Genomic DNA, 225,770 nt, shown 5'->3' on the forward strand with positions numbered 1-225,770 from the left:
GCGCCGGCCGAGGCTGGCGCGCCGGCAGGCCCGGCCGTCGCCGCGCCAATGCCTGCGCCCGCAGCACCGGTCGAGGCCGCGGTTGCCGCCGCGCCTGCCGCGCGCGAGCGCAGCCTGGGTAACGCCACGGTGGAACCCGTGACGGCTCAAGTGACCATGAAGGCCATGGTGATAGATGTGGTGATGGTGCTGGCCTGGGGCGCGATCATTCCTGGCCTGATGTGGCTGGGCGCGGCCGCCGGATTCTGAACCGTCGGATGCCCGGCGGTAGCCGGCAGGCAAGGCGTAACCGGTACGCGCCAGCCCCGCCAGCCGGAACTGCCCGGAGCAGGGTTCGTCAGCTTGAACCCAGCAGAACGACGCCCGCCAGGATGGCCAGGCAGCCAGCCAACCGGCCCGGTCCGACTTTTTCGCGCAGCAGGAACATGCCGGCCAGGGTGCCCAGCATCATGGACATTTCCCGGGCAGGGGCTACCAGGCTCAGCGGCGCGCCGTTGCGCAGCGCGTACAGCACCAGGATGTAGCCTAGCGGCGACAAGAGGCCCACGGCCAGCGCCAGATGCCAGTGCCCGCGCATGGCCTCCCAGGACTGGGGGCGGCGGCGCAGCATGTGGGGGGCCATCATGGTCGTGCGGGTCACGCAGGTAAACCAGTCGAACAGCACGGGGCTGATCAGCAGCACCTTCACGCCGTAGGCGTCGACGACGGTATAGGCCGCGATGAACAGGCCGATCACCACGCCCCAACGCACGCCCACCCAGGCCTGGGCCTGCTTGAAAATGGCCAGGCGGCCCTGGGTTGCGATCAGCAGCACCCCGCCCACTACGCAAAGCATGCCGATGATGCCGGTGCTGGTGGCGGGTTCGCCCAGCAGCAGAAAGGCGCCGGTGGTGGACAGCAGCGGCCCGGTGCCCCGTGCGATGGGGTAGACCACAGACAGGTCGGCCACCTGGTACCCGCGTTGCAGGCACAGGCTGTAGCCCAGATGCAACAGGCTGGAAGTCAGGATGGCGCCGACCACGGGCCAGGTCCAGGTCATGCCGTCGTGCAACAGCACCCAGATGACCCACGGCGCATACAGTACCGAGGCGCACAGGCCATAGGCGAAGACGAAGGGAGCGCCCACCATGGCCGCGCGCTTGGCGAGCAGATTCCACGTGGCGTGGGCCATTGCCGCCAGGACGACCAATATCAGGGACGAATACGACATGAAGGAACAGCGCCAGATGACGTGTTTGTTACAGAGGACGGAAGGGTACTCCAAACCGCGAGAACCGGGGCCATGTTACCTGATGCCCGGAGCGATTTTTGGTGTAGAATCATTGGTTTGCCAAATCTCATCCTCTGCTTGCGGCACATGCAACGGGAGCTGGCCTTAGCGTCAGTTGGCCGTGCAACACGCGATGGATGCGGGCTTGTGCTTATAGCGCAATCCTGCAGAAGCCGCGTGAACAACATCGAACGGCAAAAGTTTTAGTCCGCAAAGACATGATGATCTAGGAGTTCTCATGAACCTTATCGCTATCCTGGAACAGGAAGAAATTGCCCGCCTGACCGGCGGTCAAGCCAAGCCTGAATTTGCTCCTGGTGACACCGTCATCGTGAGCGTGAACGTCGTTGAAGGCACCCGCAAGCGCGTGCAGGCTTTCGAAGGCGTCGTGATCGCCAAGCGCAACCGCGGCCTGAACTCCGCGTTCACCGTGCGCAAGATTTCGTCGGGTGAAGCCGTGGAACGTACGTTCCAGCTGTACTCGCCGCAAATCGCCGGCATCGAAGTCAAGCGCCGCGGCGACGTGCGCCGCGCCAAGCTGTACTACCTGCGCAACCGCTCGGGCAAGTCGGCGCGTATCAAGGAAAAGCTGGTCAGCAAGCAAGCCTCGGCGGCTTGATCGCTTATCGGCACACGGCCCTACCAGTGTCGGACGCTCACGCCATCCAGCGTTTTCGTTCGGCACGGGTTTCCGGGTTAAAAAGGCACCTGCGAGGGTGCCTTTTTCTTTTTGCAGAGTCTTTTGCAGAGACGTATGTCTGATTCCTCGTCTTCCCCGCGGCCCCGGCGGCCGCTGGCGCGTCCCGGCTTCGATCCGGCGACGCAACCCTGGGTGGTGGCCAACGCGTCCTTGCCGGCCGTGCCCGCCAGCCTGTTGACCCCGGATTCGTTGCGGGGCACGCTCAGCCAGCCGTCCACCTGGACGCTGGAGCTGTCGCGCGACACCGACCTGCGTTATCCGGGCCGCGAAGGCGTGCCCGTGCCTGCGGCGGTGCTGATTCCGCTGGTAACGCGCGACAATGGCGTGCACATCATGCTGACGCAGCGCGCCGCCCACCTGCATGACCATGCCGGCCAGATCAGCTTTCCGGGCGGGCGCATCGAAACCAGCGACTCCACGCCGGAGGCCGCGGCCTTGCGCGAAGCGCAGGAAGAAACCGGGCTGCCCGCCAACCACGTCGAAGTGCTGGGCAGCATGCCGCCGTATCTGACGGCGACGGGGTTCTCCATCATTCCGGTGGTGTCGCTGGTGCGTCCAGGCTTTGACCTGGCGCCCGACGCCTTCGAGGTGGCGGAAGTATTCGAAGTGCCGTTGTCCTTCCTGATGGATCCCGCCAATCACCGGCTCTATGAGGCCCGCCTGGACGACGGCCGGGTGCGCCAGTACTACGGCATGCCGTACGGCAAGCATTTCATCTGGGGCGCGACAGCCGGCATGTTGCGCAACCTCTACCATCTGCTGCGCCACGGCTTCACGTCCCGTTGATCCCCGCCGCAAGCCGGCCTTGGTTTCCGGCTCTTTCGCTGCCAATGAATACGGCCCCGTACAGGGGCCGTATTCATTACGGGACGTCCAGGGGAGTGTGTGTCGGACTCCGCAGCAAGTTCCCATTGGACGACACGCTAGTAGCGCTGCTGTCCCGCCAGGTTTTCTTCCAGGATGCGCTGGTACAAGGCGTAGCGCGCCGGATCGATTGCGCCCGCCTGCAAGGCCGCGACCACGCCGCAGCCGGGTTCCTGGCGGTGGGTGCAATTGTAGAAACGGCACTCCTCGATGGGCTTGGTGAACTCCGGGAAGCCGCGGATGATGTCCTCACGGCTCAGATGCTGCAGGCCAAAGGCCTGGAAGCCCGGCGAGTCGATCAGGTCGCCGCCCGGCGCGGGCAGGTGATAGAGCCGCGTGCTGGTGGTGGTGTGCTTGCCCATGTCCAGCGCGGTGGAGTGCTCGCGGGTGGGAGCGGCCGCGTCGGGCACCAGGGCGTTGAGCAGCGTGGACTTGCCCATGCCGCTCTGACCCAGCAGCAGGCTGGTGTGTCCGGCCAGGCGCGGCGCCAGCAGCGTATGCACCTTTTCGGGTTCCAGCGCGCTGAGTTCGATCACGTCCACGCCCAGCGCGGCGATCGGCGCCAGCCGCGCGCGCGCCGCCGGCAGTTCGTCCGCCAGGTCGGTCTTGTTGAGGATGATGATGGGCGCGATATCCGCGCTCCAGGCGCCGGCCAGGGCGCGGCCGGTCAGGTCGTCCGAAAACGTGGGCTGCACGGCGACCACGATCAGCAACTGGTCGACGTTGGAGGCGAACTGCTTGGAACGCATTTCGTCCGAGCGGTACAGCAGATTGCGCCGCGGCAGGATGGCGTCGATGGCGCCTTCGTCCTTGCCCTGGGGGGTGATGCGCACGCGGTCGCCGACGGCGGCGCCTGCCTTCTTGCCGCGCGGGAAGCACTTGCGCAGCGTACCGTCGGCGAGCTCCACCGTGTAGTGGCGCCCGTGGGCGGCGATGATGCGGCCTTCGTTGGACGGCGCGGTCATGCAGCGGCCGCCGTCAGGTGGCGGATGCGCACGGCGGCGGGGGGATGGCTGTCGTAGAAGGCGGAGTGCACGGGGTCGGGAGTCAAGGTGGCGGCGTTGTCGTCGTAGAGTTTGACCAGCGCGGACACCAGGCGTTCCGGCGAGCTCTGTTCGGCCGCGTAGCGGTCCGCTTCGAACTCGTCGCGGCGCGAGTACCAGCTGGCCACGGGCGTGAGCATGAAAGTGAAGACGGGGATCACCAGGAAGAACAGCAGCAGCGCCATGGCGTCGTTGCGTCCGCCCAGTTGCGGCATGACGCCCAGTCCCACGTAGAACCAGGGCTGTTGCGAGATCCAGCCCAGGATGGCGAAGAACACCAGCGCGGCGGCGAAGCTGAAGACGATGCGCTTGACGATGTGGCGCTTGGCGAAATGGCCCAGCTCGTGCGCCAGCACGGCTTCGATCTCGTCGCCGTTCAGGCGCGCCAGCAGGGTGTCGAAGAACACGATGCGGCGCGAGCGGCCGAAGCCCGTGAAGTAGGCATTGCCGTGGGCGGAGCGGCGCGAGCCGTCCATCACGAACAGCCCGTTGAGCGCAAAGCCGCAGCGCTGGGCCAGGCGCTGGATGCGGCCGGCCAGCTCCGGGTCGGACAGCGGCGTGAATTTATTGAAGAGCGGGGCGATGAACATCGGGTAGACGATCAATAGCGCCAGGTTGAACGCGGTCCACAGCGCCCAGGCCCACACCCACCAGTAGGCGCCCGCGCTGCCCATCAGCCACAGCACCGCGGCCGCCAGCGGCAGGCCCAGCACCGCCGCGACCAGCAGGCCCTTGGCGGCGTCCGCGATGAACAGGCCGGGCGTCATGCGGTTGAAGCCGAAGCGCGCTTCCAGCTTGAACTGCCGCCACAACGTGAAGGGCAGGCCCAGCACGCCCAGCAACAGCGCCACCACGACCAGCAGCAGCATCTGGCGCAGGAAGTCGTTGCTGGTAATCTGGGCCACCATCAGGTCGATGAGCTGCAGTCCGCCCAGCAGGGTCAGGCACACCAGCAGGATGGCGTCGTAGGTGCGTTCCAGCATGCCCAGCTTGACCCGCGCCACGGTGTAGTCCGCCGCCCGCTGGTGGCTGGCCAGCCCGATACGGTGAGAGAATTCGGACGGCACCTGGTCGCGGTTGCGCGCGACATGGCGGATCTGGCGCGTAGCCAGCCACAGGCGCACGGCGATATCGGTCAGCAGGAAGGCAACGAACAGCAATGTGAACATGGGCGATGCGGCGTGCTCAAGTGTGGGTATGTGCGAAAATCGAACGTTTTATAGGCAAATTATATGGCTGTGAACGAAAACCGCCTGGTTTGGCTGGACATGGAAATGACCGGCCTGGACCCCGAGAAAGAACGCATCATCGAAGTCGCCGTGGTGGTGACGGAACCCGACCTGACCGTCGTGGCCGAGGGCCCCGTGCTGGTGGTGCACCAGCCCGACAGCCTGCTCGACGCCATGGACAGCTGGAACAAGTCCACGCACGGCAAGAGCGGCCTGATCGACAAGGTCAAGGCGTCCACGATTTCCGAGGCGCAGGCCGAGGATACGCTGCTGGCGTTTCTGGCGCAGCATGTGCCGGCGGGCAAGTCGCCGCTGTGCGGCAACACCATCAGCCAGGACCGCCGTTTCATGTTTGCTTACATGCCGCGCCTGGAGCAGTTTTTCCACTATCGCAACCTGGACGTGAGCACGCTGAAGGAACTGGCCCGCCGCTGGGCGCCGGCCGTCTACAAGGGATTCGAGAAGAAGAGCCGCCACGAAGCGCTGGCCGACATCTACGAATCGATCGACGAGCTCAAGTACTACCGCGAACACTTCCTGAAGGTATAAGCGGCCCCCGCCCATGCCTGCCGCCCCGTCCGCCTGCGAGCCGCTCATCGGGGATCACCCGTCGATGGCGGCGCTGCGCGATCTGGTCGGCCGGGTCGCCCGCAGTAAGGCCAGCATCGTCCTCATCTACGGCGAAACCGGCACCGGCAAGGGGCTGGTCGCCCGCAACCTGCATGCGCAGTCGGCGCGCGCGGCCAAGGGCTATACCGAGATCAACTGCGCCGCCATCCCGGGCAACCTGCTCGAGTCCGAATTGTTCGGCCATGAACGCGGCGCGTTCACCGGGGCGGTGGCGCGCAAGACCGGCCTGCTCGAAGCCGCCAATGGCGGCAGCGTGTTCCTGGACGAAATCCGCGAGCTGGATCCGGTCATGCAGGCCAAGATCCTGACCTTGCTGGACAGCCGGCGCTTCCGGCGCATCGGTTCCGTCCAGGAGGTTTCAGTCGATGCGCGCTTCATCGCCGCCACCAACAAGATCCTGTTGGGGGAGGTGCAGGCCGGGCGCTTTCGCGACGACCTGTATTACCGCCTGCAGGTGGTGTCGATCAACCTGCCGCCGTTGCGCGAGCGCGGCGATGACGTGATCGTGCTGGCGCAGCGCTTCCTGGAACGCTACAACGCCACCCACGGCAGCCGTTTCACCGTCATCGATCCCGAGGTGCGGCGCATTTTCAAGGCCTACGCCTGGCCGGGCAATGTGCGCGAACTGAGCAATCTGCTGGAGCGCATCTGCATCCTGGAAGACGGCGACACGGTACTGGCGCGACACCTGCCGCAGCGCATCCTGCGCGAAGCGGGCAAGCCCGCGCCGGCGGCCTCGTCTGCCGCCGCCGGCACCTACGCCGAACTGTCCGCGCAGTTCCAGCGCGGCCTGATCCGGGCGGCCTTGCAGGCCCAGGACGGCAACCTGGGGCGCGCCGCCGAGTCCCTGGGGCTCACGCGGCACGCCCTGCGCCACCAGATGCTCAAGCTGGGGCTGGAAGGCTGAGGCCTATTCCGCGCTGATGTTGTGCTTGCGCGCAATGCCTTGCCACAGGGCCAGTTCCTCGCGCACGCGCGTGCCGAATTCGGCGCTGTCCATGCGCGACGGCACGGTGCCGTCCAGGTCCAGCAATGCCTTCATTTCGGGCGAAGCCGAGATCTCGACGAGCGCGGCGTTGAGCTTGTCGATATAAGGCTGCGGCGTGCCCGCCGGCGCGAACACACCCACCCAGATCTGCACCGAATATCCCGGCAGCGCCTGCGCGGCCGGCGGCAGGTCGGGGAACGCCGCGGAGGGCGATTGCGCGGTGGTAGCCAGCAGCTTGACCTTCTTGCCCTGCACCACGGGGGCCAGCGTGCTGTAGTTGGACAGCATGACATGGATCAGTCCGCCGGCCAGGTCGGAGGCGGCGTTGGCCGCGCCCTTGTAGGGCACGTGGGTCATCTCCGTGCCGGCTGCGTCGTCCAGCATGACGGTGGCCAGATGCGCCAGCGAACCGACGCCGGCGCTGCCGTAGTTCAGGGCGCCCGGCTTGCTGCGCGCCGCTTCCAGCAACTGCTTCAACGAGGTATAGGGCGTCTGCGCCGAGGCGGCGATGACCAGCGGCCCCTGTCCTATCATCGCCACCGGCGCGAACTGCTTCAGCGGGTCGTAGGGCAGGTGAGGCTGCGTGGCGGCGGTGGTCAGGAAGGTCGACGAGGTCAGGAGCAGCACCGAGCCGTCCTTGGCCGAGCGGGCCACGTACTCGGAACCGATCGCGCCGGCCGCGCCGCCGCGGTTTTCCACGATCACCGTATTGCCGAAGCGGGCCGCAAGCTGCGGCGCGATCGCGCGGGCGATCGCGTCATTGCTGGCGCCGGCGGTGAACGGCACCACGATCTTGACCTGCTTGGGCACTTCCGTCTGGGCCGCTGCCGCGCCGGCCAGCAAGGATGCCGCCAGGAACAACGTTGTTTGCATTAGCGCTTTCATGATCGATTCTCTAGGAGAGCGGGGGTTGGAGCGGGCGCCGGGTGCGGCGCCCGCGGCGTTCAGTCCGGCATGGGGACGGCGACGTCCAGCAGCGGCGCATATTGCTGCGCGCCGAAGATGTCGCCATCGCCCGCGGACCCGCTGGGAGCCAGCCGGTAGATCGTGAACTTGATGGCCAGGCCGGGATCGTAATGCACGAAGTCCGATATGCGGCTGTCGTCGATGCGGTACAGGGCCGCCATGCTGGCGCGCGTCAGCGCGCCGGAGCGCTTGACCGCCTCGTAGGTCGCCGGCTCGCGGAAGATGATGTCGAAGGTGATCTTGTTCACGCCCGCGTTCTTGCTGCGGATGGTCTTGGCCAGGGTGCTGAGTTTCTGGGTGCTCATGGTCTTGCCGGCTCAGGCGCCAGCCTCGGTGAGGTGGGTCGGGAAGAGTTCGCCGGCGTCTTCCACCGGCAGCGTGTGGTTCAGGGTCCAGCGGTAGGCGGCGCTGGTGCGCACCACCTCGTCCAGCGGGAACGACACCGAACCGGCCGTGCCTTTCACGTCGGGCAGGCGGGCGTAGAACATCTGGCGCAGGCCCGTAAGCGTCAGTTCCTCGGCCATTTCGGCGGTCGGCGCCACGCCCTGGACCATGACGCACAGCTCATGGCCCGGCTGGTCGCGCAGCGGCTCCAGGTCGCCCATGACGCCGTCGCGCCCGTAGACCTTGTAGTGCAGCTCATAGCCCGAGTCGCCGAAGCGTTCGCGCACCTTGTCTCGCGCCCAGGCGATGACGCGGTCGACGTTGGCGATGGTGTAGGGATCGCGTATGCCGCAAAGTCCCATGTAGCGCTCGCCGACCTTGCCGGAGCCTTCCAGCTTTACGCGCACCTGGGCGGCGGGTTCGAAGCGCGAGCCGGTGATGCGGGTGGTCTTTTCGCTCAACTGCTCGTAGCGGCAATCGGCCATGTCCAGCCGGCCGCCTGCGAAGAATTCTTCGTAGGGATTGGAGCGCTCGTACATCGCGTGGCCCGCGACCGACGCGATGGTGCAGCGCTGGTCGGGATGCATGGCCGTGACGCGCACGTCCTCCGCCGAGATCTCGCCCATCACGGTTTCCTTGCCGCCATAGGGTTCGGCGCAGAACGAAGCGCACTCCAGCACCTTGCCCAGGTAATAGGCGCGGTCGGCGTCGTAGCCCCGGTGCAGGGCAGGGGCGGCGAACACGGCGGCATCCGAGCTGCGGCCGCCGATGATCACGTCCGCGCCAGCTTCCAGCAGCTTGATGTAGGGATGCACGCCGGCCACCGCCACGATGCGGTCGCTGGCATCCAGCTCGGCTTCGGTCAGGTCAGCGTAGCCGTCCAGGCCGGCCACCTGCTGGCCGGCGCGCAGCGCGCGGCGCACGCGTTCCTTGTCGACTTCGGAATAGAAGTAGCCGACCTTGAACGGCGCCAGCTTGTGCTCGGCGGCGATCTCCTTGATCAGGCGCACGTACAGGTCGACCCGGCTGTTGGAGCCGGTGTCGCCGGCCGAGCCGATGACCATGGGCACGCCCAGCTTGCGCGCGGCCAGCAGCATCTGTTCCAGGTCGTGGCGCTGCCAGGCTTGCGGGCTGGTGGAGGTATCGGAGCCCAGCGGCACGGGACCCACGTCGTCGCTGCCCGAGTCGGCGGCGATGCAGTCCGGCCCGGCGGCCACGCCGAGCTGGAAGCTCTCGGTGCGCAAGGGGGCGAATCCTAAGTGCCCGTTCGGGCAGATGATGCTCATGGAACGCATGGGTGTAGTCTCTTCAGTTGAGTCGTCCGGTCTCGCTCGTACCGGCAATGACTACAACGCAAGATGCGTGCCAACTGGCGGGAAGCGTAAATCCCGCGAATTTGCGGGCTTGTCGGCGCGATCTCTTTAAATTTGCGGGTAAATTTTCACGCAATGCGTGAATTTCACACATATAAAGCGATGCCATCTTCATACCCGGTCGCCCGGATTCGCGACGCCGAACGCCAGGCCTTGGCCGCCGGCAGAAACTTGATGCCCCTGGCGGGGGCCGCTGCGGCCCGTTACGCGGCGGCGCGGCTCGGGCCGGGGGCGAGGGTGCTGGCACTGGCGGGGCCTGGGAACAATGGCGGCGATGCGCTGGAAGCTGCGGCCGGCCTGCGCGCCATGGGACATGACGTGCGGGTGCTGTTGCCGGCGGGGGCGCAGCGCCTGCCGCCGGATGCCGCCCGCGCCTATGCCGGCTGGCTGGCCGCGGGCGGTGAAACCTGGTCGGAACTGGAACCGGGCTTCGTGCCGGAATTGGTCATAGACGGCCTGTTCGGCATCGGCTTGAATCGCCCGCTGGGCGCGGATTGGCAGGCGCTGGTGGACACGGTCAACGCCTGGAGCGTGCCGGTGCTGGCGCTGGACGTGCCCAGCGGCATAGACGCGGACAGCGGCGAGGCCCTGGGGCGGCCCATCCGGGCGCGCTGGACGCTGTCTTTCATCGGCCGGGCCAGGGGGCTGGAACGGCCAGGCCCGGGACGCGACGCCTGCGGCGTGTCGGAAGTGGACACGCTGGGCGTGACCATCGAGCCGGCGGCCTGATCCGAAAGGCAGGTCTTGGCGTCTTGGCCTAGGCGGGCTTGCCGCCGAAGCGCGAGGCGATGTCGGCCGCCAGCGGCGCGTAGCGCTCGTTGTCGCGGCCGGCCAGTGCATCCAGATGCGCTTCCGACGCGTCGAACACCTGCCAGTAGATGCGGCCGCAGATCTCGCGGGCGGCATGGCCGGGCCAGTCGTCAGGGAGCATGGGGCCCGGCAGTTGCGGATCGTGTAGCACGATCCGGCGCCAGCTGTGCAGCAGCATGACCCGCACGATGAACGCATCGGCGGGGGCGGGCGGGGTTTCCAGCAGCTTTTCCAGCGGGCCGAAATTCTTCGCGAACTGGCGGTACTGCTCGGCCAGCTCGTCCAGGTTCCAGCATTGCGAGGCCAGGCTGGCTATCGGCAGACCGCCTGCGCCGGCCAGGTCGCGCGCCGACAGTACCAGCGCGCGGTCGGGGATGCCCAGCTTTTCCAGGATGTCGTGCGCGGCGCTTGCCTCGGTGTGCGGATGCGCGAACAGCCCGGGCGCGATCATGCCGAAGCCTTCCCAGACCAGTTCCCGGCGCAACTCGGCGCGCTCGGCCAGTCCGTTGCCGGTGCGCGGCAGGGCGACCAGCGTCCATTCGCCGTTCCATTCCAGGGGCGGACCGACATAGATGCGCTGCGAGGCGTGCGCGGTGTGGCGCAGGCCCTGCTCGGAGATCAGGTAGAGGCTGCGCCGTCCGTGGCGTTCGGATTGCAGCCAGTTCTGGGCCACCAGGCGGAACACGCTGGTGCGCAGCAGCCGTTCATTGATGCCCAGCGGGGCCAGCAGCTCGATCAGATCGCCCAGCCAGATGGCGCCGCCGTGCGGCGCCAATGCGTCCCCGAGCAGGCTGACGCAGAGCGATTTCGCGCGCGGCGGATCGTTCTTGATCAGGCGTGACAGAAAGCGGTCCAGGGGCGACTGAGGGTTTGCCATTAGAGGGGGCCAGAGTGGCCGATATCGGGATCCGCAATATGATACATAAATCCAATGTGATACAGATTTGAGTTTGACAATGAATTTTTTGTATTAAATAATCCGCCTATGACATGACGGCACTGCGGAACGTTTGCTTTGCGTTTTCGCAAACCGTCTTCAAGGAGACAGACATGTACGCTCAACTCGTCGAAACCGGCGTCAAGCAGGTCAAGACCGCGGACCAGCTCGAAGGCCGGGAACAGACGTTCCAGCGCCGGATCGACGACGGCGTCCGCATCGAGGCCAAGGACTGGATGCCGGACGCCTACCGCAAGACGCTCGTGCGCCAGATTTCCCAGCACGCGCACTCGGAAATCGTGGGCATGCTGCCCGAAGGCAACTGGATCACCCGCGCGCCTTCGCTCAAGCGCAAGGCCATCCTGCTGGCCAAGGTCCAGGACGAAGCCGGCCACGGCCTCTACCTGTACAGCGCCGCGGAAACCCTGGGCGTGTCACGCGACGACCTGATCGACGACCTGCATGCCGGCCGCGCCAAGTACTCCAGCATCTTCAATTACCCCACGCTCAGCTGGGCCGACATCGGCATGATCGGCTGGCTGGTCGACGGCTCGGCCATCATCAACCAGATCCCGCTGTGCCGCTGTTCCTACGGCCCCTATGCGCGGGCCATGGTGCGCGTCTGTAAGGAAGAGTCCTTCCACCAGCGCCAGGGCTACGACCTGCTGATGCAGATGTGCCTGCACGGCACGCCCGAGCAGAAGGCCATGGTGCAGGACTCCCTGAACCGCTGGTGGTGGCCCGCGCTGATGATGTTCGGTCCCTCGGATGCCGACTCGCCCAACAGCGCCCAGTCCATGGCCTGGAAGATCAAGCTCTTCTCCAACGACGAACTGCGCCAGAAGATGGTGGACCAGACCGTGCCGCAGGCCGAATACCTGGGCCTGAAGGTGCCGGATCCCGAGCTCAAGTGGAACGCCGAGCGCGGCCACTATGACTTCGGCGAGATCGACTGGTCCGAGTTCTACGCGGTGCTTAAGGGCAACGGCCCCTGCAACCGCGAACGCCTGGCCGCGCGCGTCAAGGCGCACGAGGACGGCGCCTGGGTGCGCGATGCGCTAGTCGCCTACGCCGACAAGCAGGCCGAGCGCAAGGTAGCTTGAGCCCGCGAGCGGGCTCCACTCTTCTTCACCACCATTGCAAACCGGAGCGCGCCGCGCGCGCCCGGCATTCAAGGACATCCATCATGAGCAAAGACTGGCCCCTGTGGGAAGTGTTCATCCGCAGCCAGCACGGCCTGGCGCACAAGCACGTCGGCAGCCTGCACGCGCCCGACGCCGAAATGGCGATCAACCACGCCCGTGACGTCTACACGCGCCGCAACGAAGGCCTGAGCATCTGGGTGGTGCGCGCCTCCGATATTTCGGCCAGCAGCCCCGGCGACAAGGATCCGCTGTTCGAACCGGCCAACAGCAAGGTCTACCGGCATCCCACGTTCTTCCCGATGCCCGAAGAAATCAAGCACATGTAAGACGGCGGGGGAGACATGGACAAGACTCTGTTTGAATACCTGCTGCGCCTGGGCGATTCCTCGCTCATCCTGTCGCAGCGGCTGGGTGCCTGGACCGGCCACGGCCCGATCCTGGAAGAAGACCTGGCGCTGACCAACACCGCGCTCGACCTGCTGGGCCAGGCCCGCATGTGGCTGACGCTGGCCGGCGAAGTCGAAGGCGCCGGCCGCGATGAAGACGCGCTGGCCTATTTGCGCGATGCGCACCAGTTCCATAACGCGCTGCTGGTCGAACGCCCCAACGGCAACTACGCCGACACCATGGCGCGCCAGTTCCTGTTCGACGTCTGGCACTATTTCCTGCTGCAGCGCCTGGAAAAGTCCAGCGACGAACGCGTCGCCGGCATTGCGGCCAAGGCCATCAAGGAAGTGACCTACCACGTGCGGCGTTCGTCGGACATGGTGGTGCGCCTGGGCGACGGCACGGCGGAAAGCCATGCCAAGATGCAGGCCGCCATCGATGATGCCTGGCGTTTCACCGGTGAGTTGTTCGCCGACGACGCCGTCGACCTGGACGTCGCCGCCCGCGGCATCGGCTGTGAACTGTCGGCCCTGCGCCAGCCCTGGCTAGCCCATGTGCGCGAAGTCCTGGAAGAAGCCACCCTGACGGTGCCCGACGAAGCCGCCGCCAGCCATCTGGCATACCGTGGCGGACGCCAGGGCAAGCACACCGAGGAACTGGGCTACGTGCTCGCCGAAATGCAGTTCCTGCCGCGCGCCTACCCGGGAGCCACCTGGTGAACGCGCTGGCGCCCGTTTCCGCCGACCAGGTCTACGCCTGGCTGCAGGAGGTCCCCGACCCGGAGATCCCCGTGCTGTCCGTGGTGGATCTGGGCGTGGTGCGGGACGTGTCCTGGGACGGCGAGGCCTGTGTCGTGGTCATCACGCCCACATACTCCGGCTGTCCGGCCATGCGCGAGATCACGCAGGATATCCAGCAGACGCTGGCCCGCCACGGCGTCGCCGAGGTCCGCGTGGAAACCCGCCTGGCGCCGGCCTGGACCACCGACTGGATGAGCGAGAAGGGACGCGAGGCGCTCAAGGGCTACGGCATCGCCGCGCCCGCCGAACGCGCCGTCGACATCTCGGGCATCAGCCGGCGCGCGGCCGGCCCCGCCATCGCCTGCCCGCGCTGCGGCTCGAAAGACACGCGCCTGGTCAGCAACTTCGGGTCCACGTCGTGCAAGGCGCTGTATCGCTGCGTGTCTTGCCGCGAGCCCTTCGATTATTTCAAGACTCACTGAGAGCGGTTTCGCAATGAGCCAGAACCAATTCCATTCCTTGACGGTGGCTTCGGTGGCGCGCAACACGCGCGACGCCGTGGTCGTGACCTTCGACCTGCCCGAGACGCTGGCGCAAGAGTTCGCCTTCCTGCCGGGCCAGTACCTGACGCTGCGCACCGAGCTCAACGGCCAGGAGCAGCGCCGCTCCTATTCCATCTGTTCCGCGCCCCACGACAAGCTGCTGCGCGTGGCCATCAAGAAGGTGGACGAGGGCGTTTTCTCTAGCTGGGCCAACCATGAACTGCAGCCCGGCCAGACCCTGGAAGTCATGGCGCCGGCCGGCAACTTCACCGTCGATTTTTCCCCCGAGAACAAGCGCCACTATGTGGCGTTTGCCGTAGGCAGCGGCATCACGCCGGTGTTCTCCCTGGTCAAGACCGCGCTGTCGACCGAGCCCGACAGCAAGTTCACGCTGTTCTTCGGCAACCGCGCTTCGTCCGCGGTGCTGTTCCGCGAAGAGATCGAGGACCTGAAGAACCTCTATATGGAGCGTTTCTCGCTGGTCTACATCATGAGCCGCGAGACCCAGGACATCGAACTCTTCAACGGCCGCCTGGACGGCGACAAGGTCGACCAGCTGATGTCGGCCTGGATGAGCCCCGAGGATATCGATTACGCTTTTGTCTGTGGTCCGCAGACCATGACCGAAAGCGTGGTCGAGCGGCTGCAGGCCCGCGGCATTCCGAAGTCGAACATCAAGTTCGAACTCTTCGGCGCGCCCAAGGGGCCGCGCGCATTGCGCACCGGCCAGGACGCCCGCCAGGCGCCCGGCAAGGGCCAGTGCGAGGTGACCGTGGTGCAGGACGGCCACAGCCGTATGTTCGTGATTGAAAAGAATAAAGACAGCGTGCTGGATTCGGCGCTGGCGCAAGGTATCGAACTGCCGTATTCGTGCAAGGGCGGGGTGTGTTCCACCTGCCGCTGCAAGGTCATCGAAGGCGAGGTGGACATGGACGCCAACTTCGCCCTGGAAGACTACGAAGTGGCGCGCGGATTCATCCTGAGCTGCCAGAGCTTTCCGGTCAGCGACCGCCTGGTCATCGACTTCGACCAGGAAACCTGACCCGGCCCGCGCCAGGCAGATAAAACCATATCCATTTGGAGAGACGCAGTGTCCCAACAATTCTTCGAACGTCATCAGCCCCTGCTGGAACAAGCCATGGCCGCCGCCTCCCTGCGCGGCTACTGGAGCCCCTTTGCCGAGTCGCCCAGCCCCCGCAACTATGGCGAAACCGCCAACGACGACGGCCGCGCGGCTTTTGAAGCGCTGCAAGGCAAGCCTTTCCCGCTGAACCTGCACGACGCCGACGGTACCGTCGGCGGCGAAAAATCGCCGTTCGGCTTCGACTTGGGCATCACCTATCCGCACGTGCCCGCCGACAAGCTGATCGCCGCCTCCAAGCGCGCGCTGGAAGACTGGCGCCGCGCCGGCCCGCGTGCCTGGGTGGGCGTGTCGCTGGAAATCCTGGCGCGCCTGAACAAGCGCAGCTTCGAGATCGCCTACGCGGTCCAGCACACCACCGGCCAGGGCTTCATGATGGCCTTCCAGGCCGGCGGCCCGCACGCGCAGGACCGCGGCTTCGAAGCCGTGACCTACGCCTGGCAGGAAATGTCGCGCATCCCCGGCGTGGCCGTCTGGGAAAAGCCGCAAGGCAAGAATGACCCGATCCGCATGGAAAAGCAGTTCACCGTGGTGCCGCGAGGCGTGGCGCTGGTGATCGGCTGCTCCACCTTCCCGACCTGGAACGGCTACCCCGGCCTGTTCGCCAGCCTGGCTACCGGCAACACCGTCATCGTCAAGCCGCACCCCGGCGCGATCCTGCCCCTGGCCATCACCGTGAAGGTGGCGCGCGAAGTTCTGCAGGAAGCGGGCTTCGACCCGGACGTCGTCCTGCTGGCCGCGCACGCTGCCGGCGATGACACCGCGCAGAAGCTGGCGCTGGACCCGGCGGTCAAGATCGTCGACTTCACCGGCAGCACCGCCAACGGCGACTGGCTGGAGAACAACGCCCGCCAGGCGCTGGTCTACACCGAGAAGGCCGGCGTCAACCAGGTCATCATCGATTCCACCGACGACCTCAAGGGCGTGGCCCGCAACCTGGCGTTCTCGCTGGCCCTGTACTCGGGCCAGATGTGCACCGCGCCGCAGAACATCTACGTGCCGCGCGACGGCATCCAGACGCCGGAAGGCCGCGTCAGCTTCGACGAGGTCGCTGCTGCCCTGGGCGCCGCGGTCGAGAAGGTCGGCGCCGATGCGGCCAAGGCCGTCGAGCTGACCGGCGCGATCCAGAACGAAGGCATCGTCGAGCGCATCGAGAAGGCCCGCGCGCTGGGCCTGCCGGTGGTGGCCGACAGCAAGGCGCTGACGCACCCGCAGTTCGAGAACGCCCGCGTCCGCACGCCGCTGCTGCTGCGCACGGAAGCTGGCAACGCCGCCATCAGCCAGGAATGGTTCGGGCCGATCGCCTTCGTGGTGGCTACCGATTCCACCACCCACAGCATCCAGCTGGCGCGTGACAGCGTCATCAAGCATGGCGCGTTGTCGCTGTCGGCCTACACCACCAGCGACGCCGTCGCCGACCAGGTGCAGGACGCGGCTGAAGTCTCGGGCGTGTCGCTGTCGCTGAACCTGACGGGCGGCGTGTTCGTCAACCAGACCGCCGCTTTCAGCGACTTCCACGGCACCGGCGCCAACCCGGCCGCCAATGCCGCGCTGTCGGATTCGGCTTTCGTGTCCAACCGCTTCCGCGTGGTGCAAACCCGCCGTCATGTCTGAACGGGGGCGATGACATGAGCTACCAGGATATCCAATTCGACCTGTCCGGCGGCATCGCGCGCCTGACGCTGAACCGTCCCGACAAGCTGAACAGCTTCACCGCCAACATGCACGGCGAAGTGGCCGACGCGTTGACGCGCGTGGAGACCGAGGGCGCGCGTGTGCTGCTGCTGACGGGAGCCGGCCGCGGCTTCTGCGCCGGCCAGGACCTGAGCGAGCGCAAGCCCGCCGCCGACGGCACGCCGCCCGACCTCGGCGAAACCGTCGACAAGTTCTACGGGCCGCTGGTGCGCCGCGTCAACGCCTTGCCCATGCCCGTCGTGGTGGGCGTGAACGGCGTGGCGGCCGGCGCAGGCGCCAACCTGGCGTTTGCGGGCGACATCGTCATCGCCAAGGCTTCGGCAACGTTCATCCAGTCGTTCTGCCGCCTCGGGCTGATCCCCGACACGGGCGGCACCTTTGTGCTGCCGCGTCTGGTCGGCCGTGCCCGCGCCATGGGACTGGCCATGCTGGGCGACAAGCTCAGCGCCAAGCAGGCCGAAGAGTGGGGCCTGATCTGGCAATGCGTGGCGGACGAGGAATTCGATGCCACGCTGGAACGCCTGGCGCAGCACTTCGCCAAGGCGCCGACCAAGGGCCTGGCGTACACCAAGCGGGCCATGCAGGCCAGCCTGGGCAATGACCTGTCCACGCAGCTGGACCTTGAGCGCGACATGATGCGCGAACTCGGCCGCAGCGCAGACTACGCGGAAGGCGTGGCCGCCTTCCTCGGCAAGCGCGAACCGCAATTCAAGGGGCAATAAGAATGAACGCACACGTTCCCGCGGTCGAAGTGCCGGCCGATCCCCAGGAGCTGGCGCAGGCCGTCGGCACCGTCATGTTTGCGGGCGATGCGGCCTCGCAGGGCCTGGACATGAAAGTCGAGGAAATGGCGCCGGGCTACGCGCGGCTGACCATGCGCGTGCGCGCCGACATGCTGAACGGCCACAAGACCTGCCACGGCGGATTCATCTTCGCCCTGGCGGACAGCGCCTTCGCCTTTTCGTGCAATTCGCGCAACGTCAGCACCGTGGCCTCGGGCTGCACCATCGACTATCTGGCCCCGGGCTTCGAAGGCGATCTGCTGACCGCCGTGGCGCAGGAGCGTTCGCTGGCCGGCCGCACCGGCGTCTATGACGTCACCGTCACCAACCAGGAAGGACGCAACGTGGCGCTGTTCCGCGGCCGCTCCTACCGCATCAAGGGCCAGATCGTCGGCGTCCCCGCGGACGCTTGAGGCAGCCAGCCAACCAAAGCTATACGGCCGCGGGCCGCGCCGCGAGCGGGCAGGGCATACGCCCGCCGCGATCCGGCCCCGCGCAGAGAGAATTTCAGGAGAGAGATAACCATGTCCAACACCATGAGCAAGCCGGGGCTGGACCCCATCGAGCATGCCAGCCAGGATGAGCTGCGCGCGCTGCAGCTCGAGCGCCTGAAGTGGTCGCTCAAGCATGCCTACGACAATGTGCCGCACTACAAGAAGGCTTTCGATGAAGCCGGCGTGCATCCCGACGATCTGAAGCAGCTGTCCGATATCTCGAAGTTCCCCTTCACCACGAAGAAGGAACTGCGCGAGAACTATCCTTTCGGCATGTTCGCCGTGCCGCGCGAGCGCATCTCGCGCATCCACGCCTCCAGCGGCACCACCGGCAAGCCGACGGTCGTGGGCTACACCAAGGGCGACCTGGACAACTGGGCCAACCTGGTGGCGCGCTCGATCCGCGCGGCGGGCGGCAAGCCCGGCGACACGGTGCACGTGGCCTACGGCTACGGCCTGTTCACGGGCGGCCTGGGCGCGCATTACGGCGCGGAACGCCTGGGCTGCACGGTCATCCCGATGTCGGGCGGACAGACCGAAAAGCAGGTGCAGTTGATCAACGATTTCCGTCCGGACATCATCATGGTCACGCCCTCCTACTTCTGCAATATTCTGGAGGAACAGCGCCGCCAGGGGATTGATCCGCGTCAAAGTTCGCTGCGCATCGGCATCTTCGGCGCCGAACCCTGGACCGGGCAGATGCGCGCCGACATCGAGGCCGAAGCCGGCATCGACGCCGTGGACATCTACGGCCTGTCCGAAGTGATGGGGCCTGGCGTTGCCAGCGAATGCGTCGAGACCAAGGACGGTCCGGTGGTCTGGGAAGACCATTTCTACGCGGAAATCATCAATCCCGACACGGGCGAGCCCGTGGCCGACGGCGAGCCGGGCGAACTGGTGTTCACCTCGCTGACCAAGGAAGCGATGCCCATCATCCGCTACCGCACCCGCGACCTGACGCGCCTGCTGCCGCCCACCGCGCGCAGCATGCGGCGCATCGGCAAGATCACTGGCCGCAGCGACGATATGCTGATCGTGCGCGGCGTGAACATGTTCCCGACCCAGGTCGAGGAACTGGTCCTGAAGATCGCCCAGCTGGCGCCGCATTACCAGTTGGTGCTGTCGCGCACCGGCAATATGGACGAGCTGGAAATCCTGACCGAACTGCGCGCCGAATTTTCCACCCTGTCGGATGCCGAGCGCGCGAACCTGGGCAAGCAGCTCCAGCATGCCGTGAAGACGCACATCGGCGTGAGCGCGCGCATCCAGGTGTCGGATTCCGGGCACGTGGAACGCACGCTGACCGGCAAGGCTCGCCGCGTGATCGACAAGCGGCCGAAATAAGGTCCAAAAAAAGCAGCCGCAAGGCTGCTTTTTTTACTTGATCGTCCCGCGCACGATGCGCCGGTACCAATAGTGCAGCAAGGCCGCCGACAGTCCCAGGCCGACCATGGCCATCAGCCACATGCTGCCCGCGCCCTGGGGGGAGCCAGGGACCAGGATGGCGCGCACGCCGTCCAGGCCTCCGCGGCCCGGGCCGAAACCGAACCACCAGCCGCCGACCAGGCCCACGCCCGCCAGCGCCACCACCTGCAGCAGCAGCGGCACCACCGCGACCTTGTAGGCGCGCAGCAGGTAGGAGTTGATGCACTGCATCGAGTCGAACAGGTGGAAGAGGGGCAGGACGGCCAGCAGCGTGGTCGCCACCGCGGCCACCTCCGGATTGTCGGTATAGGCGGCCAGGATCAGCGGACGGCCGGCCAGCAGCACCGCCGCCGTCAGCAGGGCGCCCAGGATGCCCAGCGTCAGGCCGGCCATGCCGGTGCGATGCGCATGGGCGAGGTTGCCCGCGCCGATGGCCTGCGCGGTCAGGGCTGCCGTGGCGACGCCCAGCGCCATGGGCATCATGTAGCAGAGCGCGGCCAGGTTGGACATGATCTGATGGCCGCCGGTTACGTAAGTGCCTTCGCGCGCCACCAGCAGGGCCATGAAAGTGAAGGCCGACACTTCGACCAGGTAGGAACCGCCCATGGGGATGCCCAGGCGCAGCAGTTCCTTGAGCGTCTTCCAGTCGGGCTTGCCGACGTGCAGCTTGAAGCGGCGGTAGTAGCGGTCGTGGGTGATGACCCACAAGCCGAGGCCCAGGCTCATCCACGACACCACGGCGGTTGCCAGTCCGGCGCCGGTGGCGCCCATGGCGGGCAATCCCAGCTTGCCGTAGATGAACAGCCAGTTGAAGAAGGCCTTGAAGACTATGGCTGTCAGGTTGATCGCCATGACCAGCTTGGGCCGCGAAACCGACGTGCCCAGCGCGTAGATGGTGCGGAACACCAGCGCGGCGGGCAGGGCCAGCACCAGGGCCTGCAGATACGAGCCGATGCGTTCGCGCACGCCGGGAGCGACCTCGCCGGACATGGACAGCCACATGTTGGGGAACAGCATCAGCACGGCGCCCACCACGGACAATCCCAGCGCCAGCCAGACGCCCTGGCCCCAACTGCGGCCGACCTCAAGATTGTTGCCTGCGCCGAAGTGCTGGGCCAGGATGGGGATCAGGGCGTGCACCACGCCCATCAGTCCGACGAAGATGGTGATGTAGATCGACGCGGACAGCGCCATTGCCGCCAGGTCGGCGGCGCTGGAATGGCCGGTCATGGCGGTGTCGAGCACGCCGAAGGAGATGCCGGCCCATTGGCTGACCAGCACCGGCCAGGCCTGCCTGGCGATGCCGCGCAGGGTGGCGCCGAAACTCATCGGCGCGGCGGGCGCGGGCGTCATCGGGGGGCGCCGACTCGGAGCAGGCGGAAGACTTCCTGGCGGTCGGCGCGCCGGCCGCCTTGCCACAGCACCTCGGCGCCGTCGCTGTAGGCGGCGGTGTTGTCCCGCAAGCTCTGGTTGCTGGTCTGCTGCAGCACCAGCGTGCACTTGGAGTCGAACGTGAACGTGAGGTTATTGAAGATCAGGAACGAGGCGCGCTGCCCGCTGCCCAGGCTAAGCCCGCGCACGCACTCGCCGGGGCGCACGTTCTGCTGCAGCGCCTGGGCCAACTGGCCCGACACGGTGCGGTAGCTGCGGGCGTAGTCCACGGCGGGTTGCCACAGCAGCACCAGCAGGATCCAGGTCACCGTCAGGCCGCCGGCCGACAGCACCGTGCCGCGCCACAGCGCCTGCGGCCGCACCCGCAGCCGCCACACCACCAGCGCGATCCAGCCCACGGTGAAACCCACGGCCAGCGCGAACGCGACCCAGGAGATCTCGGGTTGGTAGCCGGTGGTCTGGCGGGCGATATTGCGGGAAATCTGCGCCGGCCAACCGAAGTGCAGGGCAACCCAGCCCAGCCAGACCGTGATGGCCGTCAGCGAAAAGCACATGACGGCGAACCAGTCCAGCGTGTTGACCACGCCGCGGCGCAGCGTGGGCAGCGAGAACGCGCCCAGCACCGCGCAGGGCACGGCCAGCAGCACGTACTCGGAATCCGAGGCTTCTTCCAGGCCGAACAGCACGACCGCCGAGCACACCAGCAGGACCAGCGGCAGCCAGATGTGCGGCGCGTAGAGCCAGGCGCGCCAGCGCCAGATGGCCAGCAGGGCCAGCGGCCAGGTCGGCCACAGGTACCAGGGCAGGTCGCGCAGGGTGCGCCCGATGTCATGCCAGGGCGGCACGGCGAAGGACGACAGGTTCCAGGTCTTCCAGTTGCGGATCCAGTATTCGCTGCTGTGGCTGGCGGGTATCCACCAAGCCAGAATCAGGACGGCGGCCAGCAGCGCGGCCCACGGCAGCCAGCGCCGGCATTTCCACAGTCGGCTGCGGGGGTAGAACGCCAGGGCCGCGCCCACCATGATGGGGATGGCGCCGACCCAGCCGCGGGTCAGGAAACTGGCCGCCAGTGCGATGCCCAGGGTGGTGCTGCCGGTGAATGGCCGGTCTATGCTGCGCGCCAGCGAATAGAAGGCAAGCGCCTGCCAAGCCATGATGGCGGGCACCACGGTGGTTTCGTGGGTGCGCTGCAGGATGCCGACCGTGGCCAGCAGCAACAACAGCGCGGCGTCCGCCAGCATGCGTCCGTAGTCGCGCGGTTCGGGTTCGCCGCCGAAGGGCAGGGCCAGCGGTTGCGCCTCGGCGCGGCGGCCCAGCAGATAGGTGCCGTACCAGACGCTGGTGGCGGTGATGCCGAACCACAGCAGATTGGGCAGGCGGCCGGCGGTGATGTCGCCGATGTAGGGGCCGAACAGCCAGATGCAGATCGCGCCCACCCAGGTGATCAGGGGACCTTCCTCGGCGTGCGCCAGGTGTCCCACCTGCGGCAGCAACCAGGTGATGCCGCCTTCGCGGATCGCCGTGATCATGGTCGCCAGTCCCACGGCGTCGTCTGTTTTCCACGGGTCGCGCATGAACAGGCCGGCCACGATATAGGCCAGCGACAAGCCCAGCAGAATCAGTCTGGGCAGTTTCGCGGTAGCCACGGACGTGAGCCGGGCTGGAGTGGAAATGGAAAGTGGGGACACGGGCGTTAATGTAACCGAGTGGTCTGGTTGCGCTAGTACCCAGCGTCAGAATCGGACGGCCAGGGAGAAAAAAAAGCAGCCCGGAGGCTGCCTTTTCGCTGCGGCTCCCGGGGGAGCGACAGATCAGGAAGCGGACTTGACCGTGCCTGCGGTGCGGGCGAAGCGGGCGCGGAACTTTTCCACGCGGCCGGTTTCGACGATGCGCGTCTGGGCGCCCGTGTAGAACGGATGCGATTCGGAGGTCACGTCGCACTTGAAGAGCGGGTACGTCTTGCCATCCAGTTCGATGCTTTCGCGCGTCTGGACGGTCGAACGGGTGATGAACTTGTTGCCCGTTTGCAGGTCGGCGAAGACGACTTCGCGGTATTCGGGGTGAATGCCTTCTTTCATGGTGCTTTCCTAGGGCTCTGTCGAGCCTTGCAAGTTGTTAGGGTCGCCAGCCGGGTGTCCGGTGTCCCGCCTGCCTGGCGAACCCGCCGATATGCGGATCGGGTTTGCCCAGCGGCCGGATACTCGTTGACTGCTCCAGCCACGTATCCAAAAAGTAACCCCAAATTCTAGCATGGGAATTTTGGCCAGGCCAAGAGGAAAGGAGGCCCCGCTCAGGGGCTCCCCTTGGCCAAAAATTGGGGCCAGATAAATTCGGCGCTTAAAGATCCGTGCGCAGCTTCCAGATCTCGGGGAACAGCACCACTTCCAGCATGCGCCGCAGGTAGTCCACGCCCGACGTGCCCCCGGTGCCGCGCTTGAAGCCGATGACCCGTTCGACCGTCGTGACGTGGCGGAAGCGCCACAGGCGGAACGCGTCTTCCAGGTCGGTCAGCTTTTCTCCCAACTGGTACAGGTCCCAGTAGCGGTCGGGCTGGCGGTAGACCGTCAGCCAGGCAGCTTCCACGCCAGCCGACGATTGGTAGGGTTGGGTCCAGTCGCGTTCGAGGTGATCGGCCGGCACGTCCAGGCCGTGGCGCGCCAGCAGCCGCAGCGCCTCGTCGTACAGCGACGGGGCTTCGTAGGCGCTGCGCACCTGGGCCAGCAGGTCCTCGCGGTGCGCATGCGGCTTTAGCATGGCCGCGTTCTTGTTGCCGAGCAGGAATTCGACCTGGCGGTACTGATAACTCTGGAATCCGCTGGAACGCGCCAGATAGGGACGCAGCGCCGAATACTCGGGCGGCGTCATGGTCGCCAGCACGTCCCAGGCATGGACCAGCTGTTCCATGATCTTGCTGACGCGGGCCAGCATCTTGAAGGCGGGCTGCAAGCGGTCGGCTGCCACATTGGCGATGGCGGCGCGCAGTTCATGCAGCATCAGCTTCATCCAGAGTTCGCTGGTCTGGTGCTGGATGATGAAGAGCATCTCGTTGTGCTCGGGCGACAGCGGATGCTGCGCGCCCAGCAGTTCGTCCAGATGCAGGTAATCGCCGTAGGTCATGTCGCGCGTGAAATCCAGCTGCGCTTTTTCCTGGCGGACGATGTCTTCGGGGCGTTCGGAGTGGCTCATGCGCGGCCTCCCTTGCAGGGCGGGGCGGCGCGGCGCGCCGAGGCGGGCAGGGCGCGCCACGAGGGCGCGTGGGGGCGGGCGCAGGCAAGCGCCGCATGCAAATCGGAATGGTCTTTCATGGTCGTGCTTCCAGAACCGGCGGCCGACTTCGGATCGGCCGCCATGGCCAGCGGACCAGCCTACAGTTCGCGCAGGACGGCGCGAACCGGGCTGGCATCGGCCTGGACCAGCGCCAACGGCAGTGCGATCAACTCGTAATCGCCTTCCGGCACATCGTCGAGCACCAGGTTCTCCAGTACCCGCATGTCGTGCCGCAAGATCGTGTGGTGGCTGTCCAGGGTCTTGCTGGATGCGGGGTCGATGCTGGCCGTATCCAGGCCGATCAGCATGACGCCGCGTTCGGCCAGCCATTCGATGGTCTGGGGCGCGTAGGCGGAGAAATCGTCGGTCCACCAGTCCTGCGCGGCATGCTTGGCGGTGCGGACCAGCACGCGCGGCGGCAGGTTCAGGGCCGCATGGGCCAGGTGGTCCACCGTGATGAGGGGGCCGCAATCGATGGCGTGGATGACGCGACAGGGACCCAGGAATGGTTCCAGTGATACGGCCCCGATGGCTGCGGCGCCGTTCTGGTAGTGCAGGGGAGCGTCAGCGTGCGCGCCGATATGCGGCGACATGGTGATTTCGCTGACATTCACCGGACAGCCGGGCGCAAGCGACCATTTCCATTGCTGGCGGTACGGCGTGTCGCCAGGAAAGACTGGCGATGCGGTGGACACGGGAGGGGAAATGTCCCACAAGCGTTTCATGTCAGGCGGGGGGGTCGAGAGATGCGTTAAGCCTAAAGCAATTGCGGGCGCTAGTCTAACGAATTCCGGCGCGGGCCGCAGCCCCTACAGGCCGCCGAGTTCGGCCATGGACACGACCGTGCCGGCAGCCACGATCAGGTGGTCCACCAGCCGGATGTCCACCAGCGCGAGCGCCTGCTTCAGGTGCTGGGTGAATATGCGGTCCGCGGCGCTGGGCTCGGCCAGGCCGGACGGATGGTTGTGGGCGATGATCAGGGCGGCCGCGTGATGGCGCAGGGCTTCGCGCACGACCTCGCGGGGATAGACCGATGCTTGCGACAGGGTGCCGCGCGCCAGCTCGCCCGTGGCGATCAGGCGCAGGCGGTTGTCCAGGTAGAGCGCAATGCAATGTTCCACCTGCCGGTGCCCCAGCGCCATCTTGCAATATTGTTTTACCGGCAGCGGGTGATCCAGATTGCTGTTGCGGGCCAGGTCTTCCTCGATGGCGCGGCGGGCCAGTTCCAGCAGGGCGGCCAGCATGCACGCCTTGGAAACCCCCAGGCCGGGAACCGCGGTCAGTTCCTCGGGCGTCGCGCCCAGCAGGCCTCGCAGGCCGCCAAATCGGGTCAGGAGCCGGCTGCCCAGTTCAACCACGTCCAGGCCGGGAATACCGGTGCGCAGGGCGATGGCGAGCAGTTCCGAGTCCTGGAGCGCAGCGGCGCCGTGGCGCAGCAACCGCTCCCTGGGGCGCTCGTGTTTGGGCAGCCGGTCGGACAATTTCATAAGAGGCTCTAAAATCAAGGTTTACTCAATTGCATATACGGTGGCAGATCTTGAGCATCGCCTCTAATGAAGTGAACGTTTTGGTCCGTCCGGATTCCTACCTGACGCTGCACTATCGCATCACGCTGGCCTCGGGCCCGGGCAAGGATTCCGTGTTCGCCGACACCTTCGATGGCCGTCCCGGCACGCTGCAGATGGGCGGCGGCCAATGGGCGCCTGGCCTGGAAGCGGCGCTGGTCGGCCGCGCCGAAGGCGAGCGCTTCAGCGTCACGGTCGAACCCGCCGACGCCTACGGCGAACGCAACCCCGAACTGATCCAGCGCGTCACGCGCGCCATGCTGGCCGAGCATGCGGGCGCCGACGCCACCTTCGAACCCGGCGACCTGGTGGAATTCACCGCGCCCAACGGCGGCCGCTATTCGGGCGTCCTGAAGGAAATCAACGACGAATCGGCCCTGTTCGATTTCAACCACCCGCTCGCGGGCATCAGCTTGCGGGTCGACGTGGCGCTCTTGGGAGTCCTCTGATGAGCCAGGTTGTCACCGCCACCGACGCCGAAGTCCTGCTGGCGCAGCCGCGCGGCTTCTGTGCCGGTGTGGATCGCGCCATCGACATCGTCGAGCGCGCGCTTGAATTGCATGGCGCGCCCATCTATGTGCGCCACGAAATCGTCCATAACCGCTACGTGGTGGAAGACCTGCGCGCCAAGGGCGCCATCTTCATCGATGAACTGGACGACGCGCCCGCCGGCGCCATCGTGGTGTTCTCGGCGCACGGCGTGTCCAAGGCGGTGCGGGCCGAAGCCGACGCCCGTGGGCTGCGCGTGTTCGACGCCACCTGCCCGCTGGTCACCAAGGTCCACATCGAGGTGGCCCGCATGCGCGCGGCCGGCCGCGAGATCATCATGATCGGCCACAAGGGCCATCCCGAGGTCGAGGGCACGCTGGGCCAGGCCCAGGGCGGCATGTACCTGGTCGAGACCGTCGAGGACGTCGCCGGCCTGCAGGTCACCGATCCCGAGAACCTGGCCTACGTCACGCAGACCACCCTGTCGGTGGACGACGCGGCGGCCGTGTCGCGGGCGTTGAAAGAACGCTTTCCCAACATCGTCGAGCCCAAGAAAAGCGATATCTGCTACGCCACCCAGAACCGCCAGGACGCGGTCAAGGTGATGGCGCCGGATTGCGACCTGGTGCTGGTGGTGGGCAGTCCCAACAGTTCCAACTCCAACCGGCTGCGCGAAGTGGCCGAGCGCAAGGGCGTCGCGTCCTATCTGATCGACGGTGCGCAATCGATCGATCCGGCCTGGCTGGTGGGCCGCAAGCGCATCGGCGTGACCGCGGGCGCTTCCGCGCCGGAGATCCTGGTGCAGCAGGTGATCGATCGGGTCAAGGAATTGGGCGCGGTGTCGGTACGCACCATGCCCGGCCTGGAAGAGAATGTGGCGTTCCCGCTGCCCAAGGGTCTGTCCCGCAAGTCGGCGCAGACGGAATCGCTGGAATAAGCAGGCGGGCGCCGCGCGCATGCGCGGCGCCGCAACAGAAAATCAAGGAGACTTCATGCAGTTGTACAGCTACTTTCGCAGCTCGGCCGCGTACCGCGTGCGCATCGCCCTCAACCTGAAGGGCTTGCCCTACGAATACCTGCCCGTGCATCTGCTGAAGGACGGCGGCCAGCAACTGTCGGCGGATTATCGCAAGGTGAATCCGACCGCGCTGGTGCCCACGCTGGTCGATGGCGACGCCGTCATCGGCCAATCGCTGGCCATCATCGAATACCTGGAAGAAACGCATCCTGAAGTGCCGTTGCTGCCGGCGGACGCGGTAGGCCGCGCGCGGGTGCGCGACCTGGCTCTGGGCATCGCCTGCGACACGCATCCCCTGAACAACCTGCGCGTGCTGAAGTACCTGAAGCACACCCTGGGCGTGGACGAGGCGGCCAAGACCGCCTGGTACAAGCACTGGGTGCATCAGGGCCTGGAAGCCCTGGAGGCGCAATTGGCCGGTTCTTCCGCCACCGGCCTCTTCTGCCACGGCGATACACCCACCATTGCCGATCTGTGCCTGGTGCCCCAGGTGGCGAACGCCCAGCGTTTCGACTGCGACCTGTCGGCCATGCCCAACGTCGTGCGCATCGATGCCGCCTGCCGTGCATTGCCGGCGTTCGACGCGGCCGCGCCGGGCAAGCAGCCCGACGCGGAGTAGCGCCTATCCGGGTGCAGACCGGCTCAGCCGATCTGCACCGGCACGAAGATCTTGTCTTCGCCGCGCTGTACCAGCAGGGCGACCGTCTTGCCCGCCTTGGACAGCGCGTCCTTCACCTGAGCGACGTTGCGCACCGGTACGCCGTTCAGCGACAGCAGCACATCTCCCGGTTCGATCCCGGCCTTGGCGGCCGGTCCGATCGAGCGTTCGATCAGCAGCCCCTCGGCGCCAGCCGCCTGCTGCTCCTGCGGGCTCAGCGGACGCAGTGCCAGGCCGAGTTGGCCGCGCTGAACCTCCTGGTCGCCAGCCGAGGCCTGCGTCTTGTCCTTGGGCACGCCGCCCAGGGTGGCGACCAGCTCCTTCTGCGAGCCGTTGCGCCAGACGTCCAGCTTGATCTTTTCGCCCGGAGTCGCCAGCGTGATGGTGGAGGCCAGGTCGCCCGAGGACACGATGGTCTTGCCGTCGATCTTGCGCACCACGTCGCCAGGCTGCAGGCCGGCCTTGTCGGCGGCGCTGCCTTTCTCCACGCTGGAAACCAGCGCGCCCGAGGGGGTATCCAGCTTGAAGGAGTTGGCCAGGTCCTGGTTCACTTCCTGCACCGTCACGCCCAGCCTGGCGTGCTGCACCTTGCCGTGTTCGAGGATCTGGTCCTTGATCTTGTAGGCCACGTCGATCGGGATCGAGAACGACAGGCCCTGGAATCCGCCGGTGCGGCTGTAGATCTGCGAATTGATGCCCACGACTTCGCCGCGGTCGTTGAACAGCGGGCCGCCCGAGTTGCCGGGGTTGACCGCCACGTCCGTCTGGATGAAGGGCACCGAGGTGTCGTCGGGCAGCGACCGGCCCTTGGCGCTGACGATGCCGGCGGTGGCCGTGTTCTCCAGGCCGTAGGGCGAGCCGATGGCCAGCACCCATTCGCCCACCTGCAGCTGGTTGACGTCGCCCACCTTCACCACCGGCAGGTTCTTGGCGTCGATCTTGAGGACGGCCACGTCGGTCTGCGGATCCGAGCCCAGCACGCGGGCCTTGTATTCGCGGCGGTCGGTCAGCTTGACCGTGACTTCCTTGGCGTCCTGCACCACGTGCGCATTGGTCAGGATGATGCCGTCGGCGCTGACGATGAAGCCGGAGCCTTCGCCGCGCATGGGCACTTCACGCGCGGGCCGCTGGCCGCGCGCGCCGGGAATCTGGCCGAAGAATTGGGCGAACGGATCGCCTTCGTCGGCGGACACCTTGCGGGTGCCGCTGACGCTGATGTTCACCACGGCCGGACCGAAGTCGCGCGTGATCTGCGCAAAGTTGGGCGGGCTGGACGTGCCCGGCGCCTGGAAGGAGGAAGCGATGGCCGGCGCGGTGGCCGCCATCGAAACGCCGCCGGTGAAGGCGGTTGCGCCCGCGCCGCCTATGGCGCCGGCTGCCAGCAGCGCCAGCACCAGGCGCGAGGGTTTCATTTGGGTGGTCTTCATGTCGGCTCCTGCGTTCATGTTGAAGGACATGGCGCTATCTTCGGGCCTGACACTTAGGCGAGTCTTAAGTCGGAAAAACCACCTTCACGCGCAGGCCTGCGCCCACCGGCGTGTCCTGCAGTTCTATGGTGGCGCCGTGCTGGTCGGCGATGCTGCGCGCGATCGCCAGCCCCAGGCCGCTGCCGTGCTGCGAATTGCCTTCGACGCGGTAGAAACGGTCGAACACGCGCTCGCGCTCGTCCGGCGCAATGCCGGGGCCCTCGTCGTCGATCAGCAGGGTCGTCTCGCCGGGAGCCTGTTCCAGATGGAGGTGGACGCGCTTGCCGGCGGGCGTGTACTTGATTGCGTTGTCCAGCAGGTTGCGTGCCAGCAGCGTCAGCGCGTCGCGATGTCCCTGCACCGATGCTTGCGGCGCGCCGTCCAGGTCGATGCTGATCGATTTCGCGTTGGCCTGGGGCAGCATTTCAGAGAGCGCCTGGCGCAGCACGTCGGCCAGGTCCACGGTTTCGGCGGGTGCCTGTCCGGCCGCGCTTTCATGGCGCGCCATGGATAGCAGCTGTTCGACCAGGCGTGTCGCGCGGTCGATGCCGGCTGCCAGCCGCTGTTCGGCCAGCCGGCGCGCATCCGTGTCGCCCGCGCGTTGCAGGGCCTGCAATTGCAGGCGTAGCGCAGTCAGGGGCGAACGCAGTTCGTGCGCCGCATCGCCGACGAACTGCTTTTGCTGCGCGAAGGCGCCGCGCATGCGCTCCAGCAGCAGGTTCAGTTCCAGCACCAGCGGCCGGATCTCATCGGGCAGGCCCTCCACGCTGACGGGCGACAGATCTTCCGGCTGGCGCGCCGCAACCTGGGCGCGCGCCCGCTTCACAGGCCGTAGCGACCAGCTGACCACGCACCAGACGATCAGCATGAGCAGGGGAGCGGCGGCGGCGATGGGGGCGATGGTGCGCAGCGCCAGCGCGCGCGCCATGCTGGTGCGCACGGTCATGTCCTGCGCCACCTGGATGACCTGGAAGGGCGTGGCCAGCGAATATACGCGGTAGGTGCTGCCCTCCATCTTCGCGTCGGAGAAGCCGAGGATGATCTGGTCCGGCAGCGGCCGGCGGGATCGGGAATTGAAGACGCGCACGCCGTCGGGCGTCCAGATCTGGATGATCAGGTCGTCCGCCACGGGCGAACCCGCGCCGCGCGCGTGCGCCGGACCTGTGCTGAGCAGTCCGTCGCCGGTGCCCAGCGACAGGGCGGTGCGCTGCAGCAGCGAGTCGAAGATATCGTCGGCCTGCGCCAAAGTGCTGCGGTAAGCGATGGCGCCTTGCACCAGCGCGCCGACCACGATGGCGGCCAACAGGAAGAAAAGCAGCCTGGCTCTCAGTGAGTAGCTAAGCGGAATGCTCATGTTTTGGGGATGACATAGCCGACGCCTCTGACGTTCTGGATCAGGTTCGGACCCAGCTTCTTGCGCAGGCCATGAATATAAACCTCAACAGCGTTGCTGCTGATGCCGTCTTTCCAGCTGTACAGCTTTTCTTCCAGCTGGGCGCGCGAAAAAATCATGCCCGGGCGAGCGATCAGCGGTTCGAGCACCGCCCATTCGCGCGCGGTCAGCGTGACCGGAGCGCCGTCCACCATGGCGGCGTGCGACTGGGGATCGATGGTGATGCCCTCATGCTCGAACACCGGTTCCGCGCGGCCTGCGCTGCGGCGGATCAGGGCGCGCATGCGGGCCAGCAATTCATCCACGTCGTAGGGTTTGACCACATAGTCGTCGGCGCCGGCGTCCAGTCCCGCGATCCGGTCGCTCACGGCATCGCGGGCGGTGGCTATCAGCACCGGCGTGCGGTCCTTGCGCGTGCGCAGGTCGCGTAGGAGCGACAGGCCGTCGCGCTTGGGCAGCCCCAGATCCAGAAGTATGAGGTCGTACGTATCGGTGCGCAGCGCGAGCTCCGCGGCATTGCCGTCCTTGACCCAGTCTACGGCGTAGTGTTCGGCGCGCAGGCAGTCCAGCACGCTCTCGCCTATCATGAGGTCATCTTCGACTAGAAGGATGCGCATGGTCGTGTCCGCAGGATGGTCCAGCAGATTGGACGCGTGGCGGCGGACGGGAGTTCCCGGGTGAGGGTTCGGCGCGCGAACCGGCGCGGAAATGAAAAAAGCAGCCCGAGCGGGCTGCTTTTTGGAATCTGGTGCCGGCAATAGGAGTCGAACCTACGACCTTCGCATTACGAATGCGCTGCTCTACCAACTGAGCTATGCCGGCAAGACCATTTGCTCCGCTCCTGTAAGAGCCGCAAGCAAAACATCTTCGTTTTTTCCGGTCCGTCACCCTGTTTATGGGGTCCGATCTGGAAAGACCGAGATCATATCAGAGTTTTTTTGCGATGGGAAACCAAGCGGGCCAAACAGGCGAAAAAATCAGCGATTTGCACACTTCAAATTTTTAGTTCATAATCTCGTTTCTTAGCAGTTCCCCGATAGCTCAGTCGGTAGAGCGACGGACTGTTAATCCGCAGGTCGCTGGTTCGAGCCCAGCTCGGGGAGCCAAAGAATTCAGGGCCATTCACGCAAGTGAATGGCCCTTTTGGTTTTCTCCATCAGGGCGGCGAGCATGGAAGATCGGGTATGGACGACAAACGCATAGGCGTGACGGTGATTTCCGGCTTCCTGGGTAGCGGCAAGACGTCGCTGCTCAATCGCCTGCTGAGGGATCCGGCATACGCTGATGCTGTCGTCATCGTCAATGAGTACGGTGAGATCGGTGTGGACCATCACCTGGTGCGCCAGGCCCGCGACAACATTGTCCTGGTTGAGGGCGGCTGCCTGTGTTGCGTCGTCAGCGGCGCGGTAGTCGACGCTTTACGCGAATTATTCATGTTGGCGCTCAGCCGCAAGATCAAGCCCTTTCGTCGCGTGGTCATCGAAACCAGCGGATTGGCCGATCCCGCGCCCATCCTGTTCACCCTCAAACACGACCGCTTCCTCGCCGAGCGCTATGCGTACCGGGGCGCGATCGTCCTGGCGGACGCCCGCAATGGGTTGGACCAATTGGAGCGGCAGCCCGAAGCCCCGCGGCAACTGGCCCTGGCGGATGTCGTGGTGTTCAGCAAGCCGGACCTGGCGGACGCCGCGAGTCTGGATCTTCTGGATCAGGCCGTCGCCGCCATTAATCCGGGGGCGCAGCGCTGCGTGCAATGGCCTGATGCGCCGCTTGCGGATCCGCTGCGCACGGGTCTCGACCTGCGGGCCAGGCGCGATGGCGTGACCCTTGCGAACTGGTTGCGGCCCTTCGCGCAGTCGAGAGCCGCCGTTCATGGAGATGTGGGCAGTTTCTCGCTGGTATTGGCTGCTCCTGTCGGACGGGCGGCGTTTCTTGCGGGCATGTCGCGGGTTCTGGAACGCTTTGGGCAGGGCTTGCTGCGCATGAAGGGGCTGGTGTGCTTTGAGGGTGAGGCGCTGCCGTGCGAGGTGCATGGCGTGCATGGCGAGCTCTATCCGATCAATCAGCTGGAGCAGTGGCCGGACGAGGAGCGGGCGTCACGGCTGGTCTGCATCCTGCGGGGGTTGGATGTCAATGAGGTCCGTGCCGCCTTGGGCGTTGCGCTCGGGCAGCCGGCTCCTTGATCGTCTGCGTCTGAGCGTCTGGTCTGGTCAGGGCTTGCGGGTGGCCGTCTCGATTATGGTGTCGATGTTGCGCCGAAATACGGTATAACCGGAGCGGTCTGGTGCAAGAATCGAGACAATCATGGATCGTTTGAAAGCCATGCAGGTATTCGTGGAAGTCGCTGACAGGGGCAGCCTGTCGGCGGCGGCGATCCATCTGGACATGTCGCGCGCCATGGTGTCGCGCTATCTCGCGGAAATGGAGCAATGGGTGGGGGTGCGCCTGCTGCACCGCACGACGCGGCGCCTGAGCCTGACGCCGGCCGGCGCCGAAACGCTGCCGCGCTGCCGCCAGATGCTGGACATGGTGGGAGACCTGCGCAATGCGGTATCGACCCCGGACGACACGCCCCGCGGGCTGCTGCGCATTACCACCAGCATGTCGTTTGGCTCCCGCCATCTGGCCAGCGCCATTACCGACTACGTCAAGCTGCATCCGGGCACCTCGGTTGACCTGATGCTGGTCGACCGCGCCGTCAATCTGGTGGAAGAGCGCGTGGATCTGGCGGTGCGTATCACCAATGACCTGGATCCCAACCTGATCGCCCGCAAGCTGGCGGTCTGCCGTTCGGTGGTGTGCGCCTCGCCCGAGTACCTGCAGCGCGAAGGCGTGCCGGCGCGCATCGAGGACCTGTCCTTGCGCAACTGTCTGACTCATTCGTATTTCGGCAAGAGCCTGTGGCGCTTCGAGCGCGACGGCGAGCCGGTGGATGTGCCGGTCAGTGGCAATATCAGCGCGAACGAGGTGTCGGTGTTGTCGCGCGCGGCGCTGGAGGGTGCGGGTATTGCGATGCTGCCGACCTACTATGCCGCGGACTACATCGCATCGGGCCGCCTGCGGGCCATCCTGACGCAAAGCAAGCCGCAGGAGCTGGGTATTTATGGTGTTTATGTCTCGCGCCGCCAGATGCCTCTGATCTTGAGGTCCATGCTGGATTTTCTGGTGGACCGCCTGGAATCCACGCCGTGGGACAAGCCTGCTCCGTAGTTTTTGCGCCGCGCAAGGCGCTGTGCGGGCTTGAGGGTGGGGTATATGGCGGTATAATGAAACAACTGCTTGAATATGTTGGACGCGGCGGGCGGATGCCGGCCTTGTCTGGTTAGAAAACATCCAAGAATCGTGGTTGCGGCTTATGTGGGCCGCGGGCATTGCGGAACTGGTTTTTCGCGTGCGCCAGGGGAAACGTATCGGGTTTGTGGGTTGTGGCGGTCTGTCCGTGGCGCCCGAACCTTGATGATTCAGGTCCTTGATATCGATTGCCGCGGGAAGGCGGCGCCGGGTTGCCGGCGTGCTCCGCGGGCTGGCTGGCGATTTGTGCCGGCTTTTCCAGAATTTGCTTGAGTGTTTGCTGCGCGGGGCGCGGCAGGCATCCCGCTCAATCCCGATTGGCGCGGTCGTTTCGGCACATGTCCGGGGTATCTCTATCCGGGGCGCATGGCGGTAAACACAGGAATCCAGTGAGAACTACGCAAACCCATGCAGTCTGTTGCTGGCGAGCCGCTGAGGCTGCCGGTGCGGCGGCGGGTGCCTGTGCTGCCGTGCTGCGCACGTCGGTGCAGCCGGGTTTGCTGGATCTGCGGATTTTTTCCGGCGCCGCAAATGAAAAAGGCCCGGCGAAATCGCCAGGCCTGAATCAATTTGGTTGCGGGGGCAGGATTTGAACCTACGACCTTCGGGTTATGAGCCCGACGAGCTGCCAGACTGCTCCACCCCGCGTCTGAGAAATGAATAGTAGCCTTATTTTCAACCTAGCGCAAGTTAGCCCTTTTTGAATTTGAATGTCGATGAACGATAGCGAGGCAATACTCGTGTTGGAAACCGCGCTGCTTTGCGCGGCGCAGCCGATGCAACTGTCCGATATGCGCAAGCTATTCGGGGACGATGAACAATTCGACAACAGCGCATTGCGCACGCTTCTGGAAACGTTGCAGGCCAATTGGGCCGATGGCGGGCTGGAGCTGGTGCAGTTGGCCACCGGATGGCGCTTTCAGAGCCGTCCGCGCATGCAGCGCTACCTTGAGCGCCTCAATCCGGAAAAGCCGCCCAAGTATTCGCGCGCCGTGATGGAAACGCTGGCCATCGTGGCCTGGCGCCAGCCGGTGACGCGGGGCGACATCGAGGATATCCGCGGCGTCACCGTGTCTTCGCAGATCGTGAAGGCGCTGGAGGACCGCGGTTGGATCGAGGTCATCGGCCACCGCGACGCGCCGGGCCGTCCGGCGCTGTTCGGCACGACGCGCCAGTTTCTCGATGACCTGGGCCTGCGCGCCCTGGACGAATTGCCGGCGCTGGAATCCGCGCAGGCCGCGGCCGCGCTCGCCGGGCTGGATCTGGGTGAAGTGCAGCAGGTGCTGGGCGGCGAAGCGCCCGCCGCCGAGGATGCGCCCACCGAGGACGCCGACGCTGCCGGTCAGGCGGTTGCCGAGGCTGCGGAAGGCGTCGAGGGTGAGGTGAGCGCCGAGGGCGGGGTTGGCGGCGAAGCCGAGGCTCGTCCTGACGGCGAACCTGCGGCTACGGCAGGCGAGGGTGAGGCGTCCGAAGTCAGTATTCCGGTTGCGGAATTGTCTGTTTCGGAACAGGATGTACCCATCGCTCCCGTCGATAGCGTAGAATCCATGCTTTCGCGCACAGAAGAAGGCGCGGATCCCGCCGACGAATCCACCGTCCGGGAGCAAGCCGAAGGCTTGTCCAATACGTCAGCCACGTCCGGTTTTCCCGACGATGCGGCTGACAACGACATTTCCGATATGGCCGCCGATGCCCCAGAAGCCGGCGCTGCAAAGGAAAGCGTCGAGAACGCAAAACACGCGGAACCGACCGACCCGATTGACGAGACCGATACCGCGGCGCCTGACGCCGCCGGGCATGAGCCCGCTTCCGGTCTTGCCGATCCTGTTCGGCCTGGCCCGGATGCCGCCTCTCCGGAATCGGACGAGGCAGGCGTCGAGCGGCCCGAGGCCGACCGACAGCCGGCGTCCCCAGATGATGACGAGCCTGCCGCAGGCAGGCCCACCCAAGTTTGAAATTCGGAGCTGTCCCAGTGACAACGAATACAGCAATGCAGGACGACAATCCCCGTTCGGATGATGCCGCTTCCAATGGCCAGCCGGAATCCGCCGCGCGTGAGCCGGCGGCTGAAGGCGAGACGGGAGCCCGCGGCAGGGGCCGCAAGCTGAGAACGCCGTTCCGCCGTCGCCGCGGCGATACCGCCGCCGAGCAGGCGCCGGCCGGCGAAGCGCAGCCCGCGGCGGCTGCCGCCCCTCAGGCCGAGCCGCAGGAGTCGCGCGGCACCGAGCAGGAAGCCGAGCAGGCGTTGTCGTACCTGGAAACCGCTGACCGCATGGAGCAGCGTCTGGGCAAGTACCTGAACAGCGATTCGGTCATGCCCAAGCTGCACAAGGTCCTGGCGGACGCCGGCATCGGTTCGCGCCGCGAAATGGAAGAACTGATCGTTGCGGGCCGCGTGTCGGTCAACGGCGAGCCGGCCCATATCGGCCAGCGCGTGGCGCCCAATGACCAGGTGCGCGTCAACGGCAAGCCCATCATGCGCGTCAATACGAAAAAGCCGCCGCGCGTGATCCTGTATCACAAGCCCGCTGGCGAGATCGTCAGCCATGACGACCCGGGCGGCCGCGCAAGCGTTTTTGCCCGCCTGCCGAAGCTGCGCACGGGCAAGTGGTTGTCGGTCGGCCGTCTGGATCTGAACACGGAAGGCCTGTTGATCTTCACGACCTCCGGCGACATGGCCAACCGCATCATGCATCCGCGCTACGGCACGGAACGCGAGTACGCGGTGCGTGTGCTGGGAGAAATGGACGAGGCTCAGCGCCAATCGCTGGTCGACGGCATCGAGCTGGACGACGGCATGGCTGCCTTCGGCGCCCTGGACTACCTGGGCGGCGACGGCAGCAACCGCTGGTACCGCGTCACCCTGCAGGAAGGCCGCAACCGCGAAGTCCGCCGCATGTTCGAGGCCGTGGGCGTCACGGTCAGCCGGCTGATCCGCACCCGTTTCGGCGACGTGGTCCTGCCGCGTACGCTGCGCCGCGGCCGCTGGGAAGAGCTGGATTCTTCCCTGGTCACGGCCTTGATGGTCCAGTTGGGCCTGGTACGCGACGACGATGAATCCGGCGGCAACCGTCGCCGCTCCAAGCAGCCGCAGTCGCATGACAGCGCGCTGCCCCCGGGTTTCGGCACCATGGACCGCAACGGCATGAACGGCGCGCGCATCGGCCGCCGCGGCAAGCTGCAAGGCGGCCGCTTGGGCAGCGCAGGCCAGGCGGCCGCGTGTCCGTCGGATCCTTTTGGCACGGGCCTGATGATTGCCGGTGGTTATGCCAACGGCCATCCCCTGTCGGGAGAGGGCGCTGGGGGCAACCGCAAGGGCGGCAAGCCTGGCGGCGGCCGTTCCGCAGCGGGGGCGGGCGGCAAGGCCGGCGGCAAGCAGGGCGGGGGCAAGCCTGGTGGCAAGTCCGGCGGCAAGCCGCGCGGTCCGCGCGCGGCTGCGGCGGGCGGCCAGCCTGGCAATGCCGTGTCGGTCGAGGCTGGCGGCGGCAACGTCGCGGAAGCGCCGGCTGGCGGTCGTCGCTCGGCTGGCGGCAAGCCTGCCGGTGCGCGTGGCAATAGCGGTCGCGGCGGCAAGCCGGCAGGCGCCGGTGGCGGCCGTAGCGGTAACAAGTCGGGCGGCGCCGGCGGCAATAAGGGGCCGAACGCTGGCGGCAAGCCGCGCGCACCCCGTAATGCCTCGTCGTCCCCGCGCGGCGATGACTGGCAGCCGCGCGGCGCCTCGGCGCACGAATCCCGTTTGGGCGTGATGGGCGGGCGCGGTCGTCAGGGTCGCTGAAGGCCTGCGGGCGGCGCGCCGGACGCGCCGCTGCGCGGGATATGTCCCGCATAAACGTAAGCCCGCGACGAATCAGGCGTTTTTCCAGTTTATCTGGTAAAATCAATGGTTTTCATGGCTTCGCGCCGTCGCCTTTTGCGTGCCCGCAAGGAAAAGCACGCAAATACAGGGGCGGCAAGAGCTGGCAGTTTGCATCGGACTTTGCGCCTGGTGCTGCCTGGCCCGGGTTGCGGGTTGGGGCGGCGGGTCTTAATGGCCTGGGGCGGCGCAAGCCAAATTTAGGTCGCAATATAGGGCACTGCCCAGCATTGCTCCTTACGTGCAGTAGGGTGGCGGCTGGGCGCTGTGCAATACGGTGGGCTGGGCGTGCAGCCCATTTTTTTTGAGTATATGGCTGATTTATTCGCATTGACCAAAGAGGCTCTGGCCGGCATGGACGTCGAACTCGTGGACGTCGAGCGTGCCGCCCTGGGCCTTTTGCGCGTCACGATCGATCGGGTCGGCGGTGTGCGCATCGAAGACTGTGAACAGGTGTCCCGCCAGTTGTCGCGGGTGTTCGAAGTCGAGAACGTCGACTACAAGCGGCTGGAAGTCGGTTCGCCGGGCGTCGACCGCCCGCTGCGCAACGAGGCCGACTTCCGCCGGTTCGCAGGCGAGCGCATCGAAATCAAGCTGCGCGAGGCATTGGACGGCCGCAAGGTCTTTGCCGGCACCCTGACGGTGCCCGAAGACGACGCCGCAGCCTCCGACGCGGCTGCTGGAATGCAAAAGACCGTGTTCGGTCTCGAATTTGAGGCAAAAAAGAACGACGTCCAGGTATTGAATTTCACGGTCGACGATATCGAACGTGCAAAACTGGATCCCGTTCTGGATTTCAAGGGCAAAAAGCGATGAGTCGCGAAATTCTTCTGTTGGTCGATGCCTTGGCGCGTGAAAAGAACGTCACGCGCGACGTCGTGTTCGGAGCGCTGGAAAGCGCGCTGGCCTCGGCGATGAAAAAGCGCTTCAAGGATGATGCGGATATCCGTGTCGCCATCGATAGGGACACGGGCGATCACGAAGGCTTCCGCCGCTGGCTGGTCGTGCCCGACGAGGCTGGCCTGCAAGAGCCCGACAAGCAGGAAATGCTGTCGGACGCGCAGGAAATCGTCCCCGGCATCAAGGAAGGCGAGTACATCGAAGAGCCGCTCGAACCCATCGAGTTCGGCCGCATCGGCGCGCAGGCCGCCAAGCAGGCCATTCTGCAGAAGATCCGCGACGCCGAGCGCGAGCAGGTGCTGAACGACTTCCTGGACCGTGGCGAGACCATCGTGTCCGGCACGATCAAGCGCATGGACAAGGGCGACGCCATCGTCGAAACCGGCAAGATCGAAGCGCGCCTGCCGCGTTCCGAAATGATCCCGAAGGAAAACCTCCGGGTGGCCGACCGCGTCCGCGCCTTTGTGTTGCGCGTAGACCACGCCGCGCGCGGCCAGCAGGTGATCCTGTCGCGCACCGCGCCGGAATTCATCCGCCAGCTGTTCGAGAATGAAGTCCCCGAAATCGAGCAGGGCCTGCTGGAGATCAAGGCCGCGGCCCGCGACGCCGGCGTGCGTGCGAAGATCGCCGTGGTGGCATACGATAAGCGCATCGACCCGATCGGCACCTGCGTGGGCATGCGCGGTTCGCGCGTGACCGCCGTGCGCAACGAGCTGGGCGGCGAACAGGTCGATATCGTGCTGTGGTCGGAAGACCCCGCGCAGTTTGTCATCGGCGCCCTGGCGCCGGCCAACGTCGAGTCCATCGTCGTTGATGAAGACAAGCACGCGATGGACGTCGTGGTGGACGAGGAAAACCTGCCCAAGGCCATCGGCGCCAAGGGTCAGAACGTTCGCCTGGCTTCCGAGCTGACCGGCTGGCAGATCAACATCATGACGCCGGAAGAAAGCCTGAACCGCCAGGAAGTCGAGCGTTCGGGCCTGCGCGCCACGTTCATGAGCAAGCTGGACGTCGACGAGGAAGTCGCTGACATCCTGATCGACGAAGGTTTTACCGGTATCGAGGAAATCGCCTACGTGCCCATGCAGGAACTGCTGGAAATCGAGGCCTTTGACGAAGACACCATCAATGAGTTGCGCGCCCGTGCCCGCAATGCGCTGCTGACCGAGGCGATCGCCCAGGAAGAGCGCCTTGAGACCGCGCAGGATTTGCTCGAACTCGAAGGCATGACGCCCGAACTGGCTGCCAAGCTGGCCGAGCGCCAAGTGCATACGCGTGATGATCTGGCCGAACTGGCGACGGACGAACTGGCGGAAATCGCCGGTCTGACCGAGCAGGAAGCCAGCGATCTCATCATGCGTGCCCGCGCCCATTGGTTCGACGAGGAATAACCAAAAGGACACGGGTCCGCGGCGGACGGAATATCCGCCGCCGCGAGTTCACGTTGTTTGTAATAGCTGCATATAGGGAAGAGAGAGCCTAATGTCGAGTAATACCGTCGCGCAGTTCGCTACCGAGCTGAAAATGCCTGCCAATGTGCTGCTGGATCAGCTGCGCTCGGCTGGCGTTGACCTCAAATCGGTCGACGATTCCGTCACCGACAGCGACAAGGCGAAATTGCTCGAATCGCTGCGTCGCGCCCACGGCGCGACCGAAGGCAAGAAGATCACCTTGACGCGCCGCCAGACGTCCGAGATCCGCCAGGCGGATGCCACCGGCCGTTCGCGCACGATCCAGGTCGAAGTGCGCAAGAAGCGCGTGTTCGTCAAGCGTGATCCCTCCGAAATCGCCCTGGAACAGGCCGCGTCCGCGCGTGCCGAAGATGAGGCAGCCGCCGAAGCGGCGCCGCAGGAAGTGTCGGCGCCCGTCGCACCCGAAGCTGCCGCTCCTCGCGAGACCGCTCCCGTCCAGGCTGAGGCTATTGCCCCGGCCAAGGCGGAAGAGCCCGTTGCTGCAGAAGCGCCCGCGCCGGTCGAAGCGCCCGCGCCTGTTGAATCCGTCGCGGCCGAAGCGCCCGCTCCCGTCGAGGCGAAAGCCGCCGAAGTCCAGGCCCAGCCTGAACCCGAACCGACGCCGGCGCCTGCTCCTGCCGAGCCCGTGGCCGAAGAGGCCAAGCCCGAAGTCAAGACTGAATCCACCGAGCCCAAGGCTGAAGAAGCCAAGCCGGAACCCGTTGTGCTAGCCAATAAGTCCGAACCATCTTCCTCCCAGGCCGCCGCGCCTGTCGCCCAGGCTCAGCCTGCCGCGAAGTCCGAACCCGTCAAAACCGCCGCGAAGCCCGAGCCCGCCGCGCCCGCCGTCAAGGTTGGCAACCGTGCGGACAACCGCCGCGCCGGCCCGCCTCTCGCGGCTTCCGCCGCGCCGGCGGCCCGCGACGAGGCCCGCCGCAAGGCCGAGGCTGAAGCCGCCGCTCTGCGCGAGATGCTGAACCGTCCGCGCAAGGTGCTGCGCGCTCCCGAACCGGAAGCGCCCGCCGCTGCCGCGCCGATCTCCGGCACGCTGCACAAGCCGGCTGGCAAGCCGGGCGCCGCTCCCGGCGCCAAGAAGGACGCCAAGCCCGCCGCTCCCGGCGCGAAGAAGACCATCAAGACCGCCGAAGTCGCTTCGACCTGGTCCGATGACGCTTCGCGCAAGAAGCCCGCGGACAAGCCGGCAGCCCCGGCCAGCCGCGACGGCTGGCGCGCTGGCGGCAAGGGCGGCGGCAAGGGCGGCCGAGGCGGCCGCAACCAGCAGAACGATCGCCGCAACGAGCCGGCGCCGCAGGAATTCATCGCGCGTGAAGTTCACGTGCCGGAAACCATCAGCGTGGCCGACCTGGCCCACAAGATGTCCGTCAAGGCCGCAGAAGTCATCAAGCAATTGATGAAGCTGGGCCAGATGGTCACCATCAACCAGGTGCTGGACCAGGAAACCGCCATGATCGTGGTCGAGGAACTGGGCCACGTGGCAATCGCCGCCAAGCTGGACGACCCGGAAGCCTTCCTGGACGAAACCGCCAGCGTGTCGGAAGCCGAACAGCTGCCGCGCGCGCCGGTTGTCACCGTCATGGGCCACGTCGACCACGGCAAGACCTCGCTGCTGGACTACATCCGCCGCGCCAAGGTTGCCGCGGGCGAAGCCGGCGGCATTACTCAGCACATCGGCGCCTACCACGTTCAGACCGAACGCGGCATGGTGACCTTCCTTGACACCCCGGGCCACGAGGCGTTTACCGCCATGCGTGCCCGCGGCGCCAAGGCGACCGACATCGTCATCCTGGTCTGCGCGGCCGACGACGGCGTGATGCCGCAGACCCGCGAAGCCATCCACCACGCGAAGGCCGCAGGCGTTCCGATGGTCGTGGCCATGACCAAGATCGACAAGCCCTCCGCCAACCCCGACCGCGTCAAGCAGGAACTGGTTGCCGAGGAAGTGGTGCCGGAAGAATACGGCGGCGACGTGCCGTTCGTGTCCGTGTCGGCCAAGACCGGCGAAGGCATCGACGATCTGCTGGAAAACCTGCTGCTGCAGGCCGAAGTGCTGGAACTGAAGGCTCCCGTCGACGCGCCCGCCAAGGGCCTGGTGATCGAAGCTCGTCTCGACAAGGGCCGCGGCCCGGTCGCGACCATCCTGGTGCAAAGCGGCACCCTGCACCGTGGCGACGTGGTGCTGGCCGGCGCAAGCTTTGGCCGCGTGCGCGCCATGCTGGACGAAAACGGCAAGCCTATCCAGGAAGCCGGTCCGTCGATCCCCGTGGAAATCCAGGGCCTGACCGAAGTGCCGGCCGCTGGCGACGAGCTGATGGTGCTGTCCGACGAGCGCAAGGCGCGCGAAATCGCGCTGTTCCGCCAGGGCAAGTTCCGCGACGTCAAGCTGGCCCGCCAACAGGCCGCCAAGCTCGAGTCCATGTTCGACAACCTGGGCGAGGGCACGCAGACCCTGGCCCTGATCGTGAAGACCGACGTCCAGGGTTCGCAGGAAGCGCTGGTGCAGTCCCTGGTCAAGCTGTCGACAGACGAAGTGCGCGTGCAGGTCGTGCACGCCGCCGTGGGCGGCATCTCGGAAAGCGACATCAACCTGGCCATCGCCTCGAACGCCGTCGTCATCGGCTTCAACGTCCGCGCCGAAGCCAGCGCCAAGAAGCTGGCCGAGAACAACGGCATCGACGTGCGCTACTACAACATCATCTACGACGCCGTGGATGAAGTGAAGGCAGCCATGTCGGGCATGTTGGCGCCCGAGAAAAAGGAAGAAGTCATCGGCTTGGTCGAGATCCGCGAGGTTTACAGCATTTCCCGCATCGGCAACATCGCCGGTTGTATGGTGCTGGACGGCCTGGTGCGTCGCGATTCGCAAGTCCGCCTGCTGCGCAACAACGTGGTCCAGTGGACCGGCCAGCTCGATTCGCTGCGCCGCTTCAAGGACGACGTCAAGGAAGTCAAGTCGGGCTTCGACTGCGGCCTTACGCTGCGCGGCAACAACGACATCCAGGTGGGCGACCAGCTGGAAGTCTTTGAAATCAAGGAAATCGCGCGTACGCTGTAAGGCGACCGCGAGGCATTTTTTCTAATGAGCCGTCACAAGTCCAAAGCCATCCCCGGCCGCAATCTGCGGCTGGCCGACCAGATCCAGAAGGATCTGGCCGGGATCATCCAGCGCGAGATCGACACGAGCCGCGCTGGACTGATCACGCTCTCTGGTGTGGAATTGTCGACCGACTACGCGCATGCCAAGGTGTATTTCACGGTTCTGGGCGCCGAGCCCGAAGCCGCGACCGCCTTGCTGAACGAGAAAGCCGGTTGGCTGCATTCCCAGCTGTACAAGCTGCTGCACATACATACTGTCCCCACTTTGCGCTTCTTCCACGACGAGCAGATCGCCCGTGGCATCGAAATGTCGATCCTCATCGACCGCGCAAACCGGCCCGGCCCGCATTCGGGCGTGCCCGACGAACCTGAAGACCAGTCCTGATCGGGCTGTCGTCACTGCTTTAAACCGGATTCCGACGATGGCTAAACGACGCGGGCTTACGCTCGACGGTGTGCTGTTGCTCGACAAACCCGTGGGTTTGTCGAGCAACCACGCCCTGCAACGCGCCAAACGCGCCATGGACGCGGCAAAAGCCGGCCACACTGGCACGCTGGATCCCTTCGCCACCGGTCTGCTGGTGTGCTGCATGGGACGCGCAACCAAGATTTCCGGCGCGATGCTCAACGCCGACAAGGCATATCGCGCTACGCTGCAATTTGGCTCCGAAACCGACTCCGGCGACCTGACCGGCAACGTCGTGTCCACCGCCGAGCCGGGCTTTACCGTGGATGAGCAGGCGCTGCGCGACGCGCTGTCACGTTTCTCGGGCACGATCGAGCAGATTCCGCCCATGTATTCGGCGCTCAAGCGCGACGGCAAGCCCTTGTACGAGTACGCGCGCGCCGGCATCGAGCTGGAACGGCCGCCGCGCCAGATCACGATTTACCGCATCGAACTGCTGTCCCTGAACGGAACCGAGGCAGAGATCGATGTGGCATGCAGTAAAGGCACATACATCCGGACGCTGGCCCAGGACATCGGGCGCGTGCTGGGCTGTTACGCCCACCTGACGGCGCTGCGGCGCACGCACGTCGGGCCGTTTTCCCTGGAACGCGCCGTTGCGCTGGATGCCTTGCAGGCCATGCCAGACCCCAAGCAGGCATTGCTTGCATTGAACGAATTGCCGGAGGGCTTGCTGCCCTCCACCCTGACCTTAAAGGACTCGCTATGACTCGCGCCTTGCGCAACGTCGCCATCATCGCCCACGTGGACCACGGTAAAACCACCCTGGTCGACCAGCTGCTGCGCCAATCCGGCACCTTCCGCGAAAACCAGGCGCTGACCGAACGGGTCATGGACTCGAACGACCTGGAAAAAGAACGCGGCATTACGATTCTGGCCAAGAACTGTGCCGTCGAATACGAAGGCACGCACATCAACATCATCGACACCCCGGGACACGCGGACTTCGGCGGCGAAGTCGAGCGCGTGCTGTCCATGGTCGACGGCGTGCTGCTGCTGGTGGATGCGGTTGAAGGCCCCATGCCCCAGACCATCTTCGTGACCCGCAAGGCGCTGGCCCTGGGCCTGAAGCCCATCGTCGTGGTCAACAAGGTCGACCGTCCGGGCGCCCGCACCGATTTCGTCATCAACGCCACCTTCGACCTGTTCGACAAGCTGGGCGCCACCGACGAGCAGCTGGACTTCCCGGTGATCTACGCCTCGGGCCTGTCGGGCTACGCCGGCCTGAATCCTGAAGTGCGCGAAGGCAACATGCGCCCGCTGTTCGAAGCCATCCTCGAACACGTGCCGCAGCGCGACGACGATCCCAATGGTCCGCTGCAGATGCAGATCATCTCGCTGGACTACAACAGCTACGTCGGCAAGATCGGCGTGGGCCGCATCAACCGCGGCCGCATGCGTCCCGGCATGGAAGTGGCTTACAAGTTCGGTCCTGAAGGCCAGGGCGGCCGCGGCCGCATCAACCAGGTGCTGAAGTTCCACGGCCTGGAGCGCATCGTCGTGGACGAAGCCGAAGCCGGCGACATCGTGCTGATCAACGGCATCGAAGAGCTGGGCATCGGCTGCACGGTGACCGACACCGCCAATCAGGACGTGTTCCCGATGCTGCGCATCGACGAGCCCACCCTGACCATGAACTTCATGGTGAACACCTCGCCCTTGGCCGGCCGCGAAGGCAAGTTCGTGACCAGCCGCCAGCTGCGCGACCGCCTGGACCGCGAACTGAAGTCGAACGTGGCGCTGCGCGTGCGCGACACGGGCGACGACACGGTGTTCGAGGTGTCGGGCCGCGGTGAACTGCACCTGACCATTCTGCTGGAAACGATGCGCCGCGAAGGCTACGAGCTGGCCGTGTCGCGTCCGCGCGTGGTGTTCAAGGATATCGACGGTGTGAAGTGCGAGCCGTTCGAATCGCTGACCGTCGACGTCGAAGACGCCCACCAGGGCGGCGTGATGGAAGAGCTGGGCCGCCGCAAGGGCGACCTGCAGGACATGCAGCCGGACGGCCGCGGCCGTACCCGCCTGGAATACCTGATCCCGGCTCGCGGCCTGATCGGTTTCCAGAACGAGTTCCTGACGCTGACGCGCGGCACCGGCCTGATGAGCCACATCTTCCACGAATACGCGCCCATCAAGGAAGGCTCGATCGGCGAGCGCCGCAATGGCGTGCTGATCAGCCAGGATCACGGCGACGCCGTGGCCTACGCCCTGTGGAAGCTGCAGGATCGCGGCCGCATGTTCGTGAGCCCGGGCGATGCGCTGTACGAAGGCATGATCATCGGCATCCACAGCCGCGACAACGACCTGGTCGTGAACCCCATCAAGGGCAAGCAGCTGACCAACGTGCGCGCCTCGGGCACCGACGAAGCCGTGCGCCTGGTTCCGCCGATCCAGATGTCGCTGGAATACGCCGTGGAATTCATCGACGACGACGAACTCGTGGAAATTACGCCCAAGTCGATCCGTCTGCGCAAGCGCTTCCTGCTGGAAAACGAGCGCAAGCGCGCCGCGCGCGAATCCGCCGTCTGATGGCATGGCGCGCAGCTTGGCTGCGCTGCTACAAAGAAACGCAGCCTTCGGGCTGCGTTTTTTTTGGGGGCCGCAGTGTCAGGGGCGGTTCGCGCTTGCCGCGCCAGGCAGGCGCTGCACCGCGTCCAGCAGCCGGGCGGCGAACTCCTGGGCGGCGCGGCTGCGCGAGGCTTCCTTGCGCCACAGGATGGCCGCGCGGCGGATGGTGGTGGGGTCGGTCAGCGCGATGCTCTTCAACCCCGATCCGGCCGCGCCTGCCGCATGCTCGGCGGCGATGGTCGCCAGTTCGCCCTGCCGGCACAGGTGGATCAAGGCGTCCACCGACTCCATTTCGACCCGCACGTCGGGCGTCAGCCCTGCCTGGGCGCAGGCCGCGTCTATCATGCGGCGCGTGGCGAAACTGCGCGGCAGCAGCGCCAGCGGCACACCCGCGAGATCGCGCATGCGCAGGCTGCGCCGCGAGGCCAGCGGGTGGTTTTTGCCAACCACGACCTGCAGGCGTTCGTCGAACAGGGGTTGCGCCTCGATTTCGTCGCGCAGCGCCGGATGGAATGAAATGCCCAGGTCCAGCTGGCCGCTGACCAGCAGGTCTTCAATGGGGCCAGCCCGCAGATCGCGCACCTGGATCTGGACCTTGGGAAAGGCCAGGCTGAATCCGGCCACCGCGTCCGGCACGAAATGGGTCAGGAAGGTGGGGATGACGCCTATGGTCAGGGACCCCGCCTGCAGGCCGGCCAGATCCGCCAGCGCCATCTTGCCGGCTTCGATTTCCTGTAGCGCCCGGCTGGCGTGGTCGCGCAGCACCCGGCCCGCCTGCGACAGGCGCAGCCCCCGGCCGATGCGGTCGAACAAGGGCATGCCCAGCTCTTCTTCCAGCTGGCGCAGGCCATGCGACAGGGTGGATTGGGTGACGTGCAGGGCGTCGGCCGAGCGGGTCAGGTGCTCGGTGTCGGCGACGCTGAGAAAGTAGCGCAGCTGGCGCAATTCCATCGAGGGGCTCCTGGCGCTATGCCGGTCTGGGCGGTCGATGATTGTAAGTGTATCGTTCGACCATATCGAATGATAAATGCAATATAAATCATTGGATGCAAAACCGGCCGAGCCCTAACCTTGCCGCATCACTCACGCAGGGCTTCAGGCTTTATGACATCCGTTTCGACCCCGGCTCCGATCACGGCAGACGATGCCACCTGGCGCATCGAGCGCATCCACGCAAGAATCGTCGACATCCCGACGATCCGGCCGCACAAGTTTTCGTTCGGCGCCATCAACCGGCAAAGCCCGGTGATCGTGCAGCTCTGGCTAGCCAACGGCGCCTGCGGTTTTGGCGAAGCGGCCACGATAGGCGGCCCGTCGTGGAACGAGGAATCGCCGGAAACCATCCTGCATGCGATCCAGAACTACCTGGCTCCCGCCGTGGCCGGCGCGGATGCGCGCAGATTCGCCGAACACCTCAACCGCTTCGATGCGGTCTGCAAGGGCAATACCTTCGCCAAGAGCGCGGTCGAGATGGCGCTGCTGGACGCCGTGGCGCGCAGCCTGGGCGTGCCGGCCTGGCAATTGCTGGGCGGCAAGCGCATCGAACGCCTGCCGCTGGCCTGGACGCTGGCCAGCGGCGATTCGCAACGCGATCTGGAGGAGGCCGAGCAGATGATGCAGGCGCGCCGCCATCGCCTCTTCAAGCTCAAGATCGGCGCGCGCAGTCCGGCGGACGACGTGGCGCACGTGACGCGCATTGCGCGCGGCCTGGACGGCCGCGCCGACATGACGGTGGACGTCAATCAGGCCTGGGACGGCAACACCGCCCGCCGCTATCTGCCGCAACTGGTGGAGGCCGGCGTGACCCTGATCGAACAGCCCGTGGCGAAGTGGGACGTGCAGGCGCTGCGCGAAGCGACGCAGTCGCTGGGTTCGGCCGCGCTGATCATGGCGGATGAAACCGTGTGCTCCGCGCAGGACGCCTACATGCTGGCCGCGCAGCGCGCCTGCCATGTGTTTTCCCTGAAGGTCGCCAAGCACGGCGGGTTGCTGCGCACGCGCGAGGTCGCGGCCGTGGCGCAAGCGGCCGGCATCGGCTGGTACGGCGGCACCATGCTGGAAACCTCGCTGGGAAGCGCGGCGTCGGCGCACGTGTTCGCCACGCTGTCCGACCAGCACCACGGTTGCGAACTGTTCGGCCCGCAATTGCTGGTCGACGACATCGTCGAGCAGCCCATGACCGTGCGCGACTTCGAACTCCACCTTCCCGACGGCCCCGGCTTTGGCGTCGTCGTCGACGAAAAACGGCTGGAACGTTTTGACCGCGCAAGGGCGGGCCTGACGCCCGCCACGGTCGACTTCGGCCGCCGCGGCGAGGCCGCTGCGACCTGACCCATCACTTTCCCGATCATTCCAAAAAGCAGGAGACGCATCATGGCTGAATATACCCAGCAACAACTACTGGACCTGGTCAACAGCTCCCAGGTCAATCCGGGCAACGACCGCGTGCGGCAGATCACGCAGCGCATCGTGTCGGACCTGTTCCGCGCGATCGACGATCTCGACATCAAGCCCGATGAATTCTGGGCGGGCGTGGACTGGCTTGCGCGCCTGGGCGGCAGCGGCCAACTGGGGTTGATCACGGCAGGCCTGGGCTTTGACCGCCTGATCGACATCCGCGAGGAAGAGGCCGACGAGGCCGCCGGCCGTGCCGCCGGCACGCCGCGCGCGATCGAGGGACCGCTCTACATCGCGGGCGCGCCCTTGTCCGACGGCGAAGCCCGCCTGGACGAGGATCCCGCAGCCGGCACGGTGCTGGTGATGGAAGGGCAGGTGCGTGACGTGGACGGCAATCCCGTCGCCGGCGCGCTGGTGGACGTGTGGCACGCCAACGAGCTGGGGCGTTATTCGCACTTCGATCCCGACCAGGCGGACTACCACCTGCGCCGCAAGATCAAGACCGACGCGCAAGGCCGCTACCGCTTTCGCAGCTTCATCCCGCCGGGCTACGCGATTCCGCCGAACAGCCCCACGTCCGAACTGTTCGGGGCGCTGGGCCGCCATGGCAACCGGCCGGCCCACATCCACTTACTGGTGGCGGCCGACGGGCAGCGCACCTTGACCACGCAGGTCAACATCCCGGGCGACACCTTCCTGGACGATGACTTCGCCTTCGCCACGCGCGACGGCCTGGTGGTCGAACTGCAGCCCAATACGCCGGCCGCCGGCTATGAGAGCCTGGGCGTGAACGCGCCGTTCACGCGCGTCTGTTTCGACTTTGTGCTGCAGCCGGCGCTGGACGCCGACGAGGCCCGTCCGCAAGCCCGCATGGACCGCGCCACCGCCTGACCGATGCCCGGGCGGCGCCCGCAAGCGGCGCCGCCATTTTTTCCCCCAAATCACCTAGAACAACCCGCAGGCGCGAGGCCGGGTTCGGCCGCGCCATGGAGACAACCATCATGACCGCGACTTCCAGCTGGTCGATTCCGACGCTGATCGACCAGGAACGACTGGGCGCCTTTCAATGGCGCGTGTTGATCCTGTGCTTTCTGATCGCGCTGTTCGACGGCTTCGACACACAGGCGATCGCCTTCACCGGGCCGGCGATCCTGGCCGCCTTCGATCTGAAGGCGGGCGCGCTGGCGCCCATCCTGACCGCTGGCATCGTCGGCATGACGGTGGGCGCCATGACCCTGGGCCTGATCGGCGACCGCATCGGCCGCCGTCCGGCCATCATGCTGGGGCTGGCCCTGTTCGGCCTGTCCACGCTCGCGACGGCCTGGGCCACCGACACCACCCATATCCTGGTGCTGCGCTTCATCGCCGGCCTGGGCATGGGCGGCTGCACGCCGGTGCTGCTGGCGCTGGCCGCCGAGTACGGTCCGGCCCGTTTGCGCGGCGCCATCATGACCGGCGTGCTGCTGGGCCTGCCGGCCGGCGCCATGCTGGGCGGCCTGTTGGCCGCCCGCATGCTGCCCGTCATCGGCTGGGAAGGCATCTTCATCGTGGGCGGCCTGGCGCCGCTGGTCCTGCTTGCCGTCGCCTTTCTGATGCTGCCCGAGTCGCTGTACTTCAAGGCCACGCGCCGCGATCCGGAAAGCCAGCGCTACATCGCGCGCGTCTTGTCGGCCATCTCGCGCCGCAAGCTGGACGCCGACACGCAGTTCACCGTGCCGGAGGAATCCGTCGCGCGCGCCGGCGTCGGCGCCTTGTTCTCGGATGGCCACGGCGCCAAGACCGTGGCGATCTGGGCGGTGTACCTGCTGAACTGGGTGGCGTGGTTCATGCTGCTGTCGTGGCTGCCCACGGTGCTGAAGGCCGCGGGCCTGCCCGCCGAGCAGGCGCCCATGGGCACGGTCATCGTCAACGCCGTCTTCATCATCTGCGCGATTCCGCTGTCCTTCGTGCTGCCGCGCGTCAACACGAGGAGGCTGCTTGGCGGCATGTTCGCGCTGGGCATCGTGGTGGCCGTCGGCCTGAGCCAGGCCGGCGACAACTGGACGCTGGTCTTCATCCTGGTCGGCGCGGCCGGCTTCGGCATCGGTGGTCAGCAGATTGCACTGAACTACCTGGTCGTGGGCGCTTACCCCACCGCCTTGCGCGCCACCGCCACCGGCTGGGCTATCGGCATGGGCCGCGCGGGCGCGATCGCGGGTTCGGCCATCGGCGGCAGCTTCCTGGCCTGGGGCGGACCGTCGGGATTCTTCATCGCGTTGGCGATACCCCTGGCGGTCGCGGCCCTGGCGGTGCTGAGCCTCAAGCTCAAGCACGCGCGGCCGGACGGCGCGCTTTCGGCGGCCCATTGATATAGCAAAGGACGATACAAGCATGAGCACACATCTACGCTTCGAGGGCCTGGTGGCCCTGGTCACCGGCGCCGCCCAGGGCGTGGGCCGGGCAACGGCCCGGCGCCTGGCGGCTGAAGGCGCGCACGTGGTCGTGGTGGACCGGGCGGAGGAGCAGGGCGCCGCCGTGGCCGAGGAGATCCGCGCCGCGGGCGGACGTGCGAGCTTCGCACAGGCCGATCTGGAAACCCATGAGGGCGCGCAGTCCATGGTGCGCGCCGCGTTGGAGATCAACGGCCGCATCGACGTGTCGGTGCATAACGTGGGCGGCACGATCTGGACCCGGCCGTTCTGGGAATACACGCCGGAGCAGATGCAGCGCGAGGTCAACCGTTCGTTGTGGCCCACGCTGTGGTCCTGCCGTGAAGTCATACCGGTGATGCGGGCGCAGGGCGCGGGCGCCATCGTCAACGTGGGTTCCAACGCCACGCGCGGCATCTACCGGGTGCCGTATTCGGCCTCCAAGGGCGGCGTGCACGCCGCCACCGTCTGCATGGCGCTGGAGCTGGCGAAGTCGGGTGTGCGTGTCAATTGCGTGTCGCCGGGCGCGCTGGACAACGGCGTGCGCGCGATTCCGCGCAATCACGAGACGCCATCCGCGCAGGAAGCCGCCTGGGTCAGCGAGATGTATGCCTCCTGCCTGCGCGACACGCCGCAGGACCGCCTGGGCCAGGCCGAGGAAGTCGCCGCGGCGATCTGCTTCATGGCGGCGCCCGAGGCGTCCTACATCACCGGGCAGATCATGTATGTGGCGGGCGGCGACATAGGCTGAAGACCTGGCTGGCTCAGCTGGCCTTGCGCCCGGCCGCCAGCCAGTCCAGGAAATCGCGGCCCGGTCCCTGGTCGCGCACGATCGCGCCGATGGGCTGGAATGAACCGGGCGATTCGATGCGCACGCGCTGGAAATGTCCGTGCTGCATGTACCAGTTGCCCAGGGTCTGCGGCACCATGGCCAAGGCCTTCTGCGCCTGCATGACGGCGATGAGCAGCGGCATGGGCGGGGCGGCGCTGCTCAGCCGGCACAGCCGCGGCACCACGCCGGCGCGTTCGAAGAAGGCCTTGAAGACCGCATGGATGGCCAATTCCGGGCGAGGTTCTATCCATAGTTGGGATGCCACCTGCGCCAGCGTGGGGGCGTCATCCGGATCCAGCAGCGGGTGGCCGGCAGCGGCTACGATCACCGCCGCGTCTTCCTGCAGCGGCACGAATTCCAGGCCGGCGGGCACGGCCTCCGGACGCCGGCACAGCAACATGTCCAGGCTGCCGCTGGCGGCTTGCGGCAGTAGTTGCTCGCGGCTGCCTTCCACCACCTCTACTTGCAGTCCGGGCCGCGCGTTCATGTAGGCGGGCAGGCGCTCGGCCAGCAGGCCGCCCGTGGCTGCCGGGATGGCGCCCAGGCGCAGATTGCCCGTGGCGCCCTGGCGCAGGGCCGCCACCGAATCGGTGGAAGCGCGCAGCGTCGTCAGCATGCTGCGGGCGCACTCCGCCATGAGCTGGCCGCTGCGCGTGGTGCGCATGCCGCGGGCATGGCGCTCGAACAGTTGCACGCCCAGCAGATCTTCGATGTCGGCCAGCGCATGGGTGGCCGCGGGTTGGCTCAGGCCGATATGGCTGGCCGCCTGCTGAATGCTGCCGAGGTCGGCGATGCTGGCCAGCAATTGCAGGTGGCGCAGGCGGCCTTTGGCGAGCAGGCGGGACAGCAGGGTGGCGGGAGCGACGTCCATGGCTCGGGGAGGGAAGCTATTCAAAATACGAATATATCCACGCATTAATGTATTTGAAATAAGGATATGCCCTGGACACAATGCAGCGATCCCTTACATCGCTTCCCGTTCCCCAGGAGTGGCTGGTCCATGAAGTCCCGTCTGCTGCACGCGCTGGTTTGCGCCGTAACTTTCAGTGTTTCGTCCCTGGCCGCCGCCCAGGATGCCTATCCCTCCCAGCCCTTGCGGCTGATCGTGCCGTTCGCGCCCGGCGGGTCCACGGACGCGCTGGCCCGCGCGGTGGCCGAGGGCCTGCGCAAGGAACTGGGCCAGAGCGTGGTGGTGGAGAACCGCGCCGGCGCGGGCGGCCTGCTCGGCACCGAGGCGGTGGCCCGGGCCGAACCCGACGGCTACACGCTGGGCATGGCCACGGTCAGCACCATGGCCGTCAATCCGCTGCTGTACGGCACCAAGCGGGTCAACCCCGAAACGCAGCTCAAACCAGTGGCCTCGGTGGCGACGGTGCCGGTCGTGTGGATGGTGAATCCGGCGTTTCCGGCGCAGGATTTTGCGCAGTTCCTGGCTGAGCTGCGGGCTCATCCGGGCAAGTATTCCTATGGTTCGCCCGGCGTCGGTTCACTTGGCCACCTGAATCTGGCGGCGATGAATGCCGATCTGAAGGTCGATGTGCTGCACGTGCCGTACCGCGGCATGGGGCCGGCGCTGACCGCCGCGGTGGGCGGCGAGGTGCAGGTGCAGCAGGACCAGTACGCGTCCGCGCAATCGCTGGTCAAGGCCGGCAAGCTGCGCGCCATCGCCGTGTCGGCGCCCGCGCGGATGCCTGACATGCCGGACCTGCCGACCATGACGGAACTGGGTTATCCGCAGCTGAACGCGCTGGGCCAGACCTGGTTCGGCCTGGTCGTGCCCGCCGGTACGCCCGATGCCGTGGTGCAGCGCCTGAATCAGGCCGCAGTGCGTGCGCTGGCCGAGCCCGGGTTGGTGCAGCGCCTGGCGGGCATGGGCGCGCAGCCCGACGCCGGCACGCCGCAGGCCTTTGCCGAGCGCATCGCGCAGACGCTGGCCGCCAACCGCAAAATCATTGAAACTGCCGGCATCAAGCTCGACGAGTGACCTGACCGGTTTTTTCCCCGCCATTACAGCCACAGGAGAAACAATGGGTGCCATCGATAAACTTGCGCCGTTCATCGACGCGCGCAGCGAGCGCTACGCGGAACTGAGCGACCGCATCTGGAGCCTGGCCGAACTGCGCTACGACGAACACAAGTCCGCCGAGCTGCACATCGCGATGCTGGAAGTAGCGGGTTTCCGCGTCACGCGCGACGCCGCCGGCATTCCCACCGCCTTCGTGGCCGAGGCCGGCAACGGCGGCCCGGTGATCGGCATCCTGGGCGAGTACGACGCGCTGTCGGGCCTGAGCCAGGAGAGCGGCGCCTACGCCTGCCAGCCTTCGCCGGAAACGCCGAACGGCAACGGCCACGGCTGCGGCCATCATCTGCTGGGCACGGCCGCGCATTTTGCGGCGGTGGCGGTGAAGGAATTCCTGGAGGCCAACGGCCTGCCCGGCACCATCCGCTTCTACGGCTGTCCGGCCGAAGAGGGCGGCTCGGGCAAGACCTTCATGGCGCGCGCGGGCCTGTTCGACGACGTGGATGCGGCGCTGACCTGGCATCCCGCATCGCACACCGGGATCTTCCACCAGTCCTCGCTTGCCAACATCCAGGCCTATTTCCGGTTTCGCGGCGTTGCCGCGCACGCGGCCAATTCGCCGCACCTGGGCCGCAGCGCGCTGGACGCGGTCGAGCTGATGAACGTGGGCGTGAACTACCTGCGCGAGCACATGGTGCCGGATGCGCGCGTGCATTACGCCGTGACCAACAGCGGCGGCATTTCACCGAACGTGGTGCAGGCCCGCGCCGAAGTGTTGTACCTGGTGCGCGCACCGATCAATTCGCAGGCGTCCGAACTATACGAGCGCGTGCAGAACGTGGCGCGTGGCGCGGCGCTGATGACGGGTTGCGAACTGGAAATCGTGTTCGACAAAGCCTGCTCGAACTACATTCCCAACGGCGTGTTGAACCAGATCATGTACGCCAACATGCTGGCCTTGCAGGGGCCCGATTACACCGCGGGCGAGCAGCAGGCCGCTCGCCGCATGTGGGATGCGATCTCTACGGACGACATCGACAACGCCGGCAAGAACCTGGGCGCGGTGCTGCGCAATCCCACGCCGCTGTTTGCCGGCGTGGCGCCCTACGAGCCCGGCAAGGCTGAGATCACCTACGGTTCCACCGACGTGGGCGACGTGAGCTGGGTCGCGCCCACCGCGCAATGCTGGGGCGCTTGCTACGCCTACGGCACGCCGTTCCATTCCTGGCAGATGGTGGCGCAGGGCAAGATGTCCATGGCGCACAAGGGCATGGTGCACGCGGCCAAGATCATCGCGGCGACCGCCGCCGATCTGTACACGCAGCCCGAGGCGCTGGCGCGCGCCAAGGAGGAACTGATGGAGACGCGCCGCGGGCAACCTTACGTCTGCCCGATTCCGCCGGACGTGCTGCCCTCGTTCATGCGCAAATAACAGGGAAAGGGCCCCCACGCTGCGCACGCTTCGCGCGCTTGCTGCCCCTCCGAGGGGGCGGCAAGCGGGCCTTGAGCTACATGCGATTTCAGGCCGGCAGGGACGGCGCGTATTGCGCGTCCGAATTGACCTTGGCGTGGAATTCCACCACCTTGCGCACCACCTTGACGGGATCGTCTTCGATGATGAAGAGATCCAGGTCATGCGCGCCTATCATGCCATTGGCCAGCACCTGGCCGCCCAGCCATTCGACCAGTCCGGACCAGTACTCGCTGCCCACCAGCACGATGGGAGCGGGCGGGACCTTGCCCGTCTGGATGAGCGTCAGCGCTTCGAAGAGTTCATCCAGGGTGCCGAAACCGCCAGGCATCGCCACATAGGCGAAGCTGTGCATGAAGAAGGTTGCCTTGCGCGAGAAAAAATACTCGAATGACAGGCTGATGGTTTGGTATTCGTTGTTGTGCGCTTCGTGGGGCAGGCTGATGTTCAGACCGATGCTGGTGCCGCCTGCTTCGAACGCGCCCTTGTTGGCTGCCTCCATGATGCCGGGACCGCCGCCGGCGATCACCGCGAAACCCGCATCCGCCAGGGCGGCGGAAATTGCGACGGTGGTTTCATAGTGGGGGGAATTACGGCTGACTCGCGCACTGCCGAAGACGCTGACAGCAGGCCCGATGTTCGCGAGCTTGTCTGCCGCCGTCCGTATCTCTGACATAATCAGCGGAATTTGTTTGTTGGCGGGTGTTTCCGCAGCTATTGCCATATCTGCCTTTGTAACCATGAAAAAAACCTTATTACTGGTCGACGGTTCAAGTTACTTGTACCGCGCTTTCCACGCTATGCCTGATTTGCGCAACGCGCAAGGCGAACCCACGGGGGCGCTCTACGGCGTGGTGAATATGCTGCGCAAACTTGTCTCTGATCATAAGGCAGAGTATGCCGCATGTATTTTCGATGCCCGCGGCAAGACCTTCCGTGACGATATCTATCCGGAATACAAGTCGCATCGCCCGCCCATGCCGGAAGACCTGGCCGCGCAGATCGAGCCCATCCACCGCGCCGTGCGCGCGCTGGGCTGGCCGGTGCTGGCCATCGAGGGCGTCGAGGCCGACGATGTGATCGGCACCCTGGCCAAGCGCGCCGCCGAGCATGACGTGCACACCATCGTGTCCACCGGCGACAAGGATCTGGCGCAGTTGGTCAACAGCCACGTCACCCTGGTCAACACCATGACGGGCGAAGTGCTGGACGAGGCCGGCGTGGTCAACAAGTTCGGCGTGCCGCCCGACCGCATCGTGGATTACCTGATGCTGGTGGGTGACGCCGTGGACAACGTCCCCGGCGTCACCAAGGTGGGCCCGAAGACGGCGGTCAAATGGCTTACGGAATTCGGCTCGATAGACAAGCTGATTGAAGGCGCGGAAGGCGTCAAGGGCGTGGCGGGCAGCAACCTGCGCGAGGCCATTCCCAACTTCCCGCTGACGCGCCAATTGCTCACCGTGAAGTACGACTGCGACCTGGCCGGCCACGTGGACAACGTGGATGACCTGACGCCGCGTCCGCGCGACGATGCGACGCTGACCGAACTCTATGAACGCTACGGTTTCCGCACCTGGCTGCGCGACCTGACCGGCGACGCCGAACGCGTGCCCACGGGCGACGCCCGCGTTGCGCACGAGGCGCCCGCCGCGCCCGTGGAGCTGGATTATCAGATCATTTCCGATTGGGCCGCGTTCGACGCCTGGATGGAAAAGCTGAAGGACGCGCCCCTGGTCGCGGTGGACACCGAGACCACCTCGCTGGACGAAATGCAGGCCAGGATGGTGGGCATGTCGCTGGCGGTGGCGCCGGGCGTGGCGTGCTACATCCCGGTCGCGCATCGCGGTCCGGACAATGCGCCGCAGCTGCCCAAGGCCGAGGTGCTGGCGCGCCTGAAGCCCTGGCTGGAAGACGCGTCCCGCGCCAAGCTGCTGCACCACGCCAAGTACGACGCGCACGTGTTCGCCAATGAAGGCATCAAGCTGGCCGGCATCGCCGAAGACACGATGCTGCAGGCCTATGTGCTGGAATCGCACCGCGGCGTGGGCCTGAACGACCTGGCCCAGCGCTATCTGGGCCGCAGCGGCGTGTCCTACGAGGACCTCTGCGGCAAGGGCGCCAAGCAGATCGGCTTTGACGAAGTGGCGGTGGACAAGGCCGGCCATTACGCGGCCGAAGACTCGGACTTCACCTTGCAGCTGCACCAGGTGCTGCGCCCCATGGTGGCGGCCGATGCGGGACTGAACCGTATCTACCTGCTGGAAATGCAGGTGTCCTCGGTGCTGACCACGGTCGAGCGCAACGGCGTCAAGGTAGACGCCGCGGAGCTTGGCCGCCAGAGCCACAAGCTGGGCCAGGAGATGCTGCAGCTGGAACAGAAGGCCTATGAACTGGCCGGCCAGCCCTTCAACCTGAATTCCCCCAAGCAGCTGGGCGAGATCCTGTTCGGCCGTATGCAGCTGCCGGTGGTGCGCAAGACCGCCAGCGGCGCGCCGTCCACCGACGAAGAGGTGCTGAGCAAGCTGGCCCAGGACTATCCGCTGCCGCAGGTGCTGCTGGAGTACCGCGGCCTGTCCAAGCTGAAGTCCACCTATACGGACAAGCTGCCGCGCATGATCAACCCGGATACCGGGCGGGTGCACACGCATTATTCGCAGGCCGCGGTGATTACCGGCCGCCTGGCTTCGTCCGATCCCAATCTGCAGAACATCCCCGTGCGCACCGAGGCCGGCCGGCGCGTACGCGAGGCGTTCATCGCCGAGCAGGGCATGCTGCTGTCGGCGGACTATTCCCAGATCGAGCTGCGCATCATGGCGCACGTGTCGGACGACGCCAACCTGCAGCGCGCCTTCGCAGCGGGCGAGGACATCCACCGCGCCACCGCTTCGGAAGTGTTCGGCGTGTCGCTGGCCGACGTCTCCACCGACCAGCGCCGCGCTGCCAAGGCCATCAACTTCGGCCTGATCTACGGCATGGGGGTGTTCGGCCTGGCGTCCAACCTGGGTATCACGCGCGATGCCGCGCAGGCCTACATCGACCGCTATTTCGCCCGCTATCCCGGCGTGGCCATGTACATGGACGACACCCGCCGCCGCGCGCGCGAGCAGGGCTACGTGGAAACCGTCTTCGGACGCCGCCTGCAGTTGCCGGAAATCCGCGGCGCCTCGGGTCCGCGCCGCCAGGCGGCCGAACGCGCGGCCATCAACGCGCCCATGCAGGGCACGGCGGCCGACCTGATCAAGATGGCCATGGTGGCGGTGCAGGACTGGCTGGAAGCCGAAAAGCTGCAGACGCGCATGATCATGCAGGTGCACGACGAACTGGTGCTGGAAGCGCCCGACGCCGAGCTGGAACTGGTCAAGGAAGCGCTGCCGCGCCTCATGTGCAACGTGGCGGAACTGCGCGTGCCGCTGGTGGCGGAAGTCGGCATGGGCAAGAACTGGGAGCAGGCCCACTAGGGCCGGAAGCACCCGGTTCCAGGACACATGGGCCGCCTGCGGGCGGCCCATTTCCGTTTTTGGTATTGAAACAATATAATGTTTCGCTTCCCTCCGCCTTAAAGCGTCCCCCCCAAAAATGTTGCTGCTCTGGATTTTGCTCGCCACCGTCACCGGCGGGCTTATCGCCGTCCTTGTCGCCAGTTGGCTGGCCTACAAGGTTTTCGCGCAATACCTGCACCACATGGTCAGCCTGTCGGTGGGGGTGCTGCTGTCGGTGGCGCTGCTGCACCTGCTGCCCGAGGCCTTCGAGACGGGGGTGGGCGATGCCCACGTGCTGTTCGGCCTGATGCTGGCATCGCTGATCGGCTTTTTCGTGCTGGAGAAGATTGCGCTGCTGCGCCACAGCCATCACCACGAGGGCGACGGCCATCACCACCACAAGGGGCATGACCGCCACGAGGCGGGCCGCGGCGGCGTGCTGATCCTGATCGGCAGCTCGCTGCACAACCTGTGCGACGGGGTGCTGGTGGCGGCGGCTTTCCTGACCGATCCGCTGCTGGGCGTGCTGACCGCGGCGTCCATCATCATCCATGAGGTGCCGCACAAGCTGGGTGACTTCGTGGTGTTGCTCAACGCGGGCCTGGCGCGCCGCCGCGCGTTCTCCCTGATCCTGTTCACCAGCTTGTGTTCAGCCGTGGGCGGCATAATAGGGTACTTCGTGCTGCAGCAGGCGCAGCAATGGGTGCCGTATGTCCTGGTGGTTGCAGCCAGCAGCTTCCTCTACATTTCGGTGGCCGACCTGATGCCGCAGATGCACGAACGGGTATCCCTGGCCGATGCCGTCCCGCAATTGCTGCTGGTCGGCGTGGGCGTGGTGCTGATCTACAGCGTCACCACGGTGATGCACCATGGGCACGACCACGAGGCCGAAGCCGGCCAGGCCGCGCCGCAAGTGGAGCATGGCCACCGGCACTAGGACAGGCGCGGGGCCGTGCAGGCGCTGACGGGATATCCGGCTTGGTTGATCATCCCTACACAGGAGTTCTTCATGAGTTTTTCCGCCGCAGCCGGCAACGTCGCGCCCACGGTGATCCACACGGACACCCAGGGCCTGGTCCACGGGGATTTCAAACTGCCCGTGGCCGACGGCACGATCGCCGCCTATTACGCCGCGCCCGAAGGCAAGCGCGACCTGCCCATCGTGCTGGTTGTGCAGGAGATCTTCGGCGTGCACGAGCACATCAAGGACCTGTGCCGCCGGGTCGCCAAGGCCGGCTACCTTGCCGTCGCCGCCAATCTGTACGAACGCCAGGGAGATGCCTCGGTCTACACCGACATCCCGAAACTCATTGCCGAGCTGGTCAGCAAGGTGCCGGACGAACAGGTGTTCGCCGACCTGGACGCCAGCGTGGCCTGGGCGGCCGCGCACGGCGGCGATCCCAAGCGCGTGGCGGTGACTGGCTTTTGCTGGGGCGGTCGCCTGACCTGGATGTACGCCGCGCACAATCCCGACGTGAAGGCGGGCGTGGCCTGGTACGGCAAGCTCAGCGTGGGCCATGGCCCGCTGATCAAGCGCGTTGCCTTCGACGTGGTCAACGAACTGCACGCCCCGGTGCTGGGCCTGTATGGCGGCAAGGACGCCAGCATTCCGCTGGCCGACGTCGAAACCATGAAATCCAAGCTGGCCGCCGGCAACGACAACGCCCGGCGCTCGGAATTCGTGGTGTATCCCGAGGCCGACCACGCCTTCCTGGCGGACTACCGCGCCAGCTACAAGGCCGAGGCCGCGCAGGATGGCTGGAAGCGCATGCTGGAGTGGTTCAAGCGCTATTTGTAGGATGCGGGGCAGCGAAAGCTGCCCAAGAGCGCGGTGAAAAAAGCCGACCACATAAGGTCGGCTTTTTCGTTCTGCTCAGTTCCCAGCCTCGCGCAAGCGGCTGGGCAGCAGTTCGCCGTGCCGCGCCAGCAGCGGATAGGCCGCCGCGCCGACCAGATGGGAATTGATGCCCTTCATGTCGCGCAGGATGTCCAGGTAGAGCGCGCCCACCTCGGCGGCGTCGACCTCGCCGCCCTTGATTTTCTGCAGGTGCGTGTCCGCGGCATGGGTTTCGATCGAGCGGAAGCGCGCCTTTTCACCCGCCAGCGCACGGGCCTGGCGCAGGTCGTCGTTGACGAATAGGGCGGCGGCGGTGCGCTGGTTGGCGATGAGCTGGCCCAGCGTGTCGTCCAGGCTGGCGCGCTGTTCGGGCGAAAAGATCCAGCCCTGCTTGCGCAGCTTGGCGACGTGGCTGAGCAGGCCGTGGTGGGCGATGTCGCCGGCATGGCCGATATTGCTGGTGAAGGCCAGGATGTCGTCCAGGCGCTGGATGTCCTCGCGCGTCATGTTCTCCTGGTCCAGGGTGGCCAGGTAGGTGGTGATGGCGTTTTCCAGCTTGTCCAGCGCGGCGTCCAGCTGGCGCGCCTGCACCATGCGGTGGCGGTTGTCGCGCTTGAAGCCGGCGCGGGCGTAGAGCAGCAGCGTCTGCAGCATGTCGGCCATGCGCAGGGCCTCGCGCGCGGCGTTGCCCAAGGCCACGGCGGGCACGTCATGAGCCCATTCATCCAGGTACTGCGGGCGCGACGGGTCGTTCGGATCCGCGCGCTTGGGAAGCCAGCGCGTCAGCAGGGCGGCGTAGGGCGTCAACAGCGGCAGGAACACCAGGGCGATGACGGCGTTGAACAGGGTGTGGAAGTTGGCCACGGCGCGGGCTGGGTCGGAGGCCAGATCGCTCATCATCGGCTGCAGGTAGGGCAGCAGTATCAGCCCGATCAGCACGCCCAGCACCCGGGTCAGCAGGTTGCCCAGGGGCAGGCGGCGCGCGGCGGGGTCGTCTCCGGTCACGCCTTCGATCATGGGGTTGATGGCGGTGCCCAGGTTGGCGCCCAGCACCAGCGCGAAGGCTACGTGCGGGGCCACCATGTGGTGGCTGGCCAGCGACATGACCAGCACCACCACGGCCACGCTGGAATGCGCCGCCCAGGTGAAGGCGGCCGCCAGCAGTACCGTGGCCACGGGCTGGGTCGCCAGCGCGTCCAGGATCATGCCCAGCATGGGCGCGGTCTGGAAGGGCTGGAACAGTTCGACCAGTTGGTGCAGCGACAGCAACAGCAGGCCCAGGCCGATGAAGACGCGTCCCAGGTCGCGCGTGCGGCCCGGCGGGTAGCGGCGGAACATCCATACGCCCGCGAGGATCAGGATGGGGGCGAGCGAGGTCAGGTCGAAGGACAGCAGCTGGACGATGAGCGTGGTGCCGACGTTGGCGCCCAGCATGGCGGCCAGGGCCGGCGCCAGGCCGACGACGCCGCCGGCCGCGAAGCCGGTGATCATCAGGCCCGTGGCGGTGCTGCTCTGCAACGCGGCGGTAATGCCCAGTCCGGCGGCGAATGCCCGCAGCCGGGTTCCCAAGGCCTTGCCCAACGCCGCGCCCAGGGCGGCCCCGAAGGCGCGCTGCACGCCTGTTTGGACCATATGCACGCCCCAGAGGAGCAGGGCGACGTAGCCGGCGAAGTCAAGCAGGGTAATGAGTCCGGACATCCTGGCGTATTTCCATTCTTTTATGACAAGTAATAATTCTGTAATGATCGCATGCGCGGCGCTGCCGGGGGAACCTGTCCCCGCAATACAGCATACGCCTGCGGGCGCATCTACGGGGCAGGACGCTAGCTGCGCGTGGGCTGGCCTACGCGTATCATTGCCTCATCAATCGCAGATGCAATGGAGTTTTGCGTGGCTGTTTCCGTATTCGACCTGTTCAAGATAGGCATAGGCCCGTCTAGCTCCCATACGGTGGGCCCCATGCGGGCCGCCCTGTTGTTCGCGCAAGGCCTGGAGCGCGACGGCCTGATGCCCAATGTGGCCACGGTGCGCGCCGAGCTTTACGGCTCGCTGGGCGCCACGGGCAAGGGCCACGGCACCGACAAGGGCGTGCTGCTGGGCCTGATGGGCGAAGCCCCCGACACCGTCGACCCCGCCGCCATCGCCGGCATGATCGCGTCGGTGCGGGCCAGCCGCCAATTGCCGCTGCTGGGACGCTATCCGGTTCCTTTCGTCGAAAAGGAACACATGATGTTCTACCGCCGCGAAGCCATGGCGGAACATCCTAACGGCATGAAGTTTCACGCCTTTGACGCCAATGGCGAATCCCTGCGCGAGGCCCGCTACCTGTCGGTGGGGGGCGGTTTCGTGGTGACGGCCGGCGCGTCCAACAGCCAGGTCATCGCCGCGCACGACCAGTTGCCGTACCCGTTCCGCATGGGTCGCGAACTGATGGGCATGTGCAGCGAGAGCGGCCTGTCGGTGGCGCAGCTGATGATGAAGAACGAGCTGACCTGGCGCGACGAGGCCGAGGTGCACGCCGGGCTGGACCGCATCTGGCAGGTCATGCAGGACTGCGTGTCGCGCGGCTGCGGCATCAACTATCCGGAAGCGGACGGTGAACTGCCCGGCCCCCTGCGCGTGCGCCGCCGCGCGCCCGAGCTTTACCGCAACCTGACCCAGCGCGCCGAGCGCACCCTGTCCGATCCCCTGTCCGTGATGGACTGGGTCAATCTGTACGCCATGGCGGTCAACGAAGAGAACGCCGCGGGCGGGCGCGTCGTGACGGCGCCGACCAATGGCGCGGCCGGCATCATCCCGGCAGTGCTGCATTACTACGACCGCTTCGTGCCTGGTTCCAACCGCGAGGGCGTGCGCGACTTCCTGCTGACCGCGGCGGCCGTGGGCCTGCTGTACAAGTACAACGCCTCGTTGTCGGGCGCCGAAGTCGGCTGCCAGGGCGAGGTCGGCGTGGCCTGCTCGATGGCGGCGGGCGGCCTGGCCGCGGCCCTGGGCGGCACGGTCGAACAGGTCGAGAACGCGGCCGAGATCGGCATGGAGCACAACCTGGGCCTGACCTGCGACCCCGTGGGCGGCCTGGTGCAGATCCCCTGTATCGAGCGCAACGCCATGGCCTCCATCAAGGCCGTGAACGCTGCCCGCATGGCGCTGCGCGGCGACGGCCAGCACTATGTGTCGCTGGACTCCGTCATCAAGACCATGCGCGAGACCGGCGCCGACATGAAGACCAAGTACAAGGAAACCGCGCGCGGCGGGCTGGCGGTGAACATCGTCGAGTGCTGAGGGCACGGGGTGACGACGATGCGGGAGGGCGAGCGGCTGTCATGGCCTCGGGGTTCCTTCCCGAAGCAAGGGAAGAACGCAGGCCGGGGAGGAAATGGCAAACGGCACGCCTGCAGCCTGCAGCTGGCCGCTGTCCGGGTCGATGCGCAGGCAGGAAATGCGGTGCTCGTCCTGGCTGGCGACCAGCAGGAAGCTGCCGTCCGGGGTGATGGCGGCGTCCCGCGGGGTGCGCCCGCCGGCGGGCCACAAGCCTATCGGCTCAAGCCAAGGGGCGGATTCCAATAGCCGAAATCCTGCGATGCTGTCGTGGCCGCGGTTGGTCGCGTAGAGCCAGCGTCCGCTCGGATGCAGGCAAAGCGCGGACGCGGAGTTGGCGTTTTGCCAATCTGCCGGCAGCGTGCCGATCCGGGCGAGCGCGTGTGCATGGGGATCGCGTGCCGTGGGCAGTTGAACGACGCTCACGCTATTGGACAGTTCGTTGAGCACGAAGGCGTGGGTACCGGCCGGATTCAGCCGCAGGTGGCGCGGCCCGGAACCTGGTCCTATCTGCACCTGCAGGTCCGGGAGCAGATCCAGCGCGGCGCCCCGCAAGGCATGGCGGGCGACGCTGTCGGTACCCAAGTCACACAGGTAGACCGCATCGCCGGACGGGGTCGGCTGGGCGCAATGCACATGGGGGCTCGCCTGGCGGTCGCTGCGCGGACCGCTGCCATGGCGCACGATGATGTCGGGCGGGGCGCTGGGCAACCCCTGCCCGTCGAGCCGGTAGCTCAGGAGTTCGCCGCTGCCATAGTTGGATACGAAGAGGCGGTCCGCCGCAGGCGTCAGGCTGATGTGGCAAGGGCTGGCGCCAGGCGTAGGCACATTGAGCAAATGCCGCAGCGTGGCCGCGTCGTCGACCGCGTAGACGTCGATGCTGGCGCCTACTTCCTGCTCGCTCACGCCGTACAGCAGGTCGAGGGACGCGGAATGGCACAGGTAAGAGGGATTGACGCCATGGCTGTCCACCTGCAATTCACGCAGCGTGGCCGTCCCGGCGTCGAACCTCAGCAAGTGGATGCCGCGCCCTATGCCGTGCACATGCGGCATCGGCCGCGTATACGTGCCCACGGCAACCAGCCAGCTGCCCGTTCCGCGGGCCGGGGAGTGCGTACTCGATTCAGCCACGGTCTGCCCTCGACATCACGTCTATCCATACGGCCAGGACCAGCGCCAGGCCCCTGAAATTATGCGCCCACCCCATTGAAGCAGGAATGTCTGATGTTGGTCGTCTTCGGGGTCTGCCTCGCATCCTGGGGGCCTTTTTTGGCCGGAGCCGGAAAAGACGATGGCCCGCGCAAGCGGGCCATCGAGTCAGGGCTGCAGGGCGCGAGGCCCGTCTGAGCGAAAGGCTTAGATCACGCGCGCATTCTGCAGCGCGGCGATACGGGCCGGAATCGGCGGATGCGAGGCGAACATCGCGGCCAGGCCGCCCTTGCCGGTGATGCCCGAGGCCTCGAAGGACTTGGGCAGCTCGCCCGGTTCCAGGCCGCCCAGGCGGGCCAGGGCGCGGATCATGGGTTCGCGGGCGCCCATCAGGTGGGCCGAGCCGGCGTCGGCGCGGTACTCGCGCTGGCGCGAGAACCAGGCCACGATGATCGAGGCCAGCACGCCGAAGATGATTTCACAGACCAGCACGGTGATGTAGTAGCCCGGGCCGATGCCGCGTTCGTTCTTGAACACCACGCGGTCGATGAAGTAGCCGACCACGCGGGCCAGGAACACGACGAAGGTGTTCACCACGCCCTGGATCAGCGTCAGCGTGACCATGTCGCCGTTGGCGATGTGCGCGACTTCGTGCGCCAGCACGGCGGCGACTTCTTCCTCGCTCATGCTTTCCAGGAGACCGGTGGACACCGCGACCAGCGAGTCGTTCTTGAAGGCGCCGGTGGCGAAGGCGTTGGGGGCGCCTTCATAGATGGCGACTTCCGGGCGGCCGATGCCGGCGCGGTCGGCCAGCTGGTGCACGGTGTCGACCAGCCAGGCTTCGCGCTGGTTGCGGGGCGAATTCGGGTCGAGCACCTGGGCGCCGGTGCTCCACTTGGCCATGGGCTTGCTGATCAGGAGCGAGATGATCGCGCCGGTGAAACCGACCACCACCGAGAAAATCAGCAGGGCGTTCAGGTTCAGGCCGTTGGCGGTGATGTAGCGGTCCACGCCCAGGATGCGCAGCGTGGCCGACAGCACCAGCATGACAGCCAGGTTGGTCAGGACGAACAGGACAATGCGTTTCATGTTTTTTGTGTTCCTCTGCGAGCAGGATATGCCGGGATTCGACACTGCTGCGGGCCGCCAGTTCCCCGACTCGCGGCGCCGCTTCCGGTGACGGAGAGTATAGTATCGCTTTCCCTTATTCCTCCTCACTTTTCCCTTAGCGTAGACCCCCATGCAGGCACTCTGGATGTTGCTGGCGTCCGCCATGTTCGCCATCATGGGTTCGTTCGTGAAGCTCGGCACCGAACACGGCGCCTCGCTGCCGCAAGTCGTTCTATTTCGCGGATTGCCGTCGGTCATCCTGCTGCTGATCTGGGCCCGCGCCGGCCGCCAGTCCATCATCCCCGTCAGCTGGAAACTCCACCTGTGGCGCAACCTGTCCGGCGTCACCTCGATGTGGCTGGGCTTTTTCGCCATCGCCCATCTGCCCCTGGCCACCGCCACCAGCCTGAACTACACCGCGCCGCTGTTCATCGCCTGCTGGATGCTGGGCTGGGGCGGCGCGCAGCGCGACCCCGTGCGCATCGTGGCGGTGGCGCTGGGGTTCCTGGGCGTGATCGCGGTGCTGCGGCCCAGCATCAACGAGGACCAGTGGCTGGCTGCCCTGCTGGGGATGACCGCCGGCGCCATGTCGGCCATCGCCATGATGCAGATCCGCCAGTTGGGCCGGGTCGGCGAACCCGAATGGCGCACGGTGCTGTTCTTCTCCGTGGCCGTTTGCGTGTCCAGCCTGGCCGGACTGTTGTTCGAGGGCTGGGGCCACGCCGACTGGACCGGCTACCTGTCGCTGCTGGGCGTGGGCGTGACGGGCCTGTTCGGCCAGTTGGCCATGACCCGCGCCTTCGGCCTGGGGTCGGCGCTGCTGACGGCGGCGCTGCAGTACAGCACCATCATCTTCGCGGCCCTGCTTGGCATGGGTTTCTGGGGCGAACAGCTGGACGCTCTGGCCTGGGCCGGCATGGGCTTGATCATTTTCGCGGGCCTGTTGTCGATCTGGCGCACCATGCGCGATCCCAAGCCGGCCTGAGCCGCGGTCGCCCAACACCCTTACAGGAGCACACCGAATGACGATGACCCTGATTTCCGCCGCCGACCTGGCCGCGCGCCTGGATGCGCCGGACGTGCGCGTGTTCGACGTGCGCCACGACCTGACCAACCATGCGGCGGGCCGTCAGGCCTATGACGCGGGCCACATCCCCGGCGCGCGCTACCTGGACCACGAAACCGAACTGGCCGCGGCCCGCACCGGCAAGAACGGCCGTCATCCGCTGCCGTCGCGCGCCGCGTTCGGTGCGCTCATGGCCGCCCACGGCGTGACGCCCAAGACCCTGGTGGTGGCCTATGACGCCAGCGGCGGCATGTACGCTGCGCACCTGTGGTGGATGCTGCGCTGGCTGGGGCATGACCAGGTGGCAGTGCTGGACGGCGGCTGGCAGGCCTGGACGGCGGCCGGTTTGCCGACCACGACCGAAGCGGGCGCCGCCGTGCGCACGGGCCAGCCCGTCGAGCCGGGCGCCTCGCTGGCGGGTTCGGTGGATGCGCAGGCGGTGCTGGACAATATTTCCCGCCAGGCCTTCACCGTGATCGACGCGCGCGCGGCCAACCGCTACCGCGGCGAGGTCGAGCCCATGGACCCGGTCGCCGGCCACATTCCGGGCGCGCTGAACCGCCCCAACGGCGAGAACCTCCAGGCCGACGGCCGTTTCAAGCCGGCCGCGCAGTTGCGCGAGGAATTCGCCACGCTGCTGGACGGCCGCGATCCGGCTGCCATCGTGCACCAGTGCGGCTCGGGCATCACGGCTTGCCACAACCTGCTGTCCATGGAGATCGCGGGCCTGTCCGGTTCGCGCCTGTACCCGGGCTCCTGGAGCGAGTGGTGCAGCGATCCGTCCCGCCCGGTGGCTACGGGCGCTCAGTGACCCGAGGCCTGGGCCTGACGCCCGGGCCTGGACGCCCGGGCGTCGGCAAAGACCCGGGAACCCAGAAAGTCCACTAGCGCCCGGACCTTCGGCGACGGGTGCTTGCTGGCGGGCCACAGGATGTGGAAGACGTTGGTCCGCTCCGATTTTCCTTTCAGGACCTGCACCAGGCGGCCGTCCGCCAGGGGTTCGCGGATGGCGAAGTCCGGCAGGTAGGCAATCCCCAATCCTTGCAGCGTGAAGCAGGCGCGCGTCTCGATGTTGTTGCAGATCATCGAGACGGGCAACTGCAGTTCAGGCTCGTCGTCGGCTTGCCGCAGGGCCCAGGTCTCCAGCTTGCCGCTGCTGGGAAAGCGGTAGTGCAGGCAGCTGTGGCGCAGCAGGTCGGCCGGCGTTTTGGGCGTGCCGCGGCTGGCCAGGTAGGCGGGGGAGGCGACCAGCAGGATCTGGAAGGCGCCCAGGCGGCGCGCCGACAGGCGTGAGTCGGCCGGCTCGCCCGTGCGCACCACGGCATCGAAGCCTTCTTCGATCACGTCCACCATCCGGTCGGTGAAATCCAGGTCGAGTTCGATCTCGGGATACTCGCGCATGAACTCGCCCAGCACCGGCAGCACCAGCCCGCTGACCAGCGGCAGGCTGACGCGAAGGCGTCCGCGCGGCGCGGCGGCGGCCTGCGACAGCTCCAGTTCGGCCGCTTCGATCTCGGCCAGGATGCGGCGGCTGCGTTCCAGGAACAGCGCCCCCTCGGCCGTCAAGGTGACGCTGCGCGTGCTGCGGTGGAACAGGCGCACGCCCAGTTTTTCTTCCAGTCGCGCCACGCTTTTGCCGATGGCGGATGCCGACACGCCCAGCAGCCGGCCGGCGGCGACGAAGCTGCGCGTTTCGGCGACCTGCACGAATACGACAAAGCCATTGAGGCTATCCATCTGTTTCCTCGATTGCGGACATATAGTTCCGCATAAGAAGGAAATGTAGCCTACTTTTTCTTTAATCCGGGGGACTCTATCGTCTCGGCACCAAGCTTCAACCAAGGTGCCTGAGATGAAAAAAACCACGAATTCCCCGCGTCCGCGTACTGCGCCCACGCATCCCCCCGCCGGTCGCGACCGCCTGCCGCTGGGCGCCTTGCTGGCGCTGGCGATGGCCGGCTTCATCACCATCCTGACCGAGGCGCTGCCGGCCGGGCTGCTGCCGCAGATGGCGCAGGGCCTGGCCGTGTCCCAGGCCAGCATCGGCCAGACCGTCACCATCTACGCGATCGGGTCGTTGGTGGCGGCGATCCCGCTGGTCGCCGCGACCCAGGGCGTGCGGCGGCGTCCGCTGCTGCTGGCGGCGATCGCCGGGTTCGTGCTGGCCAACACGGTGACCGCGCTGTCATCCGGCTATGTGCTGACCCTGGCCGCGCGCTTCCTGGCCGGCGTGTCGGCGGGACTGTTGTGGGCGCTGCTGGCAGGTTACGCCGCGCGCATGGTGCCCGCACATCAGCAAGGGCGCGCGATCGCGGTGGCGATGCTGGGTGCGCCGCTGGCGCTGTCGCTGGGCGTTCCGGCCGGCACGTTCCTGGGCGCGCTGTGGGGCTGGCGCGCAGGCTTTGGCATCATGAGCGGGCTGGCCTTGGTCCTGATGGTCTGGGTGCGTTTGCGGGTGCCGGACTTTGCGGGACAGGCCCGGGGCCGGCAACTGCCGCTGCGGCGCGTATTCCTGCTGCCCGGCGTGCGCCCGGTGCTGTTCGCGGTGTTGGCGTTCGTCCTGGCGCACAACATTCTCTACATCTATATCGCGCCGTTCCTGGCATCGCTGGGCATGGCTGCAAACACCGAGCTGGTGCTGCTGGTGTTCGGACTCAGCTCCCTGGCCGGCATCTGGCTGATCGGGACGTTGATCGACCGTCATCTGCGGGCGCTGACTTTGGCCTGCATCGCCCTGTTCGGCCTGGCCGCGCTGGCGCTGGGTATCGCGGGCGGCATGCCGGCCATGCTTTATCTGTCGGTGGGGGCTTGGGGCGTGGCGTTCGGCGGCTCGCCGACGCTGTTCCAGACCGCGCTGGCCAAGACGTCGGGCGATGCCGCGGACGTGGCGCAGTCCATGCTGGTGACCGCGTGGAACACGGCGATTGCCGCAGGCGGGATCGTAGGCGGCGCGTTGCTCGAACGCCTGGGCGTGGCCGCGTTCGTACCGGTGCTGCTGGCGCTGTTGGCGGCGACGTTGGCGGTGGTCTGGGCCGCCAGGACGCACGGCTTTCCGGCCAGCCCTACCAGATGGCAGCCAGCTTGACCCGGCCCGAGATGCTCTCGGCGATTTCCAGGAAGTGGTCCAGGGGCGGCGTTGCCAGCCCCGGAACCTTGGCCATGTCGTCCCAGCGCCTCAGGCGGATCGCATCCGGCGCGCCCGGCATGCTCGCGAATTCCACCGCCTGGCTCGCATCGAAACTGCCCCCCTGCAGCGCCAGGCTGCGTTTCGAATCCTCCGAGAGCGACGCTTCATATTGCGGTTCCACATAGCAGAGGTAGCGCTTGGCTTCCACGTGCAGCCGGATCGGGTCCAGCACCGCCGAGCTGAACAGGCCGCGCAGGAAGGGCAGGACGAAGTACTGGTGCTTGTCGTCGATGCCGCGCAGCGTCGGCGTGCCAGGCCGGTCGGCGATGAGATGGCCCAGGTCGTGCAGCAGGCTGGCGGTGATCAGGTGGGCGCCGGCGCCGTTGCGCTCGGCCAGCGCCGCGGTCTGCAGCGCATGCCGCAGGTGGCTGACGGATTCGCCGTCATAGGAGCGGTGCCCGCGCTCCAGGAAAATCTGCTCGATATCTTGCAAGGTCAAGGCCATGGTTGTCTCCTGGGTGGCCGCATAGGGGAGGGCGGCGCTCAGCCGGCGGCTGGCGCCATCTCCAGAAAGCGCGCGATCAGCTGCACCGGTTGGCGCTCGCGCAGGCAGTACAGGTATTCGTGCATCACGATGTCTGCGCCCTCGATGTCCAGGGCCGCCAGATCGGGATGGGACGGGATTTCGCGCGATGGGATCAGGCTGATCCCCAGGCCGCACAGGATGGCCTGGCGGATGGACTCGCGGCTGCCGATTTCCAGCGTGCGGCTTACCGTGACGCCGGCCGCCTGCAAGGCGTCCTCCGTCAGCTGCCGCGTCATGGAGCCGGGTTCGCGCAGCAGCAGCGCGTGTTCGGCCAGGTCGGCCAGACGGACGTGGCCGTGGCGCGCCAAGGGATGGTCGCGATGCGCCACCACCCGGATGGGGTCGGCCGCGATCATGCGGCGGTACAGGTGCTTGTCATCCATCAGAAACGACGACGTGGCAATCTCGATGCGATAGTCATGCAGCGCCTGCAGCATGCTTTGCGAATTGCCGATAGCCAGCGTCAGGTCTATGCCCGGATAACGCTGGTTATAGGCGCGCACCGTGTCCATGATGTAGTAGGGGCCGGTGGCGCCGATGCGCAGATTGCCTTCGCGCAGGTCGCTGGCGTCGCGCAGCCGGAAGTCGATCTCGGTTTCCTGCTGGACCAGCTTTTCCACCATGGGCATCAGGCTGTGGCCGGCGTCCGACAGGCGCATGCCGCGCCCCTGGCGGTGGAACAGTTCGACGCCGTAACGCGACTCCAGCTGGCGCAATTGCCCCGTCACCGTGGGCTGGCTGACGCCCAACTGGGCGGCGGCCTTGGTGACGGTGCCGCAGCGGGCCACGGCGTAGAAGGATTTGAGTTCGGCGACAAGCACGGTGCAGGGGGCGGAATAGGGGCGCAATGCGCAAGACCGCCAGTACACCAAAATAATTTGATGTTTTTATTACTGCATTTGCGCGAAGTGTCATAAACACTCAATACGCGTCTTCCATACTGCCTTCGTTCCCAAACCGGAGGCCCCATGGCCGAACGCGATACCGCATTTCTCTCTGTCAGGCATCTGGTGAAGCGCTTTGGCAGCCACACCGCGCTGTCGGACGTCTCGCTCGACATCCGCGCCGGGGAGTTGGTGTGCCTGCTGGGCCCCTCGGGCTGCGGCAAGACTACCTTGCTGCGCGCCATCGCCGGCCTCGAGCGCCAGGACAGCGGCACCATCGTGCTGTCCGGGCGCGACATCTCGCACGCCGAACCGCAGGCGCGCGACTACGGCATCCTGTTCCAGTCGTACGCGCTGTTTCCCAACCTGACGGTGGCCCAGAACGTGGCCTACGGCCTGAGCGGCAAGCGCGCCCACCGCAACCACGTCGCCAACCGCGTCGAGGAAATGCTGACGCTGGTCGGCCTGGCGGGCGCGGCGGATAAATATCCGGGACAGATTTCCGGCGGACAGCAGCAGCGCGTGGCCCTGGCGCGCGCGCTGGCGCCATCGCCGTCCCTGCTGCTGCTGGACGAGCCCATGTCGGCGCTGGACGCCCGCGTGCGCGAGCATCTGCGCATCGAGCTGCGGGCCCTGCAGAAGCGCCTGTCCATCACCACGCTGATGGTCACGCACGACCAGGAAGAGGCCATGGTGATGGCCGACCGCATCGCCGTAATGAATGGCGGCATCATCGAGCAGTACGGCACGCCGCGGGAACTCTACCGCCAGCCCGGCTCGGCCTTCATCGCCGATTTCGTGGGCGAGGCGAACTGGCTGCCGTTCGAACGCATGGACGCGCACCGCGCCCGCGTCGGACGCCAGGAGCTGGCCGTGGACGAGGCGCTGGACGCCGCCAGCGGCAAGCTGTTCGTGCGCCCGGAAGCGGTGCGCGTCAGCACCGCGCGCCCGGATCAGCCCAACGCCATGCTGGCCGATGTGCTGGACGGCGTGTTCCTTGGCCGCGGCTATCGCCTGGCCTTGCGCCTTGAGGGCGTGCCCGGCAGCACGGTGCATTCCATCGTGTCCCCCGAAATCGGAGACGCCCTGCTGGGCCCTCACGCCGCCAGCCGCTGCTGGGTGGAGCTGCCGCGCCATGCGATACGCGCCTACGCTTGATCCGGCCATGAACCGTTCCTCCAACGCCGCCGCGCCGGCTGCTGGAAATATCGCAGCGCCCATGCCGGCCCCGGCGCTGGGCCGCCGCCCGCTGCCGGCCTGGGTTGGCGCCTTCGGCCTGGCCACCGGGCAGGGCGCCCTGGCGCTGGGCCTGTTGCTGTTCCTGGCGCTGCCGCTGGCCGCCATCCTGCTCAAGTCGGTGACCGACAGCGATGGCGCCTGGGCCGGGTTATCGGTGCTTGCGGACATCATCGGCGGCGACGGCTTCATGGCCATGGTCGCGCGCAGCCTCGCGGTGGGCGTGGTGACGACCTTGCTGGTCGTGCCCTGCGCCTATGGATTCGCCTATGGCCTGACCCGCACGCGCCTGCCGGGCAAGGGCCTGCTGCGCACCGTCGCCTTGCTGCCGCTGCTGGCGCCGTCGCTGCTGCCGGGTATCGCGCTGGTGTACCTGCTAGGCAACCAGGGTCTGCTCAAGAGCCTGACGGGCGGCGCGACCATCTACGGTTTCTGGGGCATCGTCGTGGGCGAGGCTTTCTATACCTTCCCGCACGCGCTGATGATTCTGCTGACCGGCCTGGCCCTGGCCGACGGCCGTCTTTATGACGCCGCGCGCGCCATGGGCGCCGGCCCCTGGCGCACCTTCCTGACCGTGACCCTGCCCGGCACCCGCTACGCCGTGTTTTCGGCCTGCTGCGTGGTGTTCACGTTGACGGTGACCGACTTCGGCGTGCCCAAGGTCGTGGGCGGCGATTACAACGTGCTGGCGATGGAAGCCTACAAGGCCGTGGTCGGCCAGCAGAACTTTCCCAAGGGCGCGGCCATCGGCATCCTGCTGCTGCTTCCCGCGATCCTGACCTTCGCCCTGGACCGGCGGCTGCGCGCCCGACAAGGCGCTCAGCTGAGCGGCCGGGCCCAGCCCTATGCCGCGGGCGTCAACCGCCGCCGCGATGCCGCGTTCCTGGCGCTGGCCGGCGTGCTGGCGGCGTTCCTGCTGCTGATCATCGGCGTGGCGGTGTGGGCGTCCTTCGTGAAGATGTGGCCCTACAACCTGTCGATGTCGCTGCGTTCGTACGACTTCGACAACATGGACGGCGGCGGCTGGCTGGCCTGGCGCAACAGCCTGCAGCTGGCGTTCTGCACCGCCCTGGCCGGCACGGCCGTGGTCTTCACCGGCGCATGGATGATGGAGAAGGTGCCCGCCCGCGGCCAGCTTGCGCGCGGCCTGCGCGGCATGGTCGGCATGCTGGCGCTGATGCCCATGGCGGTGCCGGGCCTGGTGCTGGGCCTGGGCTACATCTTCTTCTTCAACAGCCTGTCGAACCCGCTGAACGTGCTGTACGGCACCATGCCGCTGCTGGTCCTGTGCACCATCGTCCACTTCTACACCAGCGCGCACCTCACGGCTGCCACCGCGCTCAATGCGCTGGACCCCGAATTCGAAGCGGCCTCCGCGTCGCTCAAGGTGCCGCGCCTGACGACCTTCCTGCGCGTGACGCTGCCGATGTGCCTGCCGGCCGCGCTGGACGTGGCCCGCTATCTGTTTGTTTCCGCCATGACCACGGTGTCCGCGGTCGTGTTTCTGTACAGCCCGTCGACGGTGCTGGCCGCGGTCGCGGTGCTGAACATGGACGACGCCGGCTTCATCGGTCCCGCCGCCGCCATGTGCACCGTGATCATGGCCAGTTCGGCCGTCGCTGCCCTGGTCCTGCACCTGGCCAGCCGCGCGCTGGTGGCGCGCAGCCAGGCCTGGCGCCGCCCCGCGGCCCATTGAACGATTTTTCAAGGATGACCCTCATGACTGTTTCGCCTTTGCCCGTCCGCCTGGAGGCGGTGATCTTCGACTGGGCCGGCACGCTGGTCGACTTCGGTTCCTTCGCGCCCACCAAGGTGTTCGTGGACGCGTTCTCGCAGTTCGGCGTGGAAATGTCGCTGGCGCAGGCCCGCGGCCCGATGGGCATGGGCAAGTGGGACCACATCCGCACGCTCTGCAATGAGCCGGTCATCGCCAGCCAGTACCAGGCCCAGTTCGGCCGCCTGCCCACCGATGACGACGTGACCGCCATCTACGAGCGCTTCCTGCCGATGCAGCTGGAGAAGGTTGCCCAGTATTCGGCGGCGATCCCCGGCGCGGCAGAACTGCTGCGCGCTCTGCGCCAGCACGGCCTGAAGATCGGCTCGTGCTCGGGCTACCCCGCCAGCGTCATGCGCCGCGTGGTCGAGCGCGCCGCCACCGAAGGCCTGGAGCCTGATTGCATCGTCGCCAGCGACGACGTGCCGCGCGCGCGCCCGGCGCCCGCGATGGCGCTGAAGAATGTGGTCGAACTCGGCCTGTCCGACGTGGCCGCCTGCGTCAAGGTCGACGACACCGCGCCCGGCATCGAAGAGGGACGCCGCGCCGGCATGTGGACCGTGGGCCTGCTGCTGTCGGGCAACGCCGCCGGCCTGACGCTGGAGGAATACCTGAGCCTGGACGACGCAGGCCGCCAGAAAGCGCGCACCGCCGCCAGCCTGGAGCTGTCGCCCGCCGCGCCGCACTACCTGATCGATACCGTCGCCGACCTGCCTGGCGTGATCTCCGATATCGAAGCCCGCTTGTCCGCAGGCCAGCGCCCCTAACCCTCTCACCTGTCTGCACCGCTTGCCGGGGCCGGTTCGCGCCAGCCCCGGGGGCCTCCCTCAGCCTTTTTCCGCCTACCCACGGAGTACTTCATGAATCGCTACAAGCTGCTTGCACTGGCCGCCGCCCTGACGGGCGTGATGGGCGCCGCCTCCGCCGAGACCACGCTGACGGTCTACACCGCGCTCGAAGCCGACCAGATCAAGGCCTACCAGGCCGCGTTCGAGAAGGCCAATCCCGACATCAAGATCCAGTGGGTGCGCGACTCCACCGGCATCATCACCGCCAAGCTGCTGGCCGAAAAGAACAACCCCAAGGCCGACGCCATCTGGGGCCTGGCCGGCACCTCGCTGGGCCTGATGGACAAGGAAGGCATGCTGCAGCCCTACGCCCCCAAGGGCCTGGACCAGATCGCCGCCAACATGCGCGACGCCAAGGCCGAGCCCAGCTGGGTCGGCATGGACGGCTTCGCCGCCGCCATCTGCTTCAACACCATCGAAGCCGAAAAGCAGAAGCTGCCCAAGCCCACTTCGTGGCAGGACCTGACCAAGCCGGTGTACGCCGGCAAGATCGTGATGCCGAACCCGGCTTCGTCGGGCACCGGCTTCCTGGACGTCAGCGCCTGGCTGCAGATCTTCGGTGAAGAGAAGGGCTGGGCCTACATGGACGCCCTGCACAAGAACATCGGTTCGTACACGCACTCGGGCTCCAAGCCCTGCAACATGGCTGCCGCCGGCGAATTCCCGATCGGCGTGTCGTTCGACTACCGCGCCGCCAAGCTGAAGGCCGACGGCGCGCCCGTCGAAGCCGTGTTCCCCTCGGAAGGCCTGGGCTGGGAAGTGGAAGCCACCGCCATCATGAAGGGCACCAAGAACCTGGAAGCCGCCCGCAAGCTGGCCGACTTCTCCGCCAGCCGCGAAGCCAACGAACTGTACAAGGCCAACTTCGCCGTGCTGGCCATCCCGTCGATCGCCACGTCCAATCCGAACCTGCCGGCCGACCTGATGCAACGCATGATCAAGAACGACTTCACCTGGGCCGCCACCAACCGCGACCGCATCATCGCCGAGTGGACCAAGCGCTACGACGGCAAGTCCGAGCCGAAGAAGAAGTAAGTCCGTTTGACCGCGGCGGCGCCGGACGCCGCCGCGCCCCGGGGGCGCCCGCCAGGGCGGCTCCCGCCGCATTTCCCTTTGCAATGTTCCACAGATGAAAAATTTCGACGTAGTCGTGGTGGGCGCCGGCATGTTGGGCATCGCCCACGCCTGGGCCGCCGCCAAGCGCGGCCTGTCGGTGGCCGTGATCGAGCGCAGCCGCCAGGCGCATGGCGCCACCATCCGCAATTTCGGCCAGGTCATCGTGACGGGCCAGGCCCCAGGCATGATGCTGTCGCACGCCCAGCAGGCGCGCGAACTGTGGCTGGAACTGGCGGACCGAGCGGGTTTCCATGTGCGCGCCAACGGCGCCCTGGTGCTGGCGCGCAATGCCGAAGAGGCGGACGTGCTGCAGGAATTCGCCGACACGCGCATGCGCCAGGAAGGCTATCGCGCCGACCTGCTGTCGGCCCGCGAGGTGGCCCGGTTGTACGGCGGCCAGCTCGCGCACCACTGCGCGGGTTTGCAAGGTCATGACGATCTGCAGATCTATTCGCGCGAGGCGCTGCCGGCCATCACGCGCTACCTCGCGGAATCGCTGGGTGTGCAGTTCATCACCGGCACGCTGGCGCGCGCGGTCGAGGGCGGGCTGGTGTGTACCTCGGCTGGCGAATTCAAGGGCGGACACGTGTTCGTCTGCCCCGGGCATGACTACCTGACCCTGCTGCCCGAGCGCTTTGCGCCGATGAACCTGGAGGTCACGCGCCTGCAGATGTTGCGCGCCGCGTTCGAGACTCATCCCATCGCGCTGGACCGCCCCTTGCTGACCGGCCTGTCCTGCGTGCATTACGGCGCATTCTCGGACCTGCCGTCGGCGCTGGCGTTGCGCGACGTGATCCAGGCGCGCACGCCCATGCTGCTGGAGAACGGCATCCACCTGCTGATCAGCCCCACGCCTTATGGCGAACTGATCATCGGCGATTCGCACCGCTACGGCCAGGACGCGCCGCCGTTCAACGACGAGGCGGTCGACAACGCGATGCTGGACCTGGCGACCCAGGCGCTGGGCGCGCGCCTGCGCGTGCTGGAGCGCTGGCAGGGCGTCTATGGCGCGCATGGCCCCGCGCCGTTCTCGGTCATGCCGGTGGACCCGGCCACGACGGTTGCGGTGATGCACTCGGGCGTGGGCATGACGGTGGGACTGGCCATTGGCGAGCGTACGGTGGCGGGTGTGCTGGGCCGCTGATCGCGGCAGCCGGAAAGAAGAAAGGCCTCGCATGTGCGAGGCCTTTTTGCATGGGACAGGCTCCGAAGCCAGGCTTCAGACCCGCTCCTGCATGATGCGGCGATACCATTCATGGAAGTGCTGCATGCCGTCTTCCATGGGCGACTGGTAGGGACCGGTTTCGTTCACGCCGCGCAGCATCAGCGCCTTGCGGCCCGCGTCCATGCGCTCGGCGATCTCGTCGTCCTCGATCGCCGTTTCCATGTAGGCGGCGCGCTGCGCCTCGACGAATTCGCGTTCGAAGGCGGCGATTTCCTCGGGGTAGTAGAACTCGACCACGTTCACAGTTTCCTGCGGGCCCTTCGGGTACAGCGTGGAGAGCACCAGCACATGCGGATACAGCTCGATCATGTGGGTCGGGAAGTACGTGACCCAGACCGCGCCGAAATCAGGCGCATCGCCTTCGCGGAACGCCAGCAGGCGGTCGTGCCATTGCTTGTACACGTCGGACCCCGGCTGCGCCAGGGCGTTGTGCACGCCGACCTTCTGCAGGCTGTACCAGTCGTTGAACTCCCAGCTCAGGTCGTCGCAGGTGACGAAGCGGCCCAGGCCCGGATGGAACGGACCGACGTGGTAGTCCTCGAGGTAGACCTCGATGAAGGTCTTCCAGTTGTAGTTGCACTGGTGCACTTCGACGTGGTCCAGCACGTAGTCGCCGAAGTCGAATTCCGGGCGCGAGAACAGCGGCGCCATGTCGGCGGCCGGATCACGCGGGCCTTCGAACAGCAGGCCATGGCAGTCGCGCAGGCGGAACTTCTGCAGGTTCATGCAGGGCGTGGTGGCGAACTGGGGCGCGCCCAACAACTCGCCCTGGTTGTTGTACGTCCAACGATGCAAGGGGCAGACGATATTGCCGCCGGTTGCCTTCAGATTGCCATGCGTATTGCAGTTGCCGGCCACATTGCCGGTTTCGCCGCCAAGCATCAGCGCCTGGCGGTGGCGGCAGACATTTGAGATGAGTTCGACGCCTTGCTGGTTGCGAACCAGCACGCGTCCTCCGTCTTCCTGGACCAACGTACGCCAATCCCCGATTTCGGGCACCACTTTCTGGTGGCCGACGTATTGTGAGGATTGCTTGAAAATGAGTTCTTGCTCGCGGGCAAAGAGGGCTTCGTCAAAATACGCGCTGACGGGTAGCTGGGTGCGAGCTGGCACTACATGTGCCATCCGACCGATGTCGGTCATGATTCCCCCCGCTCGGATAAAAAAGCCAGGACGGAGGGGCTTTTGCCTGGCGGCTTTGAAATCCGCAGGATGCGTTCCGTGCTGGCGCGAAGAAAAATCGGTGTCTGGCCGATCAAATAAGCCGTGAATTGTACCCCAAGCCCTTACCCCGCGCCCGTGAAGATCTGCGAAGCTTCGTGAAGTTATGCCGTAGCCGTCGTGCACGCGCTGCGCGAGGCATAACCCCTTGAAGATGTAGGCCTTTCAGACGAAGCGCCGGGTGGCCGGATGGCGTCTCATCAGCCAGCTGCTGGCCGCCGACAACATGAACACGGCCACCGCCAGCATGGGCAGCGTCCAGGCCTCGTTGCGCGCGCCCGTCAAGGCGCCGGCGCGATGCGCCACGTCCAGGAACAGTGGATGGATCAGGTAGACGCCGAAGGTCAAAGGCGCCAGCGAGGCCAGCCGCGGCAGGCGCGGCGACCCAACGATCCACTGGAATGCGGCCAGCGACATGAACGGCACCGTGAGACTGAAGTAGTCGTAGAAGTAGGTATCCAGCGCGCGGTTGCTCGACATCGTGTACACGCCCAGCGCGGTCGCGGCGACGCTGGCCGCCAGCATCAGGCCGGGACGCGGGATGCGCATCTGGCCGTCGAAGATCAGGCGGCCCGCCACGAAGTAGCCCAGATAGGGCAGGAACCAGGTCAGGAAGAAGCCCGCGGGCGCGCCCAGCGCGCGGCGGTACAGCGCGTCCAGGATCGCCACGCCCAGGATGCCGACGACCCACAAGGCGCGGGCGCGCGGCGTGCTGCGCGCATACAGGACGCGCACCGGCGGCGCGAACAGATACAGGCCCACGATCATGTACAGGTACCACAGGTGGTAGTACGGCTCGCCCTGCACCAGCTTGCGCGGCCAGAACGAAAAATCGATGCGGCCGTCGTCCCACCAATCCAGCGCCGTGCGCCAGGCCAGATAGAAGAACGTCCAGAACAAGAGCGGCGCGCAGATCCGCGCCATGCGCCGGCTGTAGAACTGGCGCGCGTCCTGCGGCTTGTCGGGATCCAGCAGCAGGGCGCCGCTGACCATGACGAACACGGGCACGCACCAGCGCGCCGCAGAGTCATACAGATTGGCCGCCAGCCACGCTCCCCCGCCGTACACCGCGGGGTTGCTTACCACCATGGCGGCGCTGTGCAGCAGCACGACGGCTACCGCCGCCAACCAGCGGGCGGCATCCAGGCGCGCATATTTCTCTTCGGCGTACGGCATCGGGCTCCCATGGCGGTGTCTACTTTTTCACCATAGCAGCGGGCAGCGTCCTGGTTCTGTATCCAGGAGTTAGAGGGCATATCGACGCGCATGAAAAACCGGCAGGGGCGCTGGAGCCCTCTGCCGGCGGACGCCGCGCGGCGCGGCGCATTCACGGGCGGGCGCGGGCCCGCCTACGTTTTGTCACGAAACCAGCCGCGCCATCATTGCAGGACGATATTGGCCTGCTTGATCAGTTGCGCCACGATCGGCTGTTCGGTTTTGATCTGCTTGTCCAGTTCGGCAGCCGTGCCCGAGCGCGGGTCGATGCCCATGTCCAGCATGCGCTTCTTGATGGTCTCGTCCTGCAGGGTCTCGGCCAGGGCCTGCTGCAGCTTTTCCATCACGGGGGCGGGGGTGCCCTTGGGCGCCACGAAGCTGAACCAGGCGGTCATGTCGAACGCGGGATAGCCTTGTTCGGCCAGCGTCGCCAGCTTGGGCTGCGTCGCCAGGCGGCCCGGGCTGGTGATGGCGAAGACCTTGACCTTGCCGGCATCGGCCTGCGGCATGCCGGTGGCCACCATGTCGAAGAACAGGTCCACGTCGCCGCTGACCAGGGCGGGCAGGGCCTGGGTCGCGCCCTTGAAGGGCACGTGCAGGATGTCGATGCCCGCGCGTTCCTTGAAGAGTTCGCCCGCCAGGTGCGAGGACGTGCCCGGGCCGAAGGTGGCGAAGGTCAGCTTGCCTGGATTCTGCTTGGCGTAGGCCACCACGTCCTGGGTGCTGTTGAACGGCCGCTTGGGGCTGGACAGCAGGACCAGCGGCCCGACGCCGACCATGCCGATGCGGGCGAAGCCATCGGGATCGTAGGGCAGTTCCTTGTACAGATAGCGGTTGGTGACCAGCGTGGAGTTGGTCGCCATCAGGATGGTGTAGCCGTCCGGCGCTTCGCGCGAAACAAAGGCCGCCCCGATCGAGGTGCCGGCGCCTGCCTTGTTCTCGACGATCATGGGCTGGCCCAGCGTCTTGGCCATGCGCTCGGCCAGGATGCGGGTCAGCACGTCGGTGGCGCCGCCGGCGGGGAAGGGCGAGACCACCTTGATCGGCCGGGCCGGATAGGTTTCGGCCTGGGCGCCCAGCGCGGCGGCGCTGAGCAGCAGGGTGGCCAGCAGTTTGAAGCTAGTGCGAATCATGTTTTTCCCCTTGAAATCGCGTGCATGAGTGGATGTTCGGGCCTGGCTTGGCGCTGCGGGTAGCGCTTGCCAAGTCTCCTTGGGTGCATTAAATTCCGTAAAATGGAATTTAATTTTGTTATTCGAAATAAACTATAAAAACGAAGCGAATAGAAATGCAATCTTTTTCTGACGCCAAGCGCATCGCCCATCCCGCCGCCAAACCGGACGGCAAGGTCGAACTCAGCCTGCCCGCGCGCCGCAAGCGCGCCGCCGGCGCGGGCGGGGGCGCCAACTCGCCTGATTTCATTACCGCACTGGCGCGCGGGCTGGATGTACTGCGCTGTTTTCGCCATGGCGTGACGGCCTTGGGCAATCTGGACCTGGCGCGCCTGACCGGTTTGCCCAAGCCCACCATCAGCCGCATCACCTACACCCTTACTGAATTGGGTTATCTGCGCTATCACCCGGACACCGGCAAATATTCGCCTGGCTATGGCGTGCTGGCGCTGGGCTTCGGCCTGCTGGCCGGGCTGGAGGTGCGCGAACTGGCCAAGGCCTCGATGACCGAGCTGGCGCGCGCCACCGGCGGCGCGGTGGCCCTGGGCGCCTTCGATGGCGATGCCATGACCTACGTCGAGGCCATCCATGGGTCTTCGGCGCTCTACCTGCGCCTGCCCGTCGGCTATCGCGCCAGCCTGGACAGCGCCATGGGCCGGGCCTACCTGGCCAGCCTGCCGCCCCAGGCCTGTGCCGACGCGTTGGCCCGGCTGGGCGAGACCGCGCCGGACGCGGCCGCCATGGAGCGCGCCCGCGCCGAACTGCGCGACACGGGCTGCTGCTACGCCATCGGCGAATGGCAGTCGGGGATCAATGCGGTCGCCGTGCCGTTTGCCTCCATCACGGGCGAGGGCGTCTTCGTCATGAGCTGCGGCGGGCCCGCCAGCCTCTTGCCCGAGGCGGACCTGCGTACGCGCGTGGCGCCGCTGCTGCAGGGCGCCATTGCGGGGCTGGCAGGCGCTGCGGCCTGAGACGCGCCGCGCGCGGCGGCAAGCCCGACGGCCTTGCGGGTATCTCGTACAATTCACGGATTGACCCACCCCTAGCGCCCTCGGAGACCCGTTTGGCCAAATCTTCACAAGCCGATCCGCAGATCGATGACCGTCCCTTGCCCCAGGATTTCGAAACGGCGCTGGCCGAACTCGAATCGCTGGTAGCGGCCATGGAAGACGGCTCGTTGCCGCTGGAGCAGTCGCTGGCCGCCTACCGGCGCGGCGTGGCGCTCACGCGGGTCTGCCAGGAACGCTTGGCGCAGGCCGAACAGCAGGTCAAGGTCCTGGAGGGCGACTTGCTGCGTCCGCTGGACCCGGCGGCGCTGGATGACGAATAAGAACCCGATGAAGCAAATTCAACTCGCCTTCCCGGAATGGTTGCAAGGCCGTGTCCAGCACGTCGAAGACGTCCTGGACGATCTGCTCCCCCCGGCGGACGCGTTGCCCGCGCGGCTGCATGAAGCCATGCGCTACGCCGTGCTTGGCGGCGGCAAGCGGGTGCGCGCCGCGCTGGTCTACGCGGCGGGGCAGGCCTGCCCCGTCAGCGGCAGCGTGCTGGCCGTGCAGGCCTCGCTGGACCGCGCCGCCGCGGCGGTGGAACTGATCCACGCCTATTCGCTGGTGCATGACGATCTGCCCTGCATGGATGACGACACGCTGCGCCGCGGCCGTCCCACCACCCACGTGAAGTTCGACGAAGCCACCGCCATGCTGGCGGGCGATGCGCTGCAACCGCTGGCCTTCGATCTGCTGGCTTCCATGCCGATCGCGCCCGCGCTGATCGTGCAGGCCACCCAGTCGCTGGCGCGCGCCGCCGGCAGCCAGGGCATGGCCGGCGGCCAGGCCATTGACCTGTTCAGCGTCGGCCGCGCGCTGTCGCGCGACGAACTGCAAACCATGCACAGCATGAAGACGGGCGCCATGCTGGCTTGCAGCGTGGCCCTGGGCGGCATCGTGGCGGGCGCCAGTTCGGCCTCGCGCCAGGCGCTGGACGCCTACGCGCAGGCGGTGGGCCTGGCCTTCCAGGTGGTCGACGACATCCTGGACGTGACCGCCGACAGCGCCAGCCTGGGCAAGACGCCGGGCAAGGACGCCGCCGAGAACAAGCCCACCTATGTATCGCTTCTGGGCCTGGACGGCGCGCGCGCGTTCGCCCAGGAACTGCGTGAGGACGCGCTGGCCGCCCTGGCTCCGCTGGGCGAGGCCGGATCGCGCCTGGCTGAACTGGCCGACTTCATCGTCCTACGAGACCGCTGAACCGGGACCAGCCCGGGCTGGAGGCAGACCGGGCCAACGAACCACATAAAAGCATGACGACAGATTTACTGGACCGCATTCAATCCCCGGCTGACCTCAAGCGCCTGGATCGCCGCGAGCTGAAGAAGCTGGCCGACGAGCTGCGCGGCTTCGTGCTGGAATCGGTGTCCAAAACGGGCGGGCACCTGTCGTCCAACCTGGGCACGGTCGAGCTCACCCTGGCCCTGCATCAGGTGTTCGACACGCCGCATGACCGCATCGTCTGGGACGTAGGCCACCAGTCCTACCCGCACAAGATCCTGACTGGCCGCCGCGCCGGCATGGCCAAGCTGCGCCAGCAGGGCGGGATTTCGGGTTTCCCCAAGCGCAGTGAATCCGAGTACGACGCCTTCGGCACCGCGCATTCGTCCACTTCCATCTCCGCGGCGCTGGGCATGGCGGTGGCCTCGCGCAACGCCGGCGTGCAGCGCCAGCACATCGCCATCATCGGCGACGGCGCGATGTCCGCCGGCATGGCCTTCGAAGCCATGAACAATGCCGGCGTCACGCCCAACATCAACCTGCTGGTGATCCTGAACGACAACGACATGTCGATCTCACCGCCAGTGGGGGCGCTGAACCGCTACCTGGCGCGCCTGATGTCGGGCCGCTTCTATGCGGCCGCCAAGAACGTCGGCCGCGCGGTGTTGCAACACGTGCCGCCGGTGCTGGAACTGGCGCGCCGCTTCGAAGAGCATGCCAAGGGCATGGTCACGCCGGCCACGCTGTTCGAGGAATTCGGCTTCAACTACGTCGGCCCGATCGACGGGCACGACCTGGACGCGCTGGTGCCCACGCTGCAGAACCTCAAGGCCCTGGAAGGCCTGCAGTTCCTGCACGTGGTCACCAAGAAGGGCCAGGGCTACAAGCTGGCCGAGGCCGACCCGGTGCTGTACCACGGTCCGGGCAAGTTCGATCCGGCCGTCGGCATCCAGCAATCGAAGGCGCCGGGCAAGCGCAGCTTCACGCAGGTGTTCGGCCAGTGGCTGTGCGACATGGCCGAACAGGATTCGCGCCTGGTCGCCATCACGCCCGCCATGCGCGAGGGCAGCGGGCTGGTGGAATTCGAAAAGCGCTTTCCGCAGCGCTACTTCGACGTGGGCATCGCCGAGCAGCACGCCGTGACGTTCGCCGCGGGCATCGCCTGCGAAGGCCAGAAGCCCGTGGTCGCGATCTACTCCACCTTCATGCAGCGCGGCTACGACCAGTTCATCCACGACGTGGCCCTGCAGAACCTGGACGTGACCTTCGCGCTGGACCGCGCCGGCCTGGTGGGCGCGGACGGCGCCACGCATGCGGGCAATTACGACATCGCCTTCCTGCGCTGCGTGCCCAACATGGTCGTGGCCACGCCCTCGGACGAAAACGAAACGCGGCTGCTGCTGTCGACCTGTTATCAGTATCCCGGCCCGGCGTCGGTGCGCTATCCGCGCGGCGCGGGCTGCGGCGCGGCTGAAGCGCCCGGCCTTGACACGGTCGAGCTCGGCCGCGGCGTGGTGCGCCGCGAGGGCCGCAAGATCGCCATCCTGGGATTCGGCATGCTACTTCAGGCCGCGTTGGGCGCGGCTGAAAAGCTCGATGCCACCGTGGCCGACATGCGCTTCGTCAAGCCGATCGACCGCGAACTGATCCTCGACCTGGCCAGCCGCCATGACGCCCTGGTTACGCTGGAAGACGCTTCCATCATGGGCGGCGCCGGCAGCGCGGTGCTGGAAACGCTGAGCGCGGCGGGGGTTGCGATCCCGGTCCTGCAACTGGGCCTGCCCGACGAGTTCATCGACCACGGCGAGCAGTCGGCGCTGTGGGCCGGCATCGGCCTGGACGCGGCGGGCATCGAAAGCGCGATCCGCGCCCGTTACGCCGATCTGCTGGGCTGAATCCGGCCCGATTCCGCGGGCAGGGGCCAGGCCACTGTCCGCGGCGATGAAACACACTGTTCCGGCCCCGCCAACCTACGGATAAAAGGGTTTTCCCTGGCGATCCGCGGACTATGGGCGATAATGGCCCCCTTCTCAAAGATTCCTAGGCCCGTGCGTTTTCACGACTGATTGCCTAGACAGGTAAGCCGAAATGAATTCTCCGATCGACCCCGCCATCGTGATGCCCGACGTCCAGAGTTCGGCGGACACCCGGCACATCCCGATTCAGCGCGTGGGCATCCGTGGCGTGCGCCACCCCATGTTGATTGAAAGCGGCGACGGCTCGCCCCAAGGCACCGTGGCCAACTGGACGCTCACGGTGGCGCTGCCGCCCGAAGAAAAAGGGACGCACATGTCCCGCTTCGTGGCCCTGCTGGAAAAGTACCGCAGCATCCCCATGACGCCGACCCTGTTCCGCGCCATGGCTGCCGACATGCTGCCGCTGCTGCATGCCGAGCGCGGCGACATCACCGCCGCCTTCCCGTACTTCATCAACAAGTCCGCCCCGATTTCCGGCGTGCAAAGCCTGTTGGACTACGAAGTGCAATGGATCGCCCGCGCCCAGGGCGACGAGGTCGAGTTCGAGTTGATCGTGCAGGTGCCCGTCACCAGCCTCTGTCCCTGCTCCAAGGCCATCTCCGAATACGGCGCGCACAACCAGCGCTCGCACGTCACGGTGTCGGCCATCCTGAATGCCGACATCGGCATGGACGGCGTCATCCGCCTGATCGAAGAAGAAGGCTCGTGCGAACTGTGGGGCCTGCTCAAGCGCCCGGACGAGAAGTACGTCACCGAGCGCGCCTACGACAATCCCAAGTTCGTCGAGGACCTGGTGCGCGACGTGGCTGCCCGCCTGAACGCGCATCCCGGCATCGCCCGCTACCGCGTGGAAGCCGAGAACTTCGAATCCATCCACAACCACTCGGCCTACGCCGTCGTGGAAGGCTGAGCTTTCCGTGAGCCATCCGGCGGCCAATGACTGGCCGCTCATCGCGGGGCTGCAGGAGTGGGAATCGCGGCTGGCCAGCAATCTGGCCGGCCGCGGCCGTTTTGGCGTGGCCCTTTACGAGTTCTTCCGCTTTGGCGTGAAGCAGGCCTGGGCCTGCCTGTTCGGCGGCCTGATGTGCGCGCTGCTGCTGGGCACGCACTGGTGGTATCCGAAAGACGCCGCGCTGGCCCGCTACGACTTCCTGACCCTGGCCGCGCTGGGCATCCAGGCGCTGCTGCTGGCGCTGCGCATGGAAACCTGGAGCGAAGCCCGCGTGATCCTGCTGTTCCATGTGGTGGGCACGGGCATGGAAGTGTTCAAGACCGCCGCGGGTTCGTGGATCTATCCCGAGGCCAGCGTGCTGCGCATCGGCGGCGTGCCGCTGTTCACGGGCTTCATGTACGCGGCGGTGGGCAGCTATCTCGCCCGCGTCTGGCGCCTGTTCGACTTCCGCTTCCGCGCGCATCCGCCGCTGGCGGCCTGCGTGGCGCTGTCGGTGCTGATCTACCTGAACTTCTTCGCGCACCACTACATCATGGATATCCGGTGGGCGCTGTTCGCGCTGACCGCCATCCTGTTCGCCCGCACCTGGGTGTATTTCCGCATTTGGCGGGTCTACCGCCGCATGCCGCTGCTGCTGGGTTTCGTGCTGGTGGCCCTGTTCATCTGGTTCGCCGAGAACATCGGCACCTTCGCCAACGCCTGGCGCTATCCAAACCAGTCGCAGGGCTGGCAACTCGTGTCCATCGCCAAGCTGGGCTCATGGTTCCTGCTGATGATCATCAGCTACGTGATGGTCGGCGTGGTCAACCGTCCCCATGAAATCGATGTTGCCGATTTGCCTCGGCGGGCGGGGCAGGGCGATGGAAATAGTCCGTCCCTTATTTCCTGACCTGCCTCTGGCTTGCGTCTGACCGCTCAATCGGTGATAATCGAGAGCTTTCTTGCTCGACCGCCCATGGTTTTTGGGTAGCGGGCTGCCCCTTGCGGGCCACTGTTCAAGATGCATATTGCGATCCGCCCCTGATGGAAAGCGGGGGCGCAGGACGGTCGGCCAGCGAGACATCCTCAAGGAGTTTTACTCATGCGTCACTACGAAGTGGTGTTTATCGTTCACCCCGACCAAAGCGAGCAAGTGCCCGCCATGGTCGAGCGTTACCAAGCGCTGGTCACGGGCCAAGGCGGCTCGGTTCACCGCCTGGAAGACTGGGGTCGCCGTCAACTGGCCTACCCGATCCAGAAGCTCGTCAAGGCTCACTACGTCTGCCTGAACATCGAGTGCGGCCAAGCCACGCTGGATGAGCTGGAACACTCGTTCCGCTACAACGACGCTGTTCTGCGCCACCTGGTCATCAAGACCAAGAAGGCTCAAGCCACGCCCTCGATCATGATGAAGTCGGTCGAACGCGAAGAAGCCCGCAAGGCTTCGGCTGAAGCAGCAGCGCCGGCTCAGGCCGAGTAAGCAGGGCTCACGCAGAGCTCATCCCATGAAGTCCCCTCGGTGCCTGGCAGGATGAACAAGCTGGAACTCAGCGCCCGCGTTCTCGAATGCGAGCCTTTGCGCCACACTCCCGCCGGTTTGCCCGCACTGGAAATGGTGCTGGCGCACGAGTCCGAAGTCATCGAAGCAGGCCACCCGCGCCGCGTCGAACTGACTATCGCGGCCGTGGCACTGGGCGATCTGGCGTTGCTGCTGAAGGACACCGCGCTAGGGTCCGAATTGCTGGTGCAGGGGTTTCTGGCTCCCACCCGCAAGGACTCGGTGAAGGTCAAGCTGCATTTGCAGCAGGCACGCAGGATCAGCGGCAGCGCAGGGCGCGATCCGCTGGTGGCTTGAAGGGAATTGGGCAAGAGGCGCGATGAGCGCCTTCTGATTACGGATAGGTTATGGGGGTTTGGGCCCGTTTTGGGTAGAACCCGGCCCCCTCAAACAAAGAGGCACATATCATGGCTTTCTTCGGAAAACGCAAGGAAAAACGCAAATTCACGCAGCAGAACCCGCTCTTCAAGCGTCGTAAGTTCTGCCGCTTCACCGCTGCCGGCGTGGAAGAGATCGACTACAAGGATCTGGACACCCTGCGCGACTTCGTGCAAGAAAACGGCAAGATCATCCCGGCTCGCCTGACCGGCACCAAGGCAATCTACCAGCGTCAGCTGGACACCGCCATCAAGCGCGCGCGCTTCCTGGCCCTGTTGCCTTACACCGACAACCACAACTAATCCGGGGCACTGAAATGCAAGTTATTCTGCTCGAAAAAGTCGTCAACCTGGGTAACCTCGGCGAAGTCGTCCGCGTGCGTGATGGCTATGCTCGCAACTTCCTGATCCCCCAGCGCAAGGCCCGTCGCGCAACCGACGCCGCCCTGAAGGAATTCGAAGCGCGCCGCGCCGAACTGGAAAAGGCCCAGGCTGAAAAGCTGGCCGCCGCCCAGGCTCTGGGCGAGCGCGTCGCCGGCTTCCAGCTGAAGATCGTCCAGAAGGCTGGCGTCGACGGCCGCCTGTTCGGCTCGGTCACCAACGCCGACATCGCTGAAGGCCTGCGCAAGGCCGGCTTCGAAGCCGTGGAAAAGGCGCAAATCCGCCTGCCCAACGGCCAACTGAAGTCGATCGGCGAGTTCCCGGCCCAGGTTGCCCTGCACGCCGACGTTCTGGTCGACGTGACGATCCTGGTCGAAGGCGAACTGTCCTAAGCCGGTACCCGCAGTAAAAAAGAAGCCGGCCCGCGCGCCGGCTTTTTTTCTTTTTGTCCATCGCGTATTGCGTGTAGTCTTCGGACTCCACGATCCAGGCCCCGCGCCGCATTCCTCAGAGGACGTCTTGACTCAGCCCCCCGTTCACCACAACGCGCCCCCCGGCCTGCGAGCCTGGTTGGATAGCGTGGATGCGTCGCGTGAACCTTCGGTGAGGGATGTGACGATAGATGGCGTGCGCTGCATCATCAAGCGCCGCCGTCCCGGCATCGGTCAGGGCGTGAGCTACGCGCTGCGCTATGTGCGCGCCCTGTTCCTGGGCGTGGGATGCAAGATTTTCCTCGGCGAGTTTCCACGTCCGGGCGTGTTGCTGCGCAACGGCCTGACGCACGAGTCGCAGCGCCTGGCGCAACTGCTCAAGGCCGGTTGCCGCGTGCCCGAGGTCTGGTGGCAGGAGCAAGGCCTGCTGGTGCTGGAATACGTGGGCGAAGACCTGGCCGACCTGATCCGCAACGAGGACACGACGTCCCGCTTGTGGCTGGCGCGCGCCGCGGCAGCAGATCTGGCCGCGTTCCATGCCCGCGGCATGTGGCATGGCGGCGCCCAGATCCGCAACATCACCCTGCAGGACGGCGAGCTGTGGCGCATCGATTTCGAAGAGAACATCGGTTCGACCCTGTCGCGCCCGCTGGCCCAGGCCTATGACCTGTTCCAGATGCTGGCCTCTCTGGTGTCTTTGCGTAAATTGCCGGACGACGTGGCCCGCACGCTGGGTAAACTGGCGTTCGAAGTCTATTTCGAAAGCAACCCCGACCCCGAGGTCCGAGCCCGCCTGACGCGCCTGGCGCGCGTGCTCTGCGGCATTGCCGCGCCCTTGCGCGTGGTGCTGGGCCGATTGCCCTCGCGCGATATCCAGGGATTCTTCCGCGTCGCGGACATCCTGCAGCCGTTACTATTGAAGTCATGAATACACCTGCCGACTCCCAGCTCGAATACCTGCGCGTTCCCCCCCATTCCATCGAGGCGGAACAGTCGGTTCTGGGCGGCCTGCTGCTGGACAACGCAGCCTGGGACCGCATCGCCGACGTGCTGGTCGAAGAGGATTTCTACCGGCACGACCACCGGCTTATCTGGCACCATATTGCCCGCCTGATCGGGCTGGCGCGCCCGGCGGACGTCATCACCGTCCACGAGTCGCTGGTCAGCGCCGGCAAGGCCGAGGACGCCGGCGGCCTGGCCTATTTGAACGCGCTGGCCCACAACACGCCGTCGGCCGCCAACATCCGCCGTTATGGCGAGATCGTGCGCGAGCGCGCCATGCTGCGCAAGCTGGTCGCGATCGCCGACGAGATCTCCGCGGCCGCCATGAGCCCGCAGGGCAAGGAAGCGCGCCAACTGCTGGACGAGGCCGAGTCCAAGGTGTTCCAGATCGCCCAGGAAGGCGCACGCGGCGCCGCGGGCTTCCAGGAAATCCAGCCGCTGCTGACGCAGGTGGTGGAGCGCATCGACGAGCTCTATCACCGCGAGAGCACCTCCGACGTGACCGGCGTGCCCACGGGCTTCACCGATCTGGACAAGATGACCTCGGGCATGCAGGGCGGCGACCTGATCATCGTGGCCGGCCGCCCGTCCATGGGCAAGACCTCGTTCTCGATGAACATCGGCGAACACGTCGCCATCGAGGAAGGGCTGCCGGTGGCGGTGTTCTCCATGGAAATGGGCGCGGTCCAGCTGGCCATGCGTATGCTGGGCTCCGTGGGCCTGCTGGACCAGCATCGCATGCGGACCGGCAAGCTGATCGCCGAGGACTGGCCACGCGTGACCCACGCAGTCCAGCTGATGCAGGACGCGCAGGTCTACATCGACGAATCGCCGGCGCTCAGCCCGATGGAAGTGCGGGCGCGCGCGCGCCGCCTGGCGCGCCAATGCGGCCAGCTCGGCCTGATCATCATCGACTACCTGCAGCTCATGTCGGGCAATGGCTCGGGCGAAAACCGGGCCACCGAAGTGTCGGAAATCAGCCGCTCGCTCAAGGGTCTGGCCAAGGAACTGAACTGCCCGCTGATCGCGCTGTCGCAGCTGAACCGAAGCCTGGAACAGCGTCCCAACAAGCGTCCCGTGATGAGCGACCTGCGCGAATCCGGCGCTATCGAACAGGACGCGGACGTGATCCTGTTCATCTACCGCGACGAGGTCTACAACCCCGATTCGCCGGACAAGGGCACCGCCGAGATCATCATCGGCAAGCAGCGTAACGGTCCCATTGGTTCCGTGCGTTTGACCTTCCAGGGCTCCAGCACGCGCTTCCTGAACTTCTCGGGCGCGCAGCCGCGCGACATGTACTGAACCTGTCCGCTCCAAGAAAAAACCGCGCCTCGGCGCGGTTTTTCATTGCAGCTGCGAACCCGCTTCAGGCTTGCGCCTCGGGACGCTTGCCGAAGCGCGCGGCCAGCACGCCGCACACCATCAGCTGGATCTGGTGGAACAGCATCAGCGGCAGCACGATCGCGCCCACGGCGTGGCCGGCGAACAGCACCTGCGCCATCGGAATGCCGCTGGCCAGGCTTTTCTTCGAGCCGCAGAACAGCAGCGTGATGCGGTCTTCGACATTGAAGCCGAATACGCGGCCGGCCAGGGCCGACAGACCCAGCGCCAGCGCCAGGATGACGGCGCAAGCCACCACCAGGCCGGCCAGCGCGGGGATCGGGGTCGAACTCCACAGGCCCTCGTTGATGGCTTCAGAAAACGCCGTGTAGACCACCAGCAGGATGGAGCCCTGGTCGACGAACTTCAGCATGGCCTTGCGCTTGTGCACCCAGGCGCCGATCCAGCGGCGGGCGAACTGGCCCAGCACGAAGGGCAACAGCAGTTGCAGCATGATCTTGCCGACGGCGTCGAACGAGATCGGCGCGCTGCCCGCGTTGGCGACCACCGTGCCCACCAGCAGCGGGGTGATGAAGATGCCGAGCAGGCTGGAGGCGGAGGCGCTGCACACGGCAGCCGGCACGTTGCCGCGCGCCATCGAGGTGAAGGCGATGGCCGATTGCACCGTGGCGGGCAGGCAGCACAGGAACAGGATGCCCAGATAGAGTTCGGGCGTGACCAGCGGTTCCAGCACCGGCTTGAGCGCCAGGCCCAGCAGCGGGAACATGAGGAAGGTCGCGGAGAAGATCGTGAGGTGCAGCTTCCAGTGCGTCAGGCCGGCGATGATGGCCTCGCGCGACAGGCGCGCGCCGTGCAGGAAGAACAGCAGGCCGACCGCGATGTTGGTGATCCAGCCGAACACCACCACGCCTTGCCCATGAGCGGGCACGATGCTGGCGATGATGACGGTGCAGATCAGATAGAGGGTGAAGCGATCGGGAAGAAGGCGGGCAAGGCGTGACATGAGGGATGGAAGGGGGAGGGCGGACGGAAAGCGCCGCGGGCGCCGTAAACGGGCAGTATTGTAGTCCCCGGGACGTCTTGCTTCCTGACAGCCAGTTGTCAGCGCTGCAGGTCGTGGCAGCGCCGCAGCGCGGCGCTCAGGGCGTCATGGCCAGCGCCAGGTCGAACGCCGCGACCAGCGAAGCATGGTCGGCCAGGCCCTTGCCCGCGATGTCGAAGGCAGTGCCGTGGTCCACGCTGGTGCGCACGAAAGGCAGGCCTACCGTCACGTTCACGCCGTGGTCCAGGCCCAGGTACTTGACCGGAATGAGTCCCTGGTCGTGGTACTGCGCCACCACGATATCGAACTCGCCGCGCCTGGCGCGCATGAAGATCGTGTCGCCGGGCCAGGGCCCGCTCGCGTCTATGCCTTGCGCGCGGGCAGCGGCGATTGCGGGCTCGATGATGTCGATGTCTTCGCGGCCGAACTTGCCGCCTTCGCCCGCGTGCGGATTCAGGCCCGCGACCGCGACGCGCGGCTGGGCGATGCCCATCTGGCGGCAGGCCTGGTCGGCCAGCCGCATGGCAGTCAGTTCCGCCTGCGGCGTGATGCGCGGGATCACGTCGGCCAGCGCCACGTGTATGGTCACCAGCAGCACGCGCAACTCGTCGTTGGCCAGCATCATCGCGAAGTCTTGCGTATCCGAGCGTTCCGCGAGGATCTCGGTGTGGCCGGGATAGTCGATGCCGGCGGCATGCATGGATTTCTTGTTCAGCGGCGCGGTGACGATGGCGCGGATGCGGCCGGCCTGCGCGTCGTCGATGGCGGCGCAGACATAATCGTAGGCGCCGCGTCCCGCGGCCGCGCTGATCTGCCCCAGGGGCAGGTCGGCGGGCAGGGCGGGGCTGCAGGCGATGACGTTGATGTGGTCCGCGCCCGGCGCTGCCTGGCCGACGTCGGCGACCTCGACGATCTCCAGCCTTGCGCCCAGCTGGGCGGCGGCGCGGCGCAGTGCGCCCGCATCGCCATACACCACGCAAGGCGCGTTCAGGCCTTGCGCGTAGGCCTTGACGACGATTTCGGGACCGATGCCGGCGGCATCGCCCATGGTGATGCCTACGGGCAGGGAGTTGTTCACGATGCGGGGACTGAGGTTGTGTTGCGGATCTGGGTGGGCCGCCGCCTTACTTCGAGGAATTCTTGGGCGGCTCGATGACGCCGCATTCGAAGGTCACGGTGGCGCGCTTGGGGCCCAGGCCGGTCGCGTGGTTGGAGGTGATCTTGGGCTTGACCAGCTTGCGGTCGATCGACTGGCAATACTGTTCGGCCCGCAGCAGGGCCTGGTTCTTGATTTCCACCCAGGTCATCATCTGCGAGCCGGAGCTGTGGGTGACGCTGTAGGTGTCCTTGCCGGCGGGCGTGACCTCGCTCATGCTGGAACAGGCGGTCAGCAGGGCAAGCAATACGGCGGCGGGGGCAAGGCGTGCAAACATGAGGCGTCCTGAAATGGCGATTACCTCAATTACACCATCATTTCATGGCGCGGCCACGGCGCTGCGGCGGTCGAGCTTGCGGCTCAGGACGATGGAAGTCTGGGTCTGCTTGACCCCGTCGATCAGGCCGATGCGGTCCAGCAGTTCGTCCAGCTGTTCGTGGGTTTCGCAGCGCAGGAAGATGAGGTAATCGTAGGGGCCGCTGACCGAGGAGACCTCCTCGACTTCGGGCATCTTCTCCAGTTCGCGTATTACCGCGGCGGGAGTCTTGGGCAGCACGCTGATGAAGCAATAGGCGCGCACCGCCGCTTCTTCCAGCAAGCGCCCCAGGCGCACGCCATAGCCCGCCACGATGTGCTCGCGTTCGAGCCGCGCAATGCGCGCCACCACCGTGGTACGGGCCAGGCCGAGCTTGCGCGCCAGGATGGCCGCGGGTTCGCGCGCATTGGCTTGCAGCAGGCTGAGCAGTTGCCGGTCGATGGCGTCGAGTCGTTCGTTCATACGGAAATGGGCGGCATGGAGCGAGAGGGCGCGAGTGCCGACGGTACAGGCCCGGGCCTGCCCGCGTCAATGCGCAGCCGGCCCTCGCACGCCAGCATGGCGCCAGGCGCTAGCCATCGGATTCGGGCGGAATGCCGCCTTGATAGATGCGCCCGTCGAACTCGAAGCGCGTGATGGTCTTGCGCGCGGCATCGAAGATGCGGTCGCGGCTGGCATCGTCCAGGCCGTCGTGGTCGGCGAAGCTGAAGCGGCACAGATCGATGTCGCTATCGTAGAAGGCCGAATGCACATAGCGGCTGACATCGGCCTCGTGCGCGAAATGCGCGAATTCGCGCAACTGCTCCATTTCGTGGAAGGAGCCGTTACGGCTGACCAGCAACATGCCGAACTTGCGCTCTTCGTCGGCGACGGGTTCCGGCGCGGGCAGGGCGTCGGGATGCCGGGTGTCCTGATAATCGAAACGCGCGCCCAGGTCATGCATGGCCGCCAGCACGCGTTGCCATTGCGCTTCGTCCAAGGTGAGGCGGGCCGCCACGTAGAACAGGCGCTGGCGGCCCAGCGAGCGCGGTTCGGGGCCGCCGATGAAACTGTGCCAGGGAATGGCTGCGTCGAGTCCGGCCAGCTCCGCCATGCGCGCGTCGCTGTATCCCAGCCGGTCCTGCAGGCGCCGCATGGACTGGGCGTCCGGCGCAACGTAGTTCTGGATCGTCTTCATCGGAGGCCTCCGGTTGCACCGGATGCTCGCGGGCGCGCAGCCCTGGAGACGGAGCCGGTGACGTGCGCCGCCGTGCCTCTGCGGCTACGCTTCATGCTAGCGCGGCGCGCAGGGCTTGCCTAGCATGGGCCGGCGTGGCGCCGTGCTAGGATTTGCGCCGACTTCAATGCCAGGAGGCTTACACATGGACATCCAGGAACAAATCGCCGTCATCGTGCATACCATTTCGCATCAAGGCGGCCGCATCGATGCGCTGAATTCGACCGTGCTGTCGATGCTGCATCTGGCCAAGGCTTCGCCCGGCCTGCGCGAGGCCATCGAAGCCCAGCTCGAACAGAACTATTCCAGCCTGCTGGCCCGCTCCGAGAATCCGCAGTACGTGGCCGGTTTCGAGAGCGTGCGCGACATGATTCTGGGCGCCTTGAAATAGGCTGGCTTGCGGGTCCAGGCTTGCGGGAGTTACCCACAACTTCTGTGGACAAGCCTTGGGATAGTGCGGGCATAGATGTTCATTTTCCTTTAATTACAAAGGCTTGCATGGGGCGGTCAAAGCTGGCTCCATTTGCTCGCTGCGGCAGCGCTTGCTGCACGCTGCCGCAGGTCACGCAAGCCGGGTAATATGCGGCCCCATGCGGAATCAGTATTCATTGGAATGCCGGGGCGGATCGATCGCGATGCGCGTCTCGGAAGCAGCAAAGCTGGCGGCGTTCGACCCCGGCAAACTTTCCCCCGAGGCGCGCCAGAGCTGGGAGCGCATGGGGCATGGCTTCAAGGCCTGGCACGACTTCGACCAGCGCCACCCCATCCTGCGCCGCCTGGCGCGCTTGCCCCTGGTGGGCCGCTGGTACCGCAACGCGCGGCGCCGTTATGTGCTGCGCGCCAGCGGCAAGCTGGTGGTCTGAGCGCAGTTATTTGCGGCGCCTGCCCAGCAGGTGATAAGCCAGCCAGATGAGCACGCCGATCGCGATGGCCACGGCCAGCTTGGTCTCGACGCCGTGCAGGCGTCCCAGCATGGATTCGATCGTCTGGCCGAACAGATAGCCCAGGGTGCTGAAGCACACCGCCCAGATGGCGGCGGCGATGGCGTTGAGCACCAGGAAGCGCAGCGGCGGCACATTCGACACGCCCAGCGCCACTGGCCCCACCGTGCGCAGGCCGTACAGGAAACGCAGGCTCAGGATGAAGCCGTGCGGATAGCGGTCCACCGCGGCCAAGGCCTTTTCGAAAGCGGGCTTCTCGCGGATGCGCCGGACATAGCGATGATCGCGATAGCGGCGGCCCAGCAGGAACAGGGCCTGGTCCGCAAGGAATGAACCGGCGAACGCGCACAGCACCACATAGGGCAGGTGCAGCAGGTGCTGGTGTGCGAGGAAGCCGGCGAAAACGACCACGCTTTCGCCTTCGAGCAGCGTGCCGGCCAGCACCGCCCACAGGCCGTAGTCGACGATGAACTGGTGCAGGGCGGGATTCATCTGGGCCGCTCGCCCACGATGCGCGCGAGCGTTTGCAGCGCAGCGGTGATCTCGGGCGTGGTGCGTTGTCCGCAGCTGATGCGCAGGAAATGGTTGTAGCGTGTGCCATTGGAGAACATGGCGCCCGGCGCGACCCGTATGCCTTGCCGGAGCGCGGCTTCGAACACGTCCATGCCCGAGCGTCCGTCGGGCATCTCCACCCAAAGCAGCATGCCGCCCTGCGGCACGCTCAGGCGGGTGCCGGAAGGGAAGTGCGCAGCGATGGTCTCGGCCGTCTGGTCGCGCTGCATCTTCAGGTGCCGGCGCAGGCGCGACAGATGGCGGTCGTAGGCGCGCGAGCCCATGAACTCGGCCACGGCAATTTGCGCCAATGGTTCGTTGGGCCGGCTCTGGGCGAACTTCAGCATGGCGATGCGGGCCTTCCAGCGGCCGCCCAGCAGCCAGCCCAGGCGCATGCCTGGCGCCAGCGTCTTGTGCATGGACGAACAATAGATGACGTTGCCGGTCGCGTCCCAGGACTTGGCGGCGGCCAGCGGCGTGTCGTCGTCCGTCAGCGCGCCGTAGGTGTCGTCTTCGATCAGGGGCACCTGCTGGCGTTCGCACAGCGCAACCAGCCGCGCCTTTTCCGCGTCGGGCATGACGCAGCCCAGCGGGTTCTGGAAATTGGGCACCACCACCACGGCGCGGATGTTGCCGTGGGTCTGGAACGCCAGGTCCAGCGCTTCGATCGACAGGCCGTGCTGCGGGCTGGTGGGAATCTCCAGCGCCCGCATGCCCAGGCTTTCCAGGATCTGCAGCAGGCCGAAGTAGGCGGGCGATTCGACCGCAATCGTGTCGCCGGGGCGCGCCACCGCGCGCAGCGCCAGGTTCAGCGCTTCTATGCAGCCATGCGTGACGATGACGTCGTCCGGCGTGGCGTTGATGCCGTTGGCCAGTGCGCGGCGGGCGAGCACGGTGCGCAGGTCCGGATGCCCCTGCGGCGGAACCGGGCTGACCAGCACCTGCGGCGACTGGCGCAGAGCGCGGATCATGGCCTGCTTAAGTTCTTCCAGCGGATAGGCTTCGGGCACTGCCGCGGCCAGGGCGAAGTTGGCGCTGACCGGATGCGCTTCGCACTTGGCCACGAAGTCCGAGACCCGATCGTGGATGCCCACGTATTGCGCCGCGCCCAGTGCCTGGCGGATGTCCGGCTCGTCCACGGGCGGGATGGTGTTGCGGCGGGGCTTGAGCACGAAGTAGCCCGAGCGGGGCCGCGCTTCGATCAGGCCGTCGTCTTCCAGCTGGCGGCAGGCCTGCAAGGCCGTGGACAGGCTGACGTGGTGGGTGCGCACCAGCGTGCGGACCGAGGGCATGCGCTGGGCGGGCGCCAGCACGCCGGTCTGGATGGCGCGCCGGTAATGGTTGGCCAGGCGTAGATAGAGCGGTTGCGGATCCATGCGCCGATCATGCTCCCCGAGGTTGGTGTGAGACTAGGCACAGATTCAAGCAAAGTACACCATAACAGCGCGGAAATCGAGGATCTGCATCGGTACAGAAACCTCGGGGGTGTGACTGTTGCGCATAGCAGGGCGCGCGTAGTCTGTAGTTGTCCCACAGGAGACGACGATGATTGCGACTTACACCCCAGATGCCCAGGCCCGCCGCCTGGAACTTGCCGCCGGCGCCAGCCGGAAACTGGTCCTGCGCGCCGGCGCCACGCTGGTGTGCGTCAGCGGCAGCGTGCGGATCGAGGAACCCGTGAATGGCCCGGAAGCCGCGGGCGGACTGCCTCGCGCGGTATCGGTGCGCATTAATGCGGGTGAGGGGCATGGCCTGGGCTACGGCGGCGTGGCGCAGGTCACGGCCATCGGCCAGGCCGAGGTGATATGCCTGGACGTACCGGGCTATGCGCAGCGCTTTTTTCAGGCGGCGGCCGCATTTTTTCGGCTGGATTTAGCCAAAAACCGAAAAAATTCCCTCGGTGCGCTGCACAAGATTTCAAAATGATGTATGATTCACACATCAGACGCGGGGTGGAGCAGTCTGGCAGCTCGTCGGGCTCATAACCCGAAGGTCGTAGGTTCAAATCCTGCCCCCGCAACCAGTTTCAAGCAGAAGAAAGCCGCGATTTTCATCGCGGCTTTTTTTTCGCCTTGCGGCAGGATTTCCCGCGCCGCTTGCTCTGCGTCAAACCTTTGTTCCAGTCCGGACTTTCCCTGGTGTTCACGGCCGCACAGGCCCGCAGCCCTGCGCTACCATGGGTCACGCGCGCTAGGTTGCCGCACTCGAGGAGGGTCCATGGGAACAGCAAAATACGATCATCCCGGCTATGTCGCCGATACGGGCGCTGACGGCAAGTACCACGTGGGCATCTGGTGCCCCCACGGCTATCCCGCCCATATCCATATCGGCAGGCCCGCCGAACGTGGCGATCCCCAGGCGATGCTGCGCCTGCGCATACCGGACGGGGTGTTCCAGTCCTTGCCCGACGATCCGGAAACCCTTTGCCGCCGTGCGCTGGGCCAGGCGCTGGGTGCGGGCCTGTTGCCGTCCGTCTCGGTGGATGGCGAATACCAGGAACTGCGTTTCCAGATCGACGCCGAACCCTGGTCCGGCCCGATGCAGTCGGCCGCCCACGCCTGAATCCTGGCCGCGAGCCCAGGTTGAATTACCCACAGCAACTGTGGACAAGCCTTGGGATAGCCTCTGCGCATTTCGGGTTTTCCCTGCCAGAACAATGACTTGGTAACGCCGGTCAATAAACGCCCCACTGGGGCGTTTATTGCTTCCCTCCTGCACGACGGTCCGGCTATGCGACAATCTTTTCCCTCCCTGGCGTGCCCGCCCCTGTTTTGCCATTCCCTCCCGGTCCGTTCCCCATGCTTAGTGCTACGCGTATCCATTCCTGCGGCCTGAAGGCGCCGACGCCATGAGTCCAGCTGTCGCGCGCGTCGCCGTCATCGGCGGCGGTCCCGCCGGTCTGATGGCCGCCGAGCGCCTGAGCGCGCAAGGCGTGCAGGTGGATGTGTTCGATGCGATGCCATCGGTCGGCCGCAAGTTCCTGATGGCGGGGCGGGGCGGCCTGAATCTGACCCACAGCGAGCCGGCCGAGCCGTTCCTGGCGCGTTACGGCGACCGCGCGTCCCATGTCGCGCCTTGGCTGCAGGCGCTCGACGCGGACGGATTGCGGGAATGGACCCACGGACTGGGCATCCAGACCTTCGTGGGTTCGTCCGGCCGGGTTTTTCCCCAGGAGATGAAGGCGGCGCCCCTGTTACGGGCCTGGCTGGCCAGGCTGCGCGCCGGCGGCGTGCGCCTGCACATGCGGCACCGCTGGCTGGGATGGCCGGCGGGTTCCCGGCCTGGCCCGGGCGCGCTGCGCTTTGATACGCCCGAGGGCGAGCAGTGCTACGCGGCTGACGCCGTGGTGCTGGCGCTGGGCGGAGGCAGCTGGGCCAAATTGGGATCGGATGGCGCCTGGGTCGACGGCCTGCAAGCGCACGGCGTTACGGTCGCGCCGCTACGGCCGGCCAATTGCGGATTCGACGTGGCGTGGTCGGATCATTTTCGCGAACGCTATGCGGGACAGCCCGTGAAATCCGTGGCCATGGCCTGCGAAACCGCAGCCGGCGTGGCTCCCGCCCGTCAGGGAGAGTTCGTTGTGTCGGAAACCGGCATAGAAGGCAGCCTGGTGTATGCCCTGTCCGCGCCGCTGCGCGACCGTATCGATGCCCAAGGCCATGCCGTCGCCATGCTGGATCTGGCTCCGGACTGGTCGCAGGAGAAAGTGATGGCTGCCGTGACGCACCCGCGCGGCTCGCGGTCAATGTCCAGCCATCTGCAAAGCCGGTTGGGGCTGACCGGGGTCAAGGCGGGGTTGCTGCGCGAATGCGCCTCGGCGGAAGATTTCCGCGCCCCCGAGCTGCTGGGCCTGCGCATCAAGGCCTTGCCGCTGCGTCTGCTGCGTGCGCGGCCTATCGACGAAGCGATCAGCACCGCAGGCGGCGTGTCGTTCGCCGCGCTGGATTCCGGCCTGATGCTGCGCGAAATCCCTGGCGTGTTCTGCGCAGGGGAAATGCTGGATTGGGAGGCGCCGACAGGCGGCTATCTGCTGACGGCCTGCATGGCGAGCGGCGTGGCCGCCGCGGCCGGGGCGATTGAATTCTTGCGATCGGGTGGGCGCGGCCAGGCGGATGCCTGAAGCCGCATGAGCTCAGGAGCCTGAGGAATAGGGCGCCAGGCCCAGCGGCGCGCGCGGCGCCAGATCGCCGACGACGTGGCCCACGACGGGTTCGCCCCCTTCCGGTTGCGTGACGATGCCGATGACGCGGGTAATCGCGCTGGCCGGAATGTCCGTGCCGTGCGCGGGATCCTGCACCAGTTGCCAGATGGTGGCTTCTTCGGGGACTGCGGTCTGTTCGGTCAGGTCGGAGCTGTCCAGGCAGCTGCGGGCAAAGGCCGACCAGTCCGATGCGTTGCAAGGCAAGCCGTGAGCGGTGGCCAGGCGGGCCAGGGCCAGCGGCGCGTCTGCCTGGCTGGCCGCATGCTGGGCGGCGGCTCCCAGGGAGACATCCAGCGACAGCAGGCGCAGGAACTCTACGACGTTGTCGGTATTCTTCATTGTGCGGTCTCCTGTGGTGACTGTTCTGGTTATGGCCCTGAGCCTGCAGGCAAGCCGGGCGGCGTTTCAGGCCGGGCCTTGGCCCAGCATCGATACCAATGACTTTTTCAGGCGTGCCGAAAAAATCGGTACCGTATGGGACACCCCATCGCGGTCGACGCCCTCTTTGAGTTCGACCGATTGGCCGAGGAAAATATCCGGTGCGGCGCCAATTTCGTTGTAGCGGGCCAGCAATTCGTTCACGTTCTGCTGCGCGTCGGCGAGCGTGCTGCTTTCAGCCAGCTTGCCAGCGGCATGCGCCTGCAAAATGCGATGGAGATCGTCGATGAAGAGCGCCAAAGCCGCCTGCCCGCGGCACTGCGGCTGTTCCCAGCCCCAGCCCTGGTGGGCCGAGCCGGCGCTTTGCGATGTGTGTTTCTTGGTCATGTCCGCATCCTAATCGATTGGCGCTAAATGCGCGACAGGCGAACGCAAGCCTTTCCAACGGCGTTTGATCCCGGCTCAGCCTCCCATAGGGGAGCCGCCGCGAGCCGGTCCGGTCGATGCGCAAATGAGGGTCTTTGGGGTATGCTGGCTTCACTTTCCAAGCCCAGACAGGAGATGTCTATGAAGAACAAAGTCTTTCTCGTCATGTTGCTTTCGATCGCCGCGCTCTCGGCCGGTTGCAACACCGTGGCGGGGGCAGGCAAGGACATCCAGCGGGGCGGCGAGAAGATAGAGGGCGCCGCCACCAAGTAGGCCCGCGCCCTGCGCCGCAATCCGGCCTGGAAGCCGCGAGACATGCCTTGGCATCCCTCTCGCGGCTTTTTTGTTGGCGCGCTACGTAGGGAGGGGCTGCAAGCGGGAGGCGGTGCGAGGGCTTTCCCCCTGGCATAATTCGCGGAGTTGAATTCGATCGTGGGAAGTGTCATGCGCAAGTCTTTGTGGTTGGGAATGGCGTTTGCGGCCTTGTTGGCCGGCTGCGCGAGCAAAGGGGTCTACGAATCCGATGCCGTCGTCACGGAGACCTTCACCGTCAATACCAACTACGAAGCGGCTTTCCGCCGGGCCGGCGAGTACGTGCGGACCTGCCACGTGCAAGTGCAGCACGCCTATAACGTCGCCTATGCCTGGCGCCACGTGAAGGGCGAAAAGGGTGCGCCGGACGAAGTGCAGCTCTATAAGGTGACGGAACCCGCCAAGGTGCTGGAACTGATTGCCGCCGAAAGCGCCAGCCCCTCCACCGCCAAGGTAACCATCACGGTCTTGGGCGAAGGGCGTTGGGACGCTGCTGAAATCGCCGCTGCCCGCGCCTCCATCCAGAGCGCAACGCCCGTCTGCCGCAAGGGCGGCGAAGGCTGATCCATGGATGCCCGCGCCCAGCAGATCCGTGCTAGCGGCCTGTCGTTCTCGCTGCTGGCGGGGGCGTTCCGCTTCCTGGGCTGGCTCAATGGGGGCGCGGCGCTGGTCCTGACGGGGTTTTCGCTGGGCGTGGTCGGCGGCGATATCGCCGCGCCGGATCTGCAACTGCCGCTGGCGCTGCTGCTGGGCGGCCTGCTGGCCGCCTGCCTGGGAATTCTCTTTGCCTACCTGGCGCAGGTCAGCCTGTTGCGCCAGGGCTACACCGGACATCTGACGCGTGCCCACTGGCCCGCGCAGCTTCTGGCCATGGTTTGTTATCTGATCAGTGCGCTTGCCTTCTGCGCCGCCTGCTGGCTGGCGGCTGGACAGGCGGTCACGGATGCGCCTCAGACGACGACTGCCTATGCGAGGCGGTAGTTGCGGGTAAACCCGTGTGCGCAAAAGTGTTGGACTTGAATTTGCGTTGAGAATAATATGCGCAGTGCGTATATAAATCTCCTGTTCGGGGCCCGTCATGACCATTTCCCAGCAAGCCTTCCTGCGCGACGCCATGCGGCGCCTGAATCTCACCCGCGACGTGTTCGCGACCCGCATCGGCGTCAAACGCCGGGCGCTTGATACCTGGTTGCTGCCCGAGGGCTCGCAGGAATTCCGCGCCATGCCGGAAGTGGTGCAGCGCTTCGTGAGCGAAATCGTCCAGAACGGTGTTTTGCTGGAAAAATATACGCAAAGCGTACAAGAAGGTCCGCTGCGTGACCGCATCGCCGTGGAAGGCAAGCACCAACTGCTGTCGGTGGACCAGTTCACCCGTGAATCGGTCGAGGACCTGTTCCGCGTGGCCGACATGATGCAGCCCATCGCCCGCCGCCAGAAAGTGTCGCGCGTGCTGGAAGGCGCGGTGCTGGGCAACCTGTTCTTCGAGGCCAGCACCCGTACCCGCGTGAGCTTCGGTTCGGCATTCTGCCGCCTGGGCGGCTCGGTCTGCGACACCACCGGCTTCACGTTCTCGTCCATGGCCAAGGGCGAGTCGATCTACGACACCAGCCGCGTCATGAGCGGCTACGTCGACGCCATGGTCATCCGCCATCCGGACCAGGGTTCGGTCGCGGAATTCGCGCGCGCCACCAACATCCCCGTGGTCAACGGCGGCGACGGCCCGGGCGAACACCCTAGCCAGGCCCTGCTGGACCTGTACACGATCCTGACCGAGTTCTCGCGCCTGGGCAAACTGCTGGACGGCGCGCACATCGCCATGGTCGGCGACCTGAAGTACGGCCGCACCGTGCACTCGCTCATCAAGCTGATGGCGCTGTACAAGAACGTGAAGTTCTCGCTGGTGTCGCCCAAGGGCCTGGAAATGCCGGCCTACATCATCGAGCAGGCCAGCCGCAACGGCAACATCATCGAGCAGAAGAGCACGCTGGCCGAAGGCCTGGCCGGCGCCGACGTGATCTACGCGACGCGCGTGCAGAAAGAGCGCTTCGCCAACGAAGAAAACGAAGGCTACACGCCGGATTTCCAGATCAGCCGCGCCATCATCGACGCCTACTGCGGCCCCGATACCATCGTGATGCACCCGCTGCCGCGCGACAGCCGTCCCGGCGCCAACGACCTGAGCGTGGACCTGAACCACGATCCGCGCCTGGCCATCTTCCGCCAGACCGACAACGGCATTCCCATCCGCATGGCGATCTTCGCAGTGCTGCTGGGCGTGGAGGGCCTGGTGCAGCACTCCTTGCGCGACGTGACCTGGCAGCATCCGTCGCACGTGGGGCCGGACGATTCCGCTTTCCACGGACTCGAATAAGCGCGCGGCGCCGGGTCGAATACCCCTTGGACTCCAGCCGCTACGCGGCCTGGAGCCGGGGTTTTCAAGCATAATCCGCGCTGGCTTTTTCTGTCGCGTGTCGTTTCCGGACACGCCGTAGGGCCTACGGACGGATTATCTATGTCTACTAGCAGTGTTGGCGTCGTGCCATCTTCCGATCGGCACGCCGGCGCATCCGGCCAGGCGTGCTACCTGAGCGCATCCGACGAGCAGGCCTGGATAGCGGTCTACCAGTCGGTTGACGCCTATACGCGCGGGCAGGTCGCCGCAGTGGTGGGCGACAGCCTGTCCGCCCTGGTCGACGCCTTTTATTCCACGCTGCTGGCAGACGCCGAAGCCGGCCCCCGCCTGTCCCACGACATCGTATCCAGCCGTTTGCACGCGGGCATGACCCGCTGGCTCAAGGGGCTCCTGTGCGTGCGCGACCAGGGCGACATCGCCGTCCTGATGGCTACGCAGAAAAAAGTGGGCGAGGTGCACGCCCGCGTCCACATTCCGATCCATCTGGTGATGGCGGGCGCCCGCATCCTGAAGAACGAGATCGCGCTGCGCCTGCGCGCCAGCGACCTGGACGGCATGGCCGCATCGGTCGCCACCCAGTACGTGTGCAATCTGTTCGACCTGGCGGTCGAGCAGATGAGCCGCGCCTTCATGCGCGACATCAGCCGCGGCGCCCGCAACGACGAGGCCTATCGCCTTTTCGCCCTGGGCCAGAACATTTCCACGGAACGCGAACGCCAGCGCGCCGCCTTGCTGGAGTGGAGCCAGGCGGTGCTGATCGGCTTGCATTACCGTGCGCCAGGGCAAAGCCTGCCGCGGCTGGCGGCCTCGGAATTCGGGCTGTGGCTGCAGCACAAGGGCGGGGCGATGTTCGAAAGTGCTCCGGGCCTGCAGCAGATCACGGACGCCGTCGCGCAGTTGGACTCGGTAGTGCTGCCGCAATTGATGCGGGGCGAAGAACAGGGGCTCGCCGCCTCGATGCCGGACCACGTGCGCGAATTGCAGGAACTGGTGGCGCGCATCAAGCATCTGCTCAACGGCCTGTTCGACATGGTGGCCGAGATCGAGAGCGGCAGCGATCCCCTGACCAATGTGCTGAACCGGCGCTTCCTGCCCTCGGTGGTCGGGCGCGAAATCTCGATCGCGCGGCGCCAGCGCAGCGCATTCTCCGTCCTGTTGCTGGACATCGACCATTTCAAGGCCATCAACGACCAGCACGGCCATTCGGGCGGCGACCAGGTGTTGCGCCAGTTTGCGGAAGTGCTGCACCAATCGTGCCGCTCCAGCGATTTCGTGTTCCGCTACGGCGGCGAGGAATTCCTCGTGGTGCTGGTGGATGCGCAGCAGGAGGCCGCGCTGGCGACGGCCGAGAAGCTGGGCGCGGAGATCCGCCGCCATGTGTTCAACATCCCCGAGGCGGGGCCGCTGCATATCACGGCAAGCATCGGCGTGGCGACCTTCGACGGCCACCCGGACTATGCCTATCTGATCGACCGCGCCGACCAGGCGCTCTACCAGGCCAAGCAGGCCGGCCGCGACCGCGCCGTGGCGGCCTGAGGCCCGGCGCGCACATGAAAAAGGCCGCCCGGTCAGGGGCGGCCCGCGGTTTGCCTGGCGCCATGGCGCCCGCGGCTTACACCTTCTTTTCGCCGCCGAGCGCGTCGACCAGTTCGGCCATCATCTTGGCCAATTCGCCCGTCATCAGCATCATGTCGGAATCGAACTTCTCGTCGTCGTTGGCGGCCACGCCTTCGTTGCCTTCCTTCAGCACGTCCAGGGGCGCGACGCGCTTGACGTCCAGGCCTTCGGTCAGCACGAACGAAATGCGGTCGGCCCAGGTCATGGCCAGGCGGGTGCACTGCTTGCCCGACTGGATATGGCGGCGCACGTCATCGGCGTCGATCGAATGCTTGACGTAGCGGATCGCTGCGCCGCTTTCGCCCGACGAACGCAGCTCGGTGTCCTGGTCGATCGAGAAGTTGGCCGGAGCCTCGTCCTCGGCCAGCCAGCCGGTCATGGCCGAAGCCGGCGACTGCGCCACGTACAGGTTTTCGAGCGGGAACGGATCCACGCACTTGGCCAGGAGGCCGATGACTTCGTCGGCCTTGGCCGAGGCGGCCGCGTCGATCACCAGCCAATGGTTCTGCGGATCGATCCAGACGCGCGTGTCGCGGTACACGCTGAAGGCGCGCGGCAGGAGCTCGTCGGTGACGCGTTCCTTGATTTCCTTCATTTGCTTGCGGCCCGGCTTGTAGCCTTGCTGCTCTTCGATTTCCTGGGCGCGGGCCTTGGCGACCTGGTTCACCACGGTGCCAGGCAGCAGCTTCTTTTCGGCGCGCAGGCTCAGCAGGATCTGGCCGTTGACCACATGCGCCAGGCCGCCGTTCTCGCGCGGAGGAACCCAGCCCAGGCTTTGCATTTCGAGGTTGTTGCCGCTTTGGTAGGCATGCCGCGCGAGCGTTTCTTCAAGCTGGTCGCCGACCAGCGTCCACGGCGAGGAGAGGCGATAAATCTTGAGATTCTTGAACCACATGAGCGTCGGCCAAAAGGGTTGATTCTATACGACCCGGCCGCTTTGCCGAAGTGCGGCAATACCGCAGCGTGACGCGACACCTTCTGTCACTGACAGCGGCGGGCCGATGCGCTACTGTCCGCGCAGCAAGTCGAACTGGAGATAAAAAATGAAGATCATCGGCGCCATTCTGATCGTCCTGGGTATCGCCGCCCTGGCCTACAAGGGCTTCAACTACAAGTCCGAGGAGACCGTGCTGCAGATCGGTTCGGTGAAGGCCACCGCCGAGACCGAGAAGTCGGTGGCGATTCCGGCCTGGGCCGGCATTGCGGCCATCGTGGCCGGCGTGGTGGCGATCGGCGTCGGCATGCGCCGCTGACTGCGGGCTGTCTGCAAGATCCGCCGATGGCGACCGCAGGGTCGCCATTTTTTCGCGCGCAGGCAAAAAAAAGCGGCCCGGCTCATTGAGGGCCGGGCCGGTACGGGAGCACGCAATACCGCGTCATAAAAGGCTCGCGGGGAACGCGGTATCGGTGTCAGAACACTGGCCCTGCAATCGGCCGACAGGGGGATCAATCGTCGGTCAATCTGGCGCAAGGCCGTAATCTGAGCGCCCAGTCTAATGGCGCGGGTCTGACATGGTCCTGAAAGTGCGGACTCAATTGCGATGGAGCGACATAGGCGAATTCGGACAGGGCCTATCGTCGGCGACCTTGGTCTGGGACTGGGCTGATTTTCCGCCTCGGGTCGAAAAAATACACTTTTCTCTCGCTATCGAGGTTTGTCGATGCCGGTCTTCGGTACTCAGAACTCGTACTTTTCGGCGAGGTGATGCGTGATGCGAGGTGAAACATGAAGAAAGCAGTCCGGCTCCTGGCTGCGGCTGGCGCAATTGTCCTGTCGCACTTGTTTGCAAACGACAGCTCGGCGGCAATTTGTACGAATCCGTACGCGTTCACGCTTCAAGGTCCCGCTTCTATTGCCTTCGACCCTGCGCTTACTGTCGGCGCCACGCTTTGGAGCGGTTCTGTCAATGCATCCAGTGGCGGTAGCGGTGGCTGCAGTTCCGGTACGTTCAGGATTGATTTCGTGGGTTCGAAGACCTACCAGGGAAACAATCTCTACGATTCTGGGATTTCGGGGATCGGCTACAGGCTGAAGTTCACAAGCTCGGGATCTTGCACCAAAGTCTGGTGGCCGTCTTCGTGCACTGACTCATGGTCGGGCACGATGGGTACTCACAGCCTTCTGGTCGAACTGGTGAAGACCGGGCCGATCACAACCGGCGGAACGTTGAGCGGGATATTCGCGGAATGGAAGGTCGGCGCTGAACAGTACTTGCGCTACAGTTGGCGGGGCAGCGTCACCGTCAAGCCGGTGATCCCTACCTGCAAAGTCGCCACGCCGTCCATTCCCGTCCCGCTCGGCACCATTCCAGCCAGCAAGTTCTCTGGGGTGGGAAGCACTTCGAAGTCCGAGAGCTTCAACATCGCATTGCAGTGCTCGGGTGGCGACGCCGGCCGCACCACCGACATCCATCTGACCTTGACCGACCAGACTGCGCCTTCCAACCGCACGGCCGTGCTGTCGCTGACCTCGGGGTCAACGGCGCAGGGTTTAGGCATTCAGGTCAAGAGCGGGACGACGCTTATCAGCTATGGCCCCGACTCGGCTGCGCAGGACAACCCCAATCGTTGGTACGCGGGGGCGGCCGCCAATGGCACGTTCCTGATCCCGCTGTCGGCGAGCTACGTGCAAACCGGGGCCACGGTCAAGGGTGGATCGGCCAATGGCCGGGCGACGTTCACGATGAGCTATCCATAGCCCCCCAATGCGCGCGCAAAAAAAAAGCTCCATAAGGAGCTTTTGAAAGGCCGGGCGGGCGCAGCAGTCCCGTCCGGCGGGGGATGGCCTTTTAAGCGTTGATGTCGTTGTCCTTGGATTCGCGCACGAACAGCGTGCCGATGACCAGGGTCATGACTGCAATGATGATCGGATACCACAAGCCGTCGTAGATGTTGCCGGTGGCGGCGACCACGGCGAAGGCGACCGGGGGCAGGAAGCCGCCGAACCAGCCGTTGCCGATGTGGTAAGGCAAGCTCATCGACGTGTAGCGGATGCGCGTCGGGAACATTTCCACCAGCATGGCGGCGATCGGGCCGTAGACCATGGTCACGTAGATCACCAGGATGGTCAGCAGCACCACGACCATGACGTTGTTGCTCTGGGCCGGATCAGCCTTGGCGGGGTAGCCGTGGCTGCGGATCGCGGTGGTGAGCGACTTGTCCAGTTCGGCGGCCTTGGCCTTGAAGTCGGCGGGCGCCAGGGCCTTGCCGTCGAACGAGGCGAACTCGTCGTTGCCGATCTTGACCTTGGCGACCGAGCCGGCCGGGGCCGCTTCGTTCTTGTAGTTCACCGAGTTGCGGGCCATGAACGACTTGACCACGTCGCAAGAGCTGGTGAACGAGGCGGTGCCCACGGGGTTGAACTGGAACGAGCAGGTGGCCGGGTCCGCGATCACGGTGACCGGCGCCGAAGCCTGGGCCTTTTCCAGCGCCGGGTTGGCGAAGTGCGTGATGCCCTGGAAGATCGGGAAGTACGTCGCCGCGGCGATCAGGCAGCCGGCCATGATGATGGGCTTGCGGCCGATCTTGTCGGACAGCGCGCCGAAGATCACGAAGAAGGGCGTGCCGATCAGGAGCGCGATCGCGATCATGATGTTGGCGGTGTTGGCGTCGACCTTCAGCGTCTGCGTCAGGAAGAACAGGGCGTAGAACTGGCCCGTGTACCAGACCACGGCCTGGCCGGCGGTCAAGCCCAGCAGCGCCAGGATCACGACCTTCAGGTTCTTCCACTGGCCGAACGATTCGGCGATCGGCGCCTTGGAACCCTTGCCTTCGTCCTTCATGCGCTGGAAGGTCGGCGATTCGTTCAACTGCAACCGGATCCACACCGAGATGCCCAGCAGGACGACCGAGATCAGGAACGGAATGCGCCAGCCCCAGGCCTTGAAGTCGTCTTCGCCCATGAACGTGCGGATGCCGAGGATGACCAGCAGCGACAGGAACAGGCCCAGGGTCGCGGTGGTCTGGATCCAGGACGTGTAGAAGCCACGGCGGCCATGCGGCGCGTGTTCGGCGACATAGGTCGCCGCGCCGCCGTATTCACCGCCCAGCGCCAGGCCTTGCAGCAGGCGCAGGACGATCAGGATGGCGGGAGCGGCCAGGCCGATGCTGGCGTAGCTGGGCAGCACGCCCACGAGGAACGTAGACAGGCCCATGATCACGATCGTGACCAGGAAGGTGTACTTGCGTCCGACCAGGTCGCCCAGTCGGCCGAACACCAGTGCGCCGAACGGACGCACGGCGAAACCGGCGGCGAACGCCAGCAGGGCGAAGATGAAGCCCGCGGTGGGGTTCACGCCCGAGAAGAAGTGTTGCGCGATGATGGCGGCTAGCGAGCCGTACAGGTAGAAGTCGTACCACTCGAAAACCGTGCCCAGCGACGACGCAAAGATGACGCGGCGTTCATCCTTGGTCATCGGGCGCGGATCCGCGGATGGACCGCGGCCTGCCATGGTTGTTGTGCTCATGATGTCTCCTCGGTTTTATGGCCGGCGGTGGTCCGCCGTGCTGCGCCCGCCGCCGGCGAGCCGACATTGAGCTATATGCAACATTGGGGGGTGAGGCTGACGAGGTTCTGACGGGATACTTACTTGAGTCTTAAAATTGAAACTAAAAGTAACTGTTCCCTGGGAGGCTAGGGATAGTCCTAGGAGACGTCGGAGAGGTCTGACGACTCGGCGTAAAGCGGAAAGATCACGCGAATCCGCATACCGGGGAGGTTCGAATACGTCGTGGGGTGATCGCTGATTTCGACGCTGGCCTGGTGCTTCTGGGCGATCTCGCGCACGATGGCCAGGCCCAGGCCGCTACCGTCGGATTGGGTGCCCAGCACGCGGTAGAAGCGGTCGAACACCCGTTCGCGCTCTTCAGGCGGGATGCCGGGGCCGGAATCCTCTACCTCCAACACCGCATGCGCACCCAGGATCTGCGTGCGCACCGTGATGTGGCCGCCGCGCGGCGTGTAGCGCAGCGCGTTGTCCACCAGGTTGTTGAGCAGTTCGGCCAGCAGCAGCGGGTTGCCGTTGATCTCGACCGGGTGGTCCGAGCCTTCGAAGCCCAGGTCGGTACTCAGCGAGAGCGCCTGCGGCACCCAGTGCATGGCCTGTTCGTAGGCGATGGCGTTGATGTCCGTGCGGGTCATGCCGATGGCGCTGGGGTTTTCGGCCCGGGCCAGCAACAGCAACTGGTTCACCAGGCGCGTGGCGCGCTCGGAACCGGTCACGAGCTGGCGCAGGCTGGACTGCATTTCCTCGGGGCTGGCGTCGCGCAGGGCCAGTTCGGCCTGGGTGCGCAGGCCGGCCAGCGGGGTTTTCAGCTGGTGCGCGGCGTCCGCGACGAAGCGGCGCTGCGCCTGCACGTTGGACGAAAGCCGGTCCAGCAGGTCGTTCATCGCGGCCACCAGGGGCGCGATCTCGGTGGGCGCGGCGCGCTCGTCGATGGGCGACAGGTCGTCGGGCCGGCGGGCCCGCAGGCGCTGCTGCAACGCGTTCAAAGGCGCCACCCCGCGCGACAGCCCGAACCACACCAGCAGCACGGCGACAGGCAGCACCACGAACTGCGGAATGATCACGCCCTTGATGATGTCGTTGGCCAGCTGGGTGCGCTTTTCGACGGTCTCGGCCGCGATCAGCAGCGCCGGCTGGGTATCGGGCAGATGCAGGTCCACCCAGGTGAACGCCAGCCGGACCCCGAAGCCGCGCAAGGTCGCGTCCTCGTACTGCACTTCGCCGGGCCGGGGCTGGCCCACGGTGGAAGGCAGGGGCAGGGCGCGGTCGCCGCCCAGGTATTCGCCGCGGCTGCCCAGCGCCAGCCAGAACACGCTATCGGTCTCGTCCGCGTGCAGTACTTCCCGCGCGGTGTTGGTCATCTTCAGCACGGCCCGGCCGTCCTGCGCATGTACCTGCAGCGTCAGCACATGAAGATTATTGGCCAGCGCACGGTCGTAGGGCACGTTGGCGATGTTCTGCGCCACCACATAGGTGATGGCCACGCTCATCGGCCACAGCAGGAATAGCGGCGCCAGCATCCAGTCCAGGATTTCGCCCAGCAGGGAGCGCTGCGGCGGCGCGAAGCTGGGGCCCTTGGCCCCCGCCCGCATGACATCCAGTGCTTCCTGGTTCAGCGCTTCCGGCGGCGCCGCTTCAGCTTGCGAGGTACGCCGCACCCTGGTCCCGCTCAAGACAGTAGCCCAGGCCGCGCACGGTCACGATCTTCACGCCGCTGGGCTCCAGCTTCTTGCGCAGGCGATGGACGTAGACCTCGATGGCATTGGTGCTGACCTCTTCGCCCCATTCGCACAGGTGGTCGACCAGCTGGGTCTTGCTGACCATGCGGCCGCTGCGGGTCAGGAGGATCTCGAGCAGGCTGACTTCGCGCGCCGACAGGTCCAGGGTCTGGTCGTCGACCATGGCGACGCGGCCGGTCTGGTCGAACAGCAGGCGGCCATGCTTGATCATGGTGGCGCCGCCGCCCGCGCCGCGCCGGGTCAGGGCCCGCACGCGGGCTTCGAGCTCGGACAGCGCGAAAGGCTTGGCCATGTAGTCGTCGGCGCCCAGGTCCAGGCCCTTGACGCGCTGTTCGATGCTGTCGGCAGCCGTCAGGATGAGCACCGGCAGGGCGGAATTGCGGGCGCGCAGGCGGCGCAGCACTTCCAGTCCGGCCAGTTGCGGCAGGCCCAGGTCGAGGATGAGCAGGTCGAATGCCTGGGCCGCCAGCGCCGAGTCGGCCGCCAGTCCGTCGCGCACCGCATCCACGGCATAGCCGTTGTGGCGCAACGAACGGGACAGGCCGTCGGCCAGGATGCTGTCGTCTTCGGCGATCAGGATACGCATGGGCTACAGTGAGAAAAGGCCCCGCGGCGCAAAGGGGACAAAACGCCGGGTTCGTCTGGCATTCTGGCATAGGGCGCCATGCTTGCCACTCAGGGTATACGTGCAAAACACTGGCACACTGGTTTTATGTACAGTATAATCCGATGCCATAATCTGACCCGTTGCTCAAAGCACCCGCCTAACCCTGCGGCACTTCCCTAGACACCAGATACGTTACAGACAGGACTCTACATGGACGACAAAACCACCAAGGCCGCCGCATCGGAAAAGGCCAAGGCGCTTGCCGCCGCGCTTTCGCAGATCGAAAAGCAGTTCGGCAAGGGCTCGATCATGCGCTACGGCGACAACGAGGTGTCGCACGACATCCAGGTGGTTTCCACGGGCTCCCTGGGCCTGGACATCGCGCTGGGCGTCGGCGGCCTGCCGCGAGGCCGCGTGGTCGAAATCTACGGTCCGGAATCCTCGGGCAAGACCACGCTGACGCTGCAGGTGGTCGCTGAAATGCAAAAGCTGGGCGGCACCTGCGCCTTCGTCGACGCCGAACACGCGCTCGACGTGCAATACGCCTCCAAGCTGGGCGTGAACCTGGCCGACCTGCTGATCTCGCAGCCGGACACGGGTGAACAGGCGCTGGAAATCACCGACGCGCTGGTGCGCTCCGGCTCGGTCGACCTGATCGTGGTCGACTCGGTGGCCGCGCTGGTCCCCAAGGCCGAAATCGAAGGCGAAATGGGCGATTCCCTGCCCGGCCTGCAAGCCCGCCTGATGAGCCAGGCGCTGCGCAAGCTCACCGCCACCATCAAGAAGACCAATTGCATGGTCATCTTCATCAACCAGATCCGCATGAAGATCGGCGTGATGTTCGGCAACCCCGAAACCACCACCGGCGGCAACGCGCTCAAGTTCTACGCCTCCGTGCGCCTGGACATCCGTCGCATCGGCTCCATCAAGAAGGGCGACGAGGTCGTCGGCAACGAAACCCGCGTCAAGGTCGTGAAGAACAAGGTCGCGCCGCCGTTCAAGCAGGCCGAATTCGACATCATGTATGGTGCCGGCATCTCGCGCGAAGGCGAAATCATCGACCTGGGCGTGGCCGCCAACGTGGTCGACAAGTCCGGTGCCTGGTACAGCTACAACGGCAACCGCATCGGCCAGGGCAAGGACAATGTCCGCGAGTACCTGAAAGAGCACAAGGAACTGGCCATCGAAATCGAGAACCGCGTTCGCGAAAACCAGGGCATCGTCAGCCGCGCGGCAGAATTCGTGCCCACTGCGGAAGATACCTCCGAAGAGTAATCGGATTGGTGGCGGGCCTGGCGCGGCGCAATTCAGGTTCGCCGCAAACGGACCGCCTATCGCGTCGGGGCAGCCCGAACAGTTGCGGCAGGCGCCAGGACGGGCCTGCCGTTATGCATACCAAGCAGGAAACGCATGAGCTGGAAATCGCCGCCCGCTTCAGCCGAGCGCCTACGCGCCAAGCTGGACGATGAATTCGAAACCGTGGCCAAGCCCCAGGGCTTGCGCCGCACTTCGGATGCGCGCCGCGATCAGGAAGCGGAATCCAGCGATGCGCCAGAGCAATGGAGCCGCAGCTCGGAAGCCGGCAATGTGCGCCGAGGCCGGCGCGCCGCCGCTGCCGAGGACGGCCCGGACGCGGACGGCCAGTCCGCCCGCAAGGGGCCATCGCTGAAGATGCGGGCCGTGGGCTATCTGTCGCGGCGCGAGCATGCCCGCGAAGAGTTGGCGCGCAAGCTTGCCGCCTACGCCGAGGACCCGGGCGAAGTCGAGGCCGTGCTGGATGCCCTGGAAAAAGAAGGCTGGCTGTCCACCGAACGTTTTGCGCAAAGCCTGGTGCACCGCCGCGCGTCGCGCCAAGGGGCGGCGCGCATCGTGCAGGAATTGCGGCAACATGGCGTGGACGACAACCAGGTCGCCGAATTGCGCGAACAACTGCGGGCCACCGAGTACGACCGCGCGCTGGAAGTCTGGAAGAAGCGCTTCAGCGCCAAGCCGGAAGACCGCGCGGCCTATGCCAAGCAGGCCCGCTTTCTGGCCAGCCGCGGGTTCGCGCATGACGTGATCCGCCGCATCCTGGGTGCAGGCGGCGACGAGGACTGAGCGCTACGCCCGAAGCGCCTGGCCTCTTACTTTGCCGACTTGATCCCCGACAGCGTCTTGAAGCAGACATCCCGGGTAATGGTCAGGAACTCATCGATGTACGACGCGTCCGTGTCTTCGCTACGCACCGTCGCGTACAGCGTGCGCCATACGCCTTGCGGGCCCAGCCGGCACAGCCGCAGCCAACCCTGATTCATGTATTCCGTCAGCGCCCAGTTGGGTAGCGCGGCCACGCCGCGGTTGCTGGCTACCAGTTGCGCGATGATGGGAGTGAGTTCCGCGCGGCGGACGACGGCCGGTTCCACGTCGGCAGGGTCGAGGAAGGCCGTGAAAATGTCCAGGCGCTGCTTGTCCACGGGATAGGTGATGAGCGTCTGGTCGGCCAATTGCTCCGGCATGACGAACTTGCTGCCTGCCAGCGGATTGGATTCCGACACGGCCAGCACCAGCTCGTACTTGAACAACGGCAGGTATTCCACCGCCTCCAGCGGCTGGGGATCTGACGTGATGACCAGGTCCAGGTCGCCGCGCACCAGAGCGGGCAGGGGGGCGAAGGAAAACGCCGCCGACAGGTCCAGCGCCACGTCCGGCCATTGCACGCGGAAGGCGTCCAGGGCCGGCATCAGCCACTGGAAGCAGGAATGGCAGTCGATGGCCAAATGCAGCCGGCCGGTGCGGCCCGCGGCCAGCCGCTGCAGGTCCCGTTCCGTCGCGCGGATGCGCGGCAGCACGTCATCCGCCAGCGCCAGCACCCGCAGTCCCGCCGTCGTCAGCCGAGCCGGCCGCGTGCGGCGGTTCAGCAGCGGCGTGCCCAGCCGGGTTTCCAGGTCGCGCAACTGATGCGACAGGGCCGACTGGGTCAGGTGCAGGCGCTCGGCGGCTTCCTGCAGGCTGCCGCCGTCGCGGATGGCGGAAAGCGTTTCAAGGTGGCGGATTTCAAGCATGGGTGACCGCAGGATTTGGGAATAAGCTCATATTCTATGAGATTTGCTCATTTTATGAATGTAGACATTGATTTTGATTCATTTTGATTTGGCTTCAAAATGGCTGTCACTTGAACAAATTTTGTCTAACGGTGGTGATCCATGACTACGATTCATAATTTGGGGTTCCCCCGCATCGGCGCCCAGCGTGAACTGAAGCGCGCAGTCGAAGCTTATTGGGCCGGCAGGCAAACCGCCGAGGAACTGGAACAGACGGGCCGCGAGCTGCGCGCCAGGCACTGGAAGCTGCAGGCCGCCGCCGGCCTGAAGTTCGTGCCGGTGGGCGACTTCGCCTGGTACGACCAGATCCTGGAATGGAGCACGCTGCTGGGCGCCGTGCCTGCCCGCTTCGGCCAGCACGACAACGAACCCGTCACGCTGGACACGTTGTTCCGCATGGGCCGTGGACGCGCGCCGTCGGGCAAGCCCGCCGCCGCCTGCGAAATGACCAAGTGGTTCGATACCAACTATCACTACATCGTGCCGGAACTGGCGCCGGGCCAGACCTTCCGCATCGCCCGCGAATCGCTGTTCGAACAGGTCCAGGAGGCGCAGGCCCAGGGGTACGCCGTGAAGCCCGTGATCCCCGGCCCGCTGACCTGGCTGTACCAAGGCAAGGGCGACGCCTTTCCCGCCGGCGCCGCCGATGAGGGCAAGCTGCAACTGCTGGCCGCGCTGCTGCCGGTCTACCAGGAAGTGCTGGCGCGCTTCGCCAAGCTGGGCGTGCAGTGGGTGCAGATCGATGAACCCATCCTGGCGCTGGATCTGCCGCAAGCCTGGCGCCGCGCGTTCAAGCAGACCTACGACCAGCTGTCCTCCAGCCCGGTCAAGCTGTTGGTGGCCACCTACTTCGACGGCCTGAAGGACAACCTGCCGACCGCCCTGGGCCTGCCCGTGGCCGGCCTGCATGTGGATCTGGTCCGCGCACCCGAGCAACTGGCGGAAGTGGTTGCGGGCCTGGGCTCCGGGCAGGTGCTGTCCGCCGGCATCATCAACGGCCGCAACATCTGGCGCACCGACCTGGATTCGGCCATTGCCACGCTGACCCCGATCAAGCAGCAATTGGGCGACCGCCTGTGGCTGGCGCCGTCGTGCTCGCTGCTGCACGTGCCGGTGGACCTGGCGCATGAAACCGAGCTGGACGCGGAACTCAAGAGCTGGTTGTCGTTTGCCGCGCAGAAGCTCGAAGAACTGAGCCTGCTGGGCCGCGCCCTGGACGGCGCCACGCAAGCGGCCACGCAGGAAGGCCTGGCCAGGCAGCGCGCCGCGCTCGCCGCCCGCCGTGCTTCGACCCGCATCCACAATCCGGCCGTCGCCCAGCGCATGGCCGGCGCTGCGGCCGTGTCGCGCGATCGCGCGCCGTTTGCCGGCCGCATCGCCCGCCAGCAGGAACAGCTGGGCTTGCCCGCCTACCCGACGACGACCATCGGCTCCTTCCCGCAGACCGCGGAAATCCGCGCCTTGCGCCGCGACTGGAAGTCGGGCGCGTTGACGGACTCGGGCTACGAGACCGCCATCCGCAAGGAGATCGAGGAAGTCATCCGCTTCCAGGAAAAGGTAGGCCTGGACGTGCTGGTGCACGGCGAACCTGAGCGCAACGACATGGTGGAGTACTTCGGCGAGCTGCTGGCCGGCTTCGCCTTCACCAAGAACGGCTGGGTTCAGAGCTATGGCTCGCGCTGCGTCAAGCCGCCCGTCATTTTTGGCGACGTTGCGCGCCCGGCGCCGATGACGGTGGGCTGGTCGTCGTACGCGCAGTCGCTGACCGACAAGCCGGTCAAGGGCATGCTGACCGGGCCGGTCACCATCCTGCAATGGTCGTTCGTGCGCGACGACCAGCCGCGCGAGCAGACCTGCCGCCAATTGGCGCTGGCGCTGCGCGACGAGGTGGTGGACCTGGAAGCCGCCGGCATCAGTGTCATCCAGATCGACGAGCCCGCCATCCGCGAAGGCCTGCCGCTGCGCCGCGCCGATTGGCAGGCCTACCTGGACTGGGCCGTGGATTGCTTCCGCCTGTCGACCGCCGGCGTGCGCGACGAAACGCAGATCCACACCCACATGTGCTATTCGGAGTTCAACGACATCATCGAGTCCATCGCCGCCATGGACGCGGACGTGATCACGATCGAAACCTCGCGCTCCAACATGGAGCTGCTCAAGGCGTTCGAGGACTTCCGCTATCCGAACGATATCGGCCCCGGCGTGTACGACATCCATTCGCCGAACGTGCCCGAAGTGGACTGGATGGTCGGCCTGATGCAGAAGGCCGCGGCCCGCCTGCCCAAGGAGCGCCTGTGGGTCAATCCTGACTGCGGCCTGAAGACGCGCGCCTGGCCTGAAACCGAAGCTGCGCTGCTTGGCATGGTGCAGGCGGCCCGAGCCTTGCGCCAGGCGGCCTGAGCAAGCAGCTTGCCCTGACGCCGCCGGGATCCCAAGGGTCCGGCGCCAGCCCTGATCCGTGCATGTCGCGCGCGGAGCAGGGCATTTTCCTTGCAGCCGCAAGGTCCTTCTGATGGCTGCAAGCCACAGCCTGCGCGCAGCGTGGATGTTTTTTTTCAAACTTGCTTGAACGAAATTCCGCGGCGGGGGTCAATACGCAAAAATCCCATTGCTGGATCCTTGTCGTTCCTATGATTCTCCAAGGCCCCTGTCGGCCCGACCTGCTGCTCGCAGAGACGCTGCCCGACATTCTGGAAGCCACGATCCGCCGGCATCCCGCCGCCGTCGCCATTCATTGGCTGGATCACACTCTCACCTACGACATGCTCGGCCAGCGCGCCGATCTGGCCGCGCATCATCTGATGCAGGCCGGCGTGCGGCCTGGCGATATCGTGGGCCTGTGCCTGCCGCGCGGCGCCGACCTGCTGGTGATGCAGGCGGCCATCGCGAAGGCGGGCGCGGCCTGGCTGCCGTTCGAGTCCGACACGCCGGTGGACCGCATGCTGGTCTGCCTGCAGGACGCGGGCGCTCGCGGGCTGATCGCGGGCGCCGAGGTCCGGCTGGACGGCATGGCCACCTGGACCACCTGGGCCTTGTCGGAGCCGGTCGAAGGCGCTTTGCGCAGGCGGGAAGGGCTGCTGCCCGAGCATCCCGCCTACGTCATCTACACCTCGGGCTCCACCGGCAAGCCCAAGGGCGTGCCTGTCAGCCATGCCAGCATCTGCCACTTCCTGCGCAGCGAAAACGCGGTGCTGGGCGTGCGCCACGAAGACAAGGTCTACCAGGGCTTCTCGGTAGCCTTCGACATGTCGTTCGAAGAGATCTGGATCAGCTATCTGGTCGGCGCGTCCCTGTGGGTGGCGCCCAAGATGCTGACCACGGACCCCGAAGGCCTGCCGGACGCGCTGGTGCGGGAAGGCATTACCGTGTTGCACGCCGTGCCGACCTTGCTGGCGCTGTTCGCGCGCGACGTGCCCGGATTGCGCATCGTCAACCTGGGCGGCGAGGTCTGTCCGGACTTCCTGGTGCCGCGCTGGGCCACGCCCGGCCGGCGCCTGTTCAATACCTACGGCCCCACCGAGACCACGGTGTCCGCCAGCCTGGCCGAACTGCTGCCCGGCCAGCCCGTGACCATAGGCACGCCGCTGCCCAACTACGGCATGCTGGTGCGCGGCGAGGATGGCGCGGTGCTGCCGCAAGGGCAGGTGGGCGAGCTGTGCATCACAGGCCCCGGCGTGGCTGGCGGCTATCTGGGCAGGCCCGAGCTGACGGCCGAGAAATTCCTGGCCAATCCGCGTCCGGCCGGCGATCACGACACGCGCATGTACCGCAGCGGCGACCTGGCGCGCATCGACGAGCACGGGCAGATCCACTGCCTGGGCCGCAGCGACGACCAGGTCAAGGTGCGGGGGTTCCGGGTCGAACTCGGGGAAATCGAGGCCGCGCTTTACCGCCTGCCGGGCGTGGGCGCGGCCGCCGTGGTGCTGCGCGATCTCGCGGGCATCGAGCAGCTGGTGGCTTTCCTCAAGCCCGAGGGCGAGGCGCGGCTGGACCCGCATGGGATGCGCGCCGCGCTGGGCGCGGACCTGCCCGCCTACATGATTCCGGCGCGCTTCGAACTGGTGGCCGATGTTCCCCGTTTGACCTCGGGCAAGATCGACCGCAAGGCGCTGAAGGCGCGCGAACTGGTGGCCGTGTCCGAGCCCGGCGGCGAAGACGACGAACCCGTCACGCCGGGCGAGCGGGCCTTGTTCGACGCCTTGCGTCCGCTGTTCCCGGGACAGCCGCTGCGGCTGGCCAGCGACTTCTTCCGCGACCTGGGCGGCCATTCGCTGCTGGCCGCGCGCCTGGTGTCGTCGCTGCGCAAGCATCCGCATTTTTCCGCGCTGACCATGCACGAGCTTTACCAGCATCCTGTGCTGGCGACGCTTGCGGCCCGGCTGGACGCGCTGGCTTCGGCCGAAGGCGACGCGGCCCGAGCGGCGGGCGTCGCCGGCATTGGCGCCGATCCCGCGCCCGCGCCCGAGTGGCGCCGCTGGACCTGCGGCCTGGCGCAGTTGGCGGCCTTGCCGCTGCTGATCGGCGTACGCATGCTGATCTGGCTGACGCCGTTCTTCACGTATCACTATTGGACGGGCGACGAAGGCGACTCCGTCTGGCGTGCGGTGGTCCTGTCCATCGCCAGCTATCTGGCCTGCAATCTGTTGAGCTTCGGCGTGGCCGTGGCCTGCAAGTGGGGCATTCTTGGCCGGCTCAAGCCCGGCAGCTATCCGATGTACGGCTGGCTGTTCTACCGCTGGTGGCTGGTGGACCGGGTGATGGACATTCCGCCCGCGCATCTGCTTGCGGGATCCCCGTTGCAGGTCTGGTACCTGCGGGCGCTGGGCGCGCGCATCGGTCGCGACGCTGCCATCAGCCGGGTGTCCGTGCGTGCGCCCGATCTGCTGTCGGTGGGCAGCGGCGTGAGCATCGGCGCGGCGGTCAACCTGGAGAATTTCTCGGTGCGCGGCGGCGAGTGGACGGTGGCGCCGATCACGTTGGCGGACAACACCTACATCGGTTCCTATTCGGTGCTGCAAGGCGACGTGGGGATGGGCGAGGGCGCACGGCTGGACGGACTGTCTGCGCTGGCGCAGGGCGCCCGCGTGCCTGCGGGCCAGATCTGGAGCGGGGCGCCAGCGCGCCACGATCCGCAGGCCCGCGCTCCCGAATTGCCGCCGCGGCCGCAACGCCACGGCATCTGGAGCCGGCTCGACTGCATGGCCTATGCGGCCGGCGGTACGCTGATCGCCGCGCTGTTCTTCATGCCGGTGTTCCCGAGCTTTGTGCTGATCGACTGGATCGACGCGCGCTGGCTGGACCTGATGGGCGCGCGAGTGCCCTGGCCTCAAGCCTTCCTGAGCTATCTGCTGCTGGCCTTGCCTGCCAGCGCATTGCTGTTGATGCTGACGGTGCTGGTATCGGCGTTGCTGCGATGGACGCTGTTGCCGCGTCTGGCCAGCGGCCGCTGGCCTGTATACGGCCAGATCTACCTGCGGCGCTGGTTGACGAACCAGATCCAGGAATCGAGCCTGAGCGTGCTGCACGGCCTGTACGCGTCGATCTACGCGGGCAACTGGTATCGCCTGCTGGGCGCGAAGGTCGGGCGCGGCACCGAAATTTCCACCGCCATGGGCGTGGTGCCCGACATGCTGACCCTCGGCCGAGACAGCTTCATCGCCGACGGCGTCATGCTGGGCGACGAGGAAATCGACGCCGGCTGGATGACCTTGCGGCCCACCGTCATCGGCAACCGCAGCTTCGTCGGCAACGGCGCCTATGTGCCGGACGGCTCGGTACTGCCCGACGACGTCCTGATCGGCGTGCAGAGCCGCGCGCCGGCCAATGCCCGCATGGCCAGCGGCCAGACCTGGCTGGGCAATCCGCCGCTGGCGCTGCCGGCGCGCGAACAGACCGCGGGCTTTCCGGCGCACCTGACCTTCCGCCCCAGCCTGGGGCGCAAGATCCTGCGCGGCGGCGTCGAGGGCATGCGCATGGTCCTGCCGCTGGCCGTGGTGATCGCGGTGGGCTATCTGACCGTGATGAAAGTCATCCCCATGGCCGCCCGCGAAGGCTTTGTCTCCGCTTTCGACGAGCTGATGCTGGCCGGCGTGTTGTACGGCGTCGGCGCGTTCCTGTTCCTGGTGGCGCTGAAATGGGCCTTGATCGGCCGCTACAAGCCGCGCGCCGAACCCATGTGGACGCCGTTCGTCTGGAAGAGCGAAGCGGTCACCAGCCTGTATGAATCCATAGCGGTGCCCAACTTCTTCAACTTCCTGCGGGCCACGCCCTGGCTGCCGCTGGCCCTGCGCTGCATGGGCGCCCGCATCGGCAAGCGCGTCTTCATGGACACCACCGACATCACCGAGTACGACTGCGTGTCGATCGGCGACGACGCGGTGCTGCACGCCTGGTCCGGGCCGCAGACCCATCTGTTCGAAGACCGCGTGATGAAGATCGGCATGGTCCGCATCGGCGATGCCGTCAACGTCGGGCCGCGCAGCACCATCCTGTATGACACCCGGGTCGAAGCGGGCGCGCGCCTGGGGCCGCTGACGCTGGTGCTCAAGGGCGAGGCCATTCCGGCGGGCCAGGCCTGGATCGGCAGTCCGGCCACGCCTTGGGAGCAGCGGTGACCGGACCCCGGAGGCTGACCGGGGAGGGCGCCCCGGTCGAATTGTGGCTGCTGCACCTGCCTGCCTCCCGCCACAGGCAACGGGAGGCAGCCCGGAATTGGCTGGCCACGGAATTGGCGCGGCGCGATCCGCAAGCCGCGCCCGGCTGGACGGAAACGTCCAAGGGTCCGCAAATGCCCGCAGGCGCGCGCTGGAACAGTTCCTTCTCTTACTATGGCCCCTATATTCTCTGCGGCCTGTCCCGGCTGGGCCTGCCGGGCGTGGACCTGACCGGCGCGCAGGCCTGGGCGGGCGATGCGGACGTGATCCGCCTCTATTGCGGCCCGCAGGCCGCCGCCGAACTGGCCGCCAGTCCGCCGGCCGCCCGGGCGGACGCCTTCGCCCGCGCCTGGAGCGCGCTGGAGGCGCGCCTGAAAGCCTGCCGGCGGGGACTGGAGGAATACTCCCCCGAGCGCGAGCGGCACCTGGCCGCTGCCCGCATCACCTGCCAGCTCCGGCACCAGGGCCTATGGGCGGCAGCCGCACTCTGCGGCGGCGCGTCAGGCGCCAGTCAGGGGGCTTGATCGCAGGCCGCCTGCGCTATACTTTGAAGGTTTTGTTGCCGCGCACCATGCGCAGGCATCTCGCCCCGCAGGCCCCCAGCATGCCCTTGCCACCGCCGGACTATCCTCGCCAACCATTGCACACGCGTTCCATACGCGTGCAGTCGTATGCGCGCGAAGACGGGCACTGGGACCTGGAAGCCGAGCTGATCGACGTCAAGGCGTACGATTTCCCCAAGCGCGACGGCGAGATGTTCAAGGCCGGACAACCCATCCACCACATGCATCTGCGCATCACCATCGACGAGAACTTCTCGATCGTGGCGGCGCAGGCCGTCTATGACGCCGCTCCCTACGGCGAGCATTGCATGGCCATCGAACCGGCTTACACTGATCTGATCGGAATGAACCTGCTCAAGGGGTTCCGCCGGCAGGTCAAGGAGCGGTTCGGGCACGTGGAGGGCTGTACGCACATGACCGAACTGTCGCAGGTGCTACCCACCGCGGCGGTGCAGACCATGGCCAACCGCCGGCGGCAGGAAAACAACCCGAACCGGCGTCCATTCCAACTGGACGGCTGCCACGCGCTAAGCACCAGCGGCCCGGTGGTGGCTGAGCACTATCCCAAGTGGTACACCGGGGGTAGCGCTGAGGCATCGGCCGATTCGTCCTCCGATTCACCTTCTTTTTCTCATACGTCCTGACAGGTAACACATGAAAATCCACGAGTATCAAGGCAAGGAACTGCTGAAGCAATTTGGCGTCCCCGTGCCGCGCGGGATTCCCGCTCTTTCCGTCGACGAGGCCGTGGCTGCCGCTGAAAAGCTGGGTGGACCGGTTTGGGTCGTCAAGGCACAAATTCACGCGGGCGGCCGCGGCAAGGGCGGCGGCGTGAAGCTGGCGCGCTCGCTGGACGACGTCCGCAAGCTGGCCTCGGAAATCCTGGGCATGCAGCTGATCACGCACCAGACCGGCCCGGAAGGCCAGAAGGTCCGCCGCCTGTACATCGAAGACGGCGCCGACATCCAGAAGGAATACTACGTGTCGCTGGTCACCGACCGCGCCACCCAGAAGGTTGCCTTCATCGCCTCCAGCGAAGGCGGCATGGACATCGAGGAAGTGGCCCACTCCACTCCCGAGAAGATCATCACCGAATACATCGACCCGCTGACCGGCCTGTCGGCCGAGCAAGCCACCAAGATCGCCAACGCGATCGGCCTGCCCGCTGACTCCACCGCCCAGGCCGTGGACGTGTTCCAGAAGCTCTACAAGTGCTACATGGACACCGACGCCTCCCTGGTCGAAATCAATCCGCTGAACCGCGACAGCAAGGGCAACATCATCGCCCTGGACGCCAAGTTCAACTTCGACTCCAACGCCCTGTTCCGTCACCCGGAAATCGTCGCCTACCGCGACCTGGACGAAGAAGATCCGGCTGAAATCGAAGCCAGCAAGTTCGACCTGGCCTACATCCAGCTCGACGGCAACATCGGCTGCCTGGTGAACGGCGCCGGCCTGGCCATGGCCACCATGGACACCATCAAGCTGTTCGGCGGCGAGCCGGCCAACTTCCTGGACGTCGGCGGCGGCGCCACGGCCGAGAAGGTCACGGAAGCCTTCAAGATCATGCTCAAGAACAAGGGCGTGAAGGCCATCCTGGTCAACATCTTCGGCGGCATCATGCGCTGCGACGTCATCGCCGAAGGCGTGATCGCTGCTTGCAAGGCCGTCAACCTGAACGTGCCGCTGGTCGTCCGCATGAAGGGCACCAACGAAGAACTCGGCAAGAAGATGCTGGCTGACTCCGGTCTGCCGATCATCAGCGCCGACACGATGGCCGAAGCCGCCACCCGCGTCGTAGCCGCCGTCAAGTAAAGAAAAATCCAAGGATTCACAAATGTCGATTCTGATCAACAAGGACACCAAGGTCATCACCCAGGGCATCACGGGCAAGACGGGCCAGTTCCACACCCGCATGTGCCGTGAGTACGCCAATGGCAAGGCCGCTTTCGTGGCCGGCGTGAACCCCAAGAAGGCGGGTGAAGACTTCGAAGGCGTGCCGATCTTCGCTTCGGTGAAGGACGCCAAGGCTGACACCGGCGCCACCGTGTCCGTCATTTACGTGCCGCCCGCGGGCGCCGCTGCCGCCATCTGGGAAGCCGTCGAGGCCGAACTGGATCTGGTGATCTGCATCACCGAAGGCATCCCGGTCCGTGACATGCTGGAAGTCAAGAACCGCATGAAGGCCAAGGGCAGCAAGACCCTGCTGCTGGGCCCGAACTGCCCGGGTCTGATCACCCCCGACGAAATCAAGATCGGCATCATGCCCGGTCACATCCACCGCAAGGGCCGCATCGGCATCGTCAGCCGTTCGGGCACCCTGACGTACGAAGCCGTGGCGCAAGTCACCGAGCTGGGCCTGGGTCAATCCAGCGCCGTCGGCATCGGTGGCGACCCCATCAACGGCCTGAAGCACGTCGACGTGCTGAAGATGTTCAATGACGATCCCGACACCGACGCCGTCATCATGATCGGCGAAATCGGCGGACCCGACGAAGTCAACGCTGCCGAGTGGGCCAAGGACAACATGAAGAAGCCGGTCGTCGGCTTCATCGCTGGTGTCACCGCTCCTCCCGGAAAGCGCATGGGCCACGCCGGCGCGCTGATCTCCGGCGGCGCCGACACTGCCGACGCCAAGCTGGAAGTCATGGAAGCCTGCGGCATCCGCACCACGCGCAACCCGTCCGAAATGGGCAAGCTGCTCAAGTCGGTGCTGTAAAAAGCGCCTGGCCGCGCGTCCGGACGCTGCTTGCGTCCGGCGCCCGCGGCCTGCTGGCGGAAGTCCCGCTTCCGGCGTCAAACCCCTGGCTCCCGGCAACTGGCATCCGCCAATCGAAGCCCGCTCCGGCGGGCTTTTTTTCGTCTTTTTTTCCGTAATCCTAGGGAAATCCCGCGTCCACGTCGCGGCCTGGCAAACATACGGAAAGCTGAACGAAACTATAATGAAAGAAATTCTGCACGTACCCAGCAAGAATGCCGTCGGGCTCGCACCAAGACGGCCAGTACGTTTTTTTTCGTCTTATTTCACCCATTCATTTGGTTTGTCCTAGGGGGATCACACCTAGGAAAGAGAGGCATGGAACTCAGTTCAGCGGCATTCTGGATAGCATTGCTCCAGATCATTTGGGTCAACATTCTGCTATCGGGCGACAACGCCGTGGTTATTGCGCTGGCGGCGCGTTCGCTGCCTCCGGCCCAACAGAAAAAAGCGATCGTGGTCGGCTCCGCCGCGGCGATCATCATGCGTATCGTGCTGACGCTGGTAGCGGCCAAGCTGCTCCTGCTGCCCTGGCTCAAGCTCATCGGCGCGCTGCTCCTGGTCTATATCGGCGTGACGCTGCTGTTGCCCGAGGGCGAGGAAGACGGAGCCGGCAAGACGCAAGGCAATCTGCTGACCGCAATCCGCACTATCATGATTGCCGACCTGGTCATGAGCCTGGACAATGTGGTGGCCGTTGCCGCCGCCGCCATGGGCGACACGACCTTGCTGGTGTTGGGTCTGGCCATCAGTATTCCGCTGGTCATCTTTGGCAGTACGCTGCTCCTGAAGGTCATCGAGCGCTTCCCGGTCATCGTCTGGGTGGGGGCGGCGCTGCTGGGTTTCATCGCGGGCGAACTGCTGGTGGGCGATCCGGCCTTGCAGGAACCGGTGGCGCGCATCGACGCTGCCCTGGGCGTGACGCAGCACAGTTTTGCGCTGATGACAGGCGCGTTGGGCGCGGTGCTGGTGCTGGCTATCGGCAAAGTTTTGCTGATGCGCCAGAAAGCTGACTGAAAGCTGAATTATACTAATACGTTGTACTGAATAAGCCCGCCGCGTCGCGCGCGGCGGGCTTTGCCGGACCGGGACCGGCCACTCTTTTCATAAATGCCTTCGGGGGTTCATAGTGCTTGAGTTTTTCCAGACGCTGAGTTGGACAGCGGTATTCCAGATCATCCTCATCGACATCCTGCTCGGCGGCGACAACGCCGTCGTGATCGCGCTGGCCTGCCGCAATCTGGCGCCCAAGCAGCGCATGCAAGGTATTCTGTGGGGTACCGCGGGCGCCATCATCCTGCGCGTGGTCCTGATCGCCTTCGCCCTGACGCTGTTGTCGATCCCCTTCCTGAAGGTCGTGGGCGGCCTGCTGCTGGTCTGGATCGGCGTCAAGCTGCTGATTCCCGAGGACGATGCCCATGGCAACATCAAGGGCGGCACATCCATCGCCGCCGCGATCAAGACCATCATCATCGCCGACTTCGTGATGAGCCTGGACAACGTGATCGCCATTGCCGGCGCGGCCCAGAACGCCCACGCCGACCACCAGATCGGCCTGGTCGCGTTCGGCCTGATCGTCAGCGTGCCCATCATCATCTGGGGCAGCACCCTGGTGCTCAAGCTCATCGACCGCTATCCGCTGGTCGTCACCTTCGGCGCGGCCTTGCTGGGCTGGATCGCCGGCGGCATGTTGATCACCGACGTGGTTGTCGAGCGTCAATTCGGCGTGCAGCCCACTGCGGTTAAAATCGGCGCAGAAATCATTGGCGCCTTGCTCGTTGTTGTCCTTGGACGGTGGCTGGCAAGCCGCAAAACCGCTTCCAAGGAATCAGCACATGAGTCTGCGTAGATCCACCGATCCCCAGCAATCCGAATCGGGCCTGAGCCTCCTTCAGGGCCTTTTCGTGCTGGCCATCCTCGGGGTGGTCGCGACGGTCATCGTCTCCAATTTCGTTTGATGCCGTCTCGTGTCTCTACCGCAACGCCTGGTCATCGCGACCCGCGCCAGCCGGCTTGCCCTGTGGCAAGCCGAGCATGTGCGCGACCGGCTGCGCACGCTGTACCCGGCGTGCGCGGTTGAGCTACTCACCCTGACGACCCGAGGCGATCAGATCCTCGACCGCACGCTCTCCAAGGTGGGCGGCAAGGGTCTCTTCGTCAAGGAACTCGAAAACGCGCTGCTCGACGGCCGCGCCGATCTGGCCGTGCACTCCTTGAAGGACGTGCCGGTCGATCTGCAGGCGCCGTTCGAGCTTTGCGCTGTCCTCGATCGCGCGGATCCGCGCGATGCCTTCGTCTCCAATACCCATGGCTCGCTGGCCGACCTGCCCGCGGGCGCCGTCGTCGGCACGTCCAGCCTGCGCCGCGAATCCCAGATCCGTGCGCGCTATCCCGAGCTGGTCGTGAAGCCGCTGCGCGGCAATCTCGATACGCGCCTGGGCAAGCTGGACAAGGGCGAATACGACGCCATCGTGCTGGCCGCTGCCGGCCTGGAGCGGCTGGGCCTGGGCTTGCGCATCCGCAGCCTGCTCGAACCGGAAGACAGCCTGCCGGCGGCCGGGCAGGGTGCCTTGGGCATCGAGATCCGCGACGACCGCGACGACATGCGCGCCTGGCTGGCCCCCTTGGTCAGCGCCGACACCACGTCCTGTGTGGTGGCCGAGCGCGCCGTGTCCCGCAAGCTGGGCGGATCCTGCCAGGTGCCCCTGGCGGCGTACGCGGAAATTGCCGGCGGCACCTTGTCGTTGCGCGCCTTGGTGGCGTCGCCCGACGGCGTGCGCATGGTCCATACGGCCCGCAGCGGTCCGGTGGCCGAGGCCCAGGCCATCGGCGAGGCCGCGGCGCAGGCGCTGCTGGACGCAGGCGCCCAGGACATCCTGCGCGAACTGCTGCAAGACCCGCCCAGGGCCGACTGATGGTCATGGCGTCCGCAGCCGCCGAACCGCCGCGGGTCGCCATCCTGACGCGGCCCGACGGCCGCAACGAGGCCCTGGCAGGCCGCCTGCAGAGCGCCGGCTGGACGCCCTGCATTCTTCCTGCCCTGGAAATCCAGGTTTTGCCGGCCGCGGTCGGCGGGCCGCCGCGTCCGTCCGACTACGACATGGTCGTGTTCGTCAGCGGCAATGCGGCCAGGCTGTACCTGGAACAATGGGCGCAGGCGGACGGGCCGGCTCCCTGGCCGGCGGGCGTCATCGCCGCCACAGTCGGGCCGGCCAGTGCGCAGGCCTTGCGCCTGTCCCCCTGCTTTGGCGCGAATACAACAGTTTTGCATCCCCCTGAAAGCGCGCCCAGCCACGATTCCGAGGCGCTCTGGGCGGTTTTGCAGGGGCTGCCGCAAATGCCCGCGCGCGTGCTGCTGGTGCGCGGCACGCAGGGCCGCGACTGGCTTGGTGACAAGCTCGAGGCGCACGGCGCGGCCGTGACGCGCCATGCTGCCTACCTGCGGCGCCCCGCGAGCTGGGGCGCCGATCAGGTCGCCAGCCTGCGGCGCTGGGCGGACGCGGGCATTCCGGCCACTTGGCTGATCACCAGCGGCGAGGGCGCGGATGCGTTGCGGGCAGGCCTGGAGGCGGCTGGCCTGGCGGACTGGTGGGCGCGGTGCAGCTTTGTGCTGACGCATCCCTCCCTGGAGCGCCGGCTGCCACAGCCCTGTCATGAAGGCGGGGCGCGGCCGATGGTAAAAATCTGCTTGCCCAACGACGAGTCGATATTCCAGGCTTTTGTTGCTGCTTGATTCGTTGCATCGGACTGACACCGAATACAATCGCGTCATGACAGACAAGACTCCCGCTACCGATCCGGTCGTTCCGACGGCCGCCCCGGGTGCAAGCGCGCCCGCGTCGGCCCCGGCCGATTCCGTCAAGGCCCGCCCGGCCAAGCGCCGCAGTGGCCCGCTGGTCCCCGCCCTCATCATCCTGATCCTGTTGGCCGCCGGCCTGGGTTACGCCCTCTGGATGCAGCGCACCCAGTTCGTGTCCGCCGGCCGCGAGGTCGCCACGCGCCTCGAAACGCTGACCACCGATCTGGCGCAAGCCCGCAAGGACACCCGCGAGGCCCTGGCCCTGGCCCAAGCCCAGGCCGGCCGCGTCGGCGAACTTGAAGACACCGTGCGCGAAACCCAAAGCCAGTACAACGCCTTGCAGCTGGCTTGGCAGAACTTCAACGACAGCGCCAGCGACGAACTGCTTGCCAACGACGTCGAGCGCCTGTTGACCATCGCCAACCAGCAACTGCGCCTGGCCGGCAATGTCTCCAACGCGATCGTGGCGCTGGAAACGGCGCAATCGCGCCTGGCGCGCGCCGACCGCCCGCGCTTCTCCAGCCTGCAGCAAGCCATCAACGGCGACCTGGACCGCTTGCGCGCCGTGTCCACCGTGGATATCCCTGCCCAGTCGGCCCGCATCGACCGCCTCGTGGCGCTGATCGGCAAGGCGCCGCTGCTGGTGCCGGACGCCGCCGCCCCGGGTGTGGCGCCTGCCGGCGAAGCCGCGCCGGCGGCCGCACCTGCCCCCGCGGTCGATCCGCTGGCGGGCTTGCCGGCCGACGCGCCCTGGTGGCAGCGCTGGCGCGCCGAGATGGCCTCCTGGCCCGGCCGCGCCGGCTCCGCGCTGGCGCATGAACTGGGCGGCCTGATCACGATCCAGCGCGTGGACGAGCCGGCTGCCTTGCTGCTGTCGCCCGACCAGGCCGACCAGGTGCGCGGCACGCTGCGCCAACGCCTGCTGACGGCGCAACTGGCCATGCTGATGCGCCAGCCCGCCGTCTGGAAGAGCGAACTCGACAACGTCGGCGTCACGCTCGCCAAGTATTTCGACGGCCGGTCCCCCGACACCGTCGCGGCCCAGACCCTGGCACGCGAACTGGCGCAGACCGACATTGCCGTGCGCATGCCGGAAGTGGCCGACAGCCTGAACGCCGTGGCCGCGCTGCGCGCCGCGGGCTTCAAGACCAGCGGACAGGACTGAGGCTTATGCGTACCTGGTTCTGGACACTGCTGCTCGCCGTCGTCGCCGTCGCCCTGGCGGTGGTGCTGCGTTCGCACTCCGGCAACGTGCTGTTGCTGGTCTGGCCGTGGCGCATCAGCATGTCGCTGACGTTGGCGGTCCTGCTGATCGTCGCGGCCTTCATCGTGCTGTACGTGGGCCTGCGCCTGCTGGCGTGGCTGCTGGCCATCCCCGACCGCGTGCGGGCCTGGCGCGGCAAGCGCGCCCAGGCGCGCGACCACGAATTGCTGGAACGCGGCTGGATCGGCCTGCTGGAAGGGCGTTACACCACCGCCGAAAAAGACCTGACCAAGCTGCTGGACCAGACCAAGGTCCAGACGCGCCGCGTGCTGGCGGCCTTGTCCGCCGCCCGCGCCACGCATGGCCTGGGCGAGTTCGACCGCCGCGACCGCCTGCTGGCGATCGCGCAGGAGCAAGCCGGCACGGATGCCGGCCTGATCGAAGCCACTGCCACCGTGTCGGCCGACATGCTGCTGGACCAGGGCCGCGCCGAGCGCGCGCTGGCCGTGCTGGAGCCGCTGGCCGACGGCGGCGCGCGCCATCTGCACACCATGCGCCTGCTGCTGCGTGCGCACACCGCCCTGCATCATGACGAACAGGTGTTCACGCTGGCGCGGGGCCTGGTGCGCCGCAATGCGCTGGCCCGTTCCGAAGCCGATCAATTGATCGACGCTTCGGGCGCGGCGCGGCTGCGCGCCGCCGCCGCAGGTGGCAGCGACGCCTGGCGCGCCATCTGGAAGGATCTCAAGGCCGAGGAGCGCCTCCTGCCGGAAATCGCGCTGGCGGGCGCGGCGGCGTTCGAGGCCGCCGGTGAAGCCAGCGAGGCCGCACGCGTGCTGGAAGCCGCAGTCGCCGTGAAGTTCAATCCCGCCCTGGTGGCGGCCTACGCCCGCTGCGAGGCCGAGCAGGTGTCGCGCCGGCTGGCCCGTGCCGAAACCTGGCTGCAACAGCGTCCCACCGATCCGGACCTGCTTACCGCGCTGGGCATGCTGTGCCTGAACGGCCAGCTCTGGGGCCAGGCCGAACGCTATCTGTTGCGCAGCCTGAGCCGCCGCAGCGATGCGCAGACGCATGCGCTGCTGGGCAGCCTGTACGACCGCCTGGACCGTCCCGCCGACGCAGTGCGCCACTGGCGCCTGGCAACGGCGGCCAGCATGGCGCTGCCGGTGCTGGCGGCGGATGCCGCCTTGCCGGCCGCGGACACCGGTTCGGATCCTTACCGCGTGGACGCCGAAGGCGGCTATGCGGTGGGCCTGTCCGACGTCGACAGCGACACCGAACTTGGCGGCGATTACCCCGCGCTGCCGCCGGCCGTGGCGGCGTCGGCCTCCGACTACGTGCTGGATCCGGACGCTCGCGAGAACAAAGAACAGCGCGAGCGTGCGCTGGCTCCCGAGGATGCCCCGCTGGCCGGCGGCGGCACCTCCGACATCGACGAGTACTTCGACAGCGCCCCCATCCCGGCGGCGGCTTTCGATGATCCCGTGCCCACGTACGCTCCGGCTACGCCCGCTGGGTCCAAGCCCGCGCCTGCCGCCGCGCCCGTGCCGGCTACCAAGCCGCCGTTCAAGGACGACGGCTCGATTTGAACAATCCTTCAGACACACAACAAGGTTGAATCATGAGTCTTGATCGCGTCTCCCCTGGCAAGAAGCTGCCGGAAGACTTCAACGTCATCATCGAAATCCCCATGAACGCCGACCCGGTGAAGTACGAGGTCGACAAGGACACGGGCGCGATTTTCGTTGACCGCTTCATGCTGACTGCCATGCACTACCCGTGCAACTACGGCTACATCCCGCAAACCCTGTCCGAAGACGGCGACCCCGCCGACGTGCTGGTGCTGACCCCGTTCCCGATCCAGATCGGCGCGGTCGTGCGCTGCCGCGCCATCGGCGTGCTGGAAATGGACGACGAGTCGGGCGGCGACGCCAAGCTGTTGGCCGTGCCGATCGAAAAGCTGTACCCCCCGTACCGCAACATCAAGTCCTACGAAGATCTGCCGGCGGAAGACATCTCCCGCATCCAGCATTTCTTCGAGCACTACAAGGACCTGGAAAAGGGCAAGTGGGTCAAGGTCAAGGGCTGGAAGGGCCTGGACGCCGCGCACGAGGAAATCGTCCGCAGCGCCGAGCGCTACAACAAGGCCTGATTACGGCTTCCTGGATTTGGCCGGCGCAGCGCCGCCGGCTGACGTCTTGATGCGGCGCGGCCGCGACGGCATGATGCCGATCGCCGCCGCGCCGTTGCTTTGCGGAGCCTGCAGATTGCGCGACACCTGCGCGGCCGCGATCTGGATGCGCGCCTGCAGTACCTCCAGCCGCTCGGCCGAGGTGCGCGCTTCGGCGGCGATGAACACCAGGCTGCCCACGACTTTCTGTTCGGCGCTGAAGATGGCCGAGCCTATGCCTATCAGCCCAGGGTCGACCTCGCCGTGCGACACGTAGACGCCGGCTGCGCGCAGGCGCTTGAGGTTGGCGCGGAATTCGTCCCAATCCTCCCCCAGCCCGGCTTCGCGGATTTCCGCGGCGTGCCACAGCATCAGGTTGCGCAGCTGGTACGGCGGCAGGTTGGCCAGGATGGGCTTGGCGGTGGCGCCATGGAACATGGTGTAGGGACGGCCGCGCGCGTAGCTCGATTCGATGGAATCATCGGTCCAGTAGCGGTCCACGCACATGACCTTGTCGCCGTAGTAGTTGCACAGCATCAGGTTGGCGTGCAGCTCGTCGCCGGTGGCCCGCATGACCTCGCGCGCCGCGCGCATCAGCGGATCGTGCTGGCGAAGATGGCGGTCCAGCTCGATGATGCGCGACCCCAGCACGTAGGCGCCGCCCGAGGTGGGCGCCAGCAGCCCGCTTTCGGTCAGCGACTTGAGGTAGCGGTAAGCCGTGGCGCGCGAGCAGTCCAGATGCGCCATGACGTCTTCCTGGAACGCGGCGGTGGTGTCGTCGCGAAAGAGGTCGAGGATGGACAACATGCGGTCTGGAGTGCTCATTGCGGGAGGGCGCGCCTAGTGAATGTGGAAGCCGCCATTGACGTCGACCACGATGCCGGTTGAGTAGGAGGACAGGTCCGAGGCCAGGAAAAGTATGGCCTGGGCGACTTCGGCGGGCGAGCCGAAACGCTGTAGCGGAATGCCCTGTTTGAGTTCTTGTTCCCAATTTTCGCCGAATTTTCCCAGCGTCATGTCCGTTTCGATGATGCCGGGCGCCACGCAATTGGCGCGCACCCCGCGCGGGCCGAGCTCGCGCGCCAGCGCCTTGGTGAAGCTGATGACGCCGCCCTTGGATGCGGCGTAATGCGAGCCGCCCAGCAGGCCGCCGCCGCGCAAGGCGGCGGTGGAGCCCAGATTGACGATGGCCGGACGCCGCGCGCTTTGCAGCAATTCCGGCAGCGCCGCATGCGTGACGTTGTAGGTGCCGGTCAGGTTCACCTCCACCATGCGGCGGAACTCGTCTTCGGGCAGGTCCCAGATGCGCGTGGCCGCGACGATGCCGGCGTTGTTGACCAGCACGTCGATGCCGCCGAGCGCCTCGCGGGCGCGGGCAATCGCCGCCTCGCAGGAGGCCGAACGGGACACGTCGCAGTGCAGGTCGATGCGGCTCGCGGCGAGCGCCGCGCCGGCGCCTTCCGGATAGGCCTGGTCCAACACCGCGACCGTGGCGCCCTGGGCGATGAAGAGCTCGACGATGGCGGCGCCTATGCCACGGGGGTTGGCGCCCCCGGTGACAATGGCGCGCTTGCCGGCCAGCAGTCCAAGCGCGCCGTCCATCACGATTTCACCAGCGGGCAGGCGCCGTCCTTGAGCGGACGGAAGGCCTGTTCGGCCGGAATCTTGCGCACCAGGTTGTAGTAGTCCCAGTCGCGCTTGGATTCCGAGGGCTTCTTGACCTGGAACAGATAGAGATCGCGCATGATGCGGCCGTCCTCGCGGATGCGGCCGTTCTCGGTCATGAAGTCGTTGATGGGCGTCTCATGCATCTTCTTCAGCACCGGCTCGGACGCGTCCGTGCCCGCCGCCTTGACGGCGTTCAGGTAGTGCATGGCGGCGCTGTAGTTGCTGGCCTGGACCATGGACGGCATGCGGCCGGTGCGTTTGAAATAACGCTCGGACCATTGCCGCGACTTGTCGTCCAGGTCCCAGTAGAAGGGTTCCACCAGGTTCAGTCCCTGCGCGTATTCCAGCCCCACGCTGCGCACGTCCACGATGCTCATGAAGAGGGCGGCCACGCGCTGCTTGCTGCCCATGATGCCGAACTCGAACGCCTGCTTGATGCTGTTGATGGTGTCGCCGCTGCCGTTGGCCAGGCCGATCACCTGGGCCTTGGAGGCCTGCGCCTGCAGCAGGAACGAGGAGAAGTCCGCGCTGGCGATCGGGTGGCGCACGCTGCCTACGACCTGGCCACCCTTGGCCTTGACCACCGCCATGGCGTCGCGCTCCAGCGAATGGCCGAAGGCGTAATCGGAAGTGATGAAGTACCAGCTCTTGCCGCCGTCTTCCATGACGCCGTTGGCCACGCCGGTGGCATAGGCATAGGTGTCGTAGGTCCAGTGCATGCCGTTGGGCGAGCAGGCCTTGCCCGTCAGGTCGGCGGAGCCTGCGCTGGTGAAGATCACCACGCGCTTCATCTGGCGGGTCAGGTCCTGCACCGCCAGTGCGATCGCGGAGTTGGGCACGTCCAGGATCAGGTCCACCTTGTCATTCTCGTACCAGCGGCGCGCGGTCGCCACGCCGATGTCGACCTTGTTCTGGTGGTCGGCCGAGATCACTTCGATGGGCTTGCCCAGCACGGTGCCGCCGAAATCCTCGACGGCCATCTTCACGGCTTCCACGCCAAACTTGCCGGACAGGTCGGCCATCATGCCGGACTGGTCGCCGAGCACGCCGATCTTCACGACGTCATCGGATACCTGGGCCTGGGCCGATACGGACAGGGCGCCCAGCACGCAGGCGGCCAGGCTGTTCTTCAAACGGGTCTTCATGGGTATGTCTCCTCGGGGGCTAGTTTCTTTGCGCGCCGTCCTGTGCCGGACGGTCGCGCCGGGGCCGCTTACTCCAGCGTCTGGCCGGCGTAGGCGTCGATGAACATATTGGGTTTCAGGAAGAAGCTCAGCACCAAAGCGCCATTGGGCGCGCGCGCCACGTGCCGGTTGCCGCGCGGACGCCACACGTAGTCGCCAGCGCAGACCTCGCCTTCGGCGTCGACGATCGAGCCTTCCAGCACGAAGGTCTGTTCGACCTCCACGTGCTCATGCAGCGGCAGTTCGGTGCCGGGCTGCCAGCGGAACAGGGCGGTCAGCAAGCCGGTCTCCTTGTCCTGCATTAGCACCTTCATGTCTATGCCTTCCACTTGCGTCGGTTTCCACGGCAGATCGGCAACTTTGAGGAAGCGTGAAGCCAGGGGCGGCAAGGCGTTGGCTGCGGGGCAGCCGGGAGTTTCCAGGGCCATGATGTCTCCTACCAGAACTCTTTATGAGAGATAAAGAAAAAATCTTGTTATTGAGTGTTTAAAAATAGTCGCGTATATTGAGATTTATGTCAATCATGTTTTCGCCCGGCGCAAGCATGCAGCGACACAGGCCGGGCCAAGAAATCCGGCGCATATAAGACCAAGGAGACAAGCTTGAAACACGACTATCTGGACCGCACATTCGGTCTGGCGGGGCGCGTCGCGCTGGTGACGGGCGCAGCAAGGGGACTGGGCTACGCCATCGCGCGAGCATTGGGCCAGGCTGGCGCCCAGGTGGTAATCAACGATCTTTCCGGCGAGGCCTGCGCGGCCGCCTGCGAGCGCCTGGCGGCCGAAGGCATCAAGGCCCACGGGGCGCCTTTCGATGTCGCCGACGAAAAGGCCGTGGCCGATGCCGTCGCGCAACTGGATAACGCAGGGCTGGCGGTCGACGTACTGGTCAGCAATGCCGGCAACCAGAACCGCAAGCCCGTGGTGGAGATGAGCTCCGCCGAATGGCAGGCCTTGCAGAACGTGCACGTCAACGGCGCCTTCCATTGCGCGCGGGCCGTGCTGCCCGGCATGGGCAAGCGCGGCTTCGGCCGCATCGTGCTGATGTCGTCCGTGGCAGGGCAGGCCACCATGCCCAACATCGCCGCCTACGCCACGGCCAAGGGCGCGATCGCGGCCTTCACGCGCGCGCTGGCGGTCGAATACGGCGCCAGCGGCATCACCTGCAATGCGCTGGCGCCCGGTTTCGTGCGCACCGATTTCACGCAGGGGCTGCAGGACAATCCGCAGTTCCAGTCCTTCCTGGCCACGGCGGTGCCCGCCGGCCGCTGGGCCGCGCCGGAAGACATTGCACCCGCGGTGGTCTACCTGGCCTCGCCGGGCGCCGCGTTCGTCAACGGACACGTCCTGGCGATCGACGGCGGCCTGCTGGCCCGCATGTAGGAGCGCGCCCATGAACACCCCAGCGGTCCTGTCCGCCCAGGGATTGGTCAAGCGGTTCGGCGGCTTCAATGCCGTCGACGGCGTGTCCCTGTCCCTGCGCGAAGGCTCCATCCATGCCTTGATCGGCCCCAATGGCGCAGGCAAAACCACCTGCTTCAACCTGCTGACCAAGTTCCTCGCGCCCGACGCGGGCGTCATCCACTATCGCGGCCGCGACATCACGGCGCTGGCGCCCGAGCAGATCGCGCGCCTGGGCATCGTCCGCTCGTTCCAGATATCCGCCGTGTTCCTGGGCCTGACGGCGCTGCAGAACATGCGCGTGGCGCTGATGCGCCAGCACGGCGATGGTTGGCGCTTCTGGCGCAGCCGCAGCAGCATCGACCACCTGAACGGCCGCGCCATGGAACTGCTGGACGCGGTCGGCCTCTCCGGCCTGGCGCACACCACCGCGGCGCTGCTGCCTTATGGACGCAAGCGCGCACTGGAAATCGCGATGACTCTGGCGCTGGAGCCGGAAATCATGTTGCTGGACGAGCCCATGGCGGGCCTGGGCCAGGAGGACGTGACCCGCATCGCCGCGCTGATCCGGCGCGCGTCCGCCAACCGCAGCATCCTGATGGTCGAACACAACCTGTCGGTAGTGGCGGATCTGTCCGACACCATCACGGTGCTGGCGCGCGGCGCGGTGCTGGCCGAGGGCGACTACGCCACCGTGTCGAGCGACGAGCGCGTCATCACGGCCTACATGGGCTCCGACGAGGAGGCGCACTGAGATGCTGGTTATCAAGGACCTCAACGCCTGGTACGGCGAATCCCACGTGCTGCACGGCGTGGACATGGAAGTCAGGCGCGGCGAACTCGTCACCATCCTGGGCCGCAACGGCGCGGGCAAGACCACCACGCTGCGCGCCATTATGGGCATCATGGACAAGCGGCGCGGTTCCATCCGCTTGAACGGCCAGGAGACCGTGGGCATGGCGGCGCACCGCATTCCGCGGTTGGGCGTGGTGTATTGCCCCGAAGAACGGGCCGTGTTCCGCAGCCTGGACGTGACCGAAAACCTGATGCTGCCGCCGCGCCTGGCCGATGGCGGCATGTCGCTGGACGAAATCTACACGCTGTTTCCCAACCTGCGCGAACGCAGCGCCAGTTCCGGCGGCAACCTGTCGGGCGGCGAACAGCAGATGCTGGCGATCGCGCGCATCCTGCGCACCGGCGCCCAGCTCATCCTGCTGGACGAACCCACCGAGGGCCTCGCGCCCGTCATCGTGCAGCAGATCGGGCATGCCATCCGCACCCTGAAGGAGCGGGGCTTCACCATCGTGCTGGTCGAGCAGAACTTCCGTTTCGCGACCAAGGTGGCTGACCGCCACTACGTCATGGAGCACGGCTGCGTCGTCGACCAGCTGTCGGCAGAAGAAGCGCGCAACGATCCCGAGCGGATCAAGCGCCGCCTGGGCGTCTGAGGGGAGAATCCACGTGTTCGAAATATTCGGCGTGCCGTCCACGGCACTATTCGGCCAACTGCTGCTCGGCCTGATCAACGGTTCGTTCTACGCACTGCTGTCGATCGGGCTGGCGGTGATCTTCGGCCTGTTGAACATCATCAACTTCGCCCATGGCGCGCAGTACACGGCGGGCGCATTCCTGGCCTGGATGCTGCTGAACTATCTGGGCGTGAACTACTGGGCAGCGCTGGTGCTGGTGCCGCTTATCATGGCCGTGTTCGCCATCGTGGTCGAGCGCCTGCTGATCTCGCGCACCTACCGCATGGATCACTTGTACGGGCTGTTGCTGACCTTTGGCATCGCGCTGCTGATCGAAGGCGGCCTGCGTCAGGCCTATGGCGTATCGGGGTTGCCCTACACGATACCCAAGGCGTTGTCTGGCGGCGTCAACCTGGGCTTCATGTTCCTGCCCTGGTATCGCGGCTGGGCGGTGGCGGTGTCGCTGGTGCTGTGCCTGGCCGTGTGGGTGCTGATCGAGAAGACCCGCGTGGGCGCGATGCTGCGCGCGGCCACCGAGAATCCGACGGTGGTGCGCTCCTTCGGCATCAACGTGCCGCTGCTCATCACGCTGACCTACGCGCTGGGCGTGGCGCTGGCGTCGGTGGCGGGCGTGATCGCCGCGCCGATCTACCAGGTCAGTCCGATGATGGGCTCCAACCTCGTGGTGGTGGTGTTCGCGGTGGTGGTGATCGGCGGCATGGGCTCCATCATGGGCGCCATCATCAGTGGTTTCGGGCTGGGCATCATCGAAGGCCTGACCAAGGTGTTCTATCCCGAGGCCGCCAACCTGGCGATCTTCATCATCATGGTGCTGGTGCTGCTGTGCAAGCCCGCGGGCCTGTTCGGCAAGCCGCTGCAGGTGCAGAACGTGCTGGCCGCCGAGGCCACGCGCGAGCCGGTGCAGCTGAGCCGCCGCGGCATGCGCGTGGCGATGGCTGTGCTGGCCGTGGCCGCCATCGCCGCGCCCTGGTTCATCTATCCGACCTTTCTGATGAAGGTGCTGTGCTTCGCGCTGTTTGCCGCGGCCTTCAATCTGCTGGTGGGCTACGTGGGCCTGCTGTCGTTCGGCCATGCCGCGTTCTTCGGCGCGGCTGCCTACGCGACCGGCATCGTGATGAAGCTGCTGAGCGCCACGCCCGAACTCGGCCTACTGGCCGGGGTGCTGACGGGGGGGCTGCTGGGTCTGGCGTTTGGCGCCGTCGCGATCCGGCGCCAGGGCATCTACTTCGCGATGATCACGCTGGCGTTGTCGCAACTGGTCTATTTCATCGCGGTCCAGGCGGGCTTTACCGGCGGCGAGGACGGGCTGCAGAGTGTGCCGCGCGGCAAGCTGTTCGGCATCTTCGATCTTGAAGGCGTGATGCCGATGTATTACTTCGCGTTGGCCGTGTTCGCGCTGGGCTATGCCTTCGTGCTGCGCGTGCTGAACTCGCCCTTTGGCGAGGTGATCCGTTCGGTGCGCGACAACGAGCAGCGCGCCCGCTCGCTGGGCTATTCCACCTCGCGCTACAAGCTGATGGCGTTCACGCTGTCGGCCTCGGTGGCGGGGCTGGCCGGCGGCCTGAAGGTGCTGGTGTTCGGCGTCGCGTCGTTGACGGACGTGCATTGGCACGCCAACGGCGAAGTGGTGCTGATGGCGCTGCTGGGCGGTATCGGCACGGTGTTCGGCCCGCTGGCCGGCGCGTTCACCTTCGTGTCGCTGCAGAACTACCTGGCGCCGCTGGGCTCCTGGGTGCTCATCGTCCAGGGCGCAATCTTCGTCCTCTGCGTCCTCCTGTTCCGCGACGGCATCATGGGATTGGTCTCGCGAGCCTGGCTGGCGCTTACCCGCACGAAAAAGGAATCCTGATGTACTTGCATGTCGTAATGCTGCAGCTGTCCGAGGCCGCCGACGCGCGCTTCCATGACCGCGTCCAGGGCTATTGCCAACGCATCCTGGCCGAATGCGAAGGCGTGGCGGGCTACGCCTTCCGGCCCAACGAAGCCAGCCGCTCGGACGGCCTGACCCACGCCGTGGTGGCGGCCTTTGCGGACAGCCCCGCGCATGACCGCTACCAGGTCTCGCCCGCGCACCAGGAGATGAAGGCCTACATGGCCGGCTTCATCGAGCGCCTGGTGGTGTATGACGGGGAAATTCCTACGTTCAGCTGAATTGCCCGAACCGCGCCCGGGCTCCCGGAAAGGGATAAACTCGCGGATGACTTTTCATCGTCTGGCCGCCTGCAGGGCAGGCCGCCCGCGGTAGCGGGCGCCTCGCGGGGCTGGCTGTTTTCTATTGCCGGATTCCGGCCACGTATTCTTCATAGGTCGAGTGAACATGGACTACGTATTGCCCCCTCAGCCGCCCGTCGCGGTTCCCGTTGCCGGCAGCGCCGCGCTGTTTCCGGTGCGCCGCGTCTATTGCGTCGGCCGCAATTATGCCGAACACGCCAAGGAAATGGGCTTCACGGGCCGCGAGGATCCGTTCTTCTTCTGCAAGCCGGCCGACGCCGTGCTGAGCGTGGCCGACGGCGAAACCGGCAAGATGCCGTATCCGCCCAAGACCTCCAACCTGCACTACGAAATGGAATTGGTCGTGGTGCTGGGCAAGGGCGGCCGCGACATCCCGGTCGAACAGGCCAATGAGTGTGTGTGGGGCTATGCGCTGGGCCTGGACATGACCCGCCGCGACCTGCAAGGCGAAATGAAGAAGCAGGGCCGCCCCTGGGAAATCGGCAAGGCCTTCGACCTGTCCGCGCCGCTGGGTCCGATCCATCCGCGCAGCGTCGTCGGCACCCTGGAAAAGGGCGCCATCTGGCTGGACGTGAATGGCCAGCGCAAGCAGTCCAGCGACATTTCGCAGATGCTGTGGAACATTCCTGAGAGCATTTCCTACCTGTCCGGCCTGTTCGAACTGCAACCCGGCGACCTCATCTTCACCGGCACGCCCGAAGGCGTGGGCGCCGTGCTGCAAGGCGACGTGATCACCGGCGGCGTCGAAGGCCTGGGTGAACTGCGCGTCCAGATCGTTTAAAGTACGCCCCGGATCCGTTTTCACTACTTCAGGAGCGCCAGCATGCGCAGCAAGATCGTGCTGACCGCCTTCGTCGTGTTCGGCTTCGTTCTCGCCGGTTGCAACACCGTCGCGGGCATGGGCAAGGACATGTCGAAGGCAGGCAACGCCATTACCAACGCCGCCGACAAGTAATTGCCGGGGCGGTTTTGAGAAGGCCTGAGTTGGGAGTCACGCCCCGCTCAGGCCTTTGCACGTTCAGGCGCTAGGAAGCAAGGTGTGCTTCTGCGCCCGCTATGAAAATCCTGAGTGAGAAATCGAGTTGCTCGGGCCCGTAGGTGTCGATTCCCAATGCGACGGCCTGGCGTAGCCGTGAATAGGACTTTCCATCGACCGAATCCAGCCATTTCTGAAGCTGGCGAGGTCTGGTGCGATCGACCGCTGACCTGGCCTGCCAGATATCCTTCACATGGCCAACGCAGAGGGCGGCCAGCAGCACGGCCAGGCGCACCGCGGCCGCTTCGCTGAAGCCCGCCCGATTCAGCTGTTCGAGCAATTCCTCGGTCGGCAGCAGGTTCCAGCTCATCAGCTCGGAATCGTCAAAGCGAAGATGTTCCGCCAAGCCCCCCATGGCGACGGCGGCGTCGACCAGGTGGGTCGCGTAGGTCCTGCATGCGTCTTGCCATGTGGCCGCGTGAGCGATGTCGGCGCTGCTGAAGCTGGCCGTCAGCGTGTCCTTCGCGACAAGCGCCAGCAGCGTCTGGCGATCTTTCACGTGATAGTTGAGCGCCTTCCGGTCCACATTGAGCGCATCCGCCAGTGCCTGCATCGACAATTTGTCGTGACCGATGCGCCTTGCCGCCCGCAAGATCCGGTCCAGATCAAGGCCGGCTCGTTCTCCTCTTCCGCGCTCAACTTCCCCTAAAACGTCTTTTTTCATCGTCTTTTCGGCGTGATGTTTGGTCAACAAGCAGGCCGCCTCAAGTCTGCTTGAGCGCGGAAAGCATGGCACATCCTGAGGAAAACCCTGCTTGACCTCAGTTGATCGTAACACTAACTTCAACGCCATATTCCCGGCCGGGAATAAGGCGTTGAAGAGGCGGGATGCTGATCAGAGGGTGCATGGATCGCTGCCAACAACGTCGTGACCAGCAGCAGGCTGCACGGAATGGAGGTGGTTCGCCCAGTGATCAACTTTCGACACCGGTCGGCATGAAATATCTCAATTGGCCCCAAGCCTGGAGCATCCGGGCCGGGCTATCGAGACGGCTGCGGACGCGCTATCGGGATGCCTCCCCTCCTTGAATTCTTGCATCGACCATGACCTATGCGTACATGCCCGATTGTTATGTCTAAACAATCCAGATTTTTCAGAGAACAAGCGAGAAATCCGGGATTGAAGGAGGCCGCGTGCCAAACCAGATCATCAATTGGCGCCAGGTCAAAGTGCCGGCGCACTCGATCGTGTCGATCTTTACCGCCATGGGGGCGATTGCATGGGACTGCAATGCCTCTGAATCCCGAACGGGGCTCGAGCGCGGAACCGTCGCTCAGCTACGGCCCTCATCCGAGGCCTCGGTCGCGGAATCCGCGCCGCCGCCTGCGTCTGATTTTGCGTCTCTTGAGCGCCTGATGGAGCAGGGCGCGCTGGTCCGGATTCCGTCGATTCGAGACACAGTGCTGCGGGATGCCGGCGGATTCCGTTCCGACCTGGCGCGGCACGGGATCGGTTTTCAGATAGTCAGCTTGAACTCCGCGGCTTACGACCTCAAAGGCGGAAACCCGAGGACGCATCGCAAGCAGTCGTACAACGGCCAGGTTCCCACCGTCGCGGAGACACAGCAGCTTGTCCTGACTTATGACCTGGGTCAGCACGGAAACGATCAAAGCCAGTTGATTTTCAGCGCCATGACGGGGCACGCGAGCTGGGCGCCGAAGGGGCCTTCGGCGGACATTGCGCTGAGCCGGCTGGCGTACTTCACCACATTCAACAACCGTCAGTGGGAGTTGAAGGCAGGCTATCTCAGCAATGCCCTGGAGTTCGTGGGCTTGTACGTTGGCGGTTCGTTGGCGGTCGGCGCGCAAGGGATGAATGCCATCATTCCCTTTCAGGTCGGCCTGTCACGCCTGCCTTTCGCCACCCCGGGCGTAAACGTGACCTACAACGGCTCTGGCGGCTTCTACAACAAGACCGGAATTCAGCGCAGCATAAGCCCCTATGGAGCAGAGGCCGAAGAGTCGGAACATCAGCATGGGCTGAAGTGGAAAACGCCGGGAAGCGGGTGGTTGGCGATCAACGAAACCGGAGTGAAGCAGCAAGCAAGTCCCGACAACCCTTCGAGATGGTTTCGGATCGGGGGGATTTTCAATACGTCCGACTACGCCAGGTTCGATTCCCGCCAGCGCAGCTCGAACAACTACGCGCTCTATGCCGCGGGAGACCAGCAGATTTCGCGGCTGACGCCCAACTCCTCGTCTGCGCAGGGATGGTACGCCGGCCTTTCCTTGCACCTTGCTCCCGCGGATCAGAATCTGTACACCAAGTTCGTGGAGGCCAGGCTATATACGATAGGGACGTTTCCATCGCGACCCTATGACATGCTATCCGTCACGGTCACCTGGTCGGATTTCAGCGATACCGCGAAGGACGCGTTCGGCAAGCGGGGCGTGGACACGGCCAACTCGAGCAGTGCGGCCATGGTGTCCTACATGGCGCGCCTCTATCCCGGCGTCTATCTGAGCACGGGACTCAGCTACATCCGATCCCCGTCATTCGTGCCCGTGGACAACAATGCCTTGAATTTTCTGGTGGGGTTCAACATGTTCATGTAAGGGGGGCATTCTTCCCTTCCGCCCCATGGCCATCTTTACTATATGGGGACTGCCAAAAAAAACGCCCGATGAGATTCATCGGGCGTTCATTCCTTGGGCCAAGCCTGCGCTGGTCGCCTGCGGCAGGAGGCGCATGGGGGCGAGGCCTACAGCACATCTCCAGCATAGTCGGCCAGGCGCGAACGCTCGCCGCGCTGCAGGGTGACGTGCCCCGAATGCGGCCAGCCCTTGAAGCGGTCGACCACGAAGGTCAGGCCGGAACTGCCTTCGGTCAGGTAGGGCGTATCGATCTGGGCAATGTTGCCCAGGCAAATCACCTTGGTGCCCGGGCCCGCGCGCGTGACCAGCGTCTTCATCTGCTTGGGCGTCAGGTTCTGCGCCTCGTCGATGATCAGGTACTTGTTCAGGAAGGTGCGGCCGCGCATGAAGTTCAGGGACTTGACCTTGATGCGCGAACGGATCAGATCCATGGTGGCGGCGCGCCCCCAGTCCCCGTTGCCTTCGCCTTCACCCATGTTCAGGACGTCCAGGTTGTCTTCCAGGGCGCCCATCCAGGGCAGCATCTTCTCTTCTTCCGTACCCGGCAGGAAACCGATGTCTTCCCCGACCGGCACCGTGACGCGGGTCATGATGATTTCGGTGTAGCGCTTGGTTTCCAGCACCTGGGTGATGCCCGCGGCCAGCGCCAGCAGCGTCTTGCCCGTGCCCGCCTGACCTAGCAGTGACACGAAGTCGCACTCCGGATTCATCAGCAGGTTCATGGCGAAGTTCTGCTCGCGGTTGCGCGCGGTGATGCCCCAGACGTTGTTCTTGCCGTGGGTGTAGTCGCGCAGCGTGGCCAGCACCGCCATCTTGCCGCTGACCTCGCGCACCTGCGCGTACAGCGGCATCTGGCCTTCGAAGTAGACGAACTGGTTGACCACGAACTGCGAGCACAGCGGGCCATGGATGCGGTAGAAGGTGGTGCCGCCCTGTTGCCAGGATTCCACGTCCTTGCCGTGCTTGTTCCAGAAGTCCTCGGGCAGCTGCATCACGCCCGAGTACATCAGGTCCGAGTCCTCCATGACATGGTCGTTGAAGTAGTCTTCAGCGGCCATGCCCAGCGCGCGCGCCTTCAGGCGCATGTTGATGTCCTTGGACACCAGCACGACTTCGCGCTGCGGGTACTTTTCCTGCAGGGCGCGCACGACGCCCAGGATCTGGTTGTCGGCCTTGCCCATGGGCAGGTCGGACGGCAGCGTGCTGTGGATCGCGGTCGTCTGGAACATCAGGCGGCCGGTGGCGTCCTTGTTGCCCAGCTTGGTCAGCTCCAGGCCTTCGTCCAGCTGGGTCGCGTCCTGCACCAGCGCGTCCAGCGAACGGCTGACCTGGCGCGCGTTGCGCGCCACTTCCGACATGCCCTTCTTCTGATGGTCCAGCTCTTCGAGCGTCATCATCGGCAGGAAGATGTCGTGCTCTTCGAAGCGGAACAGGGAACTGGGATCGTGCAGCAGCACGTTGGTGTCCAGCACGAACAGCTTGCGCGGTTCGTTCTGGGCGCGGGCTTTGGTGCGCTTGGCGGGCGCCGGCTTGGCGCGGCGCGTTTCGGCGCGCGCAGCGGGAGCGGCTGGCGCCGGCGGCGGCACCTGGCGGGCGGGCGCGGGGATCTGCGCCTTGCGGGCCGGTGCGGCCAGGCCTTCAAGTTCGGGCTGGACGAGGAGCTCGTCTTCGTTGTCCTCGGCGAGGACTGCCTGGGTACTGGACCGCGCAGCGGCGGTCTTGGTGCTGCGGGCCTGCGCCCGGGCGGATTCGCCCGAGGGGAAGGTCAGGATGGCTGCGGGACGGGTGGGCAACTTCGGAAGCGGCATATTTGTCACTCTCCAGTGTGGGCCGGCTATAGCGCCTGACGGGTAAAACCTGTGCTGACGGCTAACCGATGCTCTTCGCTGCTTGCAGGACTTCCTTGGCGTGGCCCGGGACCTTCACCCCGCGCCACTCCTGCACCAGCACGCCATAGGCATCGATCAGGAAGGTGCTGCGCTCGATGCCGCGCACCTGCTTGCCGTACATGTTCTTCTGCTTGATGACGCCGAACAGATTGCAGACGGTTTCGTCGGCGTCGGAGATGAGAGGGAAGGGAAGTTCGTACTTGGCCTTGAAGTTCTCGTGCGATTTCAATGAATCGCGCGAGATGCCGATGACCACCGCGCTGGCCGCCAGGAATTCGGCGTGCAGGTCGCGGAAATCCTGGCTTTCGGTGGTGCAGCCAGGCGTGTTGTCCTTGGGATAGAAATACAGGATCACGGCGCGGCCCTGGCATTGCTCCAGGCTGATCGGACCTATGGTGCTTTCGGCGGTGAACAGCGGGGCGGGTTTGCCTATGGTCGGCGTCATTTCTGGGATTCTCCGTTGGGGGGGATGAGGGCCACGACCACGCGCCGGCCCTCCGCCATCAGGATGTTGTAGGTGCGCGAGGCGGCGTGCGTGTCCATGATCTCGACGCCGATGCCGGCCGCCAGCAGGGGGCGCAGCACGTCGGGGCGCAGGAACTGCTGGCGCGCGCCCGTGCCCACCAGCAGCACTTCCGGCGCATTCGCGGGACGGCTGGGGCTGGCTTCCGGTTCGTCCAGAAAGTCCATGGGGTCGCGGACGGGCTCGGACAATCCGGCCGCCTGGCGCAAGAGGGTGGGGGTAATGTCGGCCGGCGACTCAACAGGCCAGTGGGTTACTTCGCCTTCGGGGCCGAACGCGACCGAGGAGGAAAAACGTACCTGGTTGACCTCGATATAGCCATCGCCATAGGCGGTGACGGTATTCAGAGCGGCCGTCGCAGGATCGGTATGCAGCTTCAATAAAAACTCCGGCTATATGGCCCGATAATAGCGCATCGGGATGACGCCATGTTGCAGGGTATCCACGAGAGAGACCCCCACGCTGCGCTCGCTTACTGCTCCCGAGGGGGCGCGTTTTGCTTGGGGCGGCCCGGCGGAGAACCGAGGCCCCCACGCCGCACTCGCTGCGCTCGCTTGCTGCCCCCGAGGGGGCGCGTTTTGCCTTGGGGCGGCCCGGCGGCAAAACAGGGCTTCTTTGCCACGCGATTTCCCTCGGGCGGACCCTGAAATCGGCCCCTTTTTTTCCCCATTTGCCGCACAGCCCTCCTTGCGCTAGATTACAGGGTTTTGCTGCACTGCAATCCCTTGCCGGCGCAGCGTTTCGGACCCTTTTCCCCTTCGCGCATTCGCGCCCTGGTTTTTTCGCCCTTTTTATCGCCCCCTAAGGATTCCCATCATGAGGAAGTTCTCCCGCATCGAGCGTCTGCCCCCGTACGTTTTCAACATTACCGGCGAGCTCAAGATGGCGGCGCGTAGGCGTGGCGAAGACATCATCGACATGTCGATGGGCAACCCGGACGGCGCGACTCCCAAGCACATCGTCGACAAGATGGTGGAAGCGACGACCCGCCCGACCACGCACGGCTATTCCGTGTCCAAGGGCATTCCGCGCCTGCGCAAGGCGATCTGTGACTGGTACCAGCGCCGCTATGCGGTCGAGTTCGATCCGGATTCCGAAGCCATCGTCACCATCGGCTCCAAGGAAGGCCTGGCCCACCTGATGCTGGCCACGCTGGACCGCGGCGACACCGTGCTGGTACCCAACCCCAGCTATCCGATCCATATCTACGGCGCGGTCATCGCCGGCGCCAATATCCGTTCCGTGCGCATGACGCCGGGGGTGGACTTCTTCGAGGAACTGGAACGCGCCGTGCGCGAGTCCATCCCGAAGCCCAAGATGATGGTGCTGGGCTTTCCCAGCAACCCGACCGCGCAATGCGTGGACCTGTCGTTCTTCGAGCGCGTGGTGGCGCTGGCCAAGGAACACGACATCCTGGTCGTGCATGACCTGGCCTACGCCGACATCACCTTCGACGGCTACGTGGCGCCGTCCATCATGCAGGTGCCCGGCGCGCGCGATGTCGCCGTCGAGTTCTTCACGATGAGCAAGAGCTACAACATGGCGGGCTGGCGCATCGGCTACATGGTCGGCAACCGCGAGCTGGTCAACGCGCTCGCGCGCATCAAGAGCTATCACGACTACGGCACGTTCACGCCGATCCAGGTGGCGTCCATCGCCGCGCTGGACGGTCCGCAGGACTGCGTGAACGAAATCGTGGCGCAGTACCAAAGCCGCCGCGACGTGCTCGTGCGCGGCTTGCATGAAGCAGGTTGGAATGTGGAAATTCCCAAGGCGTCCATGTACATCTGGGCGCAGATCCCCGAACCCTACAGGGCGATGGGCTCTTTGGAATTTGCCAAGCGCGTCCTGTCGGATGCGAAGGTGGCCGTGTCCCCCGGGATCGGCTTTGGCGAGTATGGCGACGAATACGTGCGCTTCGCTTTGATCGAAAACGAGCAGCGCACCCGGCAAGCGGTGCGAGGCATCAAAGACATGTTCCGCAAGGACGGATTGCTGCGCTAGGCCCACCCCCGAAGCGCTGCGCGCTTCCCCCTCAAGGGGGCGCCGCAGCGGACCGGCAAAGCCGGCTCCGCGCGGCCCCGCGTGGCGCTGCCAAGTGTGGAGTCTTTCGTACAGCAGTTATGGAGAACCGAAAATGAATTCCCCTCAACGCCCGCCCGCAGACGGCGCCGCGATGAAACCCATGAAAGTCGGCCTGCTCGGCCTGGGCGTGGTTGGCGGAGGCACCTGGTCGGTGCTGTCGCGCAATGCGGAAGAAATCGCGCGCCGCGCCGGTCGCCGCATTGAAGTGACCCGCGCCGCCGTGCGCGACGTGGCCAAGGCGCGTGCGCGCGTGGGCGACGCCATCCTGGTCGATACCGATGTGCGCGCGCTGGTGCGCGATCCCGAAATCGACATCGTGGTCGAACTGATCGGCGGCGACACGCTGGCGCGCGAGCTGGTGCTGGAAGCCATCGCCAACGGCAAGCACGTCGTGACCGCCAACAAGGCGCTGCTGGCCAAGCACGGCAACGAGATCTTCGCTGCAGCCCATGAATGCGGCGTGATGGTGACCTTCGAAGCCGCCGTCGCGGGCGGCATCCCCATCATCAAGGCGATCCGCGAAGGCCTGACCGCCAACCGCATCCAGTGGGTGGCCGGCATCATCAACGGCACCACCAACTTCATCCTGTCCGAAATGCGTACGCGCGGCCTGCCGTTCGCCGACGTGCTGGCCGAGGCGCAGCGCCTGGGCTACGCCGAAGCCGACCCCACGTTCGACGTGGAAGGCGTGGACGCGGCGCACAAGCTGACCCTGCTGGCGTCGCTGGCCTTCGGCGTGCCGGTCCAGTTCGACCGCGCCTACATCGAAGGCATTTCGCAGCTGGCCGCCGAGGACATCGAGCATGCCGAACGCCTGGGCTACCGCATCAAGCTGCTGGGCGTCACCAAGCGCCGTCCGGACGGCATCGAACTGCGCGTGCATCCCGCGCTGGTGCCGGCCGAGCGCCTGCTGGCCAACGTCGAAGGCGCGATGAACGCCGTGCTGGTCAAGGGCGACGCCGTCGGCCCCACGCTGTACTACGGCCAGGGCGCGGGCGAAGAGCCCACCGCCTCGGCCGTGGTGGCCGACCTGGTCGACGTGACCCGCCTGCACACCGCCGATCCGGGCAACCGCGTGCCGCACCTGGCGTTCCAGCCGGACGCCATGTCCGATACGCCGATCCTGCCGATCGAAGATGTCAGCACCTCGTACTACCTGCGCCTGCGCGTGGACGACCAGCCGGGCGTGCTGGCCGACATCGCCCGCATCCTGGCCGACCGTTCCATCTCCATCGGTTCGATGATCCAGCAGCCGTCGCACATCGGCGGCGCCGACATCATCTTCCTGACGCATGAAGCGGTTGAAGGCAACGTCAATCAGGCGATCGAGCGCATCGAAGCCCTGCCGTTCGTGCGCTCGAAAGTGACGCGCCTGCGCGTGGAAAATTTGCTATGAAATACATCTCCACCCGCGGCGGCATGACGCCGCTGCAGTTCTCGGACATCCTGCTGGAAGGCCTGGCGCCGGACGGCGGCTTGGCCGTGCCGGAGCAACTGCCCCAGGTTTCGGCGGAAACGCTGGAGTCCTGGCGCGGCCTGCCGTATGCCGACCTGGCGTTCGAAGTGCTGTCGCTGTTCGCCACCGACATTCCGGCCGACGACCTGCGCCGCTTGACGCGCGCGGCCTACAACCAGCAGATCTTCAACAGCGAGGACATCGTCCCGCTGCGTCCGCTGGACGGCGGCCTGTCGCTGCTGGGCCTGTCCGAAGGGCCGACGCTGGCCTTCAAGGACATGGCCATGCAGTTCCTGGGCCAGGTCTTCGAATACGTGCTGGCCAAGCGCGGCACCACCCTGAACATCGTGGGCGCCACCTCCGGCGACACGGGTTCGGCGGCGGAGTACGCCTTGCGCGGCAAGAAGGGCGTGGCGGTGTTCATGCTGTCGCCCCACGGCCGCATGAGCGCCTTCCAGCGCGCGCAGATGTATTCGCTGCAGGACGAGAACATCCACAACATCGCCGTGCGCGGCGTGTTCGACGAAGCCCAGGACATCGTCAAGGCCCTGGCCGGCGATCTCGAGTTCAAGAGCAAGTACCGCCTGGGCGCGGTCAACTCCATCAACTGGGCGCGCATCGCCGCCCAGGTGGTGTACTACTTCCACGGCTGGCTGCGCGCCACCAGCAAGGCCGGCGAGCAGGTTTCGTTCGCGGTGCCCTCGGGCAATTTCGGCAACATCCTGTCCGGCCACATCGCGCGCAGCATGGGCCTGCCGATCCGCCGCCTGGTGCTGGCCACGAACGAAAACAACGTGCTGGAAGAGTTCTTCCGCACGGGCGTCTATCGTCCGCGTCCCGCCGAGCAGACCTACGCCACCTCCAGCCCGTCCATGGACATTTCGCGCGCGTCGAATTTCGAGCGCTTCGTGTTCGACCTGGTCGGCCGCGACGCGGCGCGCGTCAAGGAACTGTGGGCCGGCATGGCGCGCGACGGGTCTTTCGATCTGTCCGCCCTGAAGCCGCAGTTCGAGGAACGCTATGGCTTCGTGTCGGGCGCAAGCACGCACGAAGACCGCCTCGCGACGATCCGTTCGGTCTACGACGAAACCGGCGTGCTGATCGATCCGCACACCGCCGATGGCGTCAAGGTCGCGCGTGAATTCGTCGAGCCCGGCGTGCCCATGCTGGTCCTGGAAACCGCCTTGCCGGCGAAGTTCTCGGAAACCATTGAAGAGGCCCTGGGCCGTCCGGCCACGCCGCCGGGCAACCTGGCCGATCTTGAATCCTTGCCGCAGCGCGTCGAACTCATGGATTGCGATGCGGGCGCCGTGCGCCGTTTCATCGAGGCGAACGCCAAGGTGTAAAGGCCGCTTGCGTCTTGTATGCGTGTGCAACCCCTCGCAGGCCGGGCCTTCGAGGGGTTTCTTTCATTTTGGCGGGTCAGCGGCTTTACCTTCGCATGCATTTTGACCACAACCCGTCACGAATGCGGGGACAGTGTCAGATACAGTGAATTCACGATTCACTTTCGGAGAACACGCCCATGAAACTGAAGACCATGACGCTCGCCCTGGCCGTGACCGGATTCGGAGTGCTGGCGGGATGCTCGTCTCCGTCGGTCATTCAGCAGCGGGATGGCAGCTCGACCGTGACGCCGGACAAGCCCGAGTACGACAAGGATTCGGGCATGTACGAATACGACAAGGACGGCAAGAAGGTCCAGATCAACAAGGACGACGTGAAGTCGATCGAACAGGTGAAGTGACCGCCGTTCCGATATGCTTGTCCATGCAAAAAGCCCCGGCCGCTCAAGGCGCCGGGGCTTTTTCGTTGGCGCAGGGCGCCCGCAGCGTTACTGCTTGGCTGCGTCTTCGGCGTGGTAGCGGCCGACGCGGTCGACTTCGTTCTTCGAGCCCAGGATCACGCTGACGCGCTGGTGCAGCTTGTCAGGCTGGATCTCCATGATGCGCTGCGTGCCGTTGATCGCGGCGCCGCCGGCCTGTTCGACCAGGAAGCTCATGGGGTTGGCTTCGTACATCAGGCGCAGCTTGCCGGCCTTGCCAGGTTCGCGGGCATCCCACGGGTACATGAAGATGCCGCCGCGGGTCAGGATGCGATGCACGTCGGCCACCATGGAGGCGATCCAGCGCATGTTGTAGTCCTTGCCCAGCGGACCGGTCGTGCCGGCCAGGCAATCGTCGACGTAGCGCTTGACCGGGGCAGCCCAGTGGCGCATGTTCGACATGTTGATGGCGAATTCCTTGGTGTCCTCCGGCACGCGGATGTTCTCATGCGTCAGCACCCACGAGCCCATTTCGCGGTCCAGCGTGAAGCCCACCACGCCATTGCCGATGGTCAGCACCAGCATCGTCTGCGGACCATAGACGGCATAGCCGGCCACGACCTGCTTGTCGCCCGGTTGCAGGAAGTCCTGCTCGCACACCGGCGCGCCCGATACGTCATGCGGGGCGTGCAGCACCGAGAAGATGGTCCCGATGGAGACGTTGACGTCGATGTTCGAAGAGCCGTCCAGGGGATCGAACAGCAGCAGGTATTCGCCCTTGGGGTAGCGGTTCGGAATCAGATGGATGGTTTCCATCTCTTCCGAGGCCATGGCCGCCAGATGGCCGCCCCATTCATTGGCTTCGAGCAGGATTTCGTTGGACAGCACGTCCAGCTTCTTCTGCACTTCGCCCTGGACATTCTCGCTTTCCAGGCTGCCGAGGACGCCGCCGAGCGCGCCCTTGCTCACCGCATGGCTGATGGCCTTGCAGGCGCGCGCGACCACTTCGATGAGCAGCCGCACTTCCGGCGCGAGGGCTTGGGCGGAGCGCTGCTGCTCCACCAGGTATTGGGTCAGTGTTTTACGTTTCAAAGGAACCTCCTATGCTGCGAATTCTAAAGCCTTGGATACGATTTCCTGCACATTGCGCGACAGGCCTTCCTGTGCGCGCACCCGCTGCAGGGCGGCCTGCATGGGCGTGCGCAGGGCGGGCACGAAGCGTGCCCAGTTGTCCAGCGCGCGCGCCAGGCGGGCGGCAATCTCGGGGTTGAGGGCATCCAGCGCCAGCACCTGCTCGGCCCAGAAGGCGTAGCCGGTGCCATCGGGGTGATGCATGCCGCGGGCGTTGTTCAGGCAGAACTGGAAGATCAGCGAGCGCGCGCGGTTCGGGTTGCGCAAGGTGAACGCGGGGTGCTGCATCAGCTCGCGCGCGGTCTGCACGGTGGTCGAGCGGGCCGCAGCCTGCAGGGCGAACCACTTGTCCACCACCAGGGCGTTGTCGCGCCATTTGTCGTAGAAAGCGGCAAGCGCCTTGTGCGGGAAGTCGCCCTGGCCGAAATTGATCAGCGCGGACAGCGCCGCCATGCTGTCGGTCATGTTGCCGGCCTTCTCGTACTGCTGCTCGGCCAGGCGCTGGGCATCCGGTTCGCCCGCCGCCATCAGGTGGCTGAGCGCCAGGTTCTTCAAGGCGCGCCTGCCGGCCGGAACCGGCGCCGGACTGTATTCGCCCGGGGTCTGGTTGTCGTCGAATGCCTGGCGGAATTCGGCGGACAACTGGCGTCCCAGTTCGGCGCGCAGGAAGTCGCGCGCGACCGCGAGGGCCGGCGGGTCCACCTGCTGCATGCGTTCTGCCAGGGTCTTTTCGGACGGCAGGGCCAGGGCGCGGGCGCGATAGGCGGCGTCCAGCGCCGGATCGGTCAGCAACGCGCGCCAGGTCTCGATGAAGGCGGCGTCGGCATGCAGGGTCTTGCCGGCCTGGCGGGCCTCGGCCAGCGCCAGGATCTGGCGGGTGGCGAATTCCTGGCCGGCCTCCCAACGCGCGAAGGGATTGCCGTCGTGCGCCGACAGCAGGGCCAGTTCTTCGTTGGTCCAGTCGTAGTCCACGATGACCGGGGCCGAGAAGTCGCGCAATAGCGACGGCACGGGACGCTCGGCGATATCCTCGAATACCCATTGCTGGCTTTGCTGCGTCAGTTCCAGCAGCGCGGTGTCCAGGACCGCGCCAGCATGGCGCAGCGGCAGCGCGCGGCCGTCGCGGTCCAGCAAGCCGATGGCGAACGGGATGTGGAAGGGGGCCTTGACGTAGTCGGCGCCGGCCTTCTTCTCCACGCCGACCGGCGGGCATTCCTGGGTGAGCGTCACGGTGCAGCGGCGCGCGGCGGCGTCGTGGTCGAGCTTGACGGTCACGCGCGGCGTGCCGGCCTGGCGGTACCAGCGGCGGAACACGGACAGGTCGCGGTCCGGATGCTGGCGCACGTAGACGGATTCCATGGCGGCGACGAAGTCGTCGCAGGTCACGGCCTGGCCGTCATGGCGGCGGAAGTACTCGTCCATGCCGGCGCGAAAGCCTTCCTCGCCCAGCAGAGTGTGCTGCATGCGGATGACTTCGGCGCCTTTTTCGTACACGGTGGCCGTGTAGAAGTTGCCGATCTCCTGGTAACTTTCAGGCCGGATCGGATGGGCCATGGGACCGGCGTCTTCCGGAAACTGGGCGGCGCGCAACGCCACAACGTCGTCGATGCGCTTGACCGCGCGGGCGCTCGCGGCCTCGGCGGCATCCATGCCGTGGGCCATCATGTCGGCGCTGAATTCCTGGTCGCGAAAGACGGTCAGGCCTTCCTTCAGGCTCAGCTGGAACCAGTCGCGGCAGGTGACGCGGTTGCCGGTCCAGTTGTGGAAGTACTCGTGTCCGATGACGGATTCGATGCCTTCATAGTTGGCGTCCGTGGCCGTATCCGCATCCGCCAGCACGTAGGCGGCGTTGAAGATGTTCAAGCCCTTGTTTTCCATCGCGCCCATGTTGAAGTCATGGACGGCCACGATCATGAAACGGTCCAGGTCCAGCTCCAGGCCGAAGCGGCTTTCGTCCCAGCGCAGCGCGCGCACCAGCGAATCCAGCGCCCATTCGGTCTTGGATTCCGAGCCCGGGTCGCTGTAGACCTGCAGCAGCACGTCGCGGCCGCTGGACGTCTTCACGGTGGTTTCGCGGTGGGTGAGCTTGCCTGCCACCAGCGCGAACAGGTAGCAGGGCTTGGGGAAGGGATCTTCCCATTCGACTTCGTTGCGGCCGTCGGGCAACTGGCGCGTGGCCAGCAGGTTGCCGTTGGACAGCAGCACCGGATACTCGGGCTGGGCGCGCAAGGTCACGCGGTAGCGCGACATCACGTCGGGCCGGTCGGCGAACCAGGTGATGCGGCGAAAACCTTCGGCTTCGCATTGGGTGAAGAAGTTGCCGCCCGAGACGTACAGGCCCATCAGCGTGGAATTGGCCGACGGTTTGCATCGGCTGACGATTTCCACCGTGGCGGCGGGGGGCAGGCCGTAAAGGGCCAGGCTGTGTTCGGAAAGGCGGTAACTGTCGGCGGGCAGGGCCGTGCCATTCACGCCTACCGAGACGAGTTCCAGGTCTTCGCCGTCCAGGATCAGGGCGGCGTCGGCGCTGGCCCCGGCCTTGCGTTGCACTTGCATCGTGCAGCGCACTTCGGTCGCGTCCGGCGCGAGGTCGAAGGCGAGGGCGACTTCGGGAATGTCGTAGGGGTAGGGCTGGTAATCCTTGCGATATACGGTTACGGGCGTGTCTGTGCGCATGGGATTGCAGTCCTGTATGAACGAGGGTTCTATTGTAGTGGCTGGGCAAGACGCGCCGACCTGGGCCGTTTGGCGTACCGTAAACTTTTTGTAGCGGTCTGAGTCAAAGTCAGTATCATGGCGCCGTCGCGCGCCAGAGGGGTGTCAAATGTCGAGGTTGTCCATGTTCAATATGCGCCGCTGGGCCGGTCTGCTGGCCGTGGCGGGGGCGTTTGCCCTGACGGGTTGTGCCGCGCCCACGGTTTCCGCGCGGGTCACTTCCTTTCAGCAATGGCCCGCAGGCGTGGAGGGGCAAACCTACCAGTTCATTGCCGCCGACGCCTCGCAAAACAATAATCTCGAATATCAGTCCTATCAGGACATGGTGCGGGCCGGCATAGGCGCAACCGGCCTAGTCGAGGCCAGGCCTGGCGCCAAGGGTCGTTTCGACGTGTCGTTCAACTACGGCACCTCGCAGACCCAGATAATGGTGCAGCGTCCGTACGACCCATATTTCTACGGCGGCTACGGCTACGGTGGTTTCTACGGTCCGCGTCCGTGGGGAGCGGGATATGGCTACTGGGGGCCGGACTGGGTAGACGTGCCCATGGTCGTGCAGCGCAATACCCTCACCCTGCATATCTACGACACGCAGCGCAGCGGCGCCGAGGTATACCGTTCCAGCGCTTTCATATTGAGCGAGCGCGACGATTTCCTGCGTACCATGCCGTACCTGGTGCGCGCAATATTTGATAATTTTCCCGGGAATAATGGCGCGGAACGCGAAATCCGCTTCCCCGTGCAATGAAATCGGCGTGGCTTTTCGGTCCCGCCTTTAAATAAAATCGGCGCACCAAAATGGTGCGCCGATTTTTTTTTCTTACTGGCGAATAGGTTCTTATTCTTTGATAAGAAAACTGTCGCGGGTCGCGCCTGCGGCTTCTTCCGCGGCGAGCCAGCGGGGAGCCTTGCCACGGCCGCTCCACGTTTCCCCTGTTTGAGGATGGCGGTACTTGGGCGCAACGGCGCGTTTGGCGGCGTTGGCCGGACGGGCAGCGGCGCCAGCCTTGCGGCGGCCGCCGGTGGCGGCGGCGCGGGCGGGTTTGCCGGCGCCATAGGCTGCGACGATTTCGTCAGGCGTGATGTCGTACTCGCGCATCGACGTGATGATCTGCGTGATCACGGGCTTGCGACGCTTGGTTTGCAGGACTTCAGCCTTCTTTTGTAGCTTGTTGATTTCCTTTTCGATCTTTGCTTGCAGTGCTGCGTAGGATTCTCGGGCCATGGTTTATTCCTGATTATGGAACTGCTGTAATCGCCGGCGAAGTTATTGTGTAATTGTTGTGCTTCGCATAATACAGAAGTTACGGCTTGACTTCCTGGTTTCTGAAGCAATTACTTTGTATCAAAAGAGTCCGATACCGTTTTCAGGCACGCGAGTGCCCGCGACGAGCCAAGTATTGGGAAGGATATTCTCGAATTTGGGACAACTTGAAACAATAGGGGTATTGGTTCACGAGGCGGACGAATAGCCGCGCGTGCCCTTGCATCTGCCCGATTTGTCTCGCAAAGCGCGCAAATGCGGGGCTTCCAGGCTTGGCGCCTGCCTCGAGCAAGCGGTGTGCGAGGCGTTCCCAGAAGTCTGATGACGTGATGGCGGGAACGAATGAATTGTCTAGCAGTCTGATATTGGTCCAACCTGATCAGATGGGGTCCTCGCGCTGCGAGCCCTGCGAGCTGTTTGGCATATTTCATTTTGATGTCAGGTTGTATGACGAGTTTGGCCCGAGATGTCTGAATCCCTTTGCCTATATGCCAGGTGGCTGCAAATGCTCCATGGCGACCAGGAAAAAGGGGCGCATCGAACATCGTTTGAGCTCGTCAATTCAACTTGATATGTAATATTCCGGCCCCATGCATACCTCCGCAGATAATGCCCGCGGTATTTTTGGCCGCCGACGCGTACCTTCCGGAGATCCGTGGCTGGCGCCATGTCGCCGGGCCGCGCCAGCGTTACGATATGATCTCGAGTATCACCGCGAGCGCGCGCCAGCGCGCCGCCGTCTCCTGTACAGAGCCCCATGAAAATCATCGATCCCGCCATTGCTTCCCTCGCCACCGCCAAATCTCTGCTGCTCGACCCCTGGGGCCTGACCGAGGCGGACATGGCGCGCGCGCTGGGTGAGATCTTCACGCACAAGGTCGACTACGCCGATCTGTATTTCCAGTACACGCGCAGCGAGGGCTGGAGCCTGGAAGAGGGCATCGTCAAGACCGGCAGTTTTTCGATCAGCCAGGGTGTCGGGGTACGCGCCGTGAGCGGCGAGAAAACCGCCTTCGCCTATTCGGATTCGCTGTCGCCCGAAGCGCTGTTGTCGTCCGCGCACGCGGTTCGCGGCATTGCGCGCCGCGGCGCTGGCAAGGTAAAGGTGGCGGCGCAGGTCGAAGCCGAGATCGGCCGCAGCCTGTATGCCGATATCGATCCGGTTGCCACCTTGAGCGCTCCCGAGAAGGTCGCGCTGCTGGAACGCGTGGAGCGCATGGCGCGCGCGCGCGATCCGCACGTGATCCAGGTCATGGCGGGGCTGGGCGCCGAATATGACGTGGTGCTGGTGGCCGGCAGCGACGGCCGCCTGGCCGCCGACGTGCGTCCGCTGGTGCGCCTGTCGCTGACTGTCATTGCCGAACGCAATGGGCGCCGCGAAATGGGTCACGCGGGCGGCGGCGGCCGCCTGGGCCTGGCCTATTTCACGGACGAAATGCTGCAGGGTTATGTCGAGCGCGCGGTGCACGAGGCCATGGTGAACCTGGAAGCGCGCCCGGCGCCAGCGGGTGAAATGACCGTCGTGCTGGGTTCGGGCTGGCCCGGCATTCTGCTGCACGAGGCCGTCGGCCACGGGCTGGAAGGCGACTTCAACCGCAAGGGCTCCAGCGTGTTCTCCGGCCGCATCGGTGAGCGCGTGGCCTCCAAGGGCGTGACCGTGGTCGACGACGGCACGATCCCGGATCGCCGCGGCTCGCTCAATATCGACGACGAAGGCAATGCCACCCAGCGCAACGTGCTGATCGAGGACGGTATCCTGCGCGGCTACATGCAGGACACGCTGAACGCGCGCCTCATGAAGACCGCCGCCACCGGTAACGGCCGCCGCGAATCGTTCGCGCATCTGCCCATGCCGCGCATGACCAATACCTACATGCTGGCGGGCGACAAACCGGCCGAGGAAATCGTGTCTTCCGTCAAGCGCGGCTTGTACGCGGTCAACTTCGGCGGCGGCCAGGTCGACATCACCAACGGCAAGTTCGTGTTCTCGGCGTCCGAAGCCTACATGATCGAAAACGGCAAGGTGACCTATCCGGTCAAGGGCGCCACCCTGATCGGCAACGGTCCGGACGCCATGAACCGCGTCACCATGATCGGCAACGACCTGCAGCTGGATTCCGGCGTGGGCACTTGCGGCAAGGATGGCCAGAGCGTGCCCGTGGGCGTGGGCATGCCCACGGTCCGCATGGAAGGCCTGACCGTCGGCGGCACCGCCTGACTCAAAAACACGGATGACGGCTCGAAAAAATTGTGCTAGAGTCAATCCCCATGAAATTCGCGTCCCCCGCTTTTTATTTTTATTTTTATGGTTTTCTGAAGCCGCTGGCGGAGGAAGGGACGCGCTCAATCTGAAGTTTGGAAAGAATCCCCCCAAAAAAGCCGCCAGCGAACTGGCGGCTTTTTTTGCGCCGCCAGTTGAGGAAACCATCTCGGGAACATCCCCGCGGCGGGCAACCCAGGAGCAGTACCGTGTCACACAATACCGATGACCTTCGCATTCGAGAAATCAAAGAGCTGAACCCGCCCGCGCATGTCATGCGCGAGTTCGCCTGCACCAAGGAGGCGTCCGACACCGTGTTCGCCGCCCGCCAGGGGATGCACCGCATCCTGCACGGCATGGATGACCGGATGATCGTCGTGATCGGCCCTTGCTCCATCCATGACACCCGCGCGGCTATCGAATATGCGAAGCGCCTGAAGCCCGTGCGCGACCGGCTGAGCGCCGACCTGGAAATCGTGATGCGCGTGTACTTCGAGAAGCCACGCACCACCGTGGGCTGGAAGGGCCTGATCAACGATCCGGACCTGGACGGCAGCTTCGACATCAACAAGGGCGTGCGCGTCGCCCGTGAACTGCTGCTGGACATCAACAGCATGGGACTGCCGGCGGGTTGCGAGTTCCTGGACATGATTACGCCGCAGTACATCGCGGATCTGGTCTCCTGGGGGGCGATCGGGGCTCGGACGACGGAAAGCCAGGTGCATCGCGAGCTGGCATCGGGACTGTCGTGTCCGGTGGGGTTCAAGAACGGCACCGACGGCAATGTGAAGATCGCGGTCGACGCGATCAAGGCGGCGTCGCAGCCGCACCATTTCCTGTCGGTGACCAAGGGTGGGCATTCCGCCATCGTGTCGACGGCCGGCAACGAGGACTGCCACGTCATCCTGCGCGGCGGCAAGACGCCGAACTACGATGCGGCCAGCATCGAGGCGGCCTGCCAGGACATGTCCAAGGCCGGCCTGGCGCAGCGCATCATGATCGACGCCAGCCACGCCAACAGCAGCAAGAAGCCCGAGAACCAGCCGTTGGTCATCGAAGACGTGGCGCGTCAGATGGAAGCGGGCGACAGCCGCCTGGTGGGCGTCATGGTTGAAAGCCACCTGCTGGGCGGCCGCCAGGACATGGTGCCGGGTACGCCGCTGGTCTACGGCCAGAGCATCACCGACGGCTGCATCGACTGGGACGCCTCGGTCGCCGTGCTTGAACGCCTGGCCCATGCCGTGCGCGAACGCCGCCGCGTCGCCCTGACTTCCGGCAAATAAGCCCCTGGCAGCGCCGCGGATCGCCAAGGCCTGGCGGTTTGCGGCGCGGTGCGCGCGGCGGCGTAGAATAATCAGGTTAACGAACCCGAGATCACGCTGACCATGAACGCTCCCTTGCACGCAGAATCGTTGCGCCGCCCGGTGCCGGCCGCTTGTCTGGATGCCTTGCGCGCCCGCTTTGGCGACCGCCTGTCCGAATCCTCCGCCATGCGCGACCATCATGGCCGCGATGAATCTCCCTATCCGGCCATGCCGCCGGACGCCGTGGTCTTCGCGCACACGACCGAAGAAGTGGCCGAGATCGCCAAGCTGTGCAACGAGCATCGCGTGCCGCTGATTCCCTATGGCGCCGGCTCTTCGCTCGAAGGCCATATTCTGGCGATCCAGGGGGGCATCAGCCTGGACCTGTCGCAGATGAACAAGGTGTTGGCGGTCAACGCCGAGGATCTGACCGCCACCGTGCAGGCAGGCGTGCTGCGCAAGCAGCTCAACGAGGAAATCCGCGACACCGGCCTGTTCTTCCCGATCGATCCGGGCGCCGACGCGAGCCTGGGCGGCATGGCGGCCACGCGCGCTTCCGGCACCAACGCCGTGCGCTACGGCACCATGCGCGAGAACGTCATGTCGTTGACCGTGGTGACGGCGGACGGGCGCATCATCCGCACAGCGGGCCGCGCCCGCAAGTCCTCGGCCGGCTATGACCTGACGCGCATCTTCGTCGGCAGCGAAGGCACCCTGGGCATCATCACCGAAGTGACGGTGCGCCTGTATCCCCAGCCTGAAGCCGTGTCGGCCGCGGTCTGCAATTTCCCCACGCTGGATTCGGCGGTGCAGAGCGTGATCGAAATCATCCAGATGGGAGTGCCGGTCGCGCGCGTCGAGTTCATGGACGCGGCCAGCGTGCGCGCGGTGAACCTGCACAGCAAGCTGACCCTGCGCGAAACGCCGCTGCTGGTGTTCGAGTTCCACGGCAGTCCCGCCGGCGTGCAGGAGCAAGCCGAAACCGTGCAAGCGATCACGGCAGACCATGGCGGCATGGACTTCGAATGGGCAGAGCGTCCCGAAGACCGCAGCCGCCTGTGGACCGCGCGCCACAATGCCTACTTCGCCGGCCTGCAACTGCGCCCCGGCTGCCGCGCCAGCACTACCGACGTCTGCGTGCCGATCTCGCGCCTGGCCGATTGCGTGCGCGACACGGTCGAAGAACTCGACCGCGCCAGCTTCCCCTACACGATCGTGGGCCACGTCGGCGACGGCAACTTCCATGTGCTGATGCTGCTCGATGCGGACAGCGCCAAGGAATGGGAAGAATCCGAAACCATCAACCACAACCTGGTGCGCCGCGCGATCGCCGCCGACGGCACCTGCACGGGCGAGCACGGCGTGGGCCTGCACAAGATGCAGTTCATGGCCGAAGAGCATGGCGAGGACGCCCTGGATCTGATGCGCAGCCTGAAGCACGCGTTTGATCCGAACAACATTCTCAATCCTGGCAAGATCGTGTCCTGGTAAGCCTGCTTCGGCAGTGCAGCCGATATCCGAAGCCGACGGCGCGCCGTCGGCCTTTTTCTTGCCGTCCTCAGGCGCGAACGAGGAGGGCGGCTTTCGCGGTGCGGCAGGCGATTACGGCTGGTTACTTATCTGGCGTGCCATAGGTGCACGGATGCGGGTAAATCCCGGTCTGCTAGTGACGGGCGCTCGCGCTATTGTTGCGCTCATGAATTCATTGGTCGAAACCGGCCTGGCACAAGTGCAGGCGCCTTATTCCTTGCAGCAGCTCATCGAGGCGTTGTCGGCCGTGTTGCCCGCGCACTGCGTGTTGTTCCGCGAAGAAGATACGCGTCCCTACGAGTGCGACGGCCTTTCCCTGTATCGCGCGCTGCCTGCGGTCGTCGCCCTTCCAGAAACGGAAGAGCAGGTGCAGGCCGTCATGCGCATCTGCAAACGCCTGAATGCGCCCGTGGTCGCGCGCGGCGCCGGCACCGGCTTGTCCGGCGGCGCCATGCCGCATAGCCGCGGCGTGTTGCTCGGCTTGTCCAAATTCAATCGCATCAAGCACATAGACCTGGCCAGCGCCACGGCCATCGTGCAGCCGGGCGTACGCAATCTGGCGATCTCGGAGGCGGCTGCGCCTTACGGGCTGTATTACGCGCCTGATCCTTCCAGCCAGATAGCCTGTTCCATCGGCGGCAACGTGGCGGAGAATTCCGGCGGCGTGCATTGCCTGAAGTACGGACTGACCGTGCACAACGTGCTGCGCGTGCGGGTCGTGACGATCGATGGCGATGTGGTTGAACTGGGTTCCGAAGCGCCCGATGCGCCGGGCCTGGACTTGCTGTCCGTCTTCATCGGTTCGGAAGGCATGCTGGGCGTGGTCACGGAAGTGACGGTTAAGCTCATTCCCAAGCCGGCCTGCGCGCAGGTCGTCATGGCCAGTTTTTCCAGCGTGGAAGCAGCGGGCAATGCGGTCACGCAGGTGATCGCGGCCGGCATGATACCCGCGGGCCTGGAGATGATGGACCGCCGCGCGACCCACATGGTCGAACCCTTTGTGCGCGCCGGCTACGACATGGATGCGCAAGCCATCCTGCTGTGCGAATCCGACGGCACGCCTGAAGAGGTGGAGCACGAGATCGCGCGCATGGAGGCCGTGTTCCGCGAGGCCGGAGCCACGCGCTGCCAGGTCTCGTCATCAGAGGCCGAACGCCTGAAGTTCTGGGCCGGCCGCAAGAATGCCTTCCCGGCCGCGGGGCGCGTATCGCCCGATTACTATTGCATGGACGGCACGATACCGCGCCGCCATCTGGCGCGCGTGCTGGGCGCCATCGAACAGATGGAAGACGAATTCAGCCTGCGCTGCGCCAACGTCTTTCACGCAGGCGACGGCAACCTGCACCCGTTGATCCTGTTCGATTCAAACAAGCCGGACGAGGTGGAGCGCGCCGAGAAATTCGGCGCCGCCATACTCGAGCTGTGCGTGCAGGTAGGAGGGACCGTGACCGGAGAGCACGGTGTGGGTATGGAGAAAATAAATCAAATGTGCGTGCAATTCTCTCGCGAAGAACTCGACGCGTTCCTGGCGGTCAAGCGGGCCTTCGATCCGCCCTGCCTGCTCAATCCTGAAAAAGTCATCCCTACGCTGGCCCGCTGCGCCGAATACGGCAAGATGCACGTCCACGCGGGAGAGTTGCGCTTCCCCGATCTCGCCCGTTTCTAGGACCTGTCCTTATGGATTTCGTCCTGTCGGAATTGTGCGACCAGGTCATGACGGCCCGTGCCGGCCACAAACCCCTGTTTGTGATGGGCGGGGGCAGCAAGGCGTTCTATGGCAATTACCGCCCGGTGACGCCGCAGGACGGCCACTGCCTGCTGGACATGACTCCCTATCGCGGCATCGTCAGCTACCACCCGTCGGAGCTGGTGGTGACGGTGCGCGCGGGTACGCCGCTCGCCGACCTTGAAGCCGCGCTGGCCGAGAACGGACAGATGCTGGCCTTCGAGCCGCCGCATTTCTCGGCGTCCGCCACAGTGGGCGGATGTGTCGCGGCGGGGCTGTCAGGCCCGCGCCGCATGAGCGCCGGCGCGCTCAAGGATTTTGTCCTGGGCGCGCAACTGCTGGATTCGGAAGGCCGCATCCTCTCGTTCGGCGGCGAGGTCATGAAGAACGTGGCGGGCTATGACGTGTCGCGCCTGTTGGCCGGTTCGCATGGCATCTTCGGCGCCATACTCGAAGTCTCCCTCAAGGTCGTGCCGCGGCCGATGGAAGAGATCACCCTGGCGCTGCCCGCGACGCAGGCGCAGGCCTTGGCCAGCTTCGCCCTGTGGCGCGGCAAGCCGTTGCCGATCTCGGCCACCAGCTGGAGCGGTGGCGAGGCGGGCGCCGAAGGCCAGATGGCCGTGCGCCTGTCGGGCGCGCCGCCCGCGATCGCCAGCGCCCGCCAACTGATAGGCGGCGCGCCGATGGCGCCCGAGGCCGCGCAGGCCTGGTGGCGGTCGCTGCGCGAGCAGACACATTCCTTCTTCGCGCCGGGCCGGCCCTTGTGGCGCCTGGCGTTGCCGCCCACCGCCGCCGCGTTGGCGCTGGGGCCGACCTTGCTGGAATGGGGCGGAGGCCAGCGCTGGCTGTCGGGCGAGCAAGACGCCGCCGCGCTGCGCGAGACCGCAGAGCGGCTGGGCGGCCACGCCACGCTGTTCCGCACCGGGCAGGGCAAGCCGCCTGCCGACGGCGTATTCCATCCGCTGGCGCCCGGGATCGCCTCGATCACGCGCCGCCTCAAACAAGAGCTCGATCCGGCCGGCCTGTTCAATCCCGGCCGCCTGGTCCTGGATCTATAGGGCATCATGCAAACCAATCTTGCATCCTGGGCACGCGATACCGATCTGGGCAAGGAGGCCGACGCCATCCTGCGGCGGTGCGTGCACTGCGGTTTCTGCACCGCTACCTGTCCGACGTATCAGGTGCTGGGCGACGAGCTGGACAGCCCGCGTGGGCGCATTTATCTGATCAAGCAAGTGTTGGAGGGCGCCGAGCCCACGCAGTCCACGCAGCAGCACCTGGACCGCTGCCTGACTTGCCGCAATTGCGAAACCACTTGTCCGTCCGGCGTCCAGTATGGCCATCTGGTGGATATCGGCCGCAAGATCGTGGAAGAGCGCGTGCCGCGCAGCTGGGCCGACAAGACCAAACGCAGCTTGTTGCGCAAGACCATGCTGTCGCCGCTGTTCGCGCCCGCGATGCGGCTGGGGCAGGCGGTGCGCGGCATGCTGCCGGAGGCGCTCAAGCGCAAGGTGCCGGAACGCCGCGCGGCGGGGCCGCTGCCGCAGGTGGCGGGCCATGCGCGGCAGGTGCTGATGCTGGCGGGATGCGTGCAGCCCGCCATGATGCCAACCATCGATGCGGCCACCATCCGCGTGCTGGACGCGGTGGGCATAGGCGCGCGCATCGCGCCCGGCGCCGGCTGTTGCGGCGCGGCCAGTTTCCACCTGGACGCGCAGGAAGAGGCCTTGGTGCAGATGCGCGCCAACGTCGATGCCTGGTGGCCGCTGGTGCAGGATGGCAAGGTCGAGGCCATCGTGATGAACGCGTCGGGCTGCGGCGCCATGGTCAAGGAGTATGCGCATCACCTGCGGCACGATCCGGCCTACGCGCAAAAGGCCGCGGACATCGTGGCGCTGGTGAAGGATGTGGCCGAGATCGTCGCGCCGCATGCGGCGCAATTGCGCGCGCGGCTGCCTGCGGGCACGCGCGCGGCATTCCATCCGCCATGCACGCTGCAGCATTGGCAGGGCCTGCGGCCGCTGTCGGAACAATTGCTGGCGGATCTGGGTTTTGCGTTGCAGCCGTTCGCCGACAAGCACTTGTGCTGCGGTTCGGCGGGCGCCTATTCGGTATTGAATCCGGAGATTGCGCTGGAACTGCGCGACCGCAAGCTGGGCGCGATCGCCGCGGGCGGACCGGACGTGATCCTGTCAGCCAACATCGGCTGCATCGGCCATTTGCAAAGCGGCACCGACACGCCGGTGCGGCATTGGATCGAAGTGGTTGACGAGCAATTGCGCCAGCCTGCGGGCCAGCGCGGCGCGTAGGCGCCGGACGCCTGGCGGCATCCGGCGCCGGGCGTCTTACTCCACGGCCTTGACCATGTCTTCAAGCACCTTCTTGGCGTCGCCGAAAACCATCATCGTGCGGTCCATGTAGAAGAGCTCATTGTCCAGGCCCGCGTAGCCCGATGCCATGGACCGCTTGTTCACGATCACGGTGCGGGCCTTGTAGGCTTCCAGGATGGGCATGCCGGCAATGGGCGACTTCGGGTCGTTCTTGGCGGCCGGGTTGACCACGTCGTTCGCGCCCAGCACCAGCACCACGTCGGTCTGGCCGAACTCGCTGTTGATGTCTTCCATTTCGAAGACCTGGTCGTAGGGCACCTCGGCCTCGGCCAGCAGCACGTTCATGTGCCCGGGCATGCGTCCCGCCACCGGGTGGATGGCGTACTTGACCGTCACGCCGCGCTCGGTGAGCTTTTCCGCCAGTTCCTTCAGCGCGTGCTGCGCGCGCGCCACCGCCAGGCCGTAGCCGGGAACGATGGTCACGCTTTCGGCGTTGGTCATCAGGAAGGCGGCGTCGTCGGGACTGCCCGACTTGACGCTGCGCTGCTGCGCATCGCCCGCCGCAGCGGCGCCGCCAGCCTGGCCGCCGAAGCCGCCCAGGATCACGTTGAAGAACGAACGGTTCATCGCCTTGCACATGATGTAGGACAGGATCGCGCCCGAGGAACCCACCAGCGAACCGGCGATGATCAGCATGGGGTTGTTCAGCGAGAAACCGATGCCGGCCGCCGCCCAACCCGAGTAGCTGTTCAGCATGGACACCACCACCGGCATGTCGGCGCCGCCGATCGGGATGATGATCAGCACGCCCAGCACGAAGGCGATGAGCGTCATGATGATGAAGGGCGTCCATTCCTGCGTGAGCATGAACCAGATGCCGCAAGCCAGCATCAGCAGCGCCAGCGCCAGGTTCAGCATGTGCTGGCCCGAGAACACCACCGGCGCGCCCTGGAACAGGCGGAACTTGTACTTGCCCGACAGTTTGCCAAAGGCAATGACCGACCCCGAGAACGTAATGGCGCCGACGAAAGTGCCGATGAACAGCTCGAAGCGGTTGCCGGTGGGAATCGGCACGCCGACGGGCACGATGCCGAAGGCGTGCGGCTCCGCCACCACGGCCACCGCGATGGCGACCGCCGCCAGGCCGATCATGCTGTGCATGAAGGCGACCAGCTCGGGCATCTTGGTCATCTCGACGCGCTTGGCCATCAGCGTGCCGATGGAGCCGCCAACCAGCAGGCCCAGGACGACCCAGCCCAGGCCGATGGTGGCGGCGCCGTCGCGCGCCAGGCCGACGATGAGCGCGGCCGTGGTCAGCACGGCGATCGCCATGCCGGCCATGCCGAACGCATTGCCGAGTCGCGACGTGGTCGGATGCGACAGGCCCTTGAGCGCCTGGATGAAGCAGACCGAGGCGATCAGGTACAGCAGGGTGACGAGGTTCAGCGAGATCATTTCGCTTCCTCCTTGCCCGCCTTGCGGTCCTTTTTCTTGAACATTTCCAGCATGCGCCGGGTCACGAGAAAGCCGCCGAACACGTTGACCGCGGCCAGCGCCACGGCGAACACGCCCATGCCGCGCGCCAGTCCGCCTTCGGTCAGCGCGGCCGCCAGCATGGCGCCCACGATGATGATGGCGGAGATGGCGTTGGTGACTGCCATCAAGGGCGTGTGCAGGGCGGGGGTGACGTTCCACACGACGTGGTAGCCGACATAGATGGCCAGCACGAAGATGATGAGATTCATCAGGGTGGGGTTGATCGCTTCCATGCTGTTAGTTCCTCCGCGCCACGTTGCCGCCTTCGCACACCAGGCAGGCCGCGACGATCTCGTCGTCGCGCTGGATCGCCAGCGCGCCGTCCGCATTGATGATGAGCTTCAGGAAATCCTGGATGTTGCGCGCATACAGCGCCGAAGCGTCGGTCGCGACCAGGCCGGGCAGATTGGTCAGCCCGATGATCGTCACGCCATGCTTTTCCACCACCAGGCCTTTCTCGGACAACGGGCAATTGCCGCCGCGCTCGACCGCCAGGTCCACCAGCACCGAGCCCGGCTTCATGGCCGCGACGGTTTCCGCGGACACCAGTGTGGGGGCGGGGCGGCCGGGAATCAGCGCGGTGGTGATGACGATGTCGGCCTGCTTGCAGCGTTCGGACACGAGCGCGGCCTGCCGAGCCATCCAGGCGGGCGGCATGGGCCGGGCGTAGCCGCCCGTGCCTTGCGCGATCTCGCGTTCTTCGTCCGTTTCGAAAGGGACGTCGATGAACTTGGCGCCCAGCGATTCCACCTGTTCGCGCGCGGCGGGACGCACGTCCGAGGCTTCGACCACCGCGCCCAGCCGCTTGGCGGTGGCGATGGCCTGCAGCCCGGCCACGCCGGTGCCCAGCACGACGGCGCGGGCGGCCTTCAGCGTGCCCGCGGCGGTCATCATCATGGGTATCAGGCGGCCGTAGTGGTGCGCCGCCAGCAGCACGGCCTTGTAGCCGGCCAGGTTGGCCTGCGAGGACAGCACGTCCAGGCTTTGGGCCCGCGTGATGCGGGGCGCGGCTTCCAGCGCGAATCCGGTGAGTCCGGCGGCCGCGATCTGCTGGATGCCTTCGGCGTCGAAGGGATCCAGCATGCCGACCACGACGGCGCCGGATTTCATCTGGGGCAGTTCCGCGGCAGAAGGCGCGCGCACCTTCATGACGAGTTCTGCCCCCAACGCATCCTGGGCGCTGCCGAGCGTTGCGCCCGCTGCCTCATAGGCTTCGTCGAGATAGCGGGCGGCAATGCCTGCCCCGCGCTCCACGATGACGGTATGTTTTCCGCCTACGTACTTCTTGACGGTCTCCGGTGTTGCTGCGACACGAGTTTCCCCGTCTCGGGTTTCTTTTGGTATCCCGATGTGCATCTACGCCTCTCCTCATTAGTTGGCATCAGTTATACACGGGAAAGTGAAAGGAAAGGTGTCGCGCCCCTGGGAAGTGAGGGAGAAGACCCAAGGTTGCATCGGCCCGCCGATGCCCGGCGGCGGGCCGAAAAAAAGCCCCATGGCGAACCATGGGGCTGGGGTCTTGCAACCCAACTGCTCCGGCCAGTCTGACTTTTGCGCTGGCCGGCACCTGCGCGCAAACGTCCGGCGTCAAGCCGTTTGCGCGCGAGTCCAGGTGATCAGCGCGGCGGTGAGTTCGCGCAGATCGGCCTTCAGGCGGCCGTAGTTTTCGGAAGGACGCAGCGAAACTTCGTCCATGTAGAGTTTGCGGTTGATCTCGATCTGCAGACTGTGGCGGCCTTCTTCGGGGCGGCCGAAGGCGCGCACCAGCTCCACGCCCTTGTAGGGATCGTTGACGGTGACGTTGTAGCCGCGTTCGCGCAGCCAGGCGGCGATGAATTCGCGGAAGGCCGGGTCGCTGGTGCTGCCGTCGCGGTCGCCCAGCACGAAGTCGGGGTGGACCAGGCCCGGGCGGTCGGTGGCGTAGGCGCCGGCGACACTGGGCATGGAGTGGCAGTTGATGTGCCAGACCTTGCCGAACTTCTTGTGGGCTGCGTCCAGCACCTGGCCCAGCGCGGCGTGGTAGGGCTTCCAGCAGGCGTCGATGCGGTGGCGCACTTCCGCGACCGTGAGCTTGCGGTTGTAGAGCGGCGTGCCGTCGTCCAGCATGCGCCAGATCAGGCCCTTGCCCAGCTTGACCTTGAGCGAGGCGTTGATGGCGTCGGGCCAGGCGGCGTCCAGCAGCAATTCGTCGATTTCGTCGGGCGAGCGGTTGGCGTCGATGTAGGCGCGCGGGAACGCGGCGGCAATCATCGGCACGCCCATTTCGATGGCGTCGCCCCACAGGTCGTCAACCCAGGTGTCCTCGGCGGTGCGCAATGCGCCAAAGTCCACCGCAGCCGCGAAATCGGGGGGGTAGGCGGTGCCGCTGTGCGGGGAGTCCAGCACGAGGGGAGCCGAGGAGTCCGAATCAGGATATTGCTGCGGGAGGTCGAGCCGGTAAGACAGGGGTTGGGTAATTCGCATAAGGGGGTGTTGCGTTCGTTAATCGGAGGTCCTCGCGCACCGGCGGGCGCGCGAGGACCGAAGATCGCTTAGTCGATCTTCACGTTGGCTTCTTTGGCGATGCGCTTGTTCTTGGCGATTTCAGCCGAGATCTGCGCCGCGAATTCGGCCGGAGTGTTGGCGGCCGGCGCGGCGCCCAGGGCTTCCAGGCGGGTCTTGACGTCGGCTTCGGCGCTGACCTTCTGCACGGCTGCGTTCAGCTTGTCCAGCACGGGCTGGGGCAGCTTGGCGGGAGCCACCAGGCCGAACCAGGACGCGTCGTTCACGGCCGGCAGGCCGGCTTCGGCGAACGTGGGCACGTCGGGCAGGGCGGCCACGCGCTTGGGCGAGGCCACGGCCATGGCGATCAGGCGGCCGGATTGCACGTGCGGCAGCGAGGAGGGCAGGTTGTCATACATGACGTCGACCTGGCCGGCCAGCGCGTCGTTCAGCGCCGGGCCCACGCCGCGGTACGGCACGTGCATCAGGTTGGTGCCCGAAGCCATCTTGAACAGTTCGCCCATCATGTGCGAGACCGAACCGTTGCCGGCCGACGCGTAGGTCAGCTTGCCCGGCTCGCTCTTGGCCAGCTTGATGAAGTCGGCGATGTTCTTGGCCTGGACCTTCGGGTTGATGGTCATGATGTTGGGCACGGCCGCCAGGTTCGAGATGGGCGTGAAGTCCTTCTCGCCATCGAACGGCAGGTTCGGGTAGATGGCCGGGTTGATGCCGTGCGTGCTCACGGTGGCGATGCCCAGGGTGTAGCCGTCCGGCGCGCTGCTGGCGACGAAGGCGCTGCCGATCGAACCGCCGGCGCCGCCGCGGTTTTCCACCACGACGGTCTGGCCCAGCTCCTTGCCCAGCTTGTCGGCGAACAGGCGACCGACGATGTCGGTGGTGCCGCCGGGCGGGAAGGGAACGATCAGGCGGATGGGCTTGGTCGGATACGCGTCTTCAGCGTGCGCGATACCCGAGGTCAGCGGCGCGGCGAGGGTCGCGGCGGCGACGCACAGGCCCAGTACTACGTTACGGCGTTGCATGGATTCCCCTAATGAATTGGAAAGCGGATGCGCAAAGGCAGACGCAAACGCAACGATTCTTTCCTGGCGGTCCGGTTTGCGCAAACGAAAGTTTCTCCGTAAGCTATGACTTTTTTTCATGCCTCTTTTTGCGGCGGCCCGCAACAGGGCCGTTTTCGTTGCGCGGCCTGAAACAATTTGCGTACCTTATCCATGCGGCGATTCTGTCCCTCACTCACGGATCTCCAGGCGTTCGAAGTCGCCGCGAGACATAGCAGTTTCACGCGCGCGGCGCAGGAATTGTGTGTCACGCAGGGCGCGGTCAGTAAGCAGGTGAAACATCTGGAGGAGTTCGTCGGCATCGAACTATTCCTGCGTATCAGGCAAGGCCTGGTCCTGACCGAGGCCGGACGCAGTTACCTGACCAAGATCCAGGCCGGGCTGGGCCAGATCGAAGCCGCCACCGTGGAACTGATCGCGCACCAGGGGCAGGGCGGCACGCTCAACCTGACCTGTATGCCGACTTTCGGGGCGCGCTGGCTGATCCCGCGCCTGACCGCCTTCATGCGCCTGCGGCCGGACATCCACGTCGAATTCCTGCCTCACCGCCAGGGCTATGATTTCTCCACCCCTGAACTGGACGCTGCCGTGCGCTTCGGCGAAGGCATCTGGCCGGGCAGTGGGGCGGACTACATCGTCGGCCGCGAAATCCTGCCGGTCTGCAGCCCGCGCCTGATCCCGGGCGGCTGTGCGGCGCCCGCGGACCTGCTGGCCTATCCGCTGCTGCACCATACCTCGGCGCTGGAAGGCTGGCGCGACTGGTTCGAGCAGGCTGGATGCGATACTCGGCGCAGCCTGGAAGGCGCGCGCTTCGACCAGTACGCGCTGCTGTCGCAGGCGGCCGCGGCCGGCTTCGGCGTGGCGCTGATTCCGCGCTGCCTGATCGAGGACGAGCTGCGCGACGGCAAGCTGGCCGTCGCCATCCAGCTGCCGATACGGGCGCGCATGGGGTACTACCTGTGCTATCCGGAGCAGAAGGCCAACCTGCCCACCCTGCAGGCTTTCCGTACCTGGCTGATGGAAGTGTCGCGGGCGGCCGAGCCGCAGCCGCAGGAAGATGTGCGGACCGATCTAAAATAGACCCATCATGAGTCAAAAACTTACCAAGAAAGGCCGCGTTGTCGTCGGCATGTCCGGCGGGGTCGATTCTTCGGTCACCGCCTGGCTGCTCAAGCAGCAAGGCTACGAGGTCGTCGGCCTGTTCATGAAGAACTGGGAAGACGACGACGATTCCGAATACTGTTCCACCCGCCAGGACCTGCTGGACGCCGCCAGCGTCGCGGATCTGGTCGGGGTCGAGTTCGAGTTCGTCAATTTCGCCGCCGAATACAAGGACCGCGTGTTCGCGGAGTTCCTGCGCGAGTACTCCGCGGGCCGCACGCCCAACCCGGACGTGCTGTGCAATGCCGAGATCAAGTTCAAGGCCTTCCTCGACCATGCCATGGCGCTGGGCGCCGAGCATATCGCCACCGGCCACTACGCGCGGGTGCGCGAGGTGCCGGCCGAAGGCGGCGGCACGCAGTTCCAGCTGCTCAAGGCGCTGGATGCGTCCAAGGACCAGAGCTACTTCCTGCACCGCCTGAATCAGGCGCAGTTGTCGCGCACCATGTTCCCGCTGGGCGAGATCCACAAGACCGAGGTGCGGCGTATCGCGCACGAGATCGGCCTGCATAACGCCGCCAAGAAGGATTCCACGGGTATCTGCTTCATCGGCGAGCGGCCGTTCCGCGAGTTCCTGAATCGCTACCTGCCGACCGAGCCGGGTCCGATCATGACGCCGGAAGGTCAGAAGGTAGGCCGTCACGAAGGGCTGTCGTTCTATACGCTAGGCCAGCGCAAGGGCCTGGGCGTGGGCGGGGTGAAGGGGCGCCAGCGCGAGGACGGCACGGCCGAAGCCTGGTACGTGGCGCGCAAGGACCTGGAGCGCAATGTGCTCTACGTGGTGCAGGGGCATGACCATCCCTGGCTGCTGTCGGGCGAGCTGCGGGCGCAGGACGCGAGCTGGGTCGCCGGCCACGCGCCAGCCCCGGGCGCCTATGGCGCCAAGACGCGCTACCGCCAGGCCGATGCCGCGTGCAGTCTGGCTGGCGCTGCCGACGGCACCTTCAGCCTGAGCTTTACCGAACCGCAGTGGGCGGTCACGCCCGGGCAGTCCGCCGTGCTTTACGATGGCGAGGTTTGCCTGGGCGGCGGCATCATCCTGTAGGTATGGGCGCCGCGCCGGCATTCGCCGCGTGACGTGCACGGATTTCAATCAAAGCCCCTCGGGCGCGGCCCTTGGGGCTTTGTTCATTACCAAGAAGAAAGAGGAGACAGTTGTGGATGTAACGATGGTGATTTGCCTGCTGGTGCTGGGCGGCGTGGTGGGTTTCGCCGCGGGCCTGCTGGGCATAGGCGGAGGCATGTTGCTGGTGCCTTTCCTGACGATGCTGTTCGCGTGGAAGGGCATGCCCGCCGACCTGGTTGTTCATGCCGCCATCGCCACGTCGATGACCTCGATCCTGTTCACTTCCATTTCCAGCGTGCGGGCGCACCAGCAGCGCGGCACGATCAAATGGAACATCGTCTGGGCGATGGCGCCGGGCATCATCATCGGCGGCCTCCTTTCGGGCGGCGCGGTCTTTGCCGCGCTCAGCACGCTGTGGCTATCGCTGTTCTTCGCGCTGTTCGTCGGCTATTCCGGCTGGAGCATGCTGCAGAACAAGAAGCCCAAGCCCAGCCGCCAGATGCCGGGCGTGGTGGGCACCAGCGCGGCCGGCGCGGGCATCGGCTTTCTGTCCGGCCTGGTGGGCGCGGGCGGCGGTTTCCTGTCGGTGCCTTTCATGGTCTGGTGCAACGTGGCCCTGCACAACGCGGTGTCGACTTCGGCCGCGCTGGGCTTTCCCATCGCGCTGGCCAATAGCGTCGGTTACGTGGTGTCGGGCCTGAACTCGGGCGAAACGCGTCCGGGCATGCTGGGCTATATCTACTGGCCCGCCTTGATCGCGCTAGTCTGCACCAGCGTGCTGACGGCCCCGCTGGGCGCGCGCATGGCCCACCGCCTGCCGGTGCAGACCCTGAAGCGCGTGTTCGCCTGCCTGCTGTTCGCGCTGGCCGCGTACATGCTGTTCAAGGCCTGGCAGACGTTCAACGCCTGAGCCAGGTAGGGCTGCGCCGATAGAAAGGCGCAGCTCACGCAAAAGCGCCGCCGGCGCAGAAGCAAAGGCGGCGCAGAAGCAAAGGCAAAACAGAGGCGCGGGCGGAGCAGAGGCGGGGCCAAGCAGAAGCCAGGCCGCACGGATCCGGCTCCGCCGGTCCGTAGCGGCGCCCCCTGGGGGGAGGCGCGCAGCGCCTCGGGGGGGCCTACACCACCGGAACGGTATCGATGAAGGACTGGCGCTGCGACAGCTTGTCGTACAGGCGGGCCAGGTTCTGGTGGTTGGTGCGCCAGTCGAGCGCGGCGAAGCGCAGGTCCAGATAGCCCAGCGCGCAGCCGACTGCGATGTCGGCCAGGCTGTAGTTGATGCCCATGCAGTGGGCGTTGTCGCCCAGGCTCTTGTTCATCGCGTCAAGGCTGGCATGGATCTTGGAATACTGGCGCTCGATCCATTCGGGGCTGCGCTGAGCCTCGGGACGCTGGTTTTCCTTGACGATGGTCACGCAGGCGTCCAGGAGGCCATCGGCGATGGCTTCCCAGCACTTGACCGCGGCGCGATCGCGCCCCGGCTGAGGAATCAGGCGGGCAACAGGGGACAGGGTGTCGACGTATTCGACGATGACGCGCGAATCGAAGAGGGCGCCGCCATCTTCCATGACCAGGCAAGGTACCTTGCCCAGCGGGTTGTACGTTTGGATCTGCGTGTCGGCGGACCAGACGTTTTCGAGTTCAAGCCGGTAGTCCAGCTTTTTCTCGGCCATGACGATACGCACTTTGCGCACGTAAGGACTGGTAAGCGAGCCGATCAGTTTCATGGAGTCACAAGCGGAGTCGGAAAGCGGCCGAAGTATAGCAGGCCGCATGACGGCAAGACGGCCAAAAGGCCGGAATCTTCGTCAGTTTGCCACAATGTTGCGCGCTTCCGGATGATAAAATCGCCCGATTCGCTCATTCCCCGCTTTTTCTCTTCCAGACCATGCAAATCGCCGATCAGCTCAGCCAACTCAACGCCCTTTCGCCACTGGATGGCCGGTACGCTTCCCGGGGCGACGCGCTGCGCGGCCTGCTTTCCGAAGCCGGTTTCATGGCGCACCGCGTCGAGGTCGAGGTGGCCTGGCTGGTCGCGCTGTCCGACGCCGGCCTGCCGGAGCTGCCCGCCTTCTCCGAAGCCGCCCGCGCCCGCCTGCAACAATTGGTGCGCGACTTCTCCGAGGCCGACGCCGCCCGCATCAAGGACATCGAACGCGTCACCAACCATGACGTCAAGGCCGTCGAGTACTGGCTGAAGGAAAAAGTGGCCGATGACGCCGAGCTGGCCCGCGCCGCCGAGTTCATCCACTTCGCCTGCACCTCCGAGGACATCAACAACACCTCGCACGCGCTGATGCTGACGCGCGCCCGCAACGAGGTCGTGGTGCCGCGCCTGCGCGAACTCGCCGCCAAGCTGAACGACATGGCCGTGGCCCAGGCCGATCAGCCCATGCTGTCGCGTACCCACGGCCAGCCCGCCAGCCCGACGACGCTGGGCAAGGAATTCGCCAATGTGGCCGCGCGACTGAACCGCGCCATCGCCGCGGTCGAGGCCGTCGAACCGCTGGCCAAGCTGAACGGCGCCACCGGCAACTACAACGCGCACCTGTCGGCCTACCCCGAAATCGACTGGCCCGCCTTCAGCCAGCGCGTGCTGGCCGGCCTGGGCCTGACCCAGAACCGCCACACCATCCAGATCGAACCGCATGACTGGATGTCGGCCCTGTTCGACGCCATCACGCGCGCCAACATCATCGTGCTGGACCTGGATCGCGACGTCTGGGGTTACGTGGCGCTGGGCTATTTCAAGCAGCGCCTGAAGGAAGGCGAGGTCGGTTCCTCCACCATGCCGCATAAGGTCAACCCGATCGACTTCGAAAACTCCGAAGGCAACCTTGGCCTGGCCAACGCCGTGCTGCGCCACCTCGCGGACAAGCTGCCGATCTCCCGCTGGCAGCGCGACCTGACCGACTCCACCGTCCTGCGCAACCTGGGCGTGGGCCTGGGCTACTGCCTGGTGGCTTGGGATGCCTGCATGCGCGGCCTGGGCAAGCTTGAAGTCAACACCGTCGCCATCGACGCCGACATCGACGCCTGCTGGGAAGTGCTGGCCGAGCCGGTGCAGACCGTCATGCGCCGCTATGGCCTGCCGCAGCCGTACGAACAGCTCAAGGCCTTGACGCGCGGCAAGGGCATCACCGAGGAAGGCCTGCGAGAATTCATCCAGGGCCTGGCCCTGCCCGAAGAGCCCAAGGCGCGCCTGTTGGCGATGACCCCGCGCTCCTACATCGGGCTGGCCGCTGACTTGGCCCGGGCGGTATAGTCGCCTTGCCGCGCGCCCGGGGTGCGCGGCTTCTGTTGACCTTACGGGAGATTGCAATGAAGAAGTTGTCCACGCTCGCCGCGTTGGCCTGTATGACGGTTGGGCCCCTGCTGGCGACGAGCGCGTCCGCGCAGTTCGCCAAGCCCGAGGACGCCATCAAGTACCGCCAGTCGGCGCTGACGCTGATGGCTTCCCACTTCGGCCGCATGGCGCCGGTGGTCAAGGGCCAGCAGCCCTATGACGCCGCGCAGATCAAGGCCAATGTGGAAGTGCTGAAGACCTTGTCGGCCTTGCCGTGGACGGCTTTTGGCGCCGGAACCGAAGGCGGTGACGCGCGTCCTGAAGTCTGGAGCGACGCCGCGGGCTTCAAGCAGAAGCAGCAGGCCTTCCAGGACAATATCGTCAAGCTGTCGGCCGCTGCCGATGCCGGCGACCTGGACAAGCTGCGCGCTGCATTCGGCGACGTCGGCGCAAGCTGCAAGGCCTGTCACGACGCGTATCGCAAGAAGAAATAAAGCGCCTGCCGTCCGCGGACGGCATATGGACAAAGAGGCGCCAGCGTAACCGTTGGCGCTTTTTTTTATGGCGTTGCCGAGCGTGAGTCCCTGGGATTGCGCGTCGGTCCCGCGCAGGGGAGAGGGGATGAAATCCTTTGATGAACTGGTGGCAGAGGCCGACGCCGCCGATGTCAGCGGGTGGGGCTTCGGCTGGCTGACGGGGCGCGCTTCCGAGGAGCGTCCGCCGTGGGGCTACGCCAGGCTGCTTGCGCAGCGACTGGCCACAGTGCGGTCGGCGCTGGACCTGGATACGGGCGGCGGCGAAGTGCTGGACGAGGCTCCGTACTTTCCACCGACGATGTGCGCGACCGAAGCCTGGCCGCCCAATGCCAGGAAAGCGCATGAACGCCTGGCCGCTCGTGGCGTGCGGCTAGTGCTGACTGCGCCGGGCGCTGGCCTGCCGTTTGCCGATGCGTCGTTTGAGCTCGTGACGTCCAGGCATCCCGTGAGCCCGGCCTGGGCAGAAGTCCGCCGGGTTCTCGAGCCGGGCGGGTGTTACTTCGCCCAGCACGTGGGGCCGGCTTCGGCCTTTGAACTGATCGAGCATTTCCTGGGGCCTTTGCCGGCAGAGCGGCGCCTGCGGGATCCGCAGGATGAGGCGGCCGCCGCAGGGGCCGCGGGACTTGCGGTGACGGACTTGCGCACGACCCGTTGCCAGATGGTGTTCCATGACGTCGGCGCCGTGATCTGGGTCCTGCGCAAATGCGTGTGGTGGGTGCCCGATTTTTCGGTGGCGAGGTATCGCGATGCCCTGCTGGCGCTGGATCAGCGGATGCGCCGGGGAGAGCCGTTCGTGGCCCATTCGACGCGGCACTTGATCGAGGCGCGGCGTTGAGTGGGCCGCAGCGCTGTTTTCACGCTGCGTGAACCGTCAGGAAAAAGACATGTCGGCCGCGACTTCCAGCGACCGGATCCACAGTACCAGGACCGTGACACAGGCGCCCAGCACCAGCGCGCGCAGCCAGACGGCGAAACCGTCCTGCGTGGGGGGCGTGCCGGCGGGCACGTCCTTGGCATCGACCTTGCCGGTGATGATGGCGCGCACCAGGCGCTTGCGGCGCACCAGCGCGTACCAGAGCACAGCTGCAATATGAAGGGCGACCAGGGCCAGGATGACCCACTCGTTCAGCTTGTGCCAGGACGTCATGGCGGCGGAAATGGATTCGCTGACGTGGCCGAACAAGGGGCCCTGCGTCATGATGTCGTCGGTGGTGAACAGGCCGCTGAGCGCCTGGAAGCCGATGACCAGCAGCAGCGCCAGCACCGATAGCGCGCCCAGCGGGTTGTGGCCTGCGGGCGCCGCGGCGCCCTTCAGATAGCGGGCCACGGCCGCCGGGCCGCGCACGAAGTGCGAGAAGCGGGCGTAGCGCGGGCCGACGAATCCCCACAGCAGGCGAAACAGGATCAGGCCCAGCGCCGTACAGCCGAAGCGCACGTGCCAGTCCATGTACAGGCCGCCCAGCTTCACGCTGACGAACGCGCCGACGATGCAGACGACGAGCGCCCAATGGAAGAGGCGGGTGGGAAGGTCCCAGATGTGGACCGCGAGACGGTTGTTCTGCATGGTGGGATCGCCAGGGCTGTATTGCCGGGGACTTTATCACGCACAAATTGCCCCGTTGCTGGCGCAACGGGGCGGGGTACCGCTTCAGTGAGTGGCGCTGCGCACCGGTTCGATGCGATGCACGTGCTCATGGCGGAAGCGGATGCGCTGGCCGGGGGCCTTTTGCGCGGGTGCGCCGCAGGGCACGACTTCCGTCGTGTAGGTGGTCGTGCCATCGATGGGCGCGTTGTAGATGACCGTGGCGCGGATTTCCGGGCCATTTGCGGGCTTCAGGTAAACGATGTCGCCGATATGGATCGGCATGTTGTCCAGCGTGGTATGGGCCGGGCGTCGGATCAGGTCCGAAGTCGTGAAACGAGTATTCATGGTGTTTGTTCTCTTGGTTTCTAGTTATGGGAAAAGCCGCGTCTGGTCGCGTGGCGTGCAGCATTCCTGCCGCGTGCCGCTGCCAGCCGTATCGAATCGGACAGGCGTGTCGTGACACTAACGCATATTTGCCGCCGTCCTTTTGCGCATTCTCATGTTTTGCGCGCACGGCCAGGCGGCGCAATGCTGTCCATCAGTCCGGGACAGCATCGTTTCGGGCTGCGCGATGCGCAAACATGCGCAAAGCATGCGTGCGGACGTGCGCGGCCCGAGGGTTCGTGCAGGACAGGCAGGCCCTGCTGATTGCGGCGCGGTTATCGGTAATCGTCGCTTGCGCGTGTTGTAAGCGCCGCTGATTGTCTTGTTGCTTCTTGCCAAGCCGGACTGGCGGTTTGGTGAAGGCGTCTTGTTCCAGGCCGCAATCCGGATTTGCGGTTTTCGCAAATGGGACGGGATGCTTGGGCTTGGATGTTTTCGAGGGTCTGCTTCGGCGTCTGGGGAGGGGCTGATGTACAGGCCTCAGTGCCAGCGCCGTCGTTTATCACCGCGTTTTTTCGTATGGAATTTGGCGAAAACGGCAGAACTCAACCGGCAATATTACAGGCAGTTGATGCTTTTGGCAAGTGTTTTGTGGTAGGGAGGAGACTCCTCTCCCGTCCTTGGCCTTTAATGGGTTGCCGGGCGAGCCTGGCGCTGGGCTTCGATGATGAGGCCTTCCAGGCGCGGCGACATGCGCAGCGCCACTTGCGCGCTGGTCTGGCCGTCCGGCTGGTTTTCGGTTTCCAGGGCGAGTTCGATGCGCTCGTTGTCGAAGGCTTCGGGGGCGGCCTGGATCTCCACATAGCGGGCCAGCAAGGCGTCGACCGCCTTTTGCGCGTCGGCCAGCGCCTCGTCGGACAATTGCCCAGGGCTCAGGTACTGGTTGACCACCCGCGCCAGATCGGTCATGAAGAACAGCAGGGCGGCCGCGCCGCGGCAATCGGGATGGGCAAAGCCCCAGGTATCGGAGGTGGCGTTTTGAGTCATGTCTTGGGGCTGAGCTGTGTTGCAGGGCCGTAATGGCGGAAAACGCCATTTTATGGGATCGGACTACGGGCCCGCATCAGGCATACTGCCATGCCTATGATCAGACTCGCACGACCTTCAGACCTGGCCAGCCTGGCCGATATCGAACGCTCCGCCGCGCGGCGCTTCCTGGGCACGCACATGGCGTGGGCCGCCGGCGACGATACGGCGCCGCACGCCGAGTTGGCGCAGGCGCAGGCGGCCGGATTGCTTTGGATCGTAGAAGGCGAGGGCCAAGCCGCAGGCTTTGCGCTGACCCGGCCCATGGATGGCGATCTCTACCTGGCCGAAATGGCGGTAGCGCTGCCGTGGCAGGGGCGCGGCCTGGGCCGGGCGCTTCTGGCCGCCGTGTGTGCGCATGCCCGCAATGCCGGCTGCTACCGGTTCGTGGTGCTGACCACCGACCGCGAACTATCCTGGAACAGGCCGTTTTATCTGCGGCAAGGTTTCGTCGACGTCGCGACAGGGGAACTCTCGCCCGGGTTGCGGACGCGCCTGAGCCATGAGGCGGCCATGGGTTTTGATCCTGCCCGCCGCTGCGCCATGGCGTATCCCCTGGAGCCATGATGCGGGCGGCGCACCCTGTGTCAACACGCTTCGATAGCAACAAAATCCGCCCGCTGGCAGCGTCGGAAAGCGCCTTCGGGATAATCTGCCGGAGGGCGGCCGCCCGGTTCGCGGGCGGCGCCGGTTTCGCGAACCCGCATGCAAGGAGGATGGGCATGGCATTGCTGCGAGCTTGCCTGCTGGGCCTGGCGATGGCATCGATGCTGTTTCTGTCGGCCTGCGTCAACAAGGAACCCCAGGAGCGGGCCGCCTTCATCCAGCTGCTGCAAAGCCGGATGAACAGCGCGTCGCTGCTGCCCATCGGCAGCCTGAGCGAACCTGAAAAGGAGGCCATCGGCGGCTATGCCGATGCCTATGAGGTCATCGCCGATTTTCAGGAAATCCTGACGCAGGCAGCGGCGTCCATGCGTGACGCGTCGGAAGCCGAGACCCTGCGTTCCGTGGCCGATATCGTGGAACGGCGGGACCGCCTGGAGGCCGCGCGCAAGACGCTGGCCGAGCAGGCAGCCGAGGTGCAGCGGGCCCAGGCCAAGGCGGATAAGGCGCGTGCGGCGCTGGCGCTCCCGGCCGATCTGGCGCCCGTCTACGACGGTGTTTATGACGAAGCCGTGACGGCGCCCGCGGCCGAGGTGTTGGATGCCGCGGCCGCCATGGACGCGGTGGCGCGCGATGCGCTGGGCGTGGCGGATTTCGTCGCCGCCCATGCGCAGGACATCCTGCTGACGGACGGGCAGGCGCGTGTCGCCACGCCCACGCTGCAGCAGGAGCTGAACCTGCGCCTGCAGGGATTGAACGCGCAGTCGGATGTTCTGGAGCACGCGCGCGCCGCCTTGCGCCAGGCTGCCGGGCAGCCGCAGGACGCCCGCTGAACGGCGCTTTGTACAATGCGGGTCTCGCGGCGTCAGCCGAGCCTGGGACGTAATATGAGCGAATCTTCCAGCATGCACTACAGAACCTTTCTGCTCCTGCTGGTGGTGGTCACCATCGCATTCGGCTGGTTGTTGTGGCCTTTCTACGGCGCTGTTTTCTGGGGCGCTGTCCTTGCCATCATCTTTGCGCCGCTGCAGCGCCGGCTGGTGGCGCGCATCGGCGGACGGCGCAACCTGGCCGCGCTGATCACCTTGCTGCTGGTGCTGCTGCTGGTGATCCTGCCGCTCATCGTCATCAGCGGATCGCTGGTGCGCGAAGGGGCGAACCTCTATCAGAGCGTCAAGTCCGGGCAGATCAACTTCGGCGACTATTTCCAGCAAGCCATGGCGGCTTTGCCGCCGTCGGTGCATGATCTGCTGTCGCGCTTCGACCTGGCCGACATACCGAGCCTGCAGGAAAAACTTAGCGCGGGCGCCATGCAGGCCAGCCAGTTCCTGGCGACCCAGGCCTTGAACATAGGGCAGGACACGTTCCAGTTCGTGATCAGCTTCGGCATCATGCTGTACCTGCTGTTCTTCCTGTTGCGCGACGGCCCGCAGCTATCGGCGCGGCTCAAGCGCGCCATGCCGCTGAGCGACACGCACAAGCAGCATCTGCTGCGCAAGTTCACCACCGTGGTGCGCGCCACCGTCAAGGGCAACGTCGCGGTGGCCGCGGCGCAGGGCGCGCTGGGCGGCATCATCTTCTCGATCCTGTCGATCCAGGGTGCGCTGCTGTGGGGCGTGATCATGGGCTTTCTGTCCTTGCTGCCGGCGATCGGCGCGGGGTTGATCTGGGCTCCGGTCGCGATCTACTTCCTGTTGACCGGGGCCACGATCAAAGGCGTCGTGCTGATCCTCTTCGGCGTGCTGGTCATCGGTATGGTGGACAACGTGCTGCGCCCCATTCTGGTCGGCAAGGACACCAAGATGCCGGACTATGTGGTGCTGATATCCACGCTGGGCGGCATGGCTTTGTTCGGCCTGAACGGTTTCGTGATCGGCCCCTTGATTGCCGCGCTGTTCATGGCAAGCTGGGATTTGTTTGCCCCGCCGGTGGAAGGATTCGCGGACGACGCCGCAGACAAGTCGCGCGCCCGAAAGTAGGCGCGGCGGATCGCCCGCCAGTCCGTCCGTTGCAAGACGGGTGTATGGTGTAGCAGGCCGGCTTCCATCGGGGCCGGCCTGTCGTATCAACCTCGACTTTTCGGGAGCGCGTCGGACATGGAATGGAAACTGCATCGATCGGGCTGGATCGAAGAACGCAACTTCGACATCGAATTCGCCGAGACGCCCGACGGCTACCACGCCCGGGTGCGGGTCTTCGGATTCCCGGTGCTGGAAGACACCAAGCATGTGTTTCCCAATGAGGCGCTGGCTGAAAAAGGGGCGCTGACGCTGCTCAAGACCCAGTTCACCGGCACCCCGGATCTGGAAGACCGGTAGACGTACCCGGCGGCGCGCCTCTGTAGTAAATTGGGGACGCGCCAGTTACGCCACATCCGTCTTGACGCGGCGAGGGGATTCCCATGGCGCGGATTGTGCGATTGCGAACTTCTGCAATAATTTCTGACGTTCGTTCGTCCTCTGGCCGTGGGCCGAGCGGAGCGTATCGGGAGGCGCATGGGTCCAGAGGTGTGGTTTCGATCGGCAGGCCGACGTTTGCGGACGTCGCAAGGCGAGGCTCCCGTGGCTGACGCCGAGAGCCTGGCCGTCGCGCGGACGCGTCGGCCGCGCCGCTATTCCATGCGCACGGGCCTGCTCACACTCGTGTTCGCGTGTATCACGCCCGCGCTGGTCATGGCATCCGTGGCGGTCTACGAAAGCTACGTCATCCAGAAAGAGCGGATCTTCCGCGACACGATATTCCTGGCGCGCAATCTCACCGCGATTCTCGACCGCGAACTCACCGGCGTGGAGGCCGGCCTGCAAATGCTGGCGTCGTCGCCAGATCTCGTCGCCGGCGATCTGGCCGGTTTTCATCGGCGGGCGCGTGAATCCGTGCGTTTCCAGATCATCGACAGCTATGTCCTGACCGACAAGGATGGCCGCCAGTTGATCAATACGTCCGTGCCGTTCGGCAACGCCTTGCCGCCGACCGGCGCGTCCGCCGAGCTGGCCCACGTTTTCCAGACGCGCACGGCGGTGCTGACGGGGCTGTTCACCAGCAGGGTCAATCAAGGCCCCCTGATTGCGCTGGGCGTGCCGGTGCTGCGCAACGGCGAGGTCGCATACAGCTTGAACGTTGGCATCCTGCCTGAACGCATCGGCAATCTGCTGGGCAGGCGCGCCCTGCCGGACGGCTGGGTGGCAGCCGTGCTGGACGACAGCGGCACGATCCTCGCGCGCACACGAGACACCTCGAAATTCGTGGGCCAGAAGGCCGTTCCCGAACTGGCGCGGGCGGTGCAGCAGGAAAGCGAGGGCTCGCTGGAAACCATTACCAAGGAAGGCACGCCCGTCTACACCGCCTTCAGCCGCTCGTCGTTATCCGGCTGGACGGTTGCCGCCGGCGCGCCGATGAGTCTGCTGACCACGGATCTTTACCGCTCCATCGCCTGGATTGCCCTGGGCACCTTGTTGGCCTTCGGCCTGGGCTTGCTGCTGGCCTTGCGGTTGGCCAGCCGCCTGACCTCGTCCGTGCAGAGCCTGGTCGCGCCGGCGCTGGCGCTGGGCAAGGGGCATGCGGTGACGGTGCCGGGCACGCGCGTCAAAGAGGTTGCGGAAGTGGGCGGCGCCCTGGTACAGGCCTCGCGCATGCTGACGCATGCCCAGCACCTGGCGCACTACGATCCGCTGACCGGCCTGTGCAACCGCGTGCTGTTCAACGAATTGGTGCTGCGCGAGCTGGCGGTGGCGCAGCGCAGCGGTGAATCCTTCGCCATCCTGGCGATCGATCTGGACGGCTTCAAGGCGGTCAACGACCTGCATGGCCACGCCGCCGGCGATGCCGTGCTGCAGGAAGCGGCGGAGCGCATGGCAGACGCGATCCGCGTGTCCGACGTGGCGGCGCGGCTTGGGGGCGATGAATTCGCGGTCCTGCTGCTGGGCGCGGACAAGGAAAACGCCGGGCATGTCGCGCAGGCGCTGGTCGAAAACCTGTCCCTGCCGTATCCCGACGTCACTGTCGCCGTGTCCGCCAGCGTGGGCATTGCCGTGTATCCGCAATCCGGCGTCACCGTGCGCGAATTGCTGGAGCGCGCGGACCGGGCGCTGTACAAGGCCAAGGGACAGGGCAAGCGCAGGGTGGAGGCGGACCAGTAGCTCCGCGCGCCTCAGGACTCGGAGAGCGGCGGCGCCAGGGCGGTCAGGACTTCGCCCGATTTCAGCCTGTACCGGTTCCGATCCAGCGGCAACACCAGCTCCCCCTCGGTGGTGCGGTGTATGTAGCGGGCCGCGTCAGGCCGGGCCGCGTCAGGCCGGGCCGCGTCAGGTCGGGCCGCGCTAGGCCGGGCCGCGGCTGTTCCCGGCATTTCCGCCCGCAAGAACACCTCAATCCGGTAGAGCCGGCCCGATTCCGTGCTGGCCAGCACGTCGCTCAATCTGCGTGTGGATATGGTCATGCGGCGCTTGCTCCTTTTTCTGCATTGTTCTGGCGGGCATTCTGAATACGGGGGGGGGCTGGCTTCATTGCAAGGCGGAGCGCCGCCGCGGGACGTGCGGCTTTTCGCTAAACTGCCCGGCTTGACGCCCCAAGGCGGGCAATCGGAATCGGTAATGCAACTCTCCCTGAGCCGGAACACGGCGACTTCACTGGGCTTGCTGGCGGTGCTGCTATGGGGCACCGTGGTCGGCCTGATCCGCAGCGTCAGCGAAAGCTTTGGGCCGGTCGGCGGCGCCGCGCTTATTTACACGGCGGGTTCGGCGTTCCTGGTGCTGCTGCTGGGCTTTCCGAAGCTGCGGACCTTTCCGCGTTCCTATCTCATCGTCGGCAGCCTGCTGTTCGTTGCCTACGAGATCTGCCTCTCGCTCTCCCTGGGATTCGCCGCCAATCGGGGGCAGGCGATCGAGCTGGGTATCGTCAACTATCTCTGGCCCTGCTTTACCGTGATTCTGGCCATGCTCATCAATGGCCAGCGCGCCAATGCGTGGGTGGTGCCCGGCATACTGCTGTCGCTTGCCGGCATCGTCTGGGTCCTGGGCGGATCCGGCGGGCTATCCTGGGAGCGCACCCTCGCCAACGTATCCAGCAATCCCCTCAGTTATGGGCTGGCCTTCAGCGGCGCCGTGATCTGGGCCGTCTATTGCAACGTCACGACGCGATTCGCCGATGGCAAGAACGGCGTTGCCTTGTTCTTCATGCTGACCGCGCTTGCCCTGTGGATCAAGTACCTGTCGGGCGCCGAGCCTGCGTTGGCCTTCACGTGGCCCGCCACGCTGGAGCTGCTGGTGACCGGCGGCGCCATGGCAGCGGGCTATGCGCTGTGGAATGTAGGGATACTCAAAGGCAACCTGACCTTGCTGGCCACGGCTTCCTACTTCACCCCGGTCTTTTCAACGTTCTTTGCCGCCGTGTGGCTGTCGACCCGCCTGACCGCGTCGTTCTGGCAGGGCGTGGCCATGGTGACCGCCGGGTCGCTGCTGTGCTGGGCCGCAACGCGCGGCAAAGCCGCCCGGGGCGCATAGCCCCAGGCGCATGCGTTGCAATGATGGAATTATTCGATCAGCACGGTCTGCGCGACCGCGTATCCGAGCGGAATCAACAAGAGTGAAGCAAACAAGGAACTGGTAATCGCCGCCGAGATTCTCAGCCAGGGTTCGGACCCTGCGCTTTGAACCGTTTGAATCACCAACGCGACGATACCCACAACCATCAAACAGCTGATAACCACTGCTACATAAGTCATGTTGTCTCCGTCCTCGCCTGATTAAAGGGATGCGGCTGCCGCTGAGCGGTCTAGATGTTTGTATTGATTGTGCGCCTGTATTGGCGCAACCGGCCCTAGGGTTTTCCTGACGCAATGCGCGGTTTGTGGTGTTTTTGCTGCGGGGTGTGCAGCATGAATTCATGTGCGGTCGCAGCATTCATGGCCGTGTCGCCAGCGCCGGGTTTGCGCCGGCGCGTCTTGCGCCGGCGCGTCTTGCGCTACGATGGCGGCGTCGAGTCACGTTAAAGGCCGCCCCATGCCGCAACTGCGCCCAGGCACGCGCGCCACGTTGCAAGTCAGGCAATTGATGCCGGGAGAATTCGCCTGGATCATCACCTTGTTTGATCCCGAATCCGGCAATGTGCGCAGCACCAATTATTCGCCCACGCGTTATGCCAGCCAGGACGAAGCCTCCACCGCGGGCAAGGCCGCCGTTGTTAAGTTCCTGGGCAGCGGCGGGCAGAAAGCCGCCGAACCGATCAGGGAAGGCAAGAGCAGATCCTGACCCCGCCGGCTGCGCACGCCTGAAAGCCCTCGCACAGAGGGCTTTTTTGCATTCCCGCGCAACGGGCCGGGAATGCGGTTTGCTGATGGGACAGGGCGGCGCGCCTGGCGCCGCTTTCAGGAGCAAGCCATGTCCCAGTCCATGCATCGCGAACCCGGCGGGGGCGACCCGCCCGAACCCGACGATCCCGCCTTTCCCAACAATCCGCCGCCGGACGACCCGCCGCTGGATCCGACGCGGCCGCGCAGAGATCCCGACGTCATCGATCCCGTGCAGCCGCCGCCGAATCCGCGCGCGCCCGGCACGATCGACCTGGCCTGAGCGCTGCGCGCAACGCGCAGGACATCATCCAAGGAGGCTTTATGCGTTCCATCTTGCTGTGGCTGTTGGGCGTACCCATTCCCATCATCATTCTGCTGGCGCTTTTTTGGCATTGACCCCAGAGGTTTTCCGCCGCGGCGGCACGTATTCGAGCAGCCGCGATGAACCGTGAACAAGGAACAGATCCATGGAAAACGCAACTTCATTGAGCCAGCCCTATCCCGGCGGCGTGCCGCCGAGGGAGTCCGCCATCTCCGCCGTATCCTGGGCCGCGGTGATCGCCGGGGCGGTCATCGCCGCAGCCCTTTCCCTGGCATTGTTCGCAGGTGGCACCGGGCTGGGCTTTCTTTCTGTTTCACCCTGGAGCGGCGAGGGCGCGACTGCGCCTGCAATAGGCATCGGCCTCATCGTGTGGATGCTGGCCACGCAGATCGTTGCCTATGGCATCGGCGGCTACGTCGCGGGGCGGCTGCGCACCAAATGGGTCGACGTGCACTCTGACGAGGTTTACTTCCGCGACACAGCACACGGCTTTCTGGTGTGGGCGTTGAGCGCGGTCGTCAGCGCCGTGCTGCTGGGCGCTTCCATCGCGGCCTTGGCTTCGGGCGTCGCGAAGGCGGGCGCAGCCGTTGCGGCCGGCGCCGGCACCGCTGCGACGGCCGCCGCTGCCGCGGGTGGGAGCGAGGGAATGTCGCAGATGCAGGGCTATTTTTCAGACGCCTTGCTGCGCTCCGAGCGGCCCGACGCCAGCGCCGACCGCAACGGCGCGAGAGTAGAGGTGGGCCGCATCATGGCGATGAGCGCGGCGCGCGGCTCGATGACGGGCGAGGACCGCGACTATGTCGTGAAGGTCGTGGCTGCGCAGACCGGCATGGAGCCGGCGGCGGCGCAGCGCCGCGTCGAGCAGGCCGTGCAGAACATGAAACAGGCTGCCGACGACGCCCGGCAAAAGGCCAAGGAGGCCGCAGACCAGGCCCGCAAGGCCGCGGCAGCATTCGCGCTGTGGGGCTTCGCCTCGATGCTGATCGGCGCCTTCGTGGCCAGTCTGGCGGCGACCTGGGGCGGGAGGCGGCGCGACGCGGTGCGGTTGCCCTGAAGATAGGGGGCTTCGAATGCGCCGAGATCGGACGCCACAACGAAAAAGCCCGGAGCCACCAAAGTGGTTCCGGGCTTTGAATCTTGGTGGCGCATCCCTGATTCGAACAGGGGACCTGCGGATTATGATTCCGTCGCTCTAACCGGCTGAGCTAATGCGCCATTTCGATTAATCCCTGGATTTGCGTCACATCTGTGTTGCAATCAGTGATCAACGAAGAACGAAATTCTAGCACGAAATTTTTGATGCGTGCAAGCGATCAGCGATCAAATTTCAAAGAAACGCGTCAGGCGTCTCGCGCCAGCCTGATGCCCGAGAACTGCCAGCGGGCCTCGGGCGGGAAAAAATTGCGGTAGCTGGGGCGGATGTGGTCCCTGGGCGTGGCGCAGGAGCCGCCTCGCAGGACGTACTGGTTGCACATGAACTTGCCGTTGTATTCGCCTACCGCGCCGTTGTCGGGTTTGAAGCCGGGGTAGGCGTCGTAGGCGCTGGAGGTCCATTCCCAGGCGTCGCCGAATAGTTGCACGGGGCCGCCCGTGCCGTTGCGCGCAGGGGCCGGGCGCGTGTCCAGGTGGCCGTTCTCCAGCATGTTGGCGCGCCCGGCCAGCGCGCCTTCGGGCAGTTGGCGGGCGGCATGTTCCCATTCGGCTTCGCGCGGCAGCCGCACGCGCGCCCAGCGGGCGTAGGCATCGGCCTCGAAATAGCTGACGTGCGTGACCGGCGCCTGCAGTTCGAGTTCCTGCATGCCGCGCAGCGTGAAGATGCGCCAATCGTCGCGCTGTCCTTCCCAGTAGAGCGGCGCGCGCCAGCCTTCAGCGCAGACCATGTCCCAGCCCAGCGACAGCCAGAGTTCGGGCCGCTTGTAGCCGCCGTCCCGGATGAAGGCCAGGTACTCATGCTGGGTCACCAACCGGTCGGCCAGGTAGAACGGGGCCAGCAGCACGTCATGGGCCGGACCTTCGTTGTCGAATCCGAAGCCATTGCCGTCATGGCCGATGCGGGTGATGCCGCCGGCATAGCGCGTCCAGCCGGCGGGTGTGGAGGGCGGCAGTGCAGGCGGGCCGGGTGCGACGTAGGCCGGCTTGAGCGGGTTGGCCGACAGCATGTGCTTCAGGTCGGTCAGGATCAGCTCCTGGTGCTGCTGCTCATGATTCAGGCCCAGTTCCAACAAGGCGTCGAAGGCGGGATCGTTGCCGCCCAGCCGCGAGATCAGTTCATGCATCGCGCCGTCCACATGCCGGCGGTAGCGCTGCACTTCCGTCAGCGCGGGACGCGACAGCAGGCCGCGGCGCGGACGCGGATGCTTGGCGCCGACGGCGTTGTAGTAGGAGTTGAACAGCATGCGGTACTGCGGATGGAAGACCGCATAGGACGGGTGAAAGCGTGTCAGCAGAAAGGTCTCGAAGAACCAGGTGGTGTGGGCCAGATGCCATTTGACCGGGCTGCAGTCCGGCATGGATTGCACCTGGCAATCCTCGGGACTCAGCGGGGCGGCCAGGGCCGTGCTGGTCGAGCGCACCGCGTCGTAGCGGTCGTGCTGGCCCGCCTGGCCGGCAGCGTAAGGTCCGGTGGCAGGGTGAGTCAGCAGGCACGCAGGTTCCATGGCGATCCTCCAGTGGCGTTGAGGGCAGGCCCGCGTTATGCGCGGGCGCTGAAAATCGAGAACCAGCCGCGGGAATCCGACCAGTGCGCGACGTCGCGGTAGCCGGCGCTTTGCAGCAGGTCGGCGAAGGCTTGGGGAGTGAACTTGTAGGAGTTTTCAGTGTGGATGCGTTCGCCGGCGCCGAACGCGCGCGCGCCGCCTGGCCAGGCTACGCGCACTGCGCGCAACGCTTCCAGATGCATTTCGATGCGCGAGTCGGCGCTGTTGAACAGCGCCACATGGCGCCAGTCGTCCACGTCGAAATCGGCGTCCAGCACGCTGTTCACGTGCCGCAGCAGGTTCAGGTTGAAGGCCGCGGTCAGGTGCAGCGCATCGTCGTAGGCGGGCTCCAGCACTTGTTTGGGCTTGACGCGGTCCACGCCGACCAGCAAGCCGCCGCCCGCGCACTGTCCGCGGATTCGCCGCAGCATGGCGTGCGCGTCCGCGGGGCTGAGGTTGCCGATGCTGGAGCCGGGATAGAAGAACAGCCGCTGTTCGGCGGGAATGCTGGCCGGCAGAGCCAACGCGTGCGTGAAGTCCTGGCCGATGGCGGTGATTTGCAGGTCGGGGTAGGACAGCTGCAGGCGGCGCACGGCCGCTTGCAGGTAGTCGGCCGAGATGTCGATGGGCACGTAATGACGCGGACGCAGGCTGGGGAACAGGCGTTCAGCCTTGACGCAATCGCCCGCGCCCAGGTCGATCATCGAGAGCACCGGTCCGACGTGGCGCGCAATATCGGCGCCGTGGCGCTGGAAGATCTCGGACTCGCAGCGCGTCGGGTAGTACTCAGGGAGCTGCGTGATGGCGGTGAAGAGCGCCGAACCCAGCGCGTCATAGAGGAACTTGGGATCGATGTGCGCGTGGCGCGCCACCAAGCCTTCGTGCAGTTCAAGCTGCTCGGCGCTGGGAGGCTGCGACTCTTGCGCGATGAATTTCGGCGCGGCGGGGGCAAACAGTGCGGAAGGCGAAACCATGCGTCCTGTTCCTTTTCTGTCGTCGGGACGGCCCGTCGCCGGGGCGCCTCGGATGGGGCGGCTGGCGGTCGGGAGGCGCGGCGTTGGGAGGCTCAGACCAGGCGGTTCTGGCGCATTGCAAAAGTCTATTGTGGCCGTCAGGGCGGGGCCGGTGTCAAGCGCCAAGCCGCTGAATGCAATGGACTTTTACGAATTTGGAAGAGGCTTGCGAGGAGACCGGCCACCGGGCGTCGCAGCGGATACACGCGATACTTTTGCTTGCGTTGAAATATCGGTTTACGGCTGGTTGCCAAAGCTCGGGCGGGGTCGGGCGATGGCGGTCACAATGGCATCTTGCGTTGCACAGGCACGTGAATGCGGCGTGTTGCATCGCATCAGGCGGCCCGACTCCGCGAGGCCCGACAATTACAAGGAGCGACCATGAACCGAAAGCATCAACGCGCCGAAATGGCCCTGCACCGTGAACGGGTGAGCGACAGCTTCCACGAATTGCTGGCGGGTACGGAAGACCTGCTGCGGTCGACGGCGTCGTATACGGGCTCCGAGATCGAGTCGGCGCGAGCTCGCCTGAAGCGCCAATTGGCCGACGCGCGCGAGTCCGCCGGCGATTGGGAGGGCGCGGCGCGGGAACGCGCGCGCCGCGCAACCGCCTATGCTGACGAGTACGTGCATGAACATGCCTGGAAGTCGGTGGGCGTAGCGGCGCTGGTGGGCGCCTTGCTAGGCTGCCTTCTGGCCTCGGGCGGCCGCCGCTAAGGCCTGACGCCATGAAGCCGCCCGGGGCTGCGCGCCGGTCGGGATTGAGGCGGGATTGGTGGCCGTGGATGGCCCGCGCACGCCGGCTCCTGTTGCCGCTGGTGTGCGCGGTCTTGCTTGCGGCCTGCGCCAGCGTTCCTGACTCGCAGGAGCGCCGCGCGCGCGCATCGCAGGCCAGTCTGTCGGCCGACGCGGCGTCAGACAGCTATCGCCGCGGGCAGGGCATCGCCGCCGATCCGCGGACTCCCAAGAGCGATTTTCTCGCGCGTCACCTTGCTGTCGAGCAGGCAGTCAGCGGCGCGCCATTGGTGGCCGGCAACCGTGTCCGGCTGCTGGCGGACGGCCCCAGCACCTACCGCGCCATGCTGCAGTCCATCGCGCAGGCCCGCCGGTACGTGCACATGGAAACCTATATCTTCGATGACGATGCCGAGGGTTCGCGCTTTGCCGAAGCCCTGATTGCGGCGCGCAACCGCGGCGCCGAAGTGTCCTTGATGGTCGACGCGGTCGGCACGATCAAGACGCCCGATGCCTTGTTCCAGCGCCTGCGCGATGCGGGCGTACAAGTCGCGATCTTCAATCCGGTCAACCCGGCGAGCGGCCGTGCGGGCTGGTCGCCGAACCAACGCAACCATCGCAAGGTGCTGGTCGTGGACGGCAAGGTCGGCTATCTGGGCGGCATCAACGTGAGCAGCGTCTACGAGTCCTCGCCAGGATCTGGATCAGGTTCGGGCTCGGGGTCGGGGTCGGGAAAGGGCGCCGGCAAAGCCGATTCACCGGCAGCCACAGACGCCAAGGCGGCGCCCTGGCGCGACACGCATCTGCGCATCGAAGGGCCCGCAGTGGCCCAGCTGGAGCAGGTCATCCGCGCGGGTTGGGAATCCCAGTCCAAGGAGCCGATCAAGGGGGGCGATTCACAGGTGGCGCCGCCCGTGGGTGCAACGACGGTGCGGATACTGGCCAATCAGCCGGACCGCAGCGATGGCTACACCGTCTACCTGACGCTGATGTCGGCGTTTGAAAGCGCGCAGGAATACATCCATATCACCATGGCGTACTTCGTGCCGGATCCCGCCTTCATCGAAGTCCTGACGGACGCGGCCCGGCGCGGCGTCGACGTGGCGCTGGTGTTGCCTGGCTTCAGCGACTCGTCGCTGGTGTTCCATGCGGGACGCTCGCACTATACGGACCTGCTGCGGGCCGGCGTGAAAATCTACGAGCGGCGCGATGCGCTCTTGCATGCCAAGACCGCGGTGGTGGACGGCGTGTGGTCCACGGTGGGGTCCAGCAACCTGGATTGGCGCAGCTTTGCGCTGAACTACGAAATCAATGCCGTAGTGCTGGGGCCTGAATTCGCGGCCGAAATGGAGGCACTGTTCCAGCGCGATCTCGCCGAGTCGGTGCGGATCACGCCCGAGGCCTGGCAGGCCAGGGGCGTGGGTGACCGTTCGATGGAGTTCTTCTCGCGCATGTTCGAGCGCTGGCTGTAGCGCCCGGCGCCAGCCGGATCAGACCTGTGCGGCGGCCGGCGTGGCATGGGCGGCATGTTCTTGCGCCAATGCGGTTGTGATGTCGTGGGTAGGCTGGAACGAACTGGCCTGGGCCATGGCCCAGCCCGCGCGGAACACCTGGTGGCGGAATTCTCCGCGCAGCAGTTCGCCGGGCGCGAGTTCCGGGAACAGGGCCGACAGCAGCCGGATTTCGCTGGAGGAGATGCGGCGCGCGATATGGTGCGGGCGCAGCTGGCCGGGGTGGGTCAGGCCGGCCGCGGCAAGCAGTTCCGCCAGTGCATGCAGCGTGTTGCGGTGGAAGTTCGCCACGCGCTGCGCCTTGTCCGGTACCACGAGCGCGCGCTGGCGCAGCGGGTCTTGGGTCGTGACGCCGGTGGGGCATTTGCCAGTGTGGCAGGCCTGGGCCTGGATGCAGCCGATGGCGAACATGAAGCCGCGCGCGGCGTTGCACCAGTCCGCGCCCATGGCCATGACGCGGGCCATGTCGAAAGCGGTGATGATCTTGCCGGACGCGCCCAGCTTGATGCGGTCGCGCAGGTTCACGCCGATCAGCGTGTTGTGGACCAGGCGCAGCGCCTCGCGCAGCGGCGTGCCGACGTGGTCGACGAACTCCACGGGCGCGGCGCCGGTGCCGCCCTCGGCCCCGTCCACCACGATGAAATCCGGCGTGATGCCGGTTTCCAGCATGGCCTTGACGATGGCGAACCACTCCCAAGGGTGGCCCACGCAGAACTTGAAGCCCACCGGCTTGCCGCCGGACAGTTCGCGCAGGCGCGCCACGAACTTCATCAGGCCGATGGGCGAATCGAAGGCGGAATGGGTGGCCGGCGAATTACAGTCCTGCCAGGCCACGACGCCGCGCGCTTCGGCGATCTCCGGCGTCACCTTGCCCGCGGGCAGGATGCCGCCATGGCCGGGTTTGGCGCCTTGCGACAGCTTGATCTCGATCATCTTGACCTGCGGCGTACAGGCATTCTTGACGAAGGCCTCTTCGGAGAAAGCGCCGTGTTCGTCGCGGCAGCCGAAGTAGCCAGAGCCGATGTTCCAGACCAGGCCGCCGCCCGGCTGGCGGTGATAACGGCTGATGCCGCCTTCGCCGGTGTCGTGCGCGAAGTTGCCCTGGCGCGCACCTTCGTTCAGGGCCAGGACGGCGTTGGCCGACAAGGCGCCGAAGCTCATGGCCGACACGTTGAACGCGGACATGGAGTAGGGCTGCTTGCATTCGGGGCCGCCCACCGTGACGCGGAAGTCGATGTCGGGGATTTGCGACGGCGACATGGAATGGTTGATCCATTCGTAGCGATCGCCGTAGACGTCTTCCTGGGTGCCGAAGGGACGCTTGTCGATCTCGCGCTTGGCGCGCTGGTAGACGATGGAGCGCTGCGCGCGCGAGAACGGCGCGGCCTGAGTGTCGTCTTCCAGGAAGTACTGGCGGATCTCGGGCCGGATGAATTCGAACAGGAACCGCAGATTGCCCAGGACCGGATAGTTGCGGCGGATGGCGTGGCGTGTCTGTGCCAGGTCATAGACGCCCAGCGCGGCCAGCAGCGTCAGCGGCACGGCCAGCCAAAGCCACCAGGGCGAGCTGGTCGCGGCCAGGGCGGCGGTGATTGCGGCGCCGATCAGGGTCAGTAAAAAAGCCGTGTAGCGGCCGAAAATCCAGCTCATGTCCATCTCCGTATTTCGGGATGGAGCAACCATACACCAGGAGCTGTCCCCCTGTGCCGGCGGACAGTCCTGGAATACTGTTTCTCAGCAGCTGGACGCCGCCGGGGTCTTTTCGACGGCGAGGCCGAAGGCCGGGCGCAGGCGCACGCCCAGGGCGCTGCCGGCGAAGGCGGCCGGCAGCCACAGCCAGGCGTGCAGGCTGCCCGACAGGATGCCGCTGAAATAGGCGCCGATATTGCAGCCGAAGGCCAGGCGCGAACCATAGCCCAGCAGCAGGCCGCCGATGACGGCGCCGGCCAGCGAGCGGGCCGGCACCTTCCAGATGGGGGCGAACTTGCCGGCGGCGCTGGCGGCGGCAAGCGCGCCCAGCATCAGGCCGATGTCCATGACGGTGGTGACGTCCTGGCGCAGCGGCGCGGCCAGCGAGGGCTGCTTGGCCCAGTAGGCCCAGGTGGCCACGTCGCCGCCGAAGGCGTCCAGGGTCTTGGCGCCCCACAGCGCAAAGGCGGAGGTGATGCCCCAGGGGCGGCCAGCCAGCGCCAGCGTGGCGAAGTTCAGCACTACCAGCGCCACGCCGCCCCAGATCAGCGGCCAGGGGCCTTGCAGCAGGGACGCCGGGCGCGCGGTACGCGAGGCGAACGAAATCACATGGCCGTGGCGGCGCTTCTCCAACGCCGTGGCTGCCCACGCGATCAGCGCGAACACGGCCAGGTTGATGGCCAGCGCGGGCGCCAGTCCCCAGGTCTTGATCAGCGAGGTCGGCGCCAGCGCCGGCAGGTTCGACCACCAGCCGAAGTTGGCGGTCGCAATGACCGAGCCGATGATGAAGAACAGCAGCGTGACCACCATGCGCGTGTTGCCGCCGCCGACTGCGAACAGCGTGCCCGAGGCGCAACCGCCGCCCAGCTGCATGCCGATGCCGAACAGGAAGGCGCCCAGCAGGACAGAGACTCCCGGGGGCGACACGAAGCCGCTGACGGGTTGGCCGAACAACGTGCCGGCTGCCAGGAAGGGGAAGAACAGCAGCACGCCTGCGGCCAGCATCAGCATCTGCGCGCGCAGCCCCGCGCCGCGGCGATCGGACACGAACACGCGCCAGGCCTGCGTGAAGCCGAAGGAGGCGTGGTACAGGGTCACGCCCAGCAGCGCGCCGACGACCCACAGCGCGCCCTGGCGCCAACTGACGGTCTCATGCAGGTACAGGGCGCCTGCCAGCACCAGCAGCACGGCGATCCACAGCGGCTTGCGGTTGATCTGGATGGGCGGCAGGGCCGAGGTAGGCAGGGGGAGAGTCGAGGCGTTGGTGCTCATGGGCGAGTCCCGGGATCTTGATACGTAAGAAAGCAAAAACGGGCGCGCGCAGGCACCCGTGTGACGTTTGAAAGTCTAAAGCGGTGGACGCTTGGATCAAACCACCAATTAATGCCTTTTATATAACTAAATGCTATATAGGCGCTTATTGCAGGCGCCAAGCCAAGGCGGCCAGCGTCAGCAGCAGCACCGGCAGGGTCAGGACGATGCCTACCTTGAAGTAGTAGCCCCAGGTGATGCGCAGGCCCTTGCGCGCCAGCACGTGCAGCCACAGCAGCGTGGCCAGGCTGCCGATCGGCGTGATCTTGGGGCCCAGATCGCTGCCGATGATATTGGCGTAGATCATCGCGTCCTTCACGGCGCCGGTGGCGCTGGTGTCCGCAATCGACAACGCGCCCACCAGCACGGTGGGCAGGTTGTTCATGATGGACGACAGGAAGGCGGTGATCAGGCCCGTACCCATCGCCGCGCCCCAGACGCCATACTCGGCGCACCGGTCCAGCACTTGCGCCAGGTGCGCGGTCAGCCCGGCGTTGCGCAGGCCATACACCACCAGGTACATGCCCAGCGAGAACACCACGATGTGCCAGGGCGCCTCGCGCATGATGCGGCGCGTGCCGACGATGTGCTGTCGTCCCGCGATCAGCAGCAGGCCCAGCGCGCCGACGGCGGCGATGGCGCTGACCGGGATGCCCATGGGTTCCAGGATGAAAAAGCCCGCCAGCAGCAGGGTCAGCACGACCCAGCCGGCGCGGAACGTGGTCAGGTCGCGGATCGCGGAAGCGGGCGCGGGCAGTTGGCTCACGTCGTAGCGCGGCGGAATGCTGCGATGGAAGAACAGCAGCAGTACCGCCAGCGTGGACGCCACGGCCATCAGGTTTACCGGCAGCATCACCGATGCGTACTCGCCGAAGCCGATATTGAAGAAGTCGGCCGACACGATGTTGACCAGATTGGATACGATCAATGCGATGCTGCCCGTGTCCGCGATGAAGCCCGCGGCCATCACGAAGGCCAGCGAAGCGCCGGGGCCGAAGCCCAGCGCCACCAGCATTTCCATGACGATGGGCGTAAGGATCAGCGCCGCGCCGTCGTTGGCGAACAGCGCCGAAACCGCGGCGCCCAGCAGCACGATCAACACGAAAAGCAGCCGGCCGCGGCCGCCGCCCCAGCGCGCCACGTGCAGCGCCGACCATTCGAAAAAGCCGGCCTCATCCAGGATCAGGCTGGTGACGATGATGGCGATGAAGGTGGCGGTGGCGTTCCAGACGATGCGCCAGACGTCCGCGATGTCGGCCAGGTGAACCACGCCCGTGGCCAGGGCAAGCGCCGCGCCCAGCACGGCGCTCCAGCCTATCGACAGGCCCCTGGGCTGCCAGATGACCAGCGTGATGGTAAGTACGAAGATGGCGACGGCGAGCAGCATGATGAAGAACGATCAGGAAATCGGGTGTGCGCTGATCCAGGCGACCAGCAGGCTGACGGTCAGCACCGATGCGACGGTGGAAACCAGGATGGCGCGCGAGGTTACGCGGGCGTCGCGCCCGTACATCTGCGCCAGCATGAAGGGGCCGGTGCCGATGGGCAGCGCGCTCATCAGCACGGCGGTCCAGGCCCATACCGGCGGCATGGCGAAGACGTAGAACGCCAGCACCGCCGTGACGGCGGGCTGCAGCAGCAGCTTGCCGGCGACCAGGCGCATGACGCCGGGTCCCGAACTGGACGTTTCCGTCTGCGCCAGGAACAGGCCGATCGTGACCAGCGCGCAGGGACTGGCGGACGCGCCCAGCAAGGCCACGTAGCGGTCCACGCCTTCCGGCAGCGCCAGGCCGGTGAAGGCCCAGGCCAGGCCCAGCAGCGGAGCCGCCAGCAGGGGGTTGCGCAGCAGCGCGCGGCCGACCTTGAGCAGGGTCAAGGACAGATTGGGCGTCTGTTGGCGGTCGAACTCGATCAAGGCGATGGCAAAGCCGAACAGCACGCTTGCGGTGAGCAGGGTGGTGAAGGTGGCCGGCGCCATGCTGTCAGGGCCGAGCAACGCCAGGCACAGCGGAATGCCCATGTAGCCGGCGTTGGTGTAGGACGCGGCCAGCCCCTGGATGCCGCGGTCGGTCAGCGCGCGCTGCGAGCGGCGCGCGCCGATAAACGAGGCGAGGAACGTGACGGCGATGCCGCCCGCGAAGGCGCCCACGAAACCCCAGTGCGCCATATGCGTCAGATCGACCTGCGTCATGGCGCGGAACAGCAGCGCGGGCAGCGACAGATACACGACGTAGCGGTTCAGCGCGTCGGTGGCGCCGGAACCCAGGATGCGCCAGCGGGCGGCGAGCCAGCCAGTCAGGATCAGCGCGAAGACCGGCAGGGCGGAGGTAACGACAGCGTTCATGGACAGGGACCTGGAGGGGCGCTCATTCTACTTGGCAGCGGTATGCGCCGTGCGCGTCACCAGCAGGATGCCGAGCGCTGCCAGGGCCATGCCCAGCCAGGCCAGCGCGGGAATGGCTTCGCCCAGGATGATCAGCGCAATGACGGCGGTGCAGGGCGGCACCAGGAAGAACAGCGCCGACACGCGGGAGGCCTCGCCATAGCGGATCATGGTCAGCAGCAAGGTGATCGCCACCAGCGAATTGCCCACGACTAGATAAGCCAGCGAAGCCAGCAGGGGCCCGGTCCATTCGATATGCATCGGCTCCAGCCAGTACGCCAGCGGCGCGGTGGCGATCAGGCCGACCGCGTACTGCACCATGTTGGACGTGACGGGATGCGTTTGCACGCCATAGCGTTTTTCATACAGCGTGCCGCCGGTGATGCAGAGCAGGGCGCTGATGGCGAACGCCAGGCCCAGCGGCGAGAGCACATCGATCGAAGCCTTGGCGATGATCACCAGCGCGGCGCCTGACACCCCCAGGCCCAGGCCTGCCCAGCGGCGGGCGTCGACTTTCTCGTGCGCGATCGCCGGCGCCAGCAGGCCGATCAGGATAGGTTGCAACGAGGTGATCAGCGCCACGCCGCCCGCCGACATGCCTTGCTTGAGAGACAAGTAGGTGAAACAGAAGTAGCCTGCCTGCAACAGCAGTCCGACCATCGCCAGATGGCCCCAGGCGCTGGCGCCGCGCGGCAGCGGCGGGCGCAGGAACAGCATGAAGGGCGCAAGTATCAGCACCACGCAGGCGTAGCGCAGCGCCAGGAACGTCATGGGGTCGGCATAGGCCAGGCCCACTTTGAGCACGACGAAACCGCTGGACCAGAGAAGCAGGAAGAGCGCGGGCGCGGCTTTCAACCAGGCGGGGGGAGCGGCAGGCGGCATGTGGCGGAACATGGACGACATGGGCAAGCCGCGATCGTACCCCCTTTTGGCCATTGTTCATCCCTGCCAAAATGAGGTTTAGGATTCTTTTATTCATTTGCTGCACGCGAGGGATGGACATGTCGACCAACAAACAATCTACGGTGCGTATCGCCCTGGGCACCTGGGACCGCTTGCGCGACGACGCGTATTCGGTGCGCCATGAAGTGTTCGTCGTCGAACAGAAAGTGCCGCCCGAGGTCGAGCTGGACGACGATGACGCGGTGTCGGTCCACGCCGTGGCCTACGGCCCGGACGGCACGCCCATGGGCACGGGCCGGCTTCTGCCCGACGGCCACATCGGCCGCATGGCGGTCCACAAGAAGGCCCGCGGCATGGGCGTCGGCAGCCAGTTGCTGGACGCGCTGATCGAACAGGGCCATGGCGACGGCCACCGCATGCTGGTGCTGCACGCGCAGACGCATGCGGCAGGTTTCTACCAGGCCCATGGCTTCAATGTGGAAGGAGAGGAATTCGTCGAGGCCGGTATTCCGCACGTGGTCATGACCCGCGTGCTGAAGTAGGGCGGGCCGCCCGGCTCAGAGCGTCTGCCTGCGGGCCGGGCAAATCAAATAGGCGGGATAAAGAAAAGGGCCGCAAGAAAAGGGCCACACAAAGAAAAAACCCCGGACGCTTACGCGTTCGGGGTTTTTTTGGCGCATCACGCAGGTACCTCGTGATGTAATAATTGGTGCCCAGGAGAGGACTCGAACCTCCACACCTTGCGGCACATGGACCTGAACCATGCGCGTCTACCAATTCCGCCACCTGGGCGCTGATGCTTTACTTGTCGCTTCGCTTTCGCGTTGTTTCTTGTTCAGCAGCAGAGGAATGAGATTATGCACACTTTTTTTGAAGTGTGCAAGTCATGTGGCTTTTTTTTCATATTTTTTTGCTGCCGGGCGCTTTCGAACTTTCGATATAGTGTCGCCCCATGTCCCGTACCCTCTGCACGCGTTGTCTGCGTCCTCTGTCGCACTGTCTGTGCGCGCTGATTCCCTCGCTTTCCTGCCGCACTCGCGTCGTGGTGTTGCAGCATCCGAGCGAGGCGCGCCATGCCTTGAACACAGCAAGGCTGGCGGTGCTGGGGCTGGCGGGCGCGCAACGCGTGGTGGGCGAATATTTTTCGGAAGAGGATTGGGCGCTGCCAGGCCATCTGCCTCGCCTGCTGTTTCCGGGCGAGGGCGCCGAGGTGTTGGCGCCGGGCTACGGGCAGGACCTGGGCGCGCCCATCAGATTGATCGTGCCTGACGGCACCTGGGGACATGCGCGCAAGCTGCTGCATATCAACCCGGCGCTGGCCGCCTTGCCGCGCGTGATGTTGCCCGCGGGGCTTTCCACGCGCTACCGGGTTCGTCACGCCGACGTGCCGGGCGCGCTGTCCACGATAGAGGCCGTGGCGCATGCCTTGAATGCGATTGAAGCGCCGACGAATTTCGATGCGCTGCTGCGGCCTTTCGAAGCGTTGATCGATGGCCAGATCGAAGGCATGGGCGCGGATCTGTACGCGCGGCATCATTTGAATCGCAAGGTGCCGTGGCGTTGAAACAGGCAGTGGCGGGGCGCAAAGCAAAAGCCCCGGGAATCTTGCGATTTCCGGGGCTTTTTAGCCGTTGCCATCAAGACCGCCTTGCATGGTCTTGATTGAAATTCCGTGGTGCCCAGGAGAGGACTCGAACCTCCACACCTTGCGGCACATGGACCTGAACCATGCGCGTCTACCAATTCCGCCACCTGGGCACTGAGAGATACTGTCAGAAGTATGTGATACGCTGCCGCTCTAGTCGCATCGCTTCAGTTAAAACACAATAACTAAAACATGCGTCCAAAGTGCAGTTGGTTCTACAATAAGGTTTTTAAGCAACTTGCTTTTCAAACCCCGGCTGGGTTTTAAACTTCCCGGCCCTTCTGACCATTTTCTGCTTCAGTGTTCAGCCTTGGGCGAACCACAGAAGCTGCGCATTATATACGGAAATTTTAGCTTTGGCAAAACGATCGAATAACGAATCGAATAACAACAGATCAACACCCTTGCCCGAAGCGCCGCCGGACTTCGATCCTGATGTCCCGTCCCGTGAAGCCATCCTGAAAGCGCTGCGCGCCGCAGGCTCGCCGCTGTCTCCGGTGGAACTGGCCGAACGCATGGGCGTCGAGCGCGCCGCGACGATGGTGGGATTTGAGCGCCGCCTGGGCGCCATGGAGCGCGACGGCCAATTGATGCCCAACCGCAAGGGCGTGTTGCTGCTGGCCACCAAACTGGACTTCGTCGCCGGCAAGGTGCTGGGGCATCGCGACGGCTTCGGCTTCCTGTTGCGTGACGACGGCGGCCCGGATCTGTTCCTGTCGCCGCGCGAAATGCTCAAGGTGCTGCATGGCGACCGTGTGCTGGTCAAACCCACTGGCGAATACCGCGGCAAGCCGGAAGGCACCATCGTCGAAGTCATCGAGCGCCGCACCAACAAGCTGGTGGGGCGCTTCCTGCACGAGCATGGCCTGTCCATCGTCGTGCCCGAGGACCAGCGCATCAAGCATGACATCCTGATTCCGCCCAGCGACACCAACGGCGCCCAGCATGGGCAGGTGGTCGCGGTTGAAATCATGGAGCAGCCCACTCGCCACACGCAGCCGCTGGGCCGTGTGGCCGAGGTGCTGGGCGAGATCGACGATCCCGGCATGGAAATCGAGATCGCGGTGCGCAAGTTCGACGTGCCGGTCGATTTCTCGGAAGCCGCGCTCAAGCAGGCTGCACGCCTGCCGGACGTGGTCAGGAAGACCGATCTCAAGGACCGCGTCGACCTGCGCGACGTGCCGCTCATCACCATCGACGGCGAGGACGCGCGCGACTTCGACGACGCGGTGTACTGTGAGCCCGTGGAGCTGGGCGCGGGCCAGCGCAAGCGCCCGGGCTGGCGCCTGCTGGTGGCCATCGCCGACGTCAGCCACTATGTGCGTCCGGGTGACGCCCTGGACGACGACGCGATCGAACGCGGCACCAGCGTGTACTTTCCGCGCCGGGTCATCCCGATGCTGCCGGAGTCGTTGTCCAACGGCTTGTGTTCGCTGAACCCGGACGTCGACCGCCTGGTGCTGGTTTGCGACATGGTCATTCCGGCCAGCGGCGCCAAGGCTGGTACGGTTACGGCCTACCAGTTCTATAACGCGGTCATGCACTCGCATGCGCGCACCACCTATACGAACATCTGGGCCGCCCTGCAACAGCCCGGCGGTCCTGCCGCGCACGCCATGCGCAGCGTCATGCCCCAGGTCCAGCACCTGTATGAACTCTTTCAGCTGCTGGCGCAAGGGCGCAAGAAGCGCGGCGCAATCGACTTCGACACGGTCGAGACCAAGATCGTCTGCAATGAGCTCGGCCGCATCGAGCAAATCGTGCCGTCGGTGCGCAACGATGCCCACAAGCTGATTGAAGAGTGCATGCTGGCCGCCAATACCTGCGCGGCCGACTTCATGACCCGCAGCAAGCATCCCGGCCTGTACCGCATCCACGAAGGCCCCACGCCCGAACGCCTGCAGTCGCTGCGCGAATTCCTGCGCACCATGGGCCTGTCGCTGGGCGGCGGCGAGACGCCCACGGCCAAGGATTACGGCGACTTCCTGGATTCGGTGCGCGGACGCCCCGACTACCAGCTGTTGCAGACGATGTGCCTGCGCTCCATGCAGCAGGCGGTCTACAGCCCCGACAATATGGGCCACTTTGGCTTGTCCTATCCCGGCTACAGCCACTTCACCTCGCCCATCCGCCGCTATCCCGACCTGCTGACGCATCGTGTCATCAAGGCGTTGCTGGCCGGTCAGCGCTATGTGCCCAGCCTGGAAGACCAGCCTGTGGTGATCGGCCGCACGCAGCGCGAGCACGAACATGCCATCTGGGAAAAGATGGGCCTGGTGCTGTCCGCCAGCGAGCGCCGCGCCGACGAGGCGTCGCGTGACGTCGAAGCCTGGCTCAAGTGCTGGTTCGTCAAGGAGCGCGTGGGCGAGGACTTCAGCGGCACCGTTACCGGCGTCGCCAGCTTCGGCATCTTCGTCACGCTGGACACCCTGCACGTCGAAGGGCTGGTGCATGTTTCCGAACTGGGCGGCGAGTATTTCCAGTTCAACGATGCCCTGCACGAGTTGCGCGGCGAACGCACGGGCATGCGCTACCGCCTGACCGACAAGGTGCAGGTGCAGGTGTCGCGCGTGGACCTCGAAGCCCGCCGCATCGAGTTCCGCCTGGTGCAGGGCACGAGCTTCGACGCCTTGCGCAAGGCGTCGGCCCGCAGCCCGGACGAGCCCTCGCGCCGTGTCAAGAAGGCCGCGTCGCCCAAGCCCGCCGCCCTGAAGGGCCAGACCGCCAAGGAGCGCCGCGCCGAGGCCAAGAAGGCCAGCAAGCCGCCGCGGGCGCCCAAGGCATCCAAGCGCGCAGCGCCGGCCAAGAAGGCCGCGCACAAGCGCCACTGACACTTCCTTATGGCGAGGCCGTCGTATGGCGGCTGCGCCATAAGGGGTAACATTGCATCTATGGCCGGCTTGGTCCGGTGGCCCGCCCCGCTCTGGGGCGGGTATTCGTTTATCTAAAGGTATTGCATTTATGGCGTCGACCCAAGTCCTGGCCGGGTTTCACGCGGTTGTTGCGCGGCTGCGCCACGCGCCCGACTCGATCAAGGAAATCTATGTAGAGGCGTCGCGCCGCGACAAGCGGATGCAGACGTTCATCGAGCAGGCCGAAAAAGCGGGCTGCCGCCTGCATCCGGTCCCCATGGAGCGCCTGGACGGCCTGTCCCGCGGCACCCGCCATCAGGGCGTGGTGGCGCTGGCCGAAGAGCGCCAACTGGCGGTGGACGTGGATGAGGTACTCGATGTCATCGAAGGCCCGCCGCTGCTGTTGATCCTGGATGGCGTGACCGATCCCCACAACCTGGGCGCCTGCCTGCGTACCGCGGATGCCGCCGGCGTGCACGCCGTCATCGCGCCGCGCGACCGGGCCGTCGGCCTGAACGCAACCGTGCAGCGCGTGGCTTGCGGCGCGGCCGATACCGTGCCCTATCTGATGGTGACCAACCTGGCGCGCACCATGCGCAGCCTGAAGGACCGTGGCGTGTGGCTGGTGGGCACCGACGACCAGGCCACCGACAGCATGCATCAGATCGATGCGCGCCAGCCCATGGCCTGGGTCATGGGGGCGGAAGGCGAGGGCATGCGCCGCCTGACGCGGGAAACCTGCGATCAACTGGTGAGCATCCCCATGCTGGGTTCGGTGGAAAGCCTGAACGTCAGCGTGGCCAGCGCCGTCTGCCTCTATGAAACCGTGCGCCAGCGCCGTTCCTGATTCATCCGTCTTACCTATCTTGTAGACCATATCCTCTTCGCGTCAGCCCATCATGCACCAGAACGGCTTTACCACCACGATCCTCCATTCCGACCGCAAGCAATCCGTCGAGCACGGAGCGGTGCACAAGCCCATGCATCCGTCCTCGGAGTTCGCCTACGAAGACGCCCGTGAGCTGGCCGCGGTCTTTCAGGGCAAGGCCGGCTTTACCTACGCCCGCCAAGGCACGCCCACCACCACCGCGCTGGAGGCCAAGGTCAACCAGATGGAAGGCGGCAAGGGCACGGTCAGCTTCGCGACCGGCATGGCGGCGCTGGCCGCCATCTTCACCACGCTGCTGCGCCGAGGCGACCATCTGGTGTCCAGCCAGTTCGTGTTTGGCAACACCAACAGCCTGCTGGGCACGCTGCTGGAACTGGGGGTGGAAATCACCTTCGTGGACGCGACGGATTCGGCGCAGGTGCGTGCGGCGATCCAGCCCAACACCCGCATGGTTTTCACCGAGACCATCGCCAATCCGGGCACGCAGGTTGCTGACCTGGCCGTGATTGGAGAAATCTGCCGCGAGAAGGGCCTGGTCTACGTGGTCGACAATACGCTGACCTCGCCCTGGATGTTCCGGCCTGTCTCGGTCGGGGCGTCCCTGGTGATGAACTCGCTGTCCAAGTACATCGGCGGCCATGGCAATGCGTTGGGCGGCGCCGTCACGGACACGGGGCTGTATGACTGGTCGAATTACGCGAACATCTACGAGGCCTATCGCAAGGGACCGTCCACCAGTTGGGGGCTCACGCAGGTCAAGAAGAAGGGCCTGCGCGACATGGGCGGGACCCTGGCAGCCGAGCCTGCGCACCGCATCGCGGTAGGCGCCGAGACCCTGGCCCTGCGCATGGCCAAGCACTGCGCCAACGCGTTGGCGCTGGCGCGCTTCCTTGAGGATCATCCGGGCGTGGCCAAGGTGCATTACCCCGGGCTGGCCAGCCATCCGCAGCATGCGCGCGCGGCGGCGTTGTTCGGCTCGCGCTTCGGCGGCCTGTTGGGCGTCGAACTGGCGGACGGGGTGGACTGCTTTGATTTCCTGAACCGCCTGCGCATCGTGCTGATGGCGACTCACCTGGGCGATACGCGCAGCCTGGCGCTGCCTGCCGCCCACACCATCTATTACGAGATGGGCGCCGAGCGCCGCAAGCAGATGGGCATCGCGGACAGTCTCATCCGCGTGTCCGTGGGCATCGAAGACGAGGCCGATCTGCTGTTTGATTTCGATCAGGCGCTCAACGGCTGCCTGCTGGGATAATGCGGCACGCGCGCGACCGGTGGCCGGGCGCGCCTGCAACGCAATCGGGATAGCGCCCATGCTCATACAGATCGCAGAAGTTTTCACGCCAGAAGAGGCGGCCGAGATCCGGCGCCGCCTGGACGCCGCCGATTGGGTCGACGGCAAGGTCACCGCCGGCTATCAGTCGGCCGAGGTCAAGCGCAATCGCCAACTGCCGGAGCAGCATCCCCTGGCGCAGGAGTTGGGCAATCTGATCCTGCAGCGCCTGGCGGCCAACAACCTGTTCATGTCGGCCGCGCTGCCGCGCAAGATCTTTCCGCCCTTGTTCAATCGCTATGAGGGCGGGGAGGCATTCGGCTATCACGTGGACAATGCGGTGCGCGGCATCGCCGGCACGGCTGAGCGCGTGCGCACGGACCTCTCGGCCACGCTGTTCTTTTCCGAGCCCGATTCCTACGATGGCGGCGAGCTGGTCATCGACGACACCTATGGTCCGCGCGCAGTGAAGCTGCCCGCAGGGCATATGGTGCTGTACCCGGGCACCAGCCTGCATAAGGTCAATCCGGTGACGCGGGGCGCGCGCGTATCGTCGTTTTTCTGGATGCAGAGCCTGGTGCGCGAAGACAGCCAGCGCGCACTGCTGCTGGACATGGATGTGGCCATACAGCGCTTGAATCAGGATGCCGCGGGGCATCCCTCCATCGTGCAACTCACCGGCATTTATCACAATTTGCTGCGTCGATGGGCCGATGTCTGACGCAAGTTAACGATCGCGTTCGAGGGTGTCGCGCAAACCCCGAAATGCGTGTTTCTGTTTATTGCGAAACGGTCTAAAAGCTAGTATTGACGCGGGTTGTGGTGAGGTTTTCGCTTGACAGCCGCGCCACGCCAAGGCCTAATACACGTCTGCGTCGCTGGTGATTTGAAGGCAATTTGCCATTGAATCCAGGCGGCGCAGCAGTTTAAAAGTTGTGCTTCGCAGCGCAAGAAAAAAGTTTATCCACTGTCTGTTCGTCGTTTGTCGGTTTTGCGTCTTCTGCGGCGTCCATCATGACGGCCATGAACTGCACTCCGGCAGACTCCATACCTTGTGAGGGGTACACCTGAATGAACAAAACCGAACTCATCGATCACATCGCCAGCAAGGCCGACATCTCCAAGGCCGCCGCTGGTCGCTCGCTCGACGCCCTGATCGGTGCCGTCAAGACCACCCTGAAGAAGGGCGGTACGGTTACGTTGGTTGGCTTTGGCACGTTCGCTGTGTCGGCTCGCGCCGCGCGCACCGGCCGTAATCCGCGCACTGGCGAAACCATCAAGATCAAGAAGGCCAAGGTGCCGAAGTTCCGTCCGGGCAAGGCCCTGAAGGACGCCGTCAACTAATGGACGGCGGGCGGGTCGCAGGCATTCAGGCCTGGCGATTTGCCCACAACTGCGCGGTCCGGTATACTCCGGCCCGCGTATTGCTTTTGAGTGCCCCGGTTGGCAGTTGCTTGTACGGATTTTTCGCGAATTTCGTCTTGAGGCTGCATCAAAATGGGTGCTTAGCTCAGTTGGTAGAGCGGCGCCCTTACAAGGCGTAGGTCACAGGTTCGACCCCTGTAGCACCCACCAAAAGCTCCGATATGCGCTCCACACAAAACCCGCACACGTCATGGTGGCGGGTTTTTTGTTTTGCGCGCGCCGCATCGCTCGTGCCGGTTGATCTCGCTCAGAAATGTAGGACGGGATCAGATGAAATAGGACGTGCGAATCATTCGCATTTAAGATATTATTGTGGGCTTGTACCGGTCAGCCGGCGTCGCCATCGCGTGTGCGTCTTTCCTGGCTGGCCGGATAAGTCAATGCACCCTGGCTGATTCATGCCTAGTTTTCAACGCGGTTGGAATTCTTCTTCGCGCTCTTCATTCGGTATACGCGCAGGCGCTGGCCTGACGGTCCTGGCGCTGCATGCGGCAGTGGTAGGCGCCATCTTCATGGCACCCGAGAATCGTCCTGAACTCGAAGAACCCGAAGCCATCATGGTGAGCGTGGTGGATGCGCCCATTCCCCAGATCGCCAAGGCCGAGCCCACTCCCGAGGAGCCGCAGCCGGTGACGGAAACGCCGCCCGAGCCGCCGCAGCCCGAGGTCGAGCCCGAACCGGAGCCTGAACTCAAGCCCGAGCCGGAACCTGAACCCGAACCGGAACCGGTGGTTGAAAAGCCGCCGATGCCGGCGCCCAAACCCAAGCCCAAGCCGCCACCCAAGCCTAAACCCAAACCCGAGCCCAAGCAGGACGTCAAGGTCGAGCCCAAGCCGGAAGCGCCAAAGGCGCCGCCCAGTGGCGCGCCCGAAGGCACGCAGGCGCCGCAAGGGCCGCAGCAAGGGCCGCCGCCGGATCAGCCGGTGCTGGTATCCAGCATCGAATTCCAGGGGGCGCGCCCCATGCCCAATTACCCGATGGCATCGCGCCGCATGCGGGAAGAGGGTCGCGTGGTGGTGCTGGTCGAGATCAACACCCAGGGGCTGGTCGAGCGGGCAACCATCGATGCGTCCTCGGGCTTTCCGCGCCTGGACGAATCGGCGCTGGCAGCCGCCCGCAAGGGTCGTTTCAAACCGTATACCCGTAACGGCGTGGCCTATCCCGCCAAAGCCAAAATTCCGTTCGATTTCGTAATGAGGAACTGAGATGTCCAACGCACTGCATAGCGCCACCCTGGTGGCGCAGGCGACCACCAGCCCGGCAGCGCCGGCTGCCGCCGCCGCTGCGCCTGCCGCGGCTGCGGCCGCGCCCGCAGCTCAACAAGCCGCCTCGGCGGTCGGTGCCACGGCTCAGCAAGCCGCCGGCGCTGTCCAGCAATCGGCCGACGCGCTGCACGGCGCCGCCGCCGCGCTGCCCTCGGCGCTGCCTGCCGCGCCGGCCCCCGCCGCGGTCCCCGACATGGGCTTCATGCACTTCATCGCGCAAAGCGACTTCGTCGGCAAGGGCCTGTTCATCATCCTGATCCTGATGTCGCTTGTGACCTGGTACCTGATCCTGGTCAAGGTCGCGAGCAACGTCAGCATGCGCAAGCGCTCCGCGGACTTCCTGAACAAGTTCTGGAACGCCAGCTCGCTCGAACAGGTCGAAAACGAAATCGTCACGCATGGCGCGCGCGATCCGTTCTCGCACCTGGCCAGTCACGCCATGCATGCGCAGGCGCATCACAACAAGTTCGGCGCGACCAAGCTTGAAGAGTCGGGCAGCAACTCCGATTTCGTCACGCGCACCATGCGCAAGGTCATCGACGAAGAAACCGCGAAGCTGGAAAACGGCCTGACCGTGCTGGCTTCGGTGGGTTCGACGGCGCCGTTCGTGGGCCTGTTCGGCACGGTGTGGGGCGTGTACCATGCTCTGGTCGGCATCGGCCTGTCCGACGGCGTGACCATCAACCGCATCGCCGGTCCGGTGGGCGAAGCGCTGATCATGACGGGCCTGGGCCTGGCGGTCGCCATTCCCGCGGTGCTGGCCTACAACACCTTCGTGCGCAACAACCGCGTGTTCCTGTCGCGCCTGGATGCCTTTGCGCATGACTTGTTCGCGTTCCTGACCACCGGCCAGCAGGTCGCTCTGTCCGACGGCAAGGTGCGCGCCCTGCGCCGCCAGAACGGCAACGGCGCTGCGGCTCAACGCGGGAGCGAATAATGGCCTTTGGCAGCTTCGAGGGCAAGGGATCCGGAAGCCATACGGTTTCCGAGATCAATATGGTGCCCCTGATCGACGTGATGCTGGTGCTGCTGGTGATCTTCATCATCACCGCGCCGCTGCTGGCGCATTCGATCAAGATCAACATGCCCCAGGTGGCCGCCGAGCAGATCGAGGAAGAACCCAAGACCGTCGACCTGGCCATCGATGCCAGCGGGGCGCTGTTCTGGGACGAGAAGCCGGTCAATATCGATGACCTGCCCAACCGCTTCAAGTCGATCGCCGGCACCAAGCCGCAACCCGAGATCCGCATCCGCGCGGACCAGAACACGCGTTACGAGACCCTGGCCAAGGTCATGGCTTCGGCCCGCCGTTCGGGCATGACGCGCATCGGGTTCGTGACCACGCCTCCGTCCGGCGGCGTCGCCGGCTCAGCAGCGCCCGCTGCGGCCGGGGCCGCCCCGGCTCCGTCCGCACCTTGAACGCTTCCCGGCCCCGGGGCGCATTTCGCGCCCCGTTCCGGCCGGGATCGCGCTAGAATCGCCGCATGCGAGTTCTGGTAATCGAAGACGACACCACCCTGGGCCACGCGCTCCAGGAATTTCTGGCCGACCAAGGCTATGCGGTCGACTGGCTGACCGAGGGCGACCGGGTTCTGGGCGCCTTGGCGGGGCAGCCTTACGACCTCATGCTGCTCGACCTCAACCTTCCGGGCATGAGCGGGCTGGACGTGCTGCGGCAATTGCGCCAGGACGGCAACCAGGTTCCCGTGTTGATCCTCACCGCCCGCGATGGCATCGAGGACCGCGTCGCCGGCCTGGACGCCGGGGCGGACGACTACGTCACCAAACCTTTCGAACTGCCCGAGCTGGCGGCGCGCGTGCGCGCCTTCGGCCGGCGCCGCGCCGGCCAGGCGCAGCCCCTGATTGAAGTCGGCCCGCTGGTGTTCGACACCGTTGGCCGCGAAGTCCGCGCCAATGGCCAGCGCCTGTCGCTGTCGGTGCGCGAGCTTTCCGTGCTGGAAATGCTGATGGCCCGTGTCGGTCGCGTCGTGACCAAGCGCCAGATCGTGAACTCGCTGTCGGCCTGGGATGCCGATTTCAGCGAAAACGCCGTCGAAGTCTACGTGTACCGCCTGCGCAAGCGCCTGGAAGGCACTGGTGCCAGCATTCAAACGGTACGCGGCTTTGGCTACATGCTGGATGTGGAAACGGCCTGACGGGCCGGCTGCGGCCGCGTCGCACCGGCCGCGCGCATCCATACGCCTAGGCGAGGGCATTGCGTCATGATGCAGGAACGCACTCCTACCGCTACTCCGGTTTCCCGCCCCTTGCTTCCCTCCCGTTCGCTGGCGCGGCATCTGGTCATCCGCCTGATGCCGCCGATCCTCCTGCTGGTCCTGTTGGACCTGGCGGCCACCTGGGTCATCACGCACAAGATCGACATGTCGCTCTGGATGCTGGAAGATTTCTTCTGGCTGATGGTGGTGGGGCAGGTCGCGTTGATCGCGCTGTTCACCTGGGTAGTGATGCAGGGCGTGCGTTCGGGGCTGCGGTCGGTCAACCACCTGTCCGAAGAGATCCGGCAACGCTCCATCGACGACATGCAGCCGCTGGAAGTGGCCGGCGTGCCGGTCGAAATCGAGCCACTGGTCACGCACACCAATGATCTGCTGCTGCGCCTGGATGCCTCGCTGGCGGCGCAGCGCCGCTTCATCGGCCATGCGGCGCACCAGCTGCGCACGCCTTTGTCGGGGTTGCGCCTGGAGTCGGAATTGATGCTGGCGCGCCCCTTGCCCGACGACGTGCGCGCGCGGGCCGAACGCATCAAGGCGGTGAGCGACCGCATGATCCGCCTGGGGCAGCAGTTGCTGGTTCTGGCGCGCGCCGATCCTAACGCCCGTCCGCAGGACAGCTTCGTGCGCATCGACCTTTGCGAATGGGTGCGGGCGAACGGCGCGGAATGGTTTCCGCGGGTGCGCGAGGCGCACTACGAGCTGGATCTGGTCGCGCCGGACGCGCCCATCTGGATCGACGCCGATCCCTTGCTGCTGGCCGAACTGCTGGGCAATCTCATCGACAACGCGCTGCGCTATGGCAACAAGACCGGCCGCATCACGCTGATCGTCGGCGCCAATCCGCCTTCGCTGACCGTGGAGGACGATGGGCCGGGCATTTCTCCCGATGAGCGCGAACGGGTGTTCGAGGCCTTCTACCGTTCTCCCACCGCGACCGCGGGCGGGTCGGGCCTGGGACTTGCCATCGTGCGGGAAATCGCGCACGCGCATGGCGCCTGGTGGAAACTCACCAGCCGTCCGGACTTTGCAGGAACACGGCTGTCCGTCGTGTTTCCCGGCCCCCGCAAGGGCGCCCAACTTACTCGTCAAGAACCTACATCATGAGCCAAGGTTCGGCCAGCGTTCCTTCGTCGTCCAACGGGCAAACACTCGGCGGGCACGCGCCATCGTCGCGGGCCGCCCTCATCATGGGGGCGCTGGGCGTGGTGTACGGCGATATCGGCACCAGTCCCTTGTATACGCTGCGGGCCTGTCTGACGGGACTGAGCGTGCACACCGACCTGGAGCCTGCCCACCTGCTGGGCGTGCTGTCCATCCTGTTCTGGATGCTGATGGTGGTGGTGTCGTTCAAGTACGTGACGCTGGTGCTGCGCGCCGACAACCGCGGCGAGGGCGGCACGCTGGCCTTGCTGGAACTGGCGGTGCGCGGGCGTGAAGGCAAGCTGCGCTGGGTGCTGATCGTGCTGGGAATTTTCGGCGCGGCGCTGTTCTACGGCGACAGCATGATCACGCCAGCCATTTCAGTGCTGTCGGCGCTCGAAGGGATAGGCATCGTGTCGCATCAGCTGGATGCCTGGGTCGTGCCGCTGTCGCTGGTGGTGCTGATTGCGCTGTTCGCGATCCAGTCGCACGGCACGGGCGCCATGGGCAAGCTGTTCGGTCCGGTGATGCTGTTGTGGTTCGGCACGCTGGCGGCGCTGGGCGGCTGGCAGATCTGGCAGACGCCGGAAGTGCTGCGGGCCTTGAATCCGATGTGGGGTTTGCGTTTCATCGTCGAGTTTCCGTGGATCAGTTTCGTGCTGCTGGGGGCGGTGGTGCTGGCCTTGACCGGCGCCGAGGCGCTGTATGCCGACATGGGCCACTTCGGCCGTCCGGCGATCCGCCGCGCCTGGTTCAGCATGGTGCTGCCGGCCCTGACGCTGTGCTATTTCGGCCAGGGCGCGCTGTTGTTGCGCGATCCGACCGCGATCCGCAATCCGTTCTTCATGATGGCGCCGGAATGGGGGCTGGCACCGCTGGTGGCGTTGGCCACCATTGCGACCATCGTGGCGTCGCAGGCGGTGATTTCGGGCGCTTATTCGGTCACGCGCCAGGCGGTGCAGCTGGGTTTCTGGCCGCGCATGCAGATCCTGCATACGTCGGCCATCGAGAAGGGCCAGATCTATCTGCCGCAGGTCAATGCGCTGCTGCTGTGCGCGGTGCTGATCCTGGTCCTGCTGTTCCGCAATTCGGACAACCTGGCTGCCGCTTATGGCTTCGCGGTCACGGGGACGATGTTCACGACGTCGGTGCTGGCTTTCGCGGTGTTGCCGCGCGGTTCGACCGGCATCAAGCGTGTGCTGTGGATGGTGGCGCTGGGCCTGTTGCTGTTGTTCGATGTGCTGCTGTTCTCGGCCAACGTGTTCAAGATCCACGAGGGCGGCTGGCTGCCGCTGCTGGTGGCGATCGTGGTGTTCACGCTGATGATGACGTGGCGCCGCGGCCGCCGGCTGCTGTCGGAGATGCAGCAGCGGGACCGCCAGCCGCTCAAGGAATTCATGGCGCAGCTCGAAGAGTACCCGCCGTCGCGCGTGCCGGGCACGGCCATCTTCATGACGATGAACTCGGGCAATGTGCCGCCGGCGCTGCTGCACAACCTGAAGCACAACAAGGTGCTGCATGACCATGTGCTGTTCCTGACCATTCTGGTGGCGGACGTGCCCTATGTTTCGCCCGAGGAGCGCTTCTCCGTGACCAAGCTGTCGGCGTCCAGTTGGCAGGCGACGATCAACTACGGCTTCAAGGAAGATCCGGATGTGCCGGAGGCGCTGCGGCTGGTGGCTGAGGCGTATCCGGAGATCGATCTGGAGCCGATGCGGACTTCCTACTTCCTGTCGCGGCAGACGGTGGTGGCGGCGAAGAAGCCGGCGCTGTGGCGCTGGCGGCGGGCGGTGTTTTCGTTCATGGCGCGGAACTCTACTCGGAGTACCAAGTTCTTCAAGATTCCGGCTAATCGGGTGGTGGAGATGGGGATGCAGGTGGAGCTTTAGGCTCTTGCTTGCTCCTTGGTGGTGATTTGCATTCTGTTGACGCCTGGGGCGGCGGGGGCTGAATGTGTCCCGTTGCTGGGGAGGGCGGTGTGCTTGGCGTTCTCGCCTAGGGTGGGGTGTGGTGGACGATCTTGCGGGGCTCGCCCCCGGCCGGCCGCGCAGGCGGCCTTTGGGGGCTTACGCGGTGTCTTGCGGTAGGTGATGACGCTGCGCGCTGGTCGTGACTGTCTTTAGTGGGCTCGCTCTCATCGAGGTTGGCGCCCGATCGCTCTTCGCCAAACAAAAAGCCCTTCGGCGTGCCGAAGGGCTTTCTGGTTTATGGCGTTGAAGAATTACTTCTTCTTGCCTTCGTCGCTCAGCTGCGGCAGCGAGCTGCCGGAGGAGGCGAGCAGGCCGGTCTTCACGTAGGTGAAGAGCTTGCCGCGGGTGTCGACGATGTCGAGGTTGCGCATGGTGAGCTGGCCAATGCGGTCCGCGGGCGTGAACGGGGCGTTTTCGACCTTTTCCATGGACAGGCGCTCGGGGGCGTAGGTCAGGTTGGGCGATTCCGTGTTCAGCAGCGAGTAGTCGTTGCCGCGGCGCAGTTCGATGGTGACTTCGCCGGTGACGGCGCGGGCGACCCAGCGTTGGGCGGCTTCGCGCAGCATGATGGCTTGCGGGTCGAACCAACGGCCCTGGTACAGCAGGCGGCCGAGCTTGCGGCCGCTTTCGCGGTACTGCTCGATGGTGTCTTCGTTGTGGATGCCGGTGACCAGGCGCTCGTAGGCGATGAACAGCAGGGCCAGGCCCGGGGCTTCGTAGATGCCGCGGCTCTTGGCTTCGATGATGCGGTTTTCGATCTGGTCGCTCATGCCCAGGCCGTGGCGGCCGCCGATGCGGTTGGCTTCGAGCATCAGTTCGACGGGGTCGCTGTATTCCACACCGTTCAGGGCGACCGGGTGGCCTTCCTCGAAGCGGACGGTGACTTCCTCGGCCTTGACGGCGACGTCGTCGCGCCAGAAGGCGACGCCCATGATGGGCTTGACGATGCGGATGCCGGAGTTCAGGTGCTCCAGGTCCTTGGCTTCGTGGGTGGCGCCCAGCAGGTTGGAGTCGGTGGAGTAGGCCTTTTCAGCCGACATCTTGTAGTCGAAGCCGGCCTGGCGCATGTACTCGGACATTTCCGAACGGCCGCCGAGCTCGTCGATGAAGCGCTGGTCCAGCCAGGGCTTGTAGATCTTCAGGTCCGGGTTGGTCAGCAGGCCGTAGCGGTAGAAGCGCTCGATGTCGTTGCCCTTGAAGGTGCTACCGTCGCCCCAGATGTTGACGTCGTCTTCCTTCATGGCGGCCACCAGCATCGTGCCGGTCACTGCGCGGCCGATGGGGGTGGTGTTGAAGTAGGTGATGCCGGCGGTCGAGATGTGGAACGCGCCCGATTGCAGGGCGGCGATGCCTTCGGCCACCATCTGCGCGCGGCAGTCGATGAGGCGGGCCTTTTCAGCGCCGTAGGCCATGGCCTTGCGCGGGATCTCGTCGTAGTCGGACTCGTCGGGCTGGCCCAGGTTCGCGGTGTAGGCGTAGGGGATGGCGCCGTTGTTGCGCATCCAGAGGAGCGCTGCGCTGGTGTCGAGGCCGCCGGAGAAGGCGATGCCGACCTTCTGGCCGGTGGGAAGGTTCGGGAGGATAGTGGTCATTGTTTGAAGTGAGACGCCAACAGGACTTGGACAGCAGACTTTGACAGCTGCTAGCCGCCAAACAAGAGAAACGGACGCTATTTTAACTCTTTTGCCGCGGTCGGGCCGCCGGGGCGAACAGGGCCGGCAGCTCCAGCTGGCGGATCAGGAGCGCGGTGGCGGCGGCCAGCCGGGTGGCGGGGCGGTGGCGGGCGCTGGCCAGCACCAGATCATTGGTGATGGTCGGGTCGACGATGTCGCACAACGACAGCTCATGTTCCGCCGCCGGGCCGCGTGCGGCCGAGCGCGGCAGGATGGCGTAGGCGTCGCCCTGGGCGGCCAGTTCGACGATGGTCTGGACGGCGTCCACCTCGACGGCGATGGTCAGACGCACGCCCTGGGCGCGGCACACGCTTTCGACCAGGGTGCGGATGGCGTTGGGCAGGCTGGGCACCACCAGCGGGTAGTCGCCCAGTTGCGCCACGGTGACGCGCGGGGGCAGCGCGGGCTCGTGGCCGGCCGCGGCCACCAGCACCAGGTCCTCGCGGAACAGCGATTCGTAGGCCAACTGGGGCGAGGGCGCGGGGTCGTAGAGCAGGGCCAGGTCGACGCGGCCGGCCAGCAGCCATTCGCGCACCTGGGCGCTGAGGCCTTCAGCAACGGCGATGGAGGCCTCGGGGAAGCTGCGGCGGAAGGCCTGCACCAGCGGGGGCGTGAGCACGCGCGCGATGCGGGGCGGCAGGCCCACCACGACCTTGCCCGTGGGCGTCTCGCGCAGGGTCTGCAGGTCCTCCTTGGCGCGTTCGGCCAGGGTCAGCAGGGCGCGGGCATGCTCCAGGAAGCGCAGGCCGGCTTCGGTGGGTTCGGCGCCGCGGCCGTTGCGGTAGAGCAGATGCTGGCCGAGCTCCAGTTCCAGCAGGCGGACCTGGCGGCTGAGCGTGGGTTGCGCCACGTCCAGCATTTCGGCCGCGCGCGAGAAGCTGCGCCTCTCGGCCACGCGCAGGAAGTATTCGATCTGCTTGAGGTCCATCGGATATTTGGAAAATCTATATCTGAAATCAAAGATATAGCATTGTTGGGCGGCGGGCAATCCGGGACCATGGCGTTTTCAACGCAGGAACCCGCCCGTGCCCGATTGCCGTCCTCCGCTAGCCGCGCCGTCCCGTCCCCGCCACGCCTTGCCGCCGGGCGCCTGCGATGCGCATTGCCACGTGTTCGGGCCGGCCGACGTGTTTCCGTACGCCGAGGGGCGCTCGTACACGCCGCCGGATGCGCCTTACCAGGCCATGGCGGCGCTGCACAGTCGCCTGGGTGTGGAGCGCGCGGTGGTGGTGCAGGCCAACTGCCATGGCTCGGACCACCGCGCCTTGCTGGACGCGCTGGCCCAAAGCGGCGGCCGCTATCGCGGCGTGGCCCTGCTGGGAGCGGATGCCACCGAGGCCGGCGTCAGGCAATTGCATGAGGGTGGCGTGCGCGCGGCCCGTTTCAACTTCGTGCCGCATTTGGGCGGCGCGCCGGATCCCGCTGTCTTTGACCGGGTCGTGGCGCTGATCGCGCCGTTGGGCTGGCATCTGTGCCTGCACCTGGACGGCGCGATGCTGCCGGAGCTGCTGCCGCGCCTGGCCGCGCTGCCGCTGCCCTTCGTGGTCGACCACATGGGGCGGTTGAAGGCGGGCGATGGCTTGGCGTCGCCTGCGATGCAGGCGCTGCTGGGGTTGGCGCAGGTGCCGCAGGCCTGGGTCAAGGTGTCGGGCATCGACCGCATCGCATCGGGCAAGCGGCCGTTCGCGGAGGGCCTGCCCTTTGTGCGCGCGCTGGCCGAGGCGTTGCCCGATCGCTGCCTGTGGGGCACGGACTGGCCGCATCCGAACGTGGCGGGCGATATGCCCGACGACGGCGAGCTGGTCGACCTGTTTTTTGAAGCTTGTCCCGATGCGGCCTTGCGCCAGCGCATCCTGGTGGACAACCCGGCGCGGCTGTACGGATTCGAGTAGGCGCGGCAAACGCCGCCGCCATCAGGCGGCGCGCGAACGACAAGAAAATTCCATTCAATCAGGAGACACCATGTTCAAGAAAATACTGTCCGCCGGCCTGCTGAGCCTGGCCGCCCTGGGATCCGCCCATGCCGATGGGCCGGTGCGCCTCATCATTGCCTTCCCGCCTGGCGGGCCGGTGGATCTGGTCGGCCGGGTGCTGGCCGAGCAATTGGGCAAGGAGCTCAAGCAGCAGGTCATCGTGGAGAACAAGGCCGGCGCCAACGGCAACATCGCCGCGGCCTACGTGGCCAAGGCGCCCGCCGACGGCTCGGTGCTGTTCCTGACCAGCGTGGGCGCGGTCGCGATCAGCCCGGCGCTGTACAAGGACCTGCCGTATGACCCCGTGCGCGATTTCGCGCCGGTGTCCAAGGTGGTCAACAACGCCACGGTGTTCGTGGTCAATCCGTCCAATCCGGCGGTCGACGCGGCGGACTTCGTCAAGAAGTCGCAGGCCGCCTCGCAATCGGTCGCGATCGGCTCGTCGGGCATCGGCAGCATTCCCCACCTGACCCTGGAAATGTTCGCCGATTCCAGCAAGGCGAACGTGATGCACGTGCCATACAAGGGCGCGGCGCCGGTCATCAATGACGTGATGGGCAACCAGGTGTCCGGCTTCTTCGGCGACGTGCCGGGCCTGATCGGCCATATCCAGGGCGGCAAGTTGAAGCCCCTGGGCATCGCCGCGCCGACCCGCCATCCGCTGCTGCCCGAGGTCAAGACCCTGGCCGAGCAGGGCATCGCCGGCGTGGAGTCCAACAACTGGTACGGCATCGTCGCGCCCGCCGCCACGCCGCCGGCCACGATCGACAAGCTCAACCAGGCCGTGCGCGCCGCGCTGAACACGGAGAGCGTGCGCGCCCGCCTGGAGAAGTTCGGGGCCCAGGCCGCTCCCGGCAGCCCGCAGGAACTGGCTGCCCTGATCGCGTCCGACCGCGAAAAGTGGACCTCGCTGATCCAGCGCAAGAACATCCGTCCGGAGTGAAGATGAACGCATGCAGAGTAGGGCTGGTGACGCCGGGCAGCCGCCCGGAACTGGCCGCGATCGAGGCGCGGATATCGGCTGCGCGGGGGCGCATCTCGCCGCTGTACCAGGTGCTGTTGAACAGTCCGGCCGTGGTCCAGGGCTGGGAAGCCATGCTGACCGCGATCCGCCTGAACACGGCGGTGCCGCCGCGTCTGCGCGAGCTGATCATCCTGCGCGTGGCGACCTTGAACAACGCACCGTACGAGTTCGAGGCGCATGTGCCGCACGCGCTGGCTGCCGGCATGCCGCAGGCGCTGGTGGACGCGTTGCGCGGCGGTCCGGCGCCGTCGGAACTGCAAGGCCTGGAAGCCGGCGAGGCCGAAGTGCTGGCGTTGACGGACGCCATGACGCGCGACATCGAGGTGCCGGACGCCGTGTTCGCGCCGCTGCGCGCGCGCTACGATGACACGCAGTTGGTGGAACTGGCGGCGACCGTGGGCGCGTACAACATGGTGTCGCGCTTCCTGGTGGCCTTGCGCGTAGGACATTAAAGGAGACTGGAGTGCAGGAAACCGTATTGCTGGTGTCGCTGGGCGAGCGCTTCGACGAGCCGCGCGCACGCGAACTTGAACAGACCTTGACCCAGGGATTGGAAGGCTTGTGCGCCGCCGCGTACGCCGCCGTGGAAGAGGACGAAACCTACGTCTATCTGCGCGGATCGGCGGCGGCTCTCCCCGAAGCGCAGGCGCGCCTGGCCGAGAGCTTCCCGGGCGCGCACAGCCGCGTGCTGCACCTGACGCTGGACCTGGCAGGCGCTTCGGCGGGGCAGGACGCGCCGTGGCATTACATCGTCGAAACCGACGTGCTGCCCGAGGCCGACGCCGACCTGAATGCCTGGTACGACCAGGAGCACCTGCCGGGCCTGGCATCGGTGCCAGGCACGGTGCGCGCCATGCGGTATGAGTGCCGCGACGAGTCGCCGCGCTATCTGGCCTGCTACGACCTGCACACGCGCGAAACCTTTGGCAGCCCGCCCTGGCTGGCGGTGCGCGCCAGCGACTGGAGCGGCCGTGTGCGTCCGTCGTTCCGCAATACGCGCCGGACCATGTTCAAACGGATTCTGTAATTGCGCGGCGTCCGCCGCATCCATCGGATTCGAAGGCGGGCCTGCCGCGCCCATGAAAAAAGCCTGCGCATCGCAAGATGCGCAGGCTTTTCCGTCTGGGGGCGGTGCTACTTGATCTGGCCCAGCAGCAGGAATTCCATCAGCGCCTTCTGCACGTGCAGGCGGTTTTCGGCTTCGTCCCAGACCACGCTTTGCGGGCCGTCGATGACTTCGCCGGTGACTTCCTCGCCGCGGTGAGCGGGCAGGCAGTGCATGAACACGGCCTGGGGATCGGCGGCGGCCATCATTTCGGCGTCCACGCACCAGTCGGCGAAAGCGGCGCGGCGCTCTTCGTTTTCGGCTTCATAGCCCATGCTGGTCCAGACGTCGGTGGTGACCAGGTGCGCGCCCTTGCAGGCTTCCATGGGATCCTTGAACTGGCGCAGCACCGTGGCGGGCGGCGTGCCGATGCGCGAGGCTTCGAGCTCGTACCCGGCCGGGGTGGACACGTGCAGCGTGAAGCCCAGCATTTCCGCGGCTTGCAGCCAGGTGTAGGCCATGTTGTTGGCATCGCCCACCCAGGCCACCGTCTTGCCGGCGATGGGGCCGCGGTGCTCGATGTAGGTGAAGATGTCCGCCAGGATCTGGCAGGGGTGGAATTCGTTGGTCAGGCCGTTGATCACCGGCACGCGCGAGTGCGAGGCGAAGCGCTCGATGCGGGTCTGCTCGAACGTGCGGATCATGACGATGTCGACCATGCGCGAGATGACGCGCGCGGTGTCTTCGATGGGCTCGGAGCGGCCCAGCTGCGAATCGTTGGAGGTCAGGTTGATGACCGAACCTCCCATCTGGTACATGCCGGCCTCGAACGACACGCGGGTGCGCGTGCTGGCCTTTTCAAACACCATTGCCAGCGTGCGGTCGTGCAGCGGCATGTGGGGTTCGTAGCGTTTGAACTTGTCCTTGATCAGGCGCGCGCGGTCCAGCACGTAGGCGATCTCGGCGGACGAGAAGTCCTTGAACTGCAGGAAGTGCCGCAGCGGGCCGTTTTGAGTCGTGGGAGGTGTCATGGTGATGTCGCAGGTCATAGGGTCCGGCCAGGCTCATGGCCCGGGCGGGACGTTGATTTTATGGTGTTTCGGCCAGGAATTCCTGGATGAGCGGAACCAGGATGGCGACGATGCGGTCGGCTTCGTCGCGGTTGAGGAGCAGTGGCGGCAGCATGCGGATCACGCGGTCGCGCGTGACGTTGATGAGCAGGCCGGCCTGCATGGCGCGCAGGGCCAGCACGCCGCAGGGGCGCGCCAGCTCGATGCCCAGCATCAGGCCGCGGCCGCGGATGTCGGTGACGCCCGCGACGCCGGCCAGCGCATCGGCCAGGGCGGCTTTCAGGTGATTGCCTACATCGTGGGCGTTGGCGAGCAGGTTTTCGGATTCCAGCGCATCCAGCACGGCCAGCCCGGCCGCACAGACCAGCGGGCCGCCGCCGAAGGTGGTGCCATGACTGCCTGGCGTGAATACGCCCGCGGCCGGGCCGGCGGCCAGCATGGCGCCGATGGGCACGCCGCCCGCCAGGCCCTTGGCCAGCGTCATGACGTCGGGGACGATATCGGCCCACTGGTGGGCGAACCATTTGCCGGTGCGGCCGATGCCGGACTGGACTTCGTCGATCATCAGCAGCCAGCCGCGCTCGGTGCACAGCCGGCGCACTTCCTGCAGATAGGCGATGTCGGAGGGGCGGATCCCGCCTTCGCCCTGCAGCACTTCCAGCAGCACCGCGGCCACGCGCGGCTCGGCGTCGCCGGCGGCGCGCACCGCGTCCACGCTGTTGTAGGGCACCTGGATGAAGCCCGAGGGCAGGGGCTCGAAGCCCTTGCGCGCCTTTTCGCTGCCCGTGGCCGCCAGCGTGGCCAGCGTGCGGCCATGCCAGGACGAATCCATCGTGATGATGTGGGCGTGCTTGTTGCCGCGCTGGTACGCGTAATAGCGCGCCAGCTTGATCGCGGCTTCGTTGGCCTCGGAGCCGCTGTTGTTGAATGCGACCTCTTGCATGCCCGACAGTTGCGTCAGACGAGCGGCCAACGCAGTCTGCTGCGGCACTTCGTAGATGTTCGAGGTATGGATGACGCGGGCGGCCTGCTCGCTGATGGCGGCCACCAGTTTCGGATGGGCGTGGCCCAGGCAGGACACCCCGATGCCGGCCAGCGCGTCCAGGTACTTGCGGCCTTCGGCGTCCCACAGCCAGACGCCCTGGCCGTGCGTGAACGATACCGGCAGCCGGGCGTAGATATTGGCCAGAGGCGAAGTCATCGCGGATCCTCCCGTGGATGAAGCGGATTGCGCCGGGACTCAGCCGGAGTCCCCGTGGGATGCCGCCGGGTTTGGCAGCGCCGGCAGCTCGTTTTCCCAGGCGAATCGCTTTTTGAAAGAGGGCAAAGGATCAATCATATACAATTCGCGGCGCAGGGCGCATGTTTGATCACGCCGAAGATCCGGCTTTCGTGAAGGGCGCGCTGTAGTGAAGAACTCATGGCAACTCGCGTCAGACAATTCGTAATTCATGGCGTTACCGAAAGCGGTAGCCGCTTTCGCCCCAGCGATTGGGCGGAACGGCTCGCCGGCGTAATGGCACAATTCCGGCCCGCCGGCTGTGCCGGTAACCACCTCACCTATTCGCCCTATGTGCTGCCCGTCGTGATCGACGGCGTGCGCGGGATCGTGGTCGATCTGCGTTTGCGCGATCTGGAACCGCTGGCGTACAAGTTCGTGGTGGATTTCGCTCGCGACAATAACCTCAAGACGGAAGAGCGCGAAATCTAGCCTCCCCAACCAAAAAAGCGCCCTCACCGGGCGCTTTTTCGTTGGGGGACGCCGCACGCCCCTAGGTGCCGTAGCGGTCCAGGATCTTGCGGATATCGCGCACGCCCTGGCCGTCCGCGGTCAGCAGCGCGCGCGCGGTCACCGATTCCAGGTGGTGCTCCAGCAGATGCAGCACGTGCTTCTCGTCGCGCGCGCGCAGGCCCGCCACGATCTCCATGTGCTCGCTGACCGCGCATTCGCTCGAGTGCGGCCGGCCGTAAAGCGCCAGGATCAGCGAGCAGCGCGACACGATCTCGTTCACGTAGCGCGCATACACCGCATTGCCCGACAGCTCCGCCATCAGGATATGGAACTCGCCTGACAGCCGGATGGACTCGTTGGCGCTGTTGCGCTTGCGGGCTTCCTCCTCCTGTGCCACGTGCTGTTCCAACCTGGCCAGTCCAGCCTCGGTGATGTGCTGCAACAGCCGGCGCGCCACGTCGCGTTCCAGGCAGCGGCGCGCCTCGAAGATGTCGTGCGCTTCTTCCAGGCTGGGGCGGGCCACCGCGGCGCCGCGGTTCGGCCGCAAATCCACCAATCCTTCGCTGAACAGGCGCGTCAGGACGCTGCGGACGATGGTCCGGCTGACGCCGAAACGTTCGCCGATGATGTCCTCGGGCAGCTTGTCGCCGGGCAGCAGAGCCTGCTCGATGATGGCTCTGCGCAAATTTTTGTATACGATTTCGTTGCGGCTGATGTCTTTCTTGGCAGACTCGTCGGCCGCCGGCGCGAGGGACTTCATCTTCTTGTTGGCTCCTATGCCTGCGCGCTTTTCTGGGTGTTGGAATGGTCCGGCAGGCGCTGCCGGCGCGCATTTTTCTCTGTGCTGGAAAGCATACTACACCCGGGGCTAAGGGTTAGCGATAGCTTGTCTGCGAGATTGTGCGGAGTACATTGGCGACATAAATCGTATACAAATTTTTATACAAAACGGATCCTATTGTTCTTTAATGGTTCGATTGTTTGTATACAAATTCACAAAGGCTGATCCATGTCCGCTGTACCGCAGGCCGCCGCAACCGAGCCGTCCCTTTCCGCGCCTTACCGCCTGCTGGTGGTCAATGGCAACACCACGTCCGAACTGACGACCAGCCTGGCCAGCCAGGCCGAGGCCTTTTACGGGGACATGGTCCGCATCCATGCGGTCACCGCCGGGTTCGGCCCCGCCTACATCGCCAGCCGCGCGGAGGCGGCCGTTGCCGCCCATGCCGTGCTGGACGTCGTGGAGCGCGCGACAGGCGAGGCGCCTGACGGCGGATTCGACGCCTGCCTGCTGGCCTGTTTTGGCGAACCCGGCATCGGCGCGGTGCGCGAACGCCTGGACGTGCCCGTGGTGGGCATGGCCGAGGCCTCCATCCTGAGCGCCATGCAGCGCGGCGACCGCTACGCCATCGTGACGGTGGGCCAGCGCTGGCCCGGCATGCTGCGCGAACAGATCCGCCAGTTGGGGCTGGAGTCCCGCTGCGCCGGCATCCTGGCCCTGCCGGGCAATGCCCTGGACTACGTGTCGCGTTCGGCCGAGTCG

General features: G+C 65.8%; 216 protein-coding genes, 8 tRNA genes and 1 pseudogene (1 of these 225 running past the window's edge). 144 read left to right on the forward strand and 81 right to left on the reverse strand.

Annotated features, from left to right (window positions below; genetic code table 11):
- Positions 1-249 (forward strand): annotated as a pseudogene (locus tag IB258_RS23050) (hypothetical protein); the annotation flags it as partial.
- Positions 250-337: 88 nt separating this feature from the next.
- On the opposite strand, the gene IB258_RS23055 reads toward IB258_RS23050, so the two are convergent.
- Positions 338-1,210 (reverse strand): DMT family transporter, encoded by an 873-nt coding sequence (locus IB258_RS23055; RefSeq protein ID WP_054450952.1) that lies wholly within the window; start codon positions 1,208-1,210, stop codon positions 338-340.
- A gap of 298 nt (positions 1,211-1,508) precedes the next feature.
- On the opposite strand from IB258_RS23055, the gene rplS reads away from it, so the two are divergent.
- Both rplS and IB258_RS23065 read left to right on the forward strand, forming a co-directional pair.
- Complete coding sequence (rplS, locus tag IB258_RS23060) at positions 1,509-1,889, forward strand: 50S ribosomal protein L19 (protein ID WP_006218237.1); 381 nt, start codon at positions 1,509-1,511, stop codon at positions 1,887-1,889.
- Positions 1,890-2,024: 135 nt separating this feature from the next.
- On the forward strand, positions 2,025-2,756 hold the full coding sequence (locus IB258_RS23065; protein WP_192353267.1) for a CoA pyrophosphatase: 732 nt from the start codon (positions 2,025-2,027) through the stop codon (positions 2,754-2,756).
- Between the two features lie 137 nt (positions 2,757-2,893).
- Here IB258_RS23065 and rsgA read toward each other — a convergent pair whose 3' ends face one another.
- Positions 2,894-3,799: a ribosome small subunit-dependent GTPase A gene (gene rsgA / locus IB258_RS23070; RefSeq protein ID WP_054450957.1), complete on the reverse strand. Its 906-nt coding sequence runs from the start codon at positions 3,797-3,799 to the stop codon at positions 2,894-2,896.
- Positions 3,796-5,046, reverse strand: a complete 1,251-nt coding sequence (locus tag IB258_RS23075; RefSeq protein WP_192353268.1) for a M48 family metallopeptidase — start codon at positions 5,044-5,046, stop codon at positions 3,796-3,798. Before IB258_RS23075 ends, rsgA begins: the two co-directional genes overlap by 4 nt.
- A gap of 63 nt (positions 5,047-5,109) precedes the next feature.
- Between IB258_RS23075 and orn the strand changes: the two genes are divergently transcribed.
- Positions 5,110-5,655: an oligoribonuclease gene (gene orn, locus IB258_RS23080; protein ID WP_042792554.1), complete on the forward strand. Its 546-nt coding sequence runs from the start codon at positions 5,110-5,112 to the stop codon at positions 5,653-5,655.
- Between the two features lie 13 nt (positions 5,656-5,668).
- Positions 5,669-6,643, forward strand: coding sequence for a sigma-54-dependent Fis family transcriptional regulator (locus tag IB258_RS23085; RefSeq protein WP_054450961.1), 975 nt, complete (start codon positions 5,669-5,671; stop codon positions 6,641-6,643).
- A gap of 3 nt (positions 6,644-6,646) precedes the next feature.
- Here the strand turns inward: IB258_RS23085 and IB258_RS23090 are convergent, their stop codons facing one another.
- The 3 genes from IB258_RS23090 to IB258_RS23100 all read right to left on the reverse strand — a co-directional run bounded on the left by IB258_RS23090 (position 6,647) and on the right by IB258_RS23100 (position 9,369).
- Positions 6,647-7,597: a tripartite tricarboxylate transporter substrate-binding protein gene (locus IB258_RS23090; protein WP_225590493.1), complete on the reverse strand. Its 951-nt coding sequence runs from the start codon at positions 7,595-7,597 to the stop codon at positions 6,647-6,649.
- Positions 7,598-7,668: 71 nt separating this feature from the next.
- The gene (locus IB258_RS23095) at positions 7,669-7,995 is read right to left on the reverse strand and encodes a DUF4387 domain-containing protein (protein WP_013392433.1); all 327 of its coding nucleotides are present in this window, start codon (positions 7,993-7,995) and stop codon (positions 7,669-7,671) included.
- A 12-nt stretch (positions 7,996-8,007) separates the two neighbouring features.
- Entirely contained in the window at positions 8,008-9,369 is a 1,362-nt protein-coding gene (locus tag IB258_RS23100; RefSeq protein WP_054450963.1) for an acyclic terpene utilization AtuA family protein, read from the reverse strand.
- A gap of 180 nt (positions 9,370-9,549) precedes the next feature.
- Between IB258_RS23100 and IB258_RS23105 the strand changes: the two genes are divergently transcribed.
- Positions 9,550-10,176, forward strand: coding sequence for an NAD(P)H-hydrate epimerase (locus IB258_RS23105; RefSeq protein ID WP_054450964.1), 627 nt, complete (start codon positions 9,550-9,552; stop codon positions 10,174-10,176).
- A 28-nt stretch (positions 10,177-10,204) separates the two neighbouring features.
- Here IB258_RS23105 and paaX read toward each other — a convergent pair whose 3' ends face one another.
- A complete protein-coding gene (gene paaX, locus IB258_RS23110) occupies positions 10,205-11,134 on the reverse strand; it encodes a phenylacetic acid degradation operon negative regulatory protein PaaX (protein WP_119450889.1) in 930 nt (309 codons plus the stop codon).
- A gap of 173 nt (positions 11,135-11,307) precedes the next feature.
- On the opposite strand from paaX, the gene paaA reads away from it, so the two are divergent.
- From paaA to paaK, 9 genes are all read left to right on the forward strand, one after another.
- On the forward strand, positions 11,308-12,297 hold the full coding sequence (gene paaA, locus IB258_RS23115) for a 1,2-phenylacetyl-CoA epoxidase subunit PaaA (RefSeq protein ID WP_054450966.1): 990 nt from the start codon (positions 11,308-11,310) through the stop codon (positions 12,295-12,297).
- 83 nt (positions 12,298-12,380) lie between these two features.
- Complete coding sequence (gene paaB, locus IB258_RS23120) at positions 12,381-12,665, forward strand: 1,2-phenylacetyl-CoA epoxidase subunit PaaB (protein ID WP_006388300.1); 285 nt, start codon at positions 12,381-12,383, stop codon at positions 12,663-12,665.
- A gap of 15 nt (positions 12,666-12,680) precedes the next feature.
- Positions 12,681-13,445, forward strand: a complete 765-nt coding sequence (gene paaC, locus IB258_RS23125) for a 1,2-phenylacetyl-CoA epoxidase subunit PaaC (protein ID WP_119450888.1) — start codon at positions 12,681-12,683, stop codon at positions 13,443-13,445.
- A complete protein-coding gene (paaD, locus tag IB258_RS23130; RefSeq protein ID WP_054450968.1) occupies positions 13,442-13,948 on the forward strand; it encodes a 1,2-phenylacetyl-CoA epoxidase subunit PaaD in 507 nt (168 codons plus the stop codon). Before paaC ends, paaD begins: the two co-directional genes overlap by 4 nt.
- A gap of 13 nt (positions 13,949-13,961) precedes the next feature.
- Positions 13,962-15,050 (forward strand): 1,2-phenylacetyl-CoA epoxidase subunit PaaE, encoded by a 1,089-nt coding sequence (gene paaE, locus IB258_RS23135; protein ID WP_054450969.1) that lies wholly within the window; start codon positions 13,962-13,964, stop codon positions 15,048-15,050.
- A 48-nt stretch (positions 15,051-15,098) separates the two neighbouring features.
- Complete coding sequence (gene paaN, locus IB258_RS23140) at positions 15,099-16,763, forward strand: phenylacetic acid degradation protein PaaN (RefSeq protein ID WP_054450970.1); 1,665 nt, start codon at positions 15,099-15,101, stop codon at positions 16,761-16,763.
- A gap of 14 nt (positions 16,764-16,777) precedes the next feature.
- Positions 16,778-17,566 carry a 2-(1,2-epoxy-1,2-dihydrophenyl)acetyl-CoA isomerase PaaG gene (gene paaG, locus IB258_RS23145; protein ID WP_119450887.1) on the forward strand — a complete coding sequence of 263 codons (789 nt, stop codon included), beginning with the start codon at positions 16,778-16,780 and terminating at the stop codon, positions 17,564-17,566.
- Positions 17,567-17,568: 2 nt separating this feature from the next.
- A complete protein-coding gene (paaI, locus tag IB258_RS23150; RefSeq protein ID WP_054450972.1) occupies positions 17,569-18,039 on the forward strand; it encodes a hydroxyphenylacetyl-CoA thioesterase PaaI in 471 nt (156 codons plus the stop codon).
- A 111-nt stretch (positions 18,040-18,150) separates the two neighbouring features.
- The gene (gene paaK / locus IB258_RS23155) at positions 18,151-19,464 is read left to right on the forward strand and encodes a phenylacetate--CoA ligase PaaK (RefSeq protein WP_054450973.1); all 1,314 of its coding nucleotides are present in this window, start codon (positions 18,151-18,153) and stop codon (positions 19,462-19,464) included.
- A 33-nt stretch (positions 19,465-19,497) separates the two neighbouring features.
- Here paaK and IB258_RS23160 read toward each other — a convergent pair whose 3' ends face one another.
- From IB258_RS23160 to radC, 6 genes are all read right to left on the reverse strand, one after another.
- Complete coding sequence (locus tag IB258_RS23160) at positions 19,498-20,898, reverse strand: MATE family efflux transporter (protein ID WP_119450886.1); 1,401 nt, start codon at positions 20,896-20,898, stop codon at positions 19,498-19,500.
- A complete protein-coding gene (locus IB258_RS23165) occupies positions 20,895-22,625 on the reverse strand; it encodes a glycosyltransferase family 39 protein (protein ID WP_054450975.1) in 1,731 nt (576 codons plus the stop codon). The genes IB258_RS23160 and IB258_RS23165 overlap by 4 nt, the downstream gene beginning before the upstream one ends.
- A 123-nt stretch (positions 22,626-22,748) precedes the next feature.
- Positions 22,749-23,015: a type B 50S ribosomal protein L31 gene (locus IB258_RS23170; protein WP_054450976.1), complete on the reverse strand. Its 267-nt coding sequence runs from the start codon at positions 23,013-23,015 to the stop codon at positions 22,749-22,751.
- A 259-nt stretch (positions 23,016-23,274) separates the two neighbouring features.
- Positions 23,275-24,123: a tryptophan 2,3-dioxygenase gene (gene kynA / locus IB258_RS23175; RefSeq protein WP_054450977.1), complete on the reverse strand. Its 849-nt coding sequence runs from the start codon at positions 24,121-24,123 to the stop codon at positions 23,275-23,277.
- A 179-nt stretch (positions 24,124-24,302) separates the two neighbouring features.
- Entirely contained in the window at positions 24,303-24,929 is a 627-nt protein-coding gene (gene kynB, locus IB258_RS23180) for an arylformamidase (RefSeq protein WP_054450978.1), read from the reverse strand.
- Positions 24,930-25,013: 84 nt separating this feature from the next.
- Positions 25,014-25,691 carry a DNA repair protein RadC gene (gene radC / locus IB258_RS23185; protein WP_054450979.1) on the reverse strand — a complete coding sequence of 226 codons (678 nt, stop codon included), beginning with the start codon at positions 25,689-25,691 and terminating at the stop codon, positions 25,014-25,016.
- Between the two features lie 50 nt (positions 25,692-25,741).
- Here radC and IB258_RS23190 point away from each other — a divergent pair, with 50 nt between their 5' ends.
- From IB258_RS23190 to maiA, 3 genes are read left to right on the forward strand one after another with little or no spacing between them, the layout of a single operon-like run.
- Positions 25,742-26,218 carry a peptidylprolyl isomerase gene (locus IB258_RS23190; RefSeq protein WP_192353269.1) on the forward strand — a complete coding sequence of 159 codons (477 nt, stop codon included), beginning with the start codon at positions 25,742-25,744 and terminating at the stop codon, positions 26,216-26,218.
- Complete coding sequence (ispH, locus tag IB258_RS23195; RefSeq protein ID WP_125473831.1) at positions 26,218-27,195, forward strand: 4-hydroxy-3-methylbut-2-enyl diphosphate reductase; 978 nt, start codon at positions 26,218-26,220, stop codon at positions 27,193-27,195. The genes IB258_RS23190 and ispH overlap by 1 nt, the downstream gene beginning before the upstream one ends.
- Positions 27,196-27,250: 55 nt before the next feature.
- Positions 27,251-27,895: a maleylacetoacetate isomerase gene (gene maiA / locus IB258_RS23200; protein WP_054450982.1), complete on the forward strand. Its 645-nt coding sequence runs from the start codon at positions 27,251-27,253 to the stop codon at positions 27,893-27,895.
- Positions 27,896-27,918: 23 nt separating this feature from the next.
- Here the strand turns inward: maiA and IB258_RS23205 are convergent, their stop codons facing one another.
- The 4 genes from IB258_RS23205 to IB258_RS23220 form a co-directional block, all read right to left on the reverse strand.
- Positions 27,919-29,361 (reverse strand): DegQ family serine endoprotease, encoded by a 1,443-nt coding sequence (locus IB258_RS23205; RefSeq protein WP_054450983.1) that lies wholly within the window; start codon positions 29,359-29,361, stop codon positions 27,919-27,921.
- 64 nt (positions 29,362-29,425) lie between these two features.
- Entirely contained in the window at positions 29,426-30,754 is a 1,329-nt protein-coding gene (locus IB258_RS23210) for an ATP-binding protein (RefSeq protein ID WP_054450984.1), read from the reverse strand.
- A complete protein-coding gene (locus IB258_RS23215; RefSeq protein WP_054450985.1) occupies positions 30,751-31,410 on the reverse strand; it encodes a response regulator in 660 nt (219 codons plus the stop codon). Before IB258_RS23215 ends, IB258_RS23210 begins: the two co-directional genes overlap by 4 nt.
- 129 nt (positions 31,411-31,539) lie before the next feature.
- A tRNA-Thr gene (locus IB258_RS23220) sits at positions 31,540-31,615 on the reverse strand.
- Between the two features lie 208 nt (positions 31,616-31,823).
- Between IB258_RS23220 and IB258_RS23225 the strand changes: the two genes are divergently transcribed.
- The 3 genes from IB258_RS23225 (at position 31,824) to IB258_RS23235 (ending at position 34,003) form a co-directional block, all read left to right on the forward strand.
- Positions 31,824-31,899: transfer RNA gene (locus tag IB258_RS23225), tRNA-Asn, on the forward strand.
- A 78-nt stretch (positions 31,900-31,977) separates the two neighbouring features.
- Positions 31,978-32,976, forward strand: a complete 999-nt coding sequence (locus tag IB258_RS23230; protein ID WP_192353270.1) for a GTP-binding protein — start codon at positions 31,978-31,980, stop codon at positions 32,974-32,976.
- Between the two features lie 121 nt (positions 32,977-33,097).
- Positions 33,098-34,003 carry a LysR family transcriptional regulator gene (locus IB258_RS23235; protein ID WP_119450881.1) on the forward strand — a complete coding sequence of 302 codons (906 nt, stop codon included), beginning with the start codon at positions 33,098-33,100 and terminating at the stop codon, positions 34,001-34,003.
- Between the two features lie 652 nt (positions 34,004-34,655).
- Here the strand turns inward: IB258_RS23235 and IB258_RS23240 are convergent.
- Positions 34,656-34,732 (reverse strand) — tRNA-Met (locus IB258_RS23240).
- Positions 34,733-34,794: 62 nt separating this feature from the next.
- On the opposite strand from IB258_RS23240, the gene scpB reads away from it, so the two are divergent.
- From scpB to typA, 8 genes are all read left to right on the forward strand, one after another.
- Positions 34,795-36,039, forward strand: coding sequence for an SMC-Scp complex subunit ScpB (scpB, locus tag IB258_RS23245; protein WP_192353271.1), 1,245 nt, complete (start codon positions 34,795-34,797; stop codon positions 36,037-36,039).
- A 35-nt stretch (positions 36,040-36,074) separates the two neighbouring features.
- Entirely contained in the window at positions 36,075-37,859 is a 1,785-nt protein-coding gene (locus IB258_RS23250) for a pseudouridine synthase (RefSeq protein ID WP_054450989.1), read from the forward strand.
- Between the two features lie 390 nt (positions 37,860-38,249).
- Positions 38,250-38,753 carry a ribosome maturation factor RimP gene (gene rimP / locus IB258_RS23255; RefSeq protein ID WP_054450990.1) on the forward strand — a complete coding sequence of 168 codons (504 nt, stop codon included), beginning with the start codon at positions 38,250-38,252 and terminating at the stop codon, positions 38,751-38,753.
- The gene (nusA, locus tag IB258_RS23260) at positions 38,750-40,228 is read left to right on the forward strand and encodes a transcription termination factor NusA (RefSeq protein WP_054450991.1); all 1,479 of its coding nucleotides are present in this window, start codon (positions 38,750-38,752) and stop codon (positions 40,226-40,228) included. The genes rimP and nusA overlap by 4 nt, the downstream gene beginning before the upstream one ends.
- 91 nt (positions 40,229-40,319) lie before the next feature.
- Positions 40,320-43,361 carry a translation initiation factor IF-2 gene (infB, locus tag IB258_RS23265; RefSeq protein WP_054450992.1) on the forward strand — a complete coding sequence of 1,014 codons (3,042 nt, stop codon included), beginning with the start codon at positions 40,320-40,322 and terminating at the stop codon, positions 43,359-43,361.
- Between the two features lie 24 nt (positions 43,362-43,385).
- The gene (gene rbfA / locus IB258_RS23270) at positions 43,386-43,787 is read left to right on the forward strand and encodes a 30S ribosome-binding factor RbfA (protein ID WP_054450993.1); all 402 of its coding nucleotides are present in this window, start codon (positions 43,386-43,388) and stop codon (positions 43,785-43,787) included.
- Between the two features lie 37 nt (positions 43,788-43,824).
- The gene (gene truB / locus IB258_RS23275) at positions 43,825-44,577 is read left to right on the forward strand and encodes a tRNA pseudouridine(55) synthase TruB (protein ID WP_054450994.1); all 753 of its coding nucleotides are present in this window, start codon (positions 43,825-43,827) and stop codon (positions 44,575-44,577) included.
- Positions 44,574-46,397, forward strand: a complete 1,824-nt coding sequence (gene typA, locus IB258_RS23280) for a translational GTPase TypA (protein ID WP_054450995.1) — start codon at positions 44,574-44,576, stop codon at positions 46,395-46,397. The genes truB and typA overlap by 4 nt, the downstream gene beginning before the upstream one ends.
- A 78-nt stretch (positions 46,398-46,475) precedes the next feature.
- Here the strand turns inward: typA and cynR are convergent, their stop codons facing one another.
- Complete coding sequence (gene cynR, locus IB258_RS23285; protein ID WP_192353272.1) at positions 46,476-47,387, reverse strand: transcriptional regulator CynR; 912 nt, start codon at positions 47,385-47,387, stop codon at positions 46,476-46,478.
- A gap of 153 nt (positions 47,388-47,540) precedes the next feature.
- Between cynR and IB258_RS23290 the strand changes: the two genes are divergently transcribed.
- The 4 genes from IB258_RS23290 to IB258_RS23305 all read left to right on the forward strand — a co-directional run bounded on the left by IB258_RS23290 (position 47,541) and on the right by IB258_RS23305 (position 51,992).
- Complete coding sequence (locus IB258_RS23290; RefSeq protein WP_054450997.1) at positions 47,541-48,767, forward strand: muconate cycloisomerase family protein; 1,227 nt, start codon at positions 47,541-47,543, stop codon at positions 48,765-48,767.
- 42 nt (positions 48,768-48,809) lie between these two features.
- Positions 48,810-49,724 carry a dioxygenase gene (locus IB258_RS23295; protein ID WP_192353273.1) on the forward strand — a complete coding sequence of 305 codons (915 nt, stop codon included), beginning with the start codon at positions 48,810-48,812 and terminating at the stop codon, positions 49,722-49,724.
- 110 nt (positions 49,725-49,834) lie between these two features.
- Positions 49,835-51,181, forward strand: coding sequence for an MFS transporter (locus IB258_RS23300; RefSeq protein ID WP_054450999.1), 1,347 nt, complete (start codon positions 49,835-49,837; stop codon positions 51,179-51,181).
- A 22-nt stretch (positions 51,182-51,203) separates the two neighbouring features.
- Entirely contained in the window at positions 51,204-51,992 is a 789-nt protein-coding gene (locus IB258_RS23305; protein ID WP_054451000.1) for a 1,6-dihydroxycyclohexa-2,4-diene-1-carboxylate dehydrogenase, read from the forward strand.
- Positions 51,993-52,005: 13 nt separating this feature from the next.
- Here the strand turns inward: IB258_RS23305 and IB258_RS23310 are convergent, their stop codons facing one another.
- Positions 52,006-52,944 carry a LysR family transcriptional regulator gene (locus tag IB258_RS23310; RefSeq protein ID WP_054451001.1) on the reverse strand — a complete coding sequence of 313 codons (939 nt, stop codon included), beginning with the start codon at positions 52,942-52,944 and terminating at the stop codon, positions 52,006-52,008.
- A 129-nt stretch (positions 52,945-53,073) separates the two neighbouring features.
- Here IB258_RS23310 and IB258_RS23315 point away from each other — a divergent pair, with 129 nt between their 5' ends.
- Both IB258_RS23315 and IB258_RS23320 read left to right on the forward strand, forming a co-directional pair.
- On the forward strand, positions 53,074-54,057 hold the full coding sequence (locus IB258_RS23315; RefSeq protein ID WP_082400683.1) for a tripartite tricarboxylate transporter substrate binding protein: 984 nt from the start codon (positions 53,074-53,076) through the stop codon (positions 54,055-54,057).
- A gap of 43 nt (positions 54,058-54,100) precedes the next feature.
- Positions 54,101-55,525 (forward strand): M20 family metallopeptidase, encoded by a 1,425-nt coding sequence (locus IB258_RS23320; RefSeq protein WP_054451003.1) that lies wholly within the window; start codon positions 54,101-54,103, stop codon positions 55,523-55,525.
- Between the two features lie 88 nt (positions 55,526-55,613).
- Here the strand turns inward: IB258_RS23320 and IB258_RS23325 are convergent, their stop codons facing one another.
- Complete coding sequence (locus tag IB258_RS23325; protein WP_042792592.1) at positions 55,614-56,240, reverse strand: TIGR00730 family Rossman fold protein; 627 nt, start codon at positions 56,238-56,240, stop codon at positions 55,614-55,616.
- A gap of 64 nt (positions 56,241-56,304) precedes the next feature.
- Here IB258_RS23325 and polA point away from each other — a divergent pair, with 64 nt between their 5' ends.
- The 3 genes from polA (at position 56,305) to IB258_RS23340 (ending at position 60,841) form a co-directional block, all read left to right on the forward strand.
- Positions 56,305-59,022: a DNA polymerase I gene (gene polA / locus IB258_RS23330; RefSeq protein ID WP_119450566.1), complete on the forward strand. Its 2,718-nt coding sequence runs from the start codon at positions 56,305-56,307 to the stop codon at positions 59,020-59,022.
- A gap of 118 nt (positions 59,023-59,140) precedes the next feature.
- Positions 59,141-59,980: a ZIP family metal transporter gene (locus IB258_RS23335; RefSeq protein ID WP_054451005.1), complete on the forward strand. Its 840-nt coding sequence runs from the start codon at positions 59,141-59,143 to the stop codon at positions 59,978-59,980.
- A 72-nt stretch (positions 59,981-60,052) separates the two neighbouring features.
- Positions 60,053-60,841 carry a dienelactone hydrolase family protein gene (locus IB258_RS23340; protein ID WP_125470911.1) on the forward strand — a complete coding sequence of 263 codons (789 nt, stop codon included), beginning with the start codon at positions 60,053-60,055 and terminating at the stop codon, positions 60,839-60,841.
- A gap of 75 nt (positions 60,842-60,916) precedes the next feature.
- On the opposite strand, the gene IB258_RS23345 is transcribed toward IB258_RS23340, so the two are convergent.
- Entirely contained in the window at positions 60,917-62,578 is a 1,662-nt protein-coding gene (locus IB258_RS23345) for a Na/Pi cotransporter family protein (RefSeq protein WP_054451007.1), read from the reverse strand.
- Positions 62,579-62,770: 192 nt separating this feature from the next.
- On the opposite strand from IB258_RS23345, the gene IB258_RS23350 reads away from it, so the two are divergent.
- Positions 62,771-64,162, forward strand: a complete 1,392-nt coding sequence (locus IB258_RS23350; protein WP_119450578.1) for an L-serine ammonia-lyase — start codon at positions 62,771-62,773, stop codon at positions 64,160-64,162.
- Positions 64,163-64,201: 39 nt separating this feature from the next.
- On the opposite strand, the gene IB258_RS23355 is transcribed toward IB258_RS23350, so the two are convergent.
- The gene (locus IB258_RS23355; protein WP_192353274.1) at positions 64,202-65,329 is read right to left on the reverse strand and encodes a lactonase family protein; all 1,128 of its coding nucleotides are present in this window, start codon (positions 65,327-65,329) and stop codon (positions 64,202-64,204) included.
- Positions 65,330-65,554: 225 nt separating this feature from the next.
- Complete coding sequence (gene htpX / locus IB258_RS23360; protein ID WP_013392481.1) at positions 65,555-66,436, reverse strand: protease HtpX; 882 nt, start codon at positions 66,434-66,436, stop codon at positions 65,555-65,557.
- Positions 66,437-66,587: 151 nt separating this feature from the next.
- Between htpX and IB258_RS23365 the strand changes: the two genes are divergently transcribed.
- On the forward strand, positions 66,588-67,442 hold the full coding sequence (locus IB258_RS23365) for a DMT family transporter (protein ID WP_054451009.1): 855 nt from the start codon (positions 66,588-66,590) through the stop codon (positions 67,440-67,442).
- A gap of 37 nt (positions 67,443-67,479) precedes the next feature.
- Positions 67,480-68,334, forward strand: a complete 855-nt coding sequence (locus IB258_RS23370) for a sulfurtransferase (RefSeq protein ID WP_192353275.1) — start codon at positions 67,480-67,482, stop codon at positions 68,332-68,334.
- On the opposite strand, the gene IB258_RS23375 is transcribed toward IB258_RS23370, so the two are convergent.
- Positions 68,328-69,260, reverse strand: a complete 933-nt coding sequence (locus tag IB258_RS23375; protein ID WP_192353276.1) for a LysR family transcriptional regulator — start codon at positions 69,258-69,260, stop codon at positions 68,328-68,330. The two genes, IB258_RS23370 and IB258_RS23375, sit on opposite strands and share 7 nt — an antisense overlap.
- Before the next feature lie 115 nt (positions 69,261-69,375).
- On the opposite strand from IB258_RS23375, the gene IB258_RS23380 reads away from it, so the two are divergent.
- Positions 69,376-70,608: an MFS transporter gene (locus IB258_RS23380; protein ID WP_370539854.1), complete on the forward strand. Its 1,233-nt coding sequence runs from the start codon at positions 69,376-69,378 to the stop codon at positions 70,606-70,608.
- Here the strand turns inward: IB258_RS23380 and IB258_RS23385 are convergent.
- Positions 70,586-71,155: a phosphonate degradation HD-domain oxygenase gene (locus IB258_RS23385; protein WP_054451012.1), complete on the reverse strand. Its 570-nt coding sequence runs from the start codon at positions 71,153-71,155 to the stop codon at positions 70,586-70,588. The genes IB258_RS23380 and IB258_RS23385 overlap by 23 nt on opposite strands.
- Before the next feature lie 38 nt (positions 71,156-71,193).
- Positions 71,194-72,057, reverse strand: coding sequence for a LysR family transcriptional regulator (locus tag IB258_RS23390; protein WP_054451329.1), 864 nt, complete (start codon positions 72,055-72,057; stop codon positions 71,194-71,196).
- A gap of 147 nt (positions 72,058-72,204) precedes the next feature.
- Here IB258_RS23390 and IB258_RS23395 point away from each other — a divergent pair, with 147 nt between their 5' ends.
- The 5 genes from IB258_RS23395 to IB258_RS23415 all read left to right on the forward strand — a co-directional run bounded on the left by IB258_RS23395 (position 72,205) and on the right by IB258_RS23415 (position 78,238).
- On the forward strand, positions 72,205-73,278 hold the full coding sequence (locus IB258_RS23395; RefSeq protein WP_175162474.1) for a putative 2-aminoethylphosphonate ABC transporter ATP-binding protein: 1,074 nt from the start codon (positions 72,205-72,207) through the stop codon (positions 73,276-73,278).
- A gap of 7 nt (positions 73,279-73,285) precedes the next feature.
- The gene (locus IB258_RS23400; RefSeq protein WP_225589135.1) at positions 73,286-75,052 is read left to right on the forward strand and encodes a putative 2-aminoethylphosphonate ABC transporter permease subunit; all 1,767 of its coding nucleotides are present in this window, start codon (positions 73,286-73,288) and stop codon (positions 75,050-75,052) included.
- 23 nt (positions 75,053-75,075) lie between these two features.
- The gene (gene phnX / locus IB258_RS23405) at positions 75,076-75,897 is read left to right on the forward strand and encodes a phosphonoacetaldehyde hydrolase (RefSeq protein ID WP_166738296.1); all 822 of its coding nucleotides are present in this window, start codon (positions 75,076-75,078) and stop codon (positions 75,895-75,897) included.
- 93 nt (positions 75,898-75,990) lie between these two features.
- Positions 75,991-77,013 carry a putative 2-aminoethylphosphonate ABC transporter substrate-binding protein gene (locus IB258_RS23410; protein WP_054451016.1) on the forward strand — a complete coding sequence of 341 codons (1,023 nt, stop codon included), beginning with the start codon at positions 75,991-75,993 and terminating at the stop codon, positions 77,011-77,013.
- Between the two features lie 94 nt (positions 77,014-77,107).
- Positions 77,108-78,238 carry a TIGR03364 family FAD-dependent oxidoreductase gene (locus IB258_RS23415; RefSeq protein ID WP_119450560.1) on the forward strand — a complete coding sequence of 377 codons (1,131 nt, stop codon included), beginning with the start codon at positions 77,108-77,110 and terminating at the stop codon, positions 78,236-78,238.
- A 75-nt stretch (positions 78,239-78,313) separates the two neighbouring features.
- On the opposite strand, the gene IB258_RS23420 is transcribed toward IB258_RS23415, so the two are convergent.
- The 3 genes from IB258_RS23420 to IB258_RS23430 all read right to left on the reverse strand — a co-directional run bounded on the left by IB258_RS23420 (position 78,314) and on the right by IB258_RS23430 (position 81,888).
- Entirely contained in the window at positions 78,314-79,462 is a 1,149-nt protein-coding gene (locus IB258_RS23420; protein ID WP_054451018.1) for an aromatic ring-hydroxylating dioxygenase subunit alpha, read from the reverse strand.
- A 243-nt stretch (positions 79,463-79,705) separates the two neighbouring features.
- The gene (locus IB258_RS23425; RefSeq protein ID WP_192353277.1) at positions 79,706-80,716 is read right to left on the reverse strand and encodes an acyltransferase; all 1,011 of its coding nucleotides are present in this window, start codon (positions 80,714-80,716) and stop codon (positions 79,706-79,708) included.
- A gap of 203 nt (positions 80,717-80,919) precedes the next feature.
- Complete coding sequence (locus IB258_RS23430) at positions 80,920-81,888, reverse strand: tripartite tricarboxylate transporter substrate binding protein (RefSeq protein ID WP_054451020.1); 969 nt, start codon at positions 81,886-81,888, stop codon at positions 80,920-80,922.
- A 155-nt stretch (positions 81,889-82,043) separates the two neighbouring features.
- On the opposite strand from IB258_RS23430, the gene IB258_RS23435 reads away from it, so the two are divergent.
- The 12 genes from IB258_RS23435 to IB258_RS23490 all read left to right on the forward strand — a co-directional run bounded on the left by IB258_RS23435 (position 82,044) and on the right by IB258_RS23490 (position 92,158).
- Positions 82,044-82,898: an IclR family transcriptional regulator gene (locus IB258_RS23435; RefSeq protein ID WP_054451021.1), complete on the forward strand. Its 855-nt coding sequence runs from the start codon at positions 82,044-82,046 to the stop codon at positions 82,896-82,898.
- Positions 82,899-82,990: 92 nt separating this feature from the next.
- Positions 82,991-83,257 (forward strand): exodeoxyribonuclease VII small subunit, encoded by a 267-nt coding sequence (locus IB258_RS23440; RefSeq protein ID WP_054451022.1) that lies wholly within the window; start codon positions 82,991-82,993, stop codon positions 83,255-83,257.
- Between the two features lie 7 nt (positions 83,258-83,264).
- Positions 83,265-84,176: a polyprenyl synthetase family protein gene (locus IB258_RS23445; RefSeq protein ID WP_054451023.1), complete on the forward strand. Its 912-nt coding sequence runs from the start codon at positions 83,265-83,267 to the stop codon at positions 84,174-84,176.
- Positions 84,177-84,229: 53 nt separating this feature from the next.
- On the forward strand, positions 84,230-86,092 hold the full coding sequence (dxs, locus tag IB258_RS23450) for a 1-deoxy-D-xylulose-5-phosphate synthase (protein ID WP_059379250.1): 1,863 nt from the start codon (positions 84,230-84,232) through the stop codon (positions 86,090-86,092).
- Positions 86,093-86,285: 193 nt separating this feature from the next.
- Positions 86,286-87,083 carry a GTP cyclohydrolase FolE2 gene (gene folE2 / locus IB258_RS23455; RefSeq protein WP_054451025.1) on the forward strand — a complete coding sequence of 266 codons (798 nt, stop codon included), beginning with the start codon at positions 86,286-86,288 and terminating at the stop codon, positions 87,081-87,083.
- Positions 87,084-87,090: 7 nt separating this feature from the next.
- Complete coding sequence (locus IB258_RS23460) at positions 87,091-88,014, forward strand: DUF817 domain-containing protein (RefSeq protein ID WP_192353278.1); 924 nt, start codon at positions 87,091-87,093, stop codon at positions 88,012-88,014.
- A gap of 192 nt (positions 88,015-88,206) precedes the next feature.
- Positions 88,207-88,584, forward strand: a complete 378-nt coding sequence (rpsF, locus tag IB258_RS23465; RefSeq protein ID WP_013392507.1) for a 30S ribosomal protein S6 — start codon at positions 88,207-88,209, stop codon at positions 88,582-88,584.
- Positions 88,585-88,635: 51 nt separating this feature from the next.
- Positions 88,636-88,959 carry a primosomal replication protein N gene (gene priB, locus IB258_RS23470; protein ID WP_054451027.1) on the forward strand — a complete coding sequence of 108 codons (324 nt, stop codon included), beginning with the start codon at positions 88,636-88,638 and terminating at the stop codon, positions 88,957-88,959.
- Positions 88,960-89,069: 110 nt separating this feature from the next.
- Positions 89,070-89,342, forward strand: a complete 273-nt coding sequence (gene rpsR / locus IB258_RS23475) for a 30S ribosomal protein S18 (RefSeq protein ID WP_006218308.1) — start codon at positions 89,070-89,072, stop codon at positions 89,340-89,342.
- 14 nt (positions 89,343-89,356) lie between these two features.
- Positions 89,357-89,812, forward strand: a complete 456-nt coding sequence (gene rplI / locus IB258_RS23480) for a 50S ribosomal protein L9 (protein ID WP_054451028.1) — start codon at positions 89,357-89,359, stop codon at positions 89,810-89,812.
- A gap of 127 nt (positions 89,813-89,939) precedes the next feature.
- Positions 89,940-90,779 carry a hypothetical protein gene (locus IB258_RS23485; protein WP_054451029.1) on the forward strand — a complete coding sequence of 280 codons (840 nt, stop codon included), beginning with the start codon at positions 89,940-89,942 and terminating at the stop codon, positions 90,777-90,779.
- Positions 90,776-92,158, forward strand: a complete 1,383-nt coding sequence (locus IB258_RS23490) for a replicative DNA helicase (RefSeq protein WP_054451030.1) — start codon at positions 90,776-90,778, stop codon at positions 92,156-92,158. The genes IB258_RS23485 and IB258_RS23490 overlap by 4 nt, the downstream gene beginning before the upstream one ends.
- A gap of 64 nt (positions 92,159-92,222) precedes the next feature.
- Here IB258_RS23490 and IB258_RS23495 read toward each other — a convergent pair whose 3' ends face one another.
- The 5 genes from IB258_RS23495 to IB258_RS23515 form a co-directional block, all read right to left on the reverse strand.
- Complete coding sequence (locus tag IB258_RS23495; protein WP_054451031.1) at positions 92,223-93,200, reverse strand: bile acid:sodium symporter family protein; 978 nt, start codon at positions 93,198-93,200, stop codon at positions 92,223-92,225.
- A gap of 136 nt (positions 93,201-93,336) precedes the next feature.
- Positions 93,337-94,317, reverse strand: a complete 981-nt coding sequence (pdxA, locus tag IB258_RS23500) for a 4-hydroxythreonine-4-phosphate dehydrogenase PdxA (RefSeq protein WP_192353279.1) — start codon at positions 94,315-94,317, stop codon at positions 93,337-93,339.
- Positions 94,318-94,363: 46 nt separating this feature from the next.
- The gene (locus IB258_RS23505; protein ID WP_054451033.1) at positions 94,364-94,672 is read right to left on the reverse strand and encodes a hypothetical protein; all 309 of its coding nucleotides are present in this window, start codon (positions 94,670-94,672) and stop codon (positions 94,364-94,366) included.
- 42 nt (positions 94,673-94,714) lie between these two features.
- On the reverse strand, positions 94,715-95,173 hold the full coding sequence (locus tag IB258_RS23510) for an Lrp/AsnC family transcriptional regulator (RefSeq protein WP_054451034.1): 459 nt from the start codon (positions 95,171-95,173) through the stop codon (positions 94,715-94,717).
- Positions 95,174-95,282: 109 nt separating this feature from the next.
- Positions 95,283-95,888: a hypothetical protein gene (locus IB258_RS23515; RefSeq protein ID WP_054451035.1), complete on the reverse strand. Its 606-nt coding sequence runs from the start codon at positions 95,886-95,888 to the stop codon at positions 95,283-95,285.
- A 184-nt stretch (positions 95,889-96,072) separates the two neighbouring features.
- On the opposite strand from IB258_RS23515, the gene IB258_RS23520 reads away from it, so the two are divergent.
- Both IB258_RS23520 and IB258_RS23525 read left to right on the forward strand, forming a co-directional pair.
- Positions 96,073-96,318, forward strand: a complete 246-nt coding sequence (locus tag IB258_RS23520; RefSeq protein ID WP_054451036.1) for a hypothetical protein — start codon at positions 96,073-96,075, stop codon at positions 96,316-96,318.
- Between the two features lie 244 nt (positions 96,319-96,562).
- Positions 96,563-96,790 (forward strand): hypothetical protein, encoded by a 228-nt coding sequence (locus tag IB258_RS23525; RefSeq protein WP_223283424.1) that lies wholly within the window; start codon positions 96,563-96,565, stop codon positions 96,788-96,790.
- A gap of 6 nt (positions 96,791-96,796) precedes the next feature.
- On the opposite strand, the gene IB258_RS23530 is transcribed toward IB258_RS23525, so the two are convergent.
- Positions 96,797-97,360 (reverse strand): DedA family protein, encoded by a 564-nt coding sequence (locus IB258_RS23530; protein WP_054451038.1) that lies wholly within the window; start codon positions 97,358-97,360, stop codon positions 96,797-96,799.
- Positions 97,357-98,796 (reverse strand): PLP-dependent aminotransferase family protein, encoded by a 1,440-nt coding sequence (locus IB258_RS23535; protein ID WP_054451039.1) that lies wholly within the window; start codon positions 98,794-98,796, stop codon positions 97,357-97,359. The genes IB258_RS23530 and IB258_RS23535 overlap by 4 nt, the downstream gene beginning before the upstream one ends.
- Before the next feature lie 169 nt (positions 98,797-98,965).
- Between IB258_RS23535 and IB258_RS23540 the strand changes: the two genes are divergently transcribed.
- The 4 genes from IB258_RS23540 to IB258_RS23555 all read left to right on the forward strand — a co-directional run bounded on the left by IB258_RS23540 (position 98,966) and on the right by IB258_RS23555 (position 101,540).
- On the forward strand, positions 98,966-99,346 hold the full coding sequence (locus tag IB258_RS23540) for a hypothetical protein (protein WP_192353280.1): 381 nt from the start codon (positions 98,966-98,968) through the stop codon (positions 99,344-99,346).
- A 20-nt stretch (positions 99,347-99,366) separates the two neighbouring features.
- Positions 99,367-99,443 (forward strand) — tRNA-Met (locus tag IB258_RS23545).
- A gap of 194 nt (positions 99,444-99,637) precedes the next feature.
- Positions 99,638-99,982 (forward strand): hypothetical protein, encoded by a 345-nt coding sequence (locus IB258_RS23550; RefSeq protein WP_054451041.1) that lies wholly within the window; start codon positions 99,638-99,640, stop codon positions 99,980-99,982.
- A 286-nt stretch (positions 99,983-100,268) separates the two neighbouring features.
- Positions 100,269-101,540 carry a TIGR03862 family flavoprotein gene (locus IB258_RS23555; protein WP_175181704.1) on the forward strand — a complete coding sequence of 424 codons (1,272 nt, stop codon included), beginning with the start codon at positions 100,269-100,271 and terminating at the stop codon, positions 101,538-101,540.
- Positions 101,541-101,552: 12 nt separating this feature from the next.
- Here the strand turns inward: IB258_RS23555 and IB258_RS23560 are convergent, their stop codons facing one another.
- Together IB258_RS23560 and IB258_RS23565 are read right to left on the reverse strand one after the other, a co-directional pair.
- Complete coding sequence (locus IB258_RS23560; protein ID WP_054451043.1) at positions 101,553-101,960, reverse strand: hypothetical protein; 408 nt, start codon at positions 101,958-101,960, stop codon at positions 101,553-101,555.
- A 66-nt stretch (positions 101,961-102,026) separates the two neighbouring features.
- A complete protein-coding gene (locus IB258_RS23565) occupies positions 102,027-102,386 on the reverse strand; it encodes a hypothetical protein (RefSeq protein ID WP_054451044.1) in 360 nt (119 codons plus the stop codon).
- Positions 102,387-102,566: 180 nt separating this feature from the next.
- Between IB258_RS23565 and IB258_RS23570 the strand changes: the two genes are divergently transcribed.
- From IB258_RS23570 to IB258_RS23590, 5 genes are all read left to right on the forward strand, one after another.
- Positions 102,567-102,698 carry an entericidin A/B family lipoprotein gene (locus tag IB258_RS23570; protein WP_042792633.1) on the forward strand — a complete coding sequence of 44 codons (132 nt, stop codon included), beginning with the start codon at positions 102,567-102,569 and terminating at the stop codon, positions 102,696-102,698.
- Between the two features lie 171 nt (positions 102,699-102,869).
- Positions 102,870-103,301 (forward strand): BPTD_2524 family lipoprotein, encoded by a 432-nt coding sequence (locus IB258_RS23575; protein WP_054451045.1) that lies wholly within the window; start codon positions 102,870-102,872, stop codon positions 103,299-103,301.
- Positions 103,302-103,304: 3 nt separating this feature from the next.
- Positions 103,305-103,718, forward strand: coding sequence for a hypothetical protein (locus IB258_RS23580; protein ID WP_054451046.1), 414 nt, complete (start codon positions 103,305-103,307; stop codon positions 103,716-103,718).
- Positions 103,719-103,815: 97 nt separating this feature from the next.
- The gene (locus IB258_RS23585; protein WP_054451047.1) at positions 103,816-105,108 is read left to right on the forward strand and encodes an aspartate carbamoyltransferase; all 1,293 of its coding nucleotides are present in this window, start codon (positions 103,816-103,818) and stop codon (positions 105,106-105,108) included.
- A gap of 165 nt (positions 105,109-105,273) precedes the next feature.
- Positions 105,274-106,686, forward strand: coding sequence for a diguanylate cyclase (locus IB258_RS23590; RefSeq protein WP_310531179.1), 1,413 nt, complete (start codon positions 105,274-105,276; stop codon positions 106,684-106,686).
- A gap of 76 nt (positions 106,687-106,762) precedes the next feature.
- Here IB258_RS23590 and IB258_RS23595 read toward each other — a convergent pair whose 3' ends face one another.
- A complete protein-coding gene (locus IB258_RS23595; protein WP_054451049.1) occupies positions 106,763-107,662 on the reverse strand; it encodes a recombination-associated protein RdgC in 900 nt (299 codons plus the stop codon).
- A 148-nt stretch (positions 107,663-107,810) separates the two neighbouring features.
- Between IB258_RS23595 and IB258_RS23600 the strand changes: the two genes are divergently transcribed.
- On the forward strand, positions 107,811-108,020 hold the full coding sequence (locus IB258_RS23600) for a hypothetical protein (protein ID WP_059379226.1): 210 nt from the start codon (positions 107,811-107,813) through the stop codon (positions 108,018-108,020).
- Between the two features lie 473 nt (positions 108,021-108,493).
- Positions 108,494-109,465, forward strand: coding sequence for a fimbrial protein (locus IB258_RS23605; RefSeq protein ID WP_082400689.1), 972 nt, complete (start codon positions 108,494-108,496; stop codon positions 109,463-109,465).
- A gap of 91 nt (positions 109,466-109,556) precedes the next feature.
- On the opposite strand, the gene IB258_RS23610 is transcribed toward IB258_RS23605, so the two are convergent.
- The 3 genes from IB258_RS23610 to IB258_RS23620 form a co-directional block, all read right to left on the reverse strand.
- Complete coding sequence (locus IB258_RS23610; RefSeq protein WP_054451052.1) at positions 109,557-111,218, reverse strand: MFS transporter; 1,662 nt, start codon at positions 111,216-111,218, stop codon at positions 109,557-109,559.
- A 194-nt stretch (positions 111,219-111,412) separates the two neighbouring features.
- Positions 111,413-112,792, reverse strand: coding sequence for a sensor histidine kinase (locus tag IB258_RS23615; RefSeq protein WP_192353315.1), 1,380 nt, complete (start codon positions 112,790-112,792; stop codon positions 111,413-111,415).
- A gap of 115 nt (positions 112,793-112,907) precedes the next feature.
- Positions 112,908-113,597: a response regulator transcription factor gene (locus tag IB258_RS23620; protein WP_013392535.1), complete on the reverse strand. Its 690-nt coding sequence runs from the start codon at positions 113,595-113,597 to the stop codon at positions 112,908-112,910.
- Positions 113,598-113,828: 231 nt separating this feature from the next.
- On the opposite strand from IB258_RS23620, the gene recA reads away from it, so the two are divergent.
- Together recA and recX are read left to right on the forward strand one after the other, a co-directional pair.
- The gene (gene recA / locus IB258_RS23625) at positions 113,829-114,893 is read left to right on the forward strand and encodes a recombinase RecA (protein ID WP_054451054.1); all 1,065 of its coding nucleotides are present in this window, start codon (positions 113,829-113,831) and stop codon (positions 114,891-114,893) included.
- 135 nt (positions 114,894-115,028) lie between these two features.
- Entirely contained in the window at positions 115,029-115,715 is a 687-nt protein-coding gene (recX, locus tag IB258_RS23630; RefSeq protein WP_175162454.1) for a recombination regulator RecX, read from the forward strand.
- Between the two features lie 26 nt (positions 115,716-115,741).
- Here the strand turns inward: recX and IB258_RS23635 are convergent, their stop codons facing one another.
- On the reverse strand, positions 115,742-116,659 hold the full coding sequence (locus tag IB258_RS23635; RefSeq protein WP_192353281.1) for a LysR family transcriptional regulator: 918 nt from the start codon (positions 116,657-116,659) through the stop codon (positions 115,742-115,744).
- Positions 116,660-116,800: 141 nt separating this feature from the next.
- On the opposite strand from IB258_RS23635, the gene metE reads away from it, so the two are divergent.
- The 14 genes from metE (at position 116,801) to ppa (ending at position 133,827) form a co-directional block, all read left to right on the forward strand.
- Complete coding sequence (gene metE / locus IB258_RS23640; protein WP_192353282.1) at positions 116,801-119,098, forward strand: 5-methyltetrahydropteroyltriglutamate--homocysteine S-methyltransferase; 2,298 nt, start codon at positions 116,801-116,803, stop codon at positions 119,096-119,098.
- Between the two features lie 230 nt (positions 119,099-119,328).
- Positions 119,329-123,312 (forward strand): Pls/PosA family non-ribosomal peptide synthetase, encoded by a 3,984-nt coding sequence (locus IB258_RS23645; protein ID WP_192353283.1) that lies wholly within the window; start codon positions 119,329-119,331, stop codon positions 123,310-123,312.
- Complete coding sequence (locus IB258_RS23650; RefSeq protein WP_119450543.1) at positions 123,309-123,875, forward strand: 4'-phosphopantetheinyl transferase superfamily protein; 567 nt, start codon at positions 123,309-123,311, stop codon at positions 123,873-123,875. Before IB258_RS23645 ends, IB258_RS23650 begins: the two co-directional genes overlap by 4 nt.
- 80 nt (positions 123,876-123,955) lie before the next feature.
- Positions 123,956-124,558 (forward strand): DUF2889 domain-containing protein, encoded by a 603-nt coding sequence (locus tag IB258_RS23655; protein ID WP_054451331.1) that lies wholly within the window; start codon positions 123,956-123,958, stop codon positions 124,556-124,558.
- 10 nt (positions 124,559-124,568) lie between these two features.
- Complete coding sequence (sucC, locus tag IB258_RS23660; protein ID WP_054451059.1) at positions 124,569-125,729, forward strand: ADP-forming succinate--CoA ligase subunit beta; 1,161 nt, start codon at positions 124,569-124,571, stop codon at positions 125,727-125,729.
- A gap of 22 nt (positions 125,730-125,751) precedes the next feature.
- Positions 125,752-126,633 (forward strand): succinate--CoA ligase subunit alpha, encoded by an 882-nt coding sequence (gene sucD, locus IB258_RS23665; protein WP_013392545.1) that lies wholly within the window; start codon positions 125,752-125,754, stop codon positions 126,631-126,633.
- A gap of 357 nt (positions 126,634-126,990) precedes the next feature.
- Complete coding sequence (locus tag IB258_RS23670) at positions 126,991-127,689, forward strand: TerC family protein (protein WP_054451060.1); 699 nt, start codon at positions 126,991-126,993, stop codon at positions 127,687-127,689.
- A gap of 112 nt (positions 127,690-127,801) precedes the next feature.
- Complete coding sequence (locus IB258_RS23675) at positions 127,802-128,521, forward strand: TerC family protein (RefSeq protein ID WP_054451061.1); 720 nt, start codon at positions 127,802-127,804, stop codon at positions 128,519-128,521.
- Positions 128,508-128,630 carry a hypothetical protein gene (locus tag IB258_RS30520; protein ID WP_042792647.1) on the forward strand — a complete coding sequence of 41 codons (123 nt, stop codon included), beginning with the start codon at positions 128,508-128,510 and terminating at the stop codon, positions 128,628-128,630. The genes IB258_RS23675 and IB258_RS30520 overlap by 14 nt, the downstream gene beginning before the upstream one ends.
- 9 nt (positions 128,631-128,639) lie before the next feature.
- A complete protein-coding gene (hemC, locus tag IB258_RS23680; RefSeq protein ID WP_192353284.1) occupies positions 128,640-129,587 on the forward strand; it encodes a hydroxymethylbilane synthase in 948 nt (315 codons plus the stop codon).
- Positions 129,587-130,405 (forward strand): uroporphyrinogen-III synthase, encoded by an 819-nt coding sequence (locus IB258_RS23685; protein ID WP_192353285.1) that lies wholly within the window; start codon positions 129,587-129,589, stop codon positions 130,403-130,405. The genes hemC and IB258_RS23685 overlap by 1 nt, the downstream gene beginning before the upstream one ends.
- 37 nt (positions 130,406-130,442) lie before the next feature.
- The gene (locus IB258_RS23690; protein ID WP_054451064.1) at positions 130,443-131,636 is read left to right on the forward strand and encodes a uroporphyrinogen-III C-methyltransferase; all 1,194 of its coding nucleotides are present in this window, start codon (positions 130,443-130,445) and stop codon (positions 131,634-131,636) included.
- A 5-nt stretch (positions 131,637-131,641) separates the two neighbouring features.
- Positions 131,642-133,264: a heme biosynthesis HemY N-terminal domain-containing protein gene (locus IB258_RS23695; protein ID WP_119450539.1), complete on the forward strand. Its 1,623-nt coding sequence runs from the start codon at positions 131,642-131,644 to the stop codon at positions 133,262-133,264.
- 32 nt (positions 133,265-133,296) lie between these two features.
- Positions 133,297-133,827 (forward strand): inorganic diphosphatase, encoded by a 531-nt coding sequence (ppa, locus tag IB258_RS23700; RefSeq protein ID WP_013392552.1) that lies wholly within the window; start codon positions 133,297-133,299, stop codon positions 133,825-133,827.
- Here the strand turns inward: ppa and IB258_RS23705 are convergent, their stop codons facing one another.
- The 4 genes from IB258_RS23705 to IB258_RS23720 form a co-directional block, all read right to left on the reverse strand.
- On the reverse strand, positions 133,828-134,670 hold the full coding sequence (locus IB258_RS23705) for an IclR family transcriptional regulator (protein ID WP_054451066.1): 843 nt from the start codon (positions 134,668-134,670) through the stop codon (positions 133,828-133,830).
- A 15-nt stretch (positions 134,671-134,685) separates the two neighbouring features.
- Positions 134,686-135,447 carry an SDR family NAD(P)-dependent oxidoreductase gene (locus IB258_RS23710; protein ID WP_054451067.1) on the reverse strand — a complete coding sequence of 254 codons (762 nt, stop codon included), beginning with the start codon at positions 135,445-135,447 and terminating at the stop codon, positions 134,686-134,688.
- On the reverse strand, positions 135,447-136,658 hold the full coding sequence (locus IB258_RS23715; protein ID WP_054451068.1) for an ABC transporter substrate-binding protein: 1,212 nt from the start codon (positions 136,656-136,658) through the stop codon (positions 135,447-135,449). The genes IB258_RS23710 and IB258_RS23715 overlap by 1 nt, the downstream gene beginning before the upstream one ends.
- A gap of 68 nt (positions 136,659-136,726) precedes the next feature.
- On the reverse strand, positions 136,727-137,125 hold the full coding sequence (locus IB258_RS23720; RefSeq protein WP_054451069.1) for a cupin domain-containing protein: 399 nt from the start codon (positions 137,123-137,125) through the stop codon (positions 136,727-136,729).
- 174 nt (positions 137,126-137,299) lie between these two features.
- Between IB258_RS23720 and IB258_RS23725 the strand changes: the two genes are divergently transcribed.
- From IB258_RS23725 to IB258_RS23755, 7 genes are all read left to right on the forward strand, one after another.
- Complete coding sequence (locus tag IB258_RS23725; protein WP_054451070.1) at positions 137,300-138,079, forward strand: SDR family NAD(P)-dependent oxidoreductase; 780 nt, start codon at positions 137,300-137,302, stop codon at positions 138,077-138,079.
- Between the two features lie 10 nt (positions 138,080-138,089).
- Entirely contained in the window at positions 138,090-138,851 is a 762-nt protein-coding gene (locus IB258_RS23730) for an ABC transporter ATP-binding protein (protein WP_175181696.1), read from the forward strand.
- 1 nt (position 138,852) lies between these two features.
- Complete coding sequence (locus IB258_RS23735; RefSeq protein WP_054451072.1) at positions 138,853-139,545, forward strand: ABC transporter ATP-binding protein; 693 nt, start codon at positions 138,853-138,855, stop codon at positions 139,543-139,545.
- Between the two features lie 13 nt (positions 139,546-139,558).
- Positions 139,559-141,436 carry an ABC transporter permease gene (locus IB258_RS23740; RefSeq protein WP_192353286.1) on the forward strand — a complete coding sequence of 626 codons (1,878 nt, stop codon included), beginning with the start codon at positions 139,559-139,561 and terminating at the stop codon, positions 141,434-141,436.
- The gene (locus tag IB258_RS23745) at positions 141,436-141,738 is read left to right on the forward strand and encodes a Dabb family protein (RefSeq protein WP_054451074.1); all 303 of its coding nucleotides are present in this window, start codon (positions 141,436-141,438) and stop codon (positions 141,736-141,738) included. The genes IB258_RS23740 and IB258_RS23745 overlap by 1 nt, the downstream gene beginning before the upstream one ends.
- Positions 141,739-141,904: 166 nt before the next feature.
- Complete coding sequence (locus tag IB258_RS23750; RefSeq protein WP_054451075.1) at positions 141,905-142,600, forward strand: fumarylacetoacetate hydrolase family protein; 696 nt, start codon at positions 141,905-141,907, stop codon at positions 142,598-142,600.
- Between the two features lie 42 nt (positions 142,601-142,642).
- A complete protein-coding gene (locus IB258_RS23755; RefSeq protein WP_042792660.1) occupies positions 142,643-142,774 on the forward strand; it encodes an entericidin A/B family lipoprotein in 132 nt (43 codons plus the stop codon).
- Between the two features lie 70 nt (positions 142,775-142,844).
- On the opposite strand, the gene IB258_RS23760 is transcribed toward IB258_RS23755, so the two are convergent.
- On the reverse strand, positions 142,845-143,549 hold the full coding sequence (locus tag IB258_RS23760) for a TetR/AcrR family transcriptional regulator C-terminal domain-containing protein (RefSeq protein ID WP_119450535.1): 705 nt from the start codon (positions 143,547-143,549) through the stop codon (positions 142,845-142,847).
- 440 nt (positions 143,550-143,989) lie between these two features.
- Between IB258_RS23760 and IB258_RS30615 the strand changes: the two genes are divergently transcribed.
- Entirely contained in the window at positions 143,990-145,411 is a 1,422-nt protein-coding gene (locus IB258_RS30615; RefSeq protein WP_192353287.1) for a carbohydrate porin, read from the forward strand.
- Positions 145,412-145,557: 146 nt separating this feature from the next.
- Here the strand turns inward: IB258_RS30615 and IB258_RS23770 are convergent, their stop codons facing one another.
- From IB258_RS23770 to IB258_RS23780, 3 genes are all read right to left on the reverse strand, one after another.
- Positions 145,558-147,258 (reverse strand): PhoH family protein, encoded by a 1,701-nt coding sequence (locus IB258_RS23770; protein WP_054451078.1) that lies wholly within the window; start codon positions 147,256-147,258, stop codon positions 145,558-145,560.
- Positions 147,259-147,319: 61 nt separating this feature from the next.
- Complete coding sequence (locus IB258_RS23775) at positions 147,320-147,784, reverse strand: peroxiredoxin (RefSeq protein WP_054451079.1); 465 nt, start codon at positions 147,782-147,784, stop codon at positions 147,320-147,322.
- Positions 147,781-148,242: an Mth938-like domain-containing protein gene (locus IB258_RS23780; protein WP_054451080.1), complete on the reverse strand. Its 462-nt coding sequence runs from the start codon at positions 148,240-148,242 to the stop codon at positions 147,781-147,783. Before IB258_RS23780 ends, IB258_RS23775 begins: the two co-directional genes overlap by 4 nt.
- 436 nt (positions 148,243-148,678) lie before the next feature.
- Between IB258_RS23780 and alaC the strand changes: the two genes are divergently transcribed.
- From alaC to IB258_RS23800, 4 genes are all read left to right on the forward strand, one after another.
- On the forward strand, positions 148,679-149,866 hold the full coding sequence (gene alaC, locus IB258_RS23785) for an alanine transaminase (RefSeq protein WP_054451081.1): 1,188 nt from the start codon (positions 148,679-148,681) through the stop codon (positions 149,864-149,866).
- 172 nt (positions 149,867-150,038) lie between these two features.
- Positions 150,039-151,343 carry a homoserine dehydrogenase gene (locus IB258_RS23790; RefSeq protein ID WP_192353316.1) on the forward strand — a complete coding sequence of 435 codons (1,305 nt, stop codon included), beginning with the start codon at positions 150,039-150,041 and terminating at the stop codon, positions 151,341-151,343.
- Positions 151,340-152,749, forward strand: coding sequence for a threonine synthase (thrC, locus tag IB258_RS23795; RefSeq protein WP_054451083.1), 1,410 nt, complete (start codon positions 151,340-151,342; stop codon positions 152,747-152,749). Before IB258_RS23790 ends, thrC begins: the two co-directional genes overlap by 4 nt.
- Before the next feature lie 179 nt (positions 152,750-152,928).
- Positions 152,929-153,150, forward strand: a complete 222-nt coding sequence (locus tag IB258_RS23800) for a YgdI/YgdR family lipoprotein (RefSeq protein ID WP_054451084.1) — start codon at positions 152,929-152,931, stop codon at positions 153,148-153,150.
- An 87-nt stretch (positions 153,151-153,237) separates the two neighbouring features.
- On the opposite strand, the gene IB258_RS23805 is transcribed toward IB258_RS23800, so the two are convergent.
- Entirely contained in the window at positions 153,238-154,260 is a 1,023-nt protein-coding gene (locus IB258_RS23805; RefSeq protein ID WP_054451085.1) for a class 1 fructose-bisphosphatase, read from the reverse strand.
- 9 nt (positions 154,261-154,269) lie between these two features.
- On the reverse strand, positions 154,270-156,975 hold the full coding sequence (pepN, locus tag IB258_RS23810; protein WP_175163229.1) for an aminopeptidase N: 2,706 nt from the start codon (positions 156,973-156,975) through the stop codon (positions 154,270-154,272).
- Between the two features lie 148 nt (positions 156,976-157,123).
- Between pepN and IB258_RS23815 the strand changes: the two genes are divergently transcribed.
- Complete coding sequence (locus IB258_RS23815; protein ID WP_082400691.1) at positions 157,124-157,762, forward strand: DUF4136 domain-containing protein; 639 nt, start codon at positions 157,124-157,126, stop codon at positions 157,760-157,762.
- 90 nt (positions 157,763-157,852) lie between these two features.
- Here IB258_RS23815 and IB258_RS23820 read toward each other — a convergent pair whose 3' ends face one another.
- The gene (locus IB258_RS23820; RefSeq protein ID WP_192353288.1) at positions 157,853-158,239 is read right to left on the reverse strand and encodes an H-NS family nucleoid-associated regulatory protein; all 387 of its coding nucleotides are present in this window, start codon (positions 158,237-158,239) and stop codon (positions 157,853-157,855) included.
- Positions 158,240-159,035: 796 nt separating this feature from the next.
- Here IB258_RS23820 and tldD point away from each other — a divergent pair.
- The 6 genes from tldD (at position 159,036) to glcF (ending at position 167,407) form a co-directional block, all read left to right on the forward strand.
- On the forward strand, positions 159,036-160,496 hold the full coding sequence (gene tldD / locus IB258_RS23825; RefSeq protein ID WP_013392574.1) for a metalloprotease TldD: 1,461 nt from the start codon (positions 159,036-159,038) through the stop codon (positions 160,494-160,496).
- 251 nt (positions 160,497-160,747) lie between these two features.
- Positions 160,748-161,821, forward strand: a complete 1,074-nt coding sequence (gene aroG, locus IB258_RS23830) for a 3-deoxy-7-phosphoheptulonate synthase AroG (RefSeq protein WP_054451088.1) — start codon at positions 160,748-160,750, stop codon at positions 161,819-161,821.
- A 102-nt stretch (positions 161,822-161,923) separates the two neighbouring features.
- Positions 161,924-163,333 (forward strand): FAD-binding oxidoreductase, encoded by a 1,410-nt coding sequence (locus IB258_RS23835; protein WP_119450530.1) that lies wholly within the window; start codon positions 161,924-161,926, stop codon positions 163,331-163,333.
- A 205-nt stretch (positions 163,334-163,538) separates the two neighbouring features.
- Positions 163,539-165,038 (forward strand): FAD-linked oxidase C-terminal domain-containing protein, encoded by a 1,500-nt coding sequence (locus tag IB258_RS23840; protein WP_054451090.1) that lies wholly within the window; start codon positions 163,539-163,541, stop codon positions 165,036-165,038.
- Between the two features lie 11 nt (positions 165,039-165,049).
- Positions 165,050-166,156 (forward strand): glycolate oxidase subunit GlcE, encoded by a 1,107-nt coding sequence (gene glcE, locus IB258_RS23845; protein WP_192353289.1) that lies wholly within the window; start codon positions 165,050-165,052, stop codon positions 166,154-166,156.
- Positions 166,157-166,162: 6 nt separating this feature from the next.
- Positions 166,163-167,407 (forward strand): glycolate oxidase subunit GlcF, encoded by a 1,245-nt coding sequence (gene glcF, locus IB258_RS23850; RefSeq protein ID WP_192330055.1) that lies wholly within the window; start codon positions 166,163-166,165, stop codon positions 167,405-167,407.
- A 36-nt stretch (positions 167,408-167,443) separates the two neighbouring features.
- Here the strand turns inward: glcF and IB258_RS23855 are convergent, their stop codons facing one another.
- The 5 genes from IB258_RS23855 to IB258_RS23875 form a co-directional block, all read right to left on the reverse strand.
- Positions 167,444-168,883: an NAD(P)(+) transhydrogenase (Re/Si-specific) subunit beta gene (locus IB258_RS23855; RefSeq protein WP_054451093.1), complete on the reverse strand. Its 1,440-nt coding sequence runs from the start codon at positions 168,881-168,883 to the stop codon at positions 167,444-167,446.
- Positions 168,880-169,197 carry an NAD(P) transhydrogenase subunit alpha gene (locus IB258_RS23860; RefSeq protein WP_013392581.1) on the reverse strand — a complete coding sequence of 106 codons (318 nt, stop codon included), beginning with the start codon at positions 169,195-169,197 and terminating at the stop codon, positions 168,880-168,882. The genes IB258_RS23855 and IB258_RS23860 overlap by 4 nt, the downstream gene beginning before the upstream one ends.
- Before the next feature lie 4 nt (positions 169,198-169,201).
- Positions 169,202-170,320 (reverse strand): Re/Si-specific NAD(P)(+) transhydrogenase subunit alpha, encoded by a 1,119-nt coding sequence (locus IB258_RS23865; protein WP_175181694.1) that lies wholly within the window; start codon positions 170,318-170,320, stop codon positions 169,202-169,204.
- A gap of 231 nt (positions 170,321-170,551) precedes the next feature.
- A complete protein-coding gene (locus IB258_RS23870) occupies positions 170,552-171,427 on the reverse strand; it encodes an N-formylglutamate amidohydrolase (RefSeq protein ID WP_192353290.1) in 876 nt (291 codons plus the stop codon).
- A 68-nt stretch (positions 171,428-171,495) separates the two neighbouring features.
- The gene (locus IB258_RS23875; protein ID WP_054451096.1) at positions 171,496-172,485 is read right to left on the reverse strand and encodes a tripartite tricarboxylate transporter substrate binding protein; all 990 of its coding nucleotides are present in this window, start codon (positions 172,483-172,485) and stop codon (positions 171,496-171,498) included.
- A 192-nt stretch (positions 172,486-172,677) separates the two neighbouring features.
- Here IB258_RS23875 and gcvA point away from each other — a divergent pair, with 192 nt between their 5' ends.
- The 3 genes from gcvA to IB258_RS23890 all read left to right on the forward strand — a co-directional run bounded on the left by gcvA (position 172,678) and on the right by IB258_RS23890 (position 175,661).
- Positions 172,678-173,604 (forward strand): transcriptional regulator GcvA, encoded by a 927-nt coding sequence (gene gcvA / locus IB258_RS23880; RefSeq protein ID WP_054451097.1) that lies wholly within the window; start codon positions 172,678-172,680, stop codon positions 173,602-173,604.
- Between the two features lie 7 nt (positions 173,605-173,611).
- Positions 173,612-174,730, forward strand: a complete 1,119-nt coding sequence (gene mnmA / locus IB258_RS23885) for a tRNA 2-thiouridine(34) synthase MnmA (RefSeq protein ID WP_054451098.1) — start codon at positions 173,612-173,614, stop codon at positions 174,728-174,730.
- A 112-nt stretch (positions 174,731-174,842) separates the two neighbouring features.
- Positions 174,843-175,661: a sulfite exporter TauE/SafE family protein gene (locus IB258_RS23890; protein ID WP_054451099.1), complete on the forward strand. Its 819-nt coding sequence runs from the start codon at positions 174,843-174,845 to the stop codon at positions 175,659-175,661.
- 205 nt (positions 175,662-175,866) lie between these two features.
- Here the strand turns inward: IB258_RS23890 and IB258_RS23895 are convergent, their stop codons facing one another.
- Positions 175,867-176,475: a glutathione S-transferase gene (locus IB258_RS23895; RefSeq protein ID WP_192353291.1), complete on the reverse strand. Its 609-nt coding sequence runs from the start codon at positions 176,473-176,475 to the stop codon at positions 175,867-175,869.
- Positions 176,476-176,636: 161 nt separating this feature from the next.
- On the opposite strand from IB258_RS23895, the gene purB reads away from it, so the two are divergent.
- The 3 genes from purB (at position 176,637) to IB258_RS23910 (ending at position 179,405) form a co-directional block, all read left to right on the forward strand.
- Entirely contained in the window at positions 176,637-178,013 is a 1,377-nt protein-coding gene (gene purB, locus IB258_RS23900) for an adenylosuccinate lyase (RefSeq protein WP_054451101.1), read from the forward strand.
- A gap of 56 nt (positions 178,014-178,069) precedes the next feature.
- Positions 178,070-178,528, forward strand: a complete 459-nt coding sequence (locus tag IB258_RS23905; protein WP_054451102.1) for a cytochrome c — start codon at positions 178,070-178,072, stop codon at positions 178,526-178,528.
- Positions 178,529-178,655: 127 nt separating this feature from the next.
- Positions 178,656-179,405, forward strand: a complete 750-nt coding sequence (locus IB258_RS23910; RefSeq protein ID WP_192353292.1) for a methyltransferase domain-containing protein — start codon at positions 178,656-178,658, stop codon at positions 179,403-179,405.
- A 36-nt stretch (positions 179,406-179,441) separates the two neighbouring features.
- On the opposite strand, the gene IB258_RS23915 is transcribed toward IB258_RS23910, so the two are convergent.
- The 3 genes from IB258_RS23915 to IB258_RS23925 form a co-directional block, all read right to left on the reverse strand.
- Positions 179,442-180,134, reverse strand: coding sequence for a cytochrome b/b6 domain-containing protein (locus tag IB258_RS23915; RefSeq protein ID WP_054451104.1), 693 nt, complete (start codon positions 180,132-180,134; stop codon positions 179,442-179,444).
- A gap of 84 nt (positions 180,135-180,218) precedes the next feature.
- The gene (locus IB258_RS23920; protein WP_054451105.1) at positions 180,219-180,500 is read right to left on the reverse strand and encodes a hypothetical protein; all 282 of its coding nucleotides are present in this window, start codon (positions 180,498-180,500) and stop codon (positions 180,219-180,221) included.
- A gap of 666 nt (positions 180,501-181,166) precedes the next feature.
- Positions 181,167-181,526: a hypothetical protein gene (locus IB258_RS23925; protein ID WP_119450525.1), complete on the reverse strand. Its 360-nt coding sequence runs from the start codon at positions 181,524-181,526 to the stop codon at positions 181,167-181,169.
- 90 nt (positions 181,527-181,616) lie between these two features.
- On the opposite strand from IB258_RS23925, the gene IB258_RS23930 reads away from it, so the two are divergent.
- The 5 genes from IB258_RS23930 to IB258_RS23950 all read left to right on the forward strand — a co-directional run bounded on the left by IB258_RS23930 (position 181,617) and on the right by IB258_RS23950 (position 186,304).
- Entirely contained in the window at positions 181,617-182,132 is a 516-nt protein-coding gene (locus IB258_RS23930; RefSeq protein WP_225590494.1) for a GNAT family N-acetyltransferase, read from the forward strand.
- Positions 182,133-182,287: 155 nt separating this feature from the next.
- Positions 182,288-183,001 (forward strand): DUF3053 family protein, encoded by a 714-nt coding sequence (locus tag IB258_RS23935; RefSeq protein WP_119450575.1) that lies wholly within the window; start codon positions 182,288-182,290, stop codon positions 182,999-183,001.
- Positions 183,002-183,055: 54 nt separating this feature from the next.
- A complete protein-coding gene (locus IB258_RS23940) occupies positions 183,056-184,147 on the forward strand; it encodes an AI-2E family transporter (RefSeq protein WP_054451108.1) in 1,092 nt (363 codons plus the stop codon).
- A 117-nt stretch (positions 184,148-184,264) separates the two neighbouring features.
- A complete protein-coding gene (locus IB258_RS23945) occupies positions 184,265-184,486 on the forward strand; it encodes a hypothetical protein (RefSeq protein ID WP_054451109.1) in 222 nt (73 codons plus the stop codon).
- 243 nt (positions 184,487-184,729) lie between these two features.
- On the forward strand, positions 184,730-186,304 hold the full coding sequence (locus IB258_RS23950) for a diguanylate cyclase (RefSeq protein ID WP_054451110.1): 1,575 nt from the start codon (positions 184,730-184,732) through the stop codon (positions 186,302-186,304).
- Positions 186,305-186,315: 11 nt separating this feature from the next.
- Here IB258_RS23950 and IB258_RS23955 read toward each other — a convergent pair whose 3' ends face one another.
- Entirely contained in the window at positions 186,316-186,603 is a 288-nt protein-coding gene (locus IB258_RS23955; protein WP_192353293.1) for a 6-phosphofructokinase, read from the reverse strand.
- 154 nt (positions 186,604-186,757) lie between these two features.
- Between IB258_RS23955 and yddG the strand changes: the two genes are divergently transcribed.
- Positions 186,758-187,666: an aromatic amino acid DMT transporter YddG gene (gene yddG / locus IB258_RS23960; RefSeq protein WP_054451112.1), complete on the forward strand. Its 909-nt coding sequence runs from the start codon at positions 186,758-186,760 to the stop codon at positions 187,664-187,666.
- A 29-nt stretch (positions 187,667-187,695) separates the two neighbouring features.
- Here yddG and IB258_RS23965 read toward each other — a convergent pair whose 3' ends face one another.
- Entirely contained in the window at positions 187,696-187,887 is a 192-nt protein-coding gene (locus IB258_RS23965; protein ID WP_054451113.1) for a hypothetical protein, read from the reverse strand.
- A 277-nt stretch (positions 187,888-188,164) separates the two neighbouring features.
- Here IB258_RS23965 and IB258_RS23970 point away from each other — a divergent pair, with 277 nt between their 5' ends.
- From IB258_RS23970 to IB258_RS23980, 3 genes are all read left to right on the forward strand, one after another.
- Complete coding sequence (locus tag IB258_RS23970) at positions 188,165-188,413, forward strand: hypothetical protein (RefSeq protein ID WP_054451114.1); 249 nt, start codon at positions 188,165-188,167, stop codon at positions 188,411-188,413.
- A 129-nt stretch (positions 188,414-188,542) separates the two neighbouring features.
- Positions 188,543-188,734: a hypothetical protein gene (locus IB258_RS23975; protein ID WP_054451115.1), complete on the forward strand. Its 192-nt coding sequence runs from the start codon at positions 188,543-188,545 to the stop codon at positions 188,732-188,734.
- Between the two features lie 187 nt (positions 188,735-188,921).
- Entirely contained in the window at positions 188,922-189,830 is a 909-nt protein-coding gene (locus IB258_RS23980; protein WP_054451116.1) for a hypothetical protein, read from the forward strand.
- A gap of 84 nt (positions 189,831-189,914) precedes the next feature.
- Here the strand turns inward: IB258_RS23980 and IB258_RS23985 are convergent.
- From IB258_RS23985 to egtD, 3 genes are all read right to left on the reverse strand, one after another.
- Positions 189,915-189,991, reverse strand: a tRNA-Met gene (locus IB258_RS23985).
- A 125-nt stretch (positions 189,992-190,116) separates the two neighbouring features.
- Positions 190,117-191,433 (reverse strand): ergothioneine biosynthesis protein EgtB, encoded by a 1,317-nt coding sequence (gene egtB / locus IB258_RS23990; RefSeq protein ID WP_192353294.1) that lies wholly within the window; start codon positions 191,431-191,433, stop codon positions 190,117-190,119.
- A gap of 35 nt (positions 191,434-191,468) precedes the next feature.
- Complete coding sequence (gene egtD, locus IB258_RS23995; RefSeq protein WP_054451118.1) at positions 191,469-192,446, reverse strand: L-histidine N(alpha)-methyltransferase; 978 nt, start codon at positions 192,444-192,446, stop codon at positions 191,469-191,471.
- Positions 192,447-192,866: 420 nt separating this feature from the next.
- Here egtD and IB258_RS24000 point away from each other — a divergent pair, with 420 nt between their 5' ends.
- Together IB258_RS24000 and IB258_RS24005 are read left to right on the forward strand one after the other, a co-directional pair.
- Complete coding sequence (locus tag IB258_RS24000; protein ID WP_054451119.1) at positions 192,867-193,202, forward strand: YqjD family protein; 336 nt, start codon at positions 192,867-192,869, stop codon at positions 193,200-193,202.
- A 68-nt stretch (positions 193,203-193,270) separates the two neighbouring features.
- Positions 193,271-194,692 carry a phospholipase D-like domain-containing protein gene (locus IB258_RS24005; protein ID WP_175163397.1) on the forward strand — a complete coding sequence of 474 codons (1,422 nt, stop codon included), beginning with the start codon at positions 193,271-193,273 and terminating at the stop codon, positions 194,690-194,692.
- An 18-nt stretch (positions 194,693-194,710) separates the two neighbouring features.
- Here the strand turns inward: IB258_RS24005 and IB258_RS24010 are convergent, their stop codons facing one another.
- The 5 genes from IB258_RS24010 to IB258_RS24030 all read right to left on the reverse strand — a co-directional run bounded on the left by IB258_RS24010 (position 194,711) and on the right by IB258_RS24030 (position 200,996).
- Positions 194,711-196,381, reverse strand: coding sequence for an FMN-binding glutamate synthase family protein (locus IB258_RS24010; RefSeq protein ID WP_119450520.1), 1,671 nt, complete (start codon positions 196,379-196,381; stop codon positions 194,711-194,713).
- 84 nt (positions 196,382-196,465) lie between these two features.
- On the reverse strand, positions 196,466-197,692 hold the full coding sequence (locus IB258_RS24015; RefSeq protein ID WP_119450519.1) for a YeeE/YedE family protein: 1,227 nt from the start codon (positions 197,690-197,692) through the stop codon (positions 196,466-196,468).
- 145 nt (positions 197,693-197,837) lie between these two features.
- Complete coding sequence (locus IB258_RS24020; RefSeq protein WP_054451123.1) at positions 197,838-199,118, reverse strand: arsenic transporter; 1,281 nt, start codon at positions 199,116-199,118, stop codon at positions 197,838-197,840.
- 12 nt (positions 199,119-199,130) lie between these two features.
- Entirely contained in the window at positions 199,131-200,075 is a 945-nt protein-coding gene (locus IB258_RS24025) for an AEC family transporter (RefSeq protein WP_192353295.1), read from the reverse strand.
- A gap of 27 nt (positions 200,076-200,102) precedes the next feature.
- The gene (locus IB258_RS24030; RefSeq protein WP_175214074.1) at positions 200,103-200,996 is read right to left on the reverse strand and encodes a DMT family transporter; all 894 of its coding nucleotides are present in this window, start codon (positions 200,994-200,996) and stop codon (positions 200,103-200,105) included.
- A 113-nt stretch (positions 200,997-201,109) separates the two neighbouring features.
- Here IB258_RS24030 and IB258_RS24035 point away from each other — a divergent pair, with 113 nt between their 5' ends.
- Positions 201,110-201,559 (forward strand): GNAT family N-acetyltransferase, encoded by a 450-nt coding sequence (locus tag IB258_RS24035; RefSeq protein ID WP_370126826.1) that lies wholly within the window; start codon positions 201,110-201,112, stop codon positions 201,557-201,559.
- A 165-nt stretch (positions 201,560-201,724) separates the two neighbouring features.
- Here the strand turns inward: IB258_RS24035 and IB258_RS24040 are convergent.
- A tRNA-Leu gene (locus IB258_RS24040) sits at positions 201,725-201,809 on the reverse strand.
- Between the two features lie 160 nt (positions 201,810-201,969).
- Here IB258_RS24040 and IB258_RS24045 point away from each other — a divergent pair.
- On the forward strand, positions 201,970-202,581 hold the full coding sequence (locus IB258_RS24045) for a tRNA-uridine aminocarboxypropyltransferase (protein ID WP_054451125.1): 612 nt from the start codon (positions 201,970-201,972) through the stop codon (positions 202,579-202,581).
- A 109-nt stretch (positions 202,582-202,690) separates the two neighbouring features.
- Here IB258_RS24045 and IB258_RS24050 read toward each other — a convergent pair.
- Positions 202,691-202,775 (reverse strand) — tRNA-Leu (locus tag IB258_RS24050).
- Between the two features lie 243 nt (positions 202,776-203,018).
- Here IB258_RS24050 and rnr point away from each other — a divergent pair.
- From rnr to IB258_RS24110, 12 genes are all read left to right on the forward strand, one after another.
- Positions 203,019-205,493, forward strand: coding sequence for a ribonuclease R (gene rnr / locus IB258_RS24055; RefSeq protein WP_119450517.1), 2,475 nt, complete (start codon positions 203,019-203,021; stop codon positions 205,491-205,493).
- 130 nt (positions 205,494-205,623) lie between these two features.
- A complete protein-coding gene (rlmB, locus tag IB258_RS24060) occupies positions 205,624-206,361 on the forward strand; it encodes a 23S rRNA (guanosine(2251)-2'-O)-methyltransferase RlmB (protein WP_192353296.1) in 738 nt (245 codons plus the stop codon).
- A 52-nt stretch (positions 206,362-206,413) separates the two neighbouring features.
- Complete coding sequence (locus IB258_RS24065; RefSeq protein ID WP_192353297.1) at positions 206,414-207,658, forward strand: cystathionine gamma-synthase family protein; 1,245 nt, start codon at positions 206,414-206,416, stop codon at positions 207,656-207,658.
- A gap of 58 nt (positions 207,659-207,716) precedes the next feature.
- The gene (locus IB258_RS24070; protein WP_119450515.1) at positions 207,717-208,397 is read left to right on the forward strand and encodes a Fe2+-dependent dioxygenase; all 681 of its coding nucleotides are present in this window, start codon (positions 207,717-207,719) and stop codon (positions 208,395-208,397) included.
- 350 nt (positions 208,398-208,747) lie between these two features.
- Complete coding sequence (locus tag IB258_RS24075; RefSeq protein WP_003812968.1) at positions 208,748-209,020, forward strand: HU family DNA-binding protein; 273 nt, start codon at positions 208,748-208,750, stop codon at positions 209,018-209,020.
- A gap of 155 nt (positions 209,021-209,175) precedes the next feature.
- Positions 209,176-209,251: transfer RNA gene (locus tag IB258_RS24080), tRNA-Val, on the forward strand.
- A 248-nt stretch (positions 209,252-209,499) separates the two neighbouring features.
- Positions 209,500-210,306 (forward strand): energy transducer TonB, encoded by an 807-nt coding sequence (locus tag IB258_RS24085; RefSeq protein ID WP_054451129.1) that lies wholly within the window; start codon positions 209,500-209,502, stop codon positions 210,304-210,306.
- A gap of 1 nt (position 210,307) precedes the next feature.
- The gene (locus IB258_RS24090; protein WP_054451130.1) at positions 210,308-211,303 is read left to right on the forward strand and encodes a MotA/TolQ/ExbB proton channel family protein; all 996 of its coding nucleotides are present in this window, start codon (positions 210,308-210,310) and stop codon (positions 211,301-211,303) included.
- Entirely contained in the window at positions 211,303-211,785 is a 483-nt protein-coding gene (locus IB258_RS24095) for a biopolymer transporter ExbD (RefSeq protein ID WP_054451131.1), read from the forward strand. Before IB258_RS24090 ends, IB258_RS24095 begins: the two co-directional genes overlap by 1 nt.
- 65 nt (positions 211,786-211,850) lie before the next feature.
- A complete protein-coding gene (locus IB258_RS24100) occupies positions 211,851-212,522 on the forward strand; it encodes a response regulator transcription factor (RefSeq protein WP_006218435.1) in 672 nt (223 codons plus the stop codon).
- A gap of 66 nt (positions 212,523-212,588) precedes the next feature.
- A complete protein-coding gene (locus IB258_RS24105) occupies positions 212,589-213,704 on the forward strand; it encodes a HAMP domain-containing sensor histidine kinase (protein WP_225590495.1) in 1,116 nt (371 codons plus the stop codon).
- Positions 213,701-215,629 carry a potassium transporter Kup gene (locus IB258_RS24110; protein WP_054451132.1) on the forward strand — a complete coding sequence of 643 codons (1,929 nt, stop codon included), beginning with the start codon at positions 213,701-213,703 and terminating at the stop codon, positions 215,627-215,629. The genes IB258_RS24105 and IB258_RS24110 overlap by 4 nt, the downstream gene beginning before the upstream one ends.
- 332 nt (positions 215,630-215,961) lie before the next feature.
- Here IB258_RS24110 and argG read toward each other — a convergent pair whose 3' ends face one another.
- On the reverse strand, positions 215,962-217,302 hold the full coding sequence (argG, locus tag IB258_RS24115) for an argininosuccinate synthase (RefSeq protein ID WP_013392627.1): 1,341 nt from the start codon (positions 217,300-217,302) through the stop codon (positions 215,962-215,964).
- Positions 217,303-217,384: 82 nt separating this feature from the next.
- Entirely contained in the window at positions 217,385-218,311 is a 927-nt protein-coding gene (locus IB258_RS24120; protein ID WP_054451133.1) for a LysR family transcriptional regulator, read from the reverse strand.
- Positions 218,312-218,408: 97 nt separating this feature from the next.
- Here IB258_RS24120 and IB258_RS24125 point away from each other — a divergent pair, with 97 nt between their 5' ends.
- The 4 genes from IB258_RS24125 to IB258_RS24140 all read left to right on the forward strand — a co-directional run bounded on the left by IB258_RS24125 (position 218,409) and on the right by IB258_RS24140 (position 221,407).
- On the forward strand, positions 218,409-219,275 hold the full coding sequence (locus IB258_RS24125) for an amidohydrolase (protein ID WP_175162637.1): 867 nt from the start codon (positions 218,409-218,411) through the stop codon (positions 219,273-219,275).
- A gap of 70 nt (positions 219,276-219,345) precedes the next feature.
- Positions 219,346-220,299, forward strand: a complete 954-nt coding sequence (locus IB258_RS24130; RefSeq protein WP_119450511.1) for a tripartite tricarboxylate transporter substrate binding protein — start codon at positions 219,346-219,348, stop codon at positions 220,297-220,299.
- A gap of 2 nt (positions 220,300-220,301) precedes the next feature.
- Entirely contained in the window at positions 220,302-220,832 is a 531-nt protein-coding gene (locus tag IB258_RS24135; protein WP_054451135.1) for a carboxymuconolactone decarboxylase family protein, read from the forward strand.
- An 11-nt stretch (positions 220,833-220,843) separates the two neighbouring features.
- On the forward strand, positions 220,844-221,407 hold the full coding sequence (locus tag IB258_RS24140) for a DUF4286 family protein (protein WP_054451136.1): 564 nt from the start codon (positions 220,844-220,846) through the stop codon (positions 221,405-221,407).
- 107 nt (positions 221,408-221,514) lie between these two features.
- On the opposite strand, the gene argF is transcribed toward IB258_RS24140, so the two are convergent.
- Positions 221,515-222,456 (reverse strand): ornithine carbamoyltransferase, encoded by a 942-nt coding sequence (gene argF, locus IB258_RS24145; protein ID WP_054451338.1) that lies wholly within the window; start codon positions 222,454-222,456, stop codon positions 221,515-221,517.
- Between the two features lie 58 nt (positions 222,457-222,514).
- Complete coding sequence (locus tag IB258_RS24150; RefSeq protein ID WP_192353298.1) at positions 222,515-223,696, reverse strand: aspartate aminotransferase family protein; 1,182 nt, start codon at positions 223,694-223,696, stop codon at positions 222,515-222,517.
- A gap of 219 nt (positions 223,697-223,915) precedes the next feature.
- Between IB258_RS24150 and IB258_RS24155 the strand changes: the two genes are divergently transcribed.
- Entirely contained in the window at positions 223,916-224,206 is a 291-nt protein-coding gene (locus IB258_RS24155; protein WP_013392635.1) for a DUF3579 domain-containing protein, read from the forward strand.
- Positions 224,207-224,267: 61 nt separating this feature from the next.
- Here the strand turns inward: IB258_RS24155 and IB258_RS24160 are convergent, their stop codons facing one another.
- A complete protein-coding gene (locus tag IB258_RS24160) occupies positions 224,268-224,987 on the reverse strand; it encodes a GntR family transcriptional regulator (RefSeq protein ID WP_054451138.1) in 720 nt (239 codons plus the stop codon).
- 249 nt (positions 224,988-225,236) lie between these two features.
- Between IB258_RS24160 and IB258_RS24165 the strand changes: the two genes are divergently transcribed.
- Positions 225,237-225,770, forward strand: the 5' portion of a protein-coding gene (locus IB258_RS24165; protein ID WP_054451139.1) for an aspartate/glutamate racemase family protein. It continues 222 nt past the right edge of the window; the window shows 534 of its 756 coding nt (coding positions 1-534); it begins with the start codon at positions 225,237-225,239; the stop codon falls past the right edge of the window.

This window comes from Achromobacter sp. ACM02 (assembly GCF_014851605.1).
GTDB lineage: Bacteria > Pseudomonadota > Gammaproteobacteria > Burkholderiales > Burkholderiaceae_B > Achromobacter > Achromobacter aegrifaciens.

Coding starts and splice junctions, on each gene's coding strand:
- IB258_RS23335 (WP_054451005.1), top strand. CDS start 59,141: ATGTTGCTGCTCTGGATTTTGCTCGCCACCGTCACCGGCGGGCTTATC.
- recX (WP_175162454.1), top strand. CDS start 115,029: ATGAGCTGGAAATCGCCGCCCGCTTCAGCCGAGCGCCTACGCGCCAAG.
- IB258_RS23615 (WP_192353315.1), bottom strand. CDS start 112,792: ATGCTGGCGCCGCTATTCCTGCTGTGGCCGATGAGCGTGGCCATCACC.
- cynR (WP_192353272.1), bottom strand. CDS start 47,387: ATGGAATTGCGCCAGCTGCGCTACTTTCTCAGCGTCGCCGACACCGAG.
- IB258_RS23090 (WP_225590493.1), bottom strand. CDS start 7,597: ATGCAAACAACGTTGTTCCTGGCGGCATCCTTGCTGGCCGGCGCGGCA.
- thrC (WP_054451083.1), top strand. CDS start 151,340: ATGAAATACATCTCCACCCGCGGCGGCATGACGCCGCTGCAGTTCTCG.
- folE2 (WP_054451025.1), top strand. CDS start 86,286: ATGAATTCTCCGATCGACCCCGCCATCGTGATGCCCGACGTCCAGAGT.
- IB258_RS23925 (WP_119450525.1), bottom strand. CDS start 181,526: ATGACTCAAAACGCCACCTCCGATACCTGGGGCTTTGCCCATCCCGAT.
- IB258_RS23430 (WP_054451020.1), bottom strand. CDS start 81,888: ATGATTCGCACTAGCTTCAAACTGCTGGCCACCCTGCTGCTCAGCGCC.
- IB258_RS23935 (WP_119450575.1), top strand. CDS start 182,288: ATGGCATTGCTGCGAGCTTGCCTGCTGGGCCTGGCGATGGCATCGATG.
- IB258_RS23965 (WP_054451113.1), bottom strand. CDS start 187,887: ATGACTTATGTAGCAGTGGTTATCAGCTGTTTGATGGTTGTGGGTATC.
- argG (WP_013392627.1), bottom strand. CDS start 217,302: ATGACCACTATCCTCCCGAACCTTCCCACCGGCCAGAAGGTCGGCATC.
- IB258_RS23300 (WP_054450999.1), top strand. CDS start 49,835: ATGACCGCGACTTCCAGCTGGTCGATTCCGACGCTGATCGACCAGGAA.
- ispH (WP_125473831.1), top strand. CDS start 26,218: ATGAGCCAGGTTGTCACCGCCACCGACGCCGAAGTCCTGCTGGCGCAG.
- priB (WP_054451027.1), top strand. CDS start 88,636: ATGAACAAGCTGGAACTCAGCGCCCGCGTTCTCGAATGCGAGCCTTTG.
- IB258_RS23655 (WP_054451331.1), top strand. CDS start 123,956: ATGCCCTTGCCACCGCCGGACTATCCTCGCCAACCATTGCACACGCGT.
- IB258_RS23605 (WP_082400689.1), top strand. CDS start 108,494: ATGAAGAAAGCAGTCCGGCTCCTGGCTGCGGCTGGCGCAATTGTCCTG.
- IB258_RS23340 (WP_125470911.1), top strand. CDS start 60,053: ATGAGTTTTTCCGCCGCAGCCGGCAACGTCGCGCCCACGGTGATCCAC.
- IB258_RS23065 (WP_192353267.1), top strand. CDS start 2,025: ATGTCTGATTCCTCGTCTTCCCCGCGGCCCCGGCGGCCGCTGGCGCGT.
- yddG (WP_054451112.1), top strand. CDS start 186,758: ATGCAACTCTCCCTGAGCCGGAACACGGCGACTTCACTGGGCTTGCTG.
- IB258_RS23800 (WP_054451084.1), top strand. CDS start 152,929: ATGAAACTGAAGACCATGACGCTCGCCCTGGCCGTGACCGGATTCGGA.
- IB258_RS23315 (WP_082400683.1), top strand. CDS start 53,074: ATGAAGTCCCGTCTGCTGCACGCGCTGGTTTGCGCCGTAACTTTCAGT.
- rsgA (WP_054450957.1), bottom strand. CDS start 3,799: ATGACCGCGCCGTCCAACGAAGGCCGCATCATCGCCGCCCACGGGCGC.
- rbfA (WP_054450993.1), top strand. CDS start 43,386: ATGAGCCGTCACAAGTCCAAAGCCATCCCCGGCCGCAATCTGCGGCTG.
- maiA (WP_054450982.1), top strand. CDS start 27,251: ATGCAGTTGTACAGCTACTTTCGCAGCTCGGCCGCGTACCGCGTGCGC.
- IB258_RS23160 (WP_119450886.1), bottom strand. CDS start 20,898: ATGACGCCCGCGCCCGCCGCGCCGATGAGTTTCGGCGCCACCCTGCGC.
- IB258_RS23735 (WP_054451072.1), top strand. CDS start 138,853: ATGCTGGTTATCAAGGACCTCAACGCCTGGTACGGCGAATCCCACGTG.
- IB258_RS24010 (WP_119450520.1), bottom strand. CDS start 196,381: ATGAGCTGGATTTTCGGCCGCTACACGGCTTTTTTACTGACCCTGATC.
- IB258_RS23710 (WP_054451067.1), bottom strand. CDS start 135,447: ATGGACGGCGCGCTTGGACTGCTGGCCGGCAAGCGCGCCATTGTCACC.
- IB258_RS23730 (WP_175181696.1), top strand. CDS start 138,090: ATGAACACCCCAGCGGTCCTGTCCGCCCAGGGATTGGTCAAGCGGTTC.
- IB258_RS23600 (WP_059379226.1), top strand. CDS start 107,811: ATGAAGATCATCGGCGCCATTCTGATCGTCCTGGGTATCGCCGCCCTG.
- IB258_RS24015 (WP_119450519.1), bottom strand. CDS start 197,692: ATGAGCACCAACGCCTCGACTCTCCCCCTGCCTACCTCGGCCCTGCCG.
- pepN (WP_175163229.1), bottom strand. CDS start 156,975: ATGCGCACAGACACGCCCGTAACCGTATATCGCAAGGATTACCAGCCC.
- rpsF (WP_013392507.1), top strand. CDS start 88,207: ATGCGTCACTACGAAGTGGTGTTTATCGTTCACCCCGACCAAAGCGAG.
- truB (WP_054450994.1), top strand. CDS start 43,825: ATGGCTAAACGACGCGGGCTTACGCTCGACGGTGTGCTGTTGCTCGAC.
- glcF (WP_192330055.1), top strand. CDS start 166,163: ATGCAAACCAATCTTGCATCCTGGGCACGCGATACCGATCTGGGCAAG.
- alaC (WP_054451081.1), top strand. CDS start 148,679: ATGAGGAAGTTCTCCCGCATCGAGCGTCTGCCCCCGTACGTTTTCAAC.
- IB258_RS23915 (WP_054451104.1), bottom strand. CDS start 180,134: ATGCAGAACAACCGTCTCGCGGTCCACATCTGGGACCTTCCCACCCGC.
- IB258_RS23415 (WP_119450560.1), top strand. CDS start 77,108: ATGAAAAATTTCGACGTAGTCGTGGTGGGCGCCGGCATGTTGGGCATC.
- metE (WP_192353282.1), top strand. CDS start 116,801: ATGACTACGATTCATAATTTGGGGTTCCCCCGCATCGGCGCCCAGCGT.
- IB258_RS23550 (WP_054451041.1), top strand. CDS start 99,638: ATGGGAACAGCAAAATACGATCATCCCGGCTATGTCGCCGATACGGGC.
- IB258_RS24035 (WP_370126826.1), top strand. CDS start 201,110: ATGGACATGTCGACCAACAAACAATCTACGGTGCGTATCGCCCTGGGC.
- IB258_RS24110 (WP_054451132.1), top strand. CDS start 213,701: ATGAGCCAAGGTTCGGCCAGCGTTCCTTCGTCGTCCAACGGGCAAACA.
- IB258_RS23955 (WP_192353293.1), bottom strand. CDS start 186,603: ATGACCATATCCACACGCAGATTGAGCGACGTGCTGGCCAGCACGGAA.
- IB258_RS23720 (WP_054451069.1), bottom strand. CDS start 137,125: ATGGCCCTGGAAACTCCCGGCTGCCCCGCAGCCAACGCCTTGCCGCCC.
- IB258_RS23540 (WP_192353280.1), top strand. CDS start 98,966: ATGATTGCGACTTACACCCCAGATGCCCAGGCCCGCCGCCTGGAACTT.
- IB258_RS24075 (WP_003812968.1), top strand. CDS start 208,748: ATGAACAAAACCGAACTCATCGATCACATCGCCAGCAAGGCCGACATC.
- IB258_RS23520 (WP_054451036.1), top strand. CDS start 96,073: ATGGACATCCAGGAACAAATCGCCGTCATCGTGCATACCATTTCGCAT.
- IB258_RS23295 (WP_192353273.1), top strand. CDS start 48,810: ATGGCTGAATATACCCAGCAACAACTACTGGACCTGGTCAACAGCTCC.
- IB258_RS23975 (WP_054451115.1), top strand. CDS start 188,543: ATGTCCCAGTCCATGCATCGCGAACCCGGCGGGGGCGACCCGCCCGAA.
- IB258_RS24085 (WP_054451129.1), top strand. CDS start 209,500: ATGCCTAGTTTTCAACGCGGTTGGAATTCTTCTTCGCGCTCTTCATTC.
- infB (WP_054450992.1), top strand. CDS start 40,320: ATGTCGAGTAATACCGTCGCGCAGTTCGCTACCGAGCTGAAAATGCCT.
- IB258_RS23420 (WP_054451018.1), bottom strand. CDS start 79,462: ATGACCGACATCGGTCGGATGGCACATGTAGTGCCAGCTCGCACCCAG.
- IB258_RS23815 (WP_082400691.1), top strand. CDS start 157,124: ATGTCGAGGTTGTCCATGTTCAATATGCGCCGCTGGGCCGGTCTGCTG.
- IB258_RS23695 (WP_119450539.1), top strand. CDS start 131,642: ATGCGTACCTGGTTCTGGACACTGCTGCTCGCCGTCGTCGCCGTCGCC.
- radC (WP_054450979.1), bottom strand. CDS start 25,691: ATGAAATTGTCCGACCGGCTGCCCAAACACGAGCGCCCCAGGGAGCGG.
- paaA (WP_054450966.1), top strand. CDS start 11,308: ATGTACGCTCAACTCGTCGAAACCGGCGTCAAGCAGGTCAAGACCGCG.
- paaB (WP_006388300.1), top strand. CDS start 12,381: ATGAGCAAAGACTGGCCCCTGTGGGAAGTGTTCATCCGCAGCCAGCAC.
- paaX (WP_119450889.1), bottom strand. CDS start 11,134: ATGGCAAACCCTCAGTCGCCCCTGGACCGCTTTCTGTCACGCCTGATC.
- IB258_RS24135 (WP_054451135.1), top strand. CDS start 220,302: ATGAACGCATGCAGAGTAGGGCTGGTGACGCCGGGCAGCCGCCCGGAA.
- ppa (WP_013392552.1), top strand. CDS start 133,297: ATGAGTCTTGATCGCGTCTCCCCTGGCAAGAAGCTGCCGGAAGACTTC.
- IB258_RS24005 (WP_175163397.1), top strand. CDS start 193,271: ATGGCCCGCGCACGCCGGCTCCTGTTGCCGCTGGTGTGCGCGGTCTTG.
- IB258_RS23775 (WP_054451079.1), bottom strand. CDS start 147,784: ATGACGCCGACCATAGGCAAACCCGCCCCGCTGTTCACCGCCGAAAGC.
- rlmB (WP_192353296.1), top strand. CDS start 205,624: ATGGCGTCGACCCAAGTCCTGGCCGGGTTTCACGCGGTTGTTGCGCGG.
- IB258_RS23595 (WP_054451049.1), bottom strand. CDS start 107,662: ATGTGGTTCAAGAATCTCAAGATTTATCGCCTCTCCTCGCCGTGGACG.
- IB258_RS24065 (WP_192353297.1), top strand. CDS start 206,414: ATGCACCAGAACGGCTTTACCACCACGATCCTCCATTCCGACCGCAAG.
- kynA (WP_054450977.1), bottom strand. CDS start 24,123: ATGAGCCACTCCGAACGCCCCGAAGACATCGTCCGCCAGGAAAAAGCG.
- IB258_RS23585 (WP_054451047.1), top strand. CDS start 103,816: ATGACCATTTCCCAGCAAGCCTTCCTGCGCGACGCCATGCGGCGCCTG.
- IB258_RS23320 (WP_054451003.1), top strand. CDS start 54,101: ATGGGTGCCATCGATAAACTTGCGCCGTTCATCGACGCGCGCAGCGAG.
- egtD (WP_054451118.1), bottom strand. CDS start 192,446: ATGGTTTCGCCTTCCGCACTGTTTGCCCCCGCCGCGCCGAAATTCATC.
- IB258_RS23840 (WP_054451090.1), top strand. CDS start 163,539: ATGAATTCATTGGTCGAAACCGGCCTGGCACAAGTGCAGGCGCCTTAT.
- IB258_RS23170 (WP_054450976.1), bottom strand. CDS start 23,015: ATGAAAGAAGGCATTCACCCCGAATACCGCGAAGTCGTCTTCGCCGAC.
- IB258_RS23860 (WP_013392581.1), bottom strand. CDS start 169,197: ATGGAAGCGATCAACCCCACCCTGATGAATCTCATCATCTTCGTGCTG.
- IB258_RS23970 (WP_054451114.1), top strand. CDS start 188,165: ATGCCGCAACTGCGCCCAGGCACGCGCGCCACGTTGCAAGTCAGGCAA.
- IB258_RS23525 (WP_223283424.1), top strand. CDS start 96,563: ATGCGCGTCTCGGAAGCAGCAAAGCTGGCGGCGTTCGACCCCGGCAAA.
- IB258_RS23580 (WP_054451046.1), top strand. CDS start 103,305: ATGGATGCCCGCGCCCAGCAGATCCGTGCTAGCGGCCTGTCGTTCTCG.
- phnX (WP_166738296.1), top strand. CDS start 75,076: ATGACTGTTTCGCCTTTGCCCGTCCGCCTGGAGGCGGTGATCTTCGAC.
- IB258_RS23565 (WP_054451044.1), bottom strand. CDS start 102,386: ATGACCAAGAAACACACATCGCAAAGCGCCGGCTCGGCCCACCAGGGC.
- IB258_RS23870 (WP_192353290.1), bottom strand. CDS start 171,427: ATGCGAATTACCCAACCCCTGTCTTACCGGCTCGACCTCCCGCAGCAA.
- IB258_RS23755 (WP_042792660.1), top strand. CDS start 142,643: ATGCGCAGCAAGATCGTGCTGACCGCCTTCGTCGTGTTCGGCTTCGTT.
- IB258_RS23570 (WP_042792633.1), top strand. CDS start 102,567: ATGAAGAACAAAGTCTTTCTCGTCATGTTGCTTTCGATCGCCGCGCTC.
- IB258_RS23865 (WP_175181694.1), bottom strand. CDS start 170,320: ATGCACATCGGGATACCAAAAGAAACCCGAGACGGGGAAACTCGTGTC.
- IB258_RS24150 (WP_192353298.1), bottom strand. CDS start 223,696: ATGACTTCGCCTCTGGCCAATATCTACGCCCGGCTGCCGGTATCGTTC.
- IB258_RS23445 (WP_054451023.1), top strand. CDS start 83,265: ATGAAGCAAATTCAACTCGCCTTCCCGGAATGGTTGCAAGGCCGTGTC.
- IB258_RS23790 (WP_192353316.1), top strand. CDS start 150,039: ATGAAACCCATGAAAGTCGGCCTGCTCGGCCTGGGCGTGGTTGGCGGA.
- IB258_RS23610 (WP_054451052.1), bottom strand. CDS start 111,218: ATGGCAGGCCGCGGTCCATCCGCGGATCCGCGCCCGATGACCAAGGAT.
- paaE (WP_054450969.1), top strand. CDS start 13,962: ATGAGCCAGAACCAATTCCATTCCTTGACGGTGGCTTCGGTGGCGCGC.
- purB (WP_054451101.1), top strand. CDS start 176,637: ATGCAAATCGCCGATCAGCTCAGCCAACTCAACGCCCTTTCGCCACTG.
- IB258_RS24095 (WP_054451131.1), top strand. CDS start 211,303: ATGGCCTTTGGCAGCTTCGAGGGCAAGGGATCCGGAAGCCATACGGTT.
- IB258_RS23085 (WP_054450961.1), top strand. CDS start 5,669: ATGCCTGCCGCCCCGTCCGCCTGCGAGCCGCTCATCGGGGATCACCCG.
- IB258_RS23635 (WP_192353281.1), bottom strand. CDS start 116,659: ATGCTTGAAATCCGCCACCTTGAAACGCTTTCCGCCATCCGCGACGGC.
- polA (WP_119450566.1), top strand. CDS start 56,305: ATGAAAAAAACCTTATTACTGGTCGACGGTTCAAGTTACTTGTACCGC.
- IB258_RS23210 (WP_054450984.1), bottom strand. CDS start 30,754: ATGAGCATTCCGCTTAGCTACTCACTGAGAGCCAGGCTGCTTTTCTTC.
- IB258_RS23370 (WP_192353275.1), top strand. CDS start 67,480: ATGACGATGACCCTGATTTCCGCCGCCGACCTGGCCGCGCGCCTGGAT.
- IB258_RS23535 (WP_054451039.1), bottom strand. CDS start 98,796: ATGGATCCGCAACCGCTCTATCTACGCCTGGCCAACCATTACCGGCGC.
- IB258_RS23705 (WP_054451066.1), bottom strand. CDS start 134,670: ATGAGCACTCCAGACCGCATGTTGTCCATCCTCGACCTCTTTCGCGAC.
- IB258_RS23095 (WP_013392433.1), bottom strand. CDS start 7,995: ATGAGCACCCAGAAACTCAGCACCCTGGCCAAGACCATCCGCAGCAAG.
- IB258_RS23235 (WP_119450881.1), top strand. CDS start 33,098: ATGGATCGTTTGAAAGCCATGCAGGTATTCGTGGAAGTCGCTGACAGG.
- IB258_RS23555 (WP_175181704.1), top strand. CDS start 100,269: ATGAGTCCAGCTGTCGCGCGCGTCGCCGTCATCGGCGGCGGTCCCGCC.
- IB258_RS23410 (WP_054451016.1), top strand. CDS start 75,991: ATGAATCGCTACAAGCTGCTTGCACTGGCCGCCGCCCTGACGGGCGTG.
- IB258_RS23495 (WP_054451031.1), bottom strand. CDS start 93,200: ATGTCACGCCTTGCCCGCCTTCTTCCCGATCGCTTCACCCTCTATCTG.
- IB258_RS23305 (WP_054451000.1), top strand. CDS start 51,204: ATGAGCACACATCTACGCTTCGAGGGCCTGGTGGCCCTGGTCACCGGC.
- recA (WP_054451054.1), top strand. CDS start 113,829: ATGGACGACAAAACCACCAAGGCCGCCGCATCGGAAAAGGCCAAGGCG.
- paaK (WP_054450973.1), top strand. CDS start 18,151: ATGTCCAACACCATGAGCAAGCCGGGGCTGGACCCCATCGAGCATGCC.
- dxs (WP_059379250.1), top strand. CDS start 84,230: ATGACGACAGATTTACTGGACCGCATTCAATCCCCGGCTGACCTCAAG.
- IB258_RS23100 (WP_054450963.1), bottom strand. CDS start 9,369: ATGCGTTCCATGAGCATCATCTGCCCGAACGGGCACTTAGGATTCGCC.
- egtB (WP_192353294.1), bottom strand. CDS start 191,433: ATGGAACCTGCGTGCCTGCTGACTCACCCTGCCACCGGACCTTACGCT.
- orn (WP_042792554.1), top strand. CDS start 5,110: ATGGCTGTGAACGAAAACCGCCTGGTTTGGCTGGACATGGAAATGACC.
- IB258_RS23510 (WP_054451034.1), bottom strand. CDS start 95,173: ATGAACGAACGACTCGACGCCATCGACCGGCAACTGCTCAGCCTGCTG.
- IB258_RS24160 (WP_054451138.1), bottom strand. CDS start 224,987: ATGAAGTCCCTCGCGCCGGCGGCCGACGAGTCTGCCAAGAAAGACATC.
- IB258_RS24100 (WP_006218435.1), top strand. CDS start 211,851: ATGCGAGTTCTGGTAATCGAAGACGACACCACCCTGGGCCACGCGCTC.
- IB258_RS23945 (WP_054451109.1), top strand. CDS start 184,265: ATGGAATGGAAACTGCATCGATCGGGCTGGATCGAAGAACGCAACTTC.
- IB258_RS24000 (WP_054451119.1), top strand. CDS start 192,867: ATGAACCGAAAGCATCAACGCGCCGAAATGGCCCTGCACCGTGAACGG.
- IB258_RS23835 (WP_119450530.1), top strand. CDS start 161,924: ATGAACGCTCCCTTGCACGCAGAATCGTTGCGCCGCCCGGTGCCGGCC.
- IB258_RS24090 (WP_054451130.1), top strand. CDS start 210,308: ATGTCCAACGCACTGCATAGCGCCACCCTGGTGGCGCAGGCGACCACC.
- IB258_RS24120 (WP_054451133.1), bottom strand. CDS start 218,311: ATGGACCTCAAGCAGATCGAATACTTCCTGCGCGTGGCCGAGAGGCGC.
- IB258_RS24130 (WP_119450511.1), top strand. CDS start 219,346: ATGTTCAAGAAAATACTGTCCGCCGGCCTGCTGAGCCTGGCCGCCCTG.
- IB258_RS23620 (WP_013392535.1), bottom strand. CDS start 113,597: ATGCGTATCCTGATCGCCGAAGACGACAGCATCCTGGCCGACGGCCTG.
- scpB (WP_192353271.1), top strand. CDS start 34,795: ATGTCGATGAACGATAGCGAGGCAATACTCGTGTTGGAAACCGCGCTG.
- IB258_RS23365 (WP_054451009.1), top strand. CDS start 66,588: ATGCAGGCACTCTGGATGTTGCTGGCGTCCGCCATGTTCGCCATCATG.
- IB258_RS23685 (WP_192353285.1), top strand. CDS start 129,587: ATGGTCATGGCGTCCGCAGCCGCCGAACCGCCGCGGGTCGCCATCCTG.
- IB258_RS30520 (WP_042792647.1), top strand. CDS start 128,508: ATGAGTCTGCGTAGATCCACCGATCCCCAGCAATCCGAATCGGGCCTG.
- IB258_RS23905 (WP_054451102.1), top strand. CDS start 178,070: ATGAAGAAGTTGTCCACGCTCGCCGCGTTGGCCTGTATGACGGTTGGG.
- paaI (WP_054450972.1), top strand. CDS start 17,569: ATGAACGCACACGTTCCCGCGGTCGAAGTGCCGGCCGATCCCCAGGAG.
- rplI (WP_054451028.1), top strand. CDS start 89,357: ATGCAAGTTATTCTGCTCGAAAAAGTCGTCAACCTGGGTAACCTCGGC.
- typA (WP_054450995.1), top strand. CDS start 44,574: ATGACTCGCGCCTTGCGCAACGTCGCCATCATCGCCCACGTGGACCAC.
- IB258_RS23310 (WP_054451001.1), bottom strand. CDS start 52,944: ATGGACGTCGCTCCCGCCACCCTGCTGTCCCGCCTGCTCGCCAAAGGC.
- IB258_RS23205 (WP_054450983.1), bottom strand. CDS start 29,361: ATGAAGACCACCCAAATGAAACCCTCGCGCCTGGTGCTGGCGCTGCTG.
- IB258_RS23575 (WP_054451045.1), top strand. CDS start 102,870: ATGCGCAAGTCTTTGTGGTTGGGAATGGCGTTTGCGGCCTTGTTGGCC.
- IB258_RS24045 (WP_054451125.1), top strand. CDS start 201,970: ATGTCCCGTACCCTCTGCACGCGTTGTCTGCGTCCTCTGTCGCACTGT.
- kynB (WP_054450978.1), bottom strand. CDS start 24,929: ATGAAACGCTTGTGGGACATTTCCCCTCCCGTGTCCACCGCATCGCCA.
- IB258_RS23560 (WP_054451043.1), bottom strand. CDS start 101,960: ATGAAGAATACCGACAACGTCGTAGAGTTCCTGCGCCTGCTGTCGCTG.
- IB258_RS23215 (WP_054450985.1), bottom strand. CDS start 31,410: ATGCGCATCCTTCTAGTCGAAGATGACCTCATGATAGGCGAGAGCGTG.
- IB258_RS23515 (WP_054451035.1), bottom strand. CDS start 95,888: ATGAAGACGATCCAGAACTACGTTGCGCCGGACGCCCAGTCCATGCGG.
- IB258_RS23250 (WP_054450989.1), top strand. CDS start 36,075: ATGCAGGACGACAATCCCCGTTCGGATGATGCCGCTTCCAATGGCCAG.
- IB258_RS23400 (WP_225589135.1), top strand. CDS start 73,286: ATGAACCGTTCCTCCAACGCCGCCGCGCCGGCTGCTGGAAATATCGCA.
- rplS (WP_006218237.1), top strand. CDS start 1,509: ATGAACCTTATCGCTATCCTGGAACAGGAAGAAATTGCCCGCCTGACC.
- IB258_RS23770 (WP_054451078.1), bottom strand. CDS start 147,258: ATGCCGCTTCCGAAGTTGCCCACCCGTCCCGCAGCCATCCTGACCTTC.
- IB258_RS23745 (WP_054451074.1), top strand. CDS start 141,436: ATGTACTTGCATGTCGTAATGCTGCAGCTGTCCGAGGCCGCCGACGCG.
- IB258_RS23940 (WP_054451108.1), top strand. CDS start 183,056: ATGAGCGAATCTTCCAGCATGCACTACAGAACCTTTCTGCTCCTGCTG.
- IB258_RS23290 (WP_054450997.1), top strand. CDS start 47,541: ATGACATCCGTTTCGACCCCGGCTCCGATCACGGCAGACGATGCCACC.
- IB258_RS23105 (WP_054450964.1), top strand. CDS start 9,550: ATGCCATCTTCATACCCGGTCGCCCGGATTCGCGACGCCGAACGCCAG.
- gcvA (WP_054451097.1), top strand. CDS start 172,678: ATGCGGCGATTCTGTCCCTCACTCACGGATCTCCAGGCGTTCGAAGTC.
- IB258_RS23375 (WP_192353276.1), bottom strand. CDS start 69,260: ATGGATAGCCTCAATGGCTTTGTCGTATTCGTGCAGGTCGCCGAAACG.
- IB258_RS23395 (WP_175162474.1), top strand. CDS start 72,205: ATGGCCGAACGCGATACCGCATTTCTCTCTGTCAGGCATCTGGTGAAG.
- rpsR (WP_006218308.1), top strand. CDS start 89,070: ATGGCTTTCTTCGGAAAACGCAAGGAAAAACGCAAATTCACGCAGCAG.
- IB258_RS23930 (WP_225590494.1), top strand. CDS start 181,617: ATGCCTATGATCAGACTCGCACGACCTTCAGACCTGGCCAGCCTGGCC.
- paaG (WP_119450887.1), top strand. CDS start 16,778: ATGAGCTACCAGGATATCCAATTCGACCTGTCCGGCGGCATCGCGCGC.
- IB258_RS23875 (WP_054451096.1), bottom strand. CDS start 172,485: ATGCAACGCCGTAACGTAGTACTGGGCCTGTGCGTCGCCGCCGCGACC.
- IB258_RS23820 (WP_192353288.1), bottom strand. CDS start 158,239: ATGGCCCGAGAATCCTACGCAGCACTGCAAGCAAAGATCGAAAAGGAA.
- IB258_RS23980 (WP_054451116.1), top strand. CDS start 188,922: ATGGAAAACGCAACTTCATTGAGCCAGCCCTATCCCGGCGGCGTGCCG.
- IB258_RS23230 (WP_192353270.1), top strand. CDS start 31,978: ATGGACGACAAACGCATAGGCGTGACGGTGATTTCCGGCTTCCTGGGT.
- IB258_RS23855 (WP_054451093.1), bottom strand. CDS start 168,883: ATGATCTCGCTGAACCTCGTCACCCTGCTGTACCTGATCGCCTCGGTC.
- IB258_RS24030 (WP_175214074.1), bottom strand. CDS start 200,996: ATGCCGCCTGCCGCTCCCCCCGCCTGGTTGAAAGCCGCGCCCGCGCTC.
- IB258_RS23425 (WP_192353277.1), bottom strand. CDS start 80,716: ATGCCGTACGCCGAAGAGAAATATGCGCGCCTGGATGCCGCCCGCTGG.
- IB258_RS23530 (WP_054451038.1), bottom strand. CDS start 97,360: ATGAATCCCGCCCTGCACCAGTTCATCGTCGACTACGGCCTGTGGGCG.
- sucC (WP_054451059.1), top strand. CDS start 124,569: ATGAAAATCCACGAGTATCAAGGCAAGGAACTGCTGAAGCAATTTGGC.
- sucD (WP_013392545.1), top strand. CDS start 125,752: ATGTCGATTCTGATCAACAAGGACACCAAGGTCATCACCCAGGGCATC.
- IB258_RS23345 (WP_054451007.1), bottom strand. CDS start 62,578: ATGTCCGGACTCATTACCCTGCTTGACTTCGCCGGCTACGTCGCCCTG.
- IB258_RS23910 (WP_192353292.1), top strand. CDS start 178,656: ATGAAATCCTTTGATGAACTGGTGGCAGAGGCCGACGCCGCCGATGTC.
- IB258_RS23715 (WP_054451068.1), bottom strand. CDS start 136,658: ATGAAGACCCGTTTGAAGAACAGCCTGGCCGCCTGCGTGCTGGGCGCC.
- IB258_RS23670 (WP_054451060.1), top strand. CDS start 126,991: ATGGAACTCAGTTCAGCGGCATTCTGGATAGCATTGCTCCAGATCATT.
- IB258_RS24155 (WP_013392635.1), top strand. CDS start 223,916: ATGGCAACTCGCGTCAGACAATTCGTAATTCATGGCGTTACCGAAAGC.
- IB258_RS24105 (WP_225590495.1), top strand. CDS start 212,589: ATGATGCAGGAACGCACTCCTACCGCTACTCCGGTTTCCCGCCCCTTG.
- IB258_RS23325 (WP_042792592.1), bottom strand. CDS start 56,240: ATGTCAGAGATACGGACGGCGGCAGACAAGCTCGCGAACATCGGGCCT.
- IB258_RS23385 (WP_054451012.1), bottom strand. CDS start 71,155: ATGGCCTTGACCTTGCAAGATATCGAGCAGATTTTCCTGGAGCGCGGG.
- mnmA (WP_054451098.1), top strand. CDS start 173,612: ATGAGTCAAAAACTTACCAAGAAAGGCCGCGTTGTCGTCGGCATGTCC.
- htpX (WP_013392481.1), bottom strand. CDS start 66,436: ATGAAACGCATTGTCCTGTTCGTCCTGACCAACCTGGCTGTCATGCTG.
- IB258_RS24025 (WP_192353295.1), bottom strand. CDS start 200,075: ATGAACGCTGTCGTTACCTCCGCCCTGCCGGTCTTCGCGCTGATCCTG.
- IB258_RS23380 (WP_370539854.1), top strand. CDS start 69,376: ATGAAAAAAACCACGAATTCCCCGCGTCCGCGTACTGCGCCCACGCAT.
- IB258_RS23895 (WP_192353291.1), bottom strand. CDS start 176,475: ATGAAACTGATCGGCTCGCTTACCAGTCCTTACGTGCGCAAAGTGCGT.
- rimP (WP_054450990.1), top strand. CDS start 38,250: ATGGCTGATTTATTCGCATTGACCAAAGAGGCTCTGGCCGGCATGGAC.
- IB258_RS23645 (WP_192353283.1), top strand. CDS start 119,329: ATGATTCTCCAAGGCCCCTGTCGGCCCGACCTGCTGCTCGCAGAGACG.
- IB258_RS23075 (WP_192353268.1), bottom strand. CDS start 5,046: ATGTTCACATTGCTGTTCGTTGCCTTCCTGCTGACCGATATCGCCGTG.
- IB258_RS23505 (WP_054451033.1), bottom strand. CDS start 94,672: ATGTTTGCACGCCTTGCCCCCGCCGCCGTATTGCTTGCCCTGCTGACC.
- tldD (WP_013392574.1), top strand. CDS start 159,036: ATGAAAATCATCGATCCCGCCATTGCTTCCCTCGCCACCGCCAAATCT.
- IB258_RS24070 (WP_119450515.1), top strand. CDS start 207,717: ATGCTCATACAGATCGCAGAAGTTTTCACGCCAGAAGAGGCGGCCGAG.
- glcE (WP_192353289.1), top strand. CDS start 165,050: ATGGATTTCGTCCTGTCGGAATTGTGCGACCAGGTCATGACGGCCCGT.
- IB258_RS23055 (WP_054450952.1), bottom strand. CDS start 1,210: ATGTCGTATTCGTCCCTGATATTGGTCGTCCTGGCGGCAATGGCCCAC.
- nusA (WP_054450991.1), top strand. CDS start 38,750: ATGAGTCGCGAAATTCTTCTGTTGGTCGATGCCTTGGCGCGTGAAAAG.
- paaC (WP_119450888.1), top strand. CDS start 12,681: ATGGACAAGACTCTGTTTGAATACCTGCTGCGCCTGGGCGATTCCTCG.
- IB258_RS23490 (WP_054451030.1), top strand. CDS start 90,776: ATGAATACACCTGCCGACTCCCAGCTCGAATACCTGCGCGTTCCCCCC.
- argF (WP_054451338.1), bottom strand. CDS start 222,456: ATGACACCTCCCACGACTCAAAACGGCCCGCTGCGGCACTTCCTGCAG.
- IB258_RS24020 (WP_054451123.1), bottom strand. CDS start 199,118: ATGCTGCTCGCCGTCGCCATCTTCGTACTTACCATCACGCTGGTCATC.
- IB258_RS23750 (WP_054451075.1), top strand. CDS start 141,905: ATGGACTACGTATTGCCCCCTCAGCCGCCCGTCGCGGTTCCCGTTGCC.
- IB258_RS23435 (WP_054451021.1), top strand. CDS start 82,044: ATGCAATCTTTTTCTGACGCCAAGCGCATCGCCCATCCCGCCGCCAAA.
- IB258_RS23690 (WP_054451064.1), top strand. CDS start 130,443: ATGACAGACAAGACTCCCGCTACCGATCCGGTCGTTCCGACGGCCGCC.
- IB258_RS23920 (WP_054451105.1), bottom strand. CDS start 180,500: ATGAATACTCGTTTCACGACTTCGGACCTGATCCGACGCCCGGCCCAT.